Below are 230,686 nucleotides of genomic sequence, written 5' to 3' on the forward strand. Positions count from 1 at the left end.
TCACTGTTGTGATAATAGTGAGTGGTGTAACGACAACCAGGAGTAAATCCAAGATGGCTTTAAACCTTCAAGACAAAAAAGCGATTGTTGCTGAAGTCAACGAAGCGGCCAGTGGTGCACTTTCTGCGGTTGTAGCTGATTCTCGTGGCGTTGAAGTTGCGGATATGACAGCTCTACGTAAACAAGCGCGTGAAGCGGGCGTTTACATGCGAGTTGTTCGTAACACACTTGCACGCCGTGCGGTTCAGGGTACAGACTACGAGTGTCTAGTTGACACTTTCACTGGTCCTACTCTAATCGCATTCTCTAACGAGCACCCAGGTGCTGGCGCACGTCTTTTCAAAGACTTCGCGAAAGAGAATGACAAGTTCGAGATCAAAGCTGCCGCTTTTGAAGGCGCTCTAACTGACGCAAACGTACTTGCAACGCTACCAACATACGACGAAGCAATTGCACGCCTAATGATGTGCATGAAAGAAGCTTCAGCTGGCAAGCTTGTACGTACTATCGCAGCTGTCCGCGATCAAAAACAAGAAGCAGCGGCTTAAGCCTTGCTTTTTACTGGTTGCTAAATAAACTTATTGTTGACTTAAAAGAGAATTGTTATGTCTATTACTAACGAGCAAATCCTAGACGCAGTTGCAGAAATGTCTGTAACTCAAGTTGTTGAACTAATCGAAGCAATGGAAGAGAAGTTCGGCGTATCTGCTGCTGCTGCTGCAGTTGCTGGTCCAGCTGCTGGCGAAGCTGCTGCTGAGCAAACTGAGTTTGACGTTGTTCTTACTGCTGTTGGCGGTAACAAAGTTGCTGTTATCAAAGCAGTACGTGGCGCAACTGGCCTAGGTCTTAAAGAAGCTAAAGCTCTAGTAGACGGCGCTCCAGCACCTCTAAAAGAAGGTGTTGAGAAGGACGAAGCTGAAGCTCTTAAAGCTCAGCTAGAAGAAGCTGGTGCTTCTGTTGAAGTTAAGTAATTATTGCTTAATTTCTTAGCCTAATGGCTAATGGCTGGTGGTTTAATAACCACCGGCCTTTTTGCGCTGTAGGGCATGTGTGAATTTTCCCGCTGTTTAGTCACACAAGCTCGTGCAAATCTTTCATATTGCGCTTGAGGCGCAACATGAACCCGTCAAATAAACAGTTGTTAGTCACTGTCTCATTCAATGATGGACAGTTTGGGTCACTTATCAGCGAGCTGAGGAACCCCATGGTTTACTCTTATACCGAGAAAAAGCGCATCCGTAAGGACTTTGGTACTCGTCCACAAGTATTGGACATTCCATACCTGCTATCGATCCAGCTCGATTCTTTCGATAAATTCATCGAACAGGATCCTGAAGGTCAATATGGTTTAGAGGCTGCTTTCCGTTCTGTTTTTCCAATTCAGAGCTACAACGGCAATTCCGAGCTGCAATACGTTAGCTACCGTCTTGGTGATCCCGTATTTGACGTAAAAGAATGTCAAATTCGCGGTGTTACTTATTCAAAACCACTACGCGTAAAACTGCGCCTAGTTATTTTTGATAAAGACGCGCCAGCAGGTACTGTAAAAGACATTAAAGAACAAGAAGTCTACATGGGTGAAATTCCACTCATGACAGACAATGGTACCTTCGTAATCAATGGTACCGAGAGGGTTATCGTATCCCAGCTGCACAGAAGCCCAGGCGTATTCTTCGACAGCGATAAGGGTAAGACCCACTCATCTGGTAAAGTTTTATACAATGCGCGCGTGATCCCTTACCGCGGTTCATGGTTAGACTTCGAATTCGATCCGAAAGACAACCTGTACGTGCGTATTGACCGTCGTCGTAAGCTACCTGCAACGATCATTCTTCGTGCACTTGGTAAGACGACTGACGAAATCCTTGATTTGTTCTTTGAGAAGATCAACTTCGCTGTTAAAGATCAAACTCTACATATGGAGTTGGTACCTGAGCGTCTACGTGGTGAAACCGCATCATTTGATATTGAAGCAAATGGTAAAGTATACGTAGAACAAGGTCGTCGCGTAACTGCACGTCACATTCGTCAGTTAGAAAAAGATGCGGTTGATCATATCGAAGTACCAGTAGAATACATCGTTGGTAAAGTATCGTCGAAAGACTACATCAACGAAGATACTGGTGAGATCATCGTAGCGGCTAACCAAGAACTTAGCTTGGAAGCACTAGCGAACTTATCTCAAGCAGGTCACAAAGATCTTCAAGTACTGTTTACTAACGATCTTGACCACGGCCCATTCATGTCTGATACCTTGCGTATCGACAGCACAGTTGACCGCATTTCAGCGTTGGTAGAAATCTACCGCATGATGCGTCCTGGTGAGCCGCCAACGAAAGAAGCTGCAGAAGCTCTATTCGAAAGCTTGTTCTTCGCTGAAGAACGTTATGACCTATCGACTGTTGGTCGTATGAAGTTCAACAGTTCAATTGAGCGTGAAGATGCTCTTGAGCAAGGTACGTTGGACGAGACTGATATCATCTCTGTGATGAAGAAGCTTATCGCGATTCGTAACGGTATCGGTGAAGTCGACGATATTGACCACTTGGGCAACCGTCGTATCCGTTCTGTTGGTGAGATGGCAGAGAACCAATTCCGTGTTGGTCTAGTTCGTGTAGAACGTGCAGTTAAAGAGCGTTTGAGCCTTGGTGACCTTGATGCAATCATGCCTCAAGATCTTATCAACGCTAAGCCAATTTCTGCAGCAGTTAAAGAATTCTTTGGCTCTTCACAGCTTTCACAGTTCATGGACCAAAACAACCCGCTTTCAGAAGTAACGCACAAGCGTCGTATTTCTGCATTGGGTCCTGGTGGTCTAACTCGTGAGCGTGCTGGCTTCGAAGTACGTGACGTACACGTAACGCACTACGGTCGTCTATGTCCTATCGAAACGCCTGAAGGTCCAAACATCGGTCTAATTAACTCACTATCTGCATTTGCGCGCTGTAATGAGTATGGTTTCCTAGAAACACCATACCGTCGCGTAGTTGATGGTGCTGTAACAGACGAAGTTGACTACCTATCTGCTATCGAAGAAGGTCAATTTGTTATCGCTCAGGCGAACGCAAAATTGAACGAAGATGGCACCTTTGCTGACGAGCTAATCACAGCGCGTCAAAAAGGTGAATCTGGTCTTCACCCACGTGAACACGCCCAGTACATGGACGTTGCAACGAACCAGGTAGTATCTATCGCGGCATCGCTAATCCCATTCCTAGAGCACGATGATGCGAACCGTGCCTTGATGGGTGCGAACATGCAACGTCAGGCAGTTCCAACATTGAAGGCTGACAAGCCTCTCGTTGGTACGGGTATTGAGCGTAACGTAGCGGTTGACTCTGGTGTTACTGCAGTTGCGAAACGCGGTGGTACGGTTCAGTCTGTTGATGCTTCACGCATCGTTGTTAAGGTTAATGAAGACGAGTTGATTCCTGGCGAAGCGGGCATCGACATCTACAACCTAACTAAGTACACACGTTCAAACCAAAACACATGTATCAACCAGCGTCCAACTGTGATGCCGGGTGAACCTGTTGCACGTGGTGATGTACTTGCAGATGGTCCTTCTACAGACTTGGGTGAACTAGCGCTTGGTCAAAACATGCGTATAGCGTTCATGCCTTGGAATGGTTACAACTTCGAAGACTCGATCTTAGTCTCTGAGCGCGTTGTACAAGAAGACCGTTTCACAACTATTCACATTCAAGAGCTTCAGTGTATTGCTCGTGACACTAAGTTAGGTTCAGAGGAAATTACCGCTGATATCCCTAACGTAGGTGAGTCTGCGCTATCTAAGCTTGATGAATCAGGTATCGTTTACATCGGCGCAGAAGTTAAGGGTGGCGACATCCTAGTTGGTAAAGTAACACCTAAAGGTGAGACTCAGCTAACTCCAGAAGAAAAACTTCTACGCGCTATCTTCGGTGAAAAAGCGTCTGATGTTAAAGACACGTCTCTACGTGTTCCTAACTCTGTGTCAGGTACCATCATCGACGTTCAAGTCTTTACTCGCGACGGCGTAGAAAAAGACAAGCGTGCGCTTGAAATCGAGCAAATGCAGCTTAAAGAAGCGAAGAAAGACCTTACTGAAGAATTCCAGATTCTAGAAGGTGGTCTACTTGCTCGTGTTAAAGCGGTATTGCTAGAAGGCGGTTACAGCGAAGCGAAGCTTGATGCAACAGATCGTAAGAAGTGGCTAGAGCAAACGTTGGAAGACGATGCACTACAAACTCAGCTTGAGCAACTTGCAGAGCAGTACGACGAACTAAAAGCAGACTTCGATAAGAAGTTTGAAACTAAGCGTCGTAAGATCACACAAGGCGATGATCTAGCTCCTGGCGTACTGAAGATCGTTAAAGTTTACCTTGCGGTTAAGCGTCGCATCCAGCCTGGTGACAAGATGGCAGGTCGTCACGGTAACAAGGGTGTAATCTCTAAGATTAACCCAGTAGAGGACATGCCTTACGATGAAACTGGTGAGCCAGTTGATATCGTATTGAACCCTCTAGGTGTACCGTCGCGTATGAACATCGGTCAGATCCTTGAAGTACACTTAGGCCTTGCGGCTAAAGGTATTGGTAACAAGATCAACCAGATGGTTAAAGAGCAGCAAGAGCTTGCGAAATTCCGTGAATTCTTGAAGAAAGTTTACGCTCTTGGCGATACTCGTCAGCAAGTGGACATTGATGCACTGACTGATGATGAAGTTCATACCTTGATTAAAAACCTTCGTGGTGGTCTACCAGTTGCTACACCTGTCTTTGATGGTGCAACTGAGCCAGAGATCAAAAAGCTTCTTCAACTAGGCGATTTACCTGAATCGGGTCAGTTGACTCTATTTGATGGTCGTACTGGTGATGCGTTTGAACGCCCAGTAACCGTTGGTTACATGTACATGCTAAAACTTAACCACCTTGTTGATGACAAGATGCACGCCCGTTCAACCGGTTCGTACAGCTTGGTTACTCAGCAACCATTGGGCGGTAAAGCTCAGTTCGGTGGTCAGCGTTTCGGTGAGATGGAAGTATGGGCACTGGAAGCATACGGTGCTGCTTACACGCTACAAGAAATGCTTACGGTTAAGTCGGACGACGTTAACGGCCGTACTAAGATGTACAAAAACATCGTTGATGGTAACCACTCGATGGAACCAGGCATGCCAGAATCGTTCAACGTATTGTTGAAAGAGATTCGCTCGCTAGGTATCAACATCGAGCTAGAAGACGAAGAGTAATTCTTAATTGGCCTTGTGAAAGCAAGGCCAGCAAGAGTTATCCGGTAGAAGGAGCTTGTGCTAGCAAGCCCTTTTAAACTCCTCACAGGAGCTGATTGTGAAAGACTTATTAAACTTTCTAAAAGCACAGCATAAAGCCGAAGAATTTGATGCAATCAAAATCGGCTTATCTTCGCCTGACATGATTCGTTCATGGTCATTTGGTGAAGTAAAAAAACCTGAAACGATTAACTATCGTACGTTCAAACCAGAACGTGACGGTTTGTTTTGTGCGCGTATCTTTGGCCCAGTAAAAGACTACGAATGTCTTTGTGGTAAGTACAAGCGCCTTAAACACCGTGGCGTTATCTGTGAGAAGTGTGGCGTTGAAGTAACGCAAACTAAAGTTCGTCGTGACCGTATGGGCCACATCGAGCTAGCTTCTCCAGTTGCACACATCTGGTTCTTGAAATCACTACCGTCTCGTATCGGTTTGTTGATGGATATTCCACTACGTGACATCGAACGTGTTCTTTACTTCGAAATGTACGTGGTGACAGAGCCAGGCATGACTGACTTAGAAAAGAGTCAGATGCTTACGGAAGAAGAATACCTAGATCGCCTTGAAGAATGGGGTGATGAATTCACAGCAAAAATGGGTGCAGAAGCGATCCGTGATTTGCTACGTGATATGGATCTTAACGCTGAAGCTGAGCAAATGCGTGAAGAGTTGGAAACAACTAACTCTGAAACTAAGCGCAAGAAGATCACTAAGCGTCTTAAGTTAGTAGAGGCATTTGTTGCTTCTGGTAACAACCCTGAGTGGATGATCCTAACGGTTCTACCTGTTCTTCCACCAGATCTTCGCCCACTAGTACCACTAGATGGCGGTCGCTTCGCGACTTCAGATCTGAACGACCTATACCGTCGTGTGATCAACCGAAACAACCGTTTGAAGCGTCTTCTAGAGCTAGCGGCTCCAGACATCATCGTACGCAACGAAAAGCGTATGCTGCAAGAGTCTGTTGATGCCCTTCTAGATAACGGTCGTCGCGGTCGTGCGATCACTGGTTCTAACAAGCGTCCTCTGAAATCTCTTGCTGATATGATCAAGGGTAAGCAAGGTCGTTTCCGTCAGAACCTACTAGGTAAGCGTGTAGATTACTCTGGCCGTTCTGTAATCACAGTAGGTCCATACCTTCGCCTGCATCAGTGTGGTCTTCCTAAGAAGATGGCACTTGAGCTATTCAAACCATTTATCTACAGCAAGCTTGAGACTCGTGGCCTAGCGACGACCATCAAAGCAGCTAAGAAAATGGTTGAGCGCGAAGAAGCGGTCGTCTGGGATATTTTGGATGAAGTTATCCGCGAACACCCTGTACTGCTAAACCGTGCACCAACACTTCACCGTCTTGGTATTCAGGCGTTTGAACCAGTACTAATCGAAGGTAAAGCGATTCAGCTACACCCACTTGTGTGTGCGGCGTACAACGCGGACTTCGATGGTGACCAAATGGCGGTTCACGTACCTCTAACTCTAGAGGCGCAGCTTGAAGCTCGTACTCTGATGATGTCGACAAACAACATTCTGTCGCCAGCATCAGGTGATCCAATCATCGTACCTTCTCAGGACGTGGTATTGGGTCTGTACTACATGACTCGTGACAAGATCAACGTGAAAGGCGAGGGCATGTACCTTGCTAGCCCAGCAGAAGCTGAAAAAGCTTACCGTACTAAGAGTGCTGAACTGCATGCGCGCGTTAAAGTTCGTATCACTGAGACAGTAAAAGACGAAGATGGCAACAGCACAACAGAAACCAAGATGGTCGATACGACTATCGGCCGTGCAATGTTGTGGCAAATCGTTCCATCGGGTCTGCCTTTCTCTCTAGTAAACCAAAAACTAGGTAAGAAGCAGATTTCTACACTTCTTAACGAGGCGTACCGTAAGCTTGGTCTAAAAGACACAGTAATCTTCGCTGACCAAATCATGTACACAGGTTTTGCTTATGCGGCACTATCTGGCGTATCGGTTGGTATCGACGACATGGTGGTACCAGATGCGAAGTACACTGAGATCGCAGAAGCTGAAGAAGAAGTACGCGAAATCCAAGACCAGTACCAGTCAGGTCTGGTAACTGCCGGTGAGCGTTACAACAAAGTTATCGATATCTGGGCTTCAACCAATGACCGTGTTGCAAAAGCGATGATGGAAAACCTGTCTTCTGAGACAGTGGTTAACCGTGATGGCGAAGAAGAGCAACAAGAGTCGTTCAACAGCATCTACATGATGGCTGACTCGGGCGCTCGTGGTTCTGCAGCACAGATTCGTCAGCTAGCAGGTATGCGTGGTCTGATGGCTCGTCCAGACGGCTCAATCATCGAAACGCCTATCACAGCGAACTTTAAAGAAGGTCTAAACGTACTTCAGTACTTTATCTCAACCCACGGTGCTCGTAAGGGTCTAGCGGATACAGCATTGAAGACAGCGAACTCGGGTTACCTAACTCGTCGTCTAGTTGACGTTGCTCAAGACGTAGTAGTCAGCGAATACGACTGTGGTACTCACGAAGGTGTCGACATGATGCCTCACATCGAAGGTGGTGACGTTAAAGTACCACTAGCTGAGCTAGCGCTTGGTCGTGTGGTTGCCGTAGACGTTCTTAAGCCAGGTACTGATGAAGTTCTAATTCCTCGCAACACTCTTATCGATGAGAAGTGGTGCCAAATCATGGAAGAGAACTCAGTAGACAGCATGAAAGTGCGCTCAGTCGTAACCTGTGATTCAGACTACGGTTGTTGTTCACTATGTTACGGTCGTGACCTAGCACGTGGTCACCTAGTGAATCAAGGTGAAGCAGTCGGTGTAATCGCTGCTCAGTCTATCGGTGAACCAGGTACACAGCTAACCATGCGTACTTTCCACATCGGTGGTGCAGCATCTACAGCAGCTGCTGAGAACAGTGTTCAAGTTAAGAACAACGGTTCTGTTAAGCTTCACAATGCTAAGTACGTAACCAACAAAGATGGCAAACTGGTTATCACATCTCGTGCAACTGAACTAACCATCATTGATGAGTTTGGTCGTACTAAAGAGAAGCACAAACTGCCTTACGGAACCTTGCTAAGCAAAGGTGACAACGATGCAGTGACTGCGGGTGAAACAGTGGCTAACTGGGAAGCGCACACGCTACCAATCATCACTGAAGTAGCGGGTCGTATCCAATTCGTAGATATGATTGACGGTGTAACCGTTTCTCGCCAAACAGATGATCTAACAGGTCTATCTTCAAGCGAAGTAACGGAAGCGGCGGCACGTCCTGCAGCAGGTAAAGACATGCGTCCTGCAATCAAACTCGTTGATGAAAAAGGCAACGATGTTGTGATTCCAGGTACTGACATGCCAGCCCATTACTTCTTACCAGGTAAAGCGATTGTAAACATCGAAGACGGTGCAGAAGTAGGCGTGGGTGATACGCTAGCTCGTATTCCTCAGAAATCTAGTGGTAACAAAGATATCACTGGTGGTCTGCCTCGCGTTGCTGACCTATTCGAAGCTCGTAAGCCTAAAGAGCCTGCGATTCTAGCTGAGCACACAGGTACTGTGAGCTTTGGTAAAGAAACCAAAGGTAAGCGTCGTCTAGTTATCACTCGTGACGGTGGTGACACTTACGAAGAGATGATTCCTAAGCATCGTCAGTTGAACGTTTTCGAAGGTGAAAAAGTTGAACGTGGTGATGTAATTGCAGATGGCCCAGAGTCACCGCATGACATCCTTCGCCTACGTGGTATCCATGCAGTAACTCAGTACATCGCGAACGAAGTACAAGAAGTTTACCGTCTGCAAGGTGTAAAGATTAACGATAAGCACATCGAGACTATCGTTCGTCAAATGCTACGTAAGTGTACAATCACTCACGCTGGTGACACTGAGTTCCTAGCTGGTGAGCAGGTTGAATACGCACAAGTGAAGATCGCTAACCGCGAACTTGAAGCTGAAGGCAAAGAGCCAGCACGCTTCGAACGCGAACTGCTTGGTATCACTAAAGCGTCTCTTGCAACTGAGTCGTTCATCTCTGCAGCATCGTTCCAGGAAACAACACGCGTACTAACAGAAGCTGCGGTTTCTGGTAAGCGTGATGACCTACGCGGTCTGAAAGAGAACGTAATCGTTGGTCGATTGATTCCAGCTGGTACAGGTTTCGCCTACCACCAAGATCGTCAAGCGAAGCGCGCTCAAGAGCAAGAAGGTCCGTCTGCTGAACAAGCAACGGATAACCTAGCGGCACTTCTGAACGCTGGTTTCTCGTCTGACGAGTAATCGAAAGCAATAAGATAAAAGCCCGAGCAAATGCTCGGGCTTTTTTGTGCGCTTTTGGAACTATTGATTAATTTACCTAAAAAAAACCACTTACCGTCAGGTGGTAAGTGGCGTGCAAAAACCTGCAATTACAATAAAGGAATATGAAAGAATTAAGCGCGGATTTCGCCGCCGCCGCCCTGAGAGGGGACAGGAGAAATGGTGGGTTCGAGACCCATTGATTGAGCGGATGTCATGACTTTAGTACCCGCTTGAGTTCCATCTGTAACCCAAAATTGATTCTGAGTTCCGTCGTATCCAACGAAAACGAGTTTGTTATTCACTATTGTGTTTTGTGTCAAATTAGTGCCATTTGCCAACTGATCGAGGAAAAAAGTGGATTCTTTTTGCTCTGTATTGTTATTGATATCAGCCAACACCAAAGGGCCCCTGGTTGTCATTTTAACCAACTCGAATCCGTTGCCAGCATTGCCGCTATCGCGAATTATGATGGCTTCACCATTGAGAATCCGCATTTCTTTTGGCACACCACCAACATTTTGTGGCGTAAAGTTTTCGCCATCATTAGAAGTGTACAGGTAGAACTCTTTGTGCTCTGAAGCATCAAGGTTAGTAAAGCTGATTAGCGCATAAATTGTGTTGCCACTAACTTTAACATCTAGAGTTTCTATGCCTTGGTCGCCCCAATTCCCTGCAGGCAGTTGACTTGTTGGCAATTGATAACCTATTTGTGAAGTTTGCTGTCCTTCAACAAACGTGTAATAAGTTTTTCTTCCAAATAAATATAGCTTATCAGCGTATGGCACTGATTTCGTTTGAATAGCCGGCATATTGGTACGAGCAGTTTTTAGACCCGCTAATGTACCTTCGGTGTAGTACACATTAGTTTGGCTACCATTGTGACCATACCAATATAAGCCAGAACCTACGGGAGTCATATGCGAGACGCTCGTATTGTTAGTGCCTGGGTTGATGTCGTAGGTCACCAATTGTGGGTAATCAATCCTATCAGCACTAATCTGGCCGGTAATTTTAGCAATTGATCGAAGCTCTGTTCCCGTAGCAGCTTGATAGCCTGTGTAATAAACATGTGTATCGGTTTCAACAAAATTACTCGGGCTGTTTATGCCACCGTAAGAGTGCTCTTGACCGCTAATTAAATCTTTCACACTCATATAGGTGTTTGTGCTGTTGTCGATGCGTTTAGGGACATACGCTTTATCGTCACTTACTACGAATGTGGTTGGTTGATTCGCAAAATTAGCAATAGAACCACTGTCTAATGGGATAGAGCTCGTACCTGATGCTGTGCCATCACTACTATATAACTGGAATTTGTTTGAGTCATCGTAGGCTACAAAATATGTTTTATTTTGATTTTCAGTGAAGAATCTTGGGTTTGAACCAGATGTTCCTGCTCTCAGTTCGCCAAGTGAGATAAAGGACGAACCGTCGGTGGCGTAAGGTTCATTATTTGAGCTGTTGGCTAATTGTGCTTTGACAACAATATAGTTAGTACTAGTTCTGGTTTCATTTTCGCCTTCAGTCTGATCAGCTTTTTTAATGTTATTGTTGTTACAGCCAGCCAATATAACAGTGGTAAGGCATGTAACCGCAAAGAGGTTTCCTTGCTTCATGTGACTTTCTCCGCAATCTTGTTTTTGTATGCGGTGCAATCATAAGCAGTATGTTTTTTACAGATAACTACCCAGTTGGGTAGTAGACGCCGTGCATCTTCTGTTTATCAATAAAAAGATAAACAGGAAATGGAGCAAAACATATGTGCGACAAAAATGTCACGCTGAAAAACCACCGTTTACAGAGTGTTATTAATAATTTGGATAAAACCGAGTTAGATTGGCAGGTTTTGTTAGAGGAATTGGTTGAGACTTTTTCTTTGTCAGTTTGTCACATGATCGTATTAGAAAAACAATCAATGACAATTCGATACCACTTAGATGCTGGCAAAAAAACAACCGATGATCTAGGACGCACGTATCTACAAATCGGGCAGGGCAATCATGTCATGCGTCATGTACTTAATTCCCCTCCTCGAGAGAAATTTTTGGCGGTGTCTAGAATGCCAGATGACCAAAAGCAATCGCATCGAAACAGCGAGTTTTTTAAAAAATGGTGTGAACCGCAAGCTTTTGCTGATAGTGCTAATTTATGCCTGTTTGAAGAAAACAATTGGGTCACTATGTTAGTGTGCAATCGAGATGTTGAAGTGGGTCGTTTTAAAGATGATGAACTATTTGAAATGAATCGACTGGTACTGCCGTTGAGAATGGCGGCGAATCGCATATTTAGTGAGCCCAAGCAGGATCTTACCGCAGCGCGATTTAATAGTTTACTTGAAACATTCCGAATTCCAGTTGCAGTGCTTTCTGAGCAGGGGCGATTGTATGCAATGAATAAAAGTATGGAACAACTACTTTCTTCCCAACCCGAGCTCACTATTCAAGACCAGTGTTTTGTTCTCAAGAACAAGAAAAAGAACCAGATGTTGTACAGTAATTTGATTCAGGCGACCAAGCGTTTGGATGTCAGCGATGGTTACACGCTAGTTGATAACGATACAATCGACTTGGAAACTAAAGTAACTATTGGCTTACAGGCATTAGAAAGTCAGATATCGACTCAAGTAAGACACCTGAATGGAGTGATGGTGTATGCGTTATCACCTCAACTCATTAAAGCAGTAGACATCAAACGACTGATGGAGTTGTTTGCATTAACGGAAAAGGAAGCGATGATCTGTCAGCAGCTAGCACTGGGTAAGCCGGTAAAGCGAATTGCTCTAGAAGACGGTATTTCTGTCAATACCGTAAAATTTCACGTCAAACACATCTTCATAAAAACAGGCTGCCGAGATAAGTTGAGTCTTGCCAGTATGATTAATGCAATCCCAGGCGCTTCATTAGTTTAGTATCAAACAATTAGACACAAATTTAATCTCTATATTCTCAGACTGTTACCGAGCCAACTCTATGCTCTGAAGTAGAGTGCCATTCCGTAAAAATAAACCCCTGATATACTCTGCACGTAAGACGAAAGTTTGTCAGAGTAGTAACCATGGTTAATTCAACAATTCTAGTTATTCAAAATATCGCTAAGAGTGAGTTAGGTTGGCAGCAATTTGCGGCTTTGATGGTCGCTCGTTTCCAACTACATGTCTGTCACATCATTGTCATTAATCGTAATAATATGACTATTCGATACCACATAGATGAAGGAGTGAAAATTCCTGATGAACTCGGACGAGAGTACCTCAAAATTGTGCAAAATGACCAAATTATGATGATGGTACTACAACAACCACCTATCGATCAGTTTCTTGCAGTGTCCCAGTTACCAGAAGATGCCTATGACTACTACATGAATAGCGAGTTTTATACTAAGTGGTCAAAGCCTCAGGGGCTATTGGATAGCGCCACTTTATGCCTGAATGAAGATGAAGAATGGCTAACATTGATGATGTGCAATCGAAATGAGCAAATTGGTAACTTCACATCTCATGAATTGGCCGAAATGAATACTTTGATTCCTCATTTAAGAGAAGCTGCAAGCTTAACTTTTTCGTATCAAGCCGATCATCTTTTGTCGTCGCGTTTTGCAAGCTTGTTGGAAACCTTTCGAATTCCAGTTGCGATATTGAGTGAAAGGGGACAGTTGTGCGCTATGAATCAAGGAATGAGGCAATTATTGTTTGAGCAGCGGGAGATTCAAATCATCAATAATTGTTTTACGTTATCTCAAAAAAGAAAAAATCAAGATCTATACAGTAACCTTATTCAAGCGAATAAAAGACTAGAAGTAGGTGAAGATTACACATTAGTTGAACAAGATAACGTGGATCTGGACAGCAAAGTAACCATTGGCTTTCAGCCTCTAGAAACGCGCCTTTTAGATGGACAAAAAAGACTAAACGGAGTGATGGTGTACGCCATCGCACCACAACTAATTGCACCAGCTTCCGTTGAAAAACTGATAGAGTTGTTTGGGTTTACAGAAAGAGAAGCTGTTATCTGTCAAAAACTTGCCATGGGAAAGCCAGTCAAACGAATCGCTCTCGAAGAGAATATCTCAGACAATACGGTTAAGTATCACGTTAAGCAAATATTCGAAAAAACGTCATGTCATGACAAAGTTACACTGACGAGCATGATAAATACAATACCTTCAAGTCGTTAGAATCTAGTTCACATCATTCAGATGTGAACTAGATTACAATCGCTTAACTATGCCCCTGGTGGTACCGCGAGACTTTCCGCGATCATGTCGATCAACTCATCTTCCACTTCAAATCTAAGTTCGATAATTTCACCGATCTTAGAGAGGTCCTTATCTAAATTATCCAAGGTGTCGTCCTCTGATACATCAGCGTAGACATCGGTGAAGTTTAGTAAAGGATCGGTAGTTTCAACGATCTTGAAGTAGGTGGTATTAATGTCATCCGTTGCTTCAAAACCCGTCGAACGCCATTTGTCCATGACCATATCGTAGATCTTGAAATGTCCCTCAGAAATGTAATCGACCAAATGTTGGCAGAAATCCTGAAGTTCTTGTGGAGTGGGAAGACTGGATAAGTTTGATTTGGCTTTTCCAGAATCGAGTGCAGCAAGTTTACAAAACTCAACGATTAATAACTGTCGAGTATCGAGCCAATGATCGATGACGTCGCTAGACCCACCGAATTGCTCTTGTGTTTTTTTTAGTTTTTTAAGCATGAGTTGCCCTCATGAGCAGATCACTATCCTGTGATCGTTAGCTATTGCAAAGCAAAGCGTGGATTTACCCTACCTATGATCGATCCAAGCTTGATCATGGGAAGGAACAAACTCTTACATAACTTTAGATTGCCAGTAAAATGGATCCACTGCAAGCTAGGAGGAAATAGAGTGGGATTTGATATGGAAAACAAAGAGATTGCCTATTGGTTTGTGGTTGATGGTAGTCAGCTATGGATGCCCAATGATGAAATTCCATTTGGTAGTGCAGAACAGCTAAATCTGCCAGCGGAAAAGGCGGTGCACATCGGTAGATACAACCAGTATCCCGTAATGTGGGTCAATGATCAGGATGTCGAAACATCGAATCCACTTTCTAGCCTTAGACAATTCACCAACTTGCCAGAACAGGCTTTCATGTTGGCAAGTAAGGCGGTGCAATTCGGTCATATGACACAAACTCAACGTTTCTGTTCTTGCTGCGGTGGTAGAAATTATCTGAATCAAAATGAAGTCGCGATGCAGTGCCAAGAGTGCAGAACCATTCATTATCCGAGAATATTTCCGTGTATTATTGTTTCGGTCAGACGTGGCAATCGACTACTGCTAGCACACCATACAAGAAGCAAAGCGCAAACCTATACGGTATTGGCAGGCTTTGTTGAAGTAGGGGAAACACTAGAGCAGGCCGTTGCGAGAGAGGTGTTTGAAGAAGCGGGTATTGAGATTACTAATATCCAGTATCACTCCAGCCAGCCATGGGCATTTCCGACCAACCTGATGCTAGGTTTTACGGCTGATTATGCTGGTGGTGAGATCAAATTGGATCCCACTGAATTGGCTGATGCGAATTGGTTTGAAATCGAACAGTTACCGAAAATCGTTGAAAATGGCACGATCGCAAGGGTGTTGATTGACCATCAAATCAATCGAATTAGATCGGAACGCGTGGATCTCTAGGCAAAAAAAACCCTCCGGGTTAGGAGGGGGTAAGTAAGATGTCGTTATGAGATTTGAGTAGCAAGTACTCAGTATTATTGTAGTTTTCGCTAGCAGAGGAATTTGTAACACCGTTGTGCTTGACGGGCAATTGAAGTTATCTTTTTATCGTTGAGAACATGATCTGGGTTGCAAAGCACGCCGCTTTTTCCCTAAAAACAGTGCTAGAATAGCGCCTCAAAATCGACCCTCGTTAGGAATAAAAATGGCTGAATTGAAGAACGATCGATACCTACGTGCCTTATTAAAAGAGCCAGTTGATTGCACCCCAGTGTGGATGATGCGTCAAGCTGGTCGCTACTTGCCAGAATACCGTGAAACACGCTCAGTAGCGGGCGATTTTATGTCGCTGTGTAAAAACGCCGAGTTGGCATCGGAAGTCACATTACAGCCACTTCGTCGTTTTCCATTGGATGCGGCGATTTTGTTCTCGGATATTTTGACGATTCCTGACGCAATGGGTTTGGGACTTTACTTTGAAACGGGTGAAGGACCTAAGTTTGAACGTCCAATTACGTGTAAAGCGGATGTCGATAAAATTGGTTTGCCAGATCCAGAAGGTGAACTTCAATACGTGATGAATGCGGTTCGCCAAATTCGCAAAGATCTGAATGGCGATGTACCGCTTATTGGTTTCTCTGGTAGTCCGTGGACCCTTGCAACCTATATGGTTGAAGGCGGAAGTTCAAAGGCATTTACCAAAATCAAAAAGATGATGTACGCCGAACCTCAAACGTTACACGCATTGTTGGATAAGCTGGCTGATAGTGTTATTGAATACCTAAACGCACAAATCAAAGCTGGTGCACAATCGGTCATGGTGTTTGATACTTGGGGCGGAGTGTTAACTCCACGCGATTACAATCTCTTCTCGCTGCAGTACATGCATAAGATTGTTGACGGCTTGATCCGTGAAAACGATGGTCGTCGTGTGCCTGTTACGCTATTCACTAAGAATGGTGGCATGTGGCTTGAGCAGATTGCGGCGACAGGTTGTGATGCTGTGGGTCTGGATTGGACCATTAATATCGCTGATGCAGTTATACGTGTGGGTGACAAAGTCGCATTACAGGGCAACATGGACCCTTCAATGTTGTATGCTGCTCCAGAACGCATTCGTGAAGAAGTGGCAACAATATTAGAAGGTTTTGGCAATAAAGGCACCGGACACGTCTTTAATCTCGGTCATGGTATTCATCTCGACGTGCCACCAGAAAATGCCGGTGTGTTTGTAGAGGCTGTGCATGAGTTATCTAAGCCATATCACAAATAAATAAAACTAAATAGAATTAGCGCCTGCCATTTAGCAGGCGTTTTTATTGCCTGTTGCTTTTTATTGTATGACGTTAGATATAATAGAGAAGTTGCCTCCAGTCTGGGTTGTTAATCCGTATTTATGAAGACCAAAGAAAAGATCGTCAGTGCCTCACTTGAGTTATTTAATTTGAAAGGTGAGCGGAATGTAACAACCAATCACATTGCAGCATCCATGGATATTTCACCCGGAAACTTGTATTACCACTTCCGTAACAAACAAGAGATTATCCATGAGATTTTCAAACTATACGCCAAAGAGTTATTGGAAAGGTTTGCGCCATTGACAGGACAAAGAGAGAGCTTAGTCCTACTTAAACATTGCTTAGACTCAATTTTTTCATTGATGTGGAAATATCGTTTTTTCTACGCCAACTTACCTGAAATCCTCAATCGAGATTTAAAACTGCATCAGGACTACATAGAAGTCCAAGCAACATTGCAACAGAACCTAATTGAGATTATTCGCTCTTTCATTCAATTGGATTTGTTAGATATTACAGAGCAAGAGATTCCTTCCTTGATCACCAATTTGCATTTGGTCGCCGTTGGTTGGTTAGGTTACCGCTCGGCGATGTCACTAGACGAATCCATAACCGAGTCGGTGATACACGAAGGAATGCTTCAGTTGATTGCGGTAGTCACACCCCATGCGACTCCGCAAGGGCGAGAGCAGCTCCAGTTATTGGCCGATGGTGTGAAAGCCCTGCACGCTTAGACTTCGTTGTTGAGCACCACAAAAAAATATAGTTTGGTTTTATACTCGTTTGTTATTTTGCTCAGAAGATACAACCCGTTAGAGTGCCGATACTATCTAGGATTGGCGATAACCGCCAATGAGAATACGTTAAGAGGGAAGTTATGCATTTTGATGTCTTTAATGGTGACGCTGACGGAATTATTTCGCTATTGCAGTTACGTTGGGCGGAGCCTAAAACCAGCACCTTAGTAACGGGTGTTAAGCGAGACATTCAACTTGTTAAACACATACCTGTTGAAACGGCATCATCAGCGACCATCCTCGATATCTCTATGGCAAAAAATCATGCTGATCTGCAAAAGCTATTAGCATCCGGCTGCCCTGTGTTTTACGCCGATCATCACCAACCCGGAGATATTCCTAAATCATCCTTACTTGATGCCCACATCGATCTCGATGCCAATACTTGTACAGCATTGATTGTTGATCGTTATTTGAATGGTCGCTATCACACTTGGGCGATCGCAGCGGCATACGGTGATAACTTACTGGCTACAGCCGATGATCTGGCCAGCAAAGCTGGGCTGACTGATGAGCAGGCTAAGTCGTTAAAAGAGCTAGGCACCTTAATTAACTACAACGGATATGGTGAGTCATTAAATGATTTGCACTTTAATCCAGCTGAACTTTATGGCTTACTGACTCAGTATCAGAATCCATTTGATGCGATTTTAGATACGGCTTCTCCTTTCCATAGATTAAAAGCGGGCTACGAAGAGGATTGGCAACGCGTCGAACAGCTTAATCCTGAATACCACGATCATAATGTGAGAGTGTTTAAGCTAGATAATTCAGAGTCATCGCGAAGAATCAGCGGCGTATTTGGTAATCATTTGGCCAACCAATCACCAGAGCATGCTCATTTGGTAGTGACTGGAAATGCCAAGCAGGGTTATACCATTTCATTACGGGCACCTTTGGCGAACAAGCAAGGTGCTGGCGACATTTGTGGGCAGTTTGAATCAGGTGGTGGTCGAGCTGCAGCGGGTGGAATTAATCACCTCCCCAAAGACCAGCTTTCTAAATTAATTGGTCATGTGTCGTCTTACTACGGTCAGTAGCTGACCAAACCTATCAGTATTTATTGCAGCCAAGATCGCGGGTTTTGAGTTTGGCTGTTTCTACGTATTTCGAAATACAGAGAGGGACGGGATTGTCCTCCGGTGTCGCCAGCTAGCGCGATAGTCTCGCCGCGAGTAACCTTGTCCCCTTCTTTTTTGGTTAGACTCTGATTGAAGCCATACAGTGTCATATCGCCTTTTCCGTGGTCGAGTAACACCACCAGGCCATAGCCTCTTAGATAATCGGCAAATACCACAGTACCTGGGTGTACGGCTTTGATTGCTTGGCCATAGTTGGCATCAATGACGATACCTTTCCATTTGATTTGTCCTGTTTGTGTCGAGCCATAGTTATTGAGCACGCGTCCTTTGACTGGCCAAGGCAGTTTTCGTTGTTGGCCACCAATCCCCGTCATAGGAACTGCCGCTCTTTTGGCTGCCTTTGCGATTTCAGCTTTCAGGCGAGTTTCATTTCGTTTCAGCTCGTTGAGGTAAGCTTGATCACTAGTGATGTCTTTTTTAATTTTTCCAATAGTCGACGAACGGTTGGACTTCTGCTTGGCCAGCGTATTCTTTTTGCTAGAAAGCTCAGAGATCAATGCATCAATATTGCGCTTTTCAGCTTCAATCCTCTTTTGTTTTTCCCTAAGCAAGGTTTCACTCTTTTTAAGTTCGGTGATTATTTCAGAGCGCTGCTTGGCTAAGTGTTGAAAATAGAAGCTCATACGCTCTTCCTCAACACCATTGTTCAGCATATTGGTGGAGGATTTTGCGCGTTTAGTGAGATAGTAGGACTGAATCAATTGATTAAGTTTGGCTTGTTGAGCCTGGCGAGCGTTAGTGAGTTCATCAATATCCTGTTGAAGACGAGTGAGGTTTTCAGATGACTTTTTTTGTTCTGATTGATTGGACTTAATTTGCTTGGTTAGCGTGGAAATCTGCAGCTCTTGTTGTTTTAGATTTTTCTGCAGTTGCTCTAGCTTAGATTGTTGAGTACTTAGCTCTTTCTTTTGACGAGAAATTTCATTACTGACACCTTTGAGTTCTTGTTTATCAGCATGTGCAACTGGTGCCAAGCTTGAAAATAGCCATACCATTAGAACAATGAGAGGCAGTTTTCTTTTGATAAAGCGGATAGACCAGCGTGCAGCCATAACAAGTAAAACCTATTGAGTGCTAAGCAAACGAAAAAGTAGTTGAGCAAATCCTATGCTAGTCTCGAGTGGCAATCAATTGAATAGAGACAAAAAAGCTCGGCGTGTGCCGAGCTTTTTCATTAACAGGTCCTGACTTATACCAAAGATTTACCTGACATTTCAGCAGGAATTTCTTGGCCAGTAAGCGCAAGCATAGTCGGTGCTAGGTCAGATAGTTTACCGCCTTCGACAAACTTCACGTCTTTGCTACCCACATAAACTAGAGGAACTGGTAGGTTTGTATGTGCAGTGTGAACACCACCTGTTTCAGGGTCTACCATCATTTCCGCGTTACCGTGGTCAGCCGTCACTAACATCTGACCATCAACTTCATTGATAGCGTCAACCACTTTACCCATACACTCATCAATGGCTTCAATTGCTTTTACCGCAGCTTCGTACACACCTGTGTGACCAACCATATCTGGGTTAGGGTAGTTACAGACTACATAGTCATATTTTCCTGACTTGATAGCAGCAACTAGCTTTTCGGTTAGCTCAGGTGAGCTCATTTCTGGCTGTAGGTCGTATGTTGCAACTTTTGGTGAGGCAACAAGAATGCGATCTTCACCTTCGAATTCTTGTTCAACGCCACCGTTAAAGAAGAAGGTTACGTGAGCGTACTTTTCAGTCTCAGACATACGAGCTTGAGTTTTACCCAACTTAGATACCCATTCACCAAAGGTGTTGGTCAACGATTCAGGTGGGAAAGCAACCGCTAGAGGGATGTCCGCTGCGTACTCAGTCAGCATAACGAAGTTCACTTGAGGGTAAGCTTCACGCTCGAAACCTGCAAATTCAGGAACAAATGCACGAGTGATTTGACGAGCACGGTCTGCGCGGAAGTTCATGAAGACAACTGCATCGCCGTCTTGAATATTAGCGTCAGCTTGGCCTTCTGCTTGCAGTTTAGTCGACTGAACAAATTCGTCATTCTCACCTCGCTCATAGGCCGCAGCCAGACCTTCAACTGCTGAGTCAGCCGTGAATTCTGCCTTGCCCAGAGTCAGTAGGTCATACGCTTTTTGTACGCGATCCCAGTTGTTGTCGCGGTCCATTGCGTAGTAGCGTCCTACCAGAGAAGCGATTCGACCTTTACCAAGTTTGGCAAACAGCTCATCAAAGCGTTTCAGTGAGTTTTCAGCGCTACGGGGTGGCGTGTCGCGACCATCTAGGAAACAGTGTAGATAAATTTCCTGTGCACCACGCTCTGCAGCCATTTCAACGGCGGCATAAATATGGTCTTCATGAGAGTGAACACCGCCTGGTGACATTAGGCCCATTAGGTGGACAGCTTTCCCAGCGGAAACAGCAGAATCAATCGCTTTCACAATGGCTTCTGTTTGAGCAAATTCACCGTCTTGGATAGATTTGGCAATGCGAGTCAGATCTTGATATACCACGCGACCAGCACCGATGTTAGTGTGGCCTACTTCTGAGTTGCCCATCTGACCATCTGGAAGACCAACATCGAAACCCGATGCTGAAATTAGAGTGTTAGGGCGGTTTGCCATCAATGAATCTAAAACAGGCGTGTTTGCGTTTGCTACTGCATTACTCTCGATCTCTTCACGGTGTCCGTAACCGTCTAGGATAACTAGAGCCATTGGCTTCTTAGCTGACATATCTATGACCTCGTCATTTTCAAATCTTTGGATCGTGTGACCCTGAAATAAATTAGCGTAATTTTACTACACTTTTTAACCAAAACTGTAGGCTTAGATCAAATATTGTTGTCACTTGCACGTAGCTATTTTACATATCTCTAAAACTTAACCAAAAGACCAGTACCAATCACTGCCAATGTCGCACCAAACCAGGCGTATCGACTTGGCCGAGTTTTACTATAAATCCAAATAAGTGGTAACAGCATTACCGGGGTCATGGATGATAACAACGCGACCATGCCAACGTTTCCGGATTTTAGAGCATACAAAATTAGTGTCATACCAACGGCCATGGCTAGGAAGGCATTCATTGCGGTTATGGAGAGTATTTTGATGTTGATAGGGTTGAGCTTTTTGGCTACTTTCCACCCAGTAAGCAGCAGTAATAAATGTGCAGATAGTGCAGTGAACATACGTATGGCAGAAGCGGCAATGGGATCGACTTCAGTCATCATAACTGGCTTAGCGATGATTCCCCCTAGAGCTTGGCAAAGGGCAGAGGTTAACCCTAATGCTATTCCTATCCACAACTTACCTTTCACTTTTTCTAACGCGTGTTTGTCAGATTTACGACCAAAGAAAATCGCGCCGAGTACACCAGAAAAGACCAATGTTGCCCCAATGAGCTCGATATGAGACATAGTCTCACTAAATAAGAAGTACCCGAGAACGGCAGAAAAAACAGCGTGGCAGGAAAACAGCAGTCCGGCTTTGCGCGGTCCCATTCTATTGAGACAGGCGAACAAGGCTGTGTCGCCAATGAAAATTCCAATTAGACCAGACCACATCATAGCAGAGGTGGAGTCTAAGTTGAGCGTGGCCCAACCCCCGTTATAAATTGCCATTGAGCCTAAGAAGAACGAAGTGGATGCCATTCGCCATCGACTGTAAGAAAAGGTACCAAGGTGTTGGGCGGGCTTTACCGAGAGCAAGCTTGACACGGCCCAAAGAAATGCCGCGCAAAGTGCTAGCCATTCAAATCCCATTGAAAAGTCTCATTGTTATAAATGAGACAAATATGCATTAAGAGGCGCTGCAAAGCTAGCCTGATTGAAAATGACACATTAGTTATTTGCCATCACTTTAGATCAGGTGAGCAGTATAACCGCGGCGTACACCACAATCAGACCACTGATACCAAGAATGATGCCGGTTTTCGCCATGTCTTTGCTCTCAATGAGTCCTGTGGAGTAGGCGAGAGAGTTAGGCGGTGTTGAAACCGGTAATATCATGCCGAGAGAAGCTGAGAAGGCGACAACAACCAATAAGCCTTGCAAACCACCTACATCAACTAAAGCGGGCATAGAGGTACCGATAGCCGCTGCAATAGGCATCAGTAAGTTGGCCGTTGCAGTATTGGACATGAAGTTAGCCATTAACCAACAGACAATGGATAAAGTGACGATAACCGCAAACGGTGACAACGCTTGATAGTTAATAGAGTGTGCTAACGCCTCGGCAAGGCCGGTTTTATCCAACGCAATACCAATCGCAATACCACCGGCAACCAACCAAAGCACATCCCAGTTGATTTGTTTGAGCTCAGGTTTACCCATGATACCGGTCATAGTGAAGACTGCGAGCGGGATAATGGCGACAACATAGGTGTTCATACCGTGCAGCTTAGTGGTCATCCACAGTAAAATTGTTGCGGCAAACGTAATATAAACCACCATGGCACGCCAACTCGTTTTAAATTTTCCGTCAAGTTTGAGAGTCATTTCTGCTTGAGAAGAGGGAAACAGTTTTTGCAGCAATACCCATGCGAGGCCAAGTTGAAAGATGACAAAAGGTAAACCCATCATCATCCAACTCAAAAAATCGATGGCATTGTCACCCGTTAGGTATTGCAAGGCGATGGCATTGGGTGGAGTACCAATCGGTGTTGCAATACCACCAGTGTTAGCTGCAATAGGAATACACAGAACCAAGGCTTTTATACCTAAGTCACCTTTCGGTGCTGATGCCACTATAGGGCCGAGCAAAGCCAGCATCATGACTGTGGTCGCCGTGTTAGACATAAACATAGAAAACACGGCGGTGATCAGCATTAGTCCTAACATGATGAATTTTGGCTGCCTGCCAAATGGTTTAAGTAACACTCGCGCCAAGTTGTTATCTAGCTGGTATTTAGATGCCGCAATGGCTAAAGCAAAGCCACCCATAAATAGAATGATGATGGGGGATGAAAACGCGGAGAAAATATCGGTGTAATTGAGTAGTTCGCCGATTCCATCTTGGCTGCGAAATACACTCAAACCTTTATTCGATATCATCACCAGCTCAAGTGCGATGATCAAAATGGAAGTTGCAAAGACTGGGATTGGCTCAAGTACCCAAAGCAGAGCTGCGAGTAAAAAAATGGCAAATAAACGATGTTGGACGACAGTCAGCCCATCGATGGGAATGAAACTGGCGGGTAACAATAAAATTAGAAGCGGTAACCCAAAACAAAACAACAACTTAATAAGCTGATTAACGTTGACTGATTTTTTCGATTTACTCTGCATTTTACCCTGCACTACTTACACCCATTTGGTTAGTATCCGTAGCATAGGTGACTTGAAGAACGACATCTTAGAGCAAAGTAGAGTTTTGCTGATTGAGTTGCAAGAACAGAGGAAAACTTGTTACTTATCAACTAAAAAAGCCTCACATGGTGAGGCTTTTAAATCTTGGGTTAAGTGTTGGCTACTCGGATTTGTGAGCGTAAGGGGTGCCCATTACTGTGGTTACTTCATTTTCCATAGATTCATCGAAGCGCACTTGGCCTTTTGCAAAACAGTTAATGACTGTTGAACCGAGTTTAAAGCGACCCATTTCTTCACCTTTTTTCAAGCGAATAGCTTGTTCGCCGTCAGCTGGGTAGTTCCAACGATGAATGGTATTTCCTCTAGGCGGGGTCATAGTGCCTGACCAGACAACTTCAATACTACCTACGATTGTGGCGCCAACTAGTACTTGCGCCAGAGGGCCAAATTCGGTGTCAAAAATAGCCACTACTCGTTCATTTCTAGCAAACAGGTTTGGCACATTTTCAGCCGTTAATGGATTAACTGAAAACAGATCGCCAGGTACGTAAATCATCTGGCGTAGCACACCATCACATGGCATGTGAACACGGTGATAGTCACGAGGAGAAAGATAGAGGCAAGCGAATTCACCGTCATCAAATTCAGCGGCAAGCTTCTCATCACCACCCAATAGTTCAAGTGCAGTGTAGGTGTGACCTTTGGCTTGAATCAGTTTTCCATCTTCAATAGCACCAAATTGGCTTACGCACGCATCCGCTGGGTGAACGATGGTGTTCCCATCTTCAGCAATAGGACGCGCATCTTCTTTGAGTTCGCGTACAAAAAAATCATTGAAGGTAGCAAAATGCTTAGGGTCGCTGTGCTTGGCTTCGTCCATATTCACTTTGTACTGCTTGATAAACCAACGAATCACAGAGGTTGTCAAGGCGCCTGCTTTTGCTGAAGCCAACTTGCCCATCAATCGAGTGAGCGCGTGTTGTGGGATCCAGTATTGCAATCCTACTTTCAATTTATCCATGTCTAAATCCAAAATAAACGTGAAACGAGCGTTAGCGCTCGATGTTACTGAAAAAGATAACTTTTGTCAGCAGTGTGAATGGCGAGTTGCTGTTGGTCTAGAAAAAACGCGCCCAGTCGAGTGTTTGAGGCGCGTATTTACATGTATTACAGGTCGGCTTTTTTGTTTCGTGAATACTGCCGGTTGGCTTTGTTTTCAACCATGCTTTCTAAAATTCGATGATAGTTTTCAAATCGAATTTCACTGATCTGCCCATCTTCAACCGCTTGGCGCAGAAGACAACCGGGATCGTCGAGGTGTTTACAGTCTCTGAACTTACAGCCACCCAAATATTCTCTGAACTCGATAAAAGCTTCGGTAACTTGGTCAGGTTCCAAGTGCCAAAGACCAAATTCACGAACTCCCGGAGAGTCAATCAAATCGCCGCCTTTTGGGAAATGGTAGAGCCTGGCTGCTGTGGTGGTGTGTTGACCCAATCCAGAGTTTTCGGAAACTGCACCTTCTTCAACATTGAGTGCGGGAATTAGCGCATTGACTAGGCTGGATTTACCCACACCTGATTGACCCACAAAGATGTTGATTCTATTTGCCAACGCAGTTTCTAGCTCAGCTATACCTTCACCCGTTTCTTTACTAACAAACAGCACGCGATAGCCGATTCGTTGGTATTCTTCCAACCATTCCTGGTACATATCTAATGACTCAGGGTCGAGAAGGTCGATTTTGTTGAGAACCAGTAGCGGCTCAATTTGCAGTGTTTCAGAAGCCACTAAATAGCGGTCAATGATGTTTAGTGACAGTTCAGGCAACACCGAGCTGACGATAACCATTTGGTCGACATTCGCCGCAACGGGCTTAAGACCATCGTAATAGTCTGGTCGGGTAAGGACAGACTGCCTTGGTTCAACGACTTCGACTACACCTGCAATACCATCCAAGCTTTCTAAGCCAGGCCGCCAAAGTACCTTGTCTCCCGACACTAAGCTTTCAATTCCACGTCTTAGATTGCAGCGCTGGACCTCGCCAGAATCCAAATCTTCGATATCAGCATGTTGTCCAAACCGAGTGATGACTAGGCCTGATTTGACATCGCCTAGCATGGCCTCATCCCATTGAAAGGACTGTTCAGTTTTCTCTAGTTTCTTGTGTTGGTTGCTGCGTACTCGTCGTACTTGGCCTTTGGTGAGCTTTTTTTTCTTTGCCACAATATCGTCTTGAAGTTTGGAACGGAGTTGAAAATTGCCAAAAGGCTTGCGCTATTCAGCTATCTTGAATTTGGGTATAGTACCTTTTTTGAAACAAAACAAATAGGCAGTACACAATGTCCTTGAGCGACGAGAATCTAATTTGGATAGATCTGGAAATGACAGGCCTAGATCCAGAACGACATAAAGTAATAGAAATCGCGACAATAGTGACAGATGCGCAGCTTAATGTGTTAGCCGAAGGACCGACCCTAGCCATCCACCAATCTGAAGAAGAATTAGACAAAATGGATGAATGGTGCACGACCACCCATACGGCTAGTGGTTTGGTAAAACGAGTTCGAGAGAGTGACGTTTCTATAGATGAAGCCGTGGCGCAGACGATCGCCTTTTTAGAAAAGTGGGTACCGAAAGGAAAATCTCCTATTTGTGGCAATAGTGTTGGCCAAGATCGCCGTTTTTTGTACAAGCACATGCCAGAGCTAGAGCAGTATTTTCATTATCGCTACGTGGATGTCAGTACAATTAAAGAGATGGTTCGCCGTTGGCAGCCAGAAGTACTAGAAGGCTTCTCAAAGTCGGGTAGTCATTTGGCTCTGGACGATATAAGAGAATCCATTGCTGAACTCCAATACTACCGAAAGACTATATTTAAAATTTAGCGTCAATGGCTTATTGAAAAGCGAGCTGTCTGTTTTACAGGGCTCGCTTTTTATTTGGTAGTTGATTGGCGGGGCTAAGGAATGGGTAAGAAAGCCATTTGCGCGGCGCCCTGAATTACTTTTGTGATTCCGCGATTAGTCTTATCAGCGACCACTTCTGCCATTAAATCTTGAGTTTGAATCATTTTGGTAAACACGCGATCAAAACTGAGGTCATTGTGCTCTTGGTCGAATTGGTTTGTCAGCAATAGTAACTCACCGTTGGTGTCAGTGCGGTGATACAAGCGCCAAACCAAAATCTCGATATTTCGCGCGCTATTGTAAAGCACCTGTTCATCTAAGCTATCCAATAGAAAGAATTCTTGCTGGTGGTTGTAGGCTTTGCGCAGCATTTCGGTCAATCCAACCATAACGGCAAACACACGGTCACCTTCAAAATCTGGGTCGAGTCCAAGTAAAATGGCATCAATACTCGTGAGTTTGTAAAGCTCGTCAAATATTAAGGGTGGAAACTCGATCTGCTCTGGGGAGCCGAAAATCTGTTTCATTCGGTCCTCAACTGTCACCCCAAGTGCTTTTTCTAACTCCCGAGGATTTCGAACATATAATTTCCGTGTCATGGTTTCCAATTGCACTTTGAGTTGCCAAACATGCACATCGGTAACAAAGTCGACATCACTCTTGGCTAAATTTCGGACAGGCTTGGGGACAGATTGACAGCCAACCAACACCAAAGAAGTGATGACAAGAAAAAAGATGAGACGAATTGGCATCAAAAACTCCAGTTTGGATCCATTTCATTACAGCGCCGACATCTTGAATTATTTTAAGTGGTTATGCTATTCATCGGTGGGTAGTTTGAGATGTGGGCAAAAAATTTGCGTTTTTGATGAATTATTCGTCACTTAACAAAAAAAAGAATTTTTTTTAGATCTAACTATTGCATCAACCAGAAATGCTCTTATAATTCGCAGCCCTAAACGACACAAACGTCGTAAGGCGACACTAGCTCAGTTGGTAGAGCGCAACCTTGCCAAGGTTGAGGTCACGAGTTCGAACCTCGTGTGTCGCTCCAAATTTAGGATTGGTGAGACCTAACACGAGGAACCTCGTGCCCAAGCTGGTCGCGTCGTTCCAGATTTTACAAGCTTTTATCATGCTTTAAATGATAAGACGGACGCGGGGTGGAGCAGCCTGGTAGCTCGTCGGGCTCATAACCCGAAGGTCGTCGGTTCAAATCCGGCCCCCGCAACCAATTTCTCTCTAAAGAGAATATGCGACACTAGCTCAGTTGGTAGAGCGCAACCTTGCCAAGGTTGAGGTCACGAGTTCGAACCTCGTGTGTCGCTCCAAATTTATAGCTGTCATCGTACTCAACGGTGACGAATGCGACACTAGCTCAGTTGAGTGAGCACAGCCTTGCCAAGGTTGAGGTCACGCCTATCTGTTCATGAATAGGGAACCTCGTGTGTCGCTCCAAATTTAGGAATGGTGATACCTAACACGAGGAATCTCGTGCCCAAGCTGGTCGCGTCACTCCAGATTAAGTTTTCATCGTACTTAACGGTGACGTGCGACACTAGCTCAGTTGGTAGAGCGCAACCTTGCCAAGGTTGAGGTCACGAGTTCGAACCTCGTGTGTCGCTCCAAATTTAGGATTGATGAGACCTAACACGAGAAACCTCGTGCCCAAGCTGGTCGCGTCGTTCCAGATTTTACAAGCTTTTATCATGCTTTAAATGATAAGACGGACGCGGGGTGGAGCAGCCTGGTAGCTCGTCGGGCTCATAACCCGAAGGTCGTCGGTTCAAATCCGGCCCCCGCAACCAATTTCTCTCTAAGAGAATATGCGACACTAGCTCAGTTGGTAGAGCGCAACCTTGCCAAGGTTGAGGTCACGAGTTCGAACCTCGTGTGTCGCTCCAAATTTAGGATTGATGAGACCTAACACGAGGAACCTCGTGCCCAAGCTGGTCGCGTCGTTCCAGATTTTACAAGCTTTGTCATGCTTTAAATGATAAGACGGACGCGGGGTGGAGCAGCCTGGTAGCTCGTCGGGCTCATAACCCGAAGGTCGTCGGTTCAAATCCGGCCCCCGCAACCAAACATTTTGATGAGTTCTGTGGTTACTATCATAACCCTCAAGTCATCGACGGAAGCGCCGCCCGGTACAAATCCGAGCATCGCAACCAATCCTCATATAAAGGCGACGCCTTTAACGTATTTCCATACGACCGCTCTTTTTAATGCTGAGAAGCATCACCCCAAACAAAAAGCTGACCATGAAAATGGTTGGCTATGTTTTGTCTGCGTAAACTAGAACTCAAGTTCAGTAATGACTAAGAAAAAACATTTATTGCACAGACTTATCCACAGTGTCATTTCTGTGGATAATTTGGTTGATAATGTCTTGAGATAGTGGTGATAGCTGAGTTTATCTATTGATCTTAAGAGCAAGAGTTTCTGTTTTAGAATGTCTTGATTTCTGTAAGTTGTTGTTTTTAATTGATTAACTTGATTTCTTTCGTTTTGCTTCAACGATCAATGAGTGAAAAACTGCCGATCTTTTGATCTTTGTCATTTGACATCAAATGTGACTAACTCGTGTCACTTCACAACTTTTTCTTCCCACTTTGTAATTTTTCCACATGAAATTTTTGGAGCTAAATCAACCAAAGGAAATTGATTGCGGCAAATTTTATGCATCTCTTGGTAAGCCTTTTTGAACAATCCTAATCAATCTGTGTTTTTTCGAGGATATTTTTCTATGAACAGGGATTTGTGCAGTTTGTTGCTCTAGTGCCCAGTTTATGTGAATGTCGAGCAGTTCGTTATTTCCTAACCGATTTTGCAGTGCTTCCATGATCCTATTAGAAAAAGGGGCGTTACCCATGGCGATGGATAGATTTCTAAGCCATTGTATATGACCAATTCTTCTGATTGGAGAACCCTGTAATTGGTGAAGAAACTCACTTTCAGTCCATGAAAACAACGTAACTAAATCGATATCTTCAAAAATTTCTTTTCTGTGAAAATCTTGTTGCTGGGTTAAAGGTGCTTGGCGATTCCAGGGACAGACCAATTGGCAGTCGTCACATCCGTAAATTCGATTACCGATACTTTTTCTAAACTCAATGGGAATGACTCCGTCGTATTCGATTGTTAGATAAGAAATACATCGTCTGGAGTCAATCACGCCTTCATCGACAATGGCATCAGTTGGGCAAGACGTTATGCATGCTTGACATTTTCCGCAATTTTCTTCGACAGGTTCATCAGTGATGAGGGGAATGTTCACCAGGAGCTCCCCCAAAAAGAACCAGCTACCAGCTTCTTTGTCGAGCAACAGCGAGTGCTTTCCTGTCCAACCTAACCCGGCTTTATCCGCTAACGGTCTTTCAAGGATTGGAGCCGAATCGACAAAAGGTCGGTAACCTAGACCCTCTACTTCGGTTTCGATCTTTTGCCCTAGTTTTTTCAGTTGGTTTCTTACTAACTTGTGGTAATCCCGTCCTAGCGCATAACGACTAATATAGGCTTCACTTTCATCAGCTAAGTTTGTGGCAAAGCGAGCTTCTGGGGGGAGGTATTGCATTCGCACACTGATAACTCGAATCGTACCGGGGAGAAGTTCTTGGGGTCTTGCCCTCATCATTCCATGTCTCGCCATCCAATCCATTTCGCCGTGATAGCCAGCCTCTAACCACTTAGCTAGCGCAGGTTCATGGTCAGAAAGATCGACATCACTGATTCCAACTTTATCGAAGCCTAATTCAAGACCCCAAGTTTTGATTTGATCAGTGAGCTGTTGGTAATCCATGAAAGTCCTGAGCCGTGACAAAGAATTGATTAACGATGTGGAATCGAAGAGTCAGTATTATTTTACTGTATTTATTCATTGATATCTAAGTTGCCGTTGCGGGTATACAGTCTTGTTGAAATGTTTACACTACAAAGCTTGTCTCTCATTTCCCTCGCAGTTTACTATTTGTCTTGGTTTTTATGTTTTAGTATTCGCCTATGAATACGGTTAGGTAACAAAATGTCTACAACACAACTTGCACTTGCGGATGAATCGGCAACCGTCGCTTTTGGAACAGAGCTAGCACAACTGTGCGACCGACAAACAACGATTTATTTACATGGTGATCTTGGTGCCGGAAAGACAACTTTCAGTCGTGGTTTTATTCGAGCTTTGGGACATTCTGGTAACGTAAAAAGCCCAACCTACACATTGGTCGAACCATATCAGTTGGCAGATTTTCAAGTCTATCATTTTGATTTGTATCGCCTTGCAGATCCTGAAGAGTTGGAGTTTATGGGGATTCGAGATTACTTTACGCCTGATGCAATTTGCTTAGTTGAGTGGCCTGAAAAAGGAAAAGGGCTGCTACCTGAACCAGATTTGGATATAGATATCCGCTATGTTGGTGAAAGTCGTTCGGTCCAATTAACTGCCAACTCAGATTATGGTTGTCAGTTGCTTAAGAAGTTACAAAAGTAAGATAAAGGTGTCTTTGGTGCGGTATTTCGTTTTTTTGTTAGCACTATTAGCGGTTTCGAGTCAGGCATTGTCCAATACTTTGGAAGGGATACGAGTATGGACCTCTCCAGATGAAACGCGCGTTGTGATCGATTTGGAAACTGAGGCCGACCATAGCTATTTCACCTTAACTAGCCCTCAGAGACTGGTGATTGATCTAAAAGACACCAATCTGAACACTAAATTGCCTATTTTGCCGAAAGACAGTCCTGTCTTAACAAAAATAAGAAAAAGCTCTCCGCCTAAAACAGGTACCTATCGTTTGGTCTTTGAGCTCAAGTCAAAAGTAAAAGCAGAAATATTTAAGCTAGCCCCCACGCCTGGTGGTCAATATGGCCATCGTCTAGTCGTTGATTTCCCACACTCTGCTCCCAGTAGTAAGGTTGAATCAAGCAATCAAAAAACCGTTGTCAATCGCGATGCCTCTCAGTTAATGGGAACCGACGATATCATTGTGGCAATTGATGCCGGACATGGTGGTGAAGACCCTGGTTCCATAGGACCACGAAACAAGTATGAGAAACATGCAGTCTTAGCGGTATCCAAAAAAATTGCCGATAGGATTAACGCAATCCCGGGAATGAAAGCGGTAATGACGCGTAAAGGTGATTACTTCGTCAACCTAAACCGCCGCTCAGAAATCGCACGTAAAAATCAAGCCCATTTGCTCGTCTCGGTTCATGCCGATGGATTTCGTTCTCCTAAGCCGAGAGGTGGCTCGGTGTTTGTTCTCAATACGAGGCGAGCGAACAGTGAGATTGCTCGCTGGGTAGAGAATCACGAGAAACAATCGCAGCTTCTTGGTGGTGCAGGAGAAGTACTGGCAAAGAACAGCAAAGACCGCAATGTCAGCCAAACTTTGCTAGACCTTCAATTCAGCCACTCACAAAAAGAAGGCTACAAGGTTGCCAAACACATCTTGCGCGAGATGGGAAAAGTGGCACATTTGCATAAAAAAGAACCGGTTAACGCAAGTTTGGCGGTGTTAAAATCACCCGATATTCCTTCGGTGCTTGTTGAAGTGGGTTTTATTACTAACCCGACTGAAGAGAAGTTGTTATTCCAACGTAGTCATCAAGACAAACTTGCCGACGCATTAACTAAAGCCATTACTCTGTACTTCAACGAGAATCCACCTGAAGGTACATTGCTTGCCAACAAAGGCAAGGAAACACAGCACAAAGTAGCGCGAGGTGAGTTTTTATCGCTGATCGCAAAGCGATATGGCGTAACAGTTAACCAGCTGGTCAAACACAACAAACTCAAAAGTACAACTTTAGCTGTTGGTCAGATAATTCGCATCCCTGGTGGTGCAACACCTTTAGCGAAAGTGCCATCAGCCACTGCGTCTTCAAATACCAAAGTGATAACACACACGGTGGCGCGCGGCGAGTTTCTTGGGAAGATCGCCAACAAATACAAAGTTAGCATCGACAGCATAAAACAAGAAAATAAGCTTCGTTCTACCACCTTATTTGTTGGTCAAAAGCTCAAAATTCGAGTGTCAGAGAACTTTACTTCGTATTTGCAACACAAGGTGAAACGAGGTGAATTCCTGAGTAAGATTGCCGCCAAATATGACGTTTCTGTTGACAGTATTCGCAACGCCAATAAATTAAAGTCAGACACCCTGGCGATTGGCCAAATACTCAGAATTCCCCAGCGTTAGTCGCCCGCTTGCTAATTCAGTACTCAGCTATTTTTCGAGGTAATCCATGACCATCAAAATATTGCCACCAAGACTTGCAAACCAAATTGCAGCGGGTGAAGTGGTGGAACGTCCAGCCTCGGTTGTCAAAGAGTTAGTTGAGAACAGTTTGGACTCTGGTGCGACAAAAATAGACATCGATATTGAAAAAGGCGGTGCGAAATTAATCCGAATTCGAGACAACGGCAAAGGTATCCCGAAAGATGAGTTAGGTTTGGCCCTTAGCCGTCATGCCACATCGAAAATCGATTCACTTGATGATCTTGAGGCGATAGTCAGTTTGGGCTTTCGTGGGGAAGCATTAGCCAGTATCAGCAGTGTCTCTCGCCTCACTTTGACCTCTCGTCCTACTGCACAACAAGAAGCGTGGTCGGCCTATTCAGAAGGCCGAGATATGGACGTCAAGCTTCAACCTGCTGCACATCCAAAAGGCACTAGCGTTGAAGTGTTGGACTTGTTTTTTAACACTCCTGCGAGACGAAAATTTCTACGTACAGAAAAAACCGAATTTGCGCACATAGATGAACTGATAAAACGAATTGCGTTGAGTCGTTTTGATGTCGGTTTTAATCTCAGACACAACGGTAAGCTGATAAAGCAATACCGTGCCGCCAGCAACACCAATCAAGTTGAGAAAAGACTGGCTGCAATTTGTGGCAATCAATTTGCGAAGCACATACTGCAAATCGAACTAGAGCACCAAGGGCTCAAACTTCACGGTTGGATTACCTCCCCAGAAGGGGCTCGTCAGCAAGGTGACTTACAGTATTGCTACGTCAATGGCCGAATGATGCGCGATAAGTTGATCAATCATGCTATTCGCCAAAGCTATGAACATACGCTGAGACCCGACCAATTTGCCGCTTATGTTCTTTATATTGAATTAGACCCACACCAAGTTGACGTTAATGTCCATCCGGCAAAGCACGAAGTTCGCTTTCATCAGGCGAGGTTGGTTCATGATTTCATTTATCAGGCGCTAAGTGATGCCCTAGCGCAAGGGCAATATTTGACACAGACCGAAGTCAATCAAGGTGCATTTCATCAATCAAATTCAGAAAACGTAGATGTCAATTCGCCAACACAAGGCAATGTTCAAGATTCGATCCATTCCACACAGCAAGAACCACGAAAACAAGAATTTCAACAGCAAGTTGCATTTGTAAATACGCCGGATTATCCAAATAAGGTGACAAACTCGGAGGCAAAGGTTGATGGACACTTCGGGGGAGTCGCTAGTAGCGAAGTAGACAATCAAGGTCAGAGCGCTGAATACGAAAAGGACGACTCGGCTTCAGTGACGGCGTGGCAGCCTCAAACCAAGAATAATCAAAAAGCGAGTACTCGTCGTGAACCCAGTGAAGCACCAAGCCCACAAGAAGTCAGGCTGTATAAAGAGTTATTGACCACGGTGGAAAATGAGTCCGCGGCTGGGTTAACAGTGCGAGAACCAGGTGCTGAGTTTGCTGAGACAGTCTCGCAATCTAATAAGCTTCTTATTCAGACTGTGGCTGAGTTAGGTAAGGCCGTTTCATTGGTAGACAAGCAATATCTATTGTTATCGAGCAAGAAAGCTGTGCACTTATTGGCTTTGTCGAAAGCCGAATGGTACCGAATTCGCGGACAATTAGGACACGGACAACAGGCCCTTAAACCCCAGCCTTTATTAGTACCCTTAGCGCTGAAGGTAGAAAAAAGCTCGTATCAAAGTGCCATGGACAACCAAGATTTACTTGCAAAAATGGGAATCGAATGTCGGTTTAAATCAGTAGGTCATCTCGTGGTTATGTCAGTACCTCAGCCGTTGCGACAGCAAAATCTGCAAAGTTTAATACCGGAGCTGTTGAATTGGCTGTCTCTGAAAGGACAAGAAACAGATTTTAATTTGAGGTACAAAAACCTCGCAGATTGGCTGGCAAATCAAATTACTGTAGTCAAAAACCACTACACTTTATCGGAAGGGATACAAATACTGGCTGAACTAGAGCAGTTATGGCAGGATGCGTTTCCTCTCACCGACGGTCAGTTATTAAGGCCGGTTAACTTCACAGCGACGATTGCAGCACTAACTTCATGACACAAGCATTACCCCTTGCCCTGTTTTTGATGGGGCCCACAGCCTCGGGCAAAACCGACTTAGCGATAAAATTGCGTCAACATTATCCAGTTGAAATTATTTCTGTCGATTCGGCTCTTATTTACAAAGGGATGGATATTGGTACAGCAAAACCAAGTGCCGCGGAGCAAGCTGCTGCACCGCACAGACTGATTGATATTCTGGATCCGAGTGAAGCGTACTCCGCCGCCGATTTTCGACGTGATGCGCTGCAAGAAATGGAGAAAATTGTTGCAGACGGCAAAATTCCTCTCTTGGTGGGCGGGACGATGATGTATTACAAGGCATTGTTGGAAGGCTTGTCTCCACTACCTGCCGCGGATCCTTCGATTCGTGCGGAAATCGAAAACGAGGCAGAGCAAGTGGGTTGGCAGCGAATGCACGATAAGCTTAGAGAGGTCGATCCTATTTCGGCTGAACGCATTCACCCGAACGATCCACAGCGCTTGTCTCGGGCGTTAGAAGTTTTTCGAATTACCGGTAAATCTTTGACTGAGTTGACACAAGTTAAGGGAGAATCTATCCCTTATCGAGTAAAACAATTTGCTATTACACCCAAAGATCGGGCAGAGTTACACAGGCGGATCGAGTTGCGTTTTAACAACATGATCAGTGCTGGCTTTGAACAAGAAGTAAAAGATCTTTACCAAAGAGAAGATTTGCATCCGGATTTACCCTCGATTCGATGTGTGGGTTATCGACAGATGTGGGATTACCTCGATGGCAAAACCGATCTGGATGAAGCCGTTTTTAAAGGGGTTTGTGCAACCCGACAATTGGCCAAGCGACAAATTACCTGGTTACGCAGCTGGGATGATTTAACTTGGTTAGATAGCGAAAACATAGACCAATCCTATGCAACAGTGTCATCGGCATTGGCATCTGACTAAAATAGTTGGTTATAATGTGATCGTTTTTGCGTGATTTTTCTGTGTAACGGTTCTGTGACTTGAAATTTGGCGATAAAGTCGTCATAACAGATACCTACGGAGAATTTTTTTCGTTTAGCTCAGAGGCAACAGCCGCAGACTCAATGCAGCGCACCAATAGCTAACCACTAAAACAATATACAAATAAGGAAAATAACAAATGGCTAAGGGGCAATCTTTACAAGACCCATTCTTGAATGCATTACGTCGTGAACGTATTCCAGTATCGATTTACTTGGTGAACGGCATCAAATTGCAAGGTCAGATCGAATCATTTGACCAGTTTGTAATCCTACTCAAAAACACAGTAAACCAAATGGTGTACAAGCACGCTATTTCTACTGTGGTTCCTGCTCGTCCAGTTAGCCATCACAATGCTGAACGCGGTCAAGGTTCATCTGAACGCCAACCAGAAAAAACCGAAGAGTAAATACTGAACACTTCAATTAAACACTTAAGGAGTTGATTGCTTGTTTGACCGTTATGAATCCGGTGAACGAGCGGTACTTGTTCATATCAACTTCACGCAAGACGGGGAATGGGAAGATCTCAGCGAGTTTCAAATGCTGGTTTCTTCCGCTGGTGTGTCGACACTTCAAGTTGTCACTGGAAGTCGTCAATCACCACACCCCAAATACTATGTTGGAGAAGGTAAGGCTGAAGAGATAGCCCTAGCGGTCAAGTTGACTGAAGCGGATATCGTTATCTTTAATCATGCTTTGTCCCCCGCCCAAGAACGCAATCTAGAAAAACTGTGTAAATGTCGTGTGTTGGACCGAACTGGTCTGATCCTTGATATTTTTGCGCAGAGAGCTCGAACTCACGAAGGTAAAATGCAGGTTGAATTGGCGCAATTACGCCATATTTCAACGCGTTTGATTCGTGGTTGGACGCACTTAGAGCGTCAAAAAGGTGGTATTGGTTTACGCGGGCCTGGTGAAACCCAGCTCGAAACCGATAGACGTTTGCTGCGTGATCGAATCAAAGCCATTTTGCGACGACTAGATAAAGTCGCGAAACAGCGAGAGCAAGGTCGCCGGGCGCGAAACCGAGCAGAGATCCCAACAGTATCCCTTGTTGGTTACACCAATGCGGGTAAATCTACTTTGTTTAACCGAGTAACAGAAGCTGGCGTTTATGCTGCTGACCAGCTATTTGCTACTCTTGATCCTACATTACGTAAGATCCAATTAGCGGACATTGGTCCTGCTATTTTGGCGGACACGGTTGGTTTTATCCGACATCTCCCCCATGACTTAGTAGCAGCGTTCAAAGCAACGCTACAGGAAACGCAAGAAGCTGACATTTTGTTACATGTTGTCGATGCCAGCGACGAGCGTTTTCGTGAGAACATTCAAGCTGTTGATGACGTCTTATTGGAAATCGATGCTAACGAAGTTCCCGCTTTGTTAGTCATGAACAAAATAGACAATCTAGACGATCAAAAACCGCGTATAGAAAGAGATGATGAAGGCATACCTCGAACAGTTTGGGTATCGGCCATGGAAGGAAAGGGCATCGAATTATTGTTCGAAGCGTTATCCGAAAGGCTAGCGAGCCAGATGGTTCATCATGCACTGAAAATTCCACCGCAATACCAAGGTAAATTTCGCAGTGCATTCTTTCAGACCAACTCAATTCATAGTGAAAACTATGATCAAGACGGAAACTTGCTCATCGAAGTGCGTATGCAGCAAGCAGATTGGTCTAGACTTGAAAAAAGAGAAGGGGCAGTTTTACGTGACTTTATAGTTACTTAAAGGACTGCTACAGTATAACGTCATATCAATGATGGAGCTTTCTAATGGCGTGGAATGAGCCTGGAAATAACAACGGCAACAATGGCCGCGATAATGACCCTTGGGGTAATAACAATCGCGGTAACAAAGGTGGCCGTGATCAGGGGCCGCCCGATTTGGACGAAGTCTTTAACAAACTCGGTCAGAAGCTAGGTGGCAAATTTGGTAAGGGAGGCAATGGTTCTTCCTCGGGTAATAGCGGTGCGCTATTTGGCATTCTAGCTGCAGTGCTAGTTGTCGTGTGGGCACTAGCCGGTTTCTATACCGTTGGCGAAGCTGAGCGCGGCGTTGTACTGCGATTGGGCAAGTACGATCGCATTGTCGATCCAGGTCTAAACTGGCGCCCATACGGTGTAGATACTTATACCGCGGTTAACGTACAAGCGATTCGTTCATTGCGTGCGTCAGGTCTAATGCTGACCAAAGATGAAAACGTAGTAACGGTGGCGATGGATGTTCAATACCGAGTTGCGGATCCATACAAATATCTATTCCGAGTAACCAATGCTGACGATAGTTTGCGTCAAGCAACTGACTCTGCACTTCGTGCCGTTGTTGGTGACTCCATCATGGACGCAATCCTAACTAGTGGTCGTCAAGAAATTCGTCAAAAAACGCAAGAAACGTTAGAAAAGATTTCTGATGGTTACGATATGGGTATCGAAGTCGTCGCTGTGAACTTTGAAGATGCTCGTCCACCAGAAGAAGTAAAAGATGCATTTGATGATGCAACGGCTTCTCGTGAGGATGCGCAGCGTTTTATTCGTGAAGCAGAAGCTTACCGTAACGACATTTTGCCTAAGGCGAATGGTCGTGCGGAGCGTTTGACTCGTGAAGCACAAGGTTACCGCGAGCGTACTGTTAATGAAGCGCTTGGTCAGGTTGCGCAATTTGAAAAGCTACTACCTGAATACGAAGCGGCACCGGACGTAACACGTGACCGTTTGTACTTATCTGCAATGCAAGATGTCTACAGCAACACGTCTAAGGTACTCATTGATGCTGAATCAAGCGGTAACTTAATGTATCTGCCTATCGACAAGTTAACTGGCGGTCAATCAGCAGCTGGTGCGAACAATCGTCAGCGTGAAACGTCAGCTTATGATGAGATTGAGTTGGAACCACAAGTGGGTACTTCTTCATCAGACAACTCTCGCTCTAGTTCACGTCAAGGGAGATACTAATAATGCGTAAGTTAACCATTCCAGTATTGGTACTGGTAGTTGCGGCACTGCTCATGTCTCTATTTGTGATTCCAGAGGGTGAGCGCGGTATCGTGATTCGTTTTGGTCGTGTTTTGAAAGATGATGCGAACCTATCTCGAATCTATGAGCCAGGACTGCATTTCAAACTGCCAATCTTTGATCGCGTTAAAACGCTAGACGCGCGTATTCAAACTATGGATGGCCGTGCTGACCGTTTCGTAACGGCAGAGAAAAAAGACGTGATCATCGATTCGTACGTGAAATGGCGTATCAAAGACTTTGGCCAATACTACTTGGCGACGGGGGGCGGTAACGCTGGTTCTGCTCAAGCCCTGTTAAGTCGTAAAGTAACCGATGCGTTGCGTTCAGAAATCGGTTCTCGCGAAATCAAGCAGATTGTTTCCGGTCCGCGTGATGAACGATTAAGTGTTAACGCTGAAGTTCTTACCACTGAAGCTGCGAAAGCAGCGTTAGAAGTGGAAGGTGAACGCGACAAGATCATGGAAAACGTACTTAATGGTACCAGCCCAGGCGCAATGGCTGACTTGGGTATTGAGGTTGTTGACTTCCGAATGAAGAAAATCAACCTACCTGACAGTATCAGTAAGTCAATCTATGACCGTATGCGTGCTGAGCGTGAATCGGTAGCACGTCAGTTCCGTTCGGAAGGTCGTGAGCAAGCGGAAATTATCCGAGCTCAGGCTGAACTGGAGCGCGACACAATTCTTGCTGAAGCAGACAAAACAGCTCGTGTAACACGAGGTGATGCGGATGCTGAAGCTGCGCAGATTTACTCAAGTGCATACAGTAAAGATCCAGAATTCTTTACCTTCCTGCGCTCACTAACTGCGTATCAAGCGTCGTTCAACAGTAAGAGTGACATCTTGGTATTGGATCCGAAGACAGACTTCTTCCGATACATGAATAACGCAAGAGGCGAAAGCGACAAGTAATCGCAATACCAATTAAAAAAGCTCCCAATGGGAGCTTTTTTTGTGTCAATTTGCTGAAAATCAGCGACTCACCGCAAAGGCAGCCGCATTAATAATGCGGTGGCGGTGTTTCTTCTGAGGCCTTAGCAATATTAGAGGTGTCCATGTTTTTAATTTTGCTGGCCACGTATTTCATCTGATCTTGCATTTTATGAATCAAAAGTTGCTGTTGGCTCAATGCCTCATTTAATGATTCGATTGTCTGCTCTTGAAACGCTACCTGGCATTCTAGGTCTTCAATTCGACGTTCTAAAGCTGTGTGTGTGTCTTGTGTCATTGGGATTCCTATGGATTCACGTACCAAGCTTGTGCCATTCCTGCTGAAGTCACAGCGATGACGCGCATCCTATCATCTAACGCTGCATCGTACACCACAGAGCGAGGTGGACGCGTTTCTTTTAGTGGCTCGGTTGTAAATGTATCTAATGATTTTCCCGAGTCGGTTTGCCAAATGGTGACTCTACTTGCGGGGGTTCCAGTAACCAGAAATTGTCCGTCATCGCTAAAGCGCGCGGCAGAAAAAATTAACTGTCGAGATAAACTTTGCAGTTCAGACTTCATTTCACCCGTTTCCAAATCCCAGATAATTGATTGGTTACCTCCATCTGAGGTAAAGGCCAGTTTGCCATCTCTGTGCAAGGCGACGCGATTAATCCGTTGCTCGTGCTCAAAGGATCGCAGAATCTGGCCATTCTCGGTATTCCAAAGATGTGCGACGTAGTCATTGCCGCCGGACAGTACGTATCGACCATTGGGCGAAATTGCGACCGTATTGACCTTTTCTCTATGCGCTAAAAACTCTAAACGACGACCGGTTGCCACATTGACATAGATTGCTTTGCCATTGGTTAGTCCTAGCACCACGTGCTCGCCATTGTTGGCAACGTCTACATCTCTTATTAGAGCGTCAGAGATAGACCAGAGCCCTTGAGCTTGTGTCCACGCTAAATCCCAGACAGCAAAATTGGTTTGAGTCGCGGTAATGGCATAACGGCCGTTGTCAGAAAATCGAATATGCGACACTTCGCTTTTTTGCGCATCTTGTTCACCCAGCTGAGTGAGAGGCTTATCTTGCTTGAGATCCCACAACATAAGTTGCTGTTCATTGGAATAGAAAAGGGCAAACCGAGCATCGCGACTGAGTGCAAAAGCGGAAGCACCATTGAGTTCAAGTTCCCAACGTTGGTCTTCTTCAGCAGAAAACAGACACCCGGTTAACAGTGTCATGACAGTAAAACTACACAATGTCTGAAAAATTCGTCGCATTACGTCTAATTATCCAAGTCGTTACAAGACAAGTATTTGAGATATAGCTATATTGGTACAACTTAACAGTGCGCACCAGTGCTTATTAGAGAATTGTGCGCCACACAAGTGGATGACCCATTTTGGAGAACTCAATGAAATCAATTTTTAAGGTGTCGCTCGTTGCTTCAGCAGTTTTGTTTGCAGCTGGTTGTCAGAAAGAAGAACCTGTTGTTGAAGAGCCGGCGGCTCCAGTAGAGCAAGCTCTACAGTTTGAAAATGAAGATCAAAAAGCGGCATACGCGATTGGATTGTCTTTCGCGAATTACTTAAGTACTAGCTTAGAGAAGCCAAACGAGATTGGTATCGACCTAAAGAAAGAGTTAGTTCTGAAAGGTATTGAAGATGCATTTGCAGAAAGTGCTGAACTAAGCGAAGAGGAAACTCGCACTGTTCTTGAATCACTTGATAAACGCGTAGCTGAAGCGATGCAAAAGCAAGCAGCAGAAAAAGCAGAAAAGACGCTGACTGACGGCAAAGCATTCCGTGATGCATTTGCGCAAGAAGAGGGTACTCAAACCTCTGAGTCTGGTTTGATGTACCAAGTGCTGACAAATGCAGAAGGCGATAAGCCGGCAGAAACGGATACCGTAAAAGTGCACTACAAGGGTACTCTGATTGATGGGACAGAGTTTGATAGTTCATACGGCCGTGGAGAGCCTGCGACTTTCCCACTTAATCGTGTGATTCCAGGTTGGACAGAAGGCGTGCAACTTATGTCGGTAGGTTCGAAGTTTAAGTTTGTTATTCCACCGGAACTTGCTTACGGTGCGCAGGATACGCCGACAATTCCAGGAAACTCTACCTTGGTATTTGAAGTAGAGCTGTTAGAAATTCCAGCAGCGCAGTAAGATTAAATTTAGTTTACAAGCCCAGCCTCGGCTGGGCTTTTTCGTAATATCGCCCTATGAAATAGTAATCTGGCTCCGAATTATCCCTATTGGCGTGGTGGTTTTTTGTTCCAAATCACCCTGTCGGCTTTTAGTTGAGCGCAGCGATAAAATATTCTGATAAACTTACCTCAATTTGTTTAATAACTATGATAGGCAACATTCGTGACTACAACTGATACCCTCAATACGGATATGTTGCTGGAAATAGAGTCAGTAAACGTGACTCCATTCAGTGAACATGACAAACAAATACTCTTATCTTACGAAGCAGTAGTGGACGGTCTGGCGAGTTTAATCGGTCCTTTTTGTGAAATCGTTTTGCATTCTTTGGAAGACTTAAATACGTCAGCCATTAAAATTGCCAACGGTGAAAATACCGGACGCCAAGTCGGTTCTCCCATTACGGATATGGCACTCAAAATGTTAAAAGACATTGAGGGCTCCGAGCGCAATTTCTCTCGTTCTTATTTCACTCGCGCTAAAGGCGGCGTGTTAATGAAGTCGATCACCATCGCGATTCGCAATGGTAACGGCCGAGTGATCGGTTTGCTGTGTATTAACGTCAATTTGGATGCGCCTTTCTCTCAAGTGCTACAGTCTTTTATGCCGACGGAAGAAGCTAAGCAAGCGGCTTCAGCGGTTAACTTTGCTAGTGACGTTGAAGAGCTGGTGGACCAAACGGTTGAAAGAACGATTGAAGAGATCAACGCAGACAAGTCGGTGTCGAACAACACCAAAAATAGACAAATAGTGATGGAGCTGTACGACAAAGGCATTTTCGATATTAAAGATGCAATTAACCGTGTTGCAGACCGTCTCAATATTTCTAAGCACACTGTCTATTTGTATATTCGCCAGCGCAAAACTGAGGATGACGAAAAGTGAACCCCTTGCGCTATACACTTGTCGTGACCGGTTCTGTCTATGGCAGCCAGTCAGCTCGTTCCGCTTTTCAATTTGCACAAGCCTTAATTAAAGAAGGCCACGAGCTGTCGCAAGTGTTCTTTTATCAAGATGGTGTGGATAATGGTTCTGCATTAACGGTTCCTGAGAACGACGAATTTGATTTAGCCAATGCGTGGCAAACTCTTGCACATGAGCACGGTGTAAAGTTAGAAACCTGCGTGGCTGCTGCGCTAAGACGAGGGATACTCTCAGAGGGTGAAGCTAAACAACACGGCAAGACGGTTTCAAATCTATTACCAAGTTTTACACAAGCCGGTTTAGGTAGCCTTGCTCAAGCTTTGTTAGAACAAGATAGAGTGGTGCAGTTTTGAGTGATATTTGTTTTGTGTTTCGCACGTCACCGCACGATACTTCGGCCGGACGTGAAGGCGTTGATGCTCTGTTAGCCGCCTCGGCTTTTAGTGAGAATCTAAGCGTCGTATTCATTGGGGAAGGTGTACAACAATTGATCGCAGGGCAGAGCACCGAACAGATCTTGAGTAAAGACTACAGTCCGATGCTAAAGCTATTTGACCTGTACGACATTGAAAAGGTTTATGCTTGTCAGGAATCTCTGCAGGCGAATGGATTGGCTCAAGTGGAGTTAGTCACATCAGTACAATGCGTCGAAAAAGCAACTATCTGCAAAGTGTTGTCTGAATCTAAACAAGTCATGAGTTTTTAATCGCTATGCTTCATATTGTTCATTCCATTTCAGGTTTCAAGGAAGCGATCGACTTCAGTCAAGATGGCGATGTATTTCTTTTGCTTCAAAAAGCCGTTTACTGTGTGAACCCAGCGCATTCAGAATATCCGTTAACGTCGAATATCGAAGTCGCAGTGTTACTGGAAGACCTTGAAGCGCGGGGCTTAAGTTCACTTGCGAGTCAGACAATTCAACAAGTCACCTATGCTGGTTTTGTGAATCTGACAGTGCAGCATACGCCGAATATGAGCTGGTATTAAGTAATCGGTTTCCACCTCGTCTTTTGTACTTCCTCCCTTCATCATAAAAAGATCTGTATATTTCTTGACACTCCTAGTGTCGATGAATAGAATTTTGCGTCCCTAATTGCCATTGGCGGTTGGGGAATAGATTTTTCACAAAGCTTACTTTTAAGTAAATCAGGAGCTAGTTAATGGCAACTATTAACCAGTTGGTACGTAAACCTCGCGTAAAGCAAGTTGCAAAAAGCAACGTGCCAGCGCTAGAAGCGTGCCCACAAAAACGTGGTGTATGTACTCGTGTATACACTACTACACCTAAAAAACCTAACTCAGCACTTCGTAAAGTTTGTCGTGTACGTTTGACAAACGGTTTCGAAGTTACGTCATACATCGGCGGTGAAGGTCACAACCTTCAAGAGCACAGTGTTGTTCTAATCCGTGGCGGTCGTGTAAAAGACCTTCCGGGTGTTCGCTACCACACAGTTCGTGGTGCACTTGACTGTGCTGGCGTTAATGACCGTAAACAAGGTCGTTCTAAGTACGGTGTGAAGCGTCCTAAGTCTTAATCACTTCTTAAATTAAGAAGCGTTAAGTAAGGCCAAACACAAAATATTAATTTTGAAGAAACTGAAAAGTTTTGGATAACCTGAAGAATAAGACAACGGAGAAATTCCATGCCACGTCGTCGCGTCATCGGCCAGCGTAAGATCCTTCCAGATCCTAAGTTCAAATCTGAACTGCTGGCAAAATTCGTTAACATCCTTATGGTTGACGGTAAAAAATCTACTGCAGAGAAAATTGTTTACACTGCACTAGACACTATGGCTGAGAAATCTGGTAAAGATCACTTAGCTGTATTTGAAGAAGCTCTTGAAAATGTTCGCCCAGCGGTAGAGGTTAAATCTCGCCGTGTAGGTGGTTCAACTTACCAAGTACCTGTAGAAGTACGTCCGGTTCGCCGTAACGCACTTGCTATGCGTTGGTTGGTTGAAGCTGCGCGTAAGCGTGGTGAAAAATCTATGGCTCTACGCCTAGCTGCTGAAATGCTAGACGCGTCAGAGAACAAAGGTTCTGCTGTTAAGAAACGTGAAGACGTTCATAAAATGGCAGATGCAAACAAAGCGTTTGCTCATTACCGCTGGTAATACCTTTTGTGCTGCGAGTTTCTCTCGCAGCACTTTTCATTTCTCTAAGGGACCCCTTAGTAAGAGGATACAATCGTGGCTCGCAAAACTCCTATTGAGCGCTACCGCAACATCGGTATCGTTGCTCACGTAGATGCAGGTAAAACAACCACTTCCGAGCGTATTCTGTTCTACACCGGCCTTTCCCACAAAATCGGCGAAGTTCACGATGGTGCTGCAACCATGGACTGGATGGAGCAGGAGCAAGAACGTGGTATCACTATCACTTCCGCTGCGACTACTACCTTCTGGCGCGGTATGGAAGCACAATTCGAAGATCACCGCGTAAACATTATTGATACCCCTGGACACGTAGACTTCACAATTGAAGTAGAGCGTTCGCTCCGTGTACTAGACGGTGCTGTAGTGGTGTTCTGTGGCTCGTCAGGTGTTGAACCGCAATCAGAAACTGTATGGCGTCAAGCGGACAAATATCATGTACCGCGTATGGTGTTCGTTAATAAAATGGACCGCGCTGGCGCAGATTTCTTACGTGTTGTGAACCAAATTAAAGATCGTCTTGGTGCAAACCCAGTTCCAATCCAATTGAATATTGGCGCGGAAGATGAGTTTAAAGGTGTTATCGACCTTATCAAGATGAAAGCAATCAACTGGAATGAAGCCGATCAAGGCATGTCGTTTACCTACGAAGACATTCCAGCGGATATGCAAGACTTAGCCGACGAATGGCGCAATAACCTCGTTGAATCAGCAGCAGAAGCTAGTGAAGAGTTGATGGACAAGTACCTTGAAGAAGGTGAACTGTCCGAAGAAGACATCAAAGCTGGACTTCGCACACGTACACTAAACAACGAAATTGTACTCGCAACATGTGGTAGTGCATTTAAAAACAAAGGTGTACAGGCTGTTCTTGATGCGGTTGTAGAATTCCTACCTTCTCCAATTGACGTTCCTGCTATTAAAGGCGTTGATGAAAAAGAGAAAGAAGTAGAGCGTCATGCTGACGACAAAGAACCGTTCTCTGCATTGGCATTTAAGATCGCGACAGACCCATTTGTGGGCTCGTTGACTTTCATGCGAGTGTATTCCGGTGTCGTTAATTCTGGCGACGCTGTATACAACTCAGTGAAGCAGAAAAAAGAACGCTTCGGCCGTATTGTTCAAATGCACTCTAATAAGCGTGAAGAAATCAAAGAAGTTCGCGCTGGAGACATTGCTGCAGCTATCGGTCTAAAAGAAGTAACAACAGGTGATACCTTATGTGATCCTAACCATAAAGTGGTTTTGGAGCGTATGGAATTCCCTGAACCAGTTATCCAAATTGCAGTTGAACCTCGTTCAAAAGCGGATCAAGAAAAAATGGCAATCGCGCTAGGTAAACTAGCTGCTGAAGATCCTTCTTTCCGCGTTGAGACTGATGATGAAACCGGACAAACTCTGATTTCCGGTATGGGTGAGCTTCACCTAGACATCATCGTTGATCGTATGAAGCGTGAATTCAGTGTTAACTGTAATGTTGGTAAACCACAGGTGGCTTATCGTGAAACTATTCGCGGTGCTACTGAAGTGGAAGGCAAATTTGTTCGTCAATCAGGCGGCCGTGGTCAATATGGTCATGTTTGGTTGAAGCTAGAGCCTTCAGAACCAGGTGAAGGTTTTGTCTTTGTTGATGAAATCGTCGGTGGTGTAGTACCAAAAGAGTACATTAGCTCCGTTGGTAAAGGTGTCGAAGAACAAATGAATAGCGGTGTTTTGGCTGGTTATCCTGTACTGGATGTCAAAGCTACACTGTTTGACGGCTCTTATCATGATGTTGACTCAAGCGAAATGGCATTTAAAATTGCTGCGTCTATGGCCTTCAGGAAAGGCGCTTTGGATGCACAACCTGTGCTACTTGAGCCGATGATGAACGTCGAAGTAACTACACCAGAAGATTGGATGGGCGATGTCGTTGGCGATATCAACCGCCGTCGTGGCATGATTGAGGGAATGGATGAAGGCGTTGCTGGCCTGAAAATCATTCGCGCACAAGTGCCTTTGTCTGAAATGTTTGGTTACGCAACTGACTTACGTTCTGCAACGCAAGGCCGTGCTTCGTACTCGATGGAATTCAACGAGTATGCAGAAGTACCGAAGAGCTTTGCTGATTCAATCATTGCGGAGCGTGGTTACTAACTTTAAGTGTATTTCGCGAAAAGTTTACGAATTTTTTTGCGAACAATACGCGCAAATATTGCGCTAACAGACGTTGGCGCATAGAATAGCAAATTCTGGCGCGTCGGGATCTCGTTCGATCTTGACGAATCATAACTAGGAAGGAACACGATCGTGTCTAAAGAAAAATTTGAACGTACTAAACCGCACGTTAACGTTGGTACTATCGGCCACGTTGACCACGGTAAAACAACTCTAACTGCTGCAATCTGTACAACTCTTGCTAAAGTGTACGGCGGTGAAGCGAAAGACTTCGCATCTATCGATAACGCTCCAGAAGAGCGTGAGCGCGGTATCACAATCGCTACTTCTCACGTAGAGTACGACACTCCAACTCGCCACTACGCACACGTTGACTGTCCAGGACACGCGGACTACGTTAAGAACATGATCACTGGTGCGGCTCAGATGGACGGCGGTATCCTTGTAGTAGCAGCTACAGATGGCCCAATGCCACAAACTCGTGAGCACATCCTACTAGGTCGTCAGGTTGGTATCCCTTACATCATCGTATTCATGAACAAGTGTGACATGGTTGATGATGAAGAGCTTCTAGAGCTAGTTGAAATGGAAGTTCGTGAGCTTCTATCTGAGTACGATTTCCCAGGTGATGACCTACCAGTAATCCAAGGTTCAGCTCTTGGTGCACTAAACGGTGAGAAGCAGTGGGAAGACAAGATTGTTGAGCTAGCAGAAGCGCTAGACAGCTACATCCCAGAGCCAGAGCGTGCAATCGATCAGCCATTCCTAATGCCTATCGAAGACGTATTCTCAATCCAAGGTCGTGGTACAGTAGTAACAGGTCGTATCGAGCGCGGTATCCTAAACGTAGGTGATGAAATCGCTATCGTAGGTATCAAAGATACTACTACTACTACATGTACTGGTGTAGAGATGTTCCGTAAGCTTCTAGACGAAGGTCGTGCGGGTGAGAACGTTGGTGCCCTACTACGTGGTACTAAGCGTGACGAAGTAGAGCGTGGTCAAGTACTAGCCGCTCCAGGTTCAATCACTCCACACACTAAGTTCGAGTCAGAAGTATACGTACTTTCAAAAGACGAAGGCGGCCGTCATACTCCGTTCTTCAAAGGCTACCGTCCACAGTTCTACTTCCGTACAACTGACGTAACAGGTAACATCGAGCTACCTGAAGGCGTAGAAATGGTAATGCCAGGCGACAACATCAAGATGACTGTAGAGCTAATCGCTCCAATCGCGATGGACGAAGGTCTACGCTTCGCAATCCGTGAAGGTGGCCGTACAGTTGGTGCTGGTGTTGTAGCTAAGATCTTCGACTAATCTCGAAATCTTAACGCAATTAGCGCTTAAAAAGGGAAGCTTCGGCTTCCCTTTTTTGATCGGTTTGTCATCTCTGAAGCAGTAAACCAGTGCTCTAAAAATCCCTATAGTTCTAACAAGACTTATTCTCATATACTTTTGGTTATAAGAGACGAGTTAAAACCAGTCCTATCTAGTTCTTACAAAACAAATGCCTAGCGATTTACTCGGTTAAAACATACCAGGTTGAGTGATTTTTCAGCAGATTTCCGCGTTTTGTTATAGCAAAAATGTCTTAGAAAATTTCAGTTGCATACTGGCAATAAGAATAATTCGTGTTTATATTCCTGATTCAGTTTTTAGTTGCTAGGTAAAGTATGTACATTTGTATATGTCACGGAGTTTCTGATAAGAAGATCAAGAAGTTAGTGATCGAAGAAGGAATTACAGATATTCGCGGCATTAAAAAATGTACGGCACTTGGCACCCAATGCGGAAAATGTGTCAAAGCAGCCAAGGAAATTTTGCTAGAAAACGAGCCTTTGCAGCTGCAAAAAGCGAGCTAAAAACCAATTCCGCACTTTGACAGCTTTTCTATGGCTTCTACATTTACTAGAGCCAAAGAGGAGGGCATTGTCATGAAAGGCGATCCAATAATAATTCAACATCTCAATAAAGTACTCGGTAACGAGTTAGTCGCAATCAATCAATATTTTCTTCATGCTCGAATGTACAAAGACTGGGGATTAAAGCACCTAGCGGATAAAGAGTACCACGAGTCAATTGAAGAAATGGAACACGCAGACCATCTCATTGAACGTATCTTGTTCTTGGAAGGGTTACCTAATTTGCAGGACCTCGGTAAGCTTCACATTGGTGAAGATGTCAAAGAGATGCTGGAATGCGACCTGAAAGTTGAGATGAAAGCCATTCCAGATTTAAAAGAAGCGATTGCTTATGCTGAAGATAATCGCGATTACGTGTCGAGAGACCTTTTCCAAGATATTCTTGAAGACGAAGAAGAGCATGTCGATTGGTTAGAAACCCAGCTAGGTCTGATTAAAATGACGGGTATCGAAAACTACGTTCAAGCTCAATTTGTGGATGAAGACGACGACTAAATAAGTCGCTGCCACACACTCTGATAAACGCCTCACCCAGAGGCGTTTTGTTTTTCTGTAGCCTCACGCTTTTTCTTGCCTAATCTGTGTTATTTCTGTACTATCTCGGCTCTTAAATTCTCGGTCACTTTATTTTAGTTCCTTGCTTCCTCTGGATGACCGAGCCATTTGTGGAAGCTGACTAATCCGTAAGGAGCAACCCATGCGTCATTACGAAATCGTATTCATGGTGCACCCTGATCAAAGCGAGCAAGTTGCTGGCATGATCGAGCGTTACACTGGTTCTATCACTGAAGCTGGCGGTACTATCCACCGTCTAGAAGACTGGGGTCGTCGTCAACTGGCTTACCCAATCAACAAGCTGCACAAAGCACACTACGTTCTAATGAACGTTGAGTCTGAGCAGGCTGTTATTGATGAGCTTGAAACTGCTTTCCGTTTCAACGATGCAGTTCTACGTAACATGATCATGCGTACTAAAGCGGCTATCACTGAGCAATCAATCATGCTTAAGCAAAAAGAAGAGCGCGCGCCACGTCGTGAAGAGCGTTCTGAAGCTAAGCCAGAAGCAGCTGCTGAGTAATTTAAGTTTATGACCAATCGAATGGAGCTGAGTGGCACTGTCGCAAAACCTCCGATTCGGAACCAAAGCCCAAGTGGAATTCCACATTGTCGATTTTGGTTAGAGCACCGCTCTACAAAAATTGAAGCCGATTATCCCAGACAAGTTTATTGTCGGATGCCGATAGTCGCGAGTGGCAAAGGTTTGGTCGAAAACACTCAGAATTTAGTACAAGGTAGCAATGTGAAGGTAAGTGGATTTGTCGCTTATCAAACTGGCCGAAATGGTGCTGGAAAACTCGTATTGCATGCCGACAACATTATTCAAATTTAAGATCAGGAGATAGCCCATGGCTCGTTTCTTCCGTCGTCGTAAATTCTGCCGTTTCACTGCAGAAGGCGTACAAGAGATTGATTACAAAGATGTAGCAACTCTTAAAAACTACATTACTGAAGCTGGTAAAATCGTACCTAGCCGTATCACTGGTACAAGCGCTAAGTACCAACGTCAACTAGCTCGCGCTATCAAGCGTGCACGCTACCTAGCTCTACTACCGTACACTGACAAGCATCAGTAATCGGTTCGGTTTATTTAAAGAGGATTAAACAATGCAAGTTATTCTACTTGATAAAATCGGTAACCTAGGTGGTCTTGGCGATACAGTTAACGTTAAGTCTGGCTACGCTCGTAACTTCCTTATCCCTCAGGGTAAAGCAGTTATGGCAACTAAAGCTAACGTTGAGATGTTTGAAACTCGCCGTGCTGAACTAGAAGCTAAAGTTGCTGAGCAACTAGCTGCTGCTGAAGCTCGCGCTGAGAAAGTTAACGCTCTTGAAGCTGTTGTTATCGCTTCTAAAGCGGGTGACGAAGGCAAACTATTCGGTTCTATCGGTACTCGTGACATCGCTGATGCAGTAACTGCAGCAGGCGTTGAAGTAGTTAAGAGTGAAGTTCGTCTTCCAGAAGGTGCTCTACGTACTACTGGTGAGTTCGAAGTTTCAGTTCAGCTACACTCTGAAGTATTCGCAACTGTTAACCTACAAGTGGTTGCAGCTGAGTAATTCGATTCTTTCGAAATACTTTTTGAAACACCAGCTTCGGCTGGTGTTTTTTTATCTTCATTTTTCAGTTTTTTCTTTCTAATTCCTGTCAGTATCTAGCAAGAATTGGCTACAGCCCATTCAATCCCATCAGTTATTCTGGGTATAATGACCAGCAATCAATGTTAGTGAGAATTCCCATGGCAGACGCGCGCGCCGACAAAAAATTTCGACCTGGTAAAGATGCCCAAGTCGATGCAATCAAAGTTCCACCTCATTCATTAGAAGCTGAGCAATCCGTGTTAGGCGGTCTGCTACTTGATAATGAAAGATGGGACACGGTTGCCGAGCGCGTAATAGCAAAAGACTTTTACAGTCGACCACATCGCTTGATGTTTGAGGCCTGTGCACAAATTCTCGAAGATGGTAAACCGCTCGACCTTATTACTCTCTCTGAGTTTCTTGAGCAACGTGAGCAACTCGAAGACGTAGGAGGCTTTGCCTACCTCGCTGACTTGGCAAAAAATACACCGAGTGCGGCGAATATCAATGCTTACGCAGAGATTGTTGCCGAACGCGCGCTAGTACGCGATCTAATTGGTGTGGCCAATGATATTGCTGATGCGGGCTACGATCCCCAAGGCCGCTCGTCAGAAGACCTTCTCGACCTCGCGGAAAGCAAAGTGTTTGCTATTGCCGAGTCTCGCACCAATGAGAATGAAGGCCCTCAAAATGTTGACTCAATTTTAGAGAAGACTCTTGAGCGTATCGAAATTCTCTACAAAACGCCTCAAGATGGTGTGACTGGCGTTAGTACTGGTTTTACTGACCTCAATAAAAAGACCGCTGGTTTGCAAGGCTCAGATCTCGTTATTGTTGCTGCTCGTCCTTCTATGGGTAAAACGACCTTTGCCATGAACTTGTGTGAAAACGCGGCAATGGAGCAAGACAAGCCCGTTCTAATTTTCTCGCTAGAGATGCCGGCAGATCAAATCATGATGCGTATGCTGGCGTCCTTGTCTCGTGTCGACCAAACTAAAATCCGTACAGGTCAACTAGATGATGAAGACTGGGCTCGTATTTCTTCAACCATGGGCTTACTCATGGAGAAGAAGAACATGTATATCGATGACAGCTCAGGTTTGACGCCAACTGAAGTTCGTTCAAGGGCAAGACGTGTCGCTCGTGAACATGGTGGCCTTTCAATGATAATGGTCGACTACCTTCAGTTGATGCGTGTACCCTCACTCACTGAGAACCGTACCCTCGAGATCGCAGAAATTTCTCGCTCACTTAAAGCGCTAGCGAAAGAGCTTAATGTACCCGTTGTGGCACTGTCTCAGTTGAACCGTTCTTTGGAGCAACGTGCAGATAAACGACCAGTGAACTCGGATCTACGTGAATCGGGCTCTATCGAGCAGGATGCAGACTTGATCATGTTCATCTATCGAGACGAGGTTTATAACCCTGACAGCGCCATGAAAGGCACGGCTGAAATTATTCTCGGTAAACAGCGTAACGGTCCTATCGGCTCGGTGCGATTAACCTTCCAAGGTCAATATTCGCGCTTTGACAATTACGCAGGCCCTGCGTTTGACGATGATGAGTAATCTATGACTTACATGAAAGCCGCCACGGCTTCGATTAATCTCAAGTCATTGGAGCACAACCTACAACAGCTACGTCGATTTGCTCCCAACAGCAAAATCATGAATGTGGTTAAGGCCAATGCTTATGGCCACGGTCTGGCTGATATTGCGATGCGTGCTCAAGATAACGTCGATGCATTTGCAGTGGCGCGTATCGAAGAAGCCTTGATTCTGCGAGTCAGTGGCGTGGTAAAACCCATTTTGTTGTTGGAAGGCTGTTACTCGTCTGCAGATCTGCCCGTCATTGTGACCAACAATATCCACACAGTCGTGCACTGCGTCGAGCAGCTGGAAGACCTAGAGCAAGCGAACTTAGAAACGCCAGTGAACGTCTGGCTTAAAATTGACAGTGGCATGCATCGCTTAGGTATTCGCCCAGAAGAGTTTGATGATTGTGTCGCGCGCCTTAAATCGTGCAAAAATGTGGCTCAACCCCTGCGTTATATCAGCCACTTCGGCTGTGCTGATGAACTGGATAATCCCGTCACTAACGAGCAGATTGAACTGTTTCTGTCACTCACAGAAGGTTGCCAAGGTGAACGCTCATTGGCCGCGTCATCTGGTCTATTAAGTTGGCCAGACAGCCGATTGGATTGGGTTCGCCCTGGTATTATTAGCTATGGCGTTTCTCCTTTTGCCGATAAAACCGCTCAGCAGCTTGGTTTCCTACCCGTTATGACATTGAAATCGCACCTGATCGCGGTTCGAAAAGTCAAAGCGGGTGAGAAAGTAGGGTACGGTGGAACGTGGACAGCCGATCAAGATACTTACACAGGTGTGGTGGCGATAGGCTATGGGGATGGTTACCCAAGAACCGCGCCTAACGGAACACCAGTTTGGGTCAATGGACGCAAAGTACCAATAGCTGGCCGAGTGTCTATGGATATGTTGACGGTCGAACTAGGTCCAAATCCCAACGATAAAGTCGGAGATGATGTGGTGTTGTGGGGGGAGCAGCTCCCCGCCGAACAGGTAGCCAATCACATTGGCACCATCGCCTATGAACTGGTTACCAAACTCACCCCAAGAGTCGATATGGTATACGTCGACTAAACCCTTTTTTATTCTCCTTGAATGGTCGCGATCACGCGTCGCGGCCCGCCATGGTTTCTATGCTCGCCCAAATAAATCCCCTGCCATGTGCCCATATTGAGTTGCCCGTTGCTGATTGGAATGGTGACACTACTGCCAAGCAATGAAGCTTTAATATGTGCAGGCATATCATCATTCCCTTCATAGGTATGCTTGCAATAGGGTGCCCCTTCTGGAACATATCGATTAAAGTGCATCTCCATATCGTGTCGTACGGTCGGATCGGCATTTTCATTTAGCGTTAGACTCGCTGAGGTGTGTTGAATAAATAGATGTAATATTCCAACACTTAGTGATGTCACTTGTGGGATTTGTTGTTCGATTTCATCAGTTACTAAGTGAAAGCCTCTGGGTTTTGCTCGTAAAGTAATGGCTTGTTGAACCCACATTTATAACGCTTCCTTATTTGTCAAAATTCATTGGTATAGCCTATTAAATGAATAGGCTATATCTGGCTGCTACTTGCTCGATAAGTGTGATATGGTGACACAACTCAATAAAAGTACAAATGCCAAGCGGCAATATTGTACGTAATCCAAAGCCAGCTGAAATTAAATTACAAACTGGTCAATGGCGAAGTCGTAACTCTTATTCAAATAAATTGTATGGCCTGATGGGTATTCCAGGCGCTGCAATTGTCGCGAACGTGATACGGGATGTATACCATGTTGAAAAATGTAAACCCAACGTCAACACCTGCTTGGCAGGCTCTTAACGAGCATTTTGAAGTTGCTCAGAACCTAGATCTTGGCGAGCTATTTGCCGCTAACCCTAATCGATTTGAGCAGTTCTCAACCAAGTTTGGTGAAGATGTTCTTATCGATTACTCAAAGAACTTGATTGACGAGACGACTTTGTCTCACCTGTTTGACCTTGCAAAGCAAACCGACTTGTCAGCGGCGATTAAAGCCATGTTCAACGGTGATGCAATCAACCAAACTGAAGATCGCGCTGTACTTCATGTTGCGTTGCGTAACCGCAGCAATAACCCAGTATTGGTCGATGGTGAAGATGTGATGCCAGCGGTTAATGCGGTATTAGAAAAGATGCAGCAGTTTACCAATCGAGTGATTTCCGGTGAATGGCAAGGCTACACCGGTAAAGCGATCACCGATGTGGTGAATATTGGTATCGGTGGTTCGGACTTAGGTCCATACATGGTGACAGAGGCTCTAGCGCCGTACAAAAACCATCTAAACATGCACTTCGTTTCCAATGTCGATGGCACACATATCGTTGAAACTTTGAAAGGGCTAAACCCTGAAACGACATTGTTCCTAATTGCGTCTAAAACGTTTACGACTCAAGAAACCATGACCAATGCCCATACGGCGCGAGATTGGTTCCTTGCTGAAGCATCTGATCAAGCACACGTAGCCAAGCACTTTGCCGCGCTTTCTACCAATGCCAATGCAGTATCTGAGTTTGGTATCGATACAGCTAACATGTTCGAGTTTTGGGACTGGGTAGGTGGTCGTTACTCATTGTGGTCAGCGATTGGCTTGTCAATTGCTTTATCGATTGGTTACGACAACTTTGTCGAGTTGTTGCAAGGTGCTCACGACATGGATCAGCACTTTGCCAACACTGAACTTGAGCAGAACATTCCTGTGCTATTGGCATTAATCGGTATTTGGTACAACAACTTCCACGGTGCAGATTCAGAAGCAATTTTACCGTATGACCAGTATTTACACCGCTTTGCGGCTTACTTCCAGCAAGGCAACATGGAGTCAAATGGTAAGTATGTGGATCGCGATGGTGAAACAGTTTCATACCAAACTGGTCCTATCATTTGGGGTGAGCCTGGAACCAATGGCCAGCACGCGTTTTATCAGTTGATTCACCAAGGTACTAAGCTAATTCCTTGTGACTTTATCGCGCCAGCTATCAGCCATAACCCGGCTGGGGACCATCATCAGAAATTGATGTCCAACTTCTTCGCGCAAACAGAAGCATTGGCGTTTGGTAAATCTGCAGAAACCGTCCGTGCGGAACTGGAAGCGGCGGGTAAATCTGAGCAAGAAATTGCTGCATTGTTGCCGTTCAAAGTGTTTGAAGGTAACCGCCCAACCAACTCAATCTTAGTTAAGCAAATCACGCCGAAAGTACTGGGTAGTTTGATTGCTATGTATGAACATAAGATTTTTGTTCAAGGCGCTATCTGGAATATCTTCAGTTTTGATCAGTGGGGTGTGGAGCTAGGTAAACAACTGGCTAACCAGATTCTTCCAGAGCTAACTGACGCTGAGCAAGTATCTTCTCACGACAGTTCGACCAATGGCTTGATCAACGCGTTTAAAACACTACGCAGCTAACAAGGAATCTCTATAAAGCAATTGAAATGCAAAGCCGACCTTGTGAGGTCGGCTTTTTAGTGTTTCTCTCTCTGAGAAATGAAATGTGATTACACCTTCTCATCAATAGAGTTGGTACTCGAATCAGCGTGCACCGTGAACTTTTGGCTACACAAGGCGATGAGTTGATCGTAGTAAGACGTATTGTGTTTGTTCCCTAATAGTTTGCATAACTCATTGCCAGTTGGGGTAAAACGGTAATACAGAATCGAAACGCCTTTGCTTTGTGCCTGAAGTGAGACATCTTTACCTTGATATGAGAGTGGCAATGGAGAGGACAACTCAATCTCACCCGATTCAAGCTCTGTATTGTGCATCAATCCCAGCTCAAACAAGATCAACAGACTGGAATAGGGCAATTGGTAACTTCCGGTATTGATGTTATCTGTCGTGGTGCGTTTACCAAAACTAAATAGCCCTTTGTTTGCTCGGATACCCGTGATCAACTTGCGATTGGTATCACTACCAAATGAGCAAGCCAACGCTGCAGCACGCTGCAGTATTTGTGCTTCCTTTGGCGTCATATCGAGTAACACTTTGAGGGCTTTCATTGAAGTAGAACCAGGGTTGGTGATCTCTCTTTTTAGCACCTGAGCCCACAGTCTTTGCATCGACGGGTTATGGACATCTTGCGCCATATCGAAAAAACGCGTTAACCAATCTTGGTCAGGATCACCTGCTGTTTCATTTTTACAGGCATCGTGAGCGAGCTTGAGTATCTGTTCAAGGTTCTTTTGTCGTTGCTCACGTTTCTTGCGCTCGCGAATCAAGGCTCGCTCTAAGGCATTTTTTTCTGGTTTTTCGCTTTGCAGACGAGCGTCTAAACCGTGGGCCTGAGCGATACTGATGACTCGGCTGCCGCTGTCTTTTATGTAGTGCGAACGACTCTGTTCTTTACTGGAAGTGTTCGGTTTCGCGTCTTGCGGTGCATGGTCAATGGTGACAGGTGGTTTGGTCTGACTCATTCTTTATTTTGCTCCACAGCAATACCTTTTCAACCACTACTCTACTTGTTTCTCATCCGGTGAGCCAGTTTGATACGGCTTGTACAGTTCAAAAATTTGCACTATCACTTATGATAATAACTTGTTAAAATTGTTATTGTTATATTAGAGGGCTGTATGAAGTATTCCAATCAAAATCGTAGTCGTAAGCACTGGTCACTAGCGCTCTTGCTGCTAGCGTATGTAGGTGTGTTGCTGTACCTATCTAACTATATAAACTAATAATAAACACAAAAAAACGCCCTGATTAGGACGTTTGTTTTTGTGTTTGTTTACATGTCATCGTAAGGCTCGATTCTCAGCCCTTCTATCACGTATCCCGTTTCAGCCAAGTCTAAACTCACGGTTTCTGTTTCTAGTCTTCCGATCACATAGATCACATCCCACAGCTCCTGTATCGGTGCGCCTTGTGGAAAACGAACGTAAATAATTTGATTTGGCGGTGGCGGCGGCACATGAATACACGCCCCAAAATAGGGTACCAGCAAAAATTCGGTAATGGTGTCTTCGTCACCTTCAAGTGGTACTACAAAGCCCGGAATTTTAACCACACTGCCGGCGAGTTCTTTGCGTACTGTACCGACTTTAGATTGCAGAACTGCTTCACCATTGTGGTCTATTTCAATCGATGGCATACCGACCGAGTCAAACATTTCTCGCTCAGACTCAGGAATCAGGTCTATCCATTCTAACTTCAATACGTCACTGGCATTAACGGTCGAGATGCTGAACAGCGTGAATAAAAACGTCAACCACGCAGTTTTTATCATGTTAGATCCTTATGGTCATTCCATCACTCAGCGATTGTTTGTATGCACGGATCGCTGGTATCAATCCGATCATTATGCCAGCGGTTTGCACAAAACCAAGCAATATCCACTCATGCTGACTGAGTAGTGAAAGCTCAAGAATGATACCGTATTGGTTCTGAATGATAGGAGCGAGTCCAGCCATGAGTAAATACAGACCAGCTATACCAGCGGCGATACCACAAAGTGTTAACGCGCTTGCTTCGAGAATAAGTAATGAGAAGACGTGTCTGGGTCTCGCGCCCATGGCTCTCAAAATAGCCATTTCACGACGACGTTCTTGCAAGCTGGTAAGTAAGCTACTCAACATGCCAAGTAGTCCTGCCCCGACAACAAAACCTGAGACTGCCATCAGTGCTTTTTCGGCAATAGACATCATTCCCCAAAGCTCGTGAAGTGCGACACCGGGCAAGATGGCACTTAACGGTTCATCTCGATAAGTATTGATTTCTCTTTGCAGAGCAAACGTGTGTAGTCGCGATTTTAAGCCAAGTAACACAGCAGTTATTTGCTTGGGTTGGAATTCTTGTTGCAGGAGCCATTCGGCGGGTGGTGTATTGGCGAGTTTCGCACCTGACTCCCAACCAACGTGAATGGCTTCAATTGCTTGTAGCGAAACGTGGACCGATTTATCTACAGGAGTTCCGGTAGGAGCGAGTATTCCTACTACCTTGAAAGGCAAATTGTCATGACGACTAAAAGCAACGTCGCTGATGCCATGAGCAATAATGATTTCAGAGCCAATCTCGTAGCCGAGTTCTTTCGCCACATCTGCACCTATCACGGTTTCAAATAGTCCTGCGAAAGCATTTCCCTGTTTGAATGATAGCGATTGCTTTTGCCCAAACTGGTAATGTTCAAAGTAATCAAGTGTGGTGCCTATCACTCGGAACCCTCGGTGAGAATCGCCTAGTGATATGGGAATTGACCACTTGACCGAGCGATGCTCTTTAATATCGAGATAGCTTTGCCAATCAATATTGTTAGTGGCGTTGCCAATGCGAAAGACGGAATAGAGCAATAAGTTTACGGATCCTGAGCGACCACCAACGATTAAGTCGGTACCTGAAATGGTATTGGCAAAGCTACTTTTGGCTTGTGTTCTGATGCGTTCTACACCGAGCAAAAGCACAACCGAAATTGCGACCGTTAAAATGGTTAAAATAGCACTGGTTTTGCGGTTGGCGACTGAGCGCCATGCCAAATGAAATGTGGTCATAGTGTTACCTCATTTCTATTGTCTAATCCTGACTCACTGAGCGTATTGAGGTCTAATTTGCGCTGAAAATGAGTGGCGAGTGTCGGATCGTGGCTGACAAATATCAAAGTCGAATTGGTTTTATTTACTTGCTCCAGCAATACCTGGATAAACGCATTGCGATTTTCGTAATCTAATGCAGAGGTAGGTTCGTCAGCGATAATGATAGGTGGAGCGCCGATAAGCGCACGGGCCGCCGCCACACGCTGCTGCTGACCAATACTTAGCTCAGTGATTGGGGAGGTATGCAGTTCTTTCGCAAGGTTAAGCTCGAGCAATAAGCGCGTTGCTTCGTTATCTAGAGTGTCAGTCAGTTTTGATAGACGAGCGTTGGAAAATCGACATGAGAGTTTTACGTTGTCGAGTACATTAAGATAAGGCAGTAGATTAAATTGTTGGAAAATATAGCCGATATTGTCCGCACGAAACTTGTCTCTTTGGTGAGCCTTCAATTCAGCCAAATTTTGTCCCAATATCGTGACGCTACCTTGAGTCGCCATGTTGATGCCAGTCAGCAAACTCAACAAGGTAGATTTACCACTGCCACTCGGACCTTTCAAAAAGAGGTGCTCGCCTGCGTTAAGGCTAAATGACAGATCTCGTAAGGTATCGGTTTGTTGTCGTGGCCAACAAAAATGAACATTTTGCAATTCAACTACTTGTGAAGAGCTCATACAAGAACCTCAGATTATTTTAATCTGCAATGCCGCCGGAGGTCCGGCGGCAGCAACTGATCTGGTTACATCTCAGAAACTAGAATTTGACGGACGCTGAACCAGCTTTCAAATCCTTAGTACCCGATTTGTTATCTGTCAGATAATTTAACGTGATGCGCTCAGTTGAACTGAATGATGTAAACCAACTGGTCGAGAAAGAGTCAAGTTTTTCCATGTGGTGACAGTGGTATTGGTATTGCGCTGTGAATTCACCATGGCTACCGTGGTCATGGTCATGGTCATGGTCATGGTCATGGTCATGGCCGTGCTTGTGGTCATCATGTTTGTGATCGTCATGATGATCGTGCTTGTGGTCATCATGTTTGTGATCGTCATGATGGTCGTGCTTGTGGTCATCGTGTTTGTGATCGTCATGATGGTCGTGCATGTGATCATCGTGTTTGTGATCGTCATGATGGTCGTGCTTGTGGTCATCATGTTTATGATCGCCATGATCATGCTCACTCATCACTTTTAGAGAAGCGTCCAATGTATTGGTCACCTCAACTGCGTCTAAATGACATTCTGCGGCTTCGGTAAATGCAATCAGGTTAGTCGCGTCAGCGAGTTTTTTGTTACCCGCCATGATTTCTTGCTTTTGTGAGTCGTTTTCAGGAGCGTGTTCAAAGCCAACCACATCTGAACCCGGTGCCGTTATTTCGACCAAAATATGCTTACCATCTTGAGCAAGGTTAAATTCAACTACGCCATGAGTATGAGCGTCATGCTGACGATGATTGCGACCTTCACCTGCCAAAACAGAATGAGCCAAAATTGAAGTAGAAGCACACGCAAGTGCAATGATTGTTTTTTTCATGGGAATTCCTAGTTCACTAATAATTTAAAAAAGTTTGGGGTAATGGTTATTAACGGACTTGGTGGAGAGCGTGAGCGAGTGCTTACTGTATTGCTCGACTTTATCGAAGTAGAGAGCTCAGAGTGATGGATAAATTGCGCCCAAACACTTGTTGTTATGGACGACTCAGATGATAAACCATGCGCTAGCGAGGTTAACAACTCACATTGATGATTGTGATGTTCAGGTGACTCAACACTATGCGCGCTAGCGGAGTAAGCGATGGCAATGACCAGTAGTATGAGAGGTAGTACGGAATAGGTTTTTGGAACATTCATCACTACAGTACGAACCGATCAAAGAAAACGAGTAATGTTATACTATAACACTACCCGTGTTGGCAAAGTCTGGATTTTTTCCAGCTATAACGGGACGTTATTTTGCGTAATGCCAATGACTAAAAGTAACTTCTAACCAGTTCAAGTACCTTAGTAATTTCTTCAGAATTTAGCGCACCAGTTTTTACAAATTGAACATTACCCTTCGCGTCTAGAACCACAATAGTTGAAGATTTTTCCAATAGATCCCAGTTTTCGGCAACGACTCCAGTTTCGTCTAACACGATCGAAGACCATGGAAATTCTATTTTACTGTCTTCAGCCGAAGACTTTACAAATCCAGACGTACCCCAAATAGCATCATCTTGATTAATAATTGTTGTGGTTTGGTATTTTTCTGCCGGAAATTGAGATTGAGTAATAGCAGACATCAAATCGGCATTTTGCTCTTTTGCGCTACTTCTACCCGCAATGGCTTGAATAACGCGAACTTTACCTACCACTTGATTGGTGTCCCAATTTTGATACGAGGTTTTTTGTCCTTCCAACAGAATCTCACCGTGTTCGCTCACCTCAGTTGGCGGTAGAGGCTGGCCCACTTGTAAATTGTGAGCTGATAGTGAAGAACTTAAAGTTAAAAGGAATAATAATGGCGTGATTTTGAGCATCTTGATTGGATTCTTGTGGATTGAAGCTCAAGTATGGCGTGTAGATAAAAAATGATCCATCCGACACGCCCCATCATCTAGTAGCGATTCCAATATCAAAGGCGTTTTAGATGAGTTCTCGAATTAGATTTAGCACTGTGGTGATTTGTTGATCGTTTAAAGGGCCTTGATGGGCAAATCTGACGGTTCCCGATTTATCTGTCACTATGATCATTGATGAGCGCTGATCGAGTTCCCATGTTTCGGTCACTAAACCATCACTGTCTAAGATGATGGCTTCCCAAGGGTAGGCAACTTTGTTTTCCTCGACAATGGATTTGATAATGCCTCGAGTACCAAACATGGCATCGTCTAGATCGACAATTGTCGTTGATTGATAGTGTTGTTGATCAAAGCCGATTTCATCGATCGCTTGAATCAAAGAGGTATTCATTTCATCAGCTTCTGATCGGCCAGCCATGGCATGAATCAGACGTACTTTTCCAGGAACTAAATCGGTATGCCAGGCTTGATAGCGAATGTCTTTGCCTTCGGAATGCAGTTCACCAGGCTCTTCAATCTTCACTTGTGGGAGCGGCTGCCCCACCTCGAGTTTATGGGCAAAACACGTCGTGCTCATAATGAGAGTCGTGGCTATTAAATACAGTGTAAGTGGGCGCATGGTTTCCTCCTTGAAGTGTAATACTCACACATGGGCATGTGTAAGATTAACAATTCAAGATTCAGGGGGTTGTGACCAAATTATGCGCGTTTGTGACTATGCTGGTGCCAGATTGTGACCGGATTAGACAAAGACAGAAACAAAAATCAGGCGGCGAGTGCCACCTGATAAGAGGTTAGTTGACTTAAATCAACCTTGAAGGCTTGGTGGAAAACAAACTCCGGTTCCACCTAGACCGCAGTATCCGTTGGGGTTTTTGGCCAAGTATTGCTGGTGGTAAGTTTCGGCAAAGTAGTAAGTTTGGTTGCTACCAATTTCGGTTGTGATTGGTTTGTTAGCGCCAAGCAATGCTTGGTATGCGGCCTTGGTTTGCTCTACGATCGCTGCTTGCTCCGGGTGACTGGTATAAATAGCAGAGCGGTATTGAGTACCTTGGTCGTTACCTTGACGCATGCCTTGAGTTGGATCGTGATTTTCCCAAAAGTACGTGAGCAGCGATTCGAGGGAAATGATCTCAGTATCAAATACCACTCTTACCACTTCGGTGTGTCCAGTTTGGCCCGAGCAGACCTCTTCATAGGTTGGGTTTAGAGTATAACCACCAGCGTAGCCAACTGATGTACTTACAACGCCATCAAGTTTCCAAAACAAACGTTCTGCTCCCCAGAAACATCCCATACCAATCAAGATCTCTTGTTGCGTATTGACTGGAGCAGCTGTAATTGAAGACCCGTTTACAAAATGACGATCTTCAATTTGCATCGCTTGCTCGCGTCCCGGCAAAGCTTGTTCAGCGGTAATCATGGTTTTTTTATCTAGCATGTGAGTTCCTGAATCGACGAATACTGAGATTTGACAGTTTTTTTAACACTTTGAAGGCTCGGCGCGTTATTCTAGCTCAATCTGTATTGGCTAAATGCCTCAGCCCTAACCATTGTTTGTACGTTGTCATATTTAACATGATCAGAACCTCAATACTATCTGCAACCACACTATTCGTTTCGATTGGCGTTACTAGCCATATTCAGGCAACTGAGCTTGAACTGGTGGGGTTAGAAGCTGATCTACTAACCAATGTTAACGCACATTTAACTTCGATAGCGAAAGACGACTATTCAACTTCATTGCGTTTTCAAGCCAGATTGGAAAGCCATATTCAGCAAGCGCTAAATGCCTTAGGTTATTATCATGCTGATGTGGACTTTGTGGTCGATAAAGAACAAGACAAGTTAGTGGGAGAAATATCACCGGGCCCCGCAACTGTGTTATCCGAGGTGGATATTCGTCTCATAGGAGAGGCTGAGCAAGATCCGGATTTTCAAAATTTGGTTGCCAATAGCGGGTTGCAAGCGGGTTTTACCTTAAATCATTCCACTTACGAAAATTTGAAGTCAGCGATTTCCAGTTTAGCGCTAAAGAAAGGGTATTTTTCTGGGCGCTTTACCCTTTCTCGACTCGAGGTGATTCCTGCGCTAAAACAAGCCAATATCAAGTTGCATTTTGAAAGCGGTATCCGCCACCAGTTTGGTGAGCTAAAGATTGAAAACAGCCAAATTGATCACGATAAAATTTATTCTTTGGCACCATTTTCGGAAGGTGACGATTACCAAGTCGCCAAAATAGCCGAATTTAATCAGAATTTATCTCAAACTGGTTGGTTCTCATCGGTGTTGGTTGAACCTGATTTGTCCTTAACCGCGACCCAACGAGCTTTACCCATCAATGTGAGCTTGGCACCTCAAGCTCGGAATCAGTTTGAAACCGGTATTGGTTTTTCTACCGATGTGGGCCCGAGAGGCACGTTGGCATGGAAAAAACCGTGGTACAACTCTCGTGGTCACAGCATTGAGAGTCGGTTTGAAATCTCCAAACCAGAGCAAGTCATCAGTGCCAGTTATAAGATCCCATTGGAAGACGTGTTGCGCGAGTTTTATCAAGTCCAATATGGAATGAAAAAAGTCGATAATCGCGATACCGAAAGCTTAGAGTCTAATTTATCGGTAGAACGCCATTGGTTGGCAGAAACGGGTTGGCAACGAACTCTATATACTCGGTACCTGATTGAAAACTATGAGCAAGGTATCCAAGAAGACAGCGCGCAGTTTTTACTACCTGGTGCAACCGTTAGTCGTACCCGTACTCGCGGCGGGGCTATGCCAAATTGGGGTGACAAATTATCGCTCACGATGGAATATGGTAACGAGTCTGTCGTATCTGAAACCGATGTCTTACGAGTAATAGGCGGTGCTTCTTGGATTCGAAGCTTGAATTCAAACCATAGAGGACTGGTTCGCCTAGATGGCGCGGCCAATGTCACCGATGAGTTCAGTAAGCTCTCTCCCTCCCTGCGTTTTTTCGCGGGTGGTGATAATACAATACGAGGGTACAACTATGAATCGATTGCTCCAACTGACAGCAGTGGGGCGTTGACTGGGGGTAAGTATCTCGCCACGGCATCGGCAGAATATCAATATCGGGTAACCGGTAACTGGTGGTTAGCGACCTTTTACGACTATGGCGATGCATTTAATCGCGATCCTGAGTTCAAACGAGGTACAGGGGTTGGCGTGCGTTGGCAATCTCCCGTTGGCCCCATCAGATTAGACTTTGCATGGGGCTTAGATGCCACTAAAGGCAATGAATTTCAGATCCACTTTACCTTGGGGCCAGAGCTTTAGATGTTAAAAAAAGCGGTAAAGATCCTATTTTCGAGCTTATTGGCTATCGCGATCACTGCTGTAGTGGCGCTTGTTGTCCTGTTGTATACACCTGTAGGAGTCAATCTCGTTCACGCTCAACTGTCTAACTACGTGCCTAATCTTTCAATAGGCAGAGCGGAAGGGGCGCTGTTTAAACGAGTTCAGCTGCATGATTTCTCTTTTCGCGATGAGCAACAGGGAGTAGATGTTTCATTAGAGCAGTTCAATTTCGCACTAAATCCTGCGTGTTTTACCGAGCCCTCGATTTGTATCTATCAAGTTCATCTGCAGGGCTTAACTGCTGAAATTAATCTCAAGGAAACGGAGTCATCTGAAACTACTACTTCTGAAGTTGATGGACAATCGGATTCTCCCGTTAACATCACCACGCCCGTTGCCATTAAAATCAACGAATTTTCTGTTGATGACGCCAATATCCTATTTCAAGATCAGCAAATTAAGTGGGAGAAACTCACTACGTCACTGTCTTTTCAAGGAAACCGCTTACACATACGAGATGTTGATTGGCTCTCGCCTCACATCAAATTGGCGGAATCGCATATACCGCCAGAGCCTTCGTCGCTAAATGAAGACAGCACACAAACCGCGGTTCAACCTATATCATTACCAGAGATCCACTTGCCTATTCAGTTACGGGTTGACCGTTTTGCAGTACAAGACTTTCAGTTAGCCGAGCAGCCCGATGCCAGTATTGAGCGTTTAGAGCTGACGCTGATGGCCGCGAAACAAAAAATAAACATCTCAAAGCTAGAACTCAATGGACCAGCCGCAAGTGCAAACTTGCAAGCTGAAATCGCACTGAAGGGTGAGTATCCACTTGAGCTCTCTGTGAAAGGTGAGGTTTATAAGGCGCCGATCACCGGACAAAAATTTGCACTCCAAGCTTCTGGCTCATTGGCTAAATTGAATTTAGTGGCATCCCTCGAACAAGTTTTGACGTCAACAATCCGCGCTCAATTACGCCCGTTGCAGTTGCCGGTTCAATTTGATGTGTCACTTTCGCAAACTCAGCTGTTTTGGCCATTGGAGGGCGAGCCTCAACATAAACTCAACGTCGCCACCTTGAATCTAAAGGGTGACCAACATCAGTTTGCGTTAAGAACCAAGGGCACTGTGAATTCTGAACTGGCTCCAGAAACGGATTTTTTTGTCTCTGGACAAGGCTCACTATTTGACTTTGACGCTAGTGCATTTGAATTGGCAACACTGGGTGGTGAATTGTCCGGCACAGCGTCGGTTGATTGGCGTTCGGGGTTGAAATGGGATGCTAAGTTGAATTTGGCAAGTATTCAACCGGGATTGTTCTGGCCACAAGCTGAGGGAGAGATTAGTGGTGCTCTGTCTACCTCTGGCACGATAACTGAAGATCAAACATGGGCAGTTGAGCTGTCTAGCTTGGATATAGAGGGTATTCTGCGAGAGTACCCTCTCAATTTGAACGGCACCTTATCTGCCAAAGGGCATCAAGACGGCAGCGAGCTAGTGGTTGAAACTCAAGGTTTGCAACTGGCGCACGGTGACAATCAAATCGAGGTGATTGGGAATGCTCGTCAAAACTTGGACCTGACCGTTTCGATACAAGTTCCAGATCTTTCCCATTCTTTACCGGGTAGTACTGGTGAGATTACGGGTGAGGTTCAGGTGACCGGAACGCAATCTGATCCTAAAGTCGCATTAGATCTCGGCGTCAAGCGTTTAGCTTGGCAAGAGTTGCTCTCGGTTCACTCAGGATCGTTAAAGGGAACGTTAGAACCTTTGGGCGAACTCAGTGCAGATCTCAAGTTAAGGCTCACAGGCATACAAAACGAACAACAAAAGATTGATAGTGTATTGATGGCGTTGCGAGGAAGCGAAGCTAAGCATAGCGCCAACTTTAACCTTCAGTCCCCCTTAGCGCAGTTAGCCACCGAACTGTCTGGGGAGTTAAAACGAGCAGATGATCTAACATGGCACGGTCATCTAAATAATACTGTTTTAACTACAGAACAAGGAACTTGGTCGCTTGTCGATAAACTGGGTGTCTCATTTGCTTCACCGAACAATCAACTGCGCGTATCGACGCACTGCTGGCGTCAAGCCGACTCCAGTTTGTGTTTGAACAAACCCATTACAACAGGCGACAAGATTGAAGCTGACGTCAGTTTAACTAACTTCGCGTTTGCTCAAATTGCTCAGTACATACCTGAGCAGTTGGCGATTCAAGGGGCGGCGAACATCGATAGCCAAGTAACTTGGCAGGCAGAGTCGCCCTTGAGCGCAAATTTAGATTTGGAATTGAGCCCCGGGTCGCTCACCTCTAGTGCTGGCGCGGCACCTGTGACACTTAATTGGCAGTCCATAACAGCCTCGACCAATCTACAGAATAATGAACTTAGCGCCGAAGCTTATCTGGATGTGATTGATAATGGCGATATCAAAGCTGCGCTTAAAATTCCCGATGTCACAACCGAAAACAAGCAACTTGACGCGCATTTGCAAACCGAAGATATCCATTTAGGTTTTTTAGCTCCCTTGCTCAATGAATACAGTGAGCTGGCGTCTTTGCTGAACTTGAATGTCAAGCTATCTGGCAGTGTTGACCATCCAAAAGTCACTGGTGACTTGGTGGCAAAAGATATTCAAGTGAAAGGCGAAATAACGCCCATTGATATTGACTCCGGTGAGATCGCGATTGAATTTACTGGCTATAAGGCGAGCCTCGATGCCAACATTCAAACACCAGACGGTTTATTAGAAGTGGATGGCAAAGCCGATTGGCAAGACATCAATAACTGGCGAACCACAGCGAGAGTTTTTGCCGAAGAGCTGCAAGTTAAAATGCCGCCACTAGTCAAAATGAAGGTGGTACCAGATATGTCAATTGATGTGGTACCGGGAACGGCAACTATAGCTGGGGACATCTCTTTGCCTTGGGGCAGAATTGTGGTTGAAGAACTTCCTGAATCAGCAGTGAAAGTGTCTCGTGATCAGGTGATTCTAGATGAAACCTTAACGCCAGTTGCGGAACAAGCGCCTATTCCATTTGACGTACAAACTAATGTGAATATCAATATTGGCGACGACTTTAAAGTCTTTGCGTTTGGTTTAGAAGGTGATCTGCGCGGTAAGCTCAATGTTGCTCGGCGCGATCAAGCGCCGTTCGTAACCGGTGAGGTCAATATCGTAAATGGAGAATATCGTTCATTTGGTCAAGACTTGCTGATCAAAGACGGTAAAGTCTTGATGAATGGTCCTGTGGACCAGCCTTTTGTGGATATTAAAGCCATTCGCAATCCAGACAATACTCAAGATGGTGTGATTGCTGGGGTTGCAGTCACTGGACTTGCCGACGATCCACAAATGACTATCTTCTCTGAACCAGCGATGCCACAGGCCAATGCCTTGTCGTATCTACTGCGCGGCCAAAACTTAGATGCATCATCAAAAGGTGGCGGTATGACCACCGCGCTAATTGGATTGAGCCTAGCAAAAAGCGGTAAGTTGGTGGGGCAACTTGGTGAGGCATTTGGTGTGCAAGATCTAAAATTGGATACGGCTGGCTCAGGCGATAGCTCGCAGGTGACAGTGAGTGGTTATGTGATGCCTGGTTTACAGGTGAAGTATGGCGTCGGCATTTTCGATTCTGTTGGTGAGTTCACGGTGCGTTATCAGTTAATGCAAGATCTGTATATTCAAGCCGTATCTGGTTTAGATAGCGCGGTTGATCTTCTGTACCACTTTGAGATCGAGTAGGCCCTTACCTAATGACCTACTCAATCTGTTGTTTGTATTTGAACAAGTCTAGTTTGGATTAAATGGTAAAGATGAATGATGCAAGTTGATCTTCAACTCTCCACTTTCATCTTTGATGTATCCAAATGAATATTCGACTTTGACTTCTTCACCCGTTGTTTTGGTAAAAAAGTAATTACCCATCGCCATGGCATAGTTGCCGTTAGTAATGATGCCCTCGTTCTCCCAGCGCACCTTTGTATATGGCGCTAAAGCAAACCCTTTGTCTTCTTTTAAATCCTGCCCAATAAAGTAAGACAATGCCTCACTTTTGGTTCCGCGAAATTGATCAACAGACGCTAAGGTAGGCTTGAACAAAACAGGACTTTGGCCGAATGCATAAAACTGCTCCAAGTGTTTAATCGCTTCTTCTCTTGGTGTGTCAGAGCGGCCAATTTTTACGATTCCCTCTCCCCAGCCAATTTGAGCCTCTACGACCTCTTCCTTGGAAATTGCGTCAGCATGGGTATTAAAAGCGCTCAACATAACTAGTGATGCACAAAGTGGTGCGAGTTTTTTCATGATGGTCTCCCAATCGATTCAGTGAATTTTGGATGAACAACCAGGCCACATTAATGAAAAACCTATCAATCCGTGTGCCACAGAACCTTATCAATCCAATATCTGCTGTAAATTATGAGATGGCGATTAATACCAATACTCGTGTTGTGTGTCGGCCTAACTCATACTTTTGTGTGTAACTTCTTTCATTACTGAGGGGCAAAAGTCACAGAAATTTGTTGTAGGGGGTAGGTGTTGGAAGAATGTGAAGTCGAGGCTCTATTGAGAAATAGAGTATTTGGGTTAGGCAGTAGGCAGTCAACAGACAATAAAAAAGCCAGCTTGCGCTGGCTTTTTCAAATAGTTTCAGAAATTACTTCTGAGCACGCTCGTAAGAGCTTAGGATTTCTTGACGTGCTGCTTCAACATCAGCCCAACCGTCAACTTTAACCCACTTGCCTGACTCAAGTTCTTTGTAACGCTCAAAGAAGTGAGTGATCTGTGCTTTTAGTAGCTCAGGCAGGTCGTTCACATCTTGTATGTGATCGTACTCTTTGGTTAGCTTAGTGTGAGGTACAGCGACAACTTTTGCGTCTTCACCAGACTCGTCAGTCATTTTTAGTACGCCGACTGGACGACAGCGGATTACTGAACCCGGTGCTAGAGGGTGTGGGGTTGGAACCAACACATCTACTGGGTCGCCATCAAGAGACAAAGTGTGATTTACGTAACCGTAGTTACATGGGTAGAACATAGGAGCAGACATGAAGCGGTCTACAAACACAGCACCAGAGTCTTTGTCTACTTCGTATTTGATTGGATCTGCATTCGCAGGAATTTCGATCACAACATAGATATCATCTGGAAGTGACTTACCTGCAGGTACATTGTTTAAGCTCATCAATGGGTCCTTTATAGAATAGGGCGTAAATTTCAACCGCAAACTTTAGCGGCAAAGGTACACCCCTGTAAACTGGCATTTGGTCTAATTCTCGCAAAAATCCGCAATTCCTTACTGAAATTGCAATGCAATTGCTATTTATGGAGCTTCTCCATAAATTTCCAAATGCTCTTCTACCTTATTCACCATACTTTCGGAGCCAACAAAAAACGGTACTCGTTGATGAAGCTCGGTGGGTTTTAGATCCATGATTCGATTTACACCGTCTGATGCTAAGCCGCCAGCTTGTTCAATCAGAAATGCCATTGGATTGCATTCGTACAATAGGCGCAGCTTTCCTTGCGGGTGGCTTTGTGTACTCGGGTATAAGTAGATGCCACCTTTAAGCAAATTGCGGTGAAAGTCGGCTACTAGTGAACCAATATAACGCGAGGTATAGGGACGACCGTCTTCAGGAACGTTCTCTTGGCAGTATTTAATGTATTTCTTCACACCTTGAGGAAAACGAACGTAGTTGCCTTCGTTAATGGAGTAGATTTTTCCATTTTTAGGAATTGTCATATTTTCATGAGAGAGAATGAAGGTGCCGAGAGAAGGATCGTAAGTGAAGCCGTTGACGCCTTTGCCTGTGGTGTACACCAACATCGTTGACGAACCATAGATAACATAGCCTGCCGCGACTTGCTGATGACCAGGTTGCAGAAAATCTTCTTCGGTTGCCGGTGTGCCGATGGGAGAAACGCGGCGGTAGATGGAGAAAATAGTGCCGACCGAAACGTTAACATCAATATTGGAGGAACCATCAAGAGGATCCATTAAAACCACGTATTTGGCGTTTTTATTCAGTTCTTTATTGAAAGCGACCGCTTCGTCTTCTTCTTCACTGGCTACTCCACATACTTGATCTCGAGCTTCCAGTGCAGCCTTAAACTTGTCATTGGCATAAACGTCGAGCTTTTGTTGTTCTTCGCCTTGAACGTTTTCAGTACCGACTGCGCCAGTAATATCGGCTAGACCTGCTTTATTGATTTCTCGGTTTACAATTTTCGCGGCTAGCCGAATTGAAGAGAGTAATGACGATAAGTCGCCACTGGCATGAGGGAAATCGGTTTGTTTTTCTACAATGAATTCGCCTAATGTGCGCATTCCAGACATGTCGAGTATTTCCTATGGATTAATTGGCTTCAAATAGTAGTTGTAGTTTTGGAAGATTGGCTTTTACCAAGCTCTGTCAGAAGTTTAGGTGCAGAATCTTTTTAATGGTACTGAAGTAACTGTTTGGTATCGCATTTTTCACTTATGAATTACAGTGTATTGCATCATCGGGGAAATGGCGTTTTTGTTGTGAAAATGAGGTCTTGTGAGCAATGCATGAAGACAAGTCTCGCATTCATAACACTGGCGCGCATAATGAACGTCATGACATAAAAAATAGGTTGGAATATGCATATTCATATCTTGGGGATCTGCGGTACTTTTATGGGAGGCGCAGCCATTTTAGCAAGGCAACTCGGTCATAAAGTGACGGGTAGCGATAGCAATGTCTATCCACCGATGAGTACATTGTTGGAATCTCAAGATATTGAAATTATAGAAGGTTTTGATGTTTCGCAATTGAGCCCAGAACCCGATCTTGTGGTTGTTGGCAATGCGATGAGCCGCGGCAACCCTTGTGTGGAATACGTTCTTAATCACAACCTTAATTACACATCTGGGCCGCAATGGTTACACGATTTTCTACTAAAAGATCGCTGGGTGTTGGCGGTCTCAGGAACCCATGGCAAAACCACCACATCCAGTATGTTAGCGTGGATTTTACAAGACTGCGGTTACCAACCCGGGTTTTTAGTCGGCGGGGTTCTCGGTAACTTCGGCGTGTCTGCGCAATTGGGTGATGGTGTATTTTTTGTAGTCGAAGCGGACGAATATGACAGTGCTTTTTTCGACAAACGTTCTAAGTTTGTTCACTACCATCCCAAGACCTTAGTCATTAACAACTTAGAGTTCGATCATGCAGACATTTTCGATGATCTTGAAGCTATCAAGCGTCAGTTCCATCATTTGGTTCGCACGGTGCCTGGTATTGGCAAAGTGTTGATCCCGGCACAAGATTCCGCGGTTTTAGATGTAATTCAACGTGGTTGTTGGAGCGAAATAGAAACGGCAAGTAATGGGTTGGATGATTCCTCCAATTGGCGAACGGAAAAATTAGCAGCCGATGGTTCAAGTTTTTCAGTTTATTTACAGGGTAAGCATGTCGGGGATGTCACTTGGGATTTGATTGGTGATCACAATGTAAGCAATGCGCTTATGGCGATCGCGGCGGCACGCCATGTTGGAGTTGAGCCGAAATACGCCTGCCAATCCCTTCAGACATTTGTTAATACCAAGCGCAGGTTAGAGCTGAAAGGCAGAGTTTCTGGTGTCAGTATTTACGATGATTTTGCTCATCACCCCACAGCCATTGAACTGACCTTGTCAGGTTTGCGTAACAAGGTCGGTAAACAAAGAATAATTGCCGTGCTAGAACCTCGCAGTGCGACAATGAAGCGCGGTGTCCACAATGATAAGCTGGCAGCCAGTTTGTCGAAAGCTGATGTGGTATTCTTGTTTCAACCTGACAATATTGATTGGACCCTCGATCCTATTGCTAAGGCGTGTCGTCAAAAGGCGAGTGTTCACTCCACCACTCAAACCCTTCTCGATGCGCTGTTACATGAAATAGCAGCGGGTGATCACGTGGTAATCATGAGCAACGGCGGCTTTGGTGGAATACACAACAAACTGCTTGCCGCGTTGCAGCACTTAGAGCAAGTATGAGCACATATAACGAACCCATTACCTTAGCCTTCACCGGCGCGTCTGGTGCCCCTTATGGCCTTCGACTACTTGAGCAATTGTTGGCAGCCAATCATCAGGTCTATCTGCTGATTTCCTCCGCCGCCCGTGTCGTTATGGCGACAGAGCATGGTTTGAAACTGCCAAGTAGTCCTGAAAAAACGCAGCAAATACTGGCTGAGCGTTATCAAGCCCAACCCGGACAGCTGGTGGTAAGTGGTAAAGAAGATTGGTTCTCTCCCGTTGCATCTGGTTCGGCGGCACCGAGAAAAATGGTTGTATGCCCATGCTCAGCGGGAAGCCTAGCGGCGATTGCTAATGGCATGTCAGACAATCTTATTGAACGTGCAGCGGATGTGGTTTTAAAAGAACGTGGGCAACTGTTATTGGTCGTGCGAGAAACGCCATTTTCGACCCTTCACCTTGAGAATATGCACAAGCTCTCTCAGCTAGGGGTCACTATTATGCCTGCGGCACCGGGTTTTTATCACAATCCGAAGACCATTGATGATCTTGTTGACTTTATGGTGGCTAGAATTCTTGACCACTTGCGCGTTGAGCAACAACTGGTACCTCGCTGGGGGTATGACCAGCGCGCGCAGTAATACTACTCAAAATGACATTGGGCAGTTACAATTACTGCTAACTCAACGGGGAGCGATTTGCTGAGATTGGAATGGATGAAAAATCATTCCAGAACCCGCTGACCTGAACCAGATAATACTGGCGTAGGGATTGAGACTTTCGAAAATAGCGTTTTCAGCCTCACCTATGCCTCCAAATACTTGGAGTGATTCTTGTGAAATATTCTTTGTTAACCGCCGCCATGCTAATGAGTGGCTCAGTTTTTGCCGCTACCCCGAGTCTGAATGTATACACCTACAGCTCGTTCACGTCTGATTGGGGACCAGGTCCGGAAATTGAAAAGCGATTCGAAGCGCAGTGCGATTGTGATTTGAACTTTGTTGCGTTAGATGATGGCGTCTCTATCCTGAATCGCCTGAAGCTGGAAGGTAAATCGACCAAAGCAGACGTGGTTCTTGGACTTGATGACAACTTAATGGCCGAAGCGTTGGAAACAGGCTTACTTGCCAACCATCAAGTGGATACCAGCAAAGTGACTTTGCCGGGCGGCTGGAAGGATGAAGTGTTTGTACCGTTTGACTACGGCTATTTCGCCTTTGTCTACAACACCGAAACCGTCACCAACCCACCAAAGAGCTTGAAGGAGCTGGTAGAGCAGCGTGATGACCTTAAAGTTATCTACCAAGATCCTCGGACTTCCGTTCCGGGACAAGGGTTGATGTTGTGGATGAAGAGTGTTTATGGCGACAAGGCGGGTAAAGCTTGGCAGCAACTCGCCCAAAAGACAGTAACGGTGACCAAAGGTTGGTCAGAGGCGTATTCTCTGTTTTTGAAAGGCGAATCTGATCTGGTTCTGTCTTACACTACATCTCCTGCTTATCATCTCATTGCCGAGGAAGACTCAAGATATGCCAGCGCTGACTTTGCTGAAGGTCATTACACTCAAGTTGAAGTTGCGGCTAAGGTAGCAAGCTCCAATCAACAAACTTTGGCGGATGAGTTTTTGCAATTTGTCGTCAGCGACGATTTCCAATCGGTTATCCCAACAGGAAACTGGATGTATCCAGTCACGGGGATTGAATTACCTCAAGGCTTTGAAACTCTGAATGTACCAGAAAAAGCACTGCGTTTTACGCCGGAAGAAATTGCCGAAAATCGTCAAGCTTGGATTCGCGAGTGGCGCAGCGCAGCCGCGAAGTAATTGATTCGAGGATCAGTGGGTATTTTGCTACGCGGAACACCTAAAATTGGAATAGGGGTCGCGATGCTTATCGCGGCCTTTATTTTTGCCAGTCTATTCAGTCTGCTGAACTATGCAGACGTTTCTGGTATTCGACTACTTTGGCAAGATAGCTATTATCTGAGAATCACCGTATTCAGCTTAAACCAAGCGATTTTGTCGACGATCCTGAGTATAGGACTGGCGATTCCACTCGCCGGTGCTTTGGCTCGCCGTCAATTTTTGGGTAAAGCGTTACTACTCAAACTCTTTAGCATGACGTTAGTTATGCCCGTGTTGGTGGGTGTGTTTGGCCTGTTGGCTTTGTATGGTAACAACGGGATTGTGCTCAATTGGGTGAAGGCACTGTTTCCTGATGTGGAGTACTCAATTTATGGTCTAAATGGTATTTTGCTTGCCCATGTGTTTTTCAACCTGCCGTATGCCGCAAGCTTGTTAACCAAAACGCTAACTCATGTACCCACTGAACAAAACTTGCTTTCCGCACACTTGGGGTTTTCCCCGTGGTATAAATTCAAACTGGTAGATTGGCCGCGTATTCGACAATCGCTGCCTAACATCGCGGGTTTAGTCTTTATGCTGTGTTTCACCAGCTTCGCTGCCGTAATGGCTTTAGGCGGAGGCCCCGGCGCCACAACGATTGAATTAGCGGTATTTCAAGCCATTAAGTTTGATTTTGATCTGACGATGGGGGCGGTGTTAGCCATATGGCAGATGCTATTGTGCGTGGTTTTTATTCTCGCTATTCGTCTTTTCTCTAGTCAAAAACGTTTTACCTACAGCCAATCAGATCAACGGAACGGACCAGTACTTGGCGTCAAACCCTATGTCGATTCACGGAGCACTCGTTGTCTCGACACTGTCATTATTTTTTGTTCAGTGTTGTTTGTCGTACCGCCTTTAGTTTGGACCTTGAGTGAAGGCATCAATGATAAAACTCTACAGGTGTTGCTCGACCCGTTATTTATTCGTGCTTTAGTCACGTCATTGGGGATTGCGATCGGGGCTGCTTCATTGGCTTTGCTGATGTCATTCTCAATCCTGATGACCTCGAGACATTGGCGTTTTTATGCAAACAATAAAAAAGCAGATGGCATAGAGCTGATTGGTAGCATCATTTTGGTAACACCGGGTCTAGTGATTAGCACAGGTGCTTTTCTGGTGTTGCGAAATTTAGGCTTGGTTTTTGAATGGGCGTGGGGCATTGTTTTAGTCGTCAATGCTTTGATGGCTTTACCGTATGCCATAAAAACGCTTGGTCAGCCTATGTATCAAGTCGAGCAGCAATATCACCAACTGAGTAGAAGTCTAAATTTGAGGGGCTGGAATCGGATAATACTGGTCGATTGGCCTGTGTTAGCCAGTGCGATTACTCATACCGGTGCAATTTGCTTCATGATGGCTCTGGGAGATTTAAGCGCCATCGCGTTGTTCGGTAGCCAAGAACTGATGACATTGCCTTGGCTATTGTTTCAATGGATGGGAAGTTATCGAATGAATGAAGCGGCCGTGGTCGCCACCGTATTATTACTACTGAGCTTTCTGTGTTTTTCAGGTGCCAATGGCTTAAAACACACTCGTTCTGTGACTGGTCGCAAGGGATAAAGTATTGAATATCGAGCAGCTAACTTATCGCTATCAACAAGAAACCTTTTGTTTTGATACTCAAATCGAGCAGGGAAAGCTGGTCTCGATCTTGGGTAACAGCGGGGCAGGGAAGTCGACATTTTTTGCGTTACTAGGTGGCTTCTTGTCGCCAACTCATGGCGATTTTACGTTTGATGGCAAGTCATTGTTATCTCTACAACCTCATCAACGACCGTTTTCCATTTTGTTTCAAGAACACAATTTGTTTGATCACCTGACGGTCAAAGACAATGTTGGATTGGGTATAAGCCCTAAGTTGAAGCTGAGTTCCAGTGAATGGGCTGAAGTAGCACTTGCCGCGCAGCAGGTTGGCTTGGGGGATTTGATGGAGCGTTTGCCAACTGAACTATCCGGTGGTCAGAAGCAGCGAGCCGCGCTGGCGCGATGTTTAGTTCAAAGAAAACCAGTATGGCTGATGGACGAACCGTTTTCAGCTCTGGATCCTGTATTGAGAAATGAAATGCTAAGCCTAGTCGCTAAACTGGCAAAGGAACATGGTGTCACTGTATTGATGATTACTCATTTTGTCCAAGATGCACTAGCAATCACAGATGAATTCCGCTTCATTGAGCAGGGCAAAATACTCGCGTCAGGTGCGATTGAGTCACTTACAGAAGATCACAGTAATCCGACGGTGGCTCAATTTGTGAAAGCGGGCAACCGTCGAACTGTCGAACCATCGAACTGTTGAAAGCTAGGCTTCGCTGAGCTCTCTCAAATATTGAAAGATCTCGCGATAAGCTTTGGCTGGTTTGTTGGCTTTTTTCTCTTTGGCCGCTTGTCTAGCCAGTTGACGAAGACGCTGTCGGTCTGCCTCAGGGTATTCTTCAAGCACATCGTTAATTGCTGCATCACCTTGATCGACAATCTTGTCGCGCAACGCTTCTAACTTGTGAAGATGGGCCGTAGCCTGTGAGTGTTTGTTACGAATCTTGTCCAAAGCGGCTTGGATTGGTTCGTGGTCAACGCTACGCATTAATTTACCAATGTACTGAAGCTGGCGACGCTTTGCTTCATTTTTGAAACGCTGAGCGTCTTTGATTGCATCGTAAAGATCTTCATCAAGTGGAATCTTTTCCAACACACCTGGCTTAAGTGCCACTAACTCTTCACCGATTTTTTGCAACTCTTCCATGTCGCGTTTCATTTCGGTTTTACTGACCCAAATGATTTCTTCTTCAGGCTCCCAAGGAGCCTTTTGATTCTTACGAGCCATTTGTTTTAGCCTGATCACTGTGTTTCATTGAATTTTCCGCATTTTAACAAGAATCGTGGGGAGATGGCGAAAATCTTGTTATCCTAATTCTATACATTCTAGGTGATGAAATAGATATGGACGTAAAACAACAAGTCAAAGAGCAAACGGTGCAGCTTGAAAATGCCGTTGCCAAAGCGCTTGAGTTGGCAAATAGCAAATCGCAAGCCGCTGAAGTCGCGATTACTAAGTCTACTGGTTTGAGTGTATCAAGCCGCAACTGTGAAGTGGAAAACGTTGAGTTTAACAGCGACGGAGCACTCGGAATTACCGTTTACCGAAACGGTAAAAAAGGTAGCGCATCGACATCAGATTTAAGTGATTTGGCGATTCAGAAAACGGTTGAAGCCGCGTTAGACATTGCTAACTATACGTCCGAAGACCCTTATGCTGGCCCGGCTCCAAAAGAGCTGATGGTTCAGGACATTCCAGATCTCGACCTATTTCATCCCGATGTACCTGATCCAGACAAAGCGGCGCAATACGCCATTGAGGCTGAACAAACTGCATTGGCTTACAGTGATAAGATCAAACAAAGTGATGGCGCGAGCTATGACAGCCACTATGGTGTCAAAGTGTACGGAAACAGTCATGGCTTGTTAGCGAGTTATGCGTCAAGTCGACACAGCTTGAGCTGCAGTGTTATTGGCTTAGGTGAGAATGGCGAAATGGAGCGCGATTACAGCTACACCCTCGCTCGCCATAAAGACGCACTGTGGACACCGGCTTCTGTGGGCACTAAAGCGGCTGAAAAAGCGGTGAAGCGCTTAGATGCACGTAAAGTCAATACTGGCCAATACCCAGTGATGTTCCTTGCCGATGTGGCAACAGGTTTAGTGGGGCATCTCGTAATGGCGATTAGTGGCGGTAATCTGTACCGAAAGTCGACATTTTTGCTTGATCACCTAGGCAAACAAATTACCCCAGAATGGTTCAACATCAATGAAGATCCACATGTTAAACGCGGCTTGGCCTCTTCGCCATTCGACAGTGAAGGTGTGGCAACACAAGCTCGTCAGATTGTTGATGATGGGGTATTGGCGACCTATCTACTGACCAGCTATTCGGCGCGTAAATTGGATATGACACCAACGGGTCACGCTGGTGGCATTCACAATTGGTTTGTGCAATCGACAGGTGAAGATTTTGAACAGATGCTACAAAAGCTTGGTACTGGTGTACTTGTGACGGAGTTGATGGGGCAAGGGGTCAATATGGTCACTGGTGATTACTCACGCGGTGCGGCGGGCTTCTGGGTTGAGAATGGACAAATTCAGTACCCGATTTCTGAATTCACTATCGCAGGTAACTTGAAAGATATGTTCGCCAATATGGTTGCCGTTGGATCAGATGTTGAGCTGCGCTCGCAAATTCAGACTGGTTCTATTCTACTTGAGTCCATGAAAGTGGCCGGCGAATAACTTATTTGGCCATCACGAAAAAGATCTAAACAAAAAAATGCTTGGTTTTGACCAAGCATTTTTTATTGAAGTAGTTATTTCCACTATGCCCCAACTGATTTATCTAGATTAGCAGCGTAGCCAAGCCAAGAAAGACAAATAATCCCACCACGTCGGTAATCGTGGTTAGTGCCATACCCCCGGCTAATGCGGGGTCTATTTTCATTCTTTTCAACAGAATTGGAATACTTACACCAGCAATACCCGCAACAATAAGATTGGTTAGCATTGCGCCGGAAATGATCCCACCAAGTAACCAATTGTCCTTCCAAAGCACAACGATGCCACCAATGATCAAAGACCAAAGCAAGCCATTGAGTAAGCCGATGGCGGCTTCTTTTAGTAACAATTCCCTTTTGTTGGCGTCGCCGATATGACCGAGCGCTAAACCTCGAATCACCAGAGCGACGGTCTGGTTACCGGCAACTCCCCCCATAGAGGGGACTATGGTCATCAAAATCGCAATCGCCGCCATTTGCTCTAGAGTATCTTCAAACATGTTAGAAACGGAGGCTGCCGCTAAGGCGGCGAGAACATTTGCACCGAGCCAAACTGAGCGACGACGTGCAGATTTCACCACGGGTGCGAAGGTATCTTCTTCGTCATCTAGACCAGCCATACTCATCATGGAGTGTTCCGCGTCTTCGCGGATTACGTCGACCACATCATCGATAGTAATACGGCCGAGTAGAACTTGGTCTTCATCGATTACGGGGGCCGATACCCAGTTTCGGCGCTCAAACAGGCTAGCGACATCGGAAGCACTCATCAATACGTCGATCGCGTCGTCTGTGGCATCCATAATGTCGCTCACGGTCACATCAGGTTGTGTGGTAAGCAAAGTGGTAATAGGTAACTCGCCTATCAAGGTGCTATTTTGGTCGACCACATAAATGGCATCGGTGGCGTCGGGCAGTTCGCCCTTCATTCGCAGATAACGCAAGACCACATCAATATCGACATCACCACGTATCGTGATAACGTCAGTATTCATTAAGCTACCTGCAGTGTCCTCATCATAAGAGAGTGCACGTTCGACTCGTTGCCTATCTGCGACGTCCATTTGACCAAGGATTTCTTGCGAGACGTCATCGGGAAGGCTGCGCAGAACGTAGGCAACGTCATCGGTTTCCATCCCTTCGGTGGCCTCGGCCAGAACTTCGGTCGACATCTTAGAGACAAAATCATCTTTAATGTCTTCGCTCAATTCATCGAGGATTTCACCGTAATCACCGGGGTCGGTTAACTGCCATAGAACTTCACGACTTTTTCGTGGCGACGCTTCCAATAGCACCGCAATGTCCTCAGGTTCCATGTCTTGCAATTGACGACGAACGTGGACAAAGCGACCATTCTCTAACGCGGTTGAAACTTCCAGTAGGGCTTGGTGAGCCTGATCAAATTCAATTTGCTCTGCCACTGTTGTCTCCTATTGTCAGCGTGAAATGGGGATATTTGTTCGATGCTGTAATCTAATTTTACATTTTAAAAAATAGCTGGCTAGCCAGAGGAATTGGAAACGGGTGAGAAAACAGTAAAAAGTCGAAAAATCTAAAACAACCAGCGTTTTAAGCTGTTGGATAAAGGGGGTAAAAAGAAAGAGATTAATTTGATTTCGACAAAACTATTCATCTTCATCAAACTTGCCTTCTATTAACGCACAAACGGAGCTGAGTGCATCATCTGCTTGAGAGCCTTCAGCTAGAATAGTGACCTCTTCACCTTGTGCCGATTCCAGCATCAGCAACCCCATTACGCTGTCTGCCGTCGCTTGTTTACCTTCGGGGTTTTCTACCGTGAGTATTGCATCGTATGACTGTGCGAGTTCCACCAGTTTGACTGCGGCGCGCGCGTGCAAACCTAATCGATTTTGAATGAGAACAGTTCGTCTAATTGCGGCCATGACTTATCCTTGTCACTGAGGTTTGAGACTATTTATCTTGTTGAGCCAACGAAGAATGATTGATTTGAACATTCTTACCAAGTTGCTGGAAATATTCGCCAATTTGCTGAGCAATATAAACAGAACGGTGTTTACCACCGGTACAGCCGATGGCAATGTTTAGGTAGCTGCGGTTGTTTCGCTCAAGGTTTGGTAACCAACGTTCAATAAATGATTGGATATCGTTTTTGAGTTGAATGACTTCTGTTTGTTGCTCTAAATACGATTTAACGGAACAGTCTAAGCCAGTAAATGGCCTAAGTTCCGGTTGCCAATGAGGGTTTGGCAAAAATCGCACATCAAAGACATAATCAGCATCTTTTGGCGCCCCATACTTAAAGCCAAAAGACTGAACGCCAATCAGCAACGGTTTGTGTTCTTGGCCTTCAATCAAAATTCGTACGGATTCGCTTAACTCGTGTAAAGACTGATTGCTACTATCGACAATCCAATCTGCCTGCGCTTTTAGTGGTGATAGAATGGTTTTTTCCAATTCAATCGCTTGCGTTAGAGAAGGTTTCTTTGACGTTAGAGAAAGTGGATGAACACGGCGTGTTTCACTGTAGCGTTTGAGAAGAGTCTCTCGGTTGGCATCAAGAAAAACAACTTGAAGTTGGGTTTGATTTTTTAATCGAGACAGCGCTTGGACGACTTCTTCGGGTTTATCTGGCAAGTTGCGAATATCTAAACTTACCGCGACATTTTGAGTGCTTGATTGAACCGTTTGAATAAAGCTATCCAACAGACACACTGGTAAGTTGTCGACACAATAATAGCCTGCGTCTTCCAACACGCGAAGTGCCACACTTTTTCCAGCCCCAGATTGACCAGATACAACAATCAGCTTCATAAGTTAGCGGTTAACCATTATGTCATACAGCTCTGCATCGTTAGATGCCCTTCTTAGCTGCTTCAAGATGGCTTTGTCACTGAGTCTTTCAGCCATTTTGGACAAGGTTTTAAGATGTTCTTTACATTGCGCATCTGGGACCAATAGCGCGAATAGAATATCGACAGGACGATTGTCGATGGAGTCAAACTCAATGGGGGCTTCACATTGAAGTAAAACAGCAACAGCTTTGTCACTGGACTGCATTCGAGCGTGAGGGATGGCGATACCATTGCCAATTCCCGTACTGCCCATTTTTTCTCTACCAAGCATGCATTCAAACAGCTCTGTTGAGTTGATGCCCGTTTTTTCTGAAACAATCTCACTGATCATTTCGAGGGCTCGTTTTTTACTTGTACATTGGACTGCACTTTTGGTGCAGTCCAGAGACAAAATTTCGCTAAGTTGCATTGTATTGGTAATTAGTTAGTGGTTGCTGAGTTTTTCTTTGTGCTTGTTGAGTTGGCGAACCAACTTGTCTACTAAGGAATCGATAGCGGCATACATGACATCATTGTCAGCGGAAGCGTGTATTTCTCCCTGATTGACATGAAGCGTAGCCTCGGCGATTTGTCGCTGCTTTTCCACGCGCAGTACCACGTGGACATTATTAATGTGTTCAAAGAATCGTTCTAGTTTTTGAAACTTAGACTCAACGTACTCTCGCATTGAATCGGTAAGATCTACGTGATGACCATTAATATTGATTTGCATAGACTTTCCTTTTCGGTTTTTGGCCTATAACAGGCGTTTGCGCTGACTGGACGGCGCGATGCCTAACGACTCTCGATACTTCGCAATCGTGCGGCGCGCGACCTGAATTCCTTGGTCAGCGAGCAGAGCTGCAATTTTGCTGTCACTCAATGGCTTGGCGGTGTTTTCCGCCGCGACCAATTTCTTAATCAGTGCGCGAATTGCAGTCGATGAACATTCTCCACCATTGTCAGTACTGACGTGACTGGAGAAGAAATATTTCAATTCAAAAATGCCTCTAGGAGTGTGCATGAATTTTTGGGTGGTAACTCGAGATATTGTGGATTCATGCATATCAACCGCCAATGCTACATCGTTAAGTACCATTGGCTTCATGGCTTCTTCACCATGTTCAAAAAATTCTCTTTGGTGCTCGACGATGCACCTTGCTACTTTCAGTAGTGTTTCATTTCGACTCTCTAAGCTTTTGATGAGCCATTTTGCTTCTTGCAAATTAGAGCGAATGTACTGACTGTCAGGACTGCTGCCTTTTCCCATAGCGGCATAGGTTTGGTTAACCTTTAGCTTAGGTATGCTGTCCGGGTTGATGGCAACGACCCATTTACCGTGATCCTTAAATACGGATACATCCGGAATCACGTATTCTGCGTGTTCTGCCGAAATGCGACTACCCGGTCTAGGATCAAGTTGCTGAATCAAGGTGAGAATATCTTTTAGCTCAGGTTCTTTGAGCTTAGTTTCTTTAAGAATCTGGCGATAATCGCGATTGCCTAAAGCGTCAATATGCTCAGTCAGCACCATTCTTGCTTCTGTTAACCAAGGAGTGTCTTCTGGGAAAGTAGCCAGTTGTAATAACAGGCACTCTTGTAGGTTTTTACAACCTACACCAAGAGGGTCAAATTGCTGGATGCGTTTTCTAACCGCTTCGACTTCATCTAATTCTAACCCTTCGATATTGCAGCTTTCTAAGATATCTTCAGGACTTACGGTTAGGTAGCCGTAGTCATCGACAGCATCGATAATAGCAAGGGCAATCGTGCGATCGGTTTCTGAGAAAGGTGTGAGGTCAAGTTGCCAAATCAGATAATCGTACAAAGTTTCGGTGGTTTCGCCTTGATAGACAGGTGCGTCGTCATCAAAGGAAATTCCAGTATTACCAGTGTTCGCTGAATAGACTTCATCCCAAGTGGTGTCAATTTCCAGATCAGAGCTAATTTCTGATTTTTCGATTAGCTCTGAACTGTCAGACACATCAGGCTCTGAAGCCGCCACATCCTGAACTTCTTTATCTTCAGTAGCGTTTGATTCTGCGTTTTTATTTTCTGTGCTCGCGTCGTCGCGGTTGGCGGGCTCGTCCGAATGCTCCTCAACTTCAAGAAGTGGATTGGAGTCCAGTGCTTCTTGAATTTCTTGCTGCAGGTCTAGCGTTGACAGTTGCAATAAGCGGATTGCCTGTTGCAACTGAGGCGTCATTGCTAATTGTTGGCCTAGCTTGAGTTGTAAAGAGGGTTTCATTCAGTCGTTCGTGCCTTTGTTATTTGTATTAATCGTTATTATTTTCCGACTTACTTTAATCATAGACGGAATTGTTCACCGAGATAAACCTGTTTTACTTGTTCGTTGCTCAGCACCTCTTGTGGGGTGCCTTCGGCGATAAGGTGTCCTTGGCTCACGATGTACGCTTTTTCACAGACATCCAAGGTTTCTCGCACGTTGTGGTCGGTGATAAGCACACCTAAACCTCGGTCGCGTAAGTGTTCAATTATTTTTTTGATATCAATAACTGAAATTGGATCAACCCCGGCAAAAGGTTCGTCAAGTAGGATGAACTTTGGGTTCGCTGCCAATGCTCTTGCAATTTCTACTCGGCGTCGCTCACCACCCGATAATGCCATACCCGCACTGTGACGAATGTGCTGAATGTGGAATTCCTCTAACAAATCTTCAAGCCGGTCTTGCTGCTCTTCTTTTGACATTTCGTCCCGAGTTTCAAGCACGGCCATAATGTTATCTTCGACACTTAATTTTCGGAAAATAGAGGCTTCTTGTGGAAGGTACCCGATACCCATACGCGAGCGTTGGTGCATCGGTAAAATACTGATGTCTTCGCCATCTATGGTAACCGCACCTTCATCGCGCGCCACCAAGCCAACAATCATGTAAAACGAAGTGGTTTTACCGGCACCGTTAGGGCCTAACAAACCAACAATCTGCCCTGATTCAACTTTGAGGCTGACATCTGACACGACTTTACGGTTTTTGTAACTCTTTGCTAAATGCTCAGCTTTGAGGACTGCCATGTTAGTTGTTTTCCATAGCCTGAGGTTGAAGAACGGTACTGACACGTCCTCCTTTGCTCTCGCCTTCAGCAATAAGTGTTTGCGAAGAAATTTTGTAACGGATCACCGGACCGCGAATTTCGCTGTCGTCTTGCGATAACATGGCGCGTTCCGTCATAGTTAACTCATCACTTGAGAGCAAATAATGCAGCTCTTTTGCCTCACCATACAGAGTTTTACCGTCATCGGTTAGCTGGGAAAATGTCGCTAATTCGCCAAAGCCTTCGATTTCTTGAATAGATCCATCTTTAGGATTGCGAGTCACAATGATCTTATCTGCATTGATACTGATACTGCCTTGTTTAAGTTTAACGTCACCGTTAAACGTAACGCGGTTGCTCTGCATGTCTAGCTCTTGGCTATCAGAGTCAATATATACGGGTTGATCTCTGTCTGAGGAGAGGGCAAATACTTGGGCACTGACGATCAGTGCGGCGACTAGACTAAGGTGCGAGAGTTTCATATCTACCTTGTACATGGTTAAACAGCTTTGCAATGTTCTGGGAAAAATTACCGCTCATCGCTTCACCTGTGGTTTCAAACTGCGGGCCAATCAAACGTACTCGCTTGTCTGCCCAAAAATCTCGGTTTTCCAGCTGAATGCTGAGGTGTTCTGTTGATAATGTGTCAAAACCTGAGTCAGGAAGCAAATTTCTAGCCACAACATCCCCCGTTAATGTGAGCACGTTATTATCGTCAAGAACACCTTGTATAGCGGTGATTTGCCACTCTTGGCTATTACCTTCTCGGAACACTTTAAGTTTAGGTTGAGCAAATATGGTGTCGCCAGATTTGGCAAAGTGTTCAAGCGAGTTTGATGTGATCACATACGTTCTAACACCATCGGCATCATAAGTGATATTTGATAGCCCAACACCGCTAAACAGAGGTACTTCTGAACTGGGTGCGACTTGTTGCTGAGTTTTTTGTTCAACTCGATATTGGTAATAGACGGATACGATGACTACCGCAACTAAAATCAGGTAACCAATTCTCGCCAGACTCATATACTCAAACCCGTGTGTTGCTCCAACTCACCTTTGGCTTGCAAAATTAGATCACACACCTCACGAACAGCGCCGTAACCACCAGGGATATGAGTGACGTAGTTAGCTCGTTGACGCAGCAAAGGGTGACCATCAGCGACGCATACTTTAAGTCCGACGTGTTCCATGACTGGCCAATCAATCAAATCGTCGCCAATATAACCAGTTTCTGCGGCGGAAATATTGAGCTTGTTACAAAGATCTTGGTAAGCCAATACCTTATTGTCTTGTCCTTGGTAGATATGTTCAATGCCCAGCGCAGACATGCGATTGCTGACAATCGTTGATGTTCTGCCAGTGATTACTGCGACTTGTATGCCTGCACTCATTAAACACTTGATTCCATAACCGTCGCGAGTATGAAAGGTTTTTAGCTCTTCACCTTGATTACCCATGTAAATCCGGCCGTCTGAGAACACGCCATCTACATCGCAAATCAATAGTTTTATATTCTTAGCGATCTCGAAAAGGTCACCATCGACCTGTCCATATGGGGTTTCAACTGTCGAACTCATTACACTACTCCAGCTTTAAGTAAGTCGTGCATGTTGATTGCACCAACCAACTGGTTATTTCGACACAGCAGCAAGCCATTAATACTTTTGGCTTGCATCATCGCCAAGCCCTCCGCCGCCAACATATCTGGCGAGGCTACCGTCGGGTTGGCTGTCATGACTGAACCTATGTTTGCAGAGTGAATATCGATTCGTTTATCCAAAATTCGTCTTAAATCACCGTCAGTGAAAATCCCCTGAAGTTGATCTTGTTGATCGACGACCGCCGTCATACCCAAGCCTTTCTGACTGATTTCCATCAGCGCATCGCGTATCAGGGTATCAGAAGTGACAGTCGGTAACGCATCCCCGCTGTGCATAATGTCAGACAACTTAAGCAGCAATTTTCTCCCTAACGCACCACCGGGATGAGACAGGGCGAAGTCTTCTGCAGTGAACCCTCTTGCTTCCATCAAAGCTACCGCGATGGCATCTCCCATTACGAGCGTTGCCGTTGTGCTTGAGGTTGGCGCGAGTTCAAGTGGACAGGCTTCTTTGGGAACCGTGATTTGCAAATGAATATCTGCCAGTTTTGCCATTGTAGAGGTTGGCGCACCAGTCATACTAATGATAGGAACGGAGAGTCTTTTTAACACTGGAAATAGCGCAAGCACTTCGTGTGACTCACCAGAATTGGATATGGCAATCACCACATCACCTTGGCAGATCATACCTAAATCGCCATGAGCCGCTTCTGCCGGATGGACAAAAAAGGAGGCTGTACCCGTACTGGCAAGTGTTGCGGCAATTTTGTTACCGATGAGGCCGGATTTCCCCATGCCCATTACAATCACTCTGCCGTTAGTTTCAAGCATTAATTGGCAAGCTTGCTCAAAATCTTGATTAAAATATTGCTCGAGCTGCCTTAATGCTGACAACTCGGTGTGCAGTACCTGACTTGCTGTTGCTCTGAAATCAAACATGAGTTTCTCAACGCCGGATAACTGAAAGTGAGTTTATGATGCCATATGGGTAAGCAGATAGCCTTGATAGCCAACAAAAATGGCGAACAGAGCAAAGCCTTCCCAACGGTTGATACTTTTGGTGCGTCCAAGACACATGGCAACCAGTAAAAGTGAGACCGCTAACATGACCCAAAAATCACGGCTCATTGCAAATTCGTTTAACATAGCCGGATTCAGAATCGCTGGAATACCCATAACGGCAAGAATATTAAACACATTTGAGCCTATGATGTTACCGACCGCCATATCATCTTCACCTTTCAAGACACCAGCGATAGAAGCGGCTAGCTCAGGCAAGCTCGTACCAACTGCGATAATTGTTAAACCAATTACCAAGTCGCTCATACCAAAGTACTGAGCGATGATGACTGCGTTATCGACCAACAAACTTGCAGAATATGGCAAGAGTAGCAAACCAACAATAACCCAAAAAATGGCTTTGCCATTGCTAACACCATCTGGGATCTCTGACTCTTGTTCATCAATCATGGAATCGCCGTGATCTTTTTCGCTGCGACCAATTTTTAGCATCCACAGAATGAAGGTAGCAAACAAGCCAAACAGAATGACACCTTCAATAAAGCTTAAGTAATTATTCCACATCATGATGCCAGCGACCGCAGTCACACCCATCATAATAGGCAGTTCGCGTTTGAGTACTGCCGAGCTAATAGCAAGTGGTTTGATAAGGGCGGTAATACCTAGTATTAGCGCGATGTTGGCAATATTTGAACCCAATACGTTACCCACTGCGGTATCAGTTTTTCCGTCAAGTGCTGCCGTGGCTGAAACTACCATCTCAGGTGCCGAAGATCCCATGGCCAAAATCGTCATACCAATGACAAGCGGAGAAATGCCAAAGTTTTTAGCTAAAGCTGCCGCCCCGTAGACTAATTTGTCTGCACTAACTACGAGTAAAATAAGACCTAAAACTAGGAACGCGACCGCTTCAAACATGTGTACCCTTATGAGTTACTAAATGGGGGATATAGGGCGCTAATTTTGACGCTTTAGCGGGTAAAAAGAAAGGGCAAACTCTTTGTTTACGTTTTTAAAGTCGTGATTTGTTGATTGCATAGCCCAAAAACTCCAGTGTCATTGGATATTTGGAATCTTATCGTGATTAAACTGTCTGTAATTAAGTGATAGGAGTAGAAGGCAAATAAACGCTTTGGGTTGCCTGCTCCTGACAGATACTGGTTTTGTTAACACTTTGCATTTACAAGGATTCTGCTTATGATTGCGTATTCCATCGCGACCCACATTGAATAAAAGGATGGGCTGAGTCTCTATGACATCCTCAAACTTGGTCACAATAAATCGTTTAACCTTTCGACGAGGTGAGCGGCTAATCTTTGATGACGTTTCTATCGAATTGCCGAAAGGTAAGGTGACCGCAATTATGGGTCCATCGGGTATCGGTAAGACAACGTTATTACGTCTCATCGGTGGGCAATTAGCTCCGGATTCAGGGGAAGTGTGGTTTGAAGAGCACAATATTCCTGAATTGTCTCGGCGCAAGCTATATCAGGTGCGCAAACGCATGAGTATGTTGTTTCAATCCGGTGCACTGTTTACCGATCTTAATGTCTTTGAAAACGTCGCTTTTCCGTTGCGCGAGCATACGGATCTAGATGAAGAACTGATTCGTAGCCTGGTATTGTTGAAACTAGAAGCGGTGGGATTACGTGGCGCAAGTCAGCTAATGCCAAGCGAGCTATCAGGCGGAATGGCACGCCGCGCCGCTTTAGCTCGAGCCATTGCTCTTGACCCTGACCTTATCATGTATGATGAGCCCTTTGTGGGCCAAGACCCGATCACCATGGGTATCTTGGTGCAATTGATCAGTAAGCTCAATCAAGCGTTAGGCGTTACCTCTGTTGTGGTGTCACACGATGTGCCAGAGGTTATGAGTATTGCCGACCACGTGTATTTGTTGGCGGGTGGAAAAGTTGTGGCAAAAGGTACGCCAGATGAGCTTAGATCGAATCCAGACGAACAAGTGCAGCAGTTTTTAACAGGAAAGGCTGACGGTCCAGCGCCATTTAAATATCCGGCCGCACCACTAGCGGAGCAATTGTTTATGGGAGGCAATCATGACTAATTGGATTGCTAGTGTAGGTAAGCGCTCCCTTTCGATATGCTCAGCGTTTGGTCGTGCATCTCTTATGTTGTGGGGAGCGGTTGCCGCGAAACCACAACCGATAAAAAATGCCCCTTTACTAATCAAACAGCTTTACAGTGTTGGCGTTCAGTCATTGGTCATCATCGTTTTGTCTGGACTATTTATTGGTATGGTTCTAAGCCTGCAAGGTTACGTCATACTGATAGATTTTGGTGCTGAGGGTGCTTTAGGCCAGATGGTGGCATTGTCACTGTTAAGAGAGTTAGGTCCCGTGGTGACCGCTCTGCTTTTTGCAGGTCGAGCAGGCTCAGCATTGACCGCTGAAATTGGATTGATGAAAGCGACTGAGCAGATCTCAAGTATGGAAATGATGGCGGTCGACCCGTTGAAGCGAGTTATTGCCCCACGTTTATGGGCGGGGGTGATTTCTATGCCTTTGTTAGCCATGATTTTCATGGCTGTGGGTATTTGGGGTGGGCAACTAGTTGGTGTGGACTGGAAAGGGATTGACCACGGCAGCTTTTGGTCGACGATGCAAGCCTCTGTCGATCTAGGAAGAGATATAGGTAACAGCGCAATTAAGAGTATCGTATTTGCCTTTTCGGTAACTTGGATTGCTTTGTTTAACGGTTACGACGCTATTCCAACGTCTGAAGGTATCAGCCAAGCCACGACGAGAACTGTGGTTCATTCGTCTTTAGCAGTACTGGGTTTAGACTTTGTGTTAACAGCATTGATGTTTGGGAACTGATCATGCAACAAACTAAAAAAATCGAGCTGTGGGTTGGCTCATTTGTCATTGCGGGAATTTGCGCAATTTTGATTATGATTTTTCAAGTCGCTGACGTAAAAGGCTTGGGAAGTAACGATACTTATCGCCTCAAAGCTGAATTCGATAACATTGGCAGCTTAAAGGTTCGTTCACCGGTGAAAGTAGGTGGCGTTGTTGTTGGACGTGTTGATGATATTAGTCTTAATGCGGAATCCTTGGTCCCTGTGGTTACACTCGCGATTAGTGCTGATTATCAACAGTTTCCTGAAACCTCAAGTGTACAGATTTTGACTTCTGGCTTAATTGGAGAGCAGTACATTGGCCTAACACCTGGTTTTGTGTTTGACGACGAAGGTATGCTTCAGGATGGTGATTTTATTGAAGATACCAAGTCAGCATTAGTGTTAGAAGATTTAATCGGTCAAGTGCTATACAGCGTTGGCGGTTCAAATGATTCAAGTGAGGAATAGTCATGTTGAAAAAACTATTGATAGCAACCATAGCCATAATTACTTCCTTTGCGGTATCTGCTAGCCAGGCCATCGACAGAACTAATCCTTATCAAATGATGAAGCTGGTTTCTGACCAGGCATTTAGTCGGTTGAAAGCGGAACAAGAGCAAGTAACAGCGAATCCAAACCATCTAAAAGTCATTGTTGAAGAAGAGCTGCTCGATTACGTCAATGTTAAATACGCTGCCTTGAAATTGCTTGGTACGCATGTGAAAAAGTCTAAACGAGAAGATGTTCTGACCTTTATTGATGCGTTTGAAGGCTATCTTGTTACTAGCTATGCACAGGCATTGACTCAGTATACTGACCAAGAGCTAAAGTTTGGTCCTGAGCCTGATATTGCTGGTGGAAAGCGCATAGCGTCTGTTGGTGTAAGCATACTGAATGCGCCTCGCCCAGATATCAAGCTTGAATTTAAGTTGTTAAAAAGTAAAAAGTCAGGTGAGTGGCAAGCTTTCGATATGATTGCTGAGGGCGTGAGTCTGCTCGATAGTAAGCAGTCTGAGTGGAGTGGCAAACTTCGCACAGAGGGCGTGCTTGCCGTTGCCAAAGAATTAGAACGTTTAGCCGCAGAGCCTATTCGCTTAGAAAGGGCAAACTAATGGAACATTCTCAGTGGCAAAAAGCTAGTGAGACCGTGTATGAACTGCATGGTGAATTGGATAGACAAACGGTTCCTTCACTTTGGCGTTCATTGAAGTTGTGGTCTCCAAGTGAAGCGGATTTAGAATTGTCGCTGAAAAATGTGCGGCGAATCGACTCTGCAGGAATGGTGATGATAATTCACTTGTTAGAGCATGCAAAAAAACAAAACTGTCATATAATGCTCAGCTTTATGCCAGCGCAACTCATCACGCTAATCGCGTTGAGTAATGTTGAACCTATGCTTGCGGCACATATAAAGAATTAACTTAGAGGTGTTTTGTGGAAAGCGCAAAAGTACAAGAAATTTTACAAGCCGCATTAGAGCTTGAAGAAATCCACGTAAAAGGAGAGGGCAGCCACTACGAAGTTGTAGCTGTGGACTCGTGTTTCGACGGTATGAGCCGTGTTAAGAAGCAACAAATGATTTATGCGCCTCTAATGGAATACATCCAGCGTAATGATATCCATGCTGTATCGATCAAAGCTTACACCCCTGAAGAGTGGGCTCGTGATAAAAAACTGATGTCACTGTAAGGAACCGTCATGGATAAATTTCGAGTAATTGGCAGTGACACGCCGTTAAGCGGTGAAGTCACGATTTCAGGTGCCAAAAACGCAGCATTGCCTATCTTATTTGCTTCAATCTTGGCGGAAGAGCCAGTTGAAGTGGCAAATGTACCCCACTTGCGCGACATCGATACCACGATGAAATTGCTCAAACGCTTAGGTGCAAAGGTGGAGCGAAATGGCTCTGTTCATGTAGATCCGAGCAGCATTGATGAGTTTTGTGCGCCTTACGATCTGGTGAAAACCATGAGAGCGTCGATTTGGGCGTTAGGGCCTCTGGTTGCACGCTTTGGTGAAGGGCAAGTTTCACTTCCTGGTGGTTGTGCAATTGGTGCTCGTCCGGTTGACTTACATATTCATGGCTTAGAGCAATTAGGCGCAACCATTGAGCTTGAAGACGGTTATGTAAAAGCTAAAGTGGACGGCCGTTTGAAAGGTGCGCACATTGTGATGGATAAGGTTAGCGTTGGTGCAACCATAACCGTAATGTGTGCCGCCACGCTCGCTGACGGTGAAACCGTTTTGGACAATGCGGCCCGTGAGCCTGAAATTGTTGATACAGCTGAGTTCCTCAATAAATTGGGCGCTAAGATCACCGGTGCTGGTACTGACACCATTCGTATTGAAGGTGTAGAAAAGCTTGGCGGTGGCTACCATAGCGTGGTGGCAGACCGCATCGAAACTGGAACTTTCCTCGTTGCGGCTGCAGTAACTGGCGGAAAAGTGGTGTGCCGTAATACTAACGCGCATCTTCTTGAGTCAGTATTGGCTAAGTTAGAAGAGGCGGGAGCATCGGTTGAGACTGGTGACGATTGGATCTCATTGGACATGACGGACAGAGAGCTTAAAGCTGTCACAATCCGCACTGCACCTCACCCTGGTTTTCCGACCGACATGCAGGCGCAGTTTACCTTGCTAAACATGCTTGCAACTGGTGGCGGTGTGATCACTGAGAACATTTTTGAAAACCGATTCATGCATGTTCCTGAGCTAATGCGAATGGGAGCAAAAGCTGAAATCGAAGGTAATACAGTAATCTGTGGTGATGTCGACCATCTAAGTGGCGCTCAAGTGATGGCAACGGATTTACGTGCATCGGCCAGCTTAGTAATTGCAGGGTGTCTAGCTCAAGGTGAAACGATTGTAGATCGCATCTACCATATCGACCGTGGTTACGAGCGAATTGAAGATAAGCTTTCTGCGCTAGGTGCAAATATTGAGCGGTTTAACGACGTCGCTTAATTGAATTTACTATTAAGACCGAAACTTAGGTTTCGGTTTTTTTATGTGGGCAATAGCCCACAATTTTGATCTTGGAGTATTGATTATGGTCGCTCTGGTAAGAGTTATATTGCTGGCCATTTGGGCGGTATTTATGTTCATCTTCGGCTGTGCATTTTGTTTACTTAGCCCGAGAAACCCGAAGCACGTTTTCCGTTTTGGCCGTTACTTTGGCTCACTCTCTAAGCTATTTGGGATTAAGCTTGAGTTAAGGCTACCAGCCGATGCTTATGAGCGTGGACAGCATATTTATATTGCTAACCACCAAAACAACTGGGACTTGTTCACTGTTTCATCAGCGGTTACACCAAACGTTGTTACTGTGGGTAAGAAAAGCTTGGCTTGGTTACCATTGTTCGGTCAACTTTACTGGCTAACAGGGAATATCCTTATCGACCGTGCTAATCGAAGTAAAGCGGTAGGCACGATCGATCAAGTCGTTAAAAGCATTAAAAATAGCAACTTGTCTGTTTGGATGTTCCCAGAGGGGACTCGTTCAAGAGGGCGTGGATTGCTGCCTTTTAAAACAGGTGCTTTTCACGCAGCCATCGGTGCTGAGGTACCAATAATCCCGATTGTATGTAGTTCTACCGATGGGATAAAGCTTAATCGCTGGAACAATGGTCATGTCATTATTGAAATGCTAACTCCGGTAGAGACAAAAAATTACAGCAAAGACCAAGTGCGTGCGTTAGCGAACGATTGTCGCGAACAAATGAAAGCCAAACTTGCCGAGTTGGACGCAGAAGTAATAGAGCGAAACAAAGCTTAACTGCTGGGTCTAAAGTTATAGAAAGCGCGTCTCATATAGACGCGCTTTTTTATTTCCGGGACGAAGTATGAATGAGCTTGAAATGCGAATCTTTCTACTGGGCTCCTCCTACTGGACTCGGACGGGCAAGCCTTCTTGCTGCGACGATTTACAGTCAATATCGAATCAGAGGAAGATGTCTATTTCTCAAGAAACAAAAAGCCCCAGTCCGAAGACTAGGGCTTGAATGTGGCTCCTCCTGCTGGACTCGGACGGGCAGGCCTTCCTGCAGCGACGATTTACAGTCAATACCGAGTCAGAAGAGATTGCTTTTTCTCTGTAAACAAAAAAGCCCCAGTCCGAAGACTAGGGCTTAACTGTGGTTCATCCTACTGGACTCGGACGGGCAAGCCTTCTTGCAGCGACGATTTACAGTCAATATCGAATCAGAGGAAGATGTCTATTTTTCAAGAAACAAAAAAGCCCCAGTCCGAAGACTAGGGCTTAAATGTGGCTCCTCCCGCTGGACTCGGACGGGCAAGCCTTCTTGCAGCGACGATTTACAGTCAATATCGAATCAGAGGAAGATGTCTATTTTTCAAGAAACAAAAAAGCCCCAGTCCGAAGACTAGGGCTTGAATGTGGCTCCTCCTGCTGGGCTCGAACCAGCGACCTGCGGATTAACAGTCCGTCGCTCTACCAACTGAGCTAAGGAGGAATTATAAGTGGTGCCGACTACCGGAATCGAACTGGTGACCTACTGATTACAAGTCAGTTGCTCTACCTACTGAGCTAAGTCGGCTCCGATAAGCTCAGATAAAATCTAAGCTTGAAATTGGCTCCTCCTGCTGGGCTCGAACCAGCGACCTGCGGATTAACAGTCCGTCGCTCTACCAACTGAGCTAAGGAGGAATTATAAATGGTGCCGACTACCGGAATCGAACTGGTGACCTACTGATTACAAGTCAGTTGCTCTACCTACTGAGCTAAGTCGGCACACTAAATCTTTACTGTTCGTGCTAAGCACCAACAATTGAAATTGTGGTGCCCGGAGGCGGAATCGAACCACCGACACGAGGATTTTCAATCCTCTGCTCTACCAACTGAGCTATCCGGGCGACGAGGTGTATTAAACGGTTTTTCAGTTATTAGGTCAACAATAAAAATCAAAATAATGTGCGTTTGTTGAAAAACTGACCTTGAATAGGCGTTTAGGTTAGCCAATCATCGTTCAAGCCAAGCGATACAAGCACGCCTTGTTGACGAAAAATCTAATTTGAGACGTTTTAAAAGCAAAAAAGCGATGTAAAACACCGCTTTTTAACTACTAGACTACATTCTATGAGCTAATTCGGAATTTGCCCAACCAGCGCTCTAGTTCGTTAGCTAAAGAGGCCAAGGTCTGAGTACTATTGTGACTTTGATTTACCACGTCACTTAATTGATTTCCGCTGTCTTCAATTAAATTTATTCGTTTGGAAATATCATCACTGACTTGGGTTTGTTCTGACGCCGCAGTCGCAATTTGATGGCTTTGTTCGGTGATAGATTCGAGTGCTATCACTATATGTTGCAGTGCTTCTGATGCGTTGCGTGACTCAGTCACCGTGTTTTGGCTAGTTTGAGCACAGACCTCCATAGTACTAATAGCATTGCGTGATCCTTCTTGTAGATTCGAGATCATGTCTTGTATTTCTTTGGTGCTCTCTTGAGTGCGTCCTGCCAAATTTCGAACTTCATCTGCTACTACGGCAAATCCACGTCCTTGTTCACCGGCTCGTGCTGCCTCAATCGCCGCATTGAGCGCCAATAGGTTGGTTTGTTCTGCTATGTCACCAATTACATCTAGGACTTTTACAATGCTGTTTACATCACTATCTAAAGCTGAGACCGCAGAGCTTGCTTCATCCAATTGAGAAGCTAAGCCTTCAATGTTATCCACGGTGGAGTGGATCAATTGTTGGGTATGCTGACTTTGGCTATCGGCATCTTCTGTAGCTTGAGCTGTTTGGCTGGCAGACTCGGATACATTGTTGGCTGAAGAGGCCATTTCTGTCATGGCAGTGGCAATCATTTCGGTAGATTGTTGCTGTGTACCTGTCAGTTCAGCAATACTTCCCGCTCTTGATTCAACGTGATCTAATTCGGCTCTCAATTGGTGCATTGAATCAGTCAAATTAGCAACAAGCTGAGCCAAAGAACCACTCATAGCTTGTACAGCGTGATAGATACTGCCTTCTGGTGCGTGCTCTGAGAAACTCTCTTGAATGTCGCCATCGGCTACAGACTGCACTGCTTTACGGACGTCATCAGGTTCGCCGCCAAGGATAGCTAGCATTTTTCGAATGGAGAAAGTTAGGATTGATACAATGATCGCAGCGATAACTAAGCAAAGAATCAGCTGCCACTGAGCTGTAGACCAAAATCGAGCGTTCACTTCGTTAAAGCCAATTCCGGTTCCGACAACCCAATTCCAATGAGGAGTCCGTTCTGCAATTGACAGCTTTTCTTCAATCGTGCCGTCAGCTTGTTTTTGAGTCCAAGTGTACTGCACTAACTTACCTGTACTATTGCCTAGCTCACGTTGAATTAGTTCGCCGACACTATTACCACTGCCATCTTTGAAGTCATGGAAACTGGTTCCGTGAAGTTGCGGGTCAAGTGGTGTGGCAATGAACATCATGTTTTCATCAGCAACATAGACGTATTCATTGTCTTTGTAGATATTGTTACGCAACAGACGAGTGGCTAGAGCTTTTGCGTCCTGTTCGGACATTTGTCCTTCGATGGCAAGTTTTTCGACTTCGGTAAGAATGCTATATGCACTTCTAAATAGTTGATTGACTCGAGCTTGGTTGTCTAGGTCACTAGCTACTCTTAATGTCCAAAGTCCTGTGGCAGAAAGTGCAAGAAGTGCTGCCAGAATAATGGCAGACAACAGATAAGCTTGGTGTTTTAGTTTCATGGTTCCCTCACAGCAGCATAAATTTAAGCGGTTAGCCAATTGAAAAGTAAGGTTCGGTGATACTTTAGGTATAGTAGAATTTTGGTGTATCACTCTTTTAACTTAAACGTCACACACTAGTAATATCTATGGCAACTATGTGTGGCTCAAAATTTAAGGTTGAGCACATTACATACGACATTCTGCAATTGCAATGGATATAACTTAGCCAACAACCTGTTCGCCTTCTCATTTATTTCAGTGATATTTTAATTAGCTTACGGCTGGAATTAACTAAACAACTGATAAGCTCAGCCGGCGATTCGTTTTGATTCGGTTAAGGAAGAAACAAAAATTCCTTTGGAGGGCCGGACGTTTAATTGTGCCGAGTTCTTAGAGGCTCGGACGGGCAAGCCTTCTTGCAGCGACGATTAAAAGCCAATAACGAGTGAGCAGAGAAACTTATATTCTTTCGAAACAAAAAAGCCCCAGTCCGAAGACTAGGGCTTGAATGTGGCTCCTCCTACTGGACTCGGACGGGCAAGCCTTCTTGCAGCGACGATTAAAAGCCAATAACGAGTGAGCAGAGAAACTTATATTCTTTCGAAACAAAAAAGCCCCAGTCCGAAGACTAGGGCTTGAATGTGGCTCCTCCTACTGGACTCGGACGGGCAAGCCTTCTTGCAGCGACGATTAAAAGCCAATAACGAGTGGGCAGAGAAATTCTAATTCTTTAGAAACAAAAAGCCCCAGTCCGAAGACTAGGGCTTGAATGTGGCTCCTCCTGCTGGGCTCGAACCAGCGACCTGCGGATTAACAGTCCGTCGCTCTACCAACTGAGCTAAGGAGGAACTATTCTGTGTGGCTCTTGTGGTTAGACAAGTTAACCAAATATGGTGCCTCGAGGCGGAATCGAACCACCGACACGAGGATTTTCAATCCTCTGCTCTACCAACTGAGCTATCGAGGCAAAAGAATGGTGCCGACTACCGGAATCGAACTGGTGACCTACTGATTACAAGTCAGTTGCTCTACCTACTGAGCTAAGTCGGCATGCTGTATTCTTTTACTGTTGTCCGTGTAAAACACCAACAACTAATAACCGTGGTGCCCGGAGGCGGAATCGAACCACCGACACGAGGATTTTCAATCCTCTGCTCTACCAACTGAGCTATCCGGGCAACGGAGCGCTATTAAACGGATTTTCGGGTGCTTCGTCAACTTGTTTTTGACAAAAAAACTGAAAAATCGTGTGGTTGCTGGATATTTAAACAAAAGGATTTACAACTGCCCTTTATTAAAGTCCTTTTTAAACTTAGTTACCTTTTCGAGATAGCGTCTTGCCTCAGCATTGGGGTGTTTTTTGGTTAGTGCCCAATAAACTTGGCTAGGCTGCAACTTGTTAAGATTGCTCATGGCACGATCTCGATTGCTGTGGAATGTCTTAAGCACCCCCCCTGCACCACCATTATAGGCTGAGATAATACTGTATTCTCGAGATAGGGGGTCTTTGACCTTCTTGAGATATCGAGTCGTGAGAATGTGCAGATATGCGGTTCCTGTATCTATGTTATTGGCTGGGTTAAATAGATACTCTGGACTTGGCTGACCACGTTTATTTTTAATCAATTTAAATACATCCCTACCTGCTGTTTTAGGTACGACTTGCATCAATCCATAAGCGTTAGCCCAACTGACCGCGTAAGGGTTAAAACTACTTTCTGTTTTGATGATGGCGTAAATCAAGTCTTCTGGAATGTCGTATTTACGTGATGCTTTTCGAACAAGATCGGCATACTGGTAGCTGCGTATTTCAATTTGATCTTCAACCATGGGGATGACAACAAAATACGCTTTTTTAAAGTCGACTGTTTTGGTTTGCAGTTTGTTTTCTATTAGGTAGTCAGCGAACCGGTTGGCTCGCCATGACCATTGAATGGGTTTGTTATCTTGGTCTACAACTTGTCGATATAGAAATGGAGCACCTTTTAACTCGATTTCTTTCGACGAAAATAAGTCGACCGCCGCTGGGTCTTCAGGAGTGAGCAGTGTAGTAATAATGGCTCTTTTGAGATGTTCTTTGGGAGCCGTCAAGGAAACGGTTTCAATTGTGATTGAACCCTTAGCAAAGTTAACTTCAGCACGGCTGAGGTAGTTATCTATGTATTTGACGTAGTTGCTTTTACCAGCAAATTTAAGTTCTTTTTTGCCCCAACGTTTTTCTATGTTGCCGTAGAAACTATTGATTAGTACGTCGAGTGCTTGAGTATCTTTTTCAAATTGGCCGGGAAGTTCTGCCAAGTTTTTAGCAAAGCGGTTGGTCGGTTCGTAATTAACTTCTACAAAGTCTTCGATAAACTCGCGACTACAACCGGTAAGTAAAAAAACGAAAAGCAGAAGGAAAGAAACTAGCTTCATGATTCAAAAGAAAAAATGGCATCACATAAAATCATGATGCCATGTCTATAGACCATTATCTAGCCAGTCTAAATCACTATTTGAGGTTGCTTGAAAAAGTTGAAGTTAGGGCGTGTTGACCTTTCGAGCTGATTTTTGCAGCAGTTTGCGGGCTCTTGATACAAGGAAGAGGCTTTGATATGTAGTTAGTCTACCTGATAAGTCGATAACGCAGTAGAAAGTGCTCGCAAACGCTGCCCGAAGGGTTCGGCTAAAAGCGTTTTACTCTTTGTTGAGAGGTGTTTTACTTAGAATGACTAAGCTACAAACCTCTCGCCGCGATTAAAACGCTTTTATCTCGAACAAAATTTAACCTCGAAAGGTCAATACGTCCTAGTTACTTGGAGGCGTGTAGCCTTCTACTTCAATGTCTTTTCCTTCAAACAAAAAATCGACCATCGCAGTTTCGATTTTTTTGCGGTGTTCAGGATCCATCATGTTCAACTTATGTTCGTTGATCAGCATAGTTTGTTTGTGTTGCCATTGGCCCCACGCTTCTTTGGATATGTTGTCAAAGATACGTTTGCCAAGGTCGCCGGGGTAGAGTTGAAAATCTAGGCCATCTGCTTCTTTTTGCAGACGAGCACAAAAGACGGTGCGGCTCATTATTATTCCTCGTTGTTAAGTTCATGCGGTAGCGCATCGAGTAATTGTTTAACCGGTGCTGCTAGACCTACAGATTTTGGCTGAGATAAGTTATACCAAAGTCCTTGATTGCCTTCCATTACCTTTGCTGGTCGCTGCTTTAGTTGGACCAGTACCGGTGTTATATCTAAATGATAATGACTGAATGTATGACGAAAAGAGATAAGTACTTTTTGTGCGTCGATTAATTCAGAAGAAATCGCCATCTGATTTAGACACTCTGTTAGCTCTATTTCTTGTGCTTGAGGGAAGCAGTGAAGACCTCCCCAGATACCACTTGGTGGTCGCTGCTCCAGCCAAACTTCGCCATCACAATACAGAATGGCAAAATGAGTCGATTTTATTGGCTTTTCTTTTTTCGGCTTTTTACCTGGGTAGTCTAGTGGATTCCCCTGCTGGTAACTGACACAACGCTCACTTACTGGGCATAAGGTGCATTTAGGTTTGCTACGAGTACAAACCATGGCACCCATATCCATCATGGCTTGATTGTAATGATCGACATCAGTTGCTGGTGTGTGTTCAATCGCATGCTCCCAAAGCTCATTTTCAACCTTCTTTTGTCCGGGCCAGCCTTCTACCGCAAAACACCTTGCTAGGGTCCGCTTTACGTTACCATCTAAAATCGCATGAGGTTGGCGATAGACTGAAGATAGGATGGCACCAGCTGTCGAACGACCAATCCCCGGAAGAGCATGTACTTGCTCAAATTCAGTGGGGAAAACACCGTTGTATTCAGTTGCAACAATCTGCGCGGCTTTGTGTAGGTTTCTCGCGCGGGCGTAATAACCCAATCCTGTCCATAGGTGCAAAACCTCATCAATATGAGCATTGGCAAGATCGGTTACTGTTGGGAAAGTTTGCAAGAATCGTTGGTAATACGGAATTACGGTCGTTACTTGCGTTTGTTGCAACATAACCTCAGAAAGCCAAACACTGTAGGCGGTCTTGTCTTGCTGCCACGGGAGATCTTTACGGCCATAGTCTTGGTACCAGTCCAAGATAGCCTGAGAAAATGCTGTCACGAATTGCTCATTATATTTCTATTATATTTTGCTGTGCATTGCATCATAGTTGGTGATCAGAGTTCAACCGATGATTGGTGGGGTTTTATTCAATGTTGAAGCGGTAAGAGGGTGATTAGTCCTTGCTACTCACTAATAGCTGTGGATAATCACACTCCCATTTTGAAGGGCAAATTTTATATAATTTGCTCTATCATTTACCCAATTACTTAAGTAAGCAATACGAGCAAACCTCATGAGTGAAGTAACAACTAACGAATACAACGAAGACGGCAAACTTATTCGCAAAGTTCGCAGTTTTGTTCGCCGTGAAGGGCGACTGACAAAAGGTCAGGAAGCAGCAATGACTGAATGTTGGCCGACGATGGGAATTGACTATCAGCCTCAAATGCTCGATTGGAAACAAGTGTTTGGTAATGATAATCCTGTTGTGCTTGAAATTGGTTTTGGCATGGGTGCCTCTCTAGTGGAAATGGCAAAACAAGCGCCAGAAAAAAACTTCTTGGGTATTGAAGTTCATAGCCCCGGTGTGGGAGCTTGCCTTTCTGCTGCAAAAGAGCAGGGTGTAACTAACCTGCGAGTGATGTGTCACGACGCGGTTGAAGTGTTTGAACATATGATTGCCGACCAAAGTCTCGCTACTGTACAGCTATTCTTCCCAGACCCATGGCATAAAAAACGCCACCACAAACGTCGCATCGTTCAACCTGAATTCGTTGAAATGGTGCGTAAGAAGCTGAGTATTGATTCTGGCGTGTTCCATATGGCGACCGACTGGGAAAACTACGCAGAGCACATGATTGAAGTAATGAATGCTGCGCCGGATTATCAGAACGTAGCGACAGACGGTGATTACGTACCTCGTCCAGATGACCGCCCTTTGACCAAGTTTGAAGCTCGTGGCCATCGCTTAGGTCATGGCGTTTGGGATATTAAGTTTAAGCGCATTAAGTAATCATACGACTAATCCCACTCAAGTAAAAAACGCTGGCTTTCAATGCCAGCGTTTTTTTGTTTAATCACTTCGTTTTGTTGTCAAGAAAGTAACTTATTGGCTAAGGAAGCTCTCGAGCAAATCATTGAGAAACAGCTTACCTTTGTCGGTGATCTGCCAATGAGTATCTGACTCGGTTATATATCCTTTTTGCAAAGCATTGTTAATCACGGGCTGGACTGAAGTTAGCGCCAATCCGGTTCGTTCAACAAACTCTTGTTTTGGACAAGCTTCGATCAAGCGAAAGCGGTTCATAAAAAACTCAAACGGTCTTTCGTCGTTTTCCACTAACTGTAAATCACTGAGGTAACTTTTGGCCAAGTTGCCAAATGCAGACAGATAACCTCTTGGATGTTTGACTTTAGTGGTTCGAATGATTGAACCATCGCTCTTTGAAATCTTACCGTGAGAGCCACATCCAATTCCTAAGTAATCCCCGTAGCGCCAATAGTTCAAGTTGTGACGACATTGGAAACCCGGCTTGCTATAGCCTGAAATTTCGTATTGAACGTAGCCAGCGGCAGTTAACTTTTCATGGCCTCGATCGAAAATCTCCCAAAGTTCATCATCGTCTGGCAGTACTGGAGGTTTGGAATGAAATAGAGTGTTTGGCTCTATGGTCAACTGATACCAAGATAAATGTGGAGGGTTGAGCTCAATGGCTTTTTCAAGATCGGCCAGCGCTTGTTGCTGACTTTGATCCGGTAAGCCATGCATTAAATCTAGATTAAAACTGTTTAAGCCAATTGTGTGTGCCAGCTTCGCTGCCGATACTGCTTCTTGTTGACCGTGGATTCTTCCTAGCCTTGTGAGTTTTTCTTGTTCAAAGCTTTGCACACCTATCGAAATACGATTGATACCCGCTTTGCGATAACCCTCAAAACGCTCTGCTTCAATCGTTCCTGGGTTCGCTTCCATGGTGATTTCAATATCATCAGCGAAGTCAATTTGTTCTCTGACACCATCAATAATTTTGCCAATGCCTTGCGCTGTGAAGACACTAGGAGTACCACCGCCGATGAAAATCGAATGTAGCTTGCGTTGGTCATTAGTCAGATCAAATTTTTCAATATCAGCTTTAAGATCGTCCAAGAGTGCCGCGATATATTCTTGCTCCGGCACATCTTGCTTTAAGGTATGAGAGTTAAAATCACAATAGGGACATTTTTGCACACACCAAGGTATGTGCACGTAAAGGCTGAGCGGAGGTAAAACAATCATATTGACGCTCTAGTTATTGATCTGAGCTTTTATCGTCGCAAACAGTTGTTTTAGTGCTTTACCTCTGTGGGAAAGCTGTTTTTTTCGCGTTGGCTCTAGTTGCGCAGATGCACAGTTGTCTTCAGGCACCCAAAAAACGGGATCGTATCCAAATCCGTTTTCACCACTCGGCTCAGACAAAATAGTGCCTTCCCAAACTCCGTGGCAGATGATTGGGGTTGGGTCGAGGTGATGTTCCATTAGCACTAATACACAGTGGAATCGTGCGCTGCGTTTTTCAGCCGGAACACCGTTTAATTCTTGTAGCAGTTTTACAATATTGTCTTTGTCGCTGGCACCGTCACCCGCAAAACGCGCGGAATAGACACCGGGTGCGCCGAGCAGAGCATCGACTTCTAGACCAGAGTCATCTGCAATCGCTGGTTTGCCAGTAATTTTGGCAGCATGTCGGGCTTTAATAATGGCATTTTCAACAAATGTGGTACCGGTTTCTGGAACATCCGGTACATCAAACTCACTTTGCGCTTTGACATCAAAACCAAACTCAGACAACAAATCCGCCATTTCACGGACTTTACCTTGGTTGCCCGTGGCCAATACAAGCTCTTTCATCACGCTTTACTCTTCAACATAAAATTTTTGCGTGAATGATAGTTTGCCTTTGCCGGATAAGCCAGCATCAATCTGGATATCAAAAGTGAGTGTTTCTTCGTTAGTGATAAATATTTCTGCAATGTAGTAAACCGACTGACCTTCCCGAATGGGTTTGAACTCTAGCTCGCGACTCTGACCTAGCAAGTTTTTAGCACGGCCATCAATGTTAGCCTCAATTGCGGGTTTACGAGCTTGACGCGTGTCCAATATCGACACGTTTAAAAGTGCGTAATAGCCATTTCGTTTGAGTTTATGTAGGCGAGTGACTTTAGCGGGTAGTAAAGTGGAGTTAAATGCGGAGTAGTGGACTTCAACGTCTTTGATTGTGACAAACTGTTCTGCCCATGAGTGACTTGAAAACACAGTAGCAATAAACAGAACCAATAGTGTTTTGAGCTTCATAATACCTACCGATACAAAAAAGCTGCTCAATAGAGCAGCTTATCGATTTTATAGTTGATGCCAGACTGGGCCAATAAAGTCGCCCACTAGAAAATTGAGAAACTGTAAGCCGATAAATAGCACCAGTATGCTCAAGTCAAAACCACCCATAGGCGGCAATAGGCGGCGAATAGGCGCTAACATAGGTTCAGTTAGCTGATGGAACACAAATTCCACAGGGCTGCGGCCTTGGCTTACCCAACTTAAAATTGCGCGAAGTAGCAGTACCCAGAACACTAACATGCCCACTTCTTTCACAAGAGATAGCAGGGCAATAAACAAAAACTCAACGGTAATCGCGTCTGTGCTGGATCCATTTAGTAAGGCTAACGCGACAAACTTAATCACGCACAGTAGGTATGCAAACAACAAGGTTGCCATGTCGATACTGCCGATCGAAGGAATGAAGCGGCGTAGTGGTCCAACAACAGGTTGAGTTGCCTTTACCACAAATTGCGAAAACGGGTTGTAAAAATCTGCGCGGGCGGCTTGCAGCCAAATACGCAAAATGACCACCATGACATATAGGTCAATTAATGTGGAAACCAAAAAACTCATTGAGCTCATAGTTGAAACCTTAAGTTAAGTAGCCCAGCTGAATAGAGTGGGCTAATTGAGTAAGAACCTGTTGTTTACAAGCTACTTAATTCTAAAACAAATTTTCCATTTCTTCAGCACGTGTCACCGCGGCTTTCATCGCTTTAGCAACAATATCGGTCAGTTGATGCTCATTGAATGTTCGCAAAGCCTCAGCTGTGGTTCCACCTTTCGAGGTCACTTGTTCCCTGAGCGTACCAATTTCGGTGTCAGCATTTTCTATCACCATTTTTGCCGCGCCTAGCGCTGACTGCTGCACTAATTGGCGAGCGGTATCAGAGTCAAAACCTTGTGCCATGGCTTCTTTTTGCATGGCTTCCATAAACAAGAAGAAGTATGCAGGTGCGCTTCCTGCAGCTGCAATGACATTGTTAATTTCAGACTCTTGTTGCACCCAAACGGTTTTGCCGACCGCTTCGAGTAGTTGTGCCGCGAACTGTTTTTGTGATGAACTGACGCGTTCGTTAGCAAACAGCCCGCTCATGCCTTCGCCAACTAGTGCTGGTGTATTGGGCATAACACGAACGAGAGACAATGAGCTATCTAGCATTTCCTCCAATCGACTTGCTTTGATTCCTGCCGCAATGGACACCACAAGTTTGCCATCAAAGCTAATACCATGCAGGTCTTTACCCACGACTTCCATTAGCTGTGGCTTAACCGCTAAAACAATCACATCTGCTTGCTCAGCTGCGACTCGATTGTCTTGCTCGGTATTGATTGAGAAAGTTTCGCTTAAATATTGACGTTGCGACTCATTTGGATCGGTTGCGGTAATTAAATTGGCTGGGTATCCACTCGCCACTAATCCAGCAATGATAGAGCGTGCCATGTTACCGGCGCCAATAAACGTAATTCGTTGAGTCGTCATGTTCTAATTATTCCTTTTAACTAACTGGGCGATGTGAAGCACTATTTTGAGTAATCTCTAGCACCAAAAATAGCCGTTCCAATACGAACCATAGTGCTGCCTGCTTCAATCGCAGATTCCATATCACCACTCATCCCCATAGAAAGAGTATCAACCTGAGGGAATTTGTTCTTCAACTGGCTTTGCCAATCTTGAAGCTGTTTAAAGGTGGCAAGCTGCTCAGCCTTGTTGTCTGTTGCTTCTGGAATCGCCATCAAGCCCCTAAGATTCAAACTGCCTTGAGTAGCTATAAAGCCGGCTAGGTCTAGCATCTGGGAAACCGATGAAACACCAGATTTTGATGCCTCATTACTAATATTGACTTGAATGAGAACCTGCAGTCTTTCTTTGCTATCAGGTCTTTGATCATTCAGTCGCTTGGCTATTTTTTCGCGGTCGATCGTATGTACCCAATCAAATCGTTCCGCAACTAAGCGCGACTTATTAGACTGAATGGGGCCAATAAAGTGCCAAATCAAGGGCAACTCAGGGTGATGCTCTTGAAAGTAATCGACTTTGTCAGCGCCTTCTTGCACGTAATTTTCACCAAACTGGATTTGGCCACCGTTAGCTGCTTCGAGAATTGCTTCCACCGGCTTAGTTTTACTGACCGCAAGAAGTTGCACCGAGTCTGGAGCTCGTCCACACTTTTGTTGTGCATCCGCTATCTGTGAGGTGATATGTTCAATGTTTTGTTGAATACTACTCATGGCATTTTACTAAGGAAAATAAATGGATATCGCAGAGTTACTGGATTTCAGTGTAAAACATAAAGCATCGGATCTACACCTTTCTGCTGGTGTTTCTCCCATGATACGTATCGACGGCGAAGTAAGAAAGCTCGGCGTGCCGGCTTTTAGTCATTCAGATGTTCACAGATTAGTGTTCGAAATCATGAATGACAAACAGAGAAGCGAATTTGAAGCGAACTTGGAAGTGGATTTTTCGTTTGAACTTCCCAATGTCGGTCGATTCCGTGTCAACGCCTTTCACCAAGCTCGAGGTTGCTCAGCGGTATTCCGAACCATTCCTGTTGATATTCCTACTCTACAAGAAATTGATGCACCAGAAGTTTTTAACAAAATCGCCAATATGGAAAAAGGCTTAGTGTTGGTAACCGGCCCTACAGGTTCGGGTAAATCAACCACGCTTGCTGCCATGGTGGATTACATCAACAAGCATCACAACAAACATATCTTAACCATTGAAGACCCGATTGAATTTGTTCACACCAATAACAAATGCTTGGTGAACCAGCGCGAGGTTCATAAAGACACGCACAGCTTCAACAATGCTCTGCGTTCGGCGCTGCGTGAAGACCCAGATGTTATTTTGGTCGGTGAGCTACGTGACCAAGAAACCATAAGCCTAGCGCTTACGGCAGCCGAAACAGGCCACTTGGTATTTGGTACCTTGCATACTAGTTCTGCAGCAAAAACCATCGACCGTATCATTGATGTATTCCCAGGGGCTGATAAAGATATGGTTCGCTCCATGTTGTCGGAATCATTACGAGCCGTTATTGCACAGAAGTTATTAAAACGAATCGGTGGCGGTCGAGTCGCTTGTCACGAGATCATGATGGCGACTCCAGCCATTCGAAATCTGATCCGCGAAGACAAAGTGGCGCAGATGTACTCAATTATTCAAACCGGAGCAGCTCATGGCATGCAAACCATGGAGCAAAATAGCCGACAGTTAATTGCTCAAGGCGTGGTGGATTCGGAAGAAGTGGCTCAGAAAATCGAAGTAGATACGATGTCATCTAACTTCTAAGGAACGAATATGGATATCGCACCATTTTTAGACGCCATGGTGGCGCAAAAAGCTTCAGACCTTTACATCACAGTCGATGCTCCCATTTTGTATCGGGTAGATGGGGTGCTTCGTGCCAAAGGCGATCCCCTTGATGAAAAACAAGTGATCGCTTTACTGGCTGGAATGATGGAAGAAGATAGACAGTTGGAATATCACAAAACTCGTGAAGCCAACTTTGCTGTGGTTTTGCCGTCAGGTCGTTTTAGGGTGAGTGCGTTTTTCCAGCGTGAGTTACCGGGTGCGGTGATTCGTCGCATAGAAACACAAATTCCAACGTTTGCAGAGTTAAACCTTCCCGATGTTTTGCAAGACCTATCGATTGCTAAGCGGGGTCTAGTGCTGGTGGTCGGCGCGACGGGCTCGGGTAAGTCGACCACAATGGCGGCGATGACTGGCTATCGCAACTCTCATCGCTCTGGTCATATTTTAACGGTTGAAGACCCGATTGAATTTGTTCACCAACACAATAAATGCATCATTACTCAGCGTGAAGTGGGATTAGACACTGAAAGCTACGAAGTGGCGCTAAAAAACTCGTTGCGTCAGGCGCCTGATATGATTTTGATTGGTGAAATCCGTACCAGAGAAACCATGGAATACGCGATGACGTTTGCGGAAACAGGGCATCTGTGTATGGCGACCTTGCACGCTAATAACGCGAACCAAGCTCTGGAACGAATCCTCCATTTAGTGCCTAACGAGCAAAAAGAGCAGTTCTTGTTTGATTTGTCGACTAACCTAAAAGGTGTGATTGGTCAGCAATTATTAAGAGACAAACGAGGGAAAGGTCGACATGGTGTATTTGAAGTTCTGCTAAACACACCGCGTGTTGCAGACTTAATTCGCCGCGGAGAGATGCACGAACTAAAAACGGCCATGGCTCGCTCAAAAGAAGTGGGAATGCAGACCTTTGACCAAGCGCTCTATCACTTAGTGGTAGAAGACAAGATCAATGAAGAAGATGCGTTGCACAGTGCGGATTCTGCTAACGATTTGCGCATAATGTTGAAAACTCGTCGTGGAGAGGTTCAAAGCTCAGGCGCGTTAGATGACGTTAAGATTGATATGGGTTAGTGGCGAGTAACACTAAACAAAAGAGGCGACCTAAGGTCGCCTCTTTTGTTTACAAGGGTTAATCTTGCCACAGAGATTCAAACCAACTCTCTAGAATGACTACCGCTGATTGGCAGTCTACGTTACCTTTACTGAGCGCTTTGTATCCACCTTGCGAGAATAAATCTGCTCTTGCTTCACGGGTTGATAGCCTTTCATCGTGCAGTTCAACTGGCAGACCAAAGCGACCGTGCAGTCGATTAGCAAACTTCTTAGCGCGTGGTGTAACAGATTCGAGCGGTTTGCCATCCAAATCTAGCGGCAAGCCGACAACCACTAAGTCTGGTTGCCATTCTTTAATACTCGCCTCGATTTGGTCCCAATTTGGGATGCCATCATTAGCTTTAAACGCTTTGTGAGGAGACGCCGTACCGGTCACTTCCTGACCTATGGCACTACCAATACTCTTGGTGCCAAAATCAAAAGCCAAAATGGTACGTTTACCTATATTGTCTTGTTTAACTTGTGACATTCTTTAAGCGTGTCCTGTATCGCTAGATAAATTAGCGGCGCTAATACCAAGACGTTCAACTGCTTTAGTCCAGCGCTCTTGAATTGGTGTGTTAAAAATTAAGTCAGGATCCGCTTCGATGGTTAGCCAAGAATTCTCCGCCAGTTCTGTCTCGAGCTGCCCTGCTTCCCAGCCTGAGTAACCTAGCGCGACTAGGTAATTATCAGGTTCCGCTTCTGTTCCAAGTACTGTGAGTATGTCTTTGGAGGTCGTCACTGAAATTTGCTCGGTCATTTGCAGACTAGATTCATAGTGATCTTTGGGTCTATGTAGAATAAAACCTCGATCTTCCGAAACAGGACCACCGTTTAGAACGGGTTTTTCCAAACTGTCGGTATTTAGCTGTGGATGTACCGGCTGCACATCGACTTGCTTGAGCATTTTGGCGACCGAGATATCAATGGGGGCATTGATCATTAGTCCCATCGCACCTTCATCATTGTGTTCACACACATATATCACACGGCGATTGAAATATGGATCTTTCATGCCCGGCATCGCAACCAAGAAATGGTTTGTTAGGTTCATCAGGGCTCCTGCAGCGTTTAGTTGGCAGAGTCTTTTAGACGTCGCTCAATGGCATCCATCAGTTTTCCAGTAATGGAGATATCAAACGCCGCTTCGACTTCGCGAATACACGTCGGGCTAGTCACATTGATCTCGGTAAGTTTGTCGCCGATGACATCTAAACCAACAAAGATAAGCCCTTTTTCTTTAAGTGTAGGCGCTACTGCCGCTGCTATCTGTTTATCTGTTTCAGATAGCGGGCGAGCTTCACCGCGTCCACCTGCTGCAAGGTTACCGCGAGTTTCTCCTTTGGCGGGAATTCTAGCCAAGCAATACGGCATAGCTTCACCGTCTACAACTAAGATGCGTTTATCGCCATTAGAGATATCAGGTACAAAAGTTTGCGCCATGGCGTACTGAGTCTGATGTGCAGTCAGGGTTTCGATGATGACCGATAGATTGGGATCGTCTTGTTTGACGCGGAAAATGGAGGCTCCACCCATACCATCAAGCGGCTTTAAAATGACATCACCGTGCTCTTGGGCAAAAGACTTTATCTTACTTGCTTTACGCGTCACAACCGTTGTTGGGGTGAGTTCAGGGAACCAAGCGGTAAATAGCTTTTCATTACAGTCACGCAAACTTTGCGGTTTGTTTACGATGAGCGTTCCCTGTTCCTCTGCGCGTTCCAGAATATAAGTGGCGTAGATGTATTCGGTATCAAACGGTGGATCTTTGCGCATCAATACCACATCCAGATCAGCCAACTTAATGGTTTGCTCTGATTGAAACTGGTACCACTGCTGTGGATTTTCTTCAACGGTCACGACTTTAGTATCAGCCCAAGCTTCACCCTGATCTAAGTGTAAGTCATGCATTTCCATATAATGCAGCTCATAACCACGGCGCTGAGCTTCCATTAACATGGCGAAACTGGAATCTTTTTTAATGTTGATGGACGAGATTGGGTCCATCACTATACCTAGCTTGATCATTTGAATTCTCCGTAATAAGGACTCAGTGTCGCTGGACGTTTAACCCAGATCGCCAAATCTCACTTGTAAAGCGGTAATCGCAGTCAATGCTGCCGTTTCGGTGCGCAATACTCGAGGGCCGAGCAAGGTCTCTTCAAATCCATTGTCACGCGTCATCGCGATTTCTTGTGCTGATAGTCCACCTTCTGGACCAATTAACAATCGAATCTGTTGGGACGCTTCTGGCAGAGTATTGATAGAGTATTTTGCTCTTGGGTGTAAGTTGAGGTTAAGGCCATCAAATGGCGTTTTACTCCATTCTTCAAGCGGCTGTATTGGGTGAATCGTTGGTACAACATTTCGTCCACATTGCTCACAGGCAGCAATCGCGATCTTCTGCCATTGCTGGAGCTTTTTCTCAAAACGTTTGGCGTCGAGTTTTACACCACAGCGCTCAGAAATAAGAGGGGTAATACTATTCACACCAAGCTCGACCGATTTTTGAATGGTAAATTCCATTTTTTCACCGCGCGAGATGACTTGTCCCAAGTGCAAATCCAGCGGTGATTCACTATTGTGATCAACCTTATCAAGTAGCTCAACAGTGACACGTTTTTTTGTTACTTCGGTGATGCGTGCTGGATACTGGCTTCCCAAACCATCAAACAGTTCAAGCTGTTGGTCAACTTGCATACGAAGAACGCGGCCCACGTGGTTGGATGCGTCATCGCTAAGCGCTAGCGAGCCTAGAGTGGAAATGGGACTTGGGTGATAGATTCTTGGGATTCGCATAAGTGCCTAGCAGATAAAAACGTTAGGATAGCAATAACATGGATGCCAGCGCCGAAAAAAACAAGGGTTACGGTTATGTTGAGAGTCTTAATGGCGTTTTACATTGTTTGCAGAGGTAAACACGTTGATTTTTGAGCACCGCGTTATGACGCCGAATAGATAGATTATGAGTAGTACAGTCACATTGATAAATAAATTGTTTCCCTTGAACGGCTGAAATATCAAAGGAGTGTGTAGTTTTTGGAGTTATTGAAAAAACCTCGACCATTATGTTTTGCCACTCCTTACCATGCGGTCGAACTCGCCCAAAGTATTTCCACACGATGAGATGTGCCAGTTCATGGGGAATCACTTCTTGAGTAAATGCTTGCTGATTTTGCCAGAAGAGGACCGGATTGAGCCTAATTTCGCCAGTTGTTAGCAGCGCTTTGCCGGCCACTTTACCTCTGACATTTAGAGAGATTGAAGGAACGCCCTCCAATTGCCATCCTTTCTCCACAGCTACTTGATACCAGTGGTTTAAAGTCTTCACTGCGGAATCTTGCAGATAAGTTAATTGGGATTGGCTGAGTTTGACTGACATAAAAAGCCCCACGAATAAGTGGGGCAGATACTAGCAGTACTAATTGAGTTCGAAAACCATCGAAATAGCTGTTTTCGTTTTCGATTCCAACTTAAACGTGATGCTTTTTACGAATTGTTTCATGGTAGGCGTGCCATGTTCCGTAACCAAGCAGAGGCATGGTGAATAGCATGCCAATCCCATATGTAGCGAAGCCAACTAGAATTCCAGCACAAATTATCGCGGCCCACACTATCATCGCTGGAATGTTCGATTTAACAGCATTAAAACTGGTAAATACGGCGGTCATAATATCCACTCGGCGTTCCATCATCATCGGCATGGAAAACGCTGAGATACTGAAAATAACGCACGCAATAACAAATCCAGCCATTGAACCGATCGCTAAAAATGGAAGAAAGTCGGTTAACGGAGCACCTTGAACTGATGGGTAAAGTGCATGCAGGAGAGCAGCCACTCGCATCCAAAAGATCATGGCAACGGCCAGTAATACGGCAAACGCCCATTGTGAGCTGGAGTTGCGTCCAATAGCTTTCATGGAATGGAATAAACTGGCTTCATGGCCTTTCTCCCTTTCCCACGCAGCATCGTATAAACCCAGTGCCAAAAATGGGCCAATTAACATGTAGACAACAAGACTAGGCATTACAACTAGATGGGTTCCTTGCCACTCGACCAAAAATACAATACCAATGGCCGCAATCATAAAGCAAAAACCGTATACCAAACTGATGCCGGGCATACGGATAAAATCATGAAGGGCAAGGGACAACCAATGAAATGGGGCGGAAACGCTTAACTGATTGCAAGGTACGGTTCTAGCGTACTCGTGATCAGGCTGGCTCTTTTCCTTGTGATCCAGTTCTGACGGATTAACTGTTCGAGGCATATATCCTCCTTGTTTGATGTACTTAAGAGTTCCACTGGAAATAGCGTCACTCGAATTTAGTTGTTATGCGAAGTTAACAAACTCGCAACATCTGTTTAAATATCGAACAGTTTGGTTTTTATTGCAATGGTTTATTACGGTATAACCATAAAATAAAAGTGGGAAAAAGATGTGCTACTGACCAACAAGAGTGTACTGGTGGTAAACGGAATGAAACTAATTAAGTTCTTTGGAAGGAGCAAGCGAAGCGCGTTCAATAAAAAAGCCTCGCATTTGCGAGGCTTGATTTTATGCTGTTGAAGTTCTTTTTACAGACCAGCAAACTCTTTAAGAAGTTGTGCTTTGTCAGTTGCTTCCCATGGGAATTCCTCACGACCGAAGTGGCCGTAAGCTGCAGTCTTTTGGTAGATAGGCTGAAGTAGGTTCAGCATTTCTTGCAAACCATATGGACGCAGATCGAAGTTCTGGCGTACTGCTTCAACAATGATGTCTTGTGATACTTTTTCAGTACCAAATGTTTCAACCATGATTGAAGTTGGCTCAGCAACCCCGATAGCGTATGAAAGCTGAATTTCACAACGGTCAGCTAGACCAGCAGCAACGATATTTTTCGCTACATAACGAGCCGCGTAAGCAGCACTGCGGTCAACTTTTGATGGATCTTTACCAGAGAATGCGCCACCACCGTGGCGAGCAGCACCACCGTAGGTATCTACGATGATTTTACGACCTGTTAGACCACAGTCACCCATTGGACCACCAATTACAAAGCGGCCAGTTGGGTTGATAAAGAAGTTGGTATCTTTAGTTAGCCATTCTGTTGGTAGAACTGGCTTGATGATTTCTTCCATTACCGCTTCGCGCAGATCTGGCGTTGAAATTGAATCACAGTGTTGAGTTGATAATACAACGGCATCAATACCAACAATTTTGCCTTGGTCGTATTGGAAGGTAACCTGAGATTTTGCATCTGGACGCAACCAAGGTAGAGAACCATTTTTACGTACTTCAGCTTGTTTTTGAACAAGACGGTGAGAGTAAGTAATAGGTGCTGGCATCAAAATGTCAGTTTCGTTTGTTGCGTAACCGAACATAATACCTTGGTCACCAGCGCCTTGCTCTTTAGGGTCTGCCTTATCAACACCTTGGTTTATGTCAGGTGATTGCTTACCGATGGTGTTTAGAACCGCACAAGAGTCGGCATCAAAACCCATGTCAGAGTGAACGTAACCAATTTCGCGAACTGTTTTACGGGTGAGTTCTTCAATGTCTACCCAAGCTGATGTGGTGATCTCACCACCGACCATCACCATACCCGTTTTTACGTATGTCTCACACGCTACACGGGCTTTAGGATCTTGCTCGATGATCGCGTCTAGTACTGCGTCAGAGATTTGATCTGCAATTTTATCTGGATGACCTTCTGATACAGATTCAGAAGTAAAAAGGTGCTTAGCCATAACAGTTCCACTTTTACAGTTATTCGATCAGAAAGAGTCGAACAAAAATAATTCAATTAGGTGTATTTACATCTAGACGTCTATTTTAGGATCGAATGAAAGAAATTCAAGCAATTTTTGACGTCTATCATATTTCAGTTTAGGAAAGTTATATGTGATAGAGAGTAGTTTAGATCTTAAATAGGAATAAAAAAGCCCTCTAAAATCAGAGGGCTAAAGGCGAAAATTTATGTTACTCGAACTCGTTACCTAGGTTCTCTTTGGTTCGATGTCCACATACTTTACAGATTAGGTATCTGTCCATGTTGAAGTAGTGACCACCATTAATGAACTCTCGAACGACTAACATGATTCTTTTGTACCAAGTATCAAAACTATCGTAAGAGCTTGGCTTTCGCTCTAAAGTTTCTTTGTAAGCGGTTAATGCATCACATCGTTGGCAATAGTGAGTTTGATCAGACATTATTTGACCCTCAGTGAAAAAATGAAAACACAGAAAGCTGATAAGTCAAAGATTAGAAATCAATGTCTTAACTGAAATATACCGTTAGTAACGACTTTGTCTAGCAATTAATTGAACGTTGAAACCGAAGCTGCGAGTAAATAGTGCGCGGTGTCACGCAATCGGTTACTATTTGTCGCACATTATTTATTAGCCACATCAGATCTTCACATGCTAAAAGTTGCGATAAATGGATTTGGTCGTATCGGTCGGAACGTACTTCGAGCGGTTTACGAGAGCGGAAAGCACCAAGCTATCAAAGTTGTTGCAGTAAATGAACTCGCTCAGCCGGACGCCATGGCTCATCTACTTCAATATGATACCAGCCATGGTCGATTTGCTCGAAAAGTAACAAATGACCAGGAACACCTTTATATACATAGAGCGGATGGTGATTTTGATTCGATCCGAATTTTGCATTCAAGTGAAATCGATCTACTACCGTGGCGAGATTTGGAAGTAGATATAGTTCTCGATTGTACCGGTGTTTATGGCTCGCAAGCAGATGGCCAAGCTCATATCGAAGCTGGTGCAAAGAAGGTGCTTTTCTCACACCCAGGTAGTGCTGATGTGGATAACACAGTTATTTATGGTGTGAATCACGAGACATTAACCGCGCAGCAAAATGTCGTATCTAATGGATCGTGTACGACTAACTGTATTGTCCCGATTATCAAAGCATTGGATGATGCCTTCGGTATTGATTCTGGAACCATCACTACGATTCACTCGTCCATGAATGATCAGCAGGTGATAGACGCTTACCACAATGACCTGCGTCGGACACGGGCGGCGAGTCAATCTATCATTCCAGTCGATACCAAACTGCATAAGGGTATTGAAAGAATATTCCCGAAATTTTCCAACAAATTTGAAGCGATTTCCGTCAGAGTTCCCACTGTAAATGTGACTGCGATGGATTTAAGTGTCACAATTAATACAAATGTGAAAGTTAATGACGTAAATCAAACCATAATTGATGCTGCTCGGTGTACATTAAGTGGCATCGTTGACTATACTGAGGCGCCGCTGGTATCCATCGACTTTAATCACGATCCTCACAGTGCGATCGTAGATGGGACGCAAACTCGTGTCAGTAATGGCCATCTAGTAAAAATGCTGGTGTGGTGTGACAACGAATGGGGCTTTGCAAACCGGATGCTCGATACAACGCTAGCTATGTTTGAAGCAGATTAGTTTGCATTATTTTTAGGCTTGAAATAAATAAGCTTGCCCCCATATACAGCGCAAGTATTGGTAAGAATCAAAAATTCTTATTGGTTTGGCAGGAAGCCGAGCCCAATAATTTAAATTTACTTTTTGTTTGAGAGGACAAATCATGTCTGTAATCAAGTTGACTGACCTGGAACTCGCAGGTAAACGTGTATTTATTCGTGCGGATCTAAACGTACCAGTAAAAGAAGGCAAAGTGACTTCGGATGCACGTATTCTAGCTTCACTACCTACAATTAAGCACTGCTTGGAAGCAGGTGCGAAAGTAATGGTAACGTCTCACCTAGGTCGTCCTACAGAAGGCGAATACGCTGAAGAGTTCTCTCTACAACCAGTTGTTAACTACCTAAACGACGCTCTAGATTGCGACGTTAAACTAGCAAAAGATTACCTAGATGGTCTTGAACTAAATGCAGGTGAGCTTGTTGTTCTAGAAAACGTTCGCTTTAACAAAGGCGAGAAGAAGAACGAAGAAGCGCTATCTAAGAAATATGCAGCTCTTTGTGACATCTTCGTAATGGACGCGTTCGGTACGGCTCACCGTGCGCAAGCGTCTACTCACGGCGTTGGTATGAATGCTCCAGTAGCATGTGCTGGTCCTCTTCTTGCGGCAGAACTAGAAGCACTTGGTAAAGCGATGGATAACCCAGAGCGCCCACTTGTTGCTATCGTTGGTGGTTCAAAAGTATCAACTAAGCTTACGGTTCTTGAGTCTCTTTCTAAAGTGGCAGACCAACTAGTTGTTGGTGGCGGTATTGCAAACACATTTATTGCTGCTGAAGGCCATAACGTTGGTAAATCTCTATACGAAGCAGACCTTGTTGAAACGGCTCAAAAGCTAATGAAAGAGTGTGCAATTCCAGTTGCAACTGACGTGGCATGTGCAAAAGCATTCGACGAAAACGCAGAGGCGGAAATCAAACCAGTAACTGAAGTTGCTGATGACGACATGATTTTCGACCTTGGTCCTGATTCAACTGCTGCACTTGCTGAAATCATCGGCAATGCAAAAACGATTCTTTGGAATGGTCCAGTTGGCGTATTCGAGTTCAAAAACTTCGAAGCGGGTACGGCGGGAATTTCAAAGGCTATCGCTGAATCAGCTGGTTTCTCTGTAGCTGGTGGTGGTGACACTCTAGCGGCAATCGACAAGTTTGGTATTAAAGCAGATGTTTCTTACATCTCAACAGGTGGTGGTGCTTTCCTTGAATTTGTAGAAGGTAAAGTATTACCAGCAGTAGCGATGCTCGAAGAGCGCGCTAAGTAACACTGGAAAAGCGGGACTGAGTTCCCGCTTTCGTTTAGCTGCAACTTCACAGAACTTTTGTTAACATAGCGCGAATTCTGAGCAGGTAGCAGCAGACTCAACTAAAAGTTTTTGTTTTAGAAAACGACAGATAAATAGGACTCTATCCATGTCTAAGATCTTTGACTTTGTAAAGCCAGGTGTAGTAACTGGTGACGACGTACAAAAAGTATTCCAAGTAGCAAAAGAAAACAAATTTGCTCTTCCAGCAGTTAACTGTATCGGTACTGACTCTGTAAACGCAGTACTAGAAGCAGCAGCTAAAGTTAAATCTCCAGTTATCGTTCAGTTCTCTAACGGTGGTGCCGGATTCTTTGCAGGTAAAGGTCTTAAACTTGAAGGCCAAGGCGTTCAAATTCTTGGCGCTATTGCCGGTGCTAAGTACGTTCACGAAGTAGCAGAAGCTTACGGTGTACCAGTAATTCTTCACACTGACCACGCCGCTAAAAAACTTCTTCCTTGGATTGACGGTCTTCTAGACGCAGGCGAAAAGTTCTACGCAGAAACTGGTAAGCCACTATTCTCTTCTCACATGATTGACCTTTCTGAAGAGTCTCTAGAAGAGAACATCGAAATCTCTGCTAAGTACCTAGAGCGCATGGCTAAGCTAGACATGACGCTAGAAATCGAACTAGGTTGTACTGGTGGTGAAGAAGATGGTGTTGATAACTCTCACATGGACGCATCTGAGCTTTACACGTCTCCAGAAGATGTTGCTTACGCTTACGAAAAACTAAACGCAGTTAGCCCACGTTTCACTATCGCTGCATCTTTCGGTAACGTTCACGGTGTATACAAGCCAGGTAACGTTGTTCTAACACCAACTATCCTACGTGACTCTCAAGCGCACGTTTCTGAGAAATTTGGCCTAGAAGCTAACTCTCTAGATTTCGTATTCCACGGTGGTTCTGGTTCTTCTCTAGAAGAAATCCGTGAGTCAATCGGTTACGGCGTTATCAAAATGAACATCGACACTGATACTCAGTGGGCATGTTGGGATGGTATCCGTCAGTACGAATCTGACAACCACGATTACCTACAAGGTCAAATCGGTAACCCAACTGGTGAAGACGCGCCTAACAAGAAGTACTACGATCCACGTGTATGGCTACGCGCAGGTCAAGCTTCAATGGTTACTCGTCTAGAGCAAGCTTTTGCTGACCTAAACTCAGTAGACGTTCTTTAATTTAAACGTTTATTCAGTTCTAGCTTCTAAACCCGCTTTATGCGGGTTTTTTTGTGTCTGATTTTTGTTCTAAACACTACAAAAGTCTCAGAAACTTATCTAAAAATCATGCAAAAGTTATCACTACAACCGCTTTGCTAATGTTGGAAAATACGTTACTTTGCCCACCTTTGAAGGAATAAGAGAAACCAAAATGTCGACAGATACTTCGGATATACAAGCGCCTGTGGTAGAGAGCATGAACCAAGCTCAGAGCTGGCTGCAAAACAACTCAGATCTTTTAGTTCAATATGGTGTAAATATCATTTCAGCCGTGTTGATCTTGTTTATTGGTAACTTGGTGGTGAAAGCGATTGCCAATAGCGTTGCCAAAGTCTTAAACAAGAAAAAAATGGATAAAGCAGTCGTTGAATTTATCCATGGCTTAGTGCGTTACACGTTGTTTGTTATTGTGCTGATTGCGGCTCTTGGTCGACTAGGCGTACAAACGGCATCTGTAGTTGCTGTGATTGGTGCGGCAGGTCTAGCAGTTGGTTTAGCCTTGCAAGGCTCACTGTCTAACTTTGCGGCGGGTGTTTTGATTGTTGCCTTTCGACCATTTAAGTCTGGGGACTATGTTGAAGTTGCAGGTGTTGCTGGTTCAGTCGAGTCGATTCAGATTTTCCAAACTGTATTGAAAACACCAGATAATAAAGAAGTTATTGTTCCTAATGCTTCTGTGATTGGTGGTGCGATCACCAACTACTCTCGCCACGAAACACGTCGAATTGATCTAACGATTGGTGTTTCCTACCAAGCTGATTTAAAACTCACCAAAGAAGTGATTCGCAAAACCTTGGAAAATGATCCTCGAATTTTGAAAGATCCGGAAATGACTATTGGTGTTGTTGCACTTGCTGATTCATCGGTGAATTTTGCAGTAAGACCCTGGGTTAAAACCTCAGATTACTGGCCAGTCTATTTCGATATTATGGAAGCAATTAAAGTTGAGCTGGATGCCAATGGTATCGAAATTCCATTCCCGCAAATGGATGTTCATTTAAACAAAGTCGATTAAAATTCGACTCAAATAAAAATGGCGGTAAAAACCGCCATTTTTTGTATTTTGGATCAAGCTACAATTAACCCGTTAGACTCCCGATAAGTAACGCGCGTGTAAGCATAGCGGCGACAAAAACCATCATCGCACCAACAAACACATCTATTCCACGTTTTACATTTGGGCGAGATAGCACTGGACTCAACTTAGCGGCGGCAATCGAAAGGCTAAAGAACCAAAAAAACGAAGCGATAAATGCACCAATAGCAAATGCCATTCTATCGCTACCTTCAAATTGTCCGCCTACCGAACCAAGAATCACCACAGTATCGATATAAACATGTGGGTTGAGCGCGCTGACTGCAAACGCACCAAGTAGTACTGCTTTTCTGCCTGATAGCAAGGAAGCCCGCTGCTCTTCATCTTGCTCGGATGGTGCTTGCCAAGCACTTTTGAAAGACAAAAACGCATAGAAAGAGAGGAAGGCTATTCCTGCAATAGTAACCAAGTTGAGAAGAGTCTCGTTTTGTGAAAGCAGTGCACCGCCACCAAAAATACCTAACGAAATAAATATCACGTCCAGTACGCTGCATATACCTGCAGTAGTGAGATGGTGATTCTTTTTGATTCCCTGATTCAATACAAACGCGTTCTGCGCCCCGATAGGAATAATCATGCTAGCACCCAGTCCAAATCCCTGCAGTAATACCCAAATACTCATTTTCTCTCCTTAATCTGAAGTGGGTAACGTACGTCGAACAAAAAAATAAGTAAAATTAATAATATTGATTATCAATAAGTAAATCTTATTTTATGAAAGGTCTAGATTACGATTTAGTGGAAGCTCTGGATTTGGTGATTCAAAAGGGAGGGTTTGATAAAGCGGCTGACGCGCTATACATTTCCCAATCAGCTATTTCTCAACGAATCAAACAGTTGGAAAAGCAGTTTGCTGCGCCGGTTTTAGTGCGCGAAAAGCCACCAAGGGCAACGGAGCTCGGGCAAAAACTACTGGGACTGTATCGACGAGTCCGTTTGTTAGAAAGTGAAGCTTTTCCTCAGCACTTGCAATCTGACACGGGACCAAGACCGACTATTTCGATTGCGATTAATGCTGACTCTTTGGCGACTTGGCTACTGCCAGCCGTTGACGACTTTATGAGGACCGCACCCGTCAACTTGGACCTAATTGTCACCGATGAGCTGAGAACGCTCGAGCGTATGCGCAAAGGAGAGGTGGCGGGTGCAATAAGCTTGGATGCCAATCCCATTGCCGGTTGTGAATCTCATTGGCTTGGTAGGATGGACTATTTGTGTGTTTGTAATCCGCAATTTGCCAATCAGTACTTCGCCAATGGTGTAAATTCTGAGTCTCTAATGGCGGCGCCAACGGTACTCTTTGATTATCACGACCAACTAAACCAGCGTTTTTATCAGGATCATTTTGACCTGAAATCAGAGCCCAATCGCGTGCATCATGTCGCAAGTTCTGAGGCGTTTGTACACCTGGCAAAACACGGTGTTGGCTACTGTCTGATCCCTGAAGTTCAGATTGAAAACGAACTAAAACACGGAACGCTTGTCGATATAACACCAGGGTTAGCATTATCTCATCAGCTGTATTGGCATCACTGGCAAGTTGAAGGAAAGGTATTTCGTCAACTCAGCCAAGACATTATGAATTACGCCAAACAGGTGCTGCCTCAAGTTTAAAATGATCGGTCGAGGATACCTATGATTCAGACTCTTAAAACACTTTCGTTGACTGCTGCACTGTCTTTCTTGTCGTTGCCAACGCTGGCAATGGATTTTCCGCATTTAACAACTTCAGGTTATGGAGAAGTCGTTGCCACTCCTGATATGGCTGAGTTTTCCGTAACGGTGGTCGCTTCGACTAAAACTGCTGAGCAAGCTAAACAAAAAGTCGATGAAGCCGTGGCTCGTTTTATTTCGACCTTAACCAGTGACGGTGTCAAAAAACAGCAGATTACTAGCTCAAATTTACATTTGTCTCCTCAATACCACTATCCAAACAACAAAAAAAGGGAACTTACCGGCTATCATGCTTCACGCCGAATCTCAGTGACGGTTCTCGACCTAGAAAAATTGAACCCTTACCTAGATTTAGCTTTGTCTTCGGGAATCAATCAGGTCGACAACATCCAGCTAAAAGTAAAAGATACCGCCAAATATCAACAACAAGCGCGCGATCTCGCCATTCAAGATGCACAGCAAAAAGCGCACGCTCTAGCCAAAGGTTTTGGTAGTGAAATTCAATCGGTCTGGCGCATTTCTTACAATACACGTCAACATGCTCCTGTGTATCCAATGGGCGTGATGATGGAAGCTAAAGTCTCGAGCGATTCTGGTTATCAAGACGCTACATTGACTATCTCAGACTCGGTGGACGTGCTGTATCGATTACAGGTGGAAAGTAACTAATACATCAGGATTATATTTTTGTAATCAATTAATGCTAATTAATTAGTCATATTGAGTAAATGATATATAATTCGCTGTTCATATGAGTTGAAGAGCGAGAGTAATGCGGTTTCGTACCTTAGTTGTTGCAGCGAGTATTATCGTATTACTTGGCTTAGTTCTGTCCACGAGCTTCTATCTCAAACGCTCGTCAGAACTGAGCGTTGAAAACATTCAATCTACCGCTAATCAAGCTATCAATCAGTTGGCGTACAGTGAGCGTGAGTATCAAATTGCTCGTGCTCAGTTGGTCAGTATCAGTGAGTTACTTGCGTCCGGTCAGCCTCTTCGAGATTACATAGCAAAAGATGACCAGCAATCGCGAATGCGCTTGGAGAAAGACTGGTTGAGTGTGATTTCGGGGCAAAGCTGGTACAGCGAACTTAGTTATTTTGATGCAAAAGGACGTACCCAAGTGTTGGTGCGCTTTTTCTCTTCTAACAGTGGCCCGGAAACACATTTTCGAGATCGAGCCAACTATCGTCGTTTTCAGTATGCACGCATGTTAAAACGTGGTGAAGTCGGTGTATGGCAAGACACGCCAACGGCATACAAGGGCAAGAGTGATAATCTGATGCACCTGATCACTCCGGTGTACACCGATAATAGACGCAATGGTTACGTTGCGTTGACACTCGACTTCACTCAATTTGCTTCGCAGTTAAACTACTCGCCAATAGAGGGTTTGAAACCACAACTTGTCTCCTTCAACGGAGATTTTGTCTCGAACTGGCAGTGTATTGAGCAACAACGAACCTGTTCATTTGCAGACCGCTACCCCAAGACATGGCATGAAATCCAGTCTGAGTTTTCAGGGTACCGCATGGAGCATGGCAGCTTGATCGCCTTCACTCAACTGCATCTATTTGGCAAAAACCCCGCATTCCTTGTTATTGAAGTGGATGAGCAGACTCTATCTGAAAAAGCGCGACCATTCTTTGAAGACCTGTTCCAAGAGGCTTCGATTCTATTTTTGTTGATTCTTAGCTTGGTCTTACCAACTTGTTTAGCTGTGATGTATTACCGACGCCGAAGCCTTGAAGCCCAGTTGGCGCAAGCGGCGCTTCGCGGCATGTCAGCGGTATTGATTGCCGACAAGCACCATAAAACGCTAATGGTTAACGAAGAATTTACCAAGTTGACCGGATTGCTGGATACTAAAGTTAAGTCTCAAAATGCAATCAAGGCGTTGCTGGCTGATCAGCCTAAAGTGGTGGATGACATTTTCACCAGTTTAATGCTTCATGATCAGTGGCAAGGTGAAATCGCGTTTACTCGTAAGGATGGCAGTAAAGTTACCGCCATTATGCGAATTCAAAATATCCGCGACAAAAAAGCAACTGAGGGTTATTACACGGCGTCATTGGTGAATATTACCGACCGTAAAGCTTTAGAGCTCCAACTACGGGAGCTCAGTGAAAAAGATGCCCTAACCACTTTGTGGAATCGCCGTAAATTTGAACTTCGAATGCGCGAGATTGCCAAGTTAGTAGAGCGCTATCCATTGGTGAATAAAGCCTGCTTGGCATTGCTAGATATCGATCATTTCAAACGTGTTAACGATAAATTAGGACACGACGAGGGCGATAGAGTGATTACTCAAGTGGCTGAAATTATGCAACAAACCATGAGAGAAACAGACTTTATCTATCGAATCGGAGGCGAAGAGTTTGCGATCATCATGCCTCATGCTTGTTTAGATGATGCGGTTGGCGCTCTGGATAGATTGCGACAAAACATCGCCAACAAACCCGATTTGGGTGTGACCATCAGCGTAGGTTGTACCGACTTTATTCCTGATAGTGCGGCGAGCTATAAAAATGCAGATGTTGCGCTTTATGAATCCAAAACCATGGGTAGAAATCGAGTAACCATTATTACTAGCGAAGAGGAAGTTGCCTAGTAAGTTACCTTTTTCTCTCGATAATGGTTGATAACTGTTATCTCGCTTAGAAACGTTTTACAGAGACAAAAAAGCCGCGGGTCAACCGCGGCTTTTGCATTCTGTACGCTCTATTAAAGAACGTGAACAGATGCCGTGTTAGTTGTGCCAGAAGCTACAAGCGCACCAGATACCATGATTACGATATCACCTTTCTTACCTAGGCCAGAATTTAGTGCTAGCTCTTTACCTTCTACATAGAACGCATCTGTGCTTTCGATAGAGTCAACTAGGACAGGTGTAACACCCTTAGTTAACACAAGCTGAGCAGCTGTTTTCTTGTTGGTTGTCAGCGCTAGGATATCCGCTCTAGGGAAGTACTTACGTACAGAGCGAGCAGATTTACCGCCTTCAGTTGCAACAACGATTAGAGGCGCTGCTAGTTTTTCGGCCGTGTCTACTGCACCTTTACATACTGCTTCAGTGATACGTAGACGTGGACTGTCTAGACGAGAACCAAGCTCTGCTTTAAGCGCAGCATCAGTGCGGTTAGCAATTTGCGCCATGATTGTTACTGCTTCTACTGGGTACTTACCTTTTGCAGTTTCACCAGAAAGCATCACTGCGTCAGTACCGTCCATGATAGCGTTCGCAACGTCACCAGCTTCTGCACGAGTAGGACGTGGGTTCTTGATCATTGAATCAAGCATTTGAGTTGCAGTGATTACCATCTTACGAGCACGGTTACACTTCTCAATCATCATCTTCTGAGCGAAGATAACTTCTTCAGCTGGGATTTCAACACCTAGGTCACCACGAGCAACCATGATGCCGTCAGAAAGCTCTAGGATCTCATCGAAGTTATCAACACCTTCTTGGTTTTCGATCTTCGAGATGATGTGGATGTTCTCACCGCCATTTGCAGTTAGAACTTCACGAATTTCTTGAACGTCTGAAGCTTTACGGATGAAAGAAGCCGCAACAAAGTCAACGCCTTGCTCACAACCAAACTTAAGGTCGTTTTTGTCTTTTTCAGACAGAGCAGGAAGGTTTACAGAAACGCCTGGTAGGTTGACACCTTTGTTTTCGCCCAGTGCGCCATTGTTAAGTACTTTACACTTAACTTCGCTGTCAGTTGTTGCAATCACTTCCATTTCAATTAGACCGTCGTCTACTAGGATAGTGTTGCCTGCGCTTAGGTCAGCAGCAAAGCCAGGGTAAGTTACCGCAACGATGTCTTTGTTACCCACTACTGAAGTATCAGTAGTAAATGTGAACTCTTGACCCGCGACTAGATCAACGTCGTCGCCGTTTTCTAGTTTGATTGTGCGGATTTCAGGACCTTTAGTATCAAGCAAAATCGCAAGTTGCTTGCCAGTGTCTTCCATTACTTTACGGAAGTTCGCGATACGATTGCCGTGCTCTTCGAAATCACCGTGAGAAAAGTTAAGACGCATTACGTTCATGCCTGCATCAACAAGTTCTCTTAGTTTTTCTACTGGTTCAGTTTTTGGGCCAATCGTACAAACGATTTTGGTCTTTTTCATGGAAGATACTCTCCGGATTGAAAGATTAGTTACAAATTGAAACTGTTCTATTCCCCATGCGGAGCAGAATTATTGCTCGTATTGGGTTGTCGTATTTTTAATCACTTTGGCTCGTTCTTCACCACATCAAAATTGAAAGTCTTACACAAAGTTTAGTCATTTTATGACCGAAATTAGTGCGGTTTGATGCGGTTATACCGGGTATTTACCAATATTTTCGAGTCTCAAAGAAAAAAATTTAAATTAATTCTGTAATTTTTTTACTTTTCGGCCGGAATTCTAACACTGAATTGTTGCAAATTCACTGTTTAAGAATTGTCTTAGAACAAGGTTTTACCCAAAACCATTAATTTTTTAGGTCGAAATAAATAGCTAGTTAAGTTTCGATTTGATTATAATTAAGTTTCGAAATGAAATTTAATTTGAAAATTGATGTCAAAACGAAACACGCAACTGCGAAGACACGCCATAGTTAATCAAGTTAACCAAGATGGGGAAGTGAGTGTCGAGGAACTTTCCAAACAGTTCAACACCTCAGAAGTCACGATTAGGAAAGATTTGGCGTCGCTAGAAAAAAATGGGCAGCTGCTAAGAAGGTTTGGCGGCGCAATTGCACTCCCACAAGAAGTGGTGCTCGATGAACTTTCTGAAAAAGTTTCAACCCGTAAGGTTTTGTTGGCCAAAGCGGCGGCACACCGCATCAATGATCACAATCGAATCATTGTTGATTTTGGCAGCACCACTCGAGCATTAATTTCTCAATTGAATCAGAAACGCGGTTTAGTCGTCATGACTAATTCGCTCAGTGTGGCGAACGCACTCAATGAGCTAGAAAGTGAGCCGACACTGCTGATGACGGGAGGAACATGGGATGCTCATTCGGAATCTTTTCAAGGTCAAGTCGCCGAGTCGGTATTACGATCCTACGATTTCGACCAGTTGTTTATTGGAGCTGATGGGATAGATCTCGAGCGCGGAACCACCACATTCAACGAGCTAGTTGGCCTGAGCCGTGTGATGGCGGAAGTATCGCGAGAAGTGGTGGTGATGGTTGAGTCGGAAAAAATCGGAAGAAAGATCCCCAACCTCGAACTCGACTGGAATCACATTGATGTATTGATCACAGACGATGGTCTGTCTAAAGAGTACATCACGCAACTTAACGAGCGAGACGTCGAGCTGATCCTCGTTAAATCAAAGGATTAAAACAATAAAAAAATATCGGGCATTGTAATTGCTTTGTCTCTAATTGAATCACACGAAAATAACGAGAAACGGGAGAAACGAGTATGTGTGGAATAGTAGCTGCTGTCGCACAGCGAGATGTCGCTGACATACTTATCGAGGGACTTAGAAGACTGGAATACCGTGGTTATGACTCTGCAGGTATTGCTGTTGCAGACTCAAATCGAGAATCATATCGCACAAGACGTGTTGGCAAGGTGTCTCAACTTAAATCGGCGTTGAATAAGCAACCAGTGTTCGGGGGAACCGGAATCGCTCATACCCGCTGGGCCACACATGGTGAGCCGTCAGAGACTAACGCCCACCCGCATTGCTCTGGTGATGTATATGTCGTGCACAACGGGATTATCGAAAATCACGAAGATCTTCGCTGCATGCTAGTAGAGCTGGGTTATCAATTTGAATCTCAAACTGACACAGAGGTGATTGCGCACCTGGTTCATTTTGAATTGCAAAAAGACAACTCATTAAAAGACGCAGTGTTGCGTGCACGCTCTCAACTCGTTGGTGCCTACGGCATGGTGATTATGCAATCTAACAACCCTGACAAAGTCGTTGCCGCACGCTCGGGTAGTCCTATGGTGATTGGTTATGGGATTGGTGAACACTTCATCGCTTCTGATCAGCTGGCACTCTTGCCAGTGACACGCCGATTCTCATTCTTAGAAGAAGGGGATGTCGCCGAGATCACTCGATTTGATGTGAGTGTCACTGATCGAAATGGTGTTGAAGTTGAGCGTGAAGCTAAAGAAGTCAACTTAAACCATGATGAGGGCGATAAAGGACAATATCGCCATTACATGCTCAAGGAAATCTATGAGCAGCCACAAGCTATCCAGCGCAGCCTAGAAAATCGAATTTCGAGTAATGGTAATTTCTCTGACGCCTTTGGTGAATCAGCGGATGCATTATTCAAAAAAGTAAAACACGTACAGATTGTTGCTTGCGGGACGAGCTATCACGCCGGCCTAGTGGCGAGATATTGGTTAGAAGAATACGCGGGCGTATCGTGCAACGTAGAGATTGCCTCAGAGTTTCGTTATCGACGTTCTCATACATTTGACGATTCATTGATTGTGACTTTATCGCAATCGGGTGAAACCGCTGATACGTTAGCCGCTCTGCGATTGGCGAAAGAACAAGGTTACATGGCCAGTCTAACCATCTGTAATGTACCAGGATCATCTTTGGTGCGTGAATCAGATTTGGCCTACATGATGAACGCAGGTGCAGAGATTGGCGTGGCATCGACAAAAGCATTTACCGTTCAGTTATCAGCGCTTTTGGTATTGGCTGGGGCGATTGGTCAACATAAAACCATGAGTAATGATGATTTAGCCAGTCTTAAACAGAGTTTGTATTCCTTGCCTGCCAAACTTGAGCAAGCCTTGTCAGTAGCCGAAGATATCGAAGCCTTGGCAGAAGATTTTGCAGACAAAAACCACGCATTGTTTTTAGGGCGTGGCGAGCAATCTGCTATTGCGATGGAAGGGGCGTTGAAACTCAAAGAAATATCCTACATTCATGCTGAAGCGTATGCGGCTGGGGAACTGAAACATGGCCCATTGGCGCTAATTGATGCAGAGATGCCAGTCATTGTTGTTGCCCCTAACAACGAACTATTGGAAAAGCTCAAATCCAATGTGGAAGAAGTGAGAGCTCGTGGCGGCCTAATGTATGTTTTTGCCGATACCGAAGCAGCATTTGAAAGTGACGACACCATGAAAGTGTTAAATGTGCCTCACTGTGATCAGTGGGTAGCGCCGATCCTCTACACTGTCCCGCTTCAGCTGTTGTCTTACTATGTCGCGCTCATCAAAGGTACTGATGTTGACCAACCACGGAACTTAGCAAAAAGCGTGACGGTTGAATAAGCCCGATAAATTGAAAGTGACCCAGACCTTTTTAAAAAAAGCTTTGGGTCACTTTCCACTTTTTAAATATGACCCATTCGTAAAACGCGTTGAAACTAATACTGTAGGTAACTTAGAGATAGTCATAGATTTTTCTGTTTGTTATATTTCTCTGAATTTTTTCAAACGGAACATTGATGTTATGAATCTTAAGCGTTTTTTGGCTACTGCTTTTCTATTAAGTGCCTCCTCTGTTGTTAACGCACAAATCCAAGTTGATAATTGCGGCCATTCTGCTTCATATCAAATGGCACCAACACGTGCTATTACAATGAATCAATCAGCAACTGAGATCATGTTGGCATTGGGCTTGGCCGATAAGATGGTCGGTACGGCTTATTTGGATGACGCTATTTGGCCAGAGCTAGAGGAGGAATACAAAAAAGTACCTGTTCTTGCTGAAAAATACCCGTCTCGAGAAGTGCTTTATGCTTCTGCACCAGATTTTGTTTATGCTGCTTACAGTTCGGCATTTAAACCGGAATATGCTGGTGGACGAGATGAACTCAGACAGGCTGGTATCGACTCTTACCTTTCTCCCGCGGCATGTGCTGACAAAAAATCTAAAGAAAATAGAGCATTAGATTCACTTTACGCTGAAATCAATCAAGTAGCGGCAATTTTCAACGTTGAAGATAGAGCCGACCAACTAATTTCGAAAATGAAGGGGCAAATTGATAAAGCTCGAAATATTCTGGCTGCACAAGGCAAAGAAGAGGTTAGTGTTTTCTGGTACGACAGTGGTGATGACAAAGCTTACGCTGGCGCTTGCTGTGGTATGCCGGGTGCAATCATAGAAGCTGTTGGTGCTAAAAACGCATTTTCTGATCAAGTTGGTCGTTGGGCTAAAGTGAGCTGGGAAGCGGTAGTAGCTAGAAATCCGGATGTTATTGTTATTGTTGATGCAAGCTGGTCAACCGCTCAAAGTAAAATAGACTTTTTGAAATCAGATCCAGCATTTGCAACTCTGGATGCAGTTAAATATGAACGTTTTGTTGTGTTGCCGTTTAGCTCAACGACAGCTGGAATTCGTAATGGTCAAGCAATTTTAGACCTTGCAACCGGCCTGAGTCGCGGTGAACAATAACAATCATTTGCATGGGCTGATTCTACTCACTCGAGGGCGCTATCAACAGGAAGCGCCCGACTCCCCTAACGAGTGGGCCAAAAGTCTTCATGGTTCGACGGTTTCTATGCCAGAGTTTCAGGGCAGAGGTTCTGGTCTTATAACCCTTCACGTTGAAGTTGCAAAAATCGAGAACAGTCGAGCTTCTTTTCTTGATGCATTAAATTCTTGCTATCAGCAGGGTTGCAAGACAATTTCTGTCTGGCCAGTTTTTTATCCACTAGAAACTGGGCTAAAACGCTGGTTAGAGCTGATGTTGAAACGTTGGAATCACCAGACTAATACAACGAACGAAGTTTCCGTACATCTGTTCCCAGCGTTACAAGATTCTATTTCTGTCGCTGACATAGCTCAAAAAGCGTTTCCTGATGTTTTAGAGCGATCGAAACGTTTACACGTTGATCCACTTCATATCCCGACGCAGCCAAAAGGTTGGTCTAGCGTTCCTGCTTATCGATACCATTTACTCACATGCCAAGGGCCTAGATGTTCCGCGCAGGGAGCAGGACAAATCTGGCAGTATTTATCTCAATCTTTGAAACAAGAAAGACTGGTAGAAAATGAGAAAGGGGCACTAACTGCATCTACAGGTTGTTTGTATCCATGTAATCATGCACCTGTCTTAGTTATTCAACCTGATAATGTTTGGTATCGAGTCCCTGATAAACGAGCAGTGGATACCATTGTGGAGAAACATATAAAAGGTGGAATGATTGCTGAAGAGTATCTTGTTTCCCAGACTTCAGACTGCTCAAAGGGGACACATTAATTTATGTTAACAGGTATCTGGAAATCGAAGTACGGTCTGACTAAACCTGCTTTATCTGTGTTGATGACGATACTTTTGATTGCGGTTGTTTTGGCCGGATCGGTGGCGGTAAGTGTTGGAACTGTATCAATTCCAATACAACAAGTTTGGCACATTGCTGCGTATCAATTTGGTTGGGTCGAAGCCGGAAACTGGCCCAAACCCTATGAGCATATCGTGTGGCATTTTCGTTTCCCTCGTATTTTATTAGCTTTCTTAGTTGGCGCTGGGCTGGCTGTTGTAGGTACTGTAATGCAAACCCTAGTAAGAAACGCGCTTGCTGACCCTTACTTATTAGGTATTTCATCCGGAGCCTCGGTCGGTGCAGTAACGGTTTTAGCGTCTGGAAGTATGGGTTTGCTCGGTGGATACGCTATATCGGTTGGAGCATTTATTGGTGCGTTGCTTTCATTTGCGTGCGTCTTCGTTTTGGCGTACCGCGAACACGGCCAGATCTCCCAAAGACTCATATTGGCGGGAGTCGCAGTCTCTTATGTTTGCTCCGGAATAACTAGCTATGTCAGCTTAAGCGCAGATCATGGTCAGCTGGCTCAACAAGTGCTGTCTTGGACTTTGGGAAGTGTCGCTAGAGCACGGTGGCAAGATTTAGGCTTACTGACCCTCTGTATCTTGGTTGGGCTTTGCTATTTGTTAACTCAAGCTAGACAGCTCAATGCTTTTGCCATGGGTGATGAGAGCGCTGCGACCTTGGGTGTTGATGTATCTAAAATGAGAAGAAAACTATTTGTAATCGGTTCACTTATGACAGGAGTGATCGTTGCAGTGAGTGGAGCCATCGGTTTTGTTGGCTTGATGGTACCTCATGTCGCGAGGTTAATGGTTGGCAGTGATCACCGAAGAGTACTTCCCGTTGCTGTATTGCTCGGTGGTTTACTACTGATTGGGTTTGATCTGTTGGCGAGAACTCTTATCGCACCAAGCGAACTTCCAATTGGAGTGATTAGTGCTATTGCTGGTGGACCTTTCTTTTTGTACCTAATGTATCGCCCCAAAAAATCTAGGAGTGGCTAATGTTAACGACAGATAGAGTCTCTTGGGGTGTAGACAACATCGATATTATTACTGATATCTCGATGCATATTGAACGAGGTGAGTTTGTTGGCCTAATTGGTCCAAACGGCAGTGGTAAATCAAGTTTGTTGAAAACTATCTATCGTTTTCTTAAGCCTCAAGCAGGTGTAATCAATGTATCTGACGAAAATGTTTGGCAGTTGAGTGCCAGAGATGCGGCAAAAAAAATGGCGGTTGTTACACAAGCTCAGACTAGTGAGTTTGATTTTACCGTAGAGGAAATCGTCGCAATGGGACGGACCCCGCACTACAACTGGCTTGAACATGCCAATGAGAATGAACTGAAAATGATTCACTCCGCATTGACAAGAGTTGGTTTGCAAACCTCAAATGAACGTCAATTTAATAGTCTATCTGGTGGTGAAAAACAGCGTGTATTGATTGCGAGAGCATTAATTCAAAGCGCTGAATTTTTGATAATGGATGAGCCGACAAACCACTTGGATATACGCTATCAACTTGAATTGCTCTCTTTACTCAGAGACTTACCCCAAACTAAATTAGTGGCGTTACATGACCTCAATATGGCGGCTGAATTTTGCGATAGATTGTACCTTCTAGTTAAAGGAAGGGTCTTTGCTAGTGGTCCTTCCTCCGAAGTCCTGACGCCAAGTAACCTCAAACAAGCTTACGGGGTCAATGTTGAAATCTATTCTTCGCAACGTGACCAGCGACCTAGGTTGTTTTTCAAACTCTAGAGAACCATATTGGTGTCAAAGGTGACGTTTTATTTCTGCAAAAATAATGGTCAAAGCTTTATCGAGTTCGTCTTGCGAAGCGTTGGTAAAGTTGAGTCTAAGCGCAGACTTGTTTTCACTTCCAGCAGGGTAGAAGACATTGGAAGGTACAACTGCAACGTTTAGCGCAAGCAAGTCATTGGCGAGTTGGTATTCATCGCAATCCGGAAGGTTTAGCCACAAAAACATGCCTCCCTCGATGGGGTTAAAAAAGCAATCAGGATGATTCAGTTTTTCGACTTGATGAGCTAGTGATTGGCTAAAGGCCTGATAGCACTCTTTATAGTGTCCAATGGTCTGTTGTAGGTGGCGTTCAAAATCTGGGTGACAGAGCAAATACTCAATGGCAGCTTGCATCGGTAAGCTTGAGTGTAGGTCAGCACCTTGTTTGACTTTAATCAAGGGTGCAATCAAGGTGTTTTTACCGCTTATATGACCGACTCGCAGTCCAGGTGCAGAGATTTTTGAGAACGAGCGAAGTACGATGCTTTGCTCTGGGCAAAATTCTGATAAGAGAGGGAGTGCATCTCCGGAGAAGCGTAACTCCCGATACGGAGCATCTTCAATAAGCAACACATTATACCGCTTACAAAGATCGGCAACACGCTGACGAGTCGCCAAATCCCAACATACCCCAGTCGGGTTATGAAAATCTGGAACGGTATAAAACGCTTTTGGTTTTTGTTGTTTGAAGCAGGCTTCTAGCTGATCTAAGTTAGGGCCTGATACCGTTTGCTCAACGGCGACTACCTCGACCTGACACAAGTTAAACACTTGCATCGCGCCAAGATAACTTGGCGCTTCCATAACCACGCAATCGTCTTTGTTGAAATAGGCACGTGCTATCAAATCCAAACCTTGTTGCGACCCCGTCGTCAACATGCCGCTCCAGTTGGCGGGTAAGGAAAAATAGCTGTGTAAAGTATCGAGTAAACTTTCTAACCCTTGCGTCATACCATATTGGTAGAGTTCAGAACGGGTACCAACCAGTGAAAATGCTTGTTGCAGAATTTGCTTAGGAAACGTGTCAGCTGCTGGCAGTCCTCCCGCCATTGAAATCACTTCTGTTCGGCTTGCCGCTTGCAGTATTTCGCGAATATAAGAGGGGGGAGTGTTTTGCAAATGCTGAGCAACTTCCATAGCGTTTTTCCTTGTTTTATTGAGTGGTTAGCATATGCAAGCTTGTAGTGATCTTCATGTCCGTTTATGCTTTCTAACATGTCCAAAACAAACATTTTTGTATGAGTGTCTCCCAAAACCAAAATGCGAGAATTAACCAAGTACTGTTTTTTATTCATCAAGACATTACCAAGAATCTGACTGTAAATGAGCTTGCATCGATAGCTGCGTATTCTGAGGCGCATTTTCAACGGGTCTTTCAATTGGTGGTTGGCGAACCAGTTCATCAGTACTTGCGGAGGGTTAGACTGGAATACGCTGCTAATCAGTTGATGTTCGATGAGCAAGACAGTGTGTTAAATATTTCTGAACGCGTTGGTTTTCGGTCGGTGTCTTCATTCAGTCGAGCGTTTAAACATCAATTTGGACTCGCTCCGGGTGTGTGGCGAAGACAGGAGCAAGCCGAAGACAAACCGTTTCTCGTTGATGAAGAAATTGCAAATAGCTACCAAAAACTGGCTGGTATGGAACTACCCAAACCTGTTGTGAAAGATGTAGAACAGCGATATGTGGTTTATGTTCGCCACCAAGGTTACGGGCGAGAGATACGAAATGCATGGCAATTATTATTGGCGTGGGCAAATAGTCACGAAATAAGCAGCCGAGCTCAGTTTGGTTTACACCACTCCAATCCAGCTTGGGTGCCGCTGAAAGATTGTCGTTATGTGGCTTGTCTCGAAGTGGACAAAGACATTCAACCAAAAGGCATAGTGAATCGTTTAGTGATACCGGGTGGAACACACGCCATTTTCGACCTGCAAGGCAAATATGGAGAACTGCTTCCTCAAATCAGTATGATTCTCGAAAAGTGGTTACCAAGTTCGGGCTTAAAACTAGCCTCGACCCCAGCTTACGTTCACTATCTACGAAATCACTTTGTTGAAGATGATGAACGCTTTATTTGTAAGCTTTATCTACCAGTTCGGTTTTATTGATTTTACTCTCTAGCTCAACTTCATACTTAGAGCGAGGCCGGTTGGTATCGTGCCTTTGCAAATAATTTTTGGCTTTTGTCGCCCCCATGTAGCGCGACAAAGTTTTTAGTGGCACTTTACGAAGATCCGTGACGATTAAGCCATCCAAGGTGTTATTGAAGTCGGGGTCAACATTAAAGCACACCAGTTTCCCATTCATGTTTAGATATTGGCGAAGTAAAACAGGTACTGATTTTCCGCTGTCCAATCTTTCTATGACTTTAGATAGCAGCTGAATATCGGCTAAAGCGGTTAGCATACCCAGGTTCCACGGTACAGGTGATTGGGATGGCGGATTCACCGCTCTGACTAAACTGGCTTGTTCATTGTCGTAGTGATGAACACTCATGGTTTGTGCTAATAACTGCCTAGTGACCTGACTGTATTCATTGCTAATACTGACGGGGCCAAAAAGGTGTGTGTAATGAGGGTGACGATGAATAAATTCGCCAATCCCTTTCCATAACAATAACAAACCTTGCATGGATTTTTGATAAGGCTGAGCTATAACCGAGCGCCCAAGCTCAATTGCCGGTCCCATACTGGTTAAGAAGCGTTTATCAAACTCAAATTGAGTTTTTGAATACAACGCGTTGATCCCTTTACGTGTTACCAGCCTATCCGACAAACCCAATCGGTAGGCACCAAGAATGGACTCTTGTTCTTGGTCCCAAACAAATAGATGTAAGTAGTCTTGATCAAAGCTATCTAGATCTATGGCTTTGCCCGTACCTTCTCCTACGGCACGAAAGTTCTGTTCACGAATTCGGCCGATCTCTCGTAGGGTATTTGGGATCTCACTAGCGCCGCCGCAGTATACTTTGAAGTTGTTGTACTCCAGAAGTAGAGAGTCTGCTGGCAACCTGCTGAGTTCTTGTTTGATAAGTTGTTTAAATACAGGTGTGGCAAGTGGCTCGTGTTCAATTGGTAAACTCACTAGGTCGCAGGATTTTTCTGCATTCAATAAGTAGGTATTCAGTCGCAGGTAGTTGATTATTTCGACTTCATTTAAACGCGAAATTTCTTTGAAGGTGATGGGCTCGCCAATCTTGATACCGATGGAGGATTTGGATTTATTGAGTAGCTCTCGACCAAGCAGTGCCGTTCTGACCATAGGGTGAACTTTTCCTGCGAGATAAAAAGATCTGGAGTTGGCTCCTTGGATAAAGATTGGCAACGTCGTGGCTTTACTCTTGCGAACTAAGGTAGCGAGTGAGCGACTCCACTCTTTGTCTTCCAGTAATGACTTGTGTTTCCTACTTGGTTGAGAAACTTCGCCCGCGGGAAACATCAGTAACAGTCCGCCTTGGTCTAAATGACGAGAAGCTTGTCTTGCTGCAGTTAGATTGGTCTTGGATGAGTTCGGCCCATTAAATACATCTACCCCAATAAAAAGTGGATCTAACTCGGGGACATTCTTTAGCAACGCATTTGCCATGACTTTGACATCAGAGCGCATCATTAACAGTAGCTCTGCCAGAATTACCCCTTCAACACAGCCTAAGGGGTGATTGGCAACAACGATTGTTGCACCATGTTGCGGTACCGATTCTAGCTGGCCGCTGACTATCTGATAATCAATGTTGAGTACTTCTAAGGTGTACCGCAAGAAAGACTGACTATCCAATCCCGCAGGTCGTTGAGAGTAGTGTAAATCTAATTGAGATAAGCCCGTTGCCCATTCAGCAAGGTTTTCTGCAAGACCAAAGGGTGTTTTTCTAGGAAGCTTAAAAGGACTGTTTTGCAGCATAGTTCACTCATAGTCGAGTACAGATTATTGTAAATCAGACTAATTCGGCAGTGTTACAGAACCTTGTTGTTTTAATGCCATTTGCGCGGAAGAAATATGACAAAATCATGACAGCTACAATTGATATAACCAGAAGAAGTAAAAAAATGTAACGGTGATAATTTCGAGTTGAATAATAAATGATCGGATCACAGTTTAAACAAAATGCGGTTCGTTAAATTTTCAAACTTGCTAAGTTGAAGATTGCGGGGACCATGTTTTGACCCTTCGCTTTGCTAATCTGGGGGACGTGGATCTTTAAAGATCTACATATTATAAAAAGTAGTATGTGCTGTAGAAAGCCTGACTAAGTCAGGCTTTTTTATTGCCTTTCGGTTAGTTTTCGCTTGGCTATTTCTAAATGTCGATTTCAAAGATCTGTTTGATAGCTTTGATCCCGGCTGGTGTGAATTGAACCTCACGATAGCCCTGAATACGGGAGATCCAGTTTGATGTTTCAAAGTGAGACAGCATTTGTGCTCCCGCTAAACCACCAAGATGGGATTTTCTTTCACTCCAGTCCAAACATTGGCAACAGAGTTTTCTCTTTGTTTTCTGCTCTAAATTAACACCCACTTGCTTCATGGCGAGAGCGCCTACTTCCGTCAAACCACAACCATCAGCTGTTAACCATTTTCGCTCTATCAGACGATCGAAGATCTTTACTGCAATTTCACCGGCGAGATGATCATAACAAGTACGAGCAAAACGCAGCTCAGACGGAGTTGAAGACTTAGGACTAATGATCCGCTTTTCAGTTACGTTCATCATCGTCTCAAGCAGAGAAGCTACATCACTGCCGAATAGTCGGTAATACCGATGTCTACCTTGAGCTAGACAGGACACAAGTTTACTTGAGATTAATTTGCCCAAATGAGCGCTGGTGGTAGAGGGGGATATATTAGCTACAGCGCTCAGTTCCGTTGCAGTCCAAGCTCGACCATCCATCAAAGCACAGAGGATTGTCATTCTCGAAGCATCAGACATTGCGGCAGCAATCGAGGCCATATCGACTTCCTGACGGCTTTCATCTGTCTTATTACTAGGTTGTGATTTCAGCACTCTATTTCCAGTCCAACGTAAGTTCTTCCGCGAGGGTAGGGTTATCAGTCACTAGAATCAAGTTGTTCGAGTGGTCACTGTACTGGGTGAGAATGTTAATTTCATGATTAGCAAGAGTTTCGGTAATTAGACCTAGCTGTCCGGGAGTTTCTTGGTCCAAGCGGCGAATAGTCGGAATGGTGAGTGATTTAATACAAAACCCATTTTGTCTAAGAAGTTCTTTTGCGCGCGGCCCATCTGTAATTAGAAAGTGAGCTTGGCTCAGGTTGTCTCTAGTAAACATGCCACCGCCTTCCAAACTTATCCCATTTGTACCTAGAAGTTTTCCTAACTGTGCAAGTTGACCAGGTTGGTTTTTAAGTTCTATGTGTATGTCGTATAACATCTTAAACATCCTTTGCATCAAACTGATAATCGCGAAAAACCTTTGTTACCCGAATACGATAGTGGCTAAAAATACGGTTTTGTCCTTCTGTTTGAGCGGACTTATGTAGCAAGTTCTTTTTCCATTTTTTTACCGACTCTTTATCTCGCCAAAAAGAAAGAGATAGTACTTTTCCCTGATTTGAAAGACTTTGAAATCGCTCCATTGCGATAAAACCGTCTGCATTAATAACTTCTGGCTTCAATGTTTCTGCGATTTCCAAATAACGATCTTTAAACTTTGGGTCGGCGATCCCTTCGAACAATACTGCGATCATTGCTTATTCCTTTCTATGTAAAGTAGGTCCATTTTCTAATGAACAAATTCGGAAAGATTCGATGAATAACGAAGTATGAGTGTTGGATACACCAAGGTGTTTTGTTCACTCAGTAAAGGAAGATTTTGACTAGATATAAAAAAAGCCAGTCAAAATGATGTTAACTGGCTTTCTTCGAATATGGTGGCCCCTGACAGACTTGAACTGTCGACCTACCGATTATGAGTCGGGTGCTCTAACCAACTGAGCTAAGGGGCCGAATAGGTGTGTGATTATAGGGGAAGGCTCTTGGGCTGTCTAGGGCTGGAATACCCCAAATGCGCTTACATTTTGGTCACTTAGAATGACGAAAACAAAAAAGGTGAGCCAATGCTCACCTTTTGTAATATTTGCCTCAAATCTATTCGTCTAGGAAGCTGCGCAGAGTTTCTGAGCGGCTCGGGTGACGAAGCTTACGCAAGGCTTTTGCTTCAATCTGACGAATACGTTCACGGGTTACGTCAAACTGCTTGCCCACTTCCTCAAGGGTGTGATCCGTGTTCATGTCGATACCAAAACGCATACGTAGAACTTTAGCCTCACGTGGCGTCAAACCAGACAATACATCACGTGTAGCAGTGTGTAGGCTGGTGGCCGTCGCAGAATCTAGTGGTAGTTCAAGCGTAGTATCTTCAATAAAGTCACCTAGATGCGAATCTTCATCATCACCGATTGGTGTTTCCATTGAGATAGGCTCTTTGGCAATCTTCAATACTTTACGGATTTTGTCCTCCGGCATTTGCATGCGTTCTGCCAATTCTTCCGGTAAAGGATCACGACCCATTTCTTGTAGCATTTGACGAGAAATACGGTTCAGTTTGTTGATCGTTTCGATCATGTGAACTGGAATACGAATCGTACGGGCTTGGTCAGCGATAGAACGCGTGATTGCCTGACGAATCCACCAAGTTGCGTACGTCGAGAACTTGTAACCGCGGCGGTATTCAAACTTATCAACCGCTTTCATCAGACCGATGTTACCTTCTTGGATAAGATCCAGGAATTGTAAACCACGGTTGGTGTATTTCTTCGCGATAGAGATAACCAGACGTAGGTTCGCCTCGACCATCTCTTTCTTAGCACGACGAGCTTTTGCTTCACCGATCGACATACGACGGCTGATGTCTTTAATGTTCTGAACAGAAAGACCACACTCTTTTTCTAACGCTTCTAACTTGATGATAGAGCGACGGATGTCGTCTTCATGCTTTTTCAATTTTTCAGCGTATGGCTTGTCGGATGCTAAGATTTCATCTAACCAAGCTTCACTTGATTCGTTGCCGGTAAATAGCGCAATGAAAGATTTTTTCGGCATTTTGCTGTGTTCTACCACAGCTTTAACGATCAAACGCTCTTGGGTACGAACGCGATCCATAGAGGTGCGCAGTTCGTTAACCAAGTAGTCAAATTGTTTTGGTATTAGACGAAATTCTTTGAATACGTCGATAACCATAGCATGGGCAATCTGTGCTTTCGGGCTAAAGTCACCTTCAGCATCTGCAACGCTGCGGAAGTTTTGGAAGGTATCGCGTAGCGCAGTAAACTTTTCAAGCGCTAGCTCTGGATCAATACCAGTGTCTTCTTCTTCCTCGTCCTCATCATCTGAGTCCGCATCTTCTGCATCTTCATCTTCGAGTTCTTGTTCAGAAAGCTCAGAACCGATGTGAGTCGCGGTTGGTGCTGCTGTACCATCATCATCTGGGTCTACAAAGCCAGTGATTAGGTCAGTTAGACGAAGTTCTTCAGCTTGAATCTTGTCAAATTGCTCAAGGATATAAGGAATTGTGCCTGGGTATTCGGCTACCGCGTTTTGAACTTGGTTAATACCATCTTCGATTCGCTTCGCGATATCGATTTCGCCTTCACGAGTCAACAGTTCAACGGTACCCATTTCACGCATATACATGCGAACTGGGTCGGTGGTACGTCCAATTTCATTTTCAACCGAAGATAGGGCTGCAGCAGCCGCTTCAGCTGCATCTTCATCGATGGTGTTGTCATCATCACTCAACGCAAGGTCATCGGCATCTGGAGCGGTTTCAACTACGCGAATGCCCATGTCGTTGATCATTTGAATGATGTCTTCGACTTGTTCTGAGTCGACAATCTCAGCAGGGAGATGGTCGTTAACTTCAGCGTAGGTTAGGTAACCTTGCTCTTTGCCTTTGATGACAAGTTGCTTGAGCTGTGACTGCGGATTTTGATCCATAGACGATATCCAACTTTGTATCTGGTGAAGGAATTAGTATGCGAAATGCAAACCACTCATACTAACAAATTAAATCATTGCTGACTATTCCATCAGGGTTACGCTTTTAAATCTAGCATAAGGGCTAGTAGCTCCCTTTTCTCATCGGTTGATAAACCAACGCTTCGTTCTTTGGTCTGCAGGTTTTCAATTTGTTTTTCAACGCACTGAGCTAATATTTTGTCCAGTGAGTCTATAAAAATATCTTGATGATTATCTTCATCGGCTGGGATATCCCAGCTCGCAAGTCTCGCGATTAAACTTTCGTGCTGACTTTGACGCCAGTTTTCTAGTAACTGTCCCGTAGTAATATTGGGTCGAGACTGGCAAGTTTCAAGCACTTCAATAAAGAGTCTCAAGCCCGGTATTTCCAAGCTTTTGACCGCTTCTAGCTCGGGTACCATTTCAGCATAGCTTGGATTTTGAATAAGCAAAGCAATCACTTCGCGCATCGGTGTCCGTTTAAGCTCGCGATGCGGTTGTGGAACAGATGTTGTAGATTCGCTTTTGTTTTGCTTTCTGTGTTCGATTAAGAACTTATCCAGTTGTTCACTGCTCCATCCAATTCTGAGAGCTAGCTCGTGCCATAGATAGGCTTTTAGTGATGGATCTTTGGCTTTTTCGAGAACTGGCGCAGCCAGAGTAACAACATGGCGTTTGCCTTCTCGACTGCTGTTATCAACAACTCGCGCCATGATGTCTTTCAACAGGAAGTCTGGTAGCGAAAGTGATTGATTCATTTCCTCTTCAAGTTTTGCTTTGCCAAACTTTTGAACGTAGGAATCAGGGTCTTCGCCATCGGGCAAAAATAGTACTTTGAGTGTTTTGTTAGAGTTGAGGTACTCAATGGCATTTTCAGTGGCACGGCGAGCCGCATCGCGTCCCGCTCTATCGCCATCGTAACAGCATATCACTGTATTGGTTTGTCTAAACAAAAGCTGTAGGTGATCACCTGTGGTCGAAGTCCCCAATGAAGCAACCGCATAGTCGACACCGTATTGTCCCAAGGCGACGACATCCATGTAACCTTCAACGACAAGGATTTGCTCTGGCTCTCTATGAGTTTGCAAGACCTCATATAATCCATACAGTTCTTTGCCTTTATGGAAAACTGGAGTTTCAGGAGAGTTGAGGTATTTAGGTGTACCATCACCCATGACACGACCACCAAAGCCAATGACTCGGCCTCGGCGATCGCGAATTGGGAACATGACTCGACCGCGGAATCGGTCGTAACGATTGCCGTTGTCATTCTCGACCAACATTCCACCGGAAACCAACATATCTTGTTGCGCAGTCGTTTGGCCAAAATTGATTCTGACAGAGTCCCACTCATCAGGTACAAAGCCAATGCCAAAATGCTTAACGGTTTCGCCCGATAGGCCACGTTGCTTTAAGTACTCAATCGCTTGCTTCCCTTTGGCACCTTTTAATTGCTGCTGATAAAACTTCGCAATGGCACCTAGCATGTCGTAAAGAGAACGTTTTTCTTCTGTGTTGGCTCGAGGCGCGGAATTCTGTTGACCGCCTGAAAACGAGCGCTGCTCTCGCGGTACTTCCAGACCTAAGCTTGAGGCAAGTTCTTCAATGGCTTCAGGGAATTCTAATCGCTCGTACTCCATCAAAAAGTCGATGGCGTTACCATGCACACCACAACCGAAACAGTGGTAAAACTGTTTGTCTTGGCTAACACTGAAAGAGGGGGTTTTTTCGTTGTGGAACGGGCAGCAAGCGCTGTAGTTTTTGCCTGTTTTCTTGAGTTTCACACGAGCGTCTATGATGTCGACAATGTCGAGCCTTGCGAGCAAATCATCAATAAAACTACGTGGAATATGTCCGGCCATAAAACTCAACAAAAAAGTCTAGTCGGTATGAACTAGTAGATTCAAGAGACAAACAAGCCGTGCATATCTGAGATAGCACGGCTCATTATGATTCAGAAACTATGGGTGTTTAGCCGAGTTTAGCGCGAACCAAACCGCTGACTTTACCCATGTCTGCTCTGCCTTGAACTTGCGGCTTTAACACCGCCATCACTTTGCCCATATCTTGCATACCAGCGGCAGCAGATTCAGCAATAGCTTTCTCAACAAGAGTAGCGACTTCGTCTTCACTCAGTGGTTGAGGCATGAATTGTTCTAAGACAGCAATTTCTGCACTTTCTACGTCGGCTAGATCTTGACGACCTGCGGCTTCGTATTGAGATACAGAATCGCGACGCTGTTTAACCATTTTAGTGAGTACCGCAATTATCGCATCGTCATCGAGCGTAATGCGTTCATCCACTTCTTTTTGCTTAATCGCAGAAAGGGCTAAACGAATAGTGCCAAGGCGCGCTTTGTCCTTGGCTTTCATCGCAGTTTTTTGCTCTTCTTTGAGAGTGTCAATCAGAGCCATAACGCAATTCCTTATTGGAAAGGGTTATTAGTACAAGCGAACGCGACGTGCGTTTTCGCGAGCTAGCTTTTTAGCGTGACGCTTTTGAGCCGCTGCTTTAGCGCGTTTGCGAACTGTAGTTGGCTTCTCGTAGTGCTCACGACGACGCACTTCAGAAAGAATGCCTGCTTTTTCGCAAGAGCGCTTGAAACGACGTAGAGCTACGTCGAACGGTTCGTTTTCACGTACTTTAACTACTGGCATATGCCTTTCACCTCAGGGGTTATTCGTTAATGCTGAAATTCATCGACCTAACGTTTGTGTCGGGTCTTTAATCAGCTTGATCAAAAATGGTGCGGAATTTTAATCCGAACACCGCTGCTTTGTAAAGCCCTTTGTCGATCACAGATCGTACAAAATTTGTTTGCATCGCTCTGGCAAGGTAACATTGCCGCCTATTTTTATCAGTAACCTCAAAAACACTAGGTCAACGCATGCGAATATTAGGAATCGAGACGTCTTGTGACGAAACAGGTATCGCGATTTATGACGATGAACAAGGGCTGCTTTCGCATCAATTATATAGCCAAGTAAAGCTACATGCAGATTACGGTGGTGTAGTTCCCGAGTTGGCATCGCGCGACCACGTGAAAAAGACCATTCCTTTAATTAAAGAAGCGCTAAAAGATGCCAATTTAACGCCGAAAGATATTGATGGCGTGGCGTATACCGCTGGGCCTGGCCTAGTTGGAGCTTTGTTAGTAGGAGCAACAATAGGCCGCAGTTTGGCTTATGCATGGGGAGTTCCTGCGGTTCCCGTTCATCATATGGAAGGCCATGTTTTGGCACCGATGTTAGAAGACAATCCTCCACCTTTTCCATTTGTGGCGGTATTGGTGTCCGGCGGTCACTCTATGATGGTGGAAGTTCAAGGCATTGGTGAGTACAAAATTCTAGGTGAATCCATCGATGATGCTGCCGGTGAAGCATTTGATAAAACTGCGAAGCTGATGGGGTTGGATTATCCGGGAGGTCCTCTGCTATCAAAACTCGCAGAAAAAGGGACATCAGGTCGTTTTAAGTTTCCGCGTCCTATGACAGATCGCCCTGGTTTGGATATGAGTTTTTCTGGTCTTAAAACCTTTACGGCTAATACGATTGCTGCCAATGGTGATGATGAGCAAACCAGAGCAGACATTGCCTACGCATTTGAAGAGGCGGTATGTGAGACACTGAGCATCAAATGTCGACGTGCGCTAGAACAAACAGGTATCAAGCGAATTGTCATCGCCGGTGGTGTGAGTGCTAATAAACGCCTAAGAGTTGAGTTAGAGAAGCTGGCCCAAAAAGTCGGTGGCGAAGTGTATTATCCGCGTGTCGAGTTCTGTACCGATAACGGCGCTATGATTGCTTACGCAGGAATGCAGCGTCTGAAACAAGGAACTTTGGATGATCTTGTGGTGCAAGCTAGACCACGCTGGCCTATTGACGAATTAGATCCGGTATAACTCATTAAGCTCAGTACGAGATGATATTAACTAAAAAACCGCGATCGTTCGCGGTTTTTTAGTTTTGGATTTCTTCCGTCGCAGTAGGCTTTTTCTCACCGATTTTGGGCTCGCTTCCTTCCCAAAGGCGTCTGATATTTTGATGATGGCGTAGGATGATTAAACAACTCAGCATCGCAACGGGCAAGGTGTACAGGGGTTTAACCCAAAATGTATAAAGCGGGGCAATCAAAACGGTGAGCAACGATGCCAGCGATGAATACCGAAAAATGGCAACAATCACCAACCACGTCGCAATGAGCATTCCGGTCAAAGACAATCCAATCGGCGCCATGGCCCCTAATGCAGTGGCAACGCCTTTACCGCCGCGAAAATGGAAAAACAGTGGGTACATATGCCCTAAACAGGCACTGATGGCGATAATGCCAAGAATTAGTGGTGGAATTCCTAAGAAATAGCTTCCCCAAACAGGGATCGTTCCTTTTAGCATGTCGCATAACATGACGGCGGCAGCTGATTTTTTACCTCCGATGCGCAAGACATTGGTGGCCCCAGGATTATTCGAACCCACTTCCCTCGGATCTTGATGGCCCATAACGCGACAGATCAAAACCGCACTGGAAATGGATCCCAGTAAATAGGCAAATATGATCATTAATAAAGCTATCGCAGTCATCTCAGGCTCAGCAATTTGATTGTTTATATCAAAAACAAGTTGTTATCATTGGCGCTTTACGCGTCACGACAACATGCATTGCATAGTACGCGCTTTCATTAGTTTTGGGTATCCGACCTGTAAGGCAGTTTGGCATGGATAAAGTTTTTATTGAGCAATTAGAAGTCGTTACCACGATTGGTGTTTATGATTGGGAACAAGAGATCAAACAAAAACTGGTGTTTGATCTGGAAATGGCGCATGACAATAAACCTGCAGGTGACAGCGATGATGTGCAATTGGCACTTGATTATGCGCAGGTCAGTGAAGCAGTGATTGATTTTGTCTCTAATGGTCGTTTTTTGTTGGTTGAGCGAGTCGCTGAAGAGCTAGCAACACTGTTGATGAAGCGATTTAGTATCCCTTGGATCAAAATCAAATTGACTAAACCTGGTGCCGTTCCGCAAGCAAAAGGAGTTGGCGTCGTCATCGAACGAGGTCAGCTATGATTTCTGCTTATATTGGTATTGGTTCCAATATAGATAGGAAAAAGCACATCGCCTCAGCAATTCAAGCGCTTAAGAAATTAGATGCAAATTTGCGACTCTCTACAATTTATGAATGTGAAGCGGTTGGTTTTGACAGTGAACCCTTTTATAACTGCGTCGCGAATTTAAAAGTGAACTGTGAACTTAATGACTTGGCTGATCAGCTTCGACAAATTGAATTAGAACTGGGGCGACCGTTAGATGCCAAAAAGCATCAACCGAGAACCATAGATCTAGATATTTTGTTGTTTGGCGATGTGCAGTGCCAGGTTCCGGTCAAGCTTCCTCGTAAAGACATTTTTGAGTTTGCTTTTGTGTTAGAACCATTAAGCGAGCTGTCACCAGATCTAATTGTTCCTGGAGATGGACGCAGGGTGAGTGAGTTAAAACGACAACAAGACCTCAATTACCATTCACTAAAAGCGGTTCCAAACTGGTTTATTTAATCCTCAATTGAGAGTGTTATGAGTTATATAGAAGCGTTTTGGCTAGCGCTAATCCAAGGTTTAACTGAATTTTTGCCGATATCCAGTTCTGCTCATTTGATCTTGCCTTCAGCCATTTTAGGTTGGGAAGATCAGGGCTTGGCGTTTGATGTTGCGGTGCACGTTGGAACATTGGCCGCGGTTGTGATTTATTTCCGACAAGAAGTGGTGTCGCTACTGACCGCGTTTTTTGCGTCTGTTTTCAAAAAAGATCGCAGTAAAGAAGCGGTTCTGGCGTGGATGATCATTCTCGCGACCATACCTGCTGCGTTGTTTGGTTTGCTCGCCAAAGATTTTATAGAGCTTTACTTGAGAAGCGCATGGGTGATTGCCACAACCACTATCGTGTTTGGTTTACTGCTCTGGTATGTCGATAAACACGCAGCGGCAAATCAAGACGAGTACCAAACCACTTGGAAAAAAGCACTGGTTATTGGTGTTGCACAAGCATTAGCTATGATTCCCGGTACTTCTCGTTCTGGGGCTACCATTACCGCAGCTTTATACCTTGGTTATACACGGGAAGCAGCTGCGCGATTTTCATTTCTTATGTCGATCCCCATTATTACTTTGGCGGGAAGCTACCTGAGCTTGAAATTGGTGACCTCGGGTGACCCAATTCATATTGGGTTTCTTTCAACCGGTATCGTGACCTCGTTTATTTCAGCCTATATCTGTATTCACTTCTTTTTGAAGCTGATATCAAAGATGGGAATGACGCCGTTTGTTATTTACCGCTTAATTTTGGGTTTCGGATTGATCGGATATTTAACCTGGCTAGGTTAAAGACGTTAAGTCATGCAGATTATTAACAAGGCCTGTGTCGCTCGATTCAGGCCTTTGTGTTATATATAGCCTTTCAACTAACAAACCCCTATACCTGCGATGCGCCTATTTTTTCTAGGATTGATGATGCTATTTGCATGGCTGCAATATTCATTGTGGTATGGCAAAAATGGTATCTATGATCTTTGGGCGGTTCGTGCCGAAATACAAGTTCAGAACCAAGTCAACGCAAGCTTGCAAGAGCGCAATAGCAAAATGTTTGCGGAAATCGATGATCTAAAACAGGGCTTAGATGCGATTGAAGAACGCGCTAGACATGAGCTGGGAATGATCAAAGAAGGTGAAACTTTTTATCGGCTGGTAGGGGATGATACGCAGTAGCAAGATGTCGAACCACATAGCAAAATGGAATGCGATTGTTCCAGCAGCAGGCATTGGCAAAAGGATGCAAGCTGAATTACCCAAGCAATACCTAACTATTGCTGGCCAAACCATTTTAGAGCACACCATCTCTAAACTGCTCTCTCACCCTAGAATTCACCAAGTGATAGTGGCGATATCGGCACACGATGAGCATTTCCAAACGTTATCGATTGCAAATGACCCGAGAGTCATTGTTGTGGAAGGTGGACAAGAGCGTGCCGACTCCGTGCTTGCCGGTTTACAACACCTAAAAAGGCACACTAATCATTCGTCATCTGACTGGGTATTAGTGCATGATGCCGCTAGACCATGTGTTGAACTTAATGACGTATCAAGCTTGATCGAATCTTGTGAGAGAAATCAACGCCCAGCCATTTTAGCGACCCCGGTTCGAGATACGATGAAGCGCGCCAATGCCAAGCAACAAATCGAACAAACCATTGACCGAAGTCTGCTTTGGCATGCTCTAACACCGCAATGTGCTCCATTGGTTGAGTTGCACTGCGCTTTACAGGACGCGCTTGATGAAGGCGTCACCATTACAGATGAAGCATCGGCGCTCGAATGGGCAAATATTGAAACAGAATTAGTAGCTGGCAGTGCGACCAATTTGAAAATAACACAGCCAGAAGATTTAAAACTCGCTGAGCTTATTTTGAGCTCTCAGTTGAACAGTAAGTAATATTAAGAGATACGTATGATTAGAATCGGACATGGTTTTGACGTCCACAAATTTGGTGGAGAAGGCCCAGTCATCATTGGTGGAGTACAAGTGCCTTATGAACAAGGCTTATTGGCCCATTCCGACGGTGATGTCGCACTACATGCGCTTTCTGATGCGTTACTCGGCGCTATTGCTCAAGGTGATATAGGAAAACACTTTCCCGATACTGACGATAAATGGAAAGGTGCGGACAGCCGAGCGCTACTACGTGACGTTTACAAACTAGTGAAAGAAGCGGGCTATGTCATTGGCAATGCCGATGTCACGATCATCGCTCAAGCTCCTAAAATGGCACCACACATTAACGCGATGAGAGCGGCTATCGCAGAAGATCTTGAAACGTCTGTCGAGAACGTTAATGTAAAAGCAACCACATCTGAACGACTTGGCTTTACAGGCCGTAAAGAGGGCATTGCTACTGAAGCGGTCGTTCTAATCAATAAAGTGGGCTAACAATATGGCAGATGTAATGGCAGGGTTTGCTCATCTTTATGGAAAACCTACAGCGACCGGTTATCTAAAAACGATTCCTGAACATTTCAAGGTTTCAGAAAACTTGGGTTTTGAACCCAGTGGTCAAGGCGAACACCTATTTATCAGAATTCGAAAAACGGGCGAAAATACCCGTTTTGTTGCGAATGAACTTGCCAAATTTTGCGGTGTCAAATCTCGAGACGTCAGTTGGGCGGGGTTAAAAGACCGCCATGCCGTGACAGAGCAATGGCTCAGTATTTATCTGCCTAAGGCTGATGACATTGATTTTTCACTTTTCTCAGCCAAGTATCCCCAAGTTGAAGTGCTTGCGGTAACTCGTCACAACAAAAAGCTTAGGCCGGGTGAATTAGAGTCCAATGATTTTGAGCTGGTTATCGACCGAGTAACGGATCTGGCGGATGTTGAGAGCCGGCTTGATGAGCTGGCTAGACACGGAGTGCCAAATTATTTTGGTAGTCAGAGATTTGGTAACGAAGGATCCAATGTTGAGGAAGCAAGACGTTGGGGCAGAGAAAACGTCCGAAGCCGCAATGCGAATCAGCGTAGTACTTATTTATCTGCTGCACGTTCATGGATCTTTAATCAGATTGTTTCTAAGCGCATCGAGCAAAACATTTTTACCACTCAAATTGAAGGTGACATTTTGGATCCAAATGGGCCTTGCTTGATTACAGCGGCACTTGCTGGTGACAACGCGTTACCAACTCAAGCAGATGCGCTCAAGCTAGAACAGGAATGTGTGGATGGTGAGCCTGATTTAATGACACTTATTCGCGGAAACCGAATGCAACAGGATCGACGTGCCATTGTATTACATCCTCAAAACCTAAGTTGGGATCGAGGGGAGGATAGCATTGCAATTCGCTTTACCTTGCCAGCTGGTAGTTTTGCAACCGTGGTTGTCAGAGAGTTAGTGCAAGAGTTGGTAGTAGAAAGGACATACGATTAATGGCAAAGCGTTTAAAAATTTTGCTAAGTAATGATGATGGCGTGCATGCTGAAGGAATTCGAGCTCTGCAATACGAGCTCTCAGATATAGCTGACATCGTCATTGTGGCACCCGATCGCAATCGCTCAGGGGCGTCTAACTCTTTAACGTTAGAAACGCCGCTTAGAGTGAAAGAGATTGAAGCCAATGTCTATTCCGTTCAAGGCACGCCGACCGACTGCGTGCATTTCGCTCTTAATGAACTAATGAAAGACGATTTGCCTGATTTTGTACTATCGGGAATCAATCACGGTGGCAATTTGGGTGACGATGTTCTGTATTCTGGGACCGTTGCAGCGGCCATGGAAGGACACTTTTTAGGTGTTCCGGCACTGGCCTTTTCTCTAGCAGGCAATCAACACTTTTCTCACGCGGCCAAAATAGCCAAATCTTTTGTCAAAAAGGCGCTGACTGAAACGGTACCTGATCAACGTTTACTCAACATTAATATTCCGGATTGCTCATCAGCAGAACTCAAAGGTTGGAAAGTCACCCGTCTTGGAGCTCGCCATCATGCAGAGCCGATGATCAAACAAAACGATCCTAGAGGGCACGCGATTTATTGGCTTGGGCCTCCTGGAAAAGAGCAAGATGCCGGAGAAGGTACGGATTTTCATGCCATTGAACACGGGTATGTTTCAGTGACTCCGATACAAGTCGATCTGACTGCTCATCAGTCGCTCAACAAGCTCAATTCTTGGTTGGGAGAGTAAAGCTAAGTGGCGGGCTCAGTACAACAACTAATCAACACTTTAGTTAGCTACGGCATTGATGATGAAAATGTGCTTAATGCTATCGCTAGTATTCCTCGTGAGCACTTTTTGTCACCAGCTATGTTCCATCAAGCGTATGATAACAATGCGCTTCCAATTGGTTACGGTCAAACTATCTCTCAGCCTTACATCGTGGCTAAGATGACGCAAATGTTGCAACTCAAGCGCGACAGTAAAGTTTTGGAAATTGGTACAGGGTCAGGGTATCAGACAGCGATATTAAGCCAACTCGTCGACCATGTTCATTCTGTAGAGCGCATAAAAGCACTGCAGTGGGAAGCAAAGCGCCGACTTAAGCAACTGGATATCTACAACATATCCACAAAACATGGCGATGGCTGGTTAGGTTGGTCTTCGAAAGGGCCATTTGACGCAATTATTGTCACTGCAGCAGCAAAGGAAATACCTCAGGCGCTGCTCGAGCAAGTTGCCGATCAAGGCACCATGTTAATTCCTGTGGGTGAAGATCAACAGACGCTGTATAAGATTGTCCGCGATGGAGAGCGATTACACACCTCTGAAATTGAACCCGTACGCTTTGTACCGCTTGTCGCAGGAGAACTGGTCTAGGTGTTTAAGAATCTGTTTCTTAGTTTATTTTTGGTGCTAGTTGTGACTGGATGTGCAACGCATATACCAGCACCGGTCACCTCTATTGGCGAAGAAGCGGATACTCAAAATAGAAATTATGGTTCTGTTTCTCGTGGCAGTTTTCGCGGTAGCTTTTATGAAGTCAAAGACGGCGATACGCTGTATTTTATATCCTATGTCACAAATAAAGATGTAAACGATCTAATTCGTTTCAATGATCTGAAAGAGCCTTACACCATTTATCCTGGTCAAAAGATCAACCTTTGGAGACCAGCCTACAAAGCACCTTCGTTTGGATCTAGTGCTGACATTGCTCCTAATTCAAAAGGACCACTTAATTCGCCTAACAAAAGTACTAGTCTCAGCAAAGAGAATGATCAGAAAATTACGAACAAGGTCGCAAATAAAGCCCCCCAGACGTCTAAACAGGATCCCCAAAAGGCTGTTGATCAATCAAAAGCAAAAGAGTATGTTGAAACTTCAGGTGGAAAAAGTGTTAATAACCTGTCTGAAAACGCTGGAAAGAATAATAGAAAAATCAGCAAATGGTATTGGCCAACTAAAGGGAGGGTCATAAAAAACTTTTCTGCAGGGGATCAAGGAAACAAAGGCATAGATATCGCGGGACAGCGAGGACAAGCCATCATTTCCGCTGCAGCTGGAGAAGTTGTTTACTCCGGTAATGCACTTAGAGGTTACGGTAATTTAATCATCATAAAACATAACGATAATTACTTAAGTGCTTACGCACACAACGACAGGTTGCTAGTACACGAAGGACAAAGTGTTACAGCAGGCCAAAAAATAGCCACTATGGGCAGTTCAGGTACGAATACAGTTCGCTTGCATTTTGAAATTCGTTACCAAGGTAAATCCGTCAATCCAAGACGTTATTTACCCTAGTTTTTAATTCGCTAAACATGAATACAGGGACATTTAAGGCAGTAATGTCATTCTATTTCGCCAGGGGGAGGCGCTATGGGCAATACAGCAGCAAAAATCGAACAATTCGATCTATCTAACGATTTGAACGCGTTTGCAGCAAATAACGCAAACGAATCTAATTCTAACGATTCCAACAAAGAAGAGTATGAAGTGTCATCCAAAAGTTTGGATGCAACACAACTTTACCTCGGAGAAATTGGTTTCTCGCCACTATTAACCGCAGAAGAAGAAGTTCTTTACGCTCGTCGAGCACTTCGTGGAGACGAAGCGGCACGTAAACGAATGATCGAAAGTAATTTACGCTTGGTAGTTAAGATCTCACGTCGTTATAGCAATCGAGGTTTAGCTTTACTGGACTTGATTGAAGAAGGCAACTTAGGTTTGATCCGGGCCGTGGAGAAATTTGATCCTGAACGAGGATTCCGATTTTCTACCTATGCTACATGGTGGATCAGACAAACCATTGAACGTGCTTTGATGAATCAAACTCGAACTATCCGTTTACCTATCCACGTTGTTAAAGAGTTAAATATTTATCTTCGTACCGCTCGTGAGTTATCACAAAAACTGGACCACGAACCAACCGCAGAAGAAATCGCAATCCAGCTTGATAAGCCGGTATCAGATGTTAGTAAGATGCTTCGCTTGAATGAGCGTGTTAGTTCGGTAGATACACCAATTGGTGGTGATAGCGAAAAAGCACTGTTGGATATCATTCCAGACATTAATAACTCGGATCCAGAAGTATCGACTCAAGATGATGATATTAAAACATCTTTAATTGACTGGCTTGATGAGCTAAACCCAAAACAAAAAGAAGTGTTAGCACGTCGATTTGGGTTGTTGGGCTATGAGCCGTCTACTTTGGAAGAAGTTGGACGTGAAATAAACCTCACCCGAGAACGAGTAAGACAGATCCAAGTTGAAGGTCTTCGTCGTCTACGCGAGATCCTTATCAAACAAGGGTTGAATATGGAAAGCTTATTCAGCGTAGAAGAAGAAGCTTAACGCGCTTAAAAACAATGACAAAAAAGCCTCGCAAATTTTGCGAGGCTTTTTTTGATCTTAATGGATCTTTTAGTCATCTGAGTCATCGTCAGTTTTAGGGAAAACGCGAACCAGTTTGATACGGTTTTCTTCCAGTGCGATGATTTCCATTGGATGTCCTTCGACTTGAATGCTCAAGCGATTTTCTGGGATGTCTTCAAGGTGTTCTAACAACAAACCATTGAGTGTTCTTGGACCATCTGTTGGTAAGTCCCACTTAAGGCCCTTGTTAATGTCGCGAATATTCGCGCTACCTTCAATTAAGAAGCTACCATCAAATTGCGGCGTAATTTCATCTGAAAGGCTAGGAGCAATCGACGTAGTAAATTCACCTACGATTTCTTCCAAAATATCTTCGAGCGTTACCAAGCCATTGATGTCGCCGTATTCGTCGACAATGAGACCAATTCGCTGCTTTTTACGCTGGAACTTGAGTAGTTGAACGTTTAGCGGCGTACCTTCTGGAATGAAATACACTTCATCCGCTGCGCGCAACAGGGTTTCTTTGTTGAACTCGTTTTTTTCCAACATCAAGCGGTAAGCTTCACGCAAACGCAGCATTCCCACTACTTCATCAATCTGATCTCGATAAAGAACCACACGCCCGTGAGGGGAGTGTGTTAACTGTCTGACGATGGATTTCCAATCATCGTTAATGTCGATACCAGTGATTTCGTTACGCGGAACCATGATATCGCTTACCGTGACATGCTCGAGATCGAGGATCGATAGCAACATATCTTGGTGGCGACGTGGAATGAGCCCGCCAGCCTCGTTTACGACAGTTCGAAGTTCTTCTGAGCTGAGGTGATCTTTGCCATCATGTTTGGCATTAATGCCCAGCAGACGAATAAATCCATTGGTAATGAAATTCACTAGAATGACGAGAGGTGAAAGCACCTTCATCAGAATAGTGAGTAGAACACTACTGGCGTAGGACACACGTTCTGGATATAGCGCCGCCAGTGTTTTTGGTGTTACTTCGGCAAAGACGAGTATCACCAAGGTGAGCGCACCTGTGGCTATCGCAACCCCGATATCACCAAATAAGCGCATACCCAAGATAGTCGCGATCGCAGAGGCGAGGATATTGACTAGGTTGTTGCCGATAAGAATAAGTCCGATAAGGCGATCTGGACGATTTAAGAGTTTTTCGACTCTTTGCGCGCCTTTGTGACCAGTTCCTGAGAGGTGTTTCAATCGATAGCGGTTCAGGGCCATCATGCCGGTTTCTGAACCTGAAAAATAACCGGAGATAACGATTAACAATGCGAGTATTGCAAACAGCAGACCCGTAGATATGTCGTCCAAAGTGGTGGTTGTCCTTGTTATTGTCTGACTAATTTATGACCGATAGCGCGTTGGATGTCAATTTTGCGAATCAATCAGGGCATGAATGATGCTTAAGTTAGCGAGCTAAGTCAAAATAACTTCACGCACAAAACGGCTACCAAAATAGGCCAACGTTAAAAGTGTGGCACCAGCAATGGCAAACCACGTTACTTTGCGTCCTCGCCAGCCTTTTTGGTAATGGCCCCACAGCAAAGTGCTAAACACAAGCCAAGCCACCAAAGATAAAATGGCTTTGTGCGCTTTGCCTTGAGCAAACATGTCTTGCACAAAAATCAAACCAGTTGCCAAGGTACCTGTTAGCAGCCCGTTGCCGATCACTATGATCTTAAATAACTGTCTTTCAACCATTAGTAACGGTGGGAAATTTGGATTCAGTGCTAGCGCCTTCTTACTTTTCAGTTTGTGATCAAGCCAAGCTAATTGCAGCGCATACAGTGCGCCGATGGTTAGGGTTGAATAAGCAAATAGTGCGAGCGAAATATGAATCAGCAGTTTGGGGTCTTGCTCTAAATGAGTAATAAAAGTACTCGGCAAAAGTTTGGCGGCGACTAGATTAATTGCCGCAAAACTGTACACGACGGGAAGAATAAACCACAACCGAGTCTTGAGCATAGCCAGACTCATCACTAAACACACGATAAAGCTTATCAGGGACGCAACATTCAGAATGCTGAGATTCTGCCCTGCATAAGCAAAGATCAGTGAACCAAGAGACCAACCGTGGAAAACCAGCGCCGTTGAAGCACTGGCTAATACGATATTCGAACGAATACCTTTTTGGTGCACTAAGCCCGGAATGATGGTCGCGATCGCAATGGCATACAAAATGGCGGCAGCAATTGCGGTTAAATTTTCCATGTTTGATTAACACTATGTTGTGATGAGAAAAGTCAGCGAGCCAAATTATCGTCTTACCGCTGATACAGAAAGCAATTGTGAAAGATACAGCATTAAAGTCAATAGACCTACATCAAGCTTGGTAGCTAAGTCTTTGTATTTGTATCGACAGGCTGGCATTAGACAATAGTTAACGAGAAATTTAATTCTCAGCAGAGACTTAGGACTGCTGATGCACTTTAGCGCAACTTAAGGTTATAATCATGGCATCTGCGTCTAGAGTACGCCTGTGCTATACAGTCAGTCTTAAAGGCGTCATCCCAGTTTCTAAATTGAGAGTGTTATGTTTGAAAATCTAACGGATCGCTTGTCGAAAACCCTGAAAAACATCAGCGGCAAAGGACGACTAACAGAAGACAACATCAAAGATACGCTGCGCGAAGTTCGAATGGCGCTACTCGAAGCAGACGTTGCTTTACCTGTAGTCCGCGAGTTTGTTAAGCGAGTAAAAGAAAGTGCCGTCGGCGTTGAGGTTTCAAAATCTCTAACTCCGGGGCAAGAGTTCATCAAGATAGTTCAAAGTGAACTTGAAGCTGTGATGGGTGAGTCCAACGAGGCGCTTAATCTAGCCGCTCAGCCACCTGCTGTGATTCTTATGGCAGGTTTGCAGGGTGCAGGTAAAACTACCAGCGTTGGTAAGCTTTCAAAACATTTAAAAGAAAGAGACAAAAAGAAAGTTCTGGTTGTTTCTGCCGACGTATACCGCCCAGCAGCGATCAAACAGCTGGAAACATTGGCATCAGATGTTGGCGTAGACTTTTTTCCATCATCGGCAGACCAAAAGCCGATTGATATAGCTAACGCCGCCATTGATCATGCCAAGAAAAAATTCTATGACGTTCTTTTAGTCGATACCGCGGGTCGCCTAGCGGTCGACCAAGAGATGATGGACGAAATCCAGCAGCTCCATGCGGCGATTGACCCGGTTGAAACGCTATTTGTTGTCGATGCGATGACAGGTCAAGATGCGGCGAATACGGCAAAAGCATTTGGCGATGCCCTTCCGCTTACCGGTGTAATTCTGACAAAAGTTGATGGTGATGCACGTGGTGGTGCGGCGCTATCGGTGCGTCATATTACGGGCAAGCCAATTAAGTTCTTGGGTGTTGGCGAGAAGACTGATGCGCTGGAGCCGTTCCACCCTGACCGCGTAGCGTCTCGTATTTTGGGCATGGGTGATGTTCTATCACTTATCGAAGACCTACAACGAAATGTCGATCAAGACAAAGCCGAAAAGCTAGCGAAAAAATTCAAAGAGAAAAAAGGCTTTGATCTAGAAGATTTCCGCGAACAACTTGGGCAAATGCAAAACATGGGCGGCATGATGGGCATGCTAGACAAGATGCCGGGTATGTCTCAGCTTCCAGCAAATGTGAAAGACCAAGTTGATGACAAGATGTTTAAGCAGATGGAAGCCATCATCAATTCAATGACGATGAAAGAGCGTCAGCGCCCTGACATTATTAAAGGCTCACGCAAAAAACGTATTGCGGCAGGCTCGGGCACTCAAGTTCAAGATGTGAACCGTCTACTTAAGCAATTCACCCAAATGCAAAAGATGATGAAGAAAATGCAAAAGGGTGGAATGAAAGGCATGATGCGCAACATGCAAGGCATGATGGGCGGTGGTATGGGAGGTGGTTTCAACCCGTTTGGTCGATAACCTCCTATAATCACAAAAAATTGTCAGCAAGGCTGATGAGGCAAGGGATTAAAGCTGGCTAAAAACTAGCTAAATCCCTTGCATTGCTTTGGAATAAGAGTAAAATTCCGGAGCTTTATTTTGGCACGAGACCCCAAACTGTTTAGAAATGAGCGGTTATTGGGGTTAATTTTATTATTGAGAAAGCAAAGAGGACGATATGGTAACCATTCGTTTGGCACGTCACGGCGCTAAAAAGCGTCCATTCTATCAAATCGTTGTAGCGGACAGCCGTAATGCGGCAACTGGTCGTTTCATCGAGAACGTGGGTTTCTTTAACCCAACAGCTCAAGGTCAAGAAGAAGGTCTACGTCTAGACCTAGATCGCGTTAACCACTGGGTTGGTCAAGGCGCGACAGTTTCTGACCGCGTAGCTAAGCTAGTTAAAGACGCGCAAAAAGCTGCGTAATTCGTCACTTAACTAGATGAAAGGTAAAGAAGTCATGAGTAAGCAAAGCGACCGTGTAGTAGTTGGCAAATTTGGTGCCACTTACGGCATTCGTGGCTGGCTTAAACTTTTTTCCTACACAGATAATGCGGAGAGCATTTTCGATTACAAGCCTTGGTTTATCCAACAAAAAGGCGAGTGGGTTGAGTGCAAAGTTGAAAGCTGGAAACGCCATAACAAAGGTATGGTTGTGAAGCTTGAAGGTTGGGATGTACGTGAAGAATCGCACTTACTGACCAATGTTGAAATTGCAATTGATCCGGCGGTACTTCCAGAGCTGTCAGAAGATGAATTCTACTGGCGCGAATTGTTTGGAATGCAAGTGGTTACCCCACAGGGTTACGACTTAGGGGTTGTCAGCGATATGCTGGAAACCGGTTCCAACGATGTTTTGGTTGTGAAAGCCAATCTAAAAGATGCTTTTGGCAAAAAGGAACGTTTGATTCCGTTCCTTGAAGAGCAGGTGATCCTTAATGTGGATCGCGAAGCTCAACGGATCGAAGTTGACTGGGATCCTGGATTTTAACTCCAAGTAATGGAGCGACAAAATATGTGGATTGGTGTTATTAGCCTATTCCCTGAAATGTTTCGCAGCATTACCGAATTTGGAGTAACAGGCCAAGCGGTGAAAAAAGGGCTGTTGTCATTGGAAACTTGGAATCCACGTGATTTCACCCATGACAAACATCGAACTGTCGATGATAAGCCATATGGCGGTGGACCTGGTATGTTGATGATGGTTCAACCATTACGAGATGCTATCCATACTGCCAAACAAGCTTCACCGGGCAAAACGAAAGTCATTTATCTCTCGCCACAAGGTCGTAAGCTCGACCAAGCTGGCGTAGAAGAGCTGGCAACCAATCAGAATTTGATTTTGATTTGTGGCCGTTACGAAGGGATAGATGAGCGTGTCATTCAATCCGAAATTGACGAAGAATGGTCAATTGGTGATTTTGTAATGACGGGTGGTGAACTGCCAGCCATGACGTTGATTGACTCTGTATCTCGGTTTGTTCCGGGCGTATTAGGGGATATGGCGTCAGCAGAAGAAGACTCTTTTGCAAATGGTTTGTTGGATTGTCCACATTACACGCGTCCTGAAGTATTGGAAGGAGAAACGGTACCTCAAGTATTGTTATCCGGAAACCACAAGGACATTCGCCAATGGCGAATGAAACAATCGTTAGGCCGAACTTGGCTAAGAAGACCAGAGCTCCTGGAAAACCTAGCTCTGACTGACGAACAGGAGAGATTGTTGGCAGAATTCATCGATGAACACGATGAGCCTCAATCCAATTAATTTAGTATCAGTTTATTCTAGGAAAAATTTACAATGAGTAACATCATCAAGGCTCTTGAAGAAGAGCAAATGAAGCAAAACCTACCTGAATTCTCTCCAGGTGACACTGTTGTAGTTCAGGTTAAAGTAAAAGAAGGTGACCGTGAGCGTCTACAGGCGTTCGAAGGTGTGGTAATTGGTATCCGCAACCGTGGTCTACACTCTGCATTCACTGTTCGTAAGATCTCTAACGGTGAAGGTGTTGAGCGTACGTTCCAAACTCACTCTCCTTTGGTTGATAGCATTGAAGTTAAGCGCCGCGGTGCAGTACGTCGTGCCAAGTTGTACTACTTGCGTGAGCGCTCTGGTAAGTCTGCTCGTATTAAAGAGAAGCTTGCTAAGAAGTAATGCATTAACCCGCATTCTCAAATTGAAAACGGAGCCAATTGGCTCCGTTTTTTTGTACTTAGAACTTTTTCTAAAAATACTTAATTAATAGTTCTCTTCAGACCAACCATCGCTGTCAGACATATCCGGTGCACCGGGAATGGTGTTTTCCTCGTCGGCCCATTCACCAAAATCGATCATTTGGCACTTTTTGCTACAAAATGGGCGGAAAGGACTTTCGCTACTCCAGATAACAGGGGTTTTACACTGCGGGCAAGGGACTTTGGTAATGTTCATAGTTTTTGACCTATTAGCTGCAAATAGCGAGTTTAAACTCAATGTCTTGGCTGCAAGCTTGGTTGGATTCGAAGTCGATAAACTTAATAGCGAAACGATTCTTATGACCCGAAATCATAGGGTACACGCCATACTCAATCGGGATTTGCAACCTCAGTACATTGGCATCGTCTGCATCGCTCTGGTAAAAGCCGTTGCTCGCCATTGTTGATTTATAGTGACCAGTTTCGCGGGCTAAATTGAGCCAAAGTTTTAGAGCACCCGTCAACGGAGCAAGAGATTCAACCCATTTATTTGCGTCACCATGTTTGTGTTCATCGTTGAGATGCAGCCAGTGGTGTAAACCGGGTAAATCAAAACAACAAGCACCACCAGGCAAGTTAAAGCGTTGTCGAATCGTACTCAGGAATCTATCTTCTTTCAGTGATTGACCAAAGCGCTCAGCATTGATCAGTTTGGCATGTATCGCATCGATGTCGGCTAGTACTTGTTCTAGTGTAGTTTGATTAACACCATCGACATTAAGCCACGCGCGATAAGCTTGTCTTTGTTTTTCAATATCTTTAGCCAATTCACTTTTTAGCTGGATTTGTTCAAATATCTCAATGAGGTCAAACAGGGAGCGAAAAAACAACAAGTGTTGCCATTCATCTTGAAAGCGGCTCGATTGTTCAAGCTGACGAAGCAAAGCCTCGACACGTAAATAAATCCGAGTTTTTTCGTTTAGTGGATGTTCGAACGTTTGAACTGTCATTGAGCTAGTCGCGCAGTTAGCCATTGCATGGGAATTGAATAGCACTATTGTGACTGATTTTGCCCGCTCAATGCTAGGTACTTTTGATGCAAATTAGAAACTTGTTGTCTGATAAGAGAAAGATCACTGTTTTTGTTGTTTTCAATGACGTCATCGGCAATGGCTAAGCGCTGTTGTTGGGAAGCTTGAGAGGAAAGAATGCTGATGACTTGCTGTTTGGGCACACCATCACGATTCACCGTTCTCTCAATTTGTACTTCGGGGTTGACGTCGATAACCAACACTCTATCTACGAGGCTTTGCAACTTGTTTTCCACCATCAATGGAATCACTAGTAGACAATAGGGTGATGTGGCTTCTTGGGTTTGGGTTAACATCTGCTCGCGTATTAGTGGGTGAAGCAGATTGTTAACCCACGCTTTGTCTCGTTCAGATTGAAAAATTTTTTCCCTGAGCAGTGCGCGATTGAGCGTGCCGTCTTGGTTTAGGATATCTGCTCCAAACCGTTCTTGGATTTCCTTTAACGCAGGAGAACCTGCTCCAACAACGTCTCTCGCAATAATATCTGCATCAATGACATCGATATTAAATTGATTTTTAAAAAGGTCAGAGACCGTAGTTTTGCCACTGGCGATTCCACCAGTTACGCCAATTACAAAGCTCATCAGAAGCTCTCTAGTATATTCCCAGAATGGATTGAAAATACCACGCAGAGATTTGTTCTCCAAACATCAAACTAATCCACCCGGCAATGGCTAAATACGGGCCAAATGGGAATGCTTTGTTTAACCCCTTTTGGCTCATGTAAAGTTGTATTAATCCAAACACCAGACCAACTAGCGATGATACTAAAATAATCATCGGCAATGCTTGCCAACCTAACCACGCACCAAGCGCTGCGAGAAGCTTGAAGTCACCGTAACCCATACCTTCTTTACCAGTGAGCAATTTAAAAGCCCAATACAGCGACCAAAGGAAACCATAGCCAGCCATAGCGCCAATCACAGAGTCGGGGAGACTAACTGGGCTGACTTGAATGAGTGCCAGTAATATGCCAGCCCACATAAGCGGTAAAGTAAGCTGATCTGGTAATAGCATGGTATCGAAGTCGATAAAGCTCGCCGCGATAAGTACCCATGTCAGCACGATTAGTCCCAAAGTAAAACCAGATAAACCCAGTTTATATGCCACCGCAAAGCTTAAAATTGCAGTAAGTAATTCAACAGCGGGGTAGCGAATACTGATCGACGTAGCACAGTTGTGGCATTTCCCTCTCAGCAGGAGCCAAGAAAGAATAGGAATGTTATCTACAATTCGAATCGGCGTTTTACAGCTTGGGCAATGAGATGCAGGGCGGCTGAGTGTCAGAGATGGTTCACTGGCATCAAGTTGACTTTCTGGAAAACTGATTGCACATTCGTGTCGCCATTCTTGTTCCATCATCTTGGGAAGACGCGCAATCACCACATTTAAAAAGCTACCGACAAGTAAACCGATGAATGCGGTGAGACTTGGAAACAGCCACGCGTAGAAGTCAAACAGCGCGCGATAATCAGACAATACGTCCATCAACAAAAAATCCAAATCAACAGGGAAAACCGCTTTATCCTAACACACTCATTAAATTGAAGATCGGTAGATACATCGCGATAACTAAGCTACCGACTAATAACCCCAGTACGACAATAATAATTGGTTCAAGAATTTTTCCGAGGTTATCGACTGTGTTGTCGATTTCGAATTCGTAAATGGATGCGATTTTATTGAGCATGTCATCTAGCTGACCAGATTCTTCCCCAATCATAATCATTTGTAACACCATTTCCGGGAAAGTATCGGCATTTCTCATGGCAATATACATTGGCATGCCAGCAGCTGTATCGTGATAGACATCATTGATGGCATCTTGATAGTGAACGTTGTCTGCAGTTTTTGCCGAGGTTTGCAGGCTAGACAAAATAGGAATACCCGCGCTAAAGCTAGTAGCAAGAGTTCGACTAAACTTTGCAATGGCAGCTTTGGCAAATACACCACCCAGAACAGGTATTTTTAAGCTCAAGCGACTGGTTTTGAGCCTAATGTTAAATGATTTTTTCCGCGCTATCTTTAATACAAAGACTAATAAAATAAACCCAACAAATACCATCCACGCATAAGCTTGAGTCCAATGGGAAACACTGAGCACTTTTTGGGTAAACCAAGGCAGGTCAGCGCCAAAGCCGCTAAACATGGATTCGAACTCAGGAATAACTTTGGTCAGCATGAGGTAAGTAACAGCAAGAGCGACGAGTACAACCATTACAGGGTAAATCAGTGCTTTAATGACTTTTGCTCTAAGTTGCTCGGCTTTTTCTCGGTAGTGAGCAATCCGTTCAAATACTTCAGGCAAGTTACCGGATTGTTCTCCCGTGGCAACCAAGTCAATGTACAAGCCGTCAAACAAAGGGCTGGAGCTTTGTATTGCTTTTGATAAGGGAGTACCGGACTCAACCCCCTTAATGACTTTTGCCAAGATGGATTTCATCTCCGCTTTTTTATGGCTGTCCGACATGAGTTTAAGAGCTTGAACCAAGGGTACACCGGTTCCTAACATAGTGGCTAACTGACGAGTGAGCACGGTAATGTCTCTCGATTTAACTCGATGTGCGATCTTAGTGATTACCGAAACACTGCCTTTTTTCAGTTTTTTTATTTGAATTTTTTGCTGAGCCAGTTTGTCACGCACTTCTGACTCGCTCATTGCGAGTATTTGCCCCGAGACTTTCTTTCCGGAGCTGTTAATGCCTTTCCAACGAAAGTTTTTTAGTTGAGCGTTTACCTTTCGAGCCATGATATTTCCTCGTTTGCACTCTGCTGGGGCATAAATAAATTAGGTTAGATGTACAAAACTCTTTGAAGCTCAGTGTAACTCGTAATGCCTTGTGAGAGTTTTTCAATACCAGAATCCCTAAGCGTCTGCATGCCTTTGCTTTTTGCTAAGTGCTCTAGCTGCTGAACATTAGCGCCCTTTATAATGGCTTGCGCCAAATCAGTATCAAAGGCCATCACCTCATAAATACCCACCCGCCCGGAATAGCCATTATTACATTCGGTACAACCTTTCGGGTTCGCGGCGTAAAGAGTATCAAAGGTTGAAACGCCAAGGTTTTGCGCGATTAGCTCAGTTGGTTGGAAAGGCTGTTTACAATGACTGCATAGTTTTCTAGCTAGTCGCTGAGCAATGATCAAACTAAGTGACGAAGCAATGTTAAACGGCTCAACCCCCATATTAGCAAGACGAATCACGGTCTCTGCCGCAGAATTGGTATGCAGAGTTGATAAAACTAAGTGGCCAGTTTGCGCAGCTTTGACAGCTATTTCAGCGGTATCCAAATCTCGAATCTCACCAACCATAACTACGTCTGGATCTTGGCGTAGAAAGGCTCGAAGTGCCGTTGAGAAGGTAAATCCTATGGATGGATTTACCTGAACTTGGTTAATGCCTGATAGGTTAATTTCGACAGGATCTTCCGCGGTAGAAATGTTGATGTCAGGTGTGTTGAGTATCCGAAGGCCGGTATACAAAGAAACCGTCTTGCCACTTCCGGTTGGGCCGGTCATTAAAATCATGCCTTGCGGTTTCTTTAGCGCATTTAGATAAAGTGCTTTTTGCTGCTCGTTGTAGCCGAGTTTATCGATATCTAAACTAGCGGCACTACTGTCTAACAATCGCAATACGATTTTTTCCCCCCAGAGGGTGGGGAGAGTGGAGACTCGCATATCAATCGCCGTATCGGCATTGAGTTTGAGCTTTATCCGACCATCTTGTGGAATACGACGTTCAGCAATATCCAATTTAGAAAGTATTTTAAGACGAGCGGCCAAACGTCGACTCAATTGAGAAGAAGGCTTTTGCACTTCGACCAAAATACCATCACATCTAAGGCGTACTCGATATTCTTCTTCGTAGGGTTCAAAATGAATATCGGATGCCCCTTTGCGCACCGCATCAAGCAAAATTTGGTTGATATAACGACTCACCGGCGCAGTATCTAGACTGAGATCTTCAATGTCGGCTATTTCGTCATCGCCAACCTGAACTAAGCTATCTAGTTCTGAAACGCTGATTTCTTTACTAGAACCATTACGCTGCCCATCTATTTGTTTGCCATACAAACGCCGTATCGCACTTTTTAACTCTTTGGGGTCAACAATGACCAGCTCAACCTGTAGGCCAGTGGCAAAACGAAACTCGTCTTCAACTTCGCTTATGGTTGGGTCTGCAACCGCAACGATTAACGAAAAGTCGTTTTTTTCTATGGGAAGTGCGTTAAGGCGGGTGATTAAGTCGCGAAGACCGAGGTTTTGGCAAAGCGGGACATAATCGTAGTGATTCAGGTCAACGTTTGGTAATCCAAATAAACTAGATAAATGCCTAAGTAATTCAGATTCCCTCAATATACCAGAATCTAGAATAACCTCAGATATATTAGTACCTGAGGTTATGCTTGTAGATTCTACATTCTGAAGCTGGGTATCAGAAATAATTCCCGCCTGTTTTAGAGCAGGGAGAAGGTTGGAATTCACAAATTTTCTAGTTTACTGACGTTGCCCAACCGCCAGACGCCATTCGCGTCATTTTGACAGTAACGTTGTCTAGTGTGTATGTAAATTCAGGGGTATCCGTATTTGGGTTTGAAAGTGTTATGCCCTGAGCCGCTGAACCCGCTAGGCCAAGTTTAGGAAAGTTGTTTGTTGTGCCCGCGCCACTAAGGTTTCCGTGCTGTTGGATATACAATTCGGAAGGAGTCATCAAGGCTCTTAGTTTTGCCAACCCGGTCGCTTCTTTGCTGCTTTTTACATAATCTTGATATGCTGGAATTGCAATCAAAGCCAACACACCAATAATCGCTACTACAATCATTAATTCAATCAGGGTAAAACCTTTTTGAACTTTCTTTTTCATATTCTTTTTCATCGTGGTCTCCGTTTTATTTGACGCCATACGTTAAATGGGTAAGCAAAGCCTAAGGGAGTTTGAGATCCCAAAAAACAAGGACTTCAACGGCTTTGGAGCTAAGATAAAGAAAAGGCAATGACGTTTCACAACATTTCCCACAACTTTCGAGTCAGGCTAAATTTTTATTAATGAAGTGATGAAAAACTGTGCATTTAAGCTCAAAGTTTCAGTGATGAGAAAAATTCTCAGTTTGTAGCTATAACAAAGGCTTAGCGCGTTTTTTGTTTCGATTTTGAGACGCTGTGTGAGCTCATTTTTTAGACGGTAGATGCAAATGTTTGGATCAAAAAAGCCAAACAGCAATGTCTGGCTTTTATTAAGGTGAAACTAGTTGATTTTTTTGAGTGAGCTCTTACTGAAACCGAAGAGATAAATCTAGTGCTTTGATGTGTTTGGTTAATGCACCCACTGAGATGTAATCGACGCCAGTTTCTGCATAAGTCTTTATGGTGTCTAAAGTAACATTTCCGGAGTTTTCCAATGCGGCGCGCCCTTTATTGATCTCAACTGCTTGCTTCATCATCTCTACGGTAAAATTATCTAACATGATGATATTGGCGCCAGCCTCGATGGCTTCTTGCAGTTCATCAAGATTTTCTGTTTCCACTTCTACAGGCTTTTCAGGCGCATTATGCTTAGCTGTTGTTATCGCTTGAGTAATTCCGCCACATGCCATGATATGGTTTTCTTTAATCAAATAAGCATCAAATACGCCAACTCTATGGTTGTGGCCACCACCGCAAGTGACTGCGTATTTAAGTGCGTATCGCATACCTGGAATCGTTTTGCGAGTATCCAACAGTTTGCAATTGGTTCCCTTAATAGCCCTAACATATTCAGCTGTTGAAGAAGCGCAACCTGACAATGTTTGGATAAAGTTCATTGCAGTGCGCTCACCAGTCAAAATATCGCGTGATGGACCGGATAAAATACAAAGCGTTTGATTTGCAGACAAAACGTCACCATCTCTTACGGACCAATCAATCGAGACTTTGCCACCCAATTGCGTAAAGACTTCTTCCGCCCATGCTTTACCACAAAAAACGCCGGCTTCTCTTGTGATCAGCTTTGCCGTGCTGTGTTCATCGGCAGGGACGAGGTTGGCGGTGATGTCTGCACTGGCATCTAAAACCCCACCGAGATCTTCTTCTAATGCGAGACGCACTGACTGGGTAATTTCTTTAGGAAGTTGCTGCTGGAGGTGCTCCAAACGAGCGATGCTGTTGTGTTGATTGGTCATGTTCATCTTGTTAACAAGTAAAATGCATCCGGTTAGTTGAGTTAATGATACGTGCATTGGTACGCAAATGCAGCGTTATAAAGAGACTTTTTTGTGCTTACTGGTTTACTGTGTGGATTGTTTTTTGTTGAGTTTATTAAGGTGGTTGAAGTAATGAACAACCTGTATCCGAAGGCGCGTCAAGCGCAGTGCGATTTCTGGAATGATCGACCAGAGGAAACGGATGTCTCGTTGTTAGTGATTCACAATATTCATTTGCCACCAGGTAAACATGGAAATGAAAGCTGGAACAGCAGATATGTTGAAGATTTTTTTGCTGGGAAGCTAAAACCAGAAGAGCACACCTTCTTCGAAGTCATTGCTTCAATGCAAGTGTCCGCTCACTGTTTGATTACCCGAGACGGCGAAGTGGTACAGTTTGTTCCCTTTGATAAAAGAGCATGGCATGCGGGACAATCAAGCTTTGGTGGACGCTCAAACTGTAATGACTATTCAATTGGTATTGAGCTAGAGGGAAGTGATTTTGTCACCTACACGGATGCCCAGTACCAATCGCTTGTTGAGCTCACTCAATATATCACTAAGCACTATCCCGCCATTACTGATGAGCGAATTACGGGGCACCAATACATTTCACCGCTTAGAAAAACGGACCCAGGCTTAGTCTTTGATTGGTCAAGATTTCGAAAAATGTTAATGCAGTAAAAATGATACAAGCTTAGTGTGTTAATCAGATTCTGAGTATTCGGTTAGAACTTGCTCAATCCAAGTGGCAATGCGTTCGTCACTTAGTTCATATTGTGAGTCTTCGTCCAAGGCTAAACCGACAAACTGGCTTTTATCCTCAGTTAGCGCTTTAGAGTCATCGAATTGGTAGCTGTCATCATTTGGCCAATAGCCGTGAATAATCGCACCAAGCGCTTTAACTTCATCGTGTAGCATGCCCATGGCATCAAGGAACCACTCTCCGTAGCCTTCTTGGTCGCCAAGACCAAATAGGGCGATGTGTTTCCCCTTGAGCTGCAGCTCAGGGATGCCATCCCATATTTCCTGCCAGTCCTCTTGGATTTCACCAAAATCCCAAGTTGAAATACCCAAAAGCAACAAATCATAATTTGTCATTTGGGATAGGGTACCGTCTTTTACGTTGTGAATATCAACCAGTTCTTCACCCAAAATAGCACGCATTTTTTCTGCTGCCATTTCTGTATAACAGGTTGATGAACCGTAAAATAACCCGATTTTCATAGAGGATTCTCGTAACACTGACTATCTGGGCAACATGTTACTCTGGAGCGTTAACCTCGACAAGTCACAAAATAATACGACTGGTTCATTCAAACATTCTTCTAATTACTTACATAACTTGCTAAGCCAGTCATTGGACTGTATTTTTATACAGTCTTAAACTTATGGTAACCAGAATACATGAGCCAACAGCTAGATGCGCAGGCCAATCCAGATTTTGGAGTAATAGAGCAGTTTCTTGACGCGATGTGGATGGAGAGAGGACTATCTGAAAATACCTTGGCTTCTTATCGCAATGATTTGAACAAACTCCTTGTGTGGATGACTGAGCGAAACCATAAGCTCAAATCGATTAGTATTGCAGGATTGCAGGACTATCAATCGTGGCTCGCTGATCAAGATTACAAACAGACATCACGTGCACGGATGCTGTCTGCGATACGCCGCTTATTTCAATATTTACACCGAGAAAAACACCGTTTGGATGATCCTTCTGCGTTATTGATTAGCCCCAAACTGCCCAAACGTTTGCCAAAAGACTTGTCAGAACAACAAGTAGAAGATTTATTGGCTGCGCCTAACGAAAGTGAACCGTTAGAACTCAGAGACAAAGCCATGTTAGAGCTTTTGTACGCGACAGGTTTACGTGTAACCGAATTGGTTTCACTGACTATGGAAAACATCAGTCTGCGTCAGGGAGTGGTTCGTGTTGTGGGTAAAGGTGGCAAAGAACGCTTGGTACCGATGGGTGAGTCTGCCGTCGAGTTGATAGAGATGTTTATCCAACAAGGGAGACCAAGTTTGTTGGGCGAAACTACATCTGATGTTGTGTTTCCCAGTAAACGAGGCAGACAAATGACAAGGCAAACCTTTTGGCACCGTATCAAACATTACGCCGTAGAAGCCAATATTGACGTTGAGCTGCTATCGCCACACGTTCTGCGTCATGCCTTTGCTACACACTTGCTAAACTACGGTGCTGACTTACGTGTGGTTCAAATGTTGTTAGGGCATAGTGATTTGTCCACTACTCAGATATATACTCACGTCGCCAATGAGCGCTTAAAACAGATCCACAAAGAGCATCACCCAAGAGCTTAGATAACTATCCTCTCAAACAAACCGAACTTGCACGCTGTCGTTTAGCAAAGGATACTGCAACGACAACTTGATAGATCAACCCCATCAGCTTTTCGAACTTACTATGATTGAAATTACTCGACGCGCAATCCCATCTGAGCACAAGTTATCAAGCCAAATTCCGCCGCTATTACAGCGTATTTATGCTAGCCGAGGTGTGACCGAAGATAGGCAATTGGATAAGTCTTCTCGTGGGCTGCATTCATTCAAAATGTTGGATGGTATTGATAAAGCGGTCGAGTTACTTTTTTCGGCGCTACGCGAACACAAGCGAATCATCGTCGTTGGAGATTTTGATGCCGATGGCGCGACCAGTAGTGCACTTTCCGTTTTAGGCTTAAAAATGCTGGGCAGTCAAAATATAGACTATTTGGTGCCGAATCGTTTTGAAGATGGTTATGGCTTGAGTCCTGAAGTTGTCGACCAAGCGCTGGCGATGGGTGCCGAAGTGATCATGACGGTCGATAATGGTGTGTCATCCATTGAGGGTGTCGCTTATGCCAAACAAAATGGTTTGACGGTCATTGTGACGGATCACCATTTGCCGGGACAAGTACTGCCCAACGCTGATGCTATCGTCAATCCCAACCTAGAAAGCTGTGCGTTTCCGTCAAAGTCATTGGCGGGAGTAGGTGTGGCGTTTTATCTGATGATGGCTTTATGCGTTCATATGCGCCAGAAAAACTGGTTTTCTGAACAAGGTGTTACTGAACCTAAGTTGATGGAGCTTATCGATTTAGTTGCGTTGGGTACAGTGGCCGACGTGGTACCACTTGATGAAAATAACCGCATTTTGGTGCATCAAGGTTTGCAACGTATTCGTGCCGGTAAAGCACGCCCCGGAATTCAAGCCCTTATTGAGGTGGCTAACAGAGATGCAAGCCGACTAGTAGCGTCCGATTTCGGATTTGCTCTGGGACCAAGGATAAATGCAGCGGGCCGGTTGGATGATATGTCATTTGGGGTTGAATTGCTGCTGAGCAATAACATCCATGCGGCAAGAAGAATGGCCAATGAATTGGATGGTTTGAATCAAACTCGCAAAGAAATTGAATCGGGCATGAAACAAGAAGCGATGGCATTCTGTGAGCGATTACAGTTTAGCGATGATCAGTCACTACCTCATGGCCTTGTTATGTTTCAACGCGATTGGCATCAAGGTGTGATTGGGATATTAGCTTCGAGAATTAAAGAACAATTTCATCGTCCAGTTATCGCGTTTGCCGATGGTGGTGAAGGTACCATTAAAGGCTCGTGTCGTTCGATTCCCGGACTTCACATGCGTGACACTCTGGATCGTATAGATACACAAAACCCGGGGTTAATTCATAAATTCGGTGGTCACGCTATGGCGGCGGGTTTAACCATCAACGAAGCGGACTTCGATAAATTTGCTAAGTTGTTCGATTCGGCGGTGAAAAGTGAATTAGATGAAAGTGCACTCAAGGGGCAAATTTTATCGGATGGCGAATTAACCCCGGAAGAGTTCAATCTCTCAACCGCTGAAATGCTACGTGCTGGTGGCCCTTGGGGACAAGCTTTTCCAGAACCAATCTTTGATGGTGAGTTTAAAGTCCTTCATCAAAAGCTCGTCGGTGAAAAGCACCTCAAATTAATGGTTGAGCCGCTAATTAAAGGACACACCAGCCAAAAGATGGTCGATGCCATTGCCTTTAATGTTGACCTTCGCCAATGGCCTGACCCAAGTGCAAAAACAATACGATTAGCATACAGGCTCGATGTGAATGAGTTTCGTGGTAATCAATCGTTACAACTGATGGTCGAGCACCTAGAGTCGATCTAGCCTTCCTAAGATTTATTAAGCCTTTATAGGTTGCGATAGCTCACTGATTTTCATAGCTATCGTTTTTATTTATTAAGAACTCCCTCCCTTAGTGAGCTGCTCATCAATATTTAGTAACACAAATTTCACTAAATTGTTTTTGACTTGTAATTGGTAAGACCATTTTATAGCTGCTATCTTAACCAATTGTTACAGCGATGTTTGTGTATTTGCTGAACAATGATGTCGGTCAATTTTTGACTGGACAGTTGTGTTTTATTTATGTTAATTTCTGCCGCAACTTGAAATTGGTATTACCAATTAACAGCAAAGTGAAAAAACAATAGAAATGGCTTATCAACGGATTCGTCAACCCAAGCTTTCAGATGTCATTGAACAAGAGCTAGAGAGGTTGATTGTAGAAGGAACACTCTCTCCGGGGCAGAAATTGCCACCAGAGCGCGAACTGGCTAAACAGTTTGACGTGTCGCGTCCATCTGTCCGTGAAGCAATTCAGAGATTGGAGGCGAGGAGATTACTTACTCGTCGTCAAGGCGGTGGTACGTTTGTAAGCGAATCTATCTGGACTAGCTTCTCCGATCCGCTACTCAATCTATTGTCGAACCATTCTGAAACTCAGCTTGACCTGTTAGAAACTCGTCATGCGATGGAAGGGATTTCAGCTTACTTTGCTGCAGTACGTGGTACCGAAGAAGATTTTGCACGTATTCAATCGTGTTTGGCTGACATTCAGCAAAACCAAGACGCTAAAAATATTGAGGCAGAAGCTTCAGCGGTAATGGCTTTTCTGATTGCGTTGACCGAAGCGGCACATAATGTGGTGTTGCTTCATATCGTAAGAAGCCTTTCACCATTGCTAGAACAGAATGTCCTGCAGAATTTGAAATTACTTCACCGCCGTCCTGAGGTGGTGGAAAAAGTCAGTAAGCATAGAGCCAGTATTGTCGATGCTATCGTTTCGGGAGAGCCTGAAAAAGCTCGTGAAATGAGTCATTCACATTTGGCCTATATTGAAGAAACTTTGCTGGATTTGAACCGTGAAGAATCTCGTCGAGAACGTTCACTGCGTCGAATGCAGCAGGGCAACGACTAAGTTGCTTAATAATTAGATCCAACTAACAGAAGGATAGATCGCCATGTCTGATCTCAAACATGACGTAGACGCACTGGAAACTCAAGAGTGGCTACAAGCTCTCGAATCAGTGGTACGTGAAGAAGGTGTAGAGCGTGCTCAGTTCCTATTGGAGCAAGTACTAGAACAAGCGCGTTTAGACGGCGTTGACATGCCAACTGGCGTAACGACCAACTACATCAACACGATTCCTGCAGACCAAGAGCCAGCGTATCCTGGTGATACTACGTTAGAGCGTCGCATTCGCTCTATCATTCGCTGGAACGCGATCATGATTGTACTGCGCGCTTCTAAGAAAGACTTAGAGCTTGGTGGTCACATGGCGTCTTACCAGTCGTCTGCTGCATTTTATGAGACATGTTTTAACCACTTCTTCCGCGCTCCTAACGAAAAAGATGGCGGTGATTTGGTTTACTACCAAGGCCACATTTCTCCAGGTATCTACGCTCGTGCTTTCCTTGAAGGTCGTTTGACTGAAGAGCAGCTAGATAACTTCCGTCAAGAAGTGGATGGCAACGGTCTATCTTCCTACCCACACCCGAAGTTGATGCCTGAATTCTGGCAATTCCCAACGGTATCAATGGGTCTAGGTCCAATCTCTGCGATTTACCAAGCTCGTTTCCTTAAGTACCTAGATGGCCGTGGCCTAAAAGACACCAAAGAGCAGCGTGTATACGCGTTCCTAGGTGACGGCGAGATGGATGAGCCAGAATCACGCGGTGCTATCTCATTTGCAGCGCGTGAAAAGCTAGACAACCTATGTTTCCTAATCAACTGTAACCTTCAGCGCCTAGATGGTCCTGTAATGGGTAACGGTAGCATCATTCAAGAACTTGAAGGCCTATTCCGAGGCGCAGGTTGGAATGTAGTGAAAGTTATCTGGGGTAACAACTGGGATTCTCTGCTAGCAAAAGACACCTCAGGCAAGCTTCTTCAGCTAATGAACGAAACGGTTGACGGTGACTACCAAACGTTTAAAGCGAAAGATGGCGCTTACGTTCGTGAGCACTTCTTCGGTAAGTACCCTGAAACAGCAGCACTAGTTGCTGACATGACTGACGATGAAATCTTCGCACTTAAGCGTGGTGGTCATGAATCTTCTAAGTTATACGCGGCATTCAAGAACGCGCAAGACACTGAAGGTAAGCCAACAGTAATCCTAGCTAAAACCGTAAAAGGTTACGGTATGGGTGATGCAGCTGAAGGTAAAAACATCGCGCACCAAGTTAAGAAGATGGATATGACCCACGTTGAGCACCTACGTTCACGTCTTGGTCTGGAAGATCTTGTTTCTGATGAAGAGCTGAAGAACCTTCCTTACTTGAAGTTAGAAGAAGGTTCAAAAGAGTACGAATACCTACACGCTCGTCGTAAAGCTCTGAAAGGTTACACACCGCAGCGTTTGGTTAACTCTACACAAGAGTTTATTGCTCCTGAGCTAGACGCATTCAAACCTCTTCTAGAAGAGCAGAAGCGTGATATCTCTTCGACTATGGCTTACGTTCGTGCATTGAACATCTTGTTGAAAGACAAAAACATCGGTAAGCAGGTTGTGCCAATCATCGCTGATGAAGCTCGTACTTTCGGTATGGAAGGTTTGTTCCGTCAAATCGGTATTTACAACCCGCACGGTCAAAACTACACACCACAGGATCGCGACATTGTTTCTTACTACAAAGAAGCGACATCAGGTCAAGTTCTACAAGAAGGTATCAACGAGCTAGGTGCAATGTCTTCATGGGTAGCGGCGGCAACGTCTTACTCAACGAATGACCTACCAATGATTCCGTTCTACATCTACTACTCTATGTTTGGTTTCCAACGTGTTGGTGACATGGCATGGATGGCGGGTGACCAACAGGCTCGTGGTTTCCTATTAGGTGCAACCGCAGGTCGTACAACGCTTAACGGTGAAGGTCTACAGCACGAAGACGGTCACTCACACGTTCAAGCTGGCACGATTCCAAACTGTATTTCATACGACCCAACATTTGCGTATGAAGTTGCCGTTATCATGCAAGATGGTATCCGTCGTATGTATGGCGAAAACGAGAACGTGTTCTACTACCTAACCTTGATGAACGAGAACTACGCACACCCTGCAATGCCTGAAGGCGCAGAGGAAGGTATCCGTAAAGGTATCTACAAGCTAGAGACTTACGCAGGCGACAAAGCGAAAGTTCAGCTGCTAAGTTCAGGCACCATCATGAATGAAGTTCGCAAAGCGGCGCAAATTCTAAGTGATGACTACGGAATCGCGTCTGACGTGTTCTCAGTAACCTCATTTAATGAGCTAGCGCGTGACGGTCAAGCGGTAGAGCGTGTGAACATGCTTCACCCTGAAGCAGATGCACAAGTTCCATACATCACAGAAGTATTGGGTACTGAGCCTGCTATCGCTGCGACGGACTACATGAAGAACTACGCAGAGCAAGTTCGTGCTTTCGTACCGGCGGAATCCTACAAGGTTCTAGGTACTGATGGCTTCGGTCGCTCAGACAGCCGTGAAAACCTACGTCGTCACTTCGAAGTGAACGCAGGTTACGTGGTAGTTGCAGCACTAACCGAGCTTGTTAAACGCGGTGATGTTGAAAAATCAGTGGTTGTTGAAGCAATTAAGAAGTTCGACATCGACACTGAAAAAACTAACCCGCTATACGCATAAAACAGCGCTTAATTAAGAAGGTAGATAAGCAATGGCAATCGAAATTAATGTACCTGACATTGGTGCGGATGAGGTTGAAGTTACTGAAATTCTTGTAAGCGTTGGCGACAAGGTTGAAGAAGAGCAGTCTCTTATCACAGTTGAAGGCGATAAAGCTTCTATGGAAGTTCCTGCTGCTCAAGCGGGTATCGTAAAAGAAATCAAAGTTGCTGAAGGTGACTCTGTTTCTACTGGTTCTCTAATCATGATTTTCGAAGCAGATACTGCACCTGCTACGGCAGAGGCAGCACCAGCAGCGGCTCCAGCTCCAGCAGCTGCGGCTACTTCTGTTGCAAGTGAACTTAAAGAAGTTCACGTACCGGATATCGGTGGCGATGAAGTTGAAGTGACGGAAATCATGGTTGCAGTTGGCGACAGCATCGAAGAAGAGCAATCTCTTCTAACGGTTGAAGGCGACAAAGCTTCTATGGAAGTACCGGCACCATTCGCGGGTACGCTAAAAGAGATCAAAGTAGCTGCAGGCGATAAAGTATCGACTGGCTCTCTAGTTATGGTATTTGAAACGGTTGGCTCTGGCGCTCCAGAAGCACCCGCACCGGTAGAAGCTCCTGCAGCAGCGGCTCCAGCAGCCTCAGCAGCGAAAGAAGTTAATGTTCCTGATATTGGCGGTGACGAAGTAGAAGTTACTGAGATCATGGTAGCGGTTGGCGATACAGTAGAAGAAGAGCAATCTCTAATTACTGTTGAAGGCGACAAAGCGTCTATGGAAGTTCCAGCTCCATTCGCGGGTACGGTAAAAGAAATCAAGATTGCCTCTGGCGACAAAGTCACGACAGGTTCTCTGATTATGGTATTCGAAGTAGCAGGCGCGGCGCCAGCAGCTCCTGCTCAAGCGGCACCTACTGCTCCTGCCCCAGCGGCGGCACCTGCAGCAGCTCCGGCGGCTTCATCTGCTCCAGCAGCGAAAGGCGATTTCCAAGGCTCTAGTTTCGAAGAAAATAACGATTACGCGCACGCGTCTCCTGTTGTTCGTCGTCTAGCACGTGAATTTGGCGTTAACCTAGCTAAGGTTAAAGGTACAGGTCGTAAGAGCCGTATCTTGAAAGAAGACGTTCAATCTTACGTGAAAGATGCACTTAAGCGTCTTGAATCTGGTGCAGCAGCATCAGGTAGCGGTGACGGCTCAGCTCTTGGCCTACTGCCTTGGCCAAAAGTGGACTTCAGCAAGTTTGGTGAAACAGAAGTTCAGAAGCTTTCTAAGATCAAGAAGATCTCTGGTGCTAACCTACACCGTAACTGGGTAATGATTCCTCACGTTACTCAGTGGGATAATGCGGACATCACCGAGCTAGAAGCATTCCGTAAAGAGCAGAATGCTATCGAAGCGAAGAAAGATTCAGGAATGAAGATCACGCCACTAGTGTTCATCATGAAAGCCGCGGCAAAAGCGCTTGAAGCATTCCCTGCATTTAACTCTTCTCTATCTGAAGATGGCGAGAGCATCATTCTGAAGAAATACGTAAACATTGGTATCGCGGTTGATACACCAAATGGCCTAGTGGTTCCAGTATTCAAAGATGTAAACAACAAAGGCATCTACGAGCTATCTGAAGAGCTAATGGCTGTATCGAAGAAAGCACGTGCTGGCAAGTTGACTGCAGCGGATATGCAAGGCGGTTGTTTCACTATCTCTAGCCTTGGCGGTATCGGTGGCACGGCGTTTACACCAATCGTAAATGCGCCAGAAGTGGGCATTCTTGGTGTGTCTAAGTCTGAAATGAAGCCAGTTTGGAACGGTAAAGAGTTCGAACCGCGTCTGCAACTGCCGCTATCACTATCATACGATCACCGTGTGATTGATGGTGCAGAAGGTGCGCGCTTCATCACTTACCTAAATGGTTGCCTAAGCGATATTCGTCGCCTAGTGTTGTAATCGAAAAGGGCGGCATTAGCCGCCTTTTTTTCATCGGATACCCCTTTGTTTTTCTGAAGAACAAAACGAAGTGTTGTCTGGCTCACAGGCTAAATGGATTAACTTTTCACACCTTTAACATCTCTGTAAAATGCTATCGGTCTGAAAACACGTCTTAACTCAAAAGAATTAAACCCACTCAGCCTGTTAGGGATAATGACTACAAGAGGTCAAAATGAGCAAAGAAATTAAAGCCCAAGTTGTTGTACTTGGTTCTGGTCCTGCTGGTTACTCTGCTGCATTCCGTTGTGCAGATTTAGGTCTTGAAACTGTACTTGTCGAGCGTTACAGCACGCTTGGCGGTGTTTGTTTGAACGTGGGTTGTATCCCATCAAAAGCATTGCTTCACGTTTCTAAAGTAATTGAAGAAGCAAAAGCTATGGCTGATCACGGTGTTGTGTTTGGCGAACCACAAACTGACATCAACAAAATCCGTATCTGGAAAGAAAAAGTTGTTAATCAACTGACTGGCGGCCTAAACGGCATGGCTAAAATGCGTAAAGTTAGCGTAGTGAATGGCTACGGTAAGTTTACTGGTCCTAACACCATCTTGGTTGAAGGCGAGGGTGAATCAACGACCGTAACGTTTGATAACGCTATCGTTGCCGCAGGTTCACGCCCAATCAAACTGCCATTTATTCCGCATGAAGACCCACGTATTTGGGATTCAACAGATGCTCTAGAACTTAAAGAAGTACCTGAAAAGCTACTTATCATGGGGGGCGGTATCATTGGTCTAGAAATGGGTACGGTATACCAGTCTCTAGGTTCTCAGGTTGATGTGGTAGAAATGGCCGACCAAGTTATTCCTGCGGCAGACAAAGATATCATTCGCGTTTACACCAAACGCGTTAAGAACAAGTTCAACCTAATGCTTCAAACCAAAGTAACTGCAGTTGAAGCAAAAGAAGATGGTATCTACGTCTCTATGGAAGGCAAAAAAGCACCAGCAGAAGCAGAGCGTTACGATGCTGTATTGGTTGCAATCGGTCGTACGCCAAATGGCAAACTACTGGATGCTGAAAAAGCAGGTCTGGAAGTTGATGAGCGCGGCTTTATCAACGTTGATAAGCAAATGCGTACTAACGTTCCTCATATTTTTGCTATCGGCGATATCGTTGGTCAACCAATGCTTGCGCACAAAGGTGTGCATGAAGGTCACGTTGCCGCTGAAGTCATTGCTGGTAAGAAGCACTACTTCGACCCTAAAGTTATTCCTTCAATTGCTTACACTGAGCCAGAAGTGGCTTGGGTTGGTAAGACAGAAAAAGAAGCGAAAGAAGAAGGCATCAAGTACGAAGCAGCAACTTTCCCATGGGCTGCGTCAGGCCGTGCCATCGCTTCTGACTGCTCAGACGGTATGACTAAGCTAATCTTCGATAAAGAGACTAACCGTGTTATCGGTGGTGCTATCGTTGGCACTAACGGTGGTGAACTACTGGGTGAAATCGGTCTTGCAATCGAAATGGGTTGTGATGCAGAAGATATCGCATTAACTATTCACGCTCACCCAACACTGCATGAATCAGTTGGTCTAGCGGCGGAAGTTTTTGAAGGTAGTATTACTGACCTGCCAAACCCAAAAGCGAAGAAGAAAAAGTAATCGCTTAACGGTATTGTCAAAAAGCCCTGCAACTATGTTGTAGGGTTTTTTTTATGTCTGATGATAAAAGTAAACTATTAAGTTTACTTTTGTGTTGGTAATAATTACACTGTGTGGTGTACTTTTTAGGAAGGCCACTATGCGTTTATTTGTTTTGACCGTCGTGATACTGAGTTTAGGAGTTTTGACAATGCAATCTATGCGAACAGAGAAAAAATTCTACAACCCTGAATTGGGTGAACAACCAACCGATGCTGGAATCTGGACCATTTCAAAGGAATACTTAAAAGTAAAACGCGACGTACCAACACCAACTAACCAGATTCCTGTCAAAAGTCTGGATATTGATGCCTTTCAAGATTCCCAACAAGACTTGGTTGTTCGCTTAGGACACTCAACGGTACTGATTAAGATTGATGGTCAAATCATACTCACGGATCCCGTTTTCAGTAAGCGAGCGTCACCGGTTCAGTGGTTTGGGCCAAAGCGTTTTCATGAGAGCCCAGTTAACCCTGACGACCTCCCAGAAATTGATGTGATTATTATCAGCCATGATCATTATGATCACCTTGATAAAAACAGCATTTTGCAATTGGCTGACAAAACTAAGCGAATTGTCGCACCTCTCAATGTCGGTAAACGAATGGTGGACTGGGGCGTACCTGAATATAAAGTTATTGAGCTCGATTGGTGGCAAACAACCCAATCCGAAGCGGTAGAGATCGTCGCAACACCATCACAGCACTTTTCCGGGCGCGGGCTGACCGATGGTAATCAAACCCTTTGGGCAAGTTGGGTTATCAAAGGTTTGAACAGCAATATCTTTTTCAGTGGAGATACCGGTTATTTTGGTGGATTCAAAGAAATTGGTGAAAGGTACGGTCCGTTTGATCTAACCATGATGGAAACTGGCGCTTACAACAAACTGTGGAGCAAAATCCATATGATGCCGGAACAAAGCGTACAAGCGCATTTGGATGTGAAAGGTAATCACTTAATGCCGATCCATAACGGTACCTTCGACCTGGCAATGCACGATTGGTTTGATCCCTTCGAACAGGCGAAACTTTTTGCAGACCAACATAAGGTCAAACTGCTGACACCTATGTTTGGTGAAATGATCGAGATTCGAGATCCTAAGCCAACAAGTGAATGGTGGCGAGAGGTAGAAACCGCGCATTTTGAACAATCGGCTGAATTGGCTCTGAATCAGAACTAGTTCAATAGGCTCTAATCAAAAAAGGGGAGGCCATTAGGCTTCCCCTTAAACGTTTAATCGATGTTATTCTTGGTTTTTGTAGATACAAAGCATGTCCAAGTAGCTGTTCACAAGCTTAGACATCGCCTCTTGATCACCAACACGATTTGCGTGAACAAACAGCGAGTAACAGATACCGTGGAATAGGTTCGCTAGGTTTTCTGCCTCGTGCTCATCGCACACTTCACCGCGTTCAATTGCTTTGGTGAACATATTTGCCACAAGCAATTGGTTGGTGCGGTTGGTCGAAACGAACAGCGGCCATACCTCATCACGAGTCGATGCACTCCACTCAAACCACACTTTTAGCCAGTGACAGTCGTTGATAACTAAGTCCACCATGGCTGTGGTTAAGTTGTTGAGGTTTTCCTTGGCGTGAATGTCTAAATCAATGTTTTCTGTTAAGAAATTAGAGAATTGACGAACGACGTGGTTTAGTACGTCATCAACCAAATCTTCACGAGTAGGGAAGTAGTTGAAGACGGTCGCCACTGATACTTGAGCGATTTCTGCGATATCAGCGTGACCACCACGACCGATTCCGCGACGCGCAAATACTTCCAGAGCGATTTCCATTAGCTGTTGTTTGCGTTTCAGAGGCGCTAGGCGCGTCCGAGGCCTTTTAGCGATTGAATCCATAATATTTCCTTGCCAATTGAGTTGTTGTACTGATGGTTTTTTAAACCTATTTATTATTTTGTAAATTGCGATTAGCCTAATGAGTGTAATGGTGCATATGAAATAGGTCAATATTTGTTGTTCAAATTATCACCATAATTGTTGATTTTTAATCAACTCAGTTGAGAAGTTGACTATTTGGTTACCGTATGTCGATTTCTCCTCTACGCTTATCAGTGTTAAACTACGCCTCCATTTTTCACCGGACTGCGATGCTATTCCATTCAGTTCGATGTTGCAGATAAGACGAGACCGGCATGAAACACACCGTTGAAGTGATGATTTCTGAACAAGATGTACAGAAACGTATTCGAGAATTAGGGAAAGAAATTACCGAGCAGTACAAAGACAGCGAGGACCTAGTTCTTGTTGGCTTGTTACGTGGTTCATTTGTATTTATGGCTGACCTAGCTCGTGCTATTGATGTGACTCATCAGGTCGACTTTATGACAGCATCAAGCTACGGCAATACCATGGAAAGCTCACGTGATGTGCGTATCCTGAAAGATCTTGATGATGATATTCAAGGCAAAGACGTTCTGTTAGTTGAAGACATTATCGACACCGGTAACACCTTGAACAAGATCAAAGAGATCTTGTCTCTTCGCGATCCTAAATCTGTTCGTATTTGTACCTTGCTAGATAAACCGAGTCGACGTGAAGTTCACGTCGACGTTGATTGGCTTGGTTTTAGTATTCCAGACGAATTTGTTGTGGGTGTTGGTATTGATTACGCGCAGAAATATCGTCACTTACCTTATATTGGTAAAGTTGTTCCGCAGGAATAATTTTTTGGTCATAAACCAATATTCTGTAAAGAAAAACGCCTCAATTAATTTGAGGCGTTTTAGTTTAAACGTGTTTTAACACGGGAGAGTGCAAGATGGTTTCCATGGCGTGTTGGTAGTTGTTTTCCAATTGCCCATAAGATTGGCTACTCAAGCCTAAGTCGATTAGCTTGCCATCATTGATTCCGTAAACTAACCCGTGCAAACGTACGCTCTGACCTCGTTTCCAGGCATTTTGTAATAGGGTTGAGTTACCCAAATTATAGACTTGCTCTGCGACATTAATTTCACAAAGCTTGTCCGCAAGTGCTTCTCCCTCGAGGTGGGCGAGCTTGGCTCTGTGTTTCAAATAGAAATCTCGAATGTGTAAAAGCCAATTGTTGATCAAGCCAAGATCAGGGTTGTCTATCGCAGCGGCCACACCACCGCAACCGTAATGCCCACATACAATAATATGCTTGACCTGTAATACATCGACAGCGTATTGAATGACGGATAGGCAATTGAGGTCTGTGTGAATAACTTGGTTAGCGACATTTCGATGCACAAACAACTCACCAGAGTGAAGGCCAGTTAAGCGCTCAGCAGGTACGCGACTGTCTGAGCAACCAATCCAAAGATAATCGGGGTGTTGGCCTTCTTCGAGTTTCGAGAAGTACTCGGGCTGCTCGGAACGTAAAGAATCAGACCACAAGTGGTTATTGGCAAAGAGCTGCTTCATTTCTGGCATAGTGACCATGACCTTAAAACGGATTTGCTGCCAATATACACAATGTTACAAATTTGAATCTATGATTTTAATCAGTTTGCCTGCTTGCCTAGAAAACTAGCCTACTCATCTGATCTGTTTGATAAGGATGTCTGACAGAAAACACGTACAATAGTGCGACTCTGGGGTATCTAAATGAATACCCTTTAAAATCTACCGTTGTTTATTGAGTCAATTACGGATAAAAAGTACGCACCAAGCAGGATAAGTTTGGGCTGTGTATTAACAAAAAATTTAATCACATAATTACATCGGTCTCGGCGGGCAAGAAACGTTGCAGTAAGAGCCACCCTACATAGTTTGCACATGAACGGAAAAAATCGTTGCTGGAGAGTGGAGGAGTGTTTTGCTAGGAAGTCGCTTTAAAGACATGAATATTAGAGGTGATGTGTTTGGTGGGGTCACCACTGCGATCATCTCTTTACCATTGGCACTAGCCTTTGGTGTCGCATCGGGTGCAGGCGCAGAAGCCGGGTTGTGGGGCGCCATCATGGTTGGCTTGTTTGCTTCCCTATTTGGCGGTTCGTCAACGTTGATCTCAGAGCCAACGGGCCCAATGACGGTGATTATGACTGCGGTCTTAACCGGTATGATGGCTAAATATCCCGAAGTGGGAATGGCAATGACGTTTACCGTGGTCATGATGGCTGGTGCGTTTCAGATCCTTCTCGGTACGTTAAAGCTTGGTAAATATGTCACCTTAATGCCTTACAGCGTGGTCTCCGGATTTATGTCCGGTATTGGTGTCATTCTCATTATCCTGCAACTTTCACCTTTACTTGGTCAGCAGGCGCCTCCTGGCGGGGTAACTGGAACTTTGGCTGCCTTTCCAGAGATAGTGGCCAATCTGAAATTTAGCGAGTTGTTCCTTGGCCTTCTTACATTAGGCATCTTGTTTTTCTTCCCTAAACAGTACAGAAAGTATGTGCCTGCTCAGCTAGTCGCTCTTGTCGCCGTTACTGTATTCTCTTTGGTTTTCTTCGATATGGACGACATTCGTCGAATAGGGGAAATTCCAACCGGTCTGCCATCTTTGGTCGTTCCTACGTTCAATTCTGAAATCTTTACCGCCATGGTAATCGATGCCTTGGTGTTAGGTACTTTGGGTTGTATTGATACCCTGTTAACCGCGGTGATTGGTGACTCGCTAACGCGTAAAGAACACGATTCAGACAAAGAATTACGCGGCCAAGGTTTGGCTAATATGATCAGTGGCTTGTTTGGTGCGCTGCCTGGAGCGGGTGCCACTATGGGTACCGTGACAAACATTCAAGTAGGAGCTCGCTCTCCTTTATCCGGTATTGTCCGCGCAACAGTCTTGGCGCTGGTGGTGTTGGTCGCTGCAGGATTAACAGAACCTATTCCAATGGCGGTTCTAGCCGGTATTGCCGTGTACGTTGGCTTCAATATTCTGGACTGGAGTTTTATTCAGCGAGCCCACCGTGTCAGCGTACAGGGTATGGCAATCATGTACGGCGTAATGCTGCTGACTGTGTTTGTCGATTTAATTGCCGCCGTTGGTCTTGGAGTATTTATTTCAAATATTCTGATCATCGAGAGATTGAGCCGTGAACAAGCGCGTTCGGTAAAAGCGATCAGTGATGCCGATGAAAATACGGTACCGCTGACTGACAGTGAGCGTAGCCTGTTAGACAGAGCCAAAGGTAAAGTGCTGTTCTTCTACCTGTCAGGGCCAATGATCTTTAGTGTTTCCAAAGCAATCTCACGCCAACATACGTCAATTGCCGACTATGAAGTGATGATTTTGGATCTGACTGATGTGCCAATGATTGATGTGACAGTAGGCTTGGCTTTAGAAAATGCCATTAAAGATGCGCAAGAAGCGAATTGTCACGTGTTGCTGCTTTGTCCAAATGAACGAACTCGTCAGCAACTTGAGAAATTCCGCGTGCTGGAACTAGTACCGCATTCCGACACCTATGTGTATCGCTACGAAGCGTTAAACGCTGCGCTTAAACACGTTGGTGAACACGACTCGTAATAATCTATAGCTAGAATTATCAAAGCGCTTCTACTAAGGAGCGCTTTTTTTGTTTTTTAATCGGCGGTCAACTTGAAAACTGACGGTTGCGATGTCATCTGTTAAAGAGCGCTAACCAAACTCGGCGCCAATAAAAAGAGAATCACTATGAGCGCACTGGAAATATCAGCACTTCGAAAAACCTACACAGGCGGTTTCGAAGCTCTTAAAGGCATAGATTTAACCGTTGAAAGAGGAGATTTCTATGCGTTACTTGGCCCTAACGGGGCGGGTAAATCGACCACCATTGGTATTGTTTCTTCGCTAGTTAATAAGACATCTGGGCAAGTCAAAGTATTTGGTTTTGATATTGATGAACAATTGGAGAAAGCCAAACAGCATTTGGGACTTGTTCCCCAAGAATTTAACTTCAATATGTTCGAAACTGTTGAGCAAATTGTATTGCAACAGGCGGGGTACTACGGCGTACCGAAAGCTTTGGCTAGACAACGCGCCCAACAATATTTGACCAAGCTTGATTTATGGGAGAAACGCGGTGAGCGTGCGAGGAATTTATCCGGTGGTATGAAGCGCCGTTTGATGATCGCGCGGGCTTTGATTCACGAGCCCAAGCTGTTGATCTTAGATGAACCTACCGCCGGGGTCGATATTGAGCTGCGCCGTTCAATGTGGGATTTTCTGCAAGAAATCAATCGCGAGCAAGGTATCACCATCATCTTGACCACTCACTATTTGGAAGAAGCGGAAATGCTATGTCGCAACATTGGCATCATCCAACGCGGTGAGTTAATCGAAAATACCAGCATGAAGGCATTATTGAATAAACTTCACGTTGAAACCTTTATCCTGGATTTGGAAGCGGGTGCTGAGCCAAAACCATTGGAAGGTGTGAATAGCCAAAAACTCAGCAATGGTTCTCTTGAAATTGAAGTGGAAAAAGAACAAGGCTTGAATGGCATTTTTACTCAGCTGACCGAGCAAGGTATCAAAGTCTTATCGATGCGGAATAAAGCAAACCGACTTGAAGAGCTGTTTGTGAGTATCGTTCAAGAGCAAGGGGAGCAATCATAATGTTTCAGATTTACTGGATAGCTTTTCGCAGCTTGCTAAAAAAAGAAGTCGATAGATTTACAAGAATTTGGGTACAAACTTTGGTGCCGCCCGCGATCACTATGACCCTTTATTTCATCATTTTTGGTAGCTTGATCGGTTCACGAGTGGGTGAAATGGGCGGTTTCAGCTACATGGAGTACATAGTGCCGGGGTTGATTATGATGTCGGTGATCACTAACTCGTACTCGAATGTCGCTTCCTCGTTTTTTAGTGCCAAATTTCAAAAAAACATAGAAGAGTTGCTGGTCGCGCCAGTGCCAAATTATGTAATTATTTTGGGCTTTGTCATGGGCGGCGTGGTTCGGGGATTACTGGTCGGCATTATTGTGACCTTTGTGTCACTGCTGTTTGTCGAGCTTCAGGTACAAAACTGGGCGGTGGTCGCAGCGACGGTATTTATGACATCGGTGGTGTTTGCGCTCGGCGGTTTGATCAATGCGGTATTTGCTAAAACTTTCGATGACATCTCTATAATTCCAACGTTTGTGCTGACGCCGTTGACTTACCTAGGCGGTGTGTTCTACTCAATTAGCTTGCTACCGGAATTCTGGCAAGGGGTATCAAAAGCCAACCCAATCGTATACATGGTAAATGCGTTTAGGCATGGTTTTCTTGGCGTATCGGATGTCAGTTTGACCACATCATTTACAGTACTTACGTTGTTTGTGGTTGGCCTGTATGCAGTTGCTCATTATTTGGTAAACCGAGGTATTGGACTGAGATCTTAGTGACCATAATGAACCTGAAAAAAATCCGCCTACTGGCGGATTTTTTGTATGAGGCTGTTAAATAACTCAGAGTTCAACGATTTGATTGTCGATAAGTCGAACGTCACCTAGGAAGGCGGCCATGAGTACAACGAGACGTTTTGATTGGTCATCTGGGTCACACAATCGGTCGGCATCGACAATAAACAGCTCGTCAGGTTGAAAACCGCGTTGCTGCAATTGTTGGCTGGCGAGCTCACAGTGGGATCGATAGTCGCTTGGTGATGCTTTCAGTTTTTCTGCGGTCTGATGCATGACTTCGGCTAGCTTTGGTGCTTTATTGCGCTGAGTAGGAGTTAGACGATTGTTGCGAGAGCTCATTGCCAATCCATCTGCTTCTCGCACCGTTGGTACACCAATAATTTCAATGCCCATAGCCAAATCGATAACCATCTGACGTATCACTGCTAGTTGCTGAAAGTCTTTTTCACCAAAGCAGGCAATGTCTGGCTGTACTAAGTTGAATAGCTTGGTGACAATGGTGGCAACACCGCGAAAATGCCCTGGACGAGAAGCACCTTCCAACACATGTGACAGTGTCGGCACTTCAACATAAGTTTGAGCATCTAACCCGTTTGGATAGATGGTATGCGCTTCAGGAGTGAAGACAAGATCGGTGCCTTCTTGTTGCAGCAGAACCAGATCTTGCTCTAGCGTTCTCGGGTATTTTTCTAAGTCATCCGCGCGCTCAAATTGCATCGGGTTGACAAAAATACTGACAACTACGATGTCTGCGTTCTTTTTTGCTTCTCTAACTAAAGTCAGATGGCCTTGATGCAAGTTGCCCATAGTCGGAACAAAGGCAACTCGCTTTCCAGATTGTTTAACTTGTCGGATTTGAGTTCTCAGCTCAGAGGGCTCAACGATGCGTTGTAAAACATGCTCCACGTGCTGAATCTCCTTTAGGCAATGGTGTGCGCTTCAGAAGGGAAGTTTCCTGCTTGCACGTCTTCAATATACTTAGCAACGGCTTTGCGTATATCACCTGTTTCCGCTAAGAAATTTTTAGAAAACTTCGGCATGTAGTTAACTGAGATACCAAACATGTCGTGCATCACCAGTATTTGACCGTCAGTGTCTTTACCAGCACCAATGCCAATCACTGGCACGTCTAGTGCTTGGGTAATGCGCTTTGCCAAACTCGCTGGTACGCACTCTAGCAAGACAATTTGGGCCCCCGCTTCTTGCAGTGCGATGGCGTCTTGCAACATTTGTTCTGCTTGTTGCTCTTCTCTACCTTGCACGCGGAAACCGCCAAAAATATTCACGCTTTGCGGGGTTAATCCTAAATGGGCACATACGGGAACTGCTCTTTCAGTCAGTGTCTTTACCGTATCCACTAACCAAGCACCACCTTCAATTTTTACCATGTTCGCACCAGCTTGCATCAGCTTGCCTGCGTTTTCACAAGCTTGTTCTGGTGTGGCATAACTCATGAACGGCATATCTGCCATCAACAAACAGTTTGGGCTACCCGCTCTGACGGCTCTTGTGTGGTAAGCAACGTCTTCTGTGGTTACTGGCAATGTGCTATCTTTTCCTTGCAGTACCATGCCTAATGAATCACCAACCAATAACACAGGCATAGACTCGGACTCGAACAATTGAGCAAAGCTGGCATCGTAGGCGGTTGATGTTGCGAACTTCTCGCCGGCTTTTTTCCATTTCATCAAATCGGTAATGGTGATTTTTTTCATTTGAATATTTCCTTACTTGGATTGGCAGGAGGGCGTAAGTTATCCTCGCTCATGCCAAATCTTCAGACCATTTCTGTCTACTTTCTGAAGTAATTCGGGGAGTGACGTACCATCGGGAAGCGCGAGTGTTGGCGCAATTTCCGCTAATGGATACAAAACAAATTCTCGAGTTTTCATGCCGTAATGGGGAATGGTTAGACGCTCACTGTTGATCACTTGCTTCCCAAAAAGCAATATGTCTAAGTCCAGTGTTCTTGGTCCCCAGCGCTCTTCTTTACGTACGCGCCCTTGTTCTTGTTCAATCTTTTGAGTTTGATCGAGTAATTCAATAGCAGAAAGCTCAGTTTGAATCTCTGCAACGGCGTTGATGTAATCAGGCTGGTCTTGAGGCCCCATTGGCGAGCTACTGTACAGGGAGGAAGCGCTAACAAACTTTGATTTAGGTAAAGTTTTTAGCGCTTCAATGGCGAGAAGCGCCTGTTGTACGGGGGTAGCGAGGTTGCTACCGATAGCAATATACGCAGTGACCATTAGTTTGCTGGCGGTTTGCGACGACCGCCTCCTTTACGACGGCGAAAACGAGGTTTACCTGGCTTGCTGTCTAGGTCGTTGACCATGGTTTGGCGAACTGGTCGCGTGGCATTTTGGAAAGTCCCCCACCATTGAGCCAATTCTTCAACTTCGCCCCCTTCGATTTCTCCTCTCATTTCGAGGAAATCAAAGCCTGCTCGGAATTTATTTAACTCCATCAAGCGGAACGCGCGTTTGCCATGCCTACGCGGCAAGCGTAATTGCAGTTGCCAAATTTCTCGGATTGTAGCGGTATGACGACGCGGGATGGCAGTCGATTGAACTTGTCTATCTAGGATGATGTTACTGGCTTCCATCACTGCATCGTAAAAAGACAAACCTTGCTCGGCTTCAAACTGAGACGCAAGCTCAACCAATGGATACCAAAGAATCGCGGCAAACATAAATGCAGGGTTGATGCGTTTGCCTTCTTCGATTCGTTGGTCGGTTGAATCAAGAACCAGATCCAGCATTTGTTCCGCTTTCGAGTCGTAATTTGCGGTGAAGTGCTCCGCGACGGATGGGAACAATTGTTGGAACAAATTGTATTGGCGCAATAGGTGATAGGTTTCTAAACCTTGACCACTTTGCAGCAGCTTCAATGACTCTTCGTAAAGACGAGCGGCAGGAATGTCTCTGAGCAAGTGAGACAAATCTTCTATCGGTGCTGCGGTATCTTCTTCGATATCAAAGTCGAGTTTAACAGCAAATCGAATTGCTCTTAGCATACGAACTGGGTCTTCACGATATCGAACGTCGGGATCACCAATCAAACGAATCAGGCGATCTTCCATGTCTTCAATGCCACCAGCGTAATCGTGAATGCTGTAGTCACCGATGTTGTAGTACATGGCATTAACCGTGAAATCACGGCGCTCAGCGTCTTCATCAATTTTTCCGTACACATTATCGCGCAACAACATGCCTTGCTCAGATTGTTTGGCAATATTGGACGCCGATTCCTGAGGCTGATGATGGCCGCGGAAGGTAGCCACTTCAATGATGTCTCGGCCAAACATAATGTGGGCCAGACGGAATCGTCGACCAATCAGTCGACAATTACGGAACAGCTTGCGGATTTGTTCAGGAGTCGCGTTGGTCGCGATGTCGAAGTCTTTGGGCTCTTGTCCCAGCAATAAATCGCGGACTCCGCCACCCACTAGGTAGGCATCAAAACCCGCGCCATTTAGGCGGTACAAAACTTTTAGTGCATTATCGCTAATTTGCTTGCGAGAGATATTGTGCTCTTCTCGCGTTATCAAATTCAGCTCGAGTTCAGGAAACGTCTGAGACTCGCGGTAAGTGTTTTCAGTCATAGCTTCTATGTGGCAACCTTAGGTTGCTCATTTGCGCCGAAGCAAAATCGGCGATGTCATCGGTATCGACTATCGAACAAAAGGTCACTGATGTTATCGATACTCGGTAAATGAGTAAATTTGCGGCTAATGATAGCGTAGCGCTAGCCATTTGAGAACTTTGGTGTTCGTTGCAGCTGATTTGGTAAGGTATCTATACGCCAATTTTGTATCGCCCACGACAACAATTCTTCAATAGAAACCTCTGTCATCTCTGCTGGAACAGACATGCCCAAGAACTGCAATGCCTTTATCAGGGAGGGAATGGGTTGCTGGCTATCAATAGCGGTAGCATGGTTTTGCTTGGACAATTTATTGCCATTACAATCGAGTGCCAGTGGTAAGTGCAAATAACGTACGGGCTCAGTCGATAACGTGTGATACAGGCTGATATGACGACCTGTTGGCTCTATTAGGTCAGCACCGCGCACTATCTCAGTTATGCCTTGGTAAATATCATCTAGAACCACCGCCAAATTGTACGCAAATAATCCGTCACGACGTTTGATGATGAAATCTTCTTCAGCCAGCTGTGGCGCAATATCGATGTTACCGTGCTTGATATCGTTAAACTGGTAGATGGGATGCTGCATGACCAAACGCACTGCTTTGTCATTTGGATCTTCGTGGTTTAACGTTCGGCAATGACCTTGGTAATAACCACCTTGTTCCTTGATTTGCTTTCGCGTGCATTGACACAAGTAGGCACTGCCAGTTTCAATCCACTGGTCGATCTGTTCTTGATACACCTCTAACCGCTGGCTTTGATACAAAACCGTATCATCCCAGTAAAGCCCGAATGCCTCGAGTGTTCTTAAAATGTCATCGGCTGCACCCGGTACTTCTCGAGGAGGGTCAATATCTTCGATTCTAACCAGCCATTTACCTTGCTCCGATTTTGCCTGTAGATAGCTGCCTAGTGCTGCGACAAGAGAACCAAAATGCAGAGGGCCAGAAGGCGAGGGGGCGAAGCGTCCAATATAACTCATGACAGAAGCGGAAGTTTAAAAGCCAGTAATTGGCCAAAGGGTAGCACAAGAGAATGACTCAGACAGGAAGGCGTGAGTCTGATATTCGACTAAAAGAAAAGGGAGCTGAGCTCCCTTTTCATCCATTCTTAGCCTTTCATCTGCTTTTCTTTCATCTCTGCAAGTGTTTTACAGTCGATGCACAAGTCTGCAGTTGGTCGCGCTTCTAGGCGACGGATGCCAATCTCACATCCGCAAGACTCACAGTAGCCGAATTCATCGTCTTCAATTTTTTGCAGTGTCTTTTCAATCTTTTTGATAAGACGGCGTTCGCGGTCACGGTTGCGAAGCTCAAGACTGAACTCTTCTTCTTGTGATGCTCGGTCAACTGGGTCTGGGAAGTTCGCCGCTTCATCCTGCATGTGGTGAACCGTACGCTCAACTTCTTCTCTGAGCTGGTTACGCCAAGCTGTTAGGATCTTTCTAAAGTGATCCAACTGCTCAGGTGACATGTACTCTTCACCTGGTTTTTCTTGGTATGGCTCTACACCGGCAAGGGCTAGGATGCCGAGTGTTTTTTTCTTGGATTCTGGCATGCAGCATCTCCTACTAACACCTAGTCAACTGCTTAAGCAGTCATTTTTAAGGCGGGTATCTATAGCAAAAAGAAATTGGCGTGGCAACGACTTGTTTTCAAACCGACGGGTTGTGCGTCTTGAGGCTTATTTTTTGGTGCTCAAATCACACATTCGATAGGCGTTTGAATACAAATCTCATTAGGCGATAACGCCGCTTTGTAGCTAATTATTTCCACACCCTTTTCTTGGGCTTCTCTCAGCAAGGCTGAGTACTTCGGGTCTATATGGTGTGCAGGAGACACTTTTTCAATGCCTGAATGCAAAACAGCAAAAAAAAGTACCGCCCTGTTGCTGGCTTCTACTTCTGCAATTAACTCTCGTAGGTGCTTTTGACCGCGAGTGGTCACTGCATCAGGAAAGCAACCCATCCCTTTATCTATTGAAGTCTCTAATAACGTGACACTTTTTACTTCCACATAGCAGTGTGGTCTATCTTGTGATTTAAGCAAGATATCAATTCGGCTATTTTCACTGCCGTATCTCACTTCCGTCTCGAGTTGCTGATAATTGAGTAGTTCCGTTACTTTCTGATTTTGAATCGCTTCAACAACCAATTGATTGGCACGAGCGGTGTTGACACAAATCCAGTGATCATCATGAGTTTGGGTTAGCTCCCAGCTGTTTGGGTATTTGCGCTTTGGGTTATCTGAGGTGGAATACCACACAGTATCGCCGGGTGTCGCACAACCCGTCATCGCTCCTGTGTTGGCGCAATGAATGGTACGTGGGGATTCTTGCCCTTTCAGCTTAATATCAGCTAGGAAGCGCTTATAACGCTTTAACAGCGTGGCGGACTCTAGTGGAGATTCAAACTGCATTTACAATCCAGACTTAGGTACAATGCAGCCATGTTAACACTCTCGGACTCTGCTGTGTCACAGACTGCCTCCACTCCAGTCACACTTCCAATTCAATCGGTGATGCCGGCAATACGCCAGGCGATTCAAAATCATGACAAAGTGATCGTTCAAGCTGCTCCCGGTGCGGGTAAATCGACGTTCTTGCCTTTGGATATTCTGCAATCTGGTTTGATAGCAAACAAAATTGTTATGTTGGAACCGAGGCGTCTTGCGGCAAAAAGTATTGCGCATTATTTGGCGAGTCAATTGGGCGAAAAAGTCGGTGAGACAATAGGATATCGTATTAAGGGAGAGAGTCACGCCGGTCCACAGACCAAGTTAGAGGTGGTAACCGAAGGTATCCTTACCCGAATGATTCAGTCAGATCCGGAACTCGCTGGTATTGACTTGGTTATTTTTGATGAATTTCATGAGCGCAATCTACATGCGGACACCGCATTAGCCTTTAGCCTAGAAATTCAGCAGGTTCTGCGCGACGATCTGAAAATCATGATCATGTCCGCCACTTTGGACAGCGAAGCGCTGCAGAAATGGTTACCAGACGCCGCATTTATCGAATCTGAAGGACGTACCTTTCCGGTTGAGATTGAGTACAAGCCGTCAAAACCCATGGTGCATTGGTTGGATCACGCGTTTGCACAAACTGCGAATGCGATTGCCAACGAACAGGGTTCCATATTGGTCTTTTTGCCCGGAAGAGCGAGTATCGATAGTCTTTTTAAACGTCTAACTGAACCAGGCAACCTGCCAAAAGATATAGCAATTTACCCTTTATACGGCCAGTTAGATTTTAAACAGCAGCAAGCGGCAATTCGACCGAGCATCAATCATCAAAGAAAAGTGGTACTGGCAACCAATATTGCCGAAACCTCGATTACGATTGAGGGCATTCAAGTTGTGATTGACTCGGGGCTTGAACGAGTTGCCAAGTTTGATTTAAACAGTGGCATAACACGCTTAGAGCAGGGCATGATTGCTCAGTCTTCGGCGCATCAGCGTGCCGGTCGCGCTGGCCGTACTCAAGCCGGCAAGTGCATTCGACTTTACAGCGAATCCAAATTTAATAGCCAAGCAGACGTTCCGACCGCAGACATTTTGCAATCAGATTTATCGACGTTAGCCCTTGAGTTGGTTCAATGGGGAACACGAGATGCAGCGGAACTGCAATGGTTAGACACGCCACCTCAAGCGGCGGTTCAACAAGCTTATTCGTTGTTGGTCCAGCTGGGACTGCTGGATAAAAAACGCGCTCTTACCCGTTTGGGTCACTTTGCTCTAGAGTTAGGGTTGGAGCCTCGTCTTGCGGCTATCGTCAGTCATGCAAATAAGGTTCAAGACTCGACAGTATGTTCTCAAAAAGCACTGTCTCAAGATCTACTGTCTCATGCCTTGCTAGCTGTCGCGTTGTTGGAAGAACCAGAAAAAAACGTGTTCGATTTGCAGCAAAGCGCCCAGCGTTGGTTTGGTAACAAACATCAGCAACAAAAACGCGTTACGCAGCGTATTAGGCAACTTGCCTCGCGATTGGGCCATCAAGTCAGGCTAGAGACAGAAATGGATCTGGGTTTGATTGTGGCATCTGCTTATCCAGATCGAATAGCAAAAATTAGGTCAAATCAGCATAGTCAATACCAACTCAGTAATGGCCAAGGTGTATCCCTTACTGAAAAGCAAGATTGGATAACTTGGGATTATCTAGTTGCCATCGATGTGCTGAGAAGCACCAATCAGTCTCAGATTATTCACAGCGCAATTGAGCTCGATATCAAAGAACTTCAACAGCAACGACCTGATTTGTTCTCGGAAAAAACCATTTCCGGGTGGGATGAGAAAAAAGGTCAGTTATTGGTGAAAAGACAAGAGTGTCTTGGCGCCTTGGTATTGTCTTCCCAGCAAGTCAATTCTCCAGATAGCAAAACCCTGACAAAAGCCTTACTTAGTCATGTACAAACACAAGGCTTGGGTGTGTTACATTTCCCTGAAGATATTTTGCAAAAGCTGATTAGAGTGCAATGTGCCAAACAGTGGTTACCGGATTACGAGTGGCCCGATTGCTCTGATCGCGGTCTATTGGCAAACTTGGATGGTTGGCTTGAACCGTATATGACCGGTGTTACCACATTAAAAGCACTAACAAAATTAGATTGGCGCCAATTGTTTGATGCTTATTTGGGGTGGCCTTTGTCTTCGCAGCTTGATGATTGGTTACCTACAAACTTAACGGTTCCAACTGGCAACAAAAAAACCGTTCAGTATTCGCTTGATAAAGCCCCTATGGTATCGGTAAGAATACAGGAAATGTTTGGTGCCCTTGAATCACCCAAAGTGGCTCAAGGTAAAGTGATTGTGACTCTAGAGCTGTTGTCACCTGCGCAGCGACCGTTACAAATTACCAATGATTTGGCGGGTTTTTGGTCGGGTTCATATCAAGACGTTCAAAAAGAAATGAAAGGACGTTATCCCAAGCATGTATGGCCTGATGATCCCGCCAACCACATTCCGACGACCAAAACGAAACGACATTTGAATTAATGACAGACAAAAAGCCCAAACGCAAAACTTCTACAGCAACGCGTCGAGTGAATAAAAACGCAACTAAACCGCGTGCTAAAAAGCGTTCGAGTAAACCAAAAAAAACAAGGTCCAAACCGACTTGGTTAAGGCGTATTTGGTCGTTGGTTTGGAAAATAGGGTTGGCGAGTTTTACGGTACTCGTTCTCGGAGTCGTGTATTTAGACTCGTTGGTTCGGGAACGATTTGAAGGACAGTTGTTTGAGTTGCCGACTGTCGTTTATGCCAGAGTCCTAACACTATTGCCCGGTGACGAGTTATCGATTCAAGAGGTGCGTAATGAATTGGATGTGCTGAATTATCGAAAAGTTCGCCAGCCCAAATTTCCGGGTGAGTACTCGGCGTCGTCTTCAAAAATTGAACTGATCCGTCGTCCGTTTGAGTTTTCCGACGGCCCAGAGCCAGATCGCCATGTGATGTTGCATTTCGATTCCAGCGGACTCTCTCGTATCCAATCTCTCGAGCAACGCGGCGATCTTGGTTATTTGCGGATCGAACCTAAAATGCTCGGAATGTTGGAGAAAGAGAAACTCGAGCAACGTCTGTTTTTAAAACGTAACCAATTCCCGGAACTTCTTGTTGACGCTCTGCTGATCACAGAAGATCGAGACTTCTACAAACACGAAGGCGTTTCGCCATTGGCTATTGTTCGCGCTTTTGTGACCAATATTCAGGCGGGCCGAACGGTACAGGGGGGCAGTACGCTTACCCAGCAACTTGCTAAGAATATGTTCCTCTCTAGTGAACGCACGTTGTGGCGTAAAGTTCGCGAAGCCTTAATTGCACTAATTATCGAACACCGCTACGACAAAGATAGAATTCTAGAAGCTTACTTAAATGAAGTATTTTTAGGTCAGCATTCTAGTGGACCGATTCATGGCTTTGGTTTAGGGGCTCGCTTTTACTTTGGTCAACCCATAGAAGAACTGCGTATTGACCAACTCGCTCTTCTGGTGGGGTTGGTCAAAGGTCCATCCTACTACAATCCAGTTCGCCGCCCTGAACGAGCGAAACAACGTCGTGATTTGATTCTTAGATTGTTAATGGACCACGATTTACTCACCGCCAGACAGTTTGAACAAGCAGCTAGTCGACCGTTAGACGTGAGTGAAAAGCCGTCAATTGCACCGAGGCGTCCGGCGTATTTTGATCAGGTGAGAAATGAACTTAATCGCTACGTAGGCGAAGATTTTCAGTCGGGGAAAGGTTTGCGAGTATTCACTTCTCTTGATCCTGTTTCACAGCAAATGCTAGAAAACTCCGTCCGTAACAAAGTCCCTCATTTGAGCTCCAAACACGGCAAAGCGCTCCAAGCAGCAGCAGTCGCTGTTGACCGTAATACAGGTGAAATTCGTGCCATGGTTGGTGGTACTCGCACTGGCTTTGATGGATTTAATCGTGCACTGAATGGCAGACGCCAAATAGGTTCACTTGCTAAACCAGCTGTGTATTTAACCGCACTTGCGGAACCGGATCGCTTTCACTTGGCTACGACCTTAAGTGATGAACCTATGACGTTGCGCGGACAAAAAAGTGGCGATGTTTGGTCGCCGCAGAATTACGACAACCAATTTAGAGGGCCAGTACCGCTCTATCAGTCTTTGGCTCGTTCTTACAATGTGCCTACCGTACAACTTGGAATGGAAGTCGGGATCGGCAGTGTAGTGGACACTTTGGTCGGACTCGGTGTGCCTTCCAAAGAGATTCGAGCCGTTCCTTCCATGTTTTTGGGTGCGTTTAGCCTGTCGCCGATTGAAGTGGCGCAAATGTATCAAACGTTAAGTAATTCAGGTCGAAAAGCGTCACTTTCTGCACTGCGTTCTGTGTTGGATCGAGACGGTAAATTGATCTACGAGTCCATACCCAGAGTGGCGCAAAGAGTTAATGAGCAGGCTGCGTGGCTGACCATGTATGCGCTGAAAAAGAGTGTTGAAGAGGGCACCAGCCGCATCTTGCAACGAGACTTCTCGAGTTATCACTTAGCAGGAAAAACCGGAACCAGTAACGAAATGCGAGACAGCTGGTTTGTTGGTGTCGATGGTCGAGAAGTGACCACTATTTGGGTGGGCCGAGATGACAACGGGCCGACCGATGTCACCGGTTCTCGCGGCGCCTTGCGGGTCTATCATGACTACCTCAAACAAAGAGGGCCGCAGCGATTGCAAATTCCACGCCCACCTAAAATCATCAATCTAGGGACAGAGGCAAATAGTGATGGTAAGTGGTTGCTAACTTGTGATGCAGAAAACCTCATTCCGGTATGGGATCACAAGGGACAACTCGCTCGTCAATGTAGCCGTTCAAACAACTGGATAAACCGTTTGTTAGATTGGTAATTCGGTAGTGATTTACAGAAAATGAGTGTGAATAGGCAATTATTAGCACTCGATTTCGTTGCTTAACCGCTTTTGTACTAGAATTGGCCTGACAGACTTTGGTCGCAGTGACCGCAAACAAGGACGAATGTGACGAGTCTAAAGTCGGTCTAGCCAATTTAAAGTGGTTAAATCTCGTTCGCTGTGGGTTCAATAGACCTGAAACAGCCGCCAAACACCAGCAAAACGTATGACTTTAGTCTTAACTTGCTATGTTGGTCAAAGTGATGAGATTTTAATTTTTAGTTAAATTTGCTATGCTCCGTCCCACAGTTTGGCCTCTCTGGCGCTGTTTCTCAGTCAAACATTGAATGAAAAATTAGGCAAAAGGAGAGCCAAGTTTCCAAGGATGTTCACTCCAATTTTATTCAAAAATAAAGGAGGAACCGCAATGAGAGGAAAAAGTCGTGCTTGAAGCCTACCGTAAACACGTCGAAGAACGTGCCGCTGAAGGAGTCGTCCCAAGACCTTTGGACGCCGAACAAGTGGCAGGTCTGGTTGAACTTCTGAAAAATCCCCCACAAGGTGAAGAAGACGTTATTCTTGACCTGCTCGAAAATCGTATCCCACCAGGTGTTGATGAAGCCGCATACGTAAAAGCTGGTTTCCTAACTGCTGTTGCCAAAGGTGAAGTGGAAAGCCCACTAGTATCGCGTGAACACGCTACTCGCCTGCTTGGTACTATGCAAGGTGGTTACAACATCGAGCCATTGATTTCCCTACTAGACGATGACAGCTTAGCGCCAATCGCTGCTGAGAAACTGTCACACACTTTGCTGATGTTTGATGCGTTTTATGACGTTGAAGAAAAAGCAAAAGCGGGCAACAGCCACGCGCAAAAAGTTATGCAATCTTGGGCTGACGCAGAGTGGTTCCTGTCTAAGCCTGAGCTACAAGAAAAAATCACGCTGACCGTATTCAAAGTAACGGGTGAAACAAACACGGATGATTTGTCTCCTGCACCAGATGCTTGGTCTCGCCCTGACATCCCAGTGCACGCTCTTGCAATGCTTAAGAATGAGCGTGAAGGAATCAATCCTGATCAAGCTGGTACTATCGGTCCGATCAAACAAATCGAATCACTAAAAGAAAAAGGCCATCAGCTAGTTTATGTTGGTGATGTTGTAGGTACGGGTTCTTCTCGTAAATCAGCAACCAACTCCGTGCTTTGGTTCATGGGTGACGACATTCCAAATGTGCCAAACAAGCGCACAGGTGGTTATGTTCTAGGTGGTAAAATTGCACCAATCTTCTTCAATACAATGGAAGATGCGGGCGCACTACCAATCGAAGTTGACGTGACTAAGCTAAACATGGGTGACGTCATTGACGTGTACCCATACGAAGGCAAAGTTTGTAACCACGAAACTGGCGATGTCATTTCAGAATTCTCTCTGAAAACCGATGTGTTAATTGATGAAGTTCGCGCTGGTGGACGTATTCCACTGATCATCGGTCGTGGTCTAACAGACAAAGCCCGTCAGTCTCTAGGTCTAGGCGCTACTGATATTTTCCGTAAGCCGGGCTCTGTTGAAGACACGGGTCGTGGCTTCTCACTAGCTCAGAAGATGGTAGGCAAAGCATGTGGCGTAGAAGGTATTCGCCCAGGTACTTACTGTGAGCCTAAGATGACAACAGTGGGTTCGCAAGACACCACAGGTCCTATGACTCGAGATGAGCTAAAAGACCTTGCATGTCTTGGTTTCTCTTCAGATCTTGTGATGCAGTCTTTCTGTCACACATCTGCTTACCCTAAGCCGGTCGACGTAAATACTCACCATACCTTGCCAGATTTCATTATGAACCGAGGCGGTGTATCACTGCGTCCTGGTGATGGTGTTATCCACTCGTGGCTAAACCGTATGCTACTACCAGATACTGTAGGTACGGGTGGTGACTCTCATACACGTTTCCCTTTGGGTATTTCTTTCCCAGCAGGTTCTGGTCTTGTTGCGTTTGCAGCAGCAACCGGTGTAATGCCGCTTGATATGCCAGAATCCATCTTGGTTCGCTTTAAAGGCGAGATGCAACCAGGTATTACGCTACGTGACCTTGTACACGCCATCCCTTACTACGCAATTCAACAAGGTCTATTGACGGTTGAGAAAGCGGGTAAAGTGAACGAGTTCTCTGGTCGAGTTCTAGAGATTGAAGGTGTTGAGCACCTGACTGTAGAGCAAGCGTTTGAACTTTCAGATGCCTCCGCAGAGCGCTCTGCAGCGGGCTGTACTGTTAAGCTATCGCAAGAGTCTATCGAAGAGTACCTAAACTCTAACATTGTTATGTTGAAGTGGATGATCTCTGAAGGTTACGGTGACGTGCGTACCATCGAGCGTCGTATTAAAGCGATGGAAGAGTGGTTGGCGAATCCAGAGTTAATGGAAGCTGACGCAGATGCCGAATACGCTCACGTCATTGAAATTGACTTGGCAGACATTAAAGAGCCTGTACTGTGTGCTCCTAACGATCCGGACGATGCACGCCTTCTATCTGAAGTAGCAGGAACAGACATCGATGAAGTATTTATCGGTTCTTGTATGACCAATATTGGTCACTTCCGTGCGGCAGGTAAACTGCTAGAGAAGTTCAACGGTCAATTGGATACGCGTCTATGGGTTGCACCACCAACTAAGATGGACCGTGACCAGCTAACGGCTGAAGGTTACTACGGCATCTACGGTAAAGCGGGTGTTCGTATTGAAACACCAGGGTGTTCTCTATGTATGGGTAACCAAGCGCGAGTTGCGGATAAAGCGACAGTAATGTCGACTTCTACTCGTAACTTCCCGAACCGTTTAGGTACAGGTGCTGATGTTTACCTTGCTTCTGCTGAACTCGCGGCGGTTGGCGCAATTCTTGGTCGTATTCCGACTAACGAAGAATACCTAGAATACGCTCAGCAAATTGATGCAACAGCAGCAGACACTTACCGTTACTTGAACTTCCATAAGATGGACGAGTACACCAAGAAAGCAGATACGGTTATCTTCCAAGAGCCAGCATAATTTGAATTTTCAAAGTGATTAAAACCGCCGAAAGGCGGTTTTTTTTATGGGATAAGTTTGGACAATTAAGTGGTTAAGGTGTACTTACAGACAAAAAGCCACTCCGAAGAGTGGCTTAGGTAATTAAGAGTTGTAAATTGAGCGATATTTATAACTGTATGAGGCTCGCCACGTTGCGCGAGGTCTGAGTTAAGTTTTGCTCAGCTTCAATCAGTGCAGTCGGTAAGTCTACTGAACGATTAACGATAGCAAATACCGCGTCAAGGCCATGTTGGTGTACAACAGCATAATCAGGGGTGTAACAGCCTGCGATGGCAATAACCTTCTTATCAAAAGCTTTAGCCGTTCTTGCAACACCAATTGGTGTTTTACCGTGAATGGTTTGGCTATCAATCCTGCCTTCACCGGTAATGACAATATCTGCATCACGAACGTGCTGTTTTAAGCCAACTGCGTCGATGACAATATCCACACCGGGAAGTAGTTTAGCTCCTAGAACACCGACAAGCGCTGCTCCCATACCGCCAGCCGCACCACCACCCGAGATAGATAGCACATCCGTTAGCAATGAATGTCCAACAACGTCGGCAAAGTTTAGTAGTGCTTTGTCCAGTTCACTGACCATCTCTGGAGTTGCGCCTTTTTGAGGACCAAATACAGCCGATGCCCCCTGCTCACCACATAGGGGGTTATCTACATCACAGGCAACCAAAAGCTCGACGTTGTGGAGACGAGGATCAAGCTCTGCGAGATCAATATTGGTGAGGCTGTTGAGCGCAGCGCCACCAGCAGCTAAACCTTGACCTAAGTGGTCGGTACATTGCACACCTAGTGCTTGCAACATACCAAGACCCGCATCGTTGGTGGCACTGCCGCCCAACCCTACAATTATGCGCTTTACTTTGTGGTCCAAGGCCGCCTTGATCAATTCACCTGTACCGTAGGATGTGGTGATCAGAGGGTTTCGACTTTCTGGAGTAGTCAAATGCAGTCCGGAAGCCGCTGCCATTTCGATTACAGCGGTTTCGCCATCACCAAGTAGACCAAAAAAGCCATCTACATTTTGTCCTAGTGGACCAGTGACCTGACAAGCGATGATATGCCCATCAGTTGCATCGACCAAAGATTGCACCGTACCTTCACCACCATCGGCCATAGGGACTTTGATGTATTCGGCAGTTGGCAAAACTTGCTTAAATCCTTGTTCAATGGCGTCTGCAACTTGCATCGCAGTTAAACTTTCTTTAAAGGAATCAGGTGCAATTACAATTTTCATTGAGTCTCTCTTACAGTAAAACTAGGCTCAGGATGTATACAAGTGTCATCGCAGTCACGCCTTGAACTAAGGTTGCTGCAGTTTGTGCACGATAAGCTAAACCAACGCTCATACGGCTAAACTGAGATACTACCCAGAAGAAGCTATCGTTAGCGTGAGATACGGTCATCGCACCAGCACCAATCGCCATTACGGTAAGTACTCGGCCCATTTCAGTATCTAAACCAAGTTGAGCTAGCATAGGTGCGACTAATGCCGAGGTGGTAACAAGTGCAACTGTCGAAGAGCCTTGAGCGGATTTAAGCGCTGCTGCAACAATAAATGGCATAAAGATACCAACACCGTAAGCAGACAGGGTTTCACCTAAGTAGGTACCCAGTTCAGTTGCCTTTAATACTGCACCAAATGCACCACCTGCACCTGTGATCAGTAGAATAGGTGCCGCTGCCGAGATACCTTGGCTGATTCGTTGACCAAACTCTTCTGATTTATTGTCAGATTTCAATAAACGAACAGACAGGATTAAACCTACAAATAGCGCGACCAGAGGTTGTCCTAAAAAACCGAATAGATCTAACAAGAAGCCTTCACCTAATGGATACGATGGGAATTTAGCAATTGAACCTAAACAAATGAACAAGATTGGAACAAAAATAGGAGAGAAAGCTTGTCCGGCTGTCGGTAGCGTACCATAAGAAGCTTTAAGCTCTTGCCAATCTTGTTTGAGCTCTTCTTGTTGCTCGTCCAAGTTATCAGGTTCAACATTCTTAAATCGATTTGCCCACAACATACCAGCAATCGCCGCGGTTGCAGCCACAAAAATACCGACACCAATAACTAAACCAAGGTTTGATTCAAGCCCTAAGTTACCTGCGGCAGCAATAGGTCCGGGTGTTGGTGGAACAAAAGTATGAGTCGCGTAAAGACCTGTTGCTAGGGCCACACTCATCGCAACACTTGATGTTCTCAGGCGCTTAGCTAAGGATTCTTTCAATGAGTTAAGAATGACATAACCAGAATCGCAAAAAACAGGAACAGAAACGATGTAGCCGATAATGGTCATGGTTAGAGTGGGGAAGCGATCGCCCAATACGCGAATCACGGTATCTGCCATGGTGATCGCAGCACCGCTTTTTTCTAAAATCACGCCAATAATGGTACCAAGTACGATGACGAGGCCGATATAACCAAGAATGCCACCAAAACCACCGGCGATGGTTTTTGCAATGCTATCAGCTGGCAGCCCGTAAGCAAACGCAGCGATAAATGCAGCACTGATCAGTGCCAAAAATGGGTGTAGCTTAAATTTTGTTGTTGCAATGACGATAAAACCTATCACTGCTAAAAGTATGAGTATCAGCTCCATGTGAAAACTCCAATTGTGTAGGGGAAGGGTTAAGTGCTACCCACTTCTGTTGACGTTATTGAGTGTTTCATTGGTAGCTCCTGCACAATATCTGCTCTACATAGTTATTGGTTTGTTCATTTAAACAAACATTACGTTTTTGGAGATGTTATTTTTGTGCTATTGCACAAGTTGTAGTGATTATTGGCTAATAGATAGAGCCAAATACAAGTGAATTTTATCTTCTAAGTTATTGATATCTAAACCAGTAGCCGTTTTGATTTTGTCTAGTCGATAACGCAGGGTATTTCGATGAATATGAAGAGATTCACACGTCATATTGAGATCACAATTTGAATCAAAATAGCGCCTCAGTGTTGTTTCTAGTTGCCCATTTTTATCGACGCCAGTTAATGCAATCAGTGGCGAAAGCAGTCGGTCACGTTGCCAACTGTCATACTCAAGCGCGTTGAGTAAGACAGGCAACTGATGGTCTTCAAAGAAAAAGATGTTGCCAGGCAGATGTCGCGAGATTTGTAGTGTGGTTTGCGCGGTTTGAAAAGATTGGCTCAATCCAAGAGGTGTTGCGAAATAGTCACCTACCGCCATTTTGATTTTGAATTCCGCTTCCTGGTCGATACGTTTCAGAAGTTGCTTGATCCTTTGCCTCTCTCTGTTCGGGTCCCATTTCTGTTGATTTACTGATGCGGGCTTTAACACCACGACTTCATGGTCCGATACAGATAAGATACCTACCAAATTGTTTCTTTCGGGAAACTCAAGCAAATGCACTAAGTGCTGCATGTGTTCTAAGGTCACCGCTTGTTTTTTTCGAGGGATAAGTTTGATGATTGCGGCGATTCTCGGCTGCTGGATATCTATGCCCAATCGTTGTGCAATGGTTTCTAGCTTATTGATATCTTGGTGCTTTCCGCTAATTAGCTGTAAAACAAGCTCCTCTCGATGACGCTTATCCCACTGAATTTGCTCCATTAGTTCTGCTTGCTCAACAATCAACTCGGCAGTCATTTTGACCAGTTCACCATAGCGATGCACCGCTGAAGGTTCTCCGGAAATACCCACAACACCAAGTACGTCTTCATGATGAACAATGGGGAGATTGATCCCCGGTTTTACGCCTTTGAGCCTGGATGCCATCGCATCATCAATTTCGACCGTGCGACATTCATTAATGCTCAGCACAGCACCTTCGTGTTTTTGATACAGTCGATTGGGATCACCAGAACCAATGATACGCCCCTCGCTATCCATAACATTGACCGAGTAATTGATGATCTTCATTGAACGCTGAACGATCTGATTGGCGATGGTTTCATTTAGCTGCATAGCAAGTTCCTAAAGCAAGAGATGGTCGACAGTGCTCATTTCAGCGATAATAGCAGTGGATTTGAAAACAACTCTAGTGACATCTGATGGATTACGAATTTAAGCACAATATTTTTGAAGGCCGAGTCATGGCTAATTTCTCTATGGGGCAGGAGCTCATCGGTGCTTGGTTTGAGGAAGAGTGCAATCAAGAGAATTGGTCAAAAACGCAGGAACTGATTGATAACGCTCAGCAGTTACCAAATCAAGAATATTCGATCATTGCCTCTGGTTTATCGATTTCAGTACAAGATTATGAAGTATCGGTAACTCGTCACCATTCCGATCATGAATCAGACGATAGTATTAAACGGTATGAGGATGAATCCTTATATTTGGACGACAGTATTCAAGAAAGTCATTGTGGGTTAGAAGATTTTTTAACGGCGTTTATCGATTGGTGTGAGTTTAATAAATTCAATATTAATAATTAATAAAACCTGCTGTTTTATAGGGAAAGGCTGCACTAATTTAGTGCGGCCTTTTTTGTTTTTATTGGGCGATAAATATAAAGTACTGATTATTAATAAATATATTTATTGGCACAGCACTTGAAAGCTATTGGATTAATCGAGTTAAGGATAACACTGGAGATAAACCATGAAGCTTATCAATGCCATCATCAAACCCTTTAAATTAGATGATGTAAGAGAAGCGTTAGCCAACGCAGGAATCGAGGGAATGACTGTGTCGGAAGTAAAAGGCTTTGGTCGACAAAAAGGGCACACTGAGCTCTATCGCGGTGCTGAGTATCAAGTCGATTTTTTACCTAAGGTGAAGTTGGAAATCGCAACTCACGAAGAGAGTGTAGATCGCGTTGTCGAGGCCATCACGAAAGCCGCACACACCGGCAAAATTGGGGACGGCAAAATTTTTGTTTATGACTTAAGTCAGGCCGTAAGAATTCGTACTGGTGAAATGGACGCAGAAGCGCTGTAAGTAGAAAGGAGTCTTTATTATGGAACTTGCAATTACCGTTAGTGAGCTGCGTTATGCACTCGATACATTTTTCTTTTTAATCTCAGGCGCATTAGTAATGTGGATGGCTGCTGGCTTTGCCATGCTGGAAGCTGGACTGGTTCGCTCAAAAAATACCACCGAAATTCTGACCAAAAACATTTGTTTATATGCTATCGCATGTACCACCTTCTTACTGGTCGGATACAACATCATGTATGTTGATAACATCGAAGGGGGTTGGTTGCCTTCATTTGGTTCACTCATTGGTGAGCAAGCGGCAGATGCGGACCACTCACTCGAGTCAGACTTCTTCTTCCAAGTTGTATTTGTTGCGACAGCGATGTCGGTGGTTTCGGGTGCAGTTGCTGAACGAATGAAACTGTGGTCATTTTTGATTTTCTCAGTGGTGTTAACCGCGGTTATCTACCCGGTTGAAGGTTACTGGACATGGGGTGGTGGATTCCTTTCTCAAGCTGGATTTAGTGATTTTGCGGGTTCAGGTATTGTTCATATGGCGGGTGCCGCTGCAGCGTTAGCGGGTGTATTGCTACTTGGTGCGCGTCGTGGCAAGTACGGTAAAAACGGTGAAGTCTACCCAATTCCAGGTTCTAATATGCCATTAGCCACGCTAGGTACGTTTATCCTTTGGTTTGGCTGGTTTGGTTTTAATGGTGGTTCGCAGCTTATGGTGTCGGATTTTGAAAACGCTACCGCTGTGGGACAAATTTTCCTAAACACTAACGCTGCAGCGGCGGCTGGAGCAATTGCTGCATTACTAGTGTGCAAAACGACTTGGGGTAAAGCAGACCTTACTATGATCTTGAATGGTGCCTTGGCTGGTTTGGTTGCAATCACGGCCGATCCACTATCGCCGTCACCAATCTACTCTGTTGCTATCGGTGCTGTATCAGGTTCACTTGTCGTGTTTAGCATCATTGGCTTAGATAAACTGAAAATTGATGATCCAGTGGGCGCGATTTCAGTGCACGGTGTGTGTGGATTCTTTGGTCTAATGGTTGTGCCATTGAGTAACGGTGACGCAAGCTTTGGTGCTCAGCTATTGGGTGCGAGCGTTATCTTTGCTTGGGTATTTGGAGCGAGTTTGGCGGTTTGGTTTGTGCTTAAAGCAACCATCGGTATTCGAGTATCTGAAGACGAAGAGTTAGAAGGTATGGACATGCACGATTGTGGTGTAGGTGCTTATCCGGAATTTGTAAGCGTAAAATAGAATATTATATTTAACACATAAAAAGCCTCGCTATAAGCGGGGCTTTTTATTGGTCTGAATTATGAAAAGAGATAAAAATTTGTTGATGATAAAAAAAATAATAATTCTCATAGGCAATTTGAGAAAAATATTCTTACAATTACATTTGTAAAAAAAACGTATCTATGTCGATTTTTTTTTCTAACTAATTGTTTTCTTAAATCTTGAACCTATAATAACGCAACTGATAAACATTATCATTATAACTTCAATTTAAAAGGACTGATTCCCATGAAAAAAGTGCTCGCTCTTTCAGCTCTAGCATGTGCAACGGTAGCGCCAAGTGTAATGGCTGCTGAAGAAGTAAACGTATACTCATACCGCCAGCCATTCTTGATTGAACCTATGTTTGACAAGTTCACTAAAGAAACAGGCATCAAAGTAAACGTTAAGTTTGCTAAAAAAGGTATGGCTGAAAAAGTGAAGCAAGAAGGTGAACTAAGCCCAGCTGACGTTCTTCTTACGGTTGATATCTCTCGTCTTTCTGAATTCAAAAAGCACGGCGTTGTTCAAGCTGTAGACAATAAAGTTCTTGAAGCAAACATCCCTGCTATCTACCAAGATGCAGACAACGAGTGGTTTGCACTAACTAAGCGTTCTCGTTCAGTTTACTCTTCTCGTGACCGTGTTGGTCGCCTGGGCGAAGACTTCACTTACGCTGACCTAGCTACACCTAAGTTTAAAGGCAAAATCTGTACTCGTAGCGGTAAGCACCCATACAACGTATCTCTAGTTGCATCTATCATCGCTCACGAAGGCGAAGCAGCTGCTAAAGCTTGGTTGGAAGGCGTAAAAGACAACCTTGCGCGTAAGCCACAAGGTAACGACCGTGCTCAAGTTAAAGCAATCAAAGAAGGTCTATGTGACGTTTCTCTAGGTAACAGCTACTACCTAGGTAAAATGCTTAACAACGAAGAGCAACAAGCTTGGGCTGAAGCGGTATACCTGAACTACCCTAACCAGAAAACTACAGGTACTCACGTAAACATTTCTGGTATGGCACTAGCTAAGCATTCTCCAAACAAAGAGAACGCAATCAAGCTAATGGAATTCCTAGCCAGCAACACCGCACAAAGCATGTACGCTGAAGTTAACTTCGAAGAGCCAATCAAAGCTGGTGTTAAATCTTCAGAGCTAGTTTCATCTTGGGGCGAGTACCGTGCAGATGACCTTTCTCTAGCAGACATCGCTTCTCGTTACGAAACAGCGGTTAAACTAATCGACGAAGTGAAGTTCGATCTATAATTAGTTTGAGCTTTTTGAAGATAAGATTTGAAATCTAACTTATAATTAGTATCAAATCGATTAGAGGTGCGCTAAGTCGCACCTCTTTTTGCACTGAAGGCAATGAAAGAAAAATATACAATTTGGAAGTTTAGCAGTGGCTCGCTGGCGCTGTTTTTAATTTTTCCCATACTCGCAATTTTTTATACCTCGGTAGGTGACTCCGGTGACTTGTTTGCGCACCTTATGTCTACCGTTCTTCCTACGTACACCTCAAACACTCTGTTACTCGTTTTTTCAGTGATGTTACTGTCACTGGTCTTTGGTATACCTAGTGCTTGGTTGATTGCAATGTGTCGTTTGCCTGGCGAGCGCATTTTGCAATGGGCTTTGGTACTTCCACTGGCGATGCCAGGCTATATCGTTGGCTATGTGTTTACCGAATGGCTTGATTTTGCAGGCCCAGTTCAGGTACTGCTTCGCGATTTAACAGGCTGGGGGCCCGGAGATTATTGGTTCCCGGACATTCGTACCTTACCCGGCGCATCAGTTATGCTCGCCTTGGTACTTTATCCTTACGTGTATTTATTAGCTCGCGCTTCCTTTATGGAGCAAAACGTGTCTTTGCTGCAGTCAGCGAGACTACTTAAATGCACGTCTTGGCAGAGCTTTGTACGTGTTTCACTACCGTTAGCAAGGCCGTCTATTGCAGTTGGCCTTTCATTAGTCGCGATGGAAACCATTGGTGACTTTGGTACCGTCAGCTATTTTGCTGTTAATACCTTAACTACTGCGGTTTACGATACTTGGCTTGGTTACTCGAGCCTATCTGCTGCGGCAAAAATATCCTCTATCATGCTGTTGTTTATATTGCTGTTGATCAGCAGTGAGCGATACAGCCGCCGCAAGCAAAAGTTATTTCAAACTCAATTCAGTAGTCGTGAAGACGTTCGATACGAATTACAAGGCTGGAAAAAGTGGCTGGCGCTGACATGGTGTTGGGGGCTTGTTCTGATTGCTTTTGCTTTGCCTTTAGGCCAGCTAATGCTGTTTGCTTGGACCTATTGGGAACAGAGTTGGACCCCAGAGTTTAGAGAGTTTGCGATTAACAGTTTAGTCGTGTCTATTGGCTCGGCGATCATCGCAGTGTCAATTGCAATGGTGGTGAATTTTTATCAAAGGCTCACTACGTCATCAGCAGGTGTCGTATTCTCTCGTATGGCCTCTCTTGGCTATGCTGTTCCAGGAACCGTGTTAGCTATTGGCGTACTCAGCCCAGTATTATTTATGGACCACTTGGTCAACGACATTGCCAAGTACATGGAATGGAGTAGACCCGGCTTAGTCTTCTCGGGGAGCATGTTTGCCTTGATCTTCGCCATGGTGGTTCGCTTTTCTGCTGTCGCCATTGGCAGTATCGAAAGCGGAATGGGCAAGGTATCACCATCGTTGGACATGGCGGCTCGGACCATGGGTTGTAACAGTAACGCTATGCTTAAACGTGTTCATGTGCCTTTGGTTAGACGCGGTGCATTAATTGCGGGTTTGTTAGTTTTCATCGAATGTATGAAAGAGCTGAATGCCGCTTTATTGCTAAGACCATTCAATTTTGAAACGCTCGCGACCTACGTCTATAACTTTGCGTCAGATGAACAATTAGAGCTTGCCGCGATGCCAGCGGTATTATTGGTTTTGGTTGGCTTGATACCTTTAGTATTGGTTAATCGTTCACTGGAGGATTCGCATTAATGAGTTGCGCACTTTCGATTCAAGATTTAACTTGCCAGTATCACCAGACCACAGTTCTAGAGAACTTGTCTTTGGAGGTCTCCAAGGGTGAAATTGTCTGTCTACTTGGAGCTAGCGGTTGCGGTAAAACAACGCTATTGAAAGCGATTGCTGGGCTATTGCCGTTATCTTCGGGCACGATGAATTTGAATTGTCGCTTGATTGATGATGGTGAAAATTGGATAGCACCAGAGAAACGTAATATTGGAATGATCTTTCAAGATTATGCTCTGTTTCCTCATTTAACCGTCGCGCAAAATATCAGTTTTGGCTTAAAAAAACTGACAGAGAGTGAGAAAGCGAAACGAGTAGAGGAAATGTTGGAGTTGGTTCACTTAGGTGGGCTAGGTGATAGGTATCCTCATCAACTCTCCGGTGGTCAGCAACAGCGCGTTGCTATTGCCCGTTCCTTGGCTTACAAGCCTGATTTGCTCTTGCTCGATGAACCTTTCTCAAATATTGATACTCAGGTTCGCCATGAGTTGATTTCGGAAATTCGAAAGATCTTTAAAGCTCAAGGTGTAACTGCGATCTTCGTTACTCATAGCCGCGAGGAAGCGTTTGCATTTGCCGATAAAATGGCGGTCATGAACCTTGGTGTAATTGAGCAATATGGCACAGCGAACGAGCTTTACTATCAACCGGCTAGCCGTTTTGTTGCAGATTTTCTTGGCGGTGGCAGTTATATCGGAGCAAAACGTGTGTCAGACCAAGAGTTTGAAACACCACTAGGGAAAATAGCGGCTACGGTACCGCAAGAAATCCCGCTTGATGCTCACTGTGAATTACTGCTTAGACCTCAATACGTTCGACTTCGCCCGAGCGAGAGCAGTGCTGCTGTGGTGACTGAGCAGCAATTTATGGGTGATCACTGTCGCTACGTAGTGTCAGCAAATGGCAGTGCGCTTTTGGCCAGTTCAGTTGAGCCACTTTCAGTAGGTCAAGCGGTCGATATTGAGTTTGAACCGCGTGGTGTTATCGCCTTTTAAGTAAACAAGCGTTCTTCAATCAAAAAGCCCAGCGTGATGCTGGGCTTTGTCGTAAAGAGAGCTTGGTTATAGTTGCAAGAAATCTTTAACTTGCTGAACCACTGACTCGGCAATCTCTTGGTTTTCCATTTCTGCAAAGATACGCAGTAAAGGTTCAGTACCAGAGAAGCGAGCAATCACCCAACCACCGTTTTTGAAGTAAACTTTAGCACCGTCTTCGTAGCTAACACGCTCGACTTCAAACTCGAAATCGGGTAGTTGTTTCGCAACGTAGATTTTGTCGTACAGTGCCTGCTTTTGAGCAGGTTTGAACGTACAATCTCCTTCAGCTGTGTAGGCGTAGCCGTACTTACCGTAGATTTCATCCAGCAACTCAGACAATTTCTTGCCAGTTACCGAAATCATCTCAACCAATAAGCTGGATGCAAATACACCGTCTTTACCCTTGATATGGCCGCGGATTGTTAGACCACCAGAGCTTTCACCACCAATTAGTGAATCATCAGCTTCCATTTGAGAACTGATGTGTTTGAAGCCCACTGGAACTTCAAAGCTTTTCTCACCGTGATCAGCTGCGATTTTATCGAGAATGTGAGTTGTCGCAATGTTGCGAACGACTGAACCAGACCACCCTTTGTATTTAAGTAGGTAGTAGTAAAGCAGGATCAAAACTTCATTAGGGTGAATGAAGTTACCTTTTTCATCAATAATACCTAGTCGGTCGGCATCGCCATCGGTACCGATACCAATATCATAACCTTCTGCAGCAACTAGGTGCTTTAGGCGGTATAAGGTCGCTGCACTTGGCGATGGCATCAAACCACCGAAGTCCGGGTTTTTACCGTCGTTGATAACATCCACATCACATCGGCCATTGATCAATACTGTTTGCAGGGCATTTTTTGCCACACCAAACATAGGATCAATCAGCACTTTTAGATTGGCTCGTTTAATGGCATCGATATCGATAAAATCAATAATGGAATCAACAAACTCGTTCATTGGATTGATGATTTCCACCACACCAGATTCAACGGCTTCTTCAAAGTCGATTGATTTCACATCCGCTAACGTCAATTTAGCAATTTGTGTTTCGATCTTTTCAGTAATGATTTCATCGGCGTCACGACCACCGCGAATAAAGACTTTTACACCGTTGTAGTCTGCAGGGTTATGCGAAGCGGTAATACACGCTGAATACTCGCTACCCATTTCTTTAGCTTTGAACATTACCACAGGAGTTGGAACAAACTTGTCGACAAAACTCACTGCAACGCCATTGGCCGCTAATACTTCAGCAAACCAACGACCTGCTTTGTCCGATAGGAAGCGTCTGTCGTAACCAATTACAAAGTCTTTGTCAGCAACGTTTTCGTCGTTGATGATGTTAGCGACAGATTGAGCGACTAGACGCACGTTATCTCGAGTGAATTCTTCACCGATAAGGGCACGCCAACCGCCAGTACCAAATTTAATCATAATGATTTCCTCAAATAGAGAGTGCGGGCTCATAGCCCGCACGTTTGGTATTAGCCAAGAACCACAACAACGTCGTTTACAGTACCTTCGGCTTGAGTTGGAATGTCGCCTTCAACTTGTTGGCCGTTAACCGTAATGCTCTTAACGCCTTTGCTCACACCATTCGGGTTTTCTACCTTGATGTTGTAAGTTGCGCCACGCCATTGACGAGTGATGCTGAACCCTGGCCAGTCAGTTGGAATACAAGGGTCTACCGTTAGACCTTCAAAACCAGTTCGAACACCTAGAATGAAGTTAGTCACAGCGTAGTATGCCCAGCCTGAAGTACCTGTTAGCCATGGGTGGTTGGCACGACCGTGATCTTGGTGATCGCGACCCATGATGAACTGTACGTACGAATACGGTTCAGCAATTCGCTTTTCAATCATGTCATTTTGGTTGAATGGGTTTAGTGCATCGTAGAACTTCATTGCACGGTCACCACGGCCCAGTTTTGCTTCGGCTACCCAAGCCCATGGGTTCGGGTGAGAGAAGATAGCACCGTTCTCTTTTACGCCTTGGTATACGCGAGTCACGAAGCCAATGTCATCGTTTGGTGTAGCGAATGATGGAGAGTTCAAGTGCAAACCGTAATCAGAGTACAAGTGCTCATCAACGCTATCCATTGCACGCTCACCACGCTCTTGAGATACCGCGCCAGAAAGAACCGCAAGGGTATTTGACTCTAGGTGAATGCGACCTTCAGTTTGCTGAGCCGTACCGATCTTCTCACCGTTTTTGGTAAGACCGCGGATGTACCAGCCACCTTCGTCGTCCCACAAGTGCTGTTCACATGCTTCGCGCACGCCTGCTGCCATCGCTGTGTATTTCTCAACATCAGCATCCTGACCGCGGTGCTTAGCAAGTTCGATGAATGCTTCCAACGCCCAGAAGTGCAGGAAGGAAACCATAGACGATTCACCACCACCTAGGTTTAGACAGTCGTTCCAGTCTGCACGAAGGCCTTTACAGATGCCGGTTTGACCTACGTACTCTGCTGAGAAGTCTAGAGCTGCTTTCATGTGCTCGTAAACTGTTGCATCACCGCCATCTGCGTAAGGAATGACTTCGTCAAAGAAGCCGTGCTCGCCTGTTTCTTTTACGTAGTTACAGATAGTTGGGACAATCCATAGGTGGTCGTCTGAACAGGTATCTTCAATACCGTGAATCTTGTCATCGTCCGATGGCGTAGGAACAACCGTTGGTGATTTAGATGGTTCTACATCCGCTTTTTCAGGATCAAACCAGTCAGGATCAAACAAGTGTAGACCGTAGCCTGCTTTAACTTGACCGCGTAATAGATCAACCAGACGCTTACGCGTCATCGCTGGGTTAGAATGCGGTACTGAAATTGCGTCTTGCGCTGTGTCGCGGTAGCCAAGACCAGTACGTCCACCAACTTCGATGAATGACGCAAAACGAGACCAAACCACACAGGTTTCAGCTTGGTAAAGTGTCCAAGCGTTGATCATAGTATCTAGACCTTCATTTGGTGAAGATACTTGGAATTTCTCACAACGCTCATCCCAGTGAGACTTAATACCAGCAAAGGCTTTATCAACTTCGTTCAGATCTTGGTATTTCTCGCGTAGACGATCGCCATTGCCTTTACCGATACCTAGAATGTATGCAAAACGTACTTCTTCACCTGGCTGAATGGTAAATTGCTTATGTAGAGAGCCACAGTGGTTGTAACAAGTTTGCGCAGTGTTGCTACATTTGCCGTTTTCAACTGCAATTGGATTGGCTTCGTCGCGGTATAGACCAAGGAAGCTGTCGCGCTGACCATCGTAAGAATCTGGTGCAAACGTTGAAGCTAGGTAGTAGAAACCTTCAAAGTCATCAGTGTTGTAGTACAGGTCGTATTCAATGACACCTTCGCGGTAGTCTGTGCCCGCTGAGTACAGTGACATCTGATGGTTTTGATTGTCAGACGCGATATGGCTGAATGAGAATTCAACGAATGAGAATGCGCTAATTGTGCGAGGCTTGTCCGAAGTGTTTTTGATCACAACGTCCCAAACTTCAGCATCTTCACCTTTAGGTACAAACAACGTTTTTTCAGCGGTGATACCTGCGTATTCACACTTGAACTTAGAGTATGAAAGACCGTGACGTACTTCGTAGCTCGCTTCATCAAGGCTCTTAGCTACTGGCTGCCATGAGATTGACCAGTAATCACCTGTCTCGTCGTCACGTAGGTAAACGTAGTGTCCTGGACGGTCAAATGTCGCATTAGGACGGAACTTGGTTACACGATTGTATTCTGGTGAGTTGTAGAATGAGTAACCGCCTGCGTTATGTGAGATTACCGTACAAAATTTTTCTGTACCTAGGTAGTTAGTCCAAGGTGCTGGAACATCTGGACGAGTAATCACGTACTCGCGATTCTCATTATCGAAATAACCGTATTTCATTGTCTTATCCTTTCAACAAAAGCTGCACTGCAGCCAATTTCAAGCTAGTGAAAACTACTCAAAGCCAACTGGCCCTGAGGGGAACTTATAACATCCGATATTGGATGCCTTTGCGATCCAAAACCGGCAAGTGGTTTTGTAATCGGCCAATAAAGTCATGCCAATCTTTTCCGCTGCGCTGCGTCCATGCGATTTCAGCGATGGCGAGAGCGCGAGGGAAAATCATGTATTCAGCGCGATCAAAGTCTTCGACCAGTTCGCACCAAAGGGCAGTTTGAATGCCCCAAATTCGTTTTTTGATTGGGTCACGATCGTCTAAATGCGCTAACGGCTCATAGCGATAGGTATCCGCAAGAGGAAGCGGGTTGGCCCAATCGACTCCGGGTTCTTCAGGAGCGTAATCTTGTGTCATATCGAGGTAAGTGGTTTGACCGGGTTGCAACACAACATCAAAGCCTCTGTCGGCGCAATCAATCGCTGCGTTTTCGCTTAACCAAGAGTAAATCACCGTCTCTTTACTGACTTTGTCACCGTGTTGTGCCTCTTCCCAACCCAACATTCGTTTACCCAGAGAGTTCAGTTTCTTCTCGGCGTATCTCAGCAAGTGACCCTGAAGCTCCTTGGCGCTGCTGTAGTCTTGCTCAGCCATTAAGGTTTGGCAGCTCGGGCTATGAGTCCAAACTCCGTCGGGGACTTCGTCAGCACCAATATGGACATAGGGACTTGGGAAAAGCTCGCAGATTTCCTCTAATACTGTATCCACGAACTGGTAGGTGCCAGAAATACCTGGATTAAGTACGTTGTCGTTGTAGTTTTGAATACTGCGGTATTGGCTCTTGTCGTCTTTCTCTATCAGTAATTCCGGTAGCGACAAAATTGCCGCGCGACAGTGGCCAGGAATATCAATTTCTGGGATCACCATGATCCCGCGCTCGTGGGCGTAGGCAATGACTTCACGAACTTGCTCTTGGTTGTAATAGCCACCGTACTTTTCAGTTAGATGGGAAAACTGCCCAATGATCGATTCGTTTGGACCGCGCCAGGCACCAATGTTGGTGAGCTGTGGCAACGCTTTTATTTCAATTCGCCAGCCCTCATCATCGGTGAGGTGCCAATGAAAGCGGTTGAACTTGTAGTAGGCTAATTGGTTAATCAGGCGTTTAACATCTGCTAAGGAATGAAAGTGTCGTGAACAGTCCAACATGAAACCGCGGTAGCGAAATCTAGGGGCGTCATCAATGTAGATACCATCTATCAACAACTGGTTTTGGTCACTACGCTCTATCAGCTGAATTAGGCTCGCGGTACCGTGAACAAAACCGGAACGAGAACCTGATTCGATAATAATGGATTCGGCGGTGACTCTTAACGTGTAGGCGCCTTCGTCTAGCGTCGGGTTTGATTTGTAAAATAGATGACCACTGGCAGATAGGGAAAGTTCGACTTGATAGAGTTCAAGAATTTCAGTTTGCAACCAATGTGCCGCAGAGGAAGCTATTTCACTCTGTACGGTTATTTTGGTTTGATTACTGAGTCGAAATTTTCCGCTGATTGAACCGTATCGATTTGGTTTGGGAATTATACCTGTTATAGGCTTGGCATTAGCGAGAGACTCGACTCGCTCTTGGTACGGTGAACCCAAAACAATAGAGGTTGAATCCACCTTTTCGAGCTTGATGTTTCCATCGCTCGTATGAGTCAGATACGCGTCTTGTACTCCGTTGCTGTAATAACGGAACGGCGCGGTGCCCACGGTAAATTCACAGTAAAAGCTGTGGTTTGCCTTCAATGTAGGTGAATTTTTAGGCGTTACGTGGCAAACGCTACCAATTTGGGAAACTGTCGCATTGACTACACTATCAGGTCGAATGAAACGACCGAAAGAAAAACCAAATGACCAATCGCAAAGATCTAGGTCACTAAGGTTATGGAGTGTTAACCCTAGTTTGCAGTTTTCGTTCTCTTCGGAGAGAACGACAAGATCAATGCGATAGTCCATATAAACGTTCTCAGTTAGTACAAGTTGTACTCAGGCTTACCAGCAAACATTAGGGCACCCTCTATGGCGTCGTGTTGCGCTGGAACAATCCATTGTTGGATAGGGGGCGCAAGCCAAGATTCAAGACGTTGTGCAATACTGCCCATTAACGAAATCTTGGTAGCTCCTAATGTATTAAGGCGGGTTAAAAACATTTCGATGTCAGAAACCGATTTTTTCAGAAGTTCTAAAGCTAGTGCATCGCCTTGGTCTGCGAACTCAAATATTTGTGGGCAATATTTGCCGTAATCTCTAGGTAAAGCGGTCTTTGACCATGCGACAATGTTGTCGATGTCGTTGCCAAAATCGTTGATAACAAACTCGCAAAGTGGCGTTTTTTCACGAATACCGTCTTCGGCCAGGATGACCTGTTGGATCAAATGAAGACCAATATGAGCACCACTACCTTGATCAGATATTGGAAACTCTCGACCACCGATGATGTGTTGAGTGCCTTGTTGCAAGTAGATACCTACCGAGCCAGTACCAGCAATAAATATGGCACCATCATCGCCATTATGTGCGCCCATACAAGCGCCAAAACCGTCACTGTTTAATACTATGCTGGCAAACGGGTGTGGCTGATTCATAAAGGCATTCCAAGAAGACTTTTGCTCAGCCCCGGCAAGCGCTAAACCTAAATGCATTTTAGAAAAGTCTGCCTCTGATAAACCGCCCTGCTGCGCCGCTTGACTTACCGCATCGACAATCGACTCTAATGCGACATCTGCACCTAACATAATGTTTGCGCTACCAGATTTCGCTTCGCCAATTAGCTGCCCTGATTCAGTACGAATTCTTGCGCGGCAAGAGGTGCCGCCCCCGTCAATTCCAACAAAGTACATAAAGTTACGATTCCCGAATAGTAGAGTAAGACTGCGTCAATACGGCTAATAAGTACCACGCACCATGAGGAATCCATTGCTCACCCCAACGCCAGTTTTGCAACATATCGTCTTTTTGACCTTCGGGATTGAATGCGATGTCTTCCGCGTCGTCAAAACCTGCCGTAATCCCGTTGCAAATGCCACCTTTTGCATTATAAAAACCGAGCTGGGGCAAATAATCCGGGTTGTTTCGACCGTGACCATCAAGCATGCACATGTCGTAAGGGTTTAAACCGAGTACCCAGTTCAATGCAGACTGGGCAAACTCGTTTAATTGTTGGCGTGTACTGTCGTCTGTGACAAATGGAGCCGCTAAATATGCCATTGACGCCATTGAACCCAATCGAGCGTTTTCACCTTGCCACCAGTAACCGGATTCGTTGTCTTGAGCAACAAAGAATGCATCGCGTTTTTCCGCGTTCAAAGGTTTGATGTACTGTCTCGGATAGCCAAATGGATTGTGGACCTTACTGGTCACTGCTAATTCGAATTCAACGGCGCGGTTTACGGCGCTTTTTGCTTGTTCGAACAATGTAGAACTAGGCGCGGCGTCCATAAACTCGCAAATAGTAATAACGGGCAAACCGGCTTCTGCAGCGTGGAAATAGGGTCTACTTCCGTCACCATTGGCGGACCAGTATGATTGGAACTGTTCATCACCTTGTTGGCGAGATATTAAGCGAGTCAGCCATTGTTCGGCTTGCACTAGATAACGCTGCTGTTTGGTTGTTCGATACAATTCGACAGCGGCAAGTAATGCGCAATACTCATCAATAATGTTTTCTTCGCCGTTATTGAGGTACTTAAGGTTGTTGTCGACTAGGTGCCAGTATGCTTTCTCAGCCGTTTGCAAATAGGTGTTTTGGTCAAACTCGCCGTGTTCAGAAAGACGAGCTGCAGCCGCCAATGCAGCAATTGAAACTCCTGCACCTTGACGGAAACCAGCTTGGAAGTCTTCCATCTTATGACCTTGCTGAGTTTCGTAGGCACAGATTTCACGTTGTTTGGTATCTTTACTCCACTTGTCAAATACTGTCATGTAGAAAAAACCAGCATCATCAAACATACGGACTAGGAAGTCAGCCCCAAACAAAGCTTCCTCTTGTAAGCGAATTTTAGTAAAGGCGGCGATGGCATCATGATTTTGGTGGAGTGATAGCCCTTTGAGCATATTCCACACCACCATAGGGATTTGCTGAGGGTTGAGGTAATTGGCGTAAGACAAGTGACTGAGATATTTGCTCACGTCTCCTGACGCATCATACCATCCACCACTCACATCGACGCGGCGATCACTTCCAACGATTGGTGCTTGTTTATCCGCTTGATCAAAAATGCCGGTACAGCGTTGTGATTTAAAGTAGTGGAGTAGATCTGAAGTGGTTGTGTTGTTTAACAGTTGAGTCCCAATCTCAAAAACGGAAGATTGCAACGTATCAGCACGCAAGAAAAAGCGACCTGATTTTGAAAATGAAGAAAAATCGATTTTGGCAAACAATCCTTGATGCCAGTTAGCTACTTTTTCAGCAGCTGGAACTTCCATAGATGCGACAGTGGCTCCCGTAAGGGCACACACTAAATCGACCGAGCTAGGAGTTGATTCGTCAAAATCAACTAATACGACAGCACTTTTTGGCCCGTTTGTTTCATACCCTATGTGGTTTGTTAAAAACTGCATTCAAATCTCCAAAGGCATCTATGACGTTAAGAGCCAAGGGTTTGCCTTGGCTCTTGGTAGTGCATTTTTATTCGTACAAGTAACAACGTACAAAGTGGTTATCAGAAAGCTTGGTTACCCCAGGCAGTCGCTCTCGACACTTGTCTGTGGCTTCCGTACAGCGTCCAGCGAATGGGCAACCTACTGATTCAGGTGTCCAAAGCGGAATTTCCCCTTTGTTACCAGCAAGTTCGGTGTGAATGGATTTACTTGGATCAGGAACCGCTGAAACCAAGAGTTTGGTGTATGGGTGTTGAGGATCGTGAATGATCTCTTCCGTATCACCCCATTCAACCATGTGACCAACGTACATAACCGCAAGGTCTTCCGCGATATAGCGAGCGGTTGCGATGTCGTGTGTGATGTATAGAAGAGACATTTGCTTTTCAAACTTCATCTCTTCCATCAAGTTCAAAACACCAGCACGGATTGACACGTCAAGCATTGAAGTTGGTTCATCAGCAAGAACCACTTCCGCACCTACGGCGATGTTACGCGCTAAGTTAACACGCTGACGCTGACCACCAGATAACTGGTGCGGGAACTTTTCAGCCGTTTCTTTTGGTGGAATTAGACCAACCTGTTCCAACAGGTCATATACACGCTCTTCCAATTCTTTTTTGTTACCTGAAGATACTTTTTTATGTATCAAAAGGGGACGAGCGATGTGATGGAAAATGTTGTGTGTTGGATTCAGTGAACCAAACGGGTCTTGCCATACCATCTGGATACCTTCGCGGTATGCCATTAGGTCGTTACGGGAAGTGATATCTTCGATATCACGCCCTTTGTATTCAATTGTACCCGCCGAAGGCGCATACATTTTTGCAATCATTTTTGCAGTGGTGGATTTACCAGAACCCGACTCACCTACAACTGATAGTCCACGTGCCTTATACATTTTGAATGACACATCATTCAAGGCACGCATTTTGGTTTGCTTCAGGGAGTTACTGTTTAGTGGGAAGTCTTTAACGACATTTTTGCCCTCTATCAGTAGTTCACCATATTTATTGCTCATAATTTGCTCCAGAAAATCAATGATTAGCTTGTTTTCTTTTTATTTTTTAAGCTCTTATTTATTAAGCTCTTTCTTCTAAGCTTTAGTACGTGCGATTTCATCGCCGTATAAGTGACAGTTGGATAGGCGGCCTGGCTCTATCTCACGCAACTGAGTTGCTACCTGACTACAAGCATCATGTACGCGATCGCATCGCGCTTGGAAACGACAGCCTTGAGGTATATCCAGCAAGTTCAATGGGTTGCCAGGAATACCAGTTAGCTTTGGTTTAGGTCCTGTCAAAGGAGGGAACGAACTGCCCAGACCACGTGTGTACGGGTGGTAAGGGTTAGTTAGAATTTCCTTAGACGGTGCTACTTCAATCAATTCACCTGAGTACATGATGCCGATGCGGTCAGAGAACTCGACCATCAATGACAAGTCGTGGGTGATGAACAAAATAGCAAACCCAAACTCTTCCTTAAGAGCATAGATTTTCTGAAGAATTTCACGTTGAACTACAACATCCAGAGCGGTTGTTGGTTCATCCATGATGATCATTTTTGGGTTTAGTGCCAGAGCAATCGCGATAACTAAACGTTGACGCATACCGCCAGAGAACTGGTGCGGGTAGTCGTGCAAACGGCTAGGGTGGATATCAACGATTTCCAGTAGTCCTGCCGCGCGCTTTACCGCTTGCTCACGAGTCATGTTCGTGTGACGCATAATTACGTCACAGAACTGCTCTTCCATAGTAAGTACAGGGTTGAGCGCGTTCATCGCGCTCTGGAATACCATGGACATTTCACTCCAGCGGAACGCCTGCATGCGATCGTCGCTGTACTTGAGGATATCTTCGCCATTGAAGATAACCTCACCACCTGAGATGTACGCAGGCGGCTTGTGAAGACGCATCAGAGAGAAGGCAACAGTTGATTTGCCACACCCTGACTCACCGGCAAGGCCGAAGACCTCGCCCGGTGCAATATCAAAACTTACGTTGTTACAAGCGCGAACATCGCCTGCATCAGTAATGTAATCTACGCAAAGATTGCGGATCGAAATGAGTGGTTCAGTCATGTTACTTGTCTCCGCTCCAAAGTGCATTCTGAGGCGCCAATTGCTTTTCTTGGCGAGCTTTCTGATCTTGTTTCGCTAGGGCTTTCCAACGTTTCATGCCTTTTGCTGCACGAAGCTGAGGGTTAGCAATTTCATCAACAGCGAAGTTAAGTAGCGCTAGACCAGTAACAAGAAGCGTCAATGCTAAACATGGAGCAATCAGTTCCCACCATGCGCCAACCAGCATTGAAGATGAAGTTTGTACGTTGTACAGCATCACACCCCAACTGATTGTGTTTGAGTCGCCTAGACCCAGGAAGGAGATTACCGATTCCATTGCGATGGCGTACATAACCGAACCGATAAAGCTCGCGCCTACGATTGGAATCAGGTTAGGAAGAATCTCAACAAAGATGATGCGGAATGAAGATTCGCCCAATACTTCTGCAGCTTTAACAAACTCTTTTTCTCTCAGTGCAAGGGTCTGTGAACGGACTACACGCGCACCCCATGCCCAGGACGTGACCCCGATTATGATGGCGATAGTAAGTGGCCCTGCCTCACCGATAAATGCTGCGAGTACGAAGAGGAGAGGGAACTGCGGTATTACCAGCATGATGTTCATCGCTGCTGACAATATGTCATCGACTCGACCACCGAAGTAACCGGCAGATACACCAATTACTGTCGCCAAGAAACACACAGTAACACCAGCACCAAAGCCAACAGCTAGAGAGATTCGTGCACCGTATGCAAGCTGAGACCAAACGTCACGGCCCATGCGAGAAGTACCTAAAACGTGGTTGCCTTCTTTAGACAGGCGCATACGTCTACGGTCATCCGCTAAATTTTCAGCAACCCAACCATCTGGGTTCGCTTGAGCGGTTTTTACAACCCATGAAGGGTATTCATGCGGTTTACCAGTGCGTTTGTCAGGTGCATATTCAGTAAGTAGTGGGGCAAAAATAGCCATGAAAACGAACGTTCCGACAATAATAAGGCCGACACGTGCATACGAGTTGCGAACAATAAGTTTAAGTAAATCTTTCATGATTATTTGCCTCCCTTGCGTAGGCGAGGATCTAGAACTAGGTACAGCATGTCAGCGAGTAAGTTAAATGACAGCATAAATAGCGTCATGATAATTAGCTGACCCTGAAGAACTTGGTAGTCACGAGCATTGATTGCATTTAGTAGTACAGTGCCAAGACCTGGGTAGTTAAAGATGATTTCGATAATCAGCTGACCACCGATTGCCATACCCAAAGACATAGAAAGTGCAGTAACACTTGGAAGAAGTGCGTTACGGGCACCGTAGTTAAAGACTACTCGGTTTTCACTCAGACCCTTACCTTTCGCCATTGTGATGTAGTCTTCTGCTAGCAGGTTGATCATGTTGTTACGCATGTTCACCAAGAAGCCACCAACTTGAACGATTGAGGCACAAAATAGGGGAAGGGCAGCGTGATAAGCGACGTTCTTATAAAACTCCCAACTGGTCCAGTCTGGAGTGACGCCCGGTGTGTAGGCGTAGCCGTTAGGGAACCATTTTAAGCCGATCGCGAAGACAAAAAGTGTCAACATCGCCACCACCATTTGTGGTACCGCTTGAACGATTAGCATGCCCGGGGTGATAAAGGCATCGAATTTGCTGCCGCGTTTCCAAGCTGCAAAAATACCTAACACTGAACCCAAGCTGAAAGAAAGAATTACAGCACTACCTGCTAGGAAAAGTGACCAGCCAAATGCGCGGCCTAGCAAGTCGTTTACAGTTAGTGGATAGAAACCAATTGAAATACCTAGGTCCCAAGATAAAACACTCTTGATATAGACTAGGTATTGTTCCCACAAAGGACCGTCAACGAAGCCAAGAAGTTGTTTCATCGCTTCGATACGCTCTGGTGTTACCTGTGCAGTTGCGTTAGCAAACATCATGGTCACAGGATCGCCAGGCATGGCGCGTGGAATAATAAAATTAAGTGTCGCTGCAACGAGCAACGCAATCATATAGAACGACAAACGTCTTAAAAAGTAACCCATAACTTACACCTTACTCACCCAGTTTTTGCCTGTTTCTGACTCAGGTTGTACCTTAATTCTGGCACGAAAATCCCCCTAACGACGAGCGTCATACATGTGCTTGTAACGTAAGGAGGATTTTAAGGAGCGGCGCTCAGAATAAGCGCCGCAAATATTGAACTTCTATTACTTAACTGGTTCTAGGTCCAGTACGTGTAGTAGACGCTCAGGATAGCCAGCCCAGATTTGAGGACGGCCTTTTGGATTTTCTTCGTTCCACCAGCCAGTAAAGCGCTTGGTGTTGTACTGGTAGAAATCAGAACCAGATACGATTGGCACAGTTACTTGATCCGCAGCGATAATTTCTTGGATGCCGTGTGCAATCTTAACTTGCTCTTCCTTGTCGCCAGTCTTGTAGAAGCTGTCTAGCAATTGGTCTAGCTTAGAGTTGCTGTAGAAGTGCATTGCAAAGCGTGGGTTACCTTCACCAGACTGTAGTGAAGAATGGTAACCGCTGTTCCAGTATACGTGTGGATCAGCACCGTGGAAGTAGTTGGTGTACGCTACGTCGTAGTTCGCTTCTAGCATGCTCTGGTTGTATACAGAGAATTCTGGAGTACGAGCTTTCGCTTTAACGCCAACTTCTTCTAGCTGTTCTACTGCTAGCTGAACAGTGTTGTTGAAGTCAGTCCAACCGTTTGGAGATTGAATCAAGATTTCGAAAGACTTACCAGATGGCGTGTCAACAAAACCGTCGCCATCAACATCTTTGAAGCCAGCGTCAGCTAGAAGCTTCTTAGCTGCATCTGGGTTGTAAGTGTTGAAGCCTTTGTACTTGTCATGAGTATCTTCGTTAGACCAAGCTTTGAACGCGTAACCTAGACCAGAAGCAAAGTCATTTGGAGTCGCAAGACCGTAGTAAGCGATGTCATTGATGGTATCGCGGTCTACAGCCATTGAGAACGCACGACGGAAGTCAACGTTGTTGAACGCTTCTTTCTTAGCTGCATCGCTGTGGTTGAAGTTCATAACGAACGCTGCTGTACCAGCTGGAGTGTACCAGTATTGGTGCGTTGGGCTAGCCGCTGCGTAAGTTGCATCGATATCTGGAATGAACGATGAAGTCCAGTCTAGCTCTGATGCCAAGATTTGGTTAAGAAGTTGGTCGTTACCAGCAATCTGTGGTGCACGTAGACAGTCAACATCTAGGTTGTCGTTGTCCCAGTAGTGAGGGTTACGACACTGAACGTAAAGCTGAGGAGTAAACGTGTCAATCTCAGTGAATGGACCAGTACCTACTGGGTTTTCGTTAGTGAACGATGCTGGATCTTCTACTTTAGACCATACGTGCTCAGGTACGATTGGCACTAGAGAAATTTCGTAAGGTACGTTTGAGCTAGCTTCGCTGAAACGGAAACGAACTTGGTAGTCGTTTAGTTTCTCAACACTAGTTACCCAACGGCTGATACCGCGTTGGTCAAGCTCAGACTTTTCTCTTAGTAGCTTGTAAGAGAAAACGATGTCATCTGCGTTGAACGTTTCGCCATCTGACCACTTAACGCCTTTGCGAAGGTCGAAAGTAGCACTCATTAGGTCGTCAGCTAGACGGAAGTCTTCAGCTAGACGCATAACAGGAGTGTTACCGTGCATTTGGTTGAAGATAACTAGCGGCTCGTAAACGAAGTCTGTCGTTGTACGAAGTGCAGTTTGTAGGTACGGGTTAAAGTTTCTAACCATTGTAGGGTAAAAATCAGGTACCACTGTTAGCTCTACGCGGTCAGCGGCTGTAGCTGTTGCACTTGTTGCTGCTGCTGCGATTACCGCTGCGGCTAGTGCTGTTTTTTTAATATTGGCAAGCATAGCTGTTCCTTACTAGTTTGCTTTCATTTCACAATGTTGGGAATGTCATCAATTGATTAACACTCACTAAGGCCTACCTCATACATCATTCTGGTTGCAGTAACAGAAACTAGAACATTGAGTGGCCTGCAGGCCTTAGGCAGGGTTAGAAAACACCTATCGAGTTAAATAAGCAAACCCACATCCCGTTAAAAACGTTAAAAATGTACCTTGCGACGTTAATTCCGTAAAAAGTCACTAAATCGCCCAATATATGGTCAGTGTTTTTAACGTGATCTATATCAATTTAAGCTTGTTGATAATGGCTTTATGTAAGTGCTTACTATCCGGATTTTCCCTTTTGTATTTGGTTTTATGTGTTGGGATTTATATGTGGAGATCTCGATCACTAAGTGTTGCTCTCGTTAATTTTATGGAAAAAATTATTTCTGCCGTAATGTTGTGATTGGCATCGCAATATCAATCTTTGATAGAAAAATATCGATTCATTTAGCAAGTGAGTGGCAAGAAAAAGACAGTTTTGTATTGAACTAGCACCACCGAAAGCACAGCTGGAAACACTTAATTTACTTCAAAAATTAACGGCGTAAAAACGCACTTATATAGGGAGATTGGTGATGTAACTTCAATCGATTACCGACCCCATTTCTAACTATATATTAATTGAGTAAAGAACACTTAAACCTCCAACTTCAGCTGTGACAAGCCTATTTCTTGAGGCAAGAGTAAAAAGAAAAGACTGTTGAGCTATTTGTTTGATTGACGTCGAAATGATCAGAGTAAGACATCGTTAATAATGACTGTAATTCGACCGTACCAACCTGAGTAAGCTAATTCAATCATGGGCTAGACAACCGATTGAGGGTCCATTGAAGGCACAAAAAAGCCAACCTTGTAGGTTGGCTTTGGTTAACATTTTCTGTCTCGCTATTGGCTTGTCAGCAGTCGCTGTAGCTTATCGCGTAATTCTTCAACGTTGTTGCGTTCCGAGCTTTGATCAATACAGTGTTCGAGTATGTAATCCAAAGAGTTCAACACGGTGCGCCAACGCGGCGTCTTAGGTAAGGTTTCAATTCTTAGGTATTTATCAAGAGTTCGGGTTTGCAGCGTACTGCGGTCCAAGTAAACGCGCCATAAGCCACTTTGTTCTGCAAACTCAAACTTAGTCTTACCAGTAACCCGTTCCCAATAATTGAGCGCCGATGTCATCGCATCAACCAATACTTCGCGCATGATGTCTTGCTTGGATTTACTCTCGCCTGAAACTTTATCAGCCAAACGAGTAAATTCACCACCCATTTCTTTCAATTGCTGTAGTCGCGCTTTATCACCATCAAAAGCGTAACCAGAGAGCACTTCAATCGCGGTCTCAAGGTTGTTGATTCTAGCCGCACTCAGGCTGCCACCAATTGATAGGATATAAATGGATTTGAGTCCGGACTCTTCTGGCAGGCTCAATATATCGGCGGATACACGTTGCCTCATGTCTTCAACAAATACTTCGATATCACCACAGTAATGTTCGTTGCTGACATTTAGGAACTTAGGTGCAATTACTTCGTCGGCCTGAGAACGTTTTAGTTGTTCTTGGGTACGTTTAAAGAAGCGAGCTGCGGCTTCATTGGCAAAACGAATTTTGTGATCTTCACGGATACAAATGATGGCTTCTGGTGCTGATTCCAACTGCTCTAAGAGGCGGCCTTGAGTTTCCAGCAAGCTGGCTTCAACCATCGCTCGTCGTTTCAACTCAGCTTGGAGTTTCTGGTTTTCAAAACGTCTTTTTTCTGCTTGGCTAGCCTGTAAATGTGCCGTGATTCGTGCTGCCAGTTCTTGCTTGTTAAATGGCTTGGTTAAATAATCGTTCGCACCTGCTTCAAAACCTCTGATTCGGTCTTCAGATTGGCTTAAAGCCGTCAACATTATGATAGGCAGTTGTGAATGGTCATAGTCTTTACGCAGTTTCTCACACACTTCGTATCCACTCATACCTGGCATCATGATGTCGAGTAACAAGAGTTCAGGCTTTTCTTTTTCAATCTGACTAATGGCTTCGTGGCCATCTTTCGCCGTTCTGACCCGGTAGCCGGACAATCGTAAAAAGCTATCTAGTATCTTTACATTGACCGGTTCATCGTCAGCAATCAGTAACAATGGAGCATCTGGATTTTCAGGGATTACTGGCTCTTCACTGTTGTCGAGTAACTCAACACTTTCCGAAATTTCAAAGTGTGCAGTTTGTGTTACCTCAACGGACTCTATTTGTTCAGCTGTTGCAATTGGCAAAGTGAAACTAAAGGTAGTGCCGACCATAGGTTGACTGCTGACGTACAAGGAGCCACCCATTAATTCGATAAGCTGGCGACTGATCGAAAGACCAAGTCCAGCCCCTTGGCGGTACTGAGAACCTTCGCGTCCGGCTTGAATAAGTGGTTCAAATATATGCTCTAGTTGGTCAGCCGGTATGCCTTGTCCAGTATCGACAACTTGCACGCGTACATGATCATCAACGACGCCAGCAGAAATAACGATTTTACCTTCGCTAGTGTACTTAATGGCATTGCCAACCAAGTTGTACAGTACCTGTTCCAGTCGTTGTGGATCGGCGATTACCCAAACCGGTTCTTCACTAACTTGGTTGATAATGCGAATCGGTTTGTCACCAAGTAGGTGGTTTGATAGTTCCAAAACAAGCTGGGTTGACGTTGTCATATCAACAGGGCAAGTGTGAATATCCAGCGAGCCGTAGCGCATCTTGTGGTAGTCCAGGAGGTCATCTACTAAGTTAGCTAATCGCTGGCCACTGCTAATGATTATGTCCAACTGGTATTTTTGATGACCACTAATAGGGCCATTGGCGCCCGAAATCAATGCTTCAGCAATTCCGACCATACCATGGAGTGGCGTGCGCAGTTCGTGAGAAGTGGTGGCGAGGAACTCATCTTTCAGTTTGTTGGCCAGCTGCAATTCATCATTTTGCTTCTGAATCGTTAACAAGCTTTCTTCAAGCTCACGGTTTTGTTCCTTGATGAGTTCAATTTTATCTCTAATAGAACGTTGCATTCGTTCAAAGCTAACGGCGAGGCGACCAATTTCATCACGCCTTTCCGTATTATTGATGGTCGCATCAAGATCGCCGGCTGACACTTTTTCTGCCGCCCACGTCAGTTTCAAGAGCGGCGAAGTAATGAAGTTGGACAGATAATGTGAAGACACCACGACAACTACGATGGCACAGAGCATCGCGAAGACAAATACGGTTTGTAGCTGAATCACACTGGCAAAGGCCACTGCTTCAGGCATTTCTACCACCAAGCCCCATTTGAAATACTTAAACTCAATAGGCGTGTACGCGGCGATCATTTTTTCGCCTTTGCTATTGGTGTAGTTACCAAAATCAGTAGAACCCGACAACGCTTTCTGAACCACTTGGCTACTCTGGTTTATGTCGTCTTGGCTGTGGGCTAATGTTCTCGCGGTGTTGTCTTCACCCACCACTAGCAATTTCATGTTTTCAGTACGATTTTCTGCCAACAACTTGGTCAAACCATTAATTGGCAGCCTAAACATGGCATAGCTGTGCAGATAACCTTGTTCGATAATGGGTGCGCCGTACCAAGCGTAAGATTGGCCGTCATAGTCGGAAAAATCCGACAACAAAATTGGCGTGTAATCTGGATTATTTTCTCTTCCTGTCGAGACATCATTCTTCAGGGACACAAAGGTCTGACCCAGATTGTTATCCTTAAAAGGGCCTTCTAATAAATTGGTACCAAAATACTCATATTTGAACGCCGAATAGGTGACGTTACCATCAATGTCGATCAATAATATATCGTCAAAATCGGAGAGTTTGAGCAGTTCCATGTAGCCGCGGTGATATCGTTTGTGCAATAGACGATAGCGTTCGGTTCCATTGAACAAAGGAGAGTCTGGCATCACACTTGTTTTAACTTGGTCGCCACTGCCCTGAATATATCGAGTTTGATAGTAACGACGACTTTCTTCTATTGGGATACCCATCGTTGAGAACGCGTTGACCAAGCCATACCATCGGCCACCACTGGCTAAAGCGAGTTCAGAGCGAACAAATCCCAGTACTTCGGTCTCTTTTGAGGCCATATAGTCTGCAGCTTGCTGCTGTTTGTTGTCTCTGACTGAAATAAGGTGCGAAGTACTCTGATTTTGTAGATCTTGGCTGTGGGATTTTAAGAAAAACAGCGCGATGATCGTCAGCGGAGTAATACTGAGAACTAAAAATGCCGCCATCAACGTATGTTGCAGGCGTTTGAATCTTTGCTTACTGGATAGACCTAACATGATGTCTTCTTTGTTGTCGTGCCTTGTGGCTCAGAGCTTGAAGATGAACGAATCAAGCTATCACGTTAATCAGATTTTTCTCGAAGACAAGAATCTTGTCCACAAAGCGTGGATAAACGCGCAGTTTTGAACTAGGTCACTGATTTATTCCCGTTTCAGCATAACTAAATCTCGCAATAGCTATCTTGCTAAGCTGAATTTTTACACGCGGAATAAACGGCAAACTTATTCGTTTTTGCTGCTACCTTGCAGTGTCCATAGGCTTTTTCAATGATGGGAGGGTATTTTAAAAAACTATTGGCGACGATATGCAATGTACCAGAACGTTCGAGTCGATCTTTGGAGTCGATCAGTAAGGTTTCAGCAGCTTGATAAAAGGTGTCTAAGCCTGAGTGGAAAGGTGGGTTTGAGACAATATGGTCAAAGGTTTCAGATACCTCTGAATACACATCGGATGCAAAAACCTCGGCGTTAAGGTTGTTAGCCTTTAACGTCTCTTTGCTAGAGTAGACCGCTAAGGCACTAACGTCGCACATTGATAAGTTTGCTGAAGAATCGAGCTTAGCGAGATAGGCGCCTATAATGCCTGCGCCGCAGCCTACGTCGAGCACTTTACCTTGCAAAACTGGCAAGTTATCGAGTAACAGCTTAGTTCCGTCATCCAGTTTTCCTTGGCTAAACACACCAGGAAGGCTTTTAACAGTGAGTGTGTGCTCACATATTTGGATCTCTCTGGAAGTTACCCATTGCTGTAAATCAAAAGGTTTCGGAGTGGTTTCACACTGTCCCCAGTAAAATGAACAGCGTCGAGCAGAGTCGTATTTTGTGACTCGTCCATATGGCTGAAACATCCTCTCAATGCTTTTTACACCTGAACGATTTTCTCCGACAACAACGATCTCACACCCTTCTCCTAACTTGGCCATCAACATGGCGAGTAGATACTCAGCCTCAGCTTTTGCTTTGGGCCAATAAAGCAGGAGCAGACTGACATCGACCTCTGCGTTTAACTCCGCTCCGAAATACACCTCGATTTTGTCGCTCTTTTTTAGCGATTGGGCATAGCCAAAGTGGGTGGTAAATACAGACACAGATTTACAATGTTGAGTGAGTTCGATTGGCAAGTTGTCTTCGATTTCACCCGCGACCAGCACGTTATGATTTGCAAAATATTCGGTTTGACGAAGTGCGATTTGGCTTGGTGCGGTCAGCATGGTGTGATGTGTCTCTTGATCAGTCATAGTGCCGCGCGATTGTCTCATAGCCAGATGGATTGGGACAAGCCAAGAAACAGTTGCTCGGCACTTGATGTTTGTCTCGTGGGTTCCTTAATCTTAACTGTTATCTTGTTTTTCCAAGAAGTGTTTAAACTCTTCTTCATACATGTTGAACAGCACCATGGTAATGGCAAAGATTAGTGGACCATAAATCAGTCCCATCAACCCAAATAGATGTAAGCCACCCAAAAGTGAGAAGAAGATCATCAGGGTGTTCATTCCCGCACTGCCTTGCATTAAAAATGGT

General features: G+C 44.9%; 211 protein-coding genes, 18 tRNA genes and 1 riboswitch (1 of these 230 only partly in view). Of the genes, 116 read left to right on the plus strand and 113 right to left on the minus strand.

What is annotated here, in order from left to right; all coding sequences use genetic code 11:
- The first annotated feature begins 53 nt into the window (after nucleotides 1–53).
- The 4 genes from rplJ to rpoC all read left to right on the plus strand — a co-directional run bounded on the left by rplJ (nucleotide 54) and on the right by rpoC (nucleotide 9,533).
- Nucleotides 54–548, plus strand: a complete 495-nt coding sequence (gene rplJ, locus ACXAFJ_RS00290; RefSeq protein ID WP_475320638.1) for a 50S ribosomal protein L10 — start codon at nucleotides 54–56, stop codon at nucleotides 546–548.
- Nucleotides 549–605: 57 nt separating this feature from the next.
- Nucleotides 606–971, plus strand: a complete 366-nt coding sequence (rplL, locus tag ACXAFJ_RS00295; protein ID WP_475320639.1) for a 50S ribosomal protein L7/L12 — start codon at nucleotides 606–608, stop codon at nucleotides 969–971.
- Between the two features lie 233 nt (nucleotides 972–1,204).
- A complete protein-coding gene (gene rpoB / locus ACXAFJ_RS00300) occupies nucleotides 1,205–5,233 on the plus strand; it encodes a DNA-directed RNA polymerase subunit beta (RefSeq protein WP_475324032.1) in 4,029 nt (1,342 codons plus the stop codon).
- Between the two features lie 97 nt (nucleotides 5,234–5,330).
- Nucleotides 5,331–9,533, plus strand: a complete 4,203-nt coding sequence (gene rpoC, locus ACXAFJ_RS00305; protein WP_475320641.1) for a DNA-directed RNA polymerase subunit beta' — start codon at nucleotides 5,331–5,333, stop codon at nucleotides 9,531–9,533.
- A gap of 152 nt (nucleotides 9,534–9,685) precedes the next feature.
- On the opposite strand, the gene ACXAFJ_RS00310 is transcribed toward rpoC, so the two are convergent.
- The gene (locus ACXAFJ_RS00310) at nucleotides 9,686–11,170 is read right to left on the minus strand and encodes a hypothetical protein (protein ID WP_475320642.1); all 1,485 of its coding nucleotides are present in this window, start codon (nucleotides 11,168–11,170) and stop codon (nucleotides 9,686–9,688) included.
- 143 nt (nucleotides 11,171–11,313) lie between these two features.
- On the opposite strand from ACXAFJ_RS00310, the gene ACXAFJ_RS00315 reads away from it, so the two are divergent.
- A complete protein-coding gene (locus ACXAFJ_RS00315; protein WP_475320643.1) occupies nucleotides 11,314–12,462 on the plus strand; it encodes a helix-turn-helix transcriptional regulator in 1,149 nt (382 codons plus the stop codon).
- A gap of 146 nt (nucleotides 12,463–12,608) precedes the next feature.
- Nucleotides 12,609–13,727, plus strand: coding sequence for a helix-turn-helix transcriptional regulator (locus ACXAFJ_RS00320; RefSeq protein ID WP_475320645.1), 1,119 nt, complete (start codon nucleotides 12,609–12,611; stop codon nucleotides 13,725–13,727).
- A 47-nt stretch (nucleotides 13,728–13,774) separates the two neighbouring features.
- Here the strand turns inward: ACXAFJ_RS00320 and rsd are convergent, their stop codons facing one another.
- The gene (gene rsd / locus ACXAFJ_RS00325; RefSeq protein WP_475320646.1) at nucleotides 13,775–14,263 is read right to left on the minus strand and encodes a sigma D regulator; all 489 of its coding nucleotides are present in this window, start codon (nucleotides 14,261–14,263) and stop codon (nucleotides 13,775–13,777) included.
- A 183-nt stretch (nucleotides 14,264–14,446) separates the two neighbouring features.
- On the opposite strand from rsd, the gene nudC reads away from it, so the two are divergent.
- From nudC to ACXAFJ_RS00345, 4 genes are all read left to right on the plus strand, one after another.
- Entirely contained in the window at nucleotides 14,447–15,223 is a 777-nt protein-coding gene (gene nudC / locus ACXAFJ_RS00330; RefSeq protein ID WP_475320647.1) for an NAD(+) diphosphatase, read from the plus strand.
- A gap of 244 nt (nucleotides 15,224–15,467) precedes the next feature.
- On the plus strand, nucleotides 15,468–16,535 hold the full coding sequence (gene hemE, locus ACXAFJ_RS00335) for a uroporphyrinogen decarboxylase (RefSeq protein ID WP_475320648.1): 1,068 nt from the start codon (nucleotides 15,468–15,470) through the stop codon (nucleotides 16,533–16,535).
- A gap of 123 nt (nucleotides 16,536–16,658) precedes the next feature.
- Nucleotides 16,659–17,294: a TetR/AcrR family transcriptional regulator gene (locus ACXAFJ_RS00340; RefSeq protein ID WP_475320650.1), complete on the plus strand. Its 636-nt coding sequence runs from the start codon at nucleotides 16,659–16,661 to the stop codon at nucleotides 17,292–17,294.
- Between the two features lie 143 nt (nucleotides 17,295–17,437).
- Nucleotides 17,438–18,397, plus strand: a complete 960-nt coding sequence (locus ACXAFJ_RS00345) for a DHH family phosphoesterase (protein ID WP_475320651.1) — start codon at nucleotides 17,438–17,440, stop codon at nucleotides 18,395–18,397.
- Between the two features lie 20 nt (nucleotides 18,398–18,417).
- Here ACXAFJ_RS00345 and ACXAFJ_RS00350 read toward each other — a convergent pair whose 3' ends face one another.
- From ACXAFJ_RS00350 to rsgA, 6 genes are all read right to left on the minus strand, one after another.
- Complete coding sequence (locus tag ACXAFJ_RS00350) at nucleotides 18,418–19,551, minus strand: murein hydrolase activator EnvC family protein (protein ID WP_475320652.1); 1,134 nt, start codon at nucleotides 19,549–19,551, stop codon at nucleotides 18,418–18,420.
- 137 nt (nucleotides 19,552–19,688) lie between these two features.
- Nucleotides 19,689–21,218, minus strand: coding sequence for a 2,3-bisphosphoglycerate-independent phosphoglycerate mutase (gene gpmM, locus ACXAFJ_RS00355; RefSeq protein ID WP_475320654.1), 1,530 nt, complete (start codon nucleotides 21,216–21,218; stop codon nucleotides 19,689–19,691).
- Nucleotides 21,219–21,358: 140 nt separating this feature from the next.
- On the minus strand, nucleotides 21,359–22,246 hold the full coding sequence (locus ACXAFJ_RS00360; RefSeq protein WP_475320655.1) for a DMT family transporter: 888 nt from the start codon (nucleotides 22,244–22,246) through the stop codon (nucleotides 21,359–21,361).
- Between the two features lie 102 nt (nucleotides 22,247–22,348).
- Complete coding sequence (locus ACXAFJ_RS00365; RefSeq protein WP_475320656.1) at nucleotides 22,349–23,770, minus strand: SLC13 family permease; 1,422 nt, start codon at nucleotides 23,768–23,770, stop codon at nucleotides 22,349–22,351.
- 181 nt (nucleotides 23,771–23,951) lie between these two features.
- The gene (asd, locus tag ACXAFJ_RS00370; RefSeq protein WP_475320657.1) at nucleotides 23,952–24,812 is read right to left on the minus strand and encodes an archaetidylserine decarboxylase; all 861 of its coding nucleotides are present in this window, start codon (nucleotides 24,810–24,812) and stop codon (nucleotides 23,952–23,954) included.
- Nucleotides 24,813–24,958: 146 nt separating this feature from the next.
- A complete protein-coding gene (gene rsgA / locus ACXAFJ_RS00375) occupies nucleotides 24,959–26,017 on the minus strand; it encodes a small ribosomal subunit biogenesis GTPase RsgA (RefSeq protein WP_475320659.1) in 1,059 nt (352 codons plus the stop codon).
- Between the two features lie 116 nt (nucleotides 26,018–26,133).
- Here rsgA and orn point away from each other — a divergent pair, with 116 nt between their 5' ends.
- Nucleotides 26,134–26,679 carry an oligoribonuclease gene (orn, locus tag ACXAFJ_RS00380; RefSeq protein ID WP_475320660.1) on the plus strand — a complete coding sequence of 182 codons (546 nt, stop codon included), beginning with the start codon at nucleotides 26,134–26,136 and terminating at the stop codon, nucleotides 26,677–26,679.
- 74 nt (nucleotides 26,680–26,753) lie between these two features.
- On the opposite strand, the gene ACXAFJ_RS00385 is transcribed toward orn, so the two are convergent.
- The gene (locus ACXAFJ_RS00385; protein ID WP_475320661.1) at nucleotides 26,754–27,452 is read right to left on the minus strand and encodes a hypothetical protein; all 699 of its coding nucleotides are present in this window, start codon (nucleotides 27,450–27,452) and stop codon (nucleotides 26,754–26,756) included.
- A gap of 226 nt (nucleotides 27,453–27,678) precedes the next feature.
- Here ACXAFJ_RS00385 and ACXAFJ_RS00390 point away from each other — a divergent pair.
- From ACXAFJ_RS00390 to ACXAFJ_RS00425, 8 genes are all read left to right on the plus strand, one after another.
- Nucleotides 27,679–27,754: transfer RNA gene (locus tag ACXAFJ_RS00390), tRNA-Gly, on the plus strand.
- A gap of 103 nt (nucleotides 27,755–27,857) precedes the next feature.
- Nucleotides 27,858–27,934 (plus strand) — tRNA-Met (locus ACXAFJ_RS00395).
- A gap of 21 nt (nucleotides 27,935–27,955) precedes the next feature.
- Nucleotides 27,956–28,031 (plus strand) — tRNA-Gly (locus ACXAFJ_RS00400).
- Nucleotides 28,032–28,067: 36 nt separating this feature from the next.
- Nucleotides 28,068–28,158: transfer RNA gene (locus ACXAFJ_RS00405), tRNA-Gly, on the plus strand.
- A 94-nt stretch (nucleotides 28,159–28,252) separates the two neighbouring features.
- A tRNA-Gly gene (locus tag ACXAFJ_RS00410) sits at nucleotides 28,253–28,328 on the plus strand.
- 103 nt (nucleotides 28,329–28,431) lie between these two features.
- Nucleotides 28,432–28,508 (plus strand) — tRNA-Met (locus ACXAFJ_RS00415).
- Nucleotides 28,509–28,528: 20 nt separating this feature from the next.
- Nucleotides 28,529–28,604, plus strand: a tRNA-Gly gene (locus ACXAFJ_RS00420).
- Nucleotides 28,605–28,706: 102 nt separating this feature from the next.
- Nucleotides 28,707–28,783: transfer RNA gene (locus tag ACXAFJ_RS00425), tRNA-Met, on the plus strand.
- Between the two features lie 594 nt (nucleotides 28,784–29,377).
- Here ACXAFJ_RS00425 and queG read toward each other — a convergent pair.
- Nucleotides 29,378–30,499: a tRNA epoxyqueuosine(34) reductase QueG gene (queG, locus tag ACXAFJ_RS00430; protein ID WP_475320663.1), complete on the minus strand. Its 1,122-nt coding sequence runs from the start codon at nucleotides 30,497–30,499 to the stop codon at nucleotides 29,378–29,380.
- 222 nt (nucleotides 30,500–30,721) lie between these two features.
- On the opposite strand from queG, the gene tsaE reads away from it, so the two are divergent.
- The 8 genes from tsaE (at nucleotide 30,722) to hflC (ending at nucleotide 39,932) form a co-directional block, all read left to right on the plus strand.
- A complete protein-coding gene (gene tsaE, locus ACXAFJ_RS00435) occupies nucleotides 30,722–31,183 on the plus strand; it encodes a tRNA (adenosine(37)-N6)-threonylcarbamoyltransferase complex ATPase subunit type 1 TsaE (RefSeq protein ID WP_475320664.1) in 462 nt (153 codons plus the stop codon).
- The gene (locus tag ACXAFJ_RS00440; protein ID WP_475320665.1) at nucleotides 31,149–32,891 is read left to right on the plus strand and encodes an N-acetylmuramoyl-L-alanine amidase; all 1,743 of its coding nucleotides are present in this window, start codon (nucleotides 31,149–31,151) and stop codon (nucleotides 32,889–32,891) included. Before tsaE ends, ACXAFJ_RS00440 begins: the two co-directional genes overlap by 35 nt.
- A gap of 46 nt (nucleotides 32,892–32,937) precedes the next feature.
- A complete protein-coding gene (mutL, locus tag ACXAFJ_RS00445) occupies nucleotides 32,938–35,007 on the plus strand; it encodes a DNA mismatch repair endonuclease MutL (protein WP_475320666.1) in 2,070 nt (689 codons plus the stop codon).
- On the plus strand, nucleotides 35,004–35,936 hold the full coding sequence (gene miaA / locus ACXAFJ_RS00450) for a tRNA (adenosine(37)-N6)-dimethylallyltransferase MiaA (RefSeq protein WP_475320668.1): 933 nt from the start codon (nucleotides 35,004–35,006) through the stop codon (nucleotides 35,934–35,936). Before mutL ends, miaA begins: the two co-directional genes overlap by 4 nt.
- A 199-nt stretch (nucleotides 35,937–36,135) precedes the next feature.
- Complete coding sequence (gene hfq, locus ACXAFJ_RS00455) at nucleotides 36,136–36,405, plus strand: RNA chaperone Hfq (RefSeq protein ID WP_475320669.1); 270 nt, start codon at nucleotides 36,136–36,138, stop codon at nucleotides 36,403–36,405.
- Nucleotides 36,406–36,445: 40 nt separating this feature from the next.
- On the plus strand, nucleotides 36,446–37,735 hold the full coding sequence (gene hflX, locus ACXAFJ_RS00460) for a ribosome rescue GTPase HflX (protein WP_475320670.1): 1,290 nt from the start codon (nucleotides 36,446–36,448) through the stop codon (nucleotides 37,733–37,735).
- A gap of 44 nt (nucleotides 37,736–37,779) precedes the next feature.
- The gene (gene hflK / locus ACXAFJ_RS00465) at nucleotides 37,780–38,958 is read left to right on the plus strand and encodes an FtsH protease activity modulator HflK (protein ID WP_475320672.1); all 1,179 of its coding nucleotides are present in this window, start codon (nucleotides 37,780–37,782) and stop codon (nucleotides 38,956–38,958) included.
- Between the two features lie 2 nt (nucleotides 38,959–38,960).
- A complete protein-coding gene (hflC, locus tag ACXAFJ_RS00470; protein ID WP_475320673.1) occupies nucleotides 38,961–39,932 on the plus strand; it encodes a protease modulator HflC in 972 nt (323 codons plus the stop codon).
- Between the two features lie 88 nt (nucleotides 39,933–40,020).
- Here hflC and ACXAFJ_RS00475 read toward each other — a convergent pair whose 3' ends face one another.
- Together ACXAFJ_RS00475 and ACXAFJ_RS00480 are read right to left on the minus strand one after the other, a co-directional pair.
- Nucleotides 40,021–40,248, minus strand: coding sequence for a SlyX family protein (locus ACXAFJ_RS00475; RefSeq protein WP_475320674.1), 228 nt, complete (start codon nucleotides 40,246–40,248; stop codon nucleotides 40,021–40,023).
- 8 nt (nucleotides 40,249–40,256) lie between these two features.
- Nucleotides 40,257–41,237: a WD40 repeat domain-containing protein gene (locus ACXAFJ_RS00480; protein ID WP_475320676.1), complete on the minus strand. Its 981-nt coding sequence runs from the start codon at nucleotides 41,235–41,237 to the stop codon at nucleotides 40,257–40,259.
- Nucleotides 41,238–41,371: 134 nt separating this feature from the next.
- On the opposite strand from ACXAFJ_RS00480, the gene fkpA reads away from it, so the two are divergent.
- The 17 genes from fkpA to alr all read left to right on the plus strand — a co-directional run bounded on the left by fkpA (nucleotide 41,372) and on the right by alr (nucleotide 54,124).
- Nucleotides 41,372–42,127, plus strand: a complete 756-nt coding sequence (gene fkpA / locus ACXAFJ_RS00485; RefSeq protein WP_475320678.1) for an FKBP-type peptidyl-prolyl cis-trans isomerase — start codon at nucleotides 41,372–41,374, stop codon at nucleotides 42,125–42,127.
- A gap of 204 nt (nucleotides 42,128–42,331) precedes the next feature.
- Complete coding sequence (locus ACXAFJ_RS00490) at nucleotides 42,332–43,054, plus strand: helix-turn-helix transcriptional regulator (protein ID WP_475320679.1); 723 nt, start codon at nucleotides 42,332–42,334, stop codon at nucleotides 43,052–43,054.
- A complete protein-coding gene (tusD, locus tag ACXAFJ_RS00495) occupies nucleotides 43,051–43,446 on the plus strand; it encodes a sulfurtransferase complex subunit TusD (protein ID WP_475320680.1) in 396 nt (131 codons plus the stop codon). The genes ACXAFJ_RS00490 and tusD overlap by 4 nt, the downstream gene beginning before the upstream one ends.
- Nucleotides 43,443–43,799, plus strand: a complete 357-nt coding sequence (tusC, locus tag ACXAFJ_RS00500) for a sulfurtransferase complex subunit TusC (protein WP_475320681.1) — start codon at nucleotides 43,443–43,445, stop codon at nucleotides 43,797–43,799. Before tusD ends, tusC begins: the two co-directional genes overlap by 4 nt.
- A 5-nt stretch (nucleotides 43,800–43,804) precedes the next feature.
- A complete protein-coding gene (tusB, locus tag ACXAFJ_RS00505; RefSeq protein ID WP_475320683.1) occupies nucleotides 43,805–44,080 on the plus strand; it encodes a sulfurtransferase complex subunit TusB in 276 nt (91 codons plus the stop codon).
- A 173-nt stretch (nucleotides 44,081–44,253) separates the two neighbouring features.
- A complete protein-coding gene (gene rpsL / locus ACXAFJ_RS00510; protein ID WP_038181303.1) occupies nucleotides 44,254–44,628 on the plus strand; it encodes a 30S ribosomal protein S12 in 375 nt (124 codons plus the stop codon).
- 108 nt (nucleotides 44,629–44,736) lie between these two features.
- The gene (rpsG, locus tag ACXAFJ_RS00515; RefSeq protein ID WP_475320684.1) at nucleotides 44,737–45,207 is read left to right on the plus strand and encodes a 30S ribosomal protein S7; all 471 of its coding nucleotides are present in this window, start codon (nucleotides 44,737–44,739) and stop codon (nucleotides 45,205–45,207) included.
- A gap of 75 nt (nucleotides 45,208–45,282) precedes the next feature.
- Nucleotides 45,283–47,382 (plus strand): elongation factor G, encoded by a 2,100-nt coding sequence (gene fusA, locus ACXAFJ_RS00520; RefSeq protein ID WP_475320686.1) that lies wholly within the window; start codon nucleotides 45,283–45,285, stop codon nucleotides 47,380–47,382.
- 153 nt (nucleotides 47,383–47,535) lie between these two features.
- A complete protein-coding gene (tuf, locus tag ACXAFJ_RS00525; protein ID WP_475320631.1) occupies nucleotides 47,536–48,720 on the plus strand; it encodes an elongation factor Tu in 1,185 nt (394 codons plus the stop codon).
- A 356-nt stretch (nucleotides 48,721–49,076) separates the two neighbouring features.
- A complete protein-coding gene (locus ACXAFJ_RS00530) occupies nucleotides 49,077–49,265 on the plus strand; it encodes a (2Fe-2S)-binding protein (RefSeq protein ID WP_475320687.1) in 189 nt (62 codons plus the stop codon).
- Between the two features lie 72 nt (nucleotides 49,266–49,337).
- The gene (bfr, locus tag ACXAFJ_RS00535) at nucleotides 49,338–49,820 is read left to right on the plus strand and encodes a bacterioferritin (protein ID WP_475320688.1); all 483 of its coding nucleotides are present in this window, start codon (nucleotides 49,338–49,340) and stop codon (nucleotides 49,818–49,820) included.
- 202 nt (nucleotides 49,821–50,022) lie between these two features.
- On the plus strand, nucleotides 50,023–50,403 hold the full coding sequence (gene rpsF, locus ACXAFJ_RS00540) for a 30S ribosomal protein S6 (RefSeq protein WP_475320690.1): 381 nt from the start codon (nucleotides 50,023–50,025) through the stop codon (nucleotides 50,401–50,403).
- Nucleotides 50,404–50,412: 9 nt separating this feature from the next.
- On the plus strand, nucleotides 50,413–50,715 hold the full coding sequence (gene priB, locus ACXAFJ_RS00545) for a primosomal replication protein N (protein WP_475320692.1): 303 nt from the start codon (nucleotides 50,413–50,415) through the stop codon (nucleotides 50,713–50,715).
- A gap of 16 nt (nucleotides 50,716–50,731) precedes the next feature.
- Nucleotides 50,732–50,959: a 30S ribosomal protein S18 gene (gene rpsR, locus ACXAFJ_RS00550; protein WP_000090471.1), complete on the plus strand. Its 228-nt coding sequence runs from the start codon at nucleotides 50,732–50,734 to the stop codon at nucleotides 50,957–50,959.
- Nucleotides 50,960–50,990: 31 nt separating this feature from the next.
- Nucleotides 50,991–51,443 (plus strand): 50S ribosomal protein L9, encoded by a 453-nt coding sequence (gene rplI / locus ACXAFJ_RS00555; RefSeq protein WP_475320694.1) that lies wholly within the window; start codon nucleotides 50,991–50,993, stop codon nucleotides 51,441–51,443.
- A gap of 179 nt (nucleotides 51,444–51,622) precedes the next feature.
- Nucleotides 51,623–53,032 (plus strand): replicative DNA helicase, encoded by a 1,410-nt coding sequence (locus ACXAFJ_RS00560; protein ID WP_475320695.1) that lies wholly within the window; start codon nucleotides 51,623–51,625, stop codon nucleotides 53,030–53,032.
- A gap of 3 nt (nucleotides 53,033–53,035) precedes the next feature.
- The gene (gene alr, locus ACXAFJ_RS00565; RefSeq protein WP_475320697.1) at nucleotides 53,036–54,124 is read left to right on the plus strand and encodes an alanine racemase; all 1,089 of its coding nucleotides are present in this window, start codon (nucleotides 53,036–53,038) and stop codon (nucleotides 54,122–54,124) included.
- A gap of 8 nt (nucleotides 54,125–54,132) precedes the next feature.
- Here the strand turns inward: alr and ACXAFJ_RS00570 are convergent, their stop codons facing one another.
- A complete protein-coding gene (locus tag ACXAFJ_RS00570) occupies nucleotides 54,133–54,552 on the minus strand; it encodes a secondary thiamine-phosphate synthase enzyme YjbQ (protein ID WP_475320698.1) in 420 nt (139 codons plus the stop codon).
- Between the two features lie 276 nt (nucleotides 54,553–54,828).
- Between ACXAFJ_RS00570 and pgi the strand changes: the two genes are divergently transcribed.
- Nucleotides 54,829–56,481 (plus strand): glucose-6-phosphate isomerase, encoded by a 1,653-nt coding sequence (gene pgi, locus ACXAFJ_RS00575; RefSeq protein WP_475320699.1) that lies wholly within the window; start codon nucleotides 54,829–54,831, stop codon nucleotides 56,479–56,481.
- An 89-nt stretch (nucleotides 56,482–56,570) separates the two neighbouring features.
- On the opposite strand, the gene ACXAFJ_RS00580 is transcribed toward pgi, so the two are convergent.
- The 8 genes from ACXAFJ_RS00580 to msrA all read right to left on the minus strand — a co-directional run bounded on the left by ACXAFJ_RS00580 (nucleotide 56,571) and on the right by msrA (nucleotide 63,592).
- Nucleotides 56,571–57,485 carry a TIGR03899 family protein gene (locus ACXAFJ_RS00580; RefSeq protein ID WP_475320700.1) on the minus strand — a complete coding sequence of 305 codons (915 nt, stop codon included), beginning with the start codon at nucleotides 57,483–57,485 and terminating at the stop codon, nucleotides 56,571–56,573.
- A gap of 311 nt (nucleotides 57,486–57,796) precedes the next feature.
- Entirely contained in the window at nucleotides 57,797–58,294 is a 498-nt protein-coding gene (locus ACXAFJ_RS00585; RefSeq protein WP_475320702.1) for a DUF3299 domain-containing protein, read from the minus strand.
- Nucleotide 58,295: 1 nt separating this feature from the next.
- Nucleotides 58,296–59,552, minus strand: a complete 1,257-nt coding sequence (locus tag ACXAFJ_RS00590; RefSeq protein ID WP_475320703.1) for an ABC transporter permease — start codon at nucleotides 59,550–59,552, stop codon at nucleotides 58,296–58,298.
- The gene (locus ACXAFJ_RS00595; protein WP_475320704.1) at nucleotides 59,549–60,265 is read right to left on the minus strand and encodes an ABC transporter ATP-binding protein; all 717 of its coding nucleotides are present in this window, start codon (nucleotides 60,263–60,265) and stop codon (nucleotides 59,549–59,551) included. The genes ACXAFJ_RS00590 and ACXAFJ_RS00595 overlap by 4 nt, the downstream gene beginning before the upstream one ends.
- A 79-nt stretch (nucleotides 60,266–60,344) precedes the next feature.
- Nucleotides 60,345–61,124: a zinc uptake protein ZrgA gene (gene zrgA, locus ACXAFJ_RS00600; protein WP_475320706.1), complete on the minus strand. Its 780-nt coding sequence runs from the start codon at nucleotides 61,122–61,124 to the stop codon at nucleotides 60,345–60,347.
- A gap of 436 nt (nucleotides 61,125–61,560) precedes the next feature.
- The gene (locus ACXAFJ_RS00605) at nucleotides 61,561–62,109 is read right to left on the minus strand and encodes a YtfJ family protein (RefSeq protein WP_475320707.1); all 549 of its coding nucleotides are present in this window, start codon (nucleotides 62,107–62,109) and stop codon (nucleotides 61,561–61,563) included.
- A 106-nt stretch (nucleotides 62,110–62,215) separates the two neighbouring features.
- The gene (locus tag ACXAFJ_RS00610; RefSeq protein ID WP_475320708.1) at nucleotides 62,216–62,770 is read right to left on the minus strand and encodes a YtfJ family protein; all 555 of its coding nucleotides are present in this window, start codon (nucleotides 62,768–62,770) and stop codon (nucleotides 62,216–62,218) included.
- A 189-nt stretch (nucleotides 62,771–62,959) separates the two neighbouring features.
- On the minus strand, nucleotides 62,960–63,592 hold the full coding sequence (gene msrA / locus ACXAFJ_RS00615) for a peptide-methionine (S)-S-oxide reductase MsrA (RefSeq protein ID WP_475320710.1): 633 nt from the start codon (nucleotides 63,590–63,592) through the stop codon (nucleotides 62,960–62,962).
- Between the two features lie 137 nt (nucleotides 63,593–63,729).
- On the opposite strand from msrA, the gene tamA reads away from it, so the two are divergent.
- Entirely contained in the window at nucleotides 63,730–65,448 is a 1,719-nt protein-coding gene (gene tamA, locus ACXAFJ_RS00620; protein ID WP_475320711.1) for an autotransporter assembly complex protein TamA, read from the plus strand.
- Nucleotides 65,449–69,222, plus strand: coding sequence for an autotransporter assembly complex protein TamB (tamB, locus tag ACXAFJ_RS00625; protein WP_475320713.1), 3,774 nt, complete (start codon nucleotides 65,449–65,451; stop codon nucleotides 69,220–69,222).
- Between the two features lie 48 nt (nucleotides 69,223–69,270).
- On the opposite strand, the gene ACXAFJ_RS00630 is transcribed toward tamB, so the two are convergent.
- The 3 genes from ACXAFJ_RS00630 to fbp form a co-directional block, all read right to left on the minus strand.
- Nucleotides 69,271–69,783 (minus strand): hypothetical protein, encoded by a 513-nt coding sequence (locus ACXAFJ_RS00630; protein WP_475320714.1) that lies wholly within the window; start codon nucleotides 69,781–69,783, stop codon nucleotides 69,271–69,273.
- 352 nt (nucleotides 69,784–70,135) lie between these two features.
- Entirely contained in the window at nucleotides 70,136–70,663 is a 528-nt protein-coding gene (ppa, locus tag ACXAFJ_RS00635; RefSeq protein ID WP_475320716.1) for an inorganic diphosphatase, read from the minus strand.
- Nucleotides 70,664–70,801: 138 nt separating this feature from the next.
- Nucleotides 70,802–71,818 (minus strand): class 1 fructose-bisphosphatase, encoded by a 1,017-nt coding sequence (gene fbp / locus ACXAFJ_RS00640; protein WP_475320717.1) that lies wholly within the window; start codon nucleotides 71,816–71,818, stop codon nucleotides 70,802–70,804.
- A gap of 288 nt (nucleotides 71,819–72,106) precedes the next feature.
- On the opposite strand from fbp, the gene mpl reads away from it, so the two are divergent.
- The 5 genes from mpl to thiQ all read left to right on the plus strand — a co-directional run bounded on the left by mpl (nucleotide 72,107) and on the right by thiQ (nucleotide 77,664).
- On the plus strand, nucleotides 72,107–73,483 hold the full coding sequence (gene mpl, locus ACXAFJ_RS00645) for a UDP-N-acetylmuramate:L-alanyl-gamma-D-glutamyl-meso-diaminopimelate ligase (protein WP_475320719.1): 1,377 nt from the start codon (nucleotides 72,107–72,109) through the stop codon (nucleotides 73,481–73,483).
- Complete coding sequence (locus ACXAFJ_RS00650; protein ID WP_475320720.1) at nucleotides 73,480–74,106, plus strand: flavin prenyltransferase UbiX; 627 nt, start codon at nucleotides 73,480–73,482, stop codon at nucleotides 74,104–74,106. Before mpl ends, ACXAFJ_RS00650 begins: the two co-directional genes overlap by 4 nt.
- 36 nt (nucleotides 74,107–74,142) lie before the next feature.
- Nucleotides 74,143–74,253, plus strand: a riboswitch (TPP riboswitch).
- 47 nt (nucleotides 74,254–74,300) lie between these two features.
- Nucleotides 74,301–75,287 (plus strand): thiamine ABC transporter substrate binding subunit, encoded by a 987-nt coding sequence (thiB, locus tag ACXAFJ_RS00655; RefSeq protein WP_475320722.1) that lies wholly within the window; start codon nucleotides 74,301–74,303, stop codon nucleotides 75,285–75,287.
- A gap of 15 nt (nucleotides 75,288–75,302) precedes the next feature.
- Nucleotides 75,303–76,931 carry a thiamine/thiamine pyrophosphate ABC transporter permease gene (gene thiP, locus ACXAFJ_RS00660; protein ID WP_475320724.1) on the plus strand — a complete coding sequence of 543 codons (1,629 nt, stop codon included), beginning with the start codon at nucleotides 75,303–75,305 and terminating at the stop codon, nucleotides 76,929–76,931.
- 4 nt (nucleotides 76,932–76,935) lie between these two features.
- Nucleotides 76,936–77,664, plus strand: a complete 729-nt coding sequence (thiQ, locus tag ACXAFJ_RS00665; RefSeq protein WP_475320725.1) for a thiamine ABC transporter ATP-binding protein — start codon at nucleotides 76,936–76,938, stop codon at nucleotides 77,662–77,664.
- Nucleotides 77,665–77,667: 3 nt separating this feature from the next.
- Here the strand turns inward: thiQ and yjgA are convergent, their stop codons facing one another.
- The gene (yjgA, locus tag ACXAFJ_RS00670; protein ID WP_475320726.1) at nucleotides 77,668–78,189 is read right to left on the minus strand and encodes a ribosome biogenesis factor YjgA; all 522 of its coding nucleotides are present in this window, start codon (nucleotides 78,187–78,189) and stop codon (nucleotides 77,668–77,670) included.
- 116 nt (nucleotides 78,190–78,305) lie between these two features.
- Between yjgA and pmbA the strand changes: the two genes are divergently transcribed.
- Nucleotides 78,306–79,649 carry a metalloprotease PmbA gene (pmbA, locus tag ACXAFJ_RS00675; protein ID WP_475320728.1) on the plus strand — a complete coding sequence of 448 codons (1,344 nt, stop codon included), beginning with the start codon at nucleotides 78,306–78,308 and terminating at the stop codon, nucleotides 79,647–79,649.
- A 103-nt stretch (nucleotides 79,650–79,752) separates the two neighbouring features.
- Here pmbA and mgtE read toward each other — a convergent pair whose 3' ends face one another.
- From mgtE to ACXAFJ_RS00735, 12 genes are all read right to left on the minus strand, one after another.
- Complete coding sequence (gene mgtE, locus ACXAFJ_RS00680) at nucleotides 79,753–81,108, minus strand: magnesium transporter (protein ID WP_475320729.1); 1,356 nt, start codon at nucleotides 81,106–81,108, stop codon at nucleotides 79,753–79,755.
- Between the two features lie 204 nt (nucleotides 81,109–81,312).
- Nucleotides 81,313–81,591: an HPr family phosphocarrier protein gene (locus tag ACXAFJ_RS00685; RefSeq protein WP_475320730.1), complete on the minus strand. Its 279-nt coding sequence runs from the start codon at nucleotides 81,589–81,591 to the stop codon at nucleotides 81,313–81,315.
- A gap of 28 nt (nucleotides 81,592–81,619) precedes the next feature.
- Nucleotides 81,620–82,480 carry an RNase adapter RapZ gene (gene rapZ, locus ACXAFJ_RS00690; RefSeq protein WP_475320732.1) on the minus strand — a complete coding sequence of 287 codons (861 nt, stop codon included), beginning with the start codon at nucleotides 82,478–82,480 and terminating at the stop codon, nucleotides 81,620–81,622.
- Nucleotides 82,481–82,483: 3 nt separating this feature from the next.
- Nucleotides 82,484–82,930, minus strand: coding sequence for a PTS IIA-like nitrogen regulatory protein PtsN (gene ptsN / locus ACXAFJ_RS00695; protein WP_475320733.1), 447 nt, complete (start codon nucleotides 82,928–82,930; stop codon nucleotides 82,484–82,486).
- Between the two features lie 15 nt (nucleotides 82,931–82,945).
- On the minus strand, nucleotides 82,946–83,233 hold the full coding sequence (hpf, locus tag ACXAFJ_RS00700; RefSeq protein WP_475320734.1) for a ribosome hibernation promoting factor: 288 nt from the start codon (nucleotides 83,231–83,233) through the stop codon (nucleotides 82,946–82,948).
- Between the two features lie 24 nt (nucleotides 83,234–83,257).
- A complete protein-coding gene (locus ACXAFJ_RS00705) occupies nucleotides 83,258–84,748 on the minus strand; it encodes an RNA polymerase factor sigma-54 (protein ID WP_475320736.1) in 1,491 nt (496 codons plus the stop codon).
- Between the two features lie 59 nt (nucleotides 84,749–84,807).
- Complete coding sequence (gene lptB / locus ACXAFJ_RS00710; protein WP_475320737.1) at nucleotides 84,808–85,533, minus strand: LPS export ABC transporter ATP-binding protein; 726 nt, start codon at nucleotides 85,531–85,533, stop codon at nucleotides 84,808–84,810.
- Nucleotide 85,534: 1 nt separating this feature from the next.
- Nucleotides 85,535–86,035, minus strand: coding sequence for a lipopolysaccharide transport periplasmic protein LptA (lptA, locus tag ACXAFJ_RS00715; RefSeq protein WP_475324033.1), 501 nt, complete (start codon nucleotides 86,033–86,035; stop codon nucleotides 85,535–85,537).
- Nucleotides 86,016–86,579 (minus strand): LPS export ABC transporter periplasmic protein LptC, encoded by a 564-nt coding sequence (gene lptC / locus ACXAFJ_RS00720; protein WP_475320738.1) that lies wholly within the window; start codon nucleotides 86,577–86,579, stop codon nucleotides 86,016–86,018. Before lptC ends, lptA begins: the two co-directional genes overlap by 20 nt.
- Entirely contained in the window at nucleotides 86,576–87,133 is a 558-nt protein-coding gene (gene kdsC, locus ACXAFJ_RS00725; protein WP_475320739.1) for a 3-deoxy-manno-octulosonate-8-phosphatase KdsC, read from the minus strand. The genes lptC and kdsC overlap by 4 nt, the downstream gene beginning before the upstream one ends.
- Complete coding sequence (locus tag ACXAFJ_RS00730; RefSeq protein WP_475320741.1) at nucleotides 87,133–88,095, minus strand: KpsF/GutQ family sugar-phosphate isomerase; 963 nt, start codon at nucleotides 88,093–88,095, stop codon at nucleotides 87,133–87,135. The genes kdsC and ACXAFJ_RS00730 overlap by 1 nt, the downstream gene beginning before the upstream one ends.
- 33 nt (nucleotides 88,096–88,128) lie before the next feature.
- Nucleotides 88,129–89,094, minus strand: coding sequence for a calcium/sodium antiporter (locus ACXAFJ_RS00735; RefSeq protein WP_475320742.1), 966 nt, complete (start codon nucleotides 89,092–89,094; stop codon nucleotides 88,129–88,131).
- Nucleotides 89,095–89,428: 334 nt separating this feature from the next.
- Between ACXAFJ_RS00735 and mlaF the strand changes: the two genes are divergently transcribed.
- The 8 genes from mlaF to ACXAFJ_RS00775 all read left to right on the plus strand — a co-directional run bounded on the left by mlaF (nucleotide 89,429) and on the right by ACXAFJ_RS00775 (nucleotide 94,811).
- The gene (gene mlaF / locus ACXAFJ_RS00740) at nucleotides 89,429–90,241 is read left to right on the plus strand and encodes a phospholipid ABC transporter ATP-binding protein MlaF (protein WP_475320743.1); all 813 of its coding nucleotides are present in this window, start codon (nucleotides 89,429–89,431) and stop codon (nucleotides 90,239–90,241) included.
- Nucleotides 90,234–91,013 (plus strand): lipid asymmetry maintenance ABC transporter permease subunit MlaE, encoded by a 780-nt coding sequence (mlaE, locus tag ACXAFJ_RS00745; RefSeq protein WP_475320745.1) that lies wholly within the window; start codon nucleotides 90,234–90,236, stop codon nucleotides 91,011–91,013. Before mlaF ends, mlaE begins: the two co-directional genes overlap by 8 nt.
- A gap of 2 nt (nucleotides 91,014–91,015) precedes the next feature.
- Complete coding sequence (gene mlaD, locus ACXAFJ_RS00750) at nucleotides 91,016–91,504, plus strand: outer membrane lipid asymmetry maintenance protein MlaD (protein WP_475320746.1); 489 nt, start codon at nucleotides 91,016–91,018, stop codon at nucleotides 91,502–91,504.
- A gap of 2 nt (nucleotides 91,505–91,506) precedes the next feature.
- Nucleotides 91,507–92,148 (plus strand): ABC transporter substrate-binding protein, encoded by a 642-nt coding sequence (locus ACXAFJ_RS00755; RefSeq protein ID WP_475320747.1) that lies wholly within the window; start codon nucleotides 91,507–91,509, stop codon nucleotides 92,146–92,148.
- A complete protein-coding gene (locus ACXAFJ_RS00760) occupies nucleotides 92,148–92,456 on the plus strand; it encodes an STAS domain-containing protein (protein ID WP_475320749.1) in 309 nt (102 codons plus the stop codon). Before ACXAFJ_RS00755 ends, ACXAFJ_RS00760 begins: the two co-directional genes overlap by 1 nt.
- A 14-nt stretch (nucleotides 92,457–92,470) precedes the next feature.
- A complete protein-coding gene (gene ibaG, locus ACXAFJ_RS00765; protein ID WP_475320750.1) occupies nucleotides 92,471–92,725 on the plus strand; it encodes a BolA family iron metabolism protein IbaG in 255 nt (84 codons plus the stop codon).
- 9 nt (nucleotides 92,726–92,734) lie between these two features.
- The gene (gene murA, locus ACXAFJ_RS00770; RefSeq protein ID WP_475320751.1) at nucleotides 92,735–94,000 is read left to right on the plus strand and encodes a UDP-N-acetylglucosamine 1-carboxyvinyltransferase; all 1,266 of its coding nucleotides are present in this window, start codon (nucleotides 92,735–92,737) and stop codon (nucleotides 93,998–94,000) included.
- A gap of 85 nt (nucleotides 94,001–94,085) precedes the next feature.
- Entirely contained in the window at nucleotides 94,086–94,811 is a 726-nt protein-coding gene (locus tag ACXAFJ_RS00775; RefSeq protein WP_475320753.1) for a 1-acylglycerol-3-phosphate O-acyltransferase, read from the plus strand.
- 621 nt (nucleotides 94,812–95,432) lie between these two features.
- Here ACXAFJ_RS00775 and ACXAFJ_RS00780 read toward each other — a convergent pair.
- The 13 genes from ACXAFJ_RS00780 to mutY all read right to left on the minus strand — a co-directional run bounded on the left by ACXAFJ_RS00780 (nucleotide 95,433) and on the right by mutY (nucleotide 101,861).
- Nucleotides 95,433–95,508: transfer RNA gene (locus ACXAFJ_RS00780), tRNA-Asn, on the minus strand.
- 8 nt (nucleotides 95,509–95,516) lie between these two features.
- Nucleotides 95,517–95,592, minus strand: a tRNA-Thr gene (locus tag ACXAFJ_RS00785).
- 34 nt (nucleotides 95,593–95,626) lie between these two features.
- Nucleotides 95,627–95,702: transfer RNA gene (locus ACXAFJ_RS00790), tRNA-Asn, on the minus strand.
- Nucleotides 95,703–95,710: 8 nt separating this feature from the next.
- A tRNA-Thr gene (locus ACXAFJ_RS00795) sits at nucleotides 95,711–95,786 on the minus strand.
- 46 nt (nucleotides 95,787–95,832) lie between these two features.
- Nucleotides 95,833–95,908, minus strand: a tRNA-Phe gene (locus ACXAFJ_RS00800).
- Nucleotides 95,909–96,129: 221 nt separating this feature from the next.
- Nucleotides 96,130–97,755, minus strand: a complete 1,626-nt coding sequence (locus tag ACXAFJ_RS00805) for a methyl-accepting chemotaxis protein (RefSeq protein ID WP_475320754.1) — start codon at nucleotides 97,753–97,755, stop codon at nucleotides 96,130–96,132.
- 754 nt (nucleotides 97,756–98,509) lie between these two features.
- Nucleotides 98,510–98,585, minus strand: a tRNA-Asn gene (locus ACXAFJ_RS00810).
- Between the two features lie 43 nt (nucleotides 98,586–98,628).
- Nucleotides 98,629–98,704 (minus strand) — tRNA-Phe (locus ACXAFJ_RS00815).
- Nucleotides 98,705–98,711: 7 nt separating this feature from the next.
- Nucleotides 98,712–98,787 (minus strand) — tRNA-Thr (locus tag ACXAFJ_RS00820).
- A 52-nt stretch (nucleotides 98,788–98,839) separates the two neighbouring features.
- Nucleotides 98,840–98,915 (minus strand) — tRNA-Phe (locus tag ACXAFJ_RS00825).
- Between the two features lie 100 nt (nucleotides 98,916–99,015).
- Nucleotides 99,016–100,155, minus strand: a complete 1,140-nt coding sequence (gene mltC, locus ACXAFJ_RS00830; RefSeq protein ID WP_475324034.1) for a membrane-bound lytic murein transglycosylase MltC — start codon at nucleotides 100,153–100,155, stop codon at nucleotides 99,016–99,018.
- A 369-nt stretch (nucleotides 100,156–100,524) separates the two neighbouring features.
- Complete coding sequence (locus ACXAFJ_RS00835; RefSeq protein WP_475320755.1) at nucleotides 100,525–100,797, minus strand: oxidative damage protection protein; 273 nt, start codon at nucleotides 100,795–100,797, stop codon at nucleotides 100,525–100,527.
- Between the two features lie 2 nt (nucleotides 100,798–100,799).
- The gene (mutY, locus tag ACXAFJ_RS00840) at nucleotides 100,800–101,861 is read right to left on the minus strand and encodes an A/G-specific adenine glycosylase (RefSeq protein ID WP_475320757.1); all 1,062 of its coding nucleotides are present in this window, start codon (nucleotides 101,859–101,861) and stop codon (nucleotides 100,800–100,802) included.
- 235 nt (nucleotides 101,862–102,096) lie between these two features.
- Here mutY and trmB point away from each other — a divergent pair, with 235 nt between their 5' ends.
- Nucleotides 102,097–102,816 carry a tRNA (guanosine(46)-N7)-methyltransferase TrmB gene (gene trmB / locus ACXAFJ_RS00845; RefSeq protein ID WP_475320758.1) on the plus strand — a complete coding sequence of 240 codons (720 nt, stop codon included), beginning with the start codon at nucleotides 102,097–102,099 and terminating at the stop codon, nucleotides 102,814–102,816.
- A 93-nt stretch (nucleotides 102,817–102,909) separates the two neighbouring features.
- On the opposite strand, the gene hemW is transcribed toward trmB, so the two are convergent.
- The 6 genes from hemW to ACXAFJ_RS00875 all read right to left on the minus strand — a co-directional run bounded on the left by hemW (nucleotide 102,910) and on the right by ACXAFJ_RS00875 (nucleotide 107,388).
- Nucleotides 102,910–104,076, minus strand: a complete 1,167-nt coding sequence (gene hemW, locus ACXAFJ_RS00850) for a radical SAM family heme chaperone HemW (RefSeq protein WP_475320760.1) — start codon at nucleotides 104,074–104,076, stop codon at nucleotides 102,910–102,912.
- A gap of 9 nt (nucleotides 104,077–104,085) precedes the next feature.
- Nucleotides 104,086–104,688: an XTP/dITP diphosphatase gene (locus ACXAFJ_RS00855; RefSeq protein WP_475320761.1), complete on the minus strand. Its 603-nt coding sequence runs from the start codon at nucleotides 104,686–104,688 to the stop codon at nucleotides 104,086–104,088.
- A gap of 6 nt (nucleotides 104,689–104,694) precedes the next feature.
- Nucleotides 104,695–105,132 carry a DUF4426 domain-containing protein gene (locus ACXAFJ_RS00860; RefSeq protein WP_475320763.1) on the minus strand — a complete coding sequence of 146 codons (438 nt, stop codon included), beginning with the start codon at nucleotides 105,130–105,132 and terminating at the stop codon, nucleotides 104,695–104,697.
- A gap of 48 nt (nucleotides 105,133–105,180) precedes the next feature.
- Nucleotides 105,181–105,738, minus strand: a complete 558-nt coding sequence (locus ACXAFJ_RS00865) for a YggT family protein (RefSeq protein WP_475320765.1) — start codon at nucleotides 105,736–105,738, stop codon at nucleotides 105,181–105,183.
- Nucleotides 105,739–105,820: 82 nt separating this feature from the next.
- The gene (gene proC / locus ACXAFJ_RS00870) at nucleotides 105,821–106,639 is read right to left on the minus strand and encodes a pyrroline-5-carboxylate reductase (protein ID WP_475320766.1); all 819 of its coding nucleotides are present in this window, start codon (nucleotides 106,637–106,639) and stop codon (nucleotides 105,821–105,823) included.
- A gap of 41 nt (nucleotides 106,640–106,680) precedes the next feature.
- A complete protein-coding gene (locus tag ACXAFJ_RS00875; protein WP_475320768.1) occupies nucleotides 106,681–107,388 on the minus strand; it encodes a YggS family pyridoxal phosphate-dependent enzyme in 708 nt (235 codons plus the stop codon).
- Nucleotides 107,389–107,410: 22 nt separating this feature from the next.
- Between ACXAFJ_RS00875 and ACXAFJ_RS00880 the strand changes: the two genes are divergently transcribed.
- Nucleotides 107,411–108,454 (plus strand): type IV pilus twitching motility protein PilT, encoded by a 1,044-nt coding sequence (locus tag ACXAFJ_RS00880; protein ID WP_475320769.1) that lies wholly within the window; start codon nucleotides 107,411–107,413, stop codon nucleotides 108,452–108,454.
- Nucleotides 108,455–108,463: 9 nt separating this feature from the next.
- On the plus strand, nucleotides 108,464–109,570 hold the full coding sequence (locus ACXAFJ_RS00885; RefSeq protein WP_475320771.1) for a PilT/PilU family type 4a pilus ATPase: 1,107 nt from the start codon (nucleotides 108,464–108,466) through the stop codon (nucleotides 109,568–109,570).
- A gap of 58 nt (nucleotides 109,571–109,628) precedes the next feature.
- On the opposite strand, the gene ruvX is transcribed toward ACXAFJ_RS00885, so the two are convergent.
- The 8 genes from ruvX to ACXAFJ_RS00925 form a co-directional block, all read right to left on the minus strand.
- On the minus strand, nucleotides 109,629–110,081 hold the full coding sequence (gene ruvX / locus ACXAFJ_RS00890) for a Holliday junction resolvase RuvX (RefSeq protein ID WP_475320772.1): 453 nt from the start codon (nucleotides 110,079–110,081) through the stop codon (nucleotides 109,629–109,631).
- A gap of 3 nt (nucleotides 110,082–110,084) precedes the next feature.
- Nucleotides 110,085–110,648 (minus strand): YqgE/AlgH family protein, encoded by a 564-nt coding sequence (locus tag ACXAFJ_RS00895; RefSeq protein WP_475320773.1) that lies wholly within the window; start codon nucleotides 110,646–110,648, stop codon nucleotides 110,085–110,087.
- Between the two features lie 17 nt (nucleotides 110,649–110,665).
- Nucleotides 110,666–111,622 carry a glutathione synthase gene (gene gshB, locus ACXAFJ_RS00900; protein ID WP_475320775.1) on the minus strand — a complete coding sequence of 319 codons (957 nt, stop codon included), beginning with the start codon at nucleotides 111,620–111,622 and terminating at the stop codon, nucleotides 110,666–110,668.
- Between the two features lie 39 nt (nucleotides 111,623–111,661).
- Nucleotides 111,662–112,393 (minus strand): 16S rRNA (uracil(1498)-N(3))-methyltransferase, encoded by a 732-nt coding sequence (rsmE, locus tag ACXAFJ_RS00905; RefSeq protein ID WP_475320776.1) that lies wholly within the window; start codon nucleotides 112,391–112,393, stop codon nucleotides 111,662–111,664.
- A 73-nt stretch (nucleotides 112,394–112,466) separates the two neighbouring features.
- Nucleotides 112,467–112,976, minus strand: a complete 510-nt coding sequence (locus ACXAFJ_RS00910) for a SprT family zinc-dependent metalloprotease (protein WP_475320777.1) — start codon at nucleotides 112,974–112,976, stop codon at nucleotides 112,467–112,469.
- Nucleotides 112,977–113,067: 91 nt separating this feature from the next.
- Nucleotides 113,068–113,865, minus strand: a complete 798-nt coding sequence (locus tag ACXAFJ_RS00915) for a DUF2189 domain-containing protein (protein WP_475320779.1) — start codon at nucleotides 113,863–113,865, stop codon at nucleotides 113,068–113,070.
- 308 nt (nucleotides 113,866–114,173) lie between these two features.
- The gene (gene metK, locus ACXAFJ_RS00920; protein ID WP_475320781.1) at nucleotides 114,174–115,325 is read right to left on the minus strand and encodes a methionine adenosyltransferase; all 1,152 of its coding nucleotides are present in this window, start codon (nucleotides 115,323–115,325) and stop codon (nucleotides 114,174–114,176) included.
- 232 nt (nucleotides 115,326–115,557) lie between these two features.
- Nucleotides 115,558–115,788 carry a hypothetical protein gene (locus tag ACXAFJ_RS00925; RefSeq protein WP_475320783.1) on the minus strand — a complete coding sequence of 77 codons (231 nt, stop codon included), beginning with the start codon at nucleotides 115,786–115,788 and terminating at the stop codon, nucleotides 115,558–115,560.
- Between the two features lie 210 nt (nucleotides 115,789–115,998).
- On the opposite strand from ACXAFJ_RS00925, the gene epd reads away from it, so the two are divergent.
- From epd to mscS, 4 genes are all read left to right on the plus strand, one after another.
- Nucleotides 115,999–117,024, plus strand: a complete 1,026-nt coding sequence (gene epd, locus ACXAFJ_RS00930; protein ID WP_475320784.1) for an erythrose-4-phosphate dehydrogenase — start codon at nucleotides 115,999–116,001, stop codon at nucleotides 117,022–117,024.
- 142 nt (nucleotides 117,025–117,166) lie between these two features.
- The gene (locus ACXAFJ_RS00935) at nucleotides 117,167–118,327 is read left to right on the plus strand and encodes a phosphoglycerate kinase (protein WP_475320786.1); all 1,161 of its coding nucleotides are present in this window, start codon (nucleotides 117,167–117,169) and stop codon (nucleotides 118,325–118,327) included.
- 148 nt (nucleotides 118,328–118,475) lie between these two features.
- Complete coding sequence (gene fbaA, locus ACXAFJ_RS00940) at nucleotides 118,476–119,552, plus strand: class II fructose-bisphosphate aldolase (protein WP_475320787.1); 1,077 nt, start codon at nucleotides 118,476–118,478, stop codon at nucleotides 119,550–119,552.
- A gap of 193 nt (nucleotides 119,553–119,745) precedes the next feature.
- Nucleotides 119,746–120,609: a small-conductance mechanosensitive channel MscS gene (gene mscS / locus ACXAFJ_RS00945; protein ID WP_475320788.1), complete on the plus strand. Its 864-nt coding sequence runs from the start codon at nucleotides 119,746–119,748 to the stop codon at nucleotides 120,607–120,609.
- A 64-nt stretch (nucleotides 120,610–120,673) separates the two neighbouring features.
- On the opposite strand, the gene ACXAFJ_RS00950 is transcribed toward mscS, so the two are convergent.
- Nucleotides 120,674–121,312, minus strand: coding sequence for a LysE/ArgO family amino acid transporter (locus ACXAFJ_RS00950; protein WP_475320790.1), 639 nt, complete (start codon nucleotides 121,310–121,312; stop codon nucleotides 120,674–120,676).
- Nucleotides 121,313–121,404: 92 nt separating this feature from the next.
- On the opposite strand from ACXAFJ_RS00950, the gene ACXAFJ_RS00955 reads away from it, so the two are divergent.
- The 3 genes from ACXAFJ_RS00955 to ACXAFJ_RS00965 all read left to right on the plus strand — a co-directional run bounded on the left by ACXAFJ_RS00955 (nucleotide 121,405) and on the right by ACXAFJ_RS00965 (nucleotide 124,975).
- Nucleotides 121,405–122,304: a LysR family transcriptional regulator ArgP gene (locus tag ACXAFJ_RS00955; RefSeq protein ID WP_475320791.1), complete on the plus strand. Its 900-nt coding sequence runs from the start codon at nucleotides 121,405–121,407 to the stop codon at nucleotides 122,302–122,304.
- Between the two features lie 21 nt (nucleotides 122,305–122,325).
- Entirely contained in the window at nucleotides 122,326–123,033 is a 708-nt protein-coding gene (locus tag ACXAFJ_RS00960) for an oxidative stress defense protein (RefSeq protein WP_475320793.1), read from the plus strand.
- Between the two features lie 103 nt (nucleotides 123,034–123,136).
- Nucleotides 123,137–124,975, plus strand: a complete 1,839-nt coding sequence (locus ACXAFJ_RS00965) for a sensor domain-containing diguanylate cyclase (protein WP_475320794.1) — start codon at nucleotides 123,137–123,139, stop codon at nucleotides 124,973–124,975.
- A 113-nt stretch (nucleotides 124,976–125,088) separates the two neighbouring features.
- Here the strand turns inward: ACXAFJ_RS00965 and pykF are convergent, their stop codons facing one another.
- Nucleotides 125,089–126,501 (minus strand): pyruvate kinase PykF, encoded by a 1,413-nt coding sequence (pykF, locus tag ACXAFJ_RS00970; protein ID WP_475320795.1) that lies wholly within the window; start codon nucleotides 126,499–126,501, stop codon nucleotides 125,089–125,091.
- A gap of 432 nt (nucleotides 126,502–126,933) precedes the next feature.
- On the opposite strand from pykF, the gene ACXAFJ_RS00975 reads away from it, so the two are divergent.
- From ACXAFJ_RS00975 to ACXAFJ_RS01000, 6 genes are all read left to right on the plus strand, one after another.
- Nucleotides 126,934–127,707 (plus strand): DeoR/GlpR family DNA-binding transcription regulator, encoded by a 774-nt coding sequence (locus ACXAFJ_RS00975; RefSeq protein WP_475320797.1) that lies wholly within the window; start codon nucleotides 126,934–126,936, stop codon nucleotides 127,705–127,707.
- 83 nt (nucleotides 127,708–127,790) lie between these two features.
- Nucleotides 127,791–129,620, plus strand: coding sequence for a glutamine--fructose-6-phosphate transaminase (isomerizing) (gene glmS, locus ACXAFJ_RS00980; protein ID WP_475320798.1), 1,830 nt, complete (start codon nucleotides 127,791–127,793; stop codon nucleotides 129,618–129,620).
- 181 nt (nucleotides 129,621–129,801) lie between these two features.
- On the plus strand, nucleotides 129,802–130,746 hold the full coding sequence (locus ACXAFJ_RS00985; protein WP_475320799.1) for an ABC transporter substrate-binding protein: 945 nt from the start codon (nucleotides 129,802–129,804) through the stop codon (nucleotides 130,744–130,746).
- Entirely contained in the window at nucleotides 130,736–131,554 is an 819-nt protein-coding gene (locus tag ACXAFJ_RS00990) for a (2Fe-2S) ferredoxin domain-containing protein (RefSeq protein WP_475320800.1), read from the plus strand. Before ACXAFJ_RS00985 ends, ACXAFJ_RS00990 begins: the two co-directional genes overlap by 11 nt.
- Before the next feature lie 3 nt (nucleotides 131,555–131,557).
- Nucleotides 131,558–132,625, plus strand: coding sequence for a FecCD family ABC transporter permease (locus tag ACXAFJ_RS00995; protein ID WP_475320802.1), 1,068 nt, complete (start codon nucleotides 131,558–131,560; stop codon nucleotides 132,623–132,625).
- Nucleotides 132,625–133,383, plus strand: a complete 759-nt coding sequence (locus tag ACXAFJ_RS01000) for an ABC transporter ATP-binding protein (protein ID WP_475320803.1) — start codon at nucleotides 132,625–132,627, stop codon at nucleotides 133,381–133,383. The genes ACXAFJ_RS00995 and ACXAFJ_RS01000 overlap by 1 nt, the downstream gene beginning before the upstream one ends.
- Nucleotides 133,384–133,398: 15 nt before the next feature.
- On the opposite strand, the gene ACXAFJ_RS01005 is transcribed toward ACXAFJ_RS01000, so the two are convergent.
- Complete coding sequence (locus ACXAFJ_RS01005; protein ID WP_475320804.1) at nucleotides 133,399–134,562, minus strand: aminotransferase-like domain-containing protein; 1,164 nt, start codon at nucleotides 134,560–134,562, stop codon at nucleotides 133,399–133,401.
- Between the two features lie 101 nt (nucleotides 134,563–134,663).
- Here ACXAFJ_RS01005 and ACXAFJ_RS01010 point away from each other — a divergent pair, with 101 nt between their 5' ends.
- A complete protein-coding gene (locus ACXAFJ_RS01010; protein ID WP_475320805.1) occupies nucleotides 134,664–135,536 on the plus strand; it encodes an AraC family transcriptional regulator in 873 nt (290 codons plus the stop codon).
- Here the strand turns inward: ACXAFJ_RS01010 and ACXAFJ_RS01015 are convergent.
- From ACXAFJ_RS01015 to rpsU, 9 genes are all read right to left on the minus strand, one after another.
- A complete protein-coding gene (locus tag ACXAFJ_RS01015; protein WP_475320807.1) occupies nucleotides 135,499–137,325 on the minus strand; it encodes a lysophospholipid acyltransferase family protein in 1,827 nt (608 codons plus the stop codon). The genes ACXAFJ_RS01010 and ACXAFJ_RS01015 overlap by 38 nt on opposite strands.
- Before the next feature lie 396 nt (nucleotides 137,326–137,721).
- Nucleotides 137,722–138,426 (minus strand): ArsR/SmtB family transcription factor, encoded by a 705-nt coding sequence (locus ACXAFJ_RS01020; RefSeq protein WP_475320808.1) that lies wholly within the window; start codon nucleotides 138,424–138,426, stop codon nucleotides 137,722–137,724.
- 1 nt (nucleotide 138,427) lies between these two features.
- Nucleotides 138,428–138,811, minus strand: coding sequence for an amino acid-binding protein (locus tag ACXAFJ_RS01025; RefSeq protein WP_475320809.1), 384 nt, complete (start codon nucleotides 138,809–138,811; stop codon nucleotides 138,428–138,430).
- A 1-nt stretch (nucleotide 138,812) separates the two neighbouring features.
- Complete coding sequence (locus ACXAFJ_RS01030; RefSeq protein ID WP_475320811.1) at nucleotides 138,813–139,127, minus strand: antibiotic biosynthesis monooxygenase family protein; 315 nt, start codon at nucleotides 139,125–139,127, stop codon at nucleotides 138,813–138,815.
- Nucleotides 139,128–139,308: 181 nt separating this feature from the next.
- A tRNA-Ile gene (locus tag ACXAFJ_RS01035) sits at nucleotides 139,309–139,385 on the minus strand.
- Nucleotides 139,386–139,527: 142 nt separating this feature from the next.
- The gene (rpoD, locus tag ACXAFJ_RS01040; RefSeq protein ID WP_475320812.1) at nucleotides 139,528–141,375 is read right to left on the minus strand and encodes an RNA polymerase sigma factor RpoD; all 1,848 of its coding nucleotides are present in this window, start codon (nucleotides 141,373–141,375) and stop codon (nucleotides 139,528–139,530) included.
- Nucleotides 141,376–141,473: 98 nt separating this feature from the next.
- A complete protein-coding gene (dnaG, locus tag ACXAFJ_RS01045; protein ID WP_475320813.1) occupies nucleotides 141,474–143,258 on the minus strand; it encodes a DNA primase in 1,785 nt (594 codons plus the stop codon).
- A 109-nt stretch (nucleotides 143,259–143,367) separates the two neighbouring features.
- The gene (locus ACXAFJ_RS01050; protein WP_475320815.1) at nucleotides 143,368–143,811 is read right to left on the minus strand and encodes a GatB/YqeY domain-containing protein; all 444 of its coding nucleotides are present in this window, start codon (nucleotides 143,809–143,811) and stop codon (nucleotides 143,368–143,370) included.
- 27 nt (nucleotides 143,812–143,838) lie between these two features.
- The gene (gene rpsU, locus ACXAFJ_RS01055) at nucleotides 143,839–144,054 is read right to left on the minus strand and encodes a 30S ribosomal protein S21 (protein WP_001145625.1); all 216 of its coding nucleotides are present in this window, start codon (nucleotides 144,052–144,054) and stop codon (nucleotides 143,839–143,841) included.
- Between the two features lie 230 nt (nucleotides 144,055–144,284).
- On the opposite strand from rpsU, the gene tsaD reads away from it, so the two are divergent.
- Complete coding sequence (gene tsaD, locus ACXAFJ_RS01060) at nucleotides 144,285–145,298, plus strand: tRNA (adenosine(37)-N6)-threonylcarbamoyltransferase complex transferase subunit TsaD (RefSeq protein ID WP_475320816.1); 1,014 nt, start codon at nucleotides 144,285–144,287, stop codon at nucleotides 145,296–145,298.
- A gap of 58 nt (nucleotides 145,299–145,356) precedes the next feature.
- On the opposite strand, the gene plsY is transcribed toward tsaD, so the two are convergent.
- Nucleotides 145,357–145,974: a glycerol-3-phosphate 1-O-acyltransferase PlsY gene (gene plsY / locus ACXAFJ_RS01065; RefSeq protein WP_475320818.1), complete on the minus strand. Its 618-nt coding sequence runs from the start codon at nucleotides 145,972–145,974 to the stop codon at nucleotides 145,357–145,359.
- A 134-nt stretch (nucleotides 145,975–146,108) separates the two neighbouring features.
- Between plsY and folB the strand changes: the two genes are divergently transcribed.
- From folB to rpoS, 11 genes are all read left to right on the plus strand, one after another.
- Nucleotides 146,109–146,462 (plus strand): dihydroneopterin aldolase, encoded by a 354-nt coding sequence (gene folB / locus ACXAFJ_RS01070; RefSeq protein ID WP_475320819.1) that lies wholly within the window; start codon nucleotides 146,109–146,111, stop codon nucleotides 146,460–146,462.
- Nucleotides 146,459–146,947, plus strand: coding sequence for a 2-amino-4-hydroxy-6-hydroxymethyldihydropteridine diphosphokinase (gene folK / locus ACXAFJ_RS01075; protein ID WP_475320820.1), 489 nt, complete (start codon nucleotides 146,459–146,461; stop codon nucleotides 146,945–146,947). The genes folB and folK (ACXAFJ_RS01075) overlap by 4 nt, the downstream gene beginning before the upstream one ends.
- An 18-nt stretch (nucleotides 146,948–146,965) precedes the next feature.
- On the plus strand, nucleotides 146,966–147,772 hold the full coding sequence (locus ACXAFJ_RS01080) for an undecaprenyl-diphosphate phosphatase (RefSeq protein ID WP_475320822.1): 807 nt from the start codon (nucleotides 146,966–146,968) through the stop codon (nucleotides 147,770–147,772).
- Between the two features lie 99 nt (nucleotides 147,773–147,871).
- Nucleotides 147,872–148,153 (plus strand): cell division protein FtsB, encoded by a 282-nt coding sequence (ftsB, locus tag ACXAFJ_RS01085; protein WP_475320823.1) that lies wholly within the window; start codon nucleotides 147,872–147,874, stop codon nucleotides 148,151–148,153.
- Nucleotides 148,154–148,157: 4 nt separating this feature from the next.
- On the plus strand, nucleotides 148,158–148,877 hold the full coding sequence (gene ispD, locus ACXAFJ_RS01090; RefSeq protein WP_475320824.1) for a 2-C-methyl-D-erythritol 4-phosphate cytidylyltransferase: 720 nt from the start codon (nucleotides 148,158–148,160) through the stop codon (nucleotides 148,875–148,877).
- Between the two features lie 15 nt (nucleotides 148,878–148,892).
- The gene (gene ispF, locus ACXAFJ_RS01095) at nucleotides 148,893–149,372 is read left to right on the plus strand and encodes a 2-C-methyl-D-erythritol 2,4-cyclodiphosphate synthase (protein WP_475320826.1); all 480 of its coding nucleotides are present in this window, start codon (nucleotides 148,893–148,895) and stop codon (nucleotides 149,370–149,372) included.
- A gap of 4 nt (nucleotides 149,373–149,376) precedes the next feature.
- Entirely contained in the window at nucleotides 149,377–150,363 is a 987-nt protein-coding gene (truD, locus tag ACXAFJ_RS01100) for a tRNA pseudouridine(13) synthase TruD (RefSeq protein ID WP_475320827.1), read from the plus strand.
- Nucleotides 150,363–151,115 (plus strand): 5'/3'-nucleotidase SurE, encoded by a 753-nt coding sequence (gene surE / locus ACXAFJ_RS01105; protein ID WP_475320828.1) that lies wholly within the window; start codon nucleotides 150,363–150,365, stop codon nucleotides 151,113–151,115. Before truD ends, surE begins: the two co-directional genes overlap by 1 nt.
- Before the next feature lie 6 nt (nucleotides 151,116–151,121).
- Nucleotides 151,122–151,745, plus strand: coding sequence for a protein-L-isoaspartate(D-aspartate) O-methyltransferase (locus ACXAFJ_RS01110; RefSeq protein WP_475320829.1), 624 nt, complete (start codon nucleotides 151,122–151,124; stop codon nucleotides 151,743–151,745).
- The gene (locus ACXAFJ_RS01115; protein WP_475320831.1) at nucleotides 151,746–152,669 is read left to right on the plus strand and encodes a peptidoglycan DD-metalloendopeptidase family protein; all 924 of its coding nucleotides are present in this window, start codon (nucleotides 151,746–151,748) and stop codon (nucleotides 152,667–152,669) included. It abuts the gene before it with no gap.
- A gap of 75 nt (nucleotides 152,670–152,744) precedes the next feature.
- On the plus strand, nucleotides 152,745–153,719 hold the full coding sequence (gene rpoS / locus ACXAFJ_RS01120; protein ID WP_475320832.1) for an RNA polymerase sigma factor RpoS: 975 nt from the start codon (nucleotides 152,745–152,747) through the stop codon (nucleotides 153,717–153,719).
- Between the two features lie 69 nt (nucleotides 153,720–153,788).
- Here the strand turns inward: rpoS and ACXAFJ_RS01125 are convergent, their stop codons facing one another.
- Both ACXAFJ_RS01125 and ACXAFJ_RS01130 read right to left on the minus strand, forming a co-directional pair.
- Entirely contained in the window at nucleotides 153,789–155,069 is a 1,281-nt protein-coding gene (locus ACXAFJ_RS01125) for an HlyC/CorC family transporter (protein ID WP_475320833.1), read from the minus strand.
- A gap of 105 nt (nucleotides 155,070–155,174) precedes the next feature.
- Complete coding sequence (locus ACXAFJ_RS01130; protein WP_475320835.1) at nucleotides 155,175–155,969, minus strand: cytochrome C assembly family protein; 795 nt, start codon at nucleotides 155,967–155,969, stop codon at nucleotides 155,175–155,177.
- A 322-nt stretch (nucleotides 155,970–156,291) separates the two neighbouring features.
- On the opposite strand from ACXAFJ_RS01130, the gene ffh reads away from it, so the two are divergent.
- The 5 genes from ffh to rplS all read left to right on the plus strand — a co-directional run bounded on the left by ffh (nucleotide 156,292) and on the right by rplS (nucleotide 159,848).
- Nucleotides 156,292–157,671, plus strand: coding sequence for a signal recognition particle protein (gene ffh, locus ACXAFJ_RS01135; protein ID WP_475320836.1), 1,380 nt, complete (start codon nucleotides 156,292–156,294; stop codon nucleotides 157,669–157,671).
- A 199-nt stretch (nucleotides 157,672–157,870) separates the two neighbouring features.
- A complete protein-coding gene (rpsP, locus tag ACXAFJ_RS01140) occupies nucleotides 157,871–158,119 on the plus strand; it encodes a 30S ribosomal protein S16 (RefSeq protein ID WP_475320838.1) in 249 nt (82 codons plus the stop codon).
- Nucleotides 158,120–158,153: 34 nt separating this feature from the next.
- Entirely contained in the window at nucleotides 158,154–158,684 is a 531-nt protein-coding gene (rimM, locus tag ACXAFJ_RS01145; RefSeq protein ID WP_475320839.1) for a ribosome maturation factor RimM, read from the plus strand.
- Between the two features lie 24 nt (nucleotides 158,685–158,708).
- The gene (gene trmD / locus ACXAFJ_RS01150) at nucleotides 158,709–159,461 is read left to right on the plus strand and encodes a tRNA (guanosine(37)-N1)-methyltransferase TrmD (RefSeq protein ID WP_475320840.1); all 753 of its coding nucleotides are present in this window, start codon (nucleotides 158,709–158,711) and stop codon (nucleotides 159,459–159,461) included.
- Between the two features lie 33 nt (nucleotides 159,462–159,494).
- Nucleotides 159,495–159,848 (plus strand): 50S ribosomal protein L19, encoded by a 354-nt coding sequence (gene rplS / locus ACXAFJ_RS01155; RefSeq protein ID WP_475320842.1) that lies wholly within the window; start codon nucleotides 159,495–159,497, stop codon nucleotides 159,846–159,848.
- Between the two features lie 84 nt (nucleotides 159,849–159,932).
- Here rplS and yacG read toward each other — a convergent pair whose 3' ends face one another.
- The 8 genes from yacG to nadC form a co-directional block, all read right to left on the minus strand.
- Nucleotides 159,933–160,124 (minus strand): DNA gyrase inhibitor YacG, encoded by a 192-nt coding sequence (gene yacG / locus ACXAFJ_RS01160; protein WP_475320843.1) that lies wholly within the window; start codon nucleotides 160,122–160,124, stop codon nucleotides 159,933–159,935.
- Between the two features lie 13 nt (nucleotides 160,125–160,137).
- Nucleotides 160,138–160,878 carry a cell division protein ZapD gene (gene zapD, locus ACXAFJ_RS01165; RefSeq protein WP_475320844.1) on the minus strand — a complete coding sequence of 247 codons (741 nt, stop codon included), beginning with the start codon at nucleotides 160,876–160,878 and terminating at the stop codon, nucleotides 160,138–160,140.
- Nucleotides 160,879–160,922: 44 nt separating this feature from the next.
- Nucleotides 160,923–161,543, minus strand: coding sequence for a dephospho-CoA kinase (gene coaE, locus ACXAFJ_RS01170; RefSeq protein WP_475320846.1), 621 nt, complete (start codon nucleotides 161,541–161,543; stop codon nucleotides 160,923–160,925).
- Nucleotides 161,544–161,553: 10 nt separating this feature from the next.
- Nucleotides 161,554–162,447 carry a prepilin peptidase gene (locus ACXAFJ_RS01175; protein ID WP_475320847.1) on the minus strand — a complete coding sequence of 298 codons (894 nt, stop codon included), beginning with the start codon at nucleotides 162,445–162,447 and terminating at the stop codon, nucleotides 161,554–161,556.
- A 34-nt stretch (nucleotides 162,448–162,481) separates the two neighbouring features.
- Entirely contained in the window at nucleotides 162,482–163,708 is a 1,227-nt protein-coding gene (locus tag ACXAFJ_RS01180) for a type II secretion system F family protein (RefSeq protein WP_475320849.1), read from the minus strand.
- Between the two features lie 44 nt (nucleotides 163,709–163,752).
- Nucleotides 163,753–165,444: a type IV-A pilus assembly ATPase PilB gene (gene pilB / locus ACXAFJ_RS01185; protein ID WP_475320850.1), complete on the minus strand. Its 1,692-nt coding sequence runs from the start codon at nucleotides 165,442–165,444 to the stop codon at nucleotides 163,753–163,755.
- A 7-nt stretch (nucleotides 165,445–165,451) separates the two neighbouring features.
- Nucleotides 165,452–165,835 (minus strand): pilin, encoded by a 384-nt coding sequence (locus ACXAFJ_RS01190; protein WP_475320851.1) that lies wholly within the window; start codon nucleotides 165,833–165,835, stop codon nucleotides 165,452–165,454.
- 394 nt (nucleotides 165,836–166,229) lie between these two features.
- Entirely contained in the window at nucleotides 166,230–167,117 is an 888-nt protein-coding gene (gene nadC / locus ACXAFJ_RS01195; RefSeq protein ID WP_475320852.1) for a carboxylating nicotinate-nucleotide diphosphorylase, read from the minus strand.
- Between the two features lie 153 nt (nucleotides 167,118–167,270).
- Here nadC and ampD point away from each other — a divergent pair, with 153 nt between their 5' ends.
- A complete protein-coding gene (gene ampD / locus ACXAFJ_RS01200; protein ID WP_475324036.1) occupies nucleotides 167,271–167,822 on the plus strand; it encodes a 1,6-anhydro-N-acetylmuramyl-L-alanine amidase AmpD in 552 nt (183 codons plus the stop codon).
- A 21-nt stretch (nucleotides 167,823–167,843) separates the two neighbouring features.
- Here ampD and fldB read toward each other — a convergent pair whose 3' ends face one another.
- Entirely contained in the window at nucleotides 167,844–168,365 is a 522-nt protein-coding gene (gene fldB / locus ACXAFJ_RS01205) for a flavodoxin FldB (RefSeq protein ID WP_475320854.1), read from the minus strand.
- A 180-nt stretch (nucleotides 168,366–168,545) separates the two neighbouring features.
- On the opposite strand from fldB, the gene xerD reads away from it, so the two are divergent.
- The 7 genes from xerD to ACXAFJ_RS01240 all read left to right on the plus strand — a co-directional run bounded on the left by xerD (nucleotide 168,546) and on the right by ACXAFJ_RS01240 (nucleotide 179,900).
- Nucleotides 168,546–169,466 carry a site-specific tyrosine recombinase XerD gene (gene xerD / locus ACXAFJ_RS01210; RefSeq protein WP_475320856.1) on the plus strand — a complete coding sequence of 307 codons (921 nt, stop codon included), beginning with the start codon at nucleotides 168,546–168,548 and terminating at the stop codon, nucleotides 169,464–169,466.
- Between the two features lie 103 nt (nucleotides 169,467–169,569).
- Nucleotides 169,570–171,309 (plus strand): single-stranded-DNA-specific exonuclease RecJ, encoded by a 1,740-nt coding sequence (gene recJ / locus ACXAFJ_RS01215; RefSeq protein WP_475320858.1) that lies wholly within the window; start codon nucleotides 169,570–169,572, stop codon nucleotides 171,307–171,309.
- Nucleotides 171,310–171,637: 328 nt separating this feature from the next.
- Nucleotides 171,638–172,402, plus strand: a complete 765-nt coding sequence (gene pdhR / locus ACXAFJ_RS01220) for a pyruvate dehydrogenase complex transcriptional repressor PdhR (RefSeq protein ID WP_475320859.1) — start codon at nucleotides 171,638–171,640, stop codon at nucleotides 172,400–172,402.
- Between the two features lie 43 nt (nucleotides 172,403–172,445).
- The gene (gene aceE, locus ACXAFJ_RS01225) at nucleotides 172,446–175,106 is read left to right on the plus strand and encodes a pyruvate dehydrogenase (acetyl-transferring), homodimeric type (RefSeq protein WP_475320861.1); all 2,661 of its coding nucleotides are present in this window, start codon (nucleotides 172,446–172,448) and stop codon (nucleotides 175,104–175,106) included.
- A 31-nt stretch (nucleotides 175,107–175,137) separates the two neighbouring features.
- Nucleotides 175,138–177,039: a pyruvate dehydrogenase complex dihydrolipoyllysine-residue acetyltransferase gene (gene aceF, locus ACXAFJ_RS01230; protein WP_475320862.1), complete on the plus strand. Its 1,902-nt coding sequence runs from the start codon at nucleotides 175,138–175,140 to the stop codon at nucleotides 177,037–177,039.
- Between the two features lie 214 nt (nucleotides 177,040–177,253).
- A complete protein-coding gene (lpdA, locus tag ACXAFJ_RS01235) occupies nucleotides 177,254–178,681 on the plus strand; it encodes a dihydrolipoyl dehydrogenase (RefSeq protein ID WP_475320863.1) in 1,428 nt (475 codons plus the stop codon).
- Nucleotides 178,682–178,820: 139 nt separating this feature from the next.
- The gene (locus ACXAFJ_RS01240; RefSeq protein ID WP_475320865.1) at nucleotides 178,821–179,900 is read left to right on the plus strand and encodes an MBL fold metallo-hydrolase; all 1,080 of its coding nucleotides are present in this window, start codon (nucleotides 178,821–178,823) and stop codon (nucleotides 179,898–179,900) included.
- 63 nt (nucleotides 179,901–179,963) lie between these two features.
- Here ACXAFJ_RS01240 and ACXAFJ_RS01245 read toward each other — a convergent pair whose 3' ends face one another.
- On the minus strand, nucleotides 179,964–180,578 hold the full coding sequence (locus ACXAFJ_RS01245) for a LuxR/HapR/OpaR family quorum-sensing transcriptional regulator (RefSeq protein ID WP_475320866.1): 615 nt from the start codon (nucleotides 180,576–180,578) through the stop codon (nucleotides 179,964–179,966).
- 296 nt (nucleotides 180,579–180,874) lie between these two features.
- Between ACXAFJ_RS01245 and hpt the strand changes: the two genes are divergently transcribed.
- Nucleotides 180,875–181,405, plus strand: a complete 531-nt coding sequence (hpt, locus tag ACXAFJ_RS01250; RefSeq protein WP_475320867.1) for a hypoxanthine phosphoribosyltransferase — start codon at nucleotides 180,875–180,877, stop codon at nucleotides 181,403–181,405.
- 64 nt (nucleotides 181,406–181,469) lie between these two features.
- Here hpt and can read toward each other — a convergent pair whose 3' ends face one another.
- On the minus strand, nucleotides 181,470–182,135 hold the full coding sequence (gene can, locus ACXAFJ_RS01255) for a carbonate dehydratase (RefSeq protein WP_475320869.1): 666 nt from the start codon (nucleotides 182,133–182,135) through the stop codon (nucleotides 181,470–181,472).
- A gap of 385 nt (nucleotides 182,136–182,520) precedes the next feature.
- On the opposite strand from can, the gene ACXAFJ_RS01260 reads away from it, so the two are divergent.
- The 3 genes from ACXAFJ_RS01260 to ACXAFJ_RS01270 all read left to right on the plus strand — a co-directional run bounded on the left by ACXAFJ_RS01260 (nucleotide 182,521) and on the right by ACXAFJ_RS01270 (nucleotide 186,017).
- Nucleotides 182,521–184,176, plus strand: coding sequence for a SulP family inorganic anion transporter (locus ACXAFJ_RS01260; protein WP_475320870.1), 1,656 nt, complete (start codon nucleotides 182,521–182,523; stop codon nucleotides 184,174–184,176).
- Nucleotides 184,177–184,323: 147 nt separating this feature from the next.
- Complete coding sequence (locus ACXAFJ_RS01265) at nucleotides 184,324–185,247, plus strand: ABC transporter ATP-binding protein (protein WP_475320871.1); 924 nt, start codon at nucleotides 184,324–184,326, stop codon at nucleotides 185,245–185,247.
- On the plus strand, nucleotides 185,247–186,017 hold the full coding sequence (locus tag ACXAFJ_RS01270) for an ABC transporter permease (protein WP_475320872.1): 771 nt from the start codon (nucleotides 185,247–185,249) through the stop codon (nucleotides 186,015–186,017). Before ACXAFJ_RS01265 ends, ACXAFJ_RS01270 begins: the two co-directional genes overlap by 1 nt.
- 66 nt (nucleotides 186,018–186,083) lie before the next feature.
- On the opposite strand, the gene panC is transcribed toward ACXAFJ_RS01270, so the two are convergent.
- From panC to sfsA, 7 genes are all read right to left on the minus strand, one after another.
- Nucleotides 186,084–186,944, minus strand: coding sequence for a pantoate--beta-alanine ligase (gene panC, locus ACXAFJ_RS01275; protein ID WP_475320873.1), 861 nt, complete (start codon nucleotides 186,942–186,944; stop codon nucleotides 186,084–186,086).
- 14 nt (nucleotides 186,945–186,958) lie between these two features.
- Nucleotides 186,959–187,753: a 3-methyl-2-oxobutanoate hydroxymethyltransferase gene (panB, locus tag ACXAFJ_RS01280; protein WP_475320875.1), complete on the minus strand. Its 795-nt coding sequence runs from the start codon at nucleotides 187,751–187,753 to the stop codon at nucleotides 186,959–186,961.
- A gap of 39 nt (nucleotides 187,754–187,792) precedes the next feature.
- A complete protein-coding gene (folK, locus tag ACXAFJ_RS01285; RefSeq protein ID WP_475320876.1) occupies nucleotides 187,793–188,284 on the minus strand; it encodes a 2-amino-4-hydroxy-6-hydroxymethyldihydropteridine diphosphokinase in 492 nt (163 codons plus the stop codon).
- A complete protein-coding gene (gene pcnB, locus ACXAFJ_RS01290; protein WP_475320877.1) occupies nucleotides 188,284–189,639 on the minus strand; it encodes a polynucleotide adenylyltransferase PcnB in 1,356 nt (451 codons plus the stop codon). Before pcnB ends, folK (ACXAFJ_RS01285) begins: the two co-directional genes overlap by 1 nt.
- Before the next feature lie 143 nt (nucleotides 189,640–189,782).
- Nucleotides 189,783–190,667 (minus strand): tRNA glutamyl-Q(34) synthetase GluQRS, encoded by an 885-nt coding sequence (gene gluQRS, locus ACXAFJ_RS01295; RefSeq protein WP_475320879.1) that lies wholly within the window; start codon nucleotides 190,665–190,667, stop codon nucleotides 189,783–189,785.
- Between the two features lie 128 nt (nucleotides 190,668–190,795).
- Complete coding sequence (gene dksA, locus ACXAFJ_RS01300; RefSeq protein ID WP_475320881.1) at nucleotides 190,796–191,242, minus strand: RNA polymerase-binding protein DksA; 447 nt, start codon at nucleotides 191,240–191,242, stop codon at nucleotides 190,796–190,798.
- 140 nt (nucleotides 191,243–191,382) lie between these two features.
- Entirely contained in the window at nucleotides 191,383–192,102 is a 720-nt protein-coding gene (gene sfsA / locus ACXAFJ_RS01305) for a DNA/RNA nuclease SfsA (protein ID WP_475320882.1), read from the minus strand.
- Nucleotides 192,103–192,132: 30 nt separating this feature from the next.
- On the opposite strand from sfsA, the gene hrpB reads away from it, so the two are divergent.
- The 3 genes from hrpB (at nucleotide 192,133) to acnB (ending at nucleotide 200,095) form a co-directional block, all read left to right on the plus strand.
- A complete protein-coding gene (hrpB, locus tag ACXAFJ_RS01310) occupies nucleotides 192,133–194,676 on the plus strand; it encodes an ATP-dependent helicase HrpB (protein ID WP_475320884.1) in 2,544 nt (847 codons plus the stop codon).
- The gene (gene mrcB, locus ACXAFJ_RS01315; protein WP_475320885.1) at nucleotides 194,676–197,051 is read left to right on the plus strand and encodes a penicillin-binding protein 1B; all 2,376 of its coding nucleotides are present in this window, start codon (nucleotides 194,676–194,678) and stop codon (nucleotides 197,049–197,051) included. The genes hrpB and mrcB overlap by 1 nt, the downstream gene beginning before the upstream one ends.
- A 446-nt stretch (nucleotides 197,052–197,497) precedes the next feature.
- Nucleotides 197,498–200,095, plus strand: coding sequence for a bifunctional aconitate hydratase 2/2-methylisocitrate dehydratase (gene acnB, locus ACXAFJ_RS01320; protein ID WP_475320886.1), 2,598 nt, complete (start codon nucleotides 197,498–197,500; stop codon nucleotides 200,093–200,095).
- 148 nt (nucleotides 200,096–200,243) lie between these two features.
- Here acnB and ACXAFJ_RS01325 read toward each other — a convergent pair whose 3' ends face one another.
- The 3 genes from ACXAFJ_RS01325 to ACXAFJ_RS01335 form a co-directional block, all read right to left on the minus strand.
- Nucleotides 200,244–201,371, minus strand: coding sequence for a glycerate kinase (locus tag ACXAFJ_RS01325; RefSeq protein WP_475320887.1), 1,128 nt, complete (start codon nucleotides 201,369–201,371; stop codon nucleotides 200,244–200,246).
- A 10-nt stretch (nucleotides 201,372–201,381) separates the two neighbouring features.
- Nucleotides 201,382–202,737, minus strand: a complete 1,356-nt coding sequence (locus tag ACXAFJ_RS01330) for a GntP family permease (protein WP_475320889.1) — start codon at nucleotides 202,735–202,737, stop codon at nucleotides 201,382–201,384.
- Nucleotides 202,738–202,917: 180 nt separating this feature from the next.
- Nucleotides 202,918–204,063, minus strand: coding sequence for a sugar diacid recognition domain-containing protein (locus tag ACXAFJ_RS01335; RefSeq protein ID WP_475320890.1), 1,146 nt, complete (start codon nucleotides 204,061–204,063; stop codon nucleotides 202,918–202,920).
- A gap of 86 nt (nucleotides 204,064–204,149) precedes the next feature.
- On the opposite strand from ACXAFJ_RS01335, the gene ACXAFJ_RS01340 reads away from it, so the two are divergent.
- The 6 genes from ACXAFJ_RS01340 (at nucleotide 204,150) to ACXAFJ_RS01365 (ending at nucleotide 210,330) form a co-directional block, all read left to right on the plus strand.
- Entirely contained in the window at nucleotides 204,150–204,536 is a 387-nt protein-coding gene (locus ACXAFJ_RS01340) for a YacL family protein (RefSeq protein ID WP_475320892.1), read from the plus strand.
- Nucleotides 204,537–204,702: 166 nt separating this feature from the next.
- A complete protein-coding gene (locus ACXAFJ_RS01345) occupies nucleotides 204,703–205,041 on the plus strand; it encodes a P-II family nitrogen regulator (RefSeq protein ID WP_475320893.1) in 339 nt (112 codons plus the stop codon).
- Nucleotides 205,042–205,060: 19 nt separating this feature from the next.
- Complete coding sequence (locus ACXAFJ_RS01350; RefSeq protein ID WP_475320894.1) at nucleotides 205,061–206,290, plus strand: ammonium transporter; 1,230 nt, start codon at nucleotides 205,061–205,063, stop codon at nucleotides 206,288–206,290.
- Between the two features lie 270 nt (nucleotides 206,291–206,560).
- A complete protein-coding gene (locus tag ACXAFJ_RS01355) occupies nucleotides 206,561–207,574 on the plus strand; it encodes a Fe(3+) ABC transporter substrate-binding protein (RefSeq protein WP_475320896.1) in 1,014 nt (337 codons plus the stop codon).
- Nucleotides 207,575–207,676: 102 nt separating this feature from the next.
- Nucleotides 207,677–209,302 (plus strand): ABC transporter permease, encoded by a 1,626-nt coding sequence (locus tag ACXAFJ_RS01360; RefSeq protein ID WP_475320897.1) that lies wholly within the window; start codon nucleotides 207,677–207,679, stop codon nucleotides 209,300–209,302.
- On the plus strand, nucleotides 209,302–210,330 hold the full coding sequence (locus ACXAFJ_RS01365) for an ABC transporter ATP-binding protein (RefSeq protein ID WP_475320898.1): 1,029 nt from the start codon (nucleotides 209,302–209,304) through the stop codon (nucleotides 210,328–210,330). The genes ACXAFJ_RS01360 and ACXAFJ_RS01365 overlap by 1 nt, the downstream gene beginning before the upstream one ends.
- Before the next feature lie 66 nt (nucleotides 210,331–210,396).
- On the opposite strand, the gene ACXAFJ_RS01370 is transcribed toward ACXAFJ_RS01365, so the two are convergent.
- From ACXAFJ_RS01370 to ACXAFJ_RS01430, 13 genes are all read right to left on the minus strand, one after another.
- Complete coding sequence (locus ACXAFJ_RS01370) at nucleotides 210,397–211,809, minus strand: phosphoglucomutase/phosphomannomutase family protein (RefSeq protein WP_475320899.1); 1,413 nt, start codon at nucleotides 211,807–211,809, stop codon at nucleotides 210,397–210,399.
- 50 nt (nucleotides 211,810–211,859) lie between these two features.
- Entirely contained in the window at nucleotides 211,860–214,265 is a 2,406-nt protein-coding gene (locus tag ACXAFJ_RS01375) for a glycoside hydrolase family 94 protein (protein WP_475320901.1), read from the minus strand.
- An 85-nt stretch (nucleotides 214,266–214,350) separates the two neighbouring features.
- Complete coding sequence (locus ACXAFJ_RS01380) at nucleotides 214,351–216,264, minus strand: beta-N-acetylhexosaminidase (RefSeq protein WP_475320902.1); 1,914 nt, start codon at nucleotides 216,262–216,264, stop codon at nucleotides 214,351–214,353.
- A 14-nt stretch (nucleotides 216,265–216,278) separates the two neighbouring features.
- Complete coding sequence (locus ACXAFJ_RS01385) at nucleotides 216,279–217,148, minus strand: glucosamine kinase nucleotide-binding domain-containing protein (protein ID WP_475320903.1); 870 nt, start codon at nucleotides 217,146–217,148, stop codon at nucleotides 216,279–216,281.
- A gap of 4 nt (nucleotides 217,149–217,152) precedes the next feature.
- Nucleotides 217,153–218,868 carry a glycoside hydrolase family 9 protein gene (locus ACXAFJ_RS01390; protein ID WP_475320905.1) on the minus strand — a complete coding sequence of 572 codons (1,716 nt, stop codon included), beginning with the start codon at nucleotides 218,866–218,868 and terminating at the stop codon, nucleotides 217,153–217,155.
- A 67-nt stretch (nucleotides 218,869–218,935) separates the two neighbouring features.
- A complete protein-coding gene (locus ACXAFJ_RS01395) occupies nucleotides 218,936–219,928 on the minus strand; it encodes an ABC transporter ATP-binding protein (protein ID WP_475320906.1) in 993 nt (330 codons plus the stop codon).
- Nucleotides 219,929–220,003: 75 nt separating this feature from the next.
- Nucleotides 220,004–220,987, minus strand: a complete 984-nt coding sequence (locus ACXAFJ_RS01400) for an ABC transporter ATP-binding protein (RefSeq protein ID WP_475320907.1) — start codon at nucleotides 220,985–220,987, stop codon at nucleotides 220,004–220,006.
- Nucleotide 220,988: 1 nt separating this feature from the next.
- Nucleotides 220,989–222,017, minus strand: a complete 1,029-nt coding sequence (locus ACXAFJ_RS01405; RefSeq protein ID WP_475320909.1) for an ABC transporter permease — start codon at nucleotides 222,015–222,017, stop codon at nucleotides 220,989–220,991.
- A 2-nt stretch (nucleotides 222,018–222,019) separates the two neighbouring features.
- Nucleotides 222,020–223,006, minus strand: coding sequence for an ABC transporter permease (locus ACXAFJ_RS01410; RefSeq protein ID WP_475320911.1), 987 nt, complete (start codon nucleotides 223,004–223,006; stop codon nucleotides 222,020–222,022).
- Between the two features lie 165 nt (nucleotides 223,007–223,171).
- Nucleotides 223,172–224,845 carry an ABC transporter substrate-binding protein gene (locus ACXAFJ_RS01415; protein WP_475320913.1) on the minus strand — a complete coding sequence of 558 codons (1,674 nt, stop codon included), beginning with the start codon at nucleotides 224,843–224,845 and terminating at the stop codon, nucleotides 223,172–223,174.
- Nucleotides 224,846–225,772: 927 nt separating this feature from the next.
- A complete protein-coding gene (locus ACXAFJ_RS01420; RefSeq protein ID WP_475320915.1) occupies nucleotides 225,773–229,162 on the minus strand; it encodes a response regulator in 3,390 nt (1,129 codons plus the stop codon).
- Nucleotides 229,163–229,350: 188 nt separating this feature from the next.
- Nucleotides 229,351–230,403 (minus strand): 16S rRNA (guanine(1207)-N(2))-methyltransferase RsmC, encoded by a 1,053-nt coding sequence (gene rsmC / locus ACXAFJ_RS01425; RefSeq protein WP_475320917.1) that lies wholly within the window; start codon nucleotides 230,401–230,403, stop codon nucleotides 229,351–229,353.
- Nucleotides 230,404–230,496: 93 nt separating this feature from the next.
- Nucleotides 230,497–230,686, minus strand: partial view of an AI-2E family transporter gene (locus ACXAFJ_RS01430; RefSeq protein WP_475320918.1) — the final stretch only. Its footprint extends 884 nt past the window's final position; only the last 190 of its 1,074 coding nucleotides appear in the window; its start codon lies beyond the right edge, outside the window; the stop codon is at nucleotides 230,497–230,499.

Source organism: Vibrio sp. ABH4_348, assembly GCF_056159765.1.

Coding starts and splice junctions, on each gene's coding strand:
- rplJ (WP_475320638.1), top strand. CDS start 54: ATGGCTTTAAACCTTCAAGACAAAAAAGCGATTGTTGCTGAAGTCAAC.
- rplL (WP_475320639.1), top strand. CDS start 606: ATGTCTATTACTAACGAGCAAATCCTAGACGCAGTTGCAGAAATGTCT.
- rpoB (WP_475324032.1), top strand. CDS start 1,205: ATGGTTTACTCTTATACCGAGAAAAAGCGCATCCGTAAGGACTTTGGT.
- ACXAFJ_RS00310 (WP_475320642.1), bottom strand. CDS start 11,170: ATGAAGCAAGGAAACCTCTTTGCGGTTACATGCCTTACCACTGTTATA.
- ACXAFJ_RS00315 (WP_475320643.1), top strand. CDS start 11,314: ATGTGCGACAAAAATGTCACGCTGAAAAACCACCGTTTACAGAGTGTT.
- ACXAFJ_RS00320 (WP_475320645.1), top strand. CDS start 12,609: ATGGTTAATTCAACAATTCTAGTTATTCAAAATATCGCTAAGAGTGAG.
- rsd (WP_475320646.1), bottom strand. CDS start 14,263: ATGCTTAAAAAACTAAAAAAAACACAAGAGCAATTCGGTGGGTCTAGC.
- nudC (WP_475320647.1), top strand. CDS start 14,447: ATGGAAAACAAAGAGATTGCCTATTGGTTTGTGGTTGATGGTAGTCAG.
- hemE (WP_475320648.1), top strand. CDS start 15,468: ATGGCTGAATTGAAGAACGATCGATACCTACGTGCCTTATTAAAAGAG.
- ACXAFJ_RS00340 (WP_475320650.1), top strand. CDS start 16,659: ATGAAGACCAAAGAAAAGATCGTCAGTGCCTCACTTGAGTTATTTAAT.
- ACXAFJ_RS00345 (WP_475320651.1), top strand. CDS start 17,438: ATGCATTTTGATGTCTTTAATGGTGACGCTGACGGAATTATTTCGCTA.
- ACXAFJ_RS00350 (WP_475320652.1), bottom strand. CDS start 19,551: ATGGCTGCACGCTGGTCTATCCGCTTTATCAAAAGAAAACTGCCTCTC.
- gpmM (WP_475320654.1), bottom strand. CDS start 21,218: ATGTCAGCTAAGAAGCCAATGGCTCTAGTTATCCTAGACGGTTACGGA.
- ACXAFJ_RS00360 (WP_475320655.1), bottom strand. CDS start 22,246: ATGGGATTTGAATGGCTAGCACTTTGCGCGGCATTTCTTTGGGCCGTG.
- ACXAFJ_RS00365 (WP_475320656.1), bottom strand. CDS start 23,770: ATGCAGAGTAAATCGAAAAAATCAGTCAACGTTAATCAGCTTATTAAG.
- asd (WP_475320657.1), bottom strand. CDS start 24,812: ATGGATAAATTGAAAGTAGGATTGCAATACTGGATCCCACAACACGCG.
- orn (WP_475320660.1), top strand. CDS start 26,134: ATGTCCTTGAGCGACGAGAATCTAATTTGGATAGATCTGGAAATGACA.
- ACXAFJ_RS00385 (WP_475320661.1), bottom strand. CDS start 27,452: ATGCCAATTCGTCTCATCTTTTTTCTTGTCATCACTTCTTTGGTGTTG.
- queG (WP_475320663.1), bottom strand. CDS start 30,499: ATGGATTACCAACAGCTCACTGATCAAATCAAAACTTGGGGTCTTGAA.
- tsaE (WP_475320664.1), top strand. CDS start 30,722: ATGTCTACAACACAACTTGCACTTGCGGATGAATCGGCAACCGTCGCT.
- ACXAFJ_RS00440 (WP_475320665.1), top strand. CDS start 31,149: ATGGTTGTCAGTTGCTTAAGAAGTTACAAAAGTAAGATAAAGGTGTCT.
- mutL (WP_475320666.1), top strand. CDS start 32,938: ATGACCATCAAAATATTGCCACCAAGACTTGCAAACCAAATTGCAGCG.
- miaA (WP_475320668.1), top strand. CDS start 35,004: ATGACACAAGCATTACCCCTTGCCCTGTTTTTGATGGGGCCCACAGCC.
- hfq (WP_475320669.1), top strand. CDS start 36,136: ATGGCTAAGGGGCAATCTTTACAAGACCCATTCTTGAATGCATTACGT.
- hflK (WP_475320672.1), top strand. CDS start 37,780: ATGGCGTGGAATGAGCCTGGAAATAACAACGGCAACAATGGCCGCGAT.
- hflC (WP_475320673.1), top strand. CDS start 38,961: ATGCGTAAGTTAACCATTCCAGTATTGGTACTGGTAGTTGCGGCACTG.
- ACXAFJ_RS00475 (WP_475320674.1), bottom strand. CDS start 40,248: ATGACACAAGACACACACACAGCTTTAGAACGTCGAATTGAAGACCTA.
- ACXAFJ_RS00480 (WP_475320676.1), bottom strand. CDS start 41,237: ATGCGACGAATTTTTCAGACATTGTGTAGTTTTACTGTCATGACACTG.
- fkpA (WP_475320678.1), top strand. CDS start 41,372: ATGAAATCAATTTTTAAGGTGTCGCTCGTTGCTTCAGCAGTTTTGTTT.
- tusB (WP_475320683.1), top strand. CDS start 43,805: ATGCTTCATATTGTTCATTCCATTTCAGGTTTCAAGGAAGCGATCGAC.
- rpsL (WP_038181303.1), top strand. CDS start 44,254: ATGGCAACTATTAACCAGTTGGTACGTAAACCTCGCGTAAAGCAAGTT.
- rpsG (WP_475320684.1), top strand. CDS start 44,737: ATGCCACGTCGTCGCGTCATCGGCCAGCGTAAGATCCTTCCAGATCCT.
- ACXAFJ_RS00530 (WP_475320687.1), top strand. CDS start 49,077: ATGTACATTTGTATATGTCACGGAGTTTCTGATAAGAAGATCAAGAAG.
- bfr (WP_475320688.1), top strand. CDS start 49,338: ATGAAAGGCGATCCAATAATAATTCAACATCTCAATAAAGTACTCGGT.
- rpsF (WP_475320690.1), top strand. CDS start 50,023: ATGCGTCATTACGAAATCGTATTCATGGTGCACCCTGATCAAAGCGAG.
- priB (WP_475320692.1), top strand. CDS start 50,413: ATGACCAATCGAATGGAGCTGAGTGGCACTGTCGCAAAACCTCCGATT.
- rpsR (WP_000090471.1), top strand. CDS start 50,732: ATGGCTCGTTTCTTCCGTCGTCGTAAATTCTGCCGTTTCACTGCAGAA.
- rplI (WP_475320694.1), top strand. CDS start 50,991: ATGCAAGTTATTCTACTTGATAAAATCGGTAACCTAGGTGGTCTTGGC.
- ACXAFJ_RS00560 (WP_475320695.1), top strand. CDS start 51,623: ATGGCAGACGCGCGCGCCGACAAAAAATTTCGACCTGGTAAAGATGCC.
- alr (WP_475320697.1), top strand. CDS start 53,036: ATGACTTACATGAAAGCCGCCACGGCTTCGATTAATCTCAAGTCATTG.
- ACXAFJ_RS00570 (WP_475320698.1), bottom strand. CDS start 54,552: ATGTGGGTTCAACAAGCCATTACTTTACGAGCAAAACCCAGAGGCTTT.
- pgi (WP_475320699.1), top strand. CDS start 54,829: ATGTTGAAAAATGTAAACCCAACGTCAACACCTGCTTGGCAGGCTCTT.
- ACXAFJ_RS00580 (WP_475320700.1), bottom strand. CDS start 57,485: ATGAGTCAGACCAAACCACCTGTCACCATTGACCATGCACCGCAAGAC.
- ACXAFJ_RS00585 (WP_475320702.1), bottom strand. CDS start 58,294: ATGATAAAAACTGCGTGGTTGACGTTTTTATTCACGCTGTTCAGCATC.
- ACXAFJ_RS00590 (WP_475320703.1), bottom strand. CDS start 59,552: ATGACCACATTTCATTTGGCATGGCGCTCAGTCGCCAACCGCAAAACC.
- ACXAFJ_RS00595 (WP_475320704.1), bottom strand. CDS start 60,265: ATGAGCTCTTCACAAGTAGTTGAATTGCAAAATGTTCATTTTTGTTGG.
- zrgA (WP_475320706.1), bottom strand. CDS start 61,124: ATGAAAAAAACAATCATTGCACTTGCGTGTGCTTCTACTTCAATTTTG.
- ACXAFJ_RS00605 (WP_475320707.1), bottom strand. CDS start 62,109: ATGCTCAAAATCACGCCATTATTATTCCTTTTAACTTTAAGTTCTTCA.
- ACXAFJ_RS00610 (WP_475320708.1), bottom strand. CDS start 62,770: ATGCGCCCACTTACACTGTATTTAATAGCCACGACTCTCATTATGAGC.
- msrA (WP_475320710.1), bottom strand. CDS start 63,592: ATGCTAGATAAAAAAACCATGATTACCGCTGAACAAGCTTTGCCGGGA.
- tamA (WP_475320711.1), top strand. CDS start 63,730: ATGATCAGAACCTCAATACTATCTGCAACCACACTATTCGTTTCGATT.
- tamB (WP_475320713.1), top strand. CDS start 65,449: ATGTTAAAAAAAGCGGTAAAGATCCTATTTTCGAGCTTATTGGCTATC.
- ACXAFJ_RS00630 (WP_475320714.1), bottom strand. CDS start 69,783: ATGAAAAAACTCGCACCACTTTGTGCATCACTAGTTATGTTGAGCGCT.
- ppa (WP_475320716.1), bottom strand. CDS start 70,663: ATGAGCTTAAACAATGTACCTGCAGGTAAGTCACTTCCAGATGATATC.
- fbp (WP_475320717.1), bottom strand. CDS start 71,818: ATGTCTGGAATGCGCACATTAGGCGAATTCATTGTAGAAAAACAAACC.
- mpl (WP_475320719.1), top strand. CDS start 72,107: ATGCATATTCATATCTTGGGGATCTGCGGTACTTTTATGGGAGGCGCA.
- ACXAFJ_RS00650 (WP_475320720.1), top strand. CDS start 73,480: ATGAGCACATATAACGAACCCATTACCTTAGCCTTCACCGGCGCGTCT.
- yjgA (WP_475320726.1), bottom strand. CDS start 78,189: ATGGCTCGTAAGAATCAAAAGGCTCCTTGGGAGCCTGAAGAAGAAATC.
- pmbA (WP_475320728.1), top strand. CDS start 78,306: ATGGACGTAAAACAACAAGTCAAAGAGCAAACGGTGCAGCTTGAAAAT.
- ACXAFJ_RS00685 (WP_475320730.1), bottom strand. CDS start 81,591: ATGGCCGCAATTAGACGAACTGTTCTCATTCAAAATCGATTAGGTTTG.
- rapZ (WP_475320732.1), bottom strand. CDS start 82,480: ATGAAGCTGATTGTTGTATCTGGTCAATCTGGGGCTGGAAAAAGTGTG.
- ptsN (WP_475320733.1), bottom strand. CDS start 82,930: ATGCAACTTAGCGAAATTTTGTCTCTGGACTGCACCAAAAGTGCAGTC.
- hpf (WP_475320734.1), bottom strand. CDS start 83,233: ATGCAAATCAATATTAATGGTCATCACGTAGATCTTACCGATTCAATG.
- ACXAFJ_RS00705 (WP_475320736.1), bottom strand. CDS start 84,748: ATGAAACCCTCTTTACAACTCAAGCTAGGCCAACAATTAGCAATGACG.
- lptB (WP_475320737.1), bottom strand. CDS start 85,533: ATGGCAGTCCTCAAAGCTGAGCATTTAGCAAAGAGTTACAAAAACCGT.
- lptA (WP_475324033.1), bottom strand. CDS start 86,035: ATGAAACTCTCGCACCTTAGTCTAGTCGCCGCACTGATCGTCAGTGCC.
- lptC (WP_475320738.1), bottom strand. CDS start 86,579: ATGAGTCTGGCGAGAATTGGTTACCTGATTTTAGTTGCGGTAGTCATC.
- kdsC (WP_475320739.1), bottom strand. CDS start 87,133: ATGAGTTCGACAGTTGAAACCCCATATGGACAGGTCGATGGTGACCTT.
- ACXAFJ_RS00730 (WP_475320741.1), bottom strand. CDS start 88,095: ATGTTTGATTTCAGAGCAACAGCAAGTCAGGTACTGCACACCGAGTTG.
- ACXAFJ_RS00735 (WP_475320742.1), bottom strand. CDS start 89,094: ATGTTTGAAGCGGTCGCGTTCCTAGTTTTAGGTCTTATTTTACTCGTA.
- mlaF (WP_475320743.1), top strand. CDS start 89,429: ATGACATCCTCAAACTTGGTCACAATAAATCGTTTAACCTTTCGACGA.
- mlaE (WP_475320745.1), top strand. CDS start 90,234: ATGACTAATTGGATTGCTAGTGTAGGTAAGCGCTCCCTTTCGATATGC.
- mlaD (WP_475320746.1), top strand. CDS start 91,016: ATGCAACAAACTAAAAAAATCGAGCTGTGGGTTGGCTCATTTGTCATT.
- ACXAFJ_RS00755 (WP_475320747.1), top strand. CDS start 91,507: ATGTTGAAAAAACTATTGATAGCAACCATAGCCATAATTACTTCCTTT.
- ACXAFJ_RS00760 (WP_475320749.1), top strand. CDS start 92,148: ATGGAACATTCTCAGTGGCAAAAAGCTAGTGAGACCGTGTATGAACTG.
- murA (WP_475320751.1), top strand. CDS start 92,735: ATGGATAAATTTCGAGTAATTGGCAGTGACACGCCGTTAAGCGGTGAA.
- ACXAFJ_RS00775 (WP_475320753.1), top strand. CDS start 94,086: ATGGTCGCTCTGGTAAGAGTTATATTGCTGGCCATTTGGGCGGTATTT.
- ACXAFJ_RS00805 (WP_475320754.1), bottom strand. CDS start 97,755: ATGAAACTAAAACACCAAGCTTATCTGTTGTCTGCCATTATTCTGGCA.
- ACXAFJ_RS00835 (WP_475320755.1), bottom strand. CDS start 100,797: ATGAGCCGCACCGTCTTTTGTGCTCGTCTGCAAAAAGAAGCAGATGGC.
- trmB (WP_475320758.1), top strand. CDS start 102,097: ATGAGTGAAGTAACAACTAACGAATACAACGAAGACGGCAAACTTATT.
- hemW (WP_475320760.1), bottom strand. CDS start 104,076: ATGATTGTTTTACCTCCGCTCAGCCTTTACGTGCACATACCTTGGTGT.
- ACXAFJ_RS00855 (WP_475320761.1), bottom strand. CDS start 104,688: ATGAAAGAGCTTGTATTGGCCACGGGCAACCAAGGTAAAGTCCGTGAA.
- ACXAFJ_RS00860 (WP_475320763.1), bottom strand. CDS start 105,132: ATGAAGCTCAAAACACTATTGGTTCTGTTTATTGCTACTGTGTTTTCA.
- ACXAFJ_RS00865 (WP_475320765.1), bottom strand. CDS start 105,738: ATGAGCTCAATGAGTTTTTTGGTTTCCACATTAATTGACCTATATGTC.
- proC (WP_475320766.1), bottom strand. CDS start 106,639: ATGACGACTCAACGAATTACGTTTATTGGCGCCGGTAACATGGCACGC.
- ACXAFJ_RS00875 (WP_475320768.1), bottom strand. CDS start 107,388: ATGAGTAGTATTCAACAAAACATTGAACATATCACCTCACAGATAGCG.
- ACXAFJ_RS00880 (WP_475320769.1), top strand. CDS start 107,411: ATGGATATCGCAGAGTTACTGGATTTCAGTGTAAAACATAAAGCATCG.
- ACXAFJ_RS00885 (WP_475320771.1), top strand. CDS start 108,464: ATGGATATCGCACCATTTTTAGACGCCATGGTGGCGCAAAAAGCTTCA.
- ruvX (WP_475320772.1), bottom strand. CDS start 110,081: ATGTCACAAGTTAAACAAGACAATATAGGTAAACGTACCATTTTGGCT.
- ACXAFJ_RS00895 (WP_475320773.1), bottom strand. CDS start 110,648: ATGAACCTAACAAACCATTTCTTGGTTGCGATGCCGGGCATGAAAGAT.
- gshB (WP_475320775.1), bottom strand. CDS start 111,622: ATGATCAAGCTAGGTATAGTGATGGACCCAATCTCGTCCATCAACATT.
- rsmE (WP_475320776.1), bottom strand. CDS start 112,393: ATGCGAATCCCAAGAATCTATCACCCAAGTCCCATTTCCACTCTAGGC.
- ACXAFJ_RS00910 (WP_475320777.1), bottom strand. CDS start 112,976: ATGTCAGTCAAACTCAGCCAATCCCAATTAACTTATCTGCAAGATTCC.
- ACXAFJ_RS00915 (WP_475320779.1), bottom strand. CDS start 113,865: ATGCCTCGAACAGTTAATCCGTCAGAACTGGATCACAAGGAAAAGAGC.
- metK (WP_475320781.1), bottom strand. CDS start 115,325: ATGGCTAAGCACCTTTTTACTTCTGAATCTGTATCAGAAGGTCATCCA.
- ACXAFJ_RS00925 (WP_475320783.1), bottom strand. CDS start 115,788: ATGTCTGATCAAACTCACTATTGCCAACGATGTGATGCATTAACCGCT.
- epd (WP_475320784.1), top strand. CDS start 115,999: ATGCTAAAAGTTGCGATAAATGGATTTGGTCGTATCGGTCGGAACGTA.
- ACXAFJ_RS00935 (WP_475320786.1), top strand. CDS start 117,167: ATGTCTGTAATCAAGTTGACTGACCTGGAACTCGCAGGTAAACGTGTA.
- fbaA (WP_475320787.1), top strand. CDS start 118,476: ATGTCTAAGATCTTTGACTTTGTAAAGCCAGGTGTAGTAACTGGTGAC.
- mscS (WP_475320788.1), top strand. CDS start 119,746: ATGTCGACAGATACTTCGGATATACAAGCGCCTGTGGTAGAGAGCATG.
- ACXAFJ_RS00950 (WP_475320790.1), bottom strand. CDS start 121,312: ATGAGTATTTGGGTATTACTGCAGGGATTTGGACTGGGTGCTAGCATG.
- ACXAFJ_RS00955 (WP_475320791.1), top strand. CDS start 121,405: ATGAAAGGTCTAGATTACGATTTAGTGGAAGCTCTGGATTTGGTGATT.
- ACXAFJ_RS00960 (WP_475320793.1), top strand. CDS start 122,326: ATGATTCAGACTCTTAAAACACTTTCGTTGACTGCTGCACTGTCTTTC.
- ACXAFJ_RS00965 (WP_475320794.1), top strand. CDS start 123,137: ATGCGGTTTCGTACCTTAGTTGTTGCAGCGAGTATTATCGTATTACTT.
- pykF (WP_475320795.1), bottom strand. CDS start 126,501: ATGAAAAAGACCAAAATCGTTTGTACGATTGGCCCAAAAACTGAACCA.
- ACXAFJ_RS00975 (WP_475320797.1), top strand. CDS start 126,934: ATGTCAAAACGAAACACGCAACTGCGAAGACACGCCATAGTTAATCAA.
- glmS (WP_475320798.1), top strand. CDS start 127,791: ATGTGTGGAATAGTAGCTGCTGTCGCACAGCGAGATGTCGCTGACATA.
- ACXAFJ_RS00985 (WP_475320799.1), top strand. CDS start 129,802: ATGAATCTTAAGCGTTTTTTGGCTACTGCTTTTCTATTAAGTGCCTCC.
- ACXAFJ_RS00995 (WP_475320802.1), top strand. CDS start 131,558: ATGTTAACAGGTATCTGGAAATCGAAGTACGGTCTGACTAAACCTGCT.
- ACXAFJ_RS01000 (WP_475320803.1), top strand. CDS start 132,625: ATGTTAACGACAGATAGAGTCTCTTGGGGTGTAGACAACATCGATATT.
- ACXAFJ_RS01005 (WP_475320804.1), bottom strand. CDS start 134,562: ATGGAAGTTGCTCAGCATTTGCAAAACACTCCCCCCTCTTATATTCGC.
- ACXAFJ_RS01010 (WP_475320805.1), top strand. CDS start 134,664: ATGAGTGTCTCCCAAAACCAAAATGCGAGAATTAACCAAGTACTGTTT.
- ACXAFJ_RS01015 (WP_475320807.1), bottom strand. CDS start 137,325: ATGCTGCAAAACAGTCCTTTTAAGCTTCCTAGAAAAACACCCTTTGGT.
- ACXAFJ_RS01025 (WP_475320809.1), bottom strand. CDS start 138,811: ATGTTATACGACATACACATAGAACTTAAAAACCAACCTGGTCAACTT.
- ACXAFJ_RS01030 (WP_475320811.1), bottom strand. CDS start 139,127: ATGATCGCAGTATTGTTCGAAGGGATCGCCGACCCAAAGTTTAAAGAT.
- rpoD (WP_475320812.1), bottom strand. CDS start 141,375: ATGGATCAAAATCCGCAGTCACAGCTCAAGCAACTTGTCATCAAAGGC.
- dnaG (WP_475320813.1), bottom strand. CDS start 143,258: ATGGCCGGACATATTCCACGTAGTTTTATTGATGATTTGCTCGCAAGG.
- ACXAFJ_RS01050 (WP_475320815.1), bottom strand. CDS start 143,811: ATGGCTCTGATTGACACTCTCAAAGAAGAGCAAAAAACTGCGATGAAA.
- rpsU (WP_001145625.1), bottom strand. CDS start 144,054: ATGCCAGTAGTTAAAGTACGTGAAAACGAACCGTTCGACGTAGCTCTA.
- tsaD (WP_475320816.1), top strand. CDS start 144,285: ATGCGAATATTAGGAATCGAGACGTCTTGTGACGAAACAGGTATCGCG.
- plsY (WP_475320818.1), bottom strand. CDS start 145,974: ATGACTGCGATAGCTTTATTAATGATCATATTTGCCTATTTACTGGGA.
- folB (WP_475320819.1), top strand. CDS start 146,109: ATGGATAAAGTTTTTATTGAGCAATTAGAAGTCGTTACCACGATTGGT.
- folK (WP_475320820.1), top strand. CDS start 146,459: ATGATTTCTGCTTATATTGGTATTGGTTCCAATATAGATAGGAAAAAG.
- ACXAFJ_RS01080 (WP_475320822.1), top strand. CDS start 146,966: ATGAGTTATATAGAAGCGTTTTGGCTAGCGCTAATCCAAGGTTTAACT.
- ftsB (WP_475320823.1), top strand. CDS start 147,872: ATGCGCCTATTTTTTCTAGGATTGATGATGCTATTTGCATGGCTGCAA.
- ispD (WP_475320824.1), top strand. CDS start 148,158: ATGTCGAACCACATAGCAAAATGGAATGCGATTGTTCCAGCAGCAGGC.
- ispF (WP_475320826.1), top strand. CDS start 148,893: ATGATTAGAATCGGACATGGTTTTGACGTCCACAAATTTGGTGGAGAA.
- truD (WP_475320827.1), top strand. CDS start 149,377: ATGGCAGATGTAATGGCAGGGTTTGCTCATCTTTATGGAAAACCTACA.
- surE (WP_475320828.1), top strand. CDS start 150,363: ATGGCAAAGCGTTTAAAAATTTTGCTAAGTAATGATGATGGCGTGCAT.
- rpoS (WP_475320832.1), top strand. CDS start 152,745: ATGGGCAATACAGCAGCAAAAATCGAACAATTCGATCTATCTAACGAT.
- ACXAFJ_RS01130 (WP_475320835.1), bottom strand. CDS start 155,969: ATGGAAAATTTAACCGCAATTGCTGCCGCCATTTTGTATGCCATTGCG.
- ffh (WP_475320836.1), top strand. CDS start 156,292: ATGTTTGAAAATCTAACGGATCGCTTGTCGAAAACCCTGAAAAACATC.
- rpsP (WP_475320838.1), top strand. CDS start 157,871: ATGGTAACCATTCGTTTGGCACGTCACGGCGCTAAAAAGCGTCCATTC.
- rimM (WP_475320839.1), top strand. CDS start 158,154: ATGAGTAAGCAAAGCGACCGTGTAGTAGTTGGCAAATTTGGTGCCACT.
- trmD (WP_475320840.1), top strand. CDS start 158,709: ATGTGGATTGGTGTTATTAGCCTATTCCCTGAAATGTTTCGCAGCATT.
- rplS (WP_475320842.1), top strand. CDS start 159,495: ATGAGTAACATCATCAAGGCTCTTGAAGAAGAGCAAATGAAGCAAAAC.
- yacG (WP_475320843.1), bottom strand. CDS start 160,124: ATGAACATTACCAAAGTCCCTTGCCCGCAGTGTAAAACCCCTGTTATC.
- zapD (WP_475320844.1), bottom strand. CDS start 160,878: ATGACAGTTCAAACGTTCGAACATCCACTAAACGAAAAAACTCGGATT.
- coaE (WP_475320846.1), bottom strand. CDS start 161,543: ATGAGCTTTGTAATTGGCGTAACTGGTGGAATCGCCAGTGGCAAAACT.
- ACXAFJ_RS01175 (WP_475320847.1), bottom strand. CDS start 162,447: ATGGACGTATTGTCTGATTATCGCGCGCTGTTTGACTTCTACGCGTGG.
- ACXAFJ_RS01180 (WP_475320849.1), bottom strand. CDS start 163,708: ATGGCTCGAAAGGTAAACGCTCAACTAAAAAACTTTCGTTGGAAAGGC.
- ACXAFJ_RS01190 (WP_475320851.1), bottom strand. CDS start 165,835: ATGAAAAAGAATATGAAAAAGAAAGTTCAAAAAGGTTTTACCCTGATT.
- nadC (WP_475320852.1), bottom strand. CDS start 167,117: ATGACCAATCAACACAACAGCATCGCTCGTTTGGAGCACCTCCAGCAG.
- ampD (WP_475324036.1), top strand. CDS start 167,271: ATGAACAACCTGTATCCGAAGGCGCGTCAAGCGCAGTGCGATTTCTGG.
- fldB (WP_475320854.1), bottom strand. CDS start 168,365: ATGAAAATCGGGTTATTTTACGGTTCATCAACCTGTTATACAGAAATG.
- xerD (WP_475320856.1), top strand. CDS start 168,546: ATGAGCCAACAGCTAGATGCGCAGGCCAATCCAGATTTTGGAGTAATA.
- recJ (WP_475320858.1), top strand. CDS start 169,570: ATGATTGAAATTACTCGACGCGCAATCCCATCTGAGCACAAGTTATCA.
- pdhR (WP_475320859.1), top strand. CDS start 171,638: ATGGCTTATCAACGGATTCGTCAACCCAAGCTTTCAGATGTCATTGAA.
- aceE (WP_475320861.1), top strand. CDS start 172,446: ATGTCTGATCTCAAACATGACGTAGACGCACTGGAAACTCAAGAGTGG.
- aceF (WP_475320862.1), top strand. CDS start 175,138: ATGGCAATCGAAATTAATGTACCTGACATTGGTGCGGATGAGGTTGAA.
- lpdA (WP_475320863.1), top strand. CDS start 177,254: ATGAGCAAAGAAATTAAAGCCCAAGTTGTTGTACTTGGTTCTGGTCCT.
- ACXAFJ_RS01240 (WP_475320865.1), top strand. CDS start 178,821: ATGCGTTTATTTGTTTTGACCGTCGTGATACTGAGTTTAGGAGTTTTG.
- ACXAFJ_RS01245 (WP_475320866.1), bottom strand. CDS start 180,578: ATGGATTCAATCGCTAAAAGGCCTCGGACGCGCCTAGCGCCTCTGAAA.
- hpt (WP_475320867.1), top strand. CDS start 180,875: ATGAAACACACCGTTGAAGTGATGATTTCTGAACAAGATGTACAGAAA.
- can (WP_475320869.1), bottom strand. CDS start 182,135: ATGCCAGAAATGAAGCAGCTCTTTGCCAATAACCACTTGTGGTCTGAT.
- ACXAFJ_RS01265 (WP_475320871.1), top strand. CDS start 184,324: ATGAGCGCACTGGAAATATCAGCACTTCGAAAAACCTACACAGGCGGT.
- ACXAFJ_RS01270 (WP_475320872.1), top strand. CDS start 185,247: ATGTTTCAGATTTACTGGATAGCTTTTCGCAGCTTGCTAAAAAAAGAA.
- panB (WP_475320875.1), bottom strand. CDS start 187,753: ATGAAAAAAATCACCATTACCGATTTGATGAAATGGAAAAAAGCCGGC.
- folK (WP_475320876.1), bottom strand. CDS start 188,284: ATGGTCACTGCGTATATTGCTATCGGTAGCAACCTCGCTACCCCCGTA.
- pcnB (WP_475320877.1), bottom strand. CDS start 189,639: ATGACTGAAAACACTTACCGCGAGTCTCAGACGTTTCCTGAACTCGAG.
- gluQRS (WP_475320879.1), bottom strand. CDS start 190,667: ATGAGTTATATTGGACGCTTCGCCCCCTCGCCTTCTGGCCCTCTGCAT.
- dksA (WP_475320881.1), bottom strand. CDS start 191,242: ATGCCAGAATCCAAGAAAAAAACACTCGGCATCCTAGCCCTTGCCGGT.
- sfsA (WP_475320882.1), bottom strand. CDS start 192,102: ATGCAGTTTGAATCTCCACTAGAGTCCGCCACGCTGTTAAAGCGTTAT.
- hrpB (WP_475320884.1), top strand. CDS start 192,133: ATGTTAACACTCTCGGACTCTGCTGTGTCACAGACTGCCTCCACTCCA.
- mrcB (WP_475320885.1), top strand. CDS start 194,676: ATGACAGACAAAAAGCCCAAACGCAAAACTTCTACAGCAACGCGTCGA.
- ACXAFJ_RS01325 (WP_475320887.1), bottom strand. CDS start 201,371: ATGAAAATTGTAATTGCACCTGATTCCTTTAAAGAAAGTTTAACTGCG.
- ACXAFJ_RS01330 (WP_475320889.1), bottom strand. CDS start 202,737: ATGGAGCTGATACTCATACTTTTAGCAGTGATAGGTTTTATCGTCATT.
- ACXAFJ_RS01335 (WP_475320890.1), bottom strand. CDS start 204,063: ATGCAGCTAAATGAAACCATCGCCAATCAGATCGTTCAGCGTTCAATG.
- ACXAFJ_RS01340 (WP_475320892.1), top strand. CDS start 204,150: ATGGATTACGAATTTAAGCACAATATTTTTGAAGGCCGAGTCATGGCT.
- ACXAFJ_RS01345 (WP_475320893.1), top strand. CDS start 204,703: ATGAAGCTTATCAATGCCATCATCAAACCCTTTAAATTAGATGATGTA.
- ACXAFJ_RS01350 (WP_475320894.1), top strand. CDS start 205,061: ATGGAACTTGCAATTACCGTTAGTGAGCTGCGTTATGCACTCGATACA.
- ACXAFJ_RS01355 (WP_475320896.1), top strand. CDS start 206,561: ATGAAAAAAGTGCTCGCTCTTTCAGCTCTAGCATGTGCAACGGTAGCG.
- ACXAFJ_RS01360 (WP_475320897.1), top strand. CDS start 207,677: ATGAAAGAAAAATATACAATTTGGAAGTTTAGCAGTGGCTCGCTGGCG.
- ACXAFJ_RS01365 (WP_475320898.1), top strand. CDS start 209,302: ATGAGTTGCGCACTTTCGATTCAAGATTTAACTTGCCAGTATCACCAG.
- ACXAFJ_RS01370 (WP_475320899.1), bottom strand. CDS start 211,809: ATGATTAAATTTGGTACTGGCGGTTGGCGTGCCCTTATCGGTGAAGAA.
- ACXAFJ_RS01375 (WP_475320901.1), bottom strand. CDS start 214,265: ATGAAATACGGTTATTTCGATAATGAGAATCGCGAGTACGTGATTACT.
- ACXAFJ_RS01380 (WP_475320902.1), bottom strand. CDS start 216,264: ATGGACTATCGCATTGATCTTGTCGTTCTCTCCGAAGAGAACGAAAAC.
- ACXAFJ_RS01385 (WP_475320903.1), bottom strand. CDS start 217,148: ATGTACTTTGTTGGAATTGACGGGGGCGGCACCTCTTGCCGCGCAAGA.
- ACXAFJ_RS01390 (WP_475320905.1), bottom strand. CDS start 218,868: ATGCAGTTTTTAACAAACCACATAGGGTATGAAACAAACGGGCCAAAA.
- ACXAFJ_RS01395 (WP_475320906.1), bottom strand. CDS start 219,928: ATGAGCAATAAATATGGTGAACTACTGATAGAGGGCAAAAATGTCGTT.
- ACXAFJ_RS01400 (WP_475320907.1), bottom strand. CDS start 220,987: ATGACTGAACCACTCATTTCGATCCGCAATCTTTGCGTAGATTACATT.
- ACXAFJ_RS01405 (WP_475320909.1), bottom strand. CDS start 222,017: ATGAAAGATTTACTTAAACTTATTGTTCGCAACTCGTATGCACGTGTC.
- ACXAFJ_RS01410 (WP_475320911.1), bottom strand. CDS start 223,006: ATGGGTTACTTTTTAAGACGTTTGTCGTTCTATATGATTGCGTTGCTC.
- ACXAFJ_RS01415 (WP_475320913.1), bottom strand. CDS start 224,845: ATGCTTGCCAATATTAAAAAAACAGCACTAGCCGCAGCGGTAATCGCA.
- ACXAFJ_RS01420 (WP_475320915.1), bottom strand. CDS start 229,162: ATGTTAGGTCTATCCAGTAAGCAAAGATTCAAACGCCTGCAACATACG.
- rsmC (WP_475320917.1), bottom strand. CDS start 230,403: ATGACTGATCAAGAGACACATCACACCATGCTGACCGCACCAAGCCAA.